Genomic DNA, 192,395 nt, shown 5'->3' with positions numbered 1-192,395 from the left:
GTCATTAGCTTGCCGGAACGTTGCGACGCGCGGCGGTGAATATACATTGTGAAATCGCGTCCGGGATAACGACCAACACATTAAATAGCAAATTTGCGAAGAAGGAGACACACAATGGCTTTTACCCACCTCCACGTCCACACCGAATACTCCCTGCTGGACGGTTCCAATAAAATAAAAGAATACGTTGCCCGTGTAAAGGAGCTTGGGATGGACAGCGCGGCCATCACAGACCATGGGGTCATGTACGGCGTCATCGATTTTTACCGGGCAGCGAAAGCAGCCGGAATCAATCCGATCCTTGGCTGCGAAGTCTATGTAGCCCCTGGTTCCCGCTTCGACCGCGAGATCGGCAGTGGCGACGACCGTTACTACCATCTGGTACTTCTTGCCGAGAACAACCAGGGCTACCAGAACCTTATGAAAATTGTATCCAAAAGCTTTAAAGAAGGCTTTTACTATAAACCACGAGTAGACCTGGAGCTTCTCCGGGAATATCACGAAGGTCTCATCGCGCTGAGCGCCTGCCTGGCCGGTGAAGTAGCCCGGTTCCTTAACAGAGGAATGTACCCGGACGCTAAGAAGGCGGCCCTCCGCTATCAGGAAATTTTCGGCGAAGGCAATTTTTTCCTAGAGCTTCAGGATCATGGAATTCCGGAACAGCAGAATGTAAACCAGCAGCTTCTGCGCATGCACCAGGAGACTGGAATTGACCTGGTAGCCACTAACGATATTCATTACACCTACAAAGAAGATGCTGATCCTCACGACATTCTTCTGTGTCTCCAGACAGGGAAGAAGCTGTCCGATACAGACCGTATGCGCTACGAAGGCGGTCAGTACTACGTGAAATCCGAGCAGGAAATGGCGGCACTTTTCCCATATGCACTGGAAGCCTTGGAGAACACACATAAAATAGCAGAGCGCTGCCACGTAGAAATTGAATTCGGAGTTACCAAGCTGCCAAGATTCGACGTTCCCGAGGGCTACACCTCCTGGGAATACCTGAATAAGCTCTGCTTCGAAGGTCTGGAGCGCCTGTACGATCCGGTTACCCCAGAGCTACGGGAGCGACTGGAATACGAGCTGAACACTATCAAAAATATGGGCTATGTTGACTACTTCCTCATTGTGTGGGATTTCATCCATTATGCCCGCAGTAATGGCATTGAAGTAGGTCCCGGACGAGGCTCCGCAGCCGGAAGTATTGTTGCATATACCCTTGGAATCACCTTACTTGATCCAATCAAATACGACCTTCTGTTTGAACGTTTCCTGAACCCGGAGCGAGTATCCATGCCTGATATTGACGTGGATTTCGGATTTGAGCGAAGACAGGAAGTAATCGACTATGTTGTACGGAAATACGGCAAAGACTGTGTGGTTCAGATTGTTACATTTGGTACTTTGGCAGCCCGCGGTGTTATCCGTGATGTAGGCCGTGTCCTCGATATGCCATATGCCCAGGTAGATTCCATTGCGAAAATGGTTCCTGCCAAAATACCGAATGTGAAGCTTGTCACAATCGACAAAGCCATGGAAGTAAACCCGGAACTGAAAAAAGCATACGACGAGCAGCCGGATGTGCATCATCTGATTGACATGGCCAAACGTCTGGAAGGTCTTCCAAGACATACTTCCATGCACGCTGCCGGAGTTGTAATCAGCCAGAAAGATGTTTCCGAATACGTGCCCCTTTCTCGCGCGCAGGACGGAACCATCGTCACCCAGTTTGTCATGACTACCCTGGAAGAACTGGGCCTTCTGAAAATGGATTTCCTTGGTCTTCGAACCCTGACTGTAATCAACAACGCAGTAAAAAATGTAAAGAAAAATTACGGCATATCCCTTGATATGCAAAAAATAGATTATAACGACCAGAAAGTGCTGGATTCTCTTGGAACCGGACGTACAGACGGTGTGTTCCAGCTGGAGAGCGGCGGAATGAAAGGATTCATGAAAGAACTGAAGCCACATAGCCTGGAGGATGTAATTGCCGGAATTTCCCTGTACCGCCCAGGCCCTATGGATTTTATTCCCCAGTACATCCGCGGCAAGAACCGCCCAGACACCATCCACTATGATTGCCCTCAGCTGGAGCCAATCCTGAAGGCGACTCACGGTTGTATCGTGTACCAGGAGCAGGTTATGCAGATCGTACAGAGCCTTGCCGGATTTACCCTGGGACGAAGTGATCTTCTCCGCCGAGCCATGTCCAAGAAGAAACTTAACGTTATGGAAAAAGAACGCCAGGCTTTTGTCTATGGAAACGAAGCGGAAGGTGTTCCAGGCTGTATTAAAAATGGAATTGATGAGAAAATTGCAAATAAGATCTACGATGAAATGATCGATTTTGCACAGTATGCATTTAACAAATCCCATGCTGCGGCATACGCCTATGTTACGTATCAGACTGCCTTCCTGAAATACTATTATCCGGTAGAATATATGGCTGCGCTGATGACCTCAGTAATCGACAAGCCTACCAAGGTTGCCGAGTATATTCAGGTCTGCCGTCAGATGAATATTCCGATCTTGCCGCCGGACATCAACAAAGGCGAGTATGGTTTTTCTGTATCAGGAGGCTCGATCCTCTATGCACTTTCCGCAATCAAGAGCGTAGGCCGTCCGGTCATCGAGGCTATTGTTGCAGAGAGAAAAGAACATGGCGAGTACCTTTCCGTGAAGAACTTTATTGAGCGGAATATGGAAGCTGTGAACAAGCGTGCCATTGAGAACTTTATCAAGGCCGGTGCTCTGGATTGTCTGGAAGGAAACCGTCATCAGAAGATGGTCGTTTTTGGTCAGATCGTAGATGACATTTCCCGAAACAAGAAGCAGTCTATGGCAGGGCAGCTCAGCTTATTCGACATTGCCAGCGAAGATGAAAAAAAAGAATTTGAGATCCGTATGCCGAATCTGGAAGAATATGACAAAGAGACGGTTCTGTCCTACGAAAAAGAAGTCCTTGGCATATACCTGAGCGGTCATCCTCTGGATCGCTACCGTAATATGATGGAAAAAATGATTTCCGCAAGAACTATTGATTTCCAGCCGTCAGATGAAGACGACCGTGAAGGCGGTGAACCGGATGAGTCAAAAGTACGGGACAATCAGAAAGTCATCATCGGAGGAATGATCACAGAGAAAAACGTGAAGTATACTAAAACAAACAAAGTGATGGCGTTCCTTACCGTGGAGGATCTGGTTGGAACTGTAGAAGTCATGGTTTTTCCAAGAGATTATGAGAAATGGCAGAATATGATCAATGAGGATGCCAGGGTATTCATCCAGGGACGGGTATCTGCCGAGGATGACAAGGCCAGCAAGCTGATCCTGGAAAAGGTACGGCCTTTCTCTGATATTCCGAGAGAACTCTGGATCCAGTTTGAAAGTAAGGACGATTACAGTCAGAAAGAAAAAGGGCTTCTGGAGGATCTACGGAATTCTCAGGGTACAGACACTGTCGTTATTTATCTGAAAGATGTAAAAGCAATGAAAAAACTGTCTGCTGCATACCATGTAAATCTGCAGGATGAATGGCTTGCACAGATGAGTAAAAAATATGGTGAAGGCAATATCCGGGTTGTAGAAAGAGCTCTGAAAACGCTTTAAAGTGAAGAATCAGACAGGTATATGGAAAATTATGGTAAAATCACGGAAAACAGAGTGTAATTTCGGCAATTACTTAAGGAAAGAGTCTTGAAAAACCTTTGAAAATGCTATAAACTAATGCTGAATATGTGTATAGAAAAACGAGGGCGTTTCCACTGAAAATGGAGACACAGCTCCCGACGATTCATAAGATGGAGGAGATTATTATGGCAGAAAACAAAGTTAAGACCATTGGTGTCCTTACCAGCGGCGGTGACGCTCCTGGAATGAACGCTGCAATCCGTGCAGTTGTAAGACGTGGACTTTCCAGCGGACTTAAAGTAAAAGGTATCCAGAAGGGCTATAACGGCCTTTTAAACGAAGAGATCATCGATATGACAGCAAGAGATGTATCCGACACCATCGAGCGTGGTGGTACAATTCTTTACACTGCAAGATGTGCCGAGTTCCGCACAGCGGAAGGACAGCAGCGTGGTGCAGAGATCTGCCGCAAGCACGGTATTGACGGACTTGTTGTAATCGGTGGAGACGGTTCCTTTGCCGGAGCGCAGAAGCTTGCAAACCTTGGAATCAATACAATCGGAATTCCAGGAACCATCGACCTTGACATTGCATGTACAGAGTACACCATCGGTTTTGATACCGCTGTTAATACAGCTATGGAAGCAATTGACAAGGTTCGTGATACATCTACTTCCCATGAGAGATGCAGTATCATCGAGGTTATGGGACGTGGAGCCGGCTGGCTTGCACTGTGGTGTGGTATTGCCAACGGAGCCGAGGATGTTCTGATCCCTGAGAAGTATGACTATGATGAGCAGAAGCTGATCAATAACATTATTGAGAGCCGTAAGATGGGTAAGAAACACCACATCATCATCAATGCAGAGGGTATCGGCCATTCACAGGCTATGGCAACTCGTATCGAGGCTGCTACAGGAATCGAGACACGTGCTACTATCCTTGGTCACATGCAGCGTGGTGGAAGCCCAACATGTAAAGACCGTGTATATGCATCCATGATGGGTGCTATGGCAGTAGACCTTCTTCTGGAAGGCAAGAAGAGCCGTGTTGTTGGATACCGCCATGGTGATTTCGTTGATTTCGATATCAATGAAGCTCTTGCAATGGAGAAGAGCGTCACTCCATATATGTGGGAGGTTTGTGAGTCCCTTTCTCATAACTATAGGAAATAACAGTGATAATACGGTTCACTTGTCTCAGGGCATATTTCCGACTGGGTTTTACAGTATGTGATACACATTTTGCAGAAATCCTTTGAGCTATGTGCCGACGGCAGGTGAACCGTAATTATAAAAGAGTCATTGTTCCTGACATTCTGCAGCAGAATATTTTGCAAAAGATGCTGAGGGCAGTGGCATAAAGGAAGCTTATGTTCATTCAAAACCTGCAATATAAATTGCATAAACTGAATACGGCACAGATCATTACCCTCAGCTTTGCGGGGGTAATTTTTGTAGGAGGATTAATTCTGTGGCTGCCTTTCTGTACGGCAGCAGGCCAGACCACTTCGTTCTCCGATGCTATGTTTACAGCCACCACCTGCGTATGTGTAACCGGTCTTGTGACTGTGACCACAGCCACTCACTGGAGTCTGATTGGCAAACTGGTGATCCTTTTGCTCATACAGATTGGCGGAATTGGACTGATCGCACTTGCAAGCGTTATTTTTATTTCCCTGAATAAGAAGATCAGTCTGAAGAACCGCAGAATGATCCAGGAATCCTATAATCTGGAGCAGATGTCCGGTCTGGTAACAGTGGTGAGAAAAGTGGTTCTCTGTGTGTTTGCAGCAGAAGGAATCGGAGCCGTCGGCTATGCATTCTGCTTTGTACCAGAGTTTGGACTGGTGAAAGGTCTGGGACAGGCTGTTTTTACAGCGGTTTCAGCCTTTTGCAATGCAGGAATCGATCTTTTGGGAGAGAACAGTCTGGCAGACTATGTAACCAATCCTCTGGTGAATGTGACAACTATGGGATTAATTATTGCTTCTGGACTTGGCTTTAACGTATGGTGGGATCTTGGAGAAAGAATAAAGCTGGTTTTTCAGAAGAAGCTTTCTCCTGGCAGATTATTCCGGACCCTTCGTCTGCAGAGCAAGCTGGTTTTGACTACAACCGGGATTTTGCTCCTTGGTGGGACAATCTGTATTTTGCTGTTTGAGTATAAGAACCCGGACACACTGGGAAGTCTGTCCTTTGGACAGAAGCTGATGGCAGCGGCATTTCAGTCTGTGACTACAAGAACTGCAGGATTTTTTACAGTTGCTCAGGGGGCGCTGACCAGCGGAAGTGTAATGATCTGTCTGTTTCTTATGCTGGTTGGAGGTTCTCCTATGGGGACTGCCGGCGGAGTGAAGACGACTACACTTGCAGTGCTTGTGATGAGTATTATTGCCAACCTTCGGGGAAAAAAGGATGTAGAGGTTTATGGGAGAAAGATTCGCAGCAGTTATATCCGTTCTGCGCAGGTAGTTGTGGGAATGGCGGTTAGTGTGCTGCTTATTTCCGTGCTGGGGATTTTTGCAATTATGCCGGATGCACCCTTTGTGGATGTGCTGTATGAGCTTACTTCTGCAATTGGAACCGTAGGTCTTTCCAGAGGACTGACCGCGGTCCTGAATACACCGGCCAAATGGATCGTTATTTTTACCATGTATCTTGGAAGAATCGGTCCGCTGACACTGGGCGCGGCAGTTGTATCCCGTGCGCAGAAGCGAACTAAAGATGTACATCTGGCAGAAGAGAATATTATGATAGGATAGAAAATGGCGTCTGTGGACGACATTATCCCGCATGAAAGTCCGTTGCTTTCATAGCAGATTTTAAAGGAGATTAGAATGAGCGGAAAATCCTTTGCAGTCATTGGATTGGGGCAGTTTGGAATGACCCTGGCGAAAGAGCTTGCGAATGCAGATTATGATGTTTTGGCAATTGATGATAAAGATGAGAATATTCAGGAAATTGCAGATACTGTCACTTATGCAGTTCGTGCAGATGTGCGCGAGCCTGGAATTCTGAAATCCCTGGGCGTGCAGAACGTAGACGTTGCGATTATTGCGGTTGCAGAAAATATGGAAGCCAGTATTACAGCTACCATGCAGGTGAAGGACCTGGGCGTCCCGCTTGTTCTGGCGAAGGCAATGAATTCCCTTCATGGCCGGATCCTGGAGAAAATTGGTGCTGATCAGGTAATATATCCGGAGCGTTCCATGGGAATCCGCGTTGCCCGTAATTTTACAGCCAGTGGATTTGAGGATGTGTTTGAGCTTTCTACGGAGTTCAGTATGGCAGAATTCCGGATCCCGGGTGAATGGGTGGGAAAAAGTCTTTCAGAGATCAGGCTCCGTGAGCAGCATCATATAAATCTGGTTGCAGTGAAGCATGGAGATTCTGTAAATGTAAACCTGAATCCTGCGGAGAAGCTGGAAGCGGGTTGTATTCTGGTTGCAGTAGGAAAGAACGAGGATTTGAATAAATTCCGAAAGCCGCTGTAACAGGGAGGATAATTTATGATAACCAGTGCAAATAATACACAGGTAAAAAATATCATACAGTTAAACCAGAAGGCCAAGGCCCGCAGGGAACAGGGGTTGTTTGTGGCTGAGGGACGGAAAATGTTCGGGGAAGCTCCAAAGGACTGGATTTCCAGGGTTTATGTGACAGAATCCCTGACTGCAGATGAGTCCCTGATGAAGCAGGTCATGGAGCTTCCGGAAGAAAAAAGAGAAATCGTGGCAGATAATGTTTTCCGGCAGATGTGTGATACCAGGACTCCACAGGGAATTCTTACAGTTCTGAAGAAACCGGTGTGGACTGTGGAAGATATTTTAAAAGGAGATGCTCCTTTGGTAATGGTTCTTGAGGATCTTCAGGATCCGGGAAATGCAGGGACTATTTTCCGAACAGGTGAGGGTGCTGGTGTTTCCGGTGTTTTTCTTACGAAAACCTGCGTAGACATTACCAATCCAAAGGTCATCCGCTCAACAATGGGATCTGTTTACAGAATGCCTTTCCTATATGTGGAGGATGTGGTATCATTAAAAGCGGAACTGGAGCAAAAAGGTATCCGTACCTTTGCAGCCCACCTGAAAGGAAAAAATTCCTATGATCAGGAGGATTATCAGGGCGGCACAGCATTTCTTATTGGAAATGAAGGAAACGGGTTGACGGAAGAGGCAGCAGAAGCTGCTGATTGTCTCATCCGGATCCCCATGTGCGGCAAGGTGGAGTCCTTGAATGCAGCTATGGCTGCAGGAATTTTGATGTATGAGGCTGCAAGGCAGAGACGGTAGGGTTAGCTGATCTGGAATCTGTCTGCTGAAGTATATCTGATGACGTATGGCAGATTTTGACAATCGCTTATCTGAAAGGGGGAGTCTTATGGAACCAATTATCTGGCTGGGAGTCCTGGCTGTGCTTCTGGTTATTGAAGGGCTTACCACGGCACTTACTACGATCTGGTTTGCAGGAGGCGCACTTGCTGCCGCTATTGCAGCCGGCATTGGAATGGGAATCGTGCCGCAGCTTCTTCTGTTTTTCTGTGTTTCACTGGTGCTGCTGTTTTTTACAAGACCGGCAGCTCTGAAGCTTATGAGAAAAGACACAGAGAAAACAAATGTGGAAGGTCTTCTTGGAAAAAAGGCTGTCGTGATCCAGAAGATCAATAATCTGGCCCAGACAGGCCAGGTTCGCATCAATGACATTGAATGGATGGCCCGGACATCCGATGACAGCGTAACAATTCCGGTTGACACTGTAGTAATCATAAAAGCAGTCCACGGTGTTAAATTGATCGTGGAGCCAAAGGAGGCGTAATATGGGAAGTATCTTATTTTTGCTGATTGTCATCATTCTGGTGCTGTGGATCCTGGCATCCTGCATCCGCATCGTACCCCAGGCATATGCGATCGTACTTGAGCGTTTAGGTGCTTATCAGGCAACATGGGGAACCGGTGTACACTTCAAACTTCCATTTGTAGAGCGTGTGGCAAGAAAAGTCAATCTGAAAGAGCAGGTTGTAGATTTCCCACCACAGCCGGTTATCACAAAAGATAACGTAACCATGCAGATTGATACTGTTGTATTTTTCCAGATCACAGACCCGAAGCTGTACGCATACGGCGTTGAGAATCCGATCATGGCTATCGAGAATCTTTCCGCGACTACATTGCGTAACATTATCGGTGATATGGAACTGGATGAAACCCTGACCTCACGTGAGGTGATCAATACCAAGATGCGTGCTTCCCTTGACGTGGCAACTGATCCATGGGGAATCAAGGTAAACCGTGTAGAGCTTAAAAATATCATTCCTCCGGCCGCTATTCAGGAAGCCATGGAGAAACAGATGAAAGCAGAGCGTGAGAGACGTGAGGCAATTCTGATCGCAGAAGGTGAGAAGAAGTCCACCATCCTTGTTGCAGAGGGTAAAAAGGAATCTGCAATTCTTGATGCCGAAGCTGAGAAGCAGGCTGCTATCCTTCGCGCGGAAGCGCAGAAAGAGCGCATGATCAAAGAGGCAGAAGGTCAAGCAGAGGCAGTTCTGAAGGTTCAGAAGGCGAATGCAGAAGGTCTTCGTATGATCAAGGAGGCAGGTGCTGACAATGCAGTTCTTACCCTGAAGAGCTTCGAAGCTCTTGCGAAAGTGGCAGACGGCAAATCTACCAAGATCATTATCCCGTCAGAGATCCAGAACCTGGCAGGACTGGCAGCTTCTTTGAAGGAAGTTGTTGTGGATGAGAAGGATAAAAAAGAAGAGTAACATTCTTGAAACAAGAAATTAATGAGATGAAAGCCGGCTATGGTCAGTCTGAAAAGTGAAAAATTCAAAGACTTGTACGACAGTTTACTGTAAAGCATGACAGAAAGAAAAATGGTGCCAGGTACTATACCTGACACCAGAGGAGGATTATTATGAACTTAAAAGGCAGAAATTTTTTGACACTGAAAGACTTTACACCAGAGGAAATTCTGTATCTTCTTGATTTATCCGCTGAGTTAAAGGCAAAGAAAAAAGCCGGTGAGCTTACCGAGTATTACAAAGGCAAAAATATTGCCCTGATCTTTGAGAAAACCAGCACCAGAACACGTTGTTCCTTCGAGGTGGCAGCCCATGATCTTGGAATGGGAAGCACCTATCTGGATCCAACTGGCTCCCAGATCGGCAAGAAAGAGAGCATTGCAGATACTGCGAGAGTTCTTGGAAGAATGTATGATGGTATTGAGTACCGTGGATTTGGTCAGGAAATTGTAGAAGATCTTGCAAAATATGCAGGAGTTCCGGTTTGGAACGGTCTGACAAACGAATATCATCCAACACAGATGTTAGCAGATATGCTTACCATCCGTGAGCATTTCGGATATCTGAAAGGAATCAAGCTGGTTTACATGGGCGATGCCCGTTACAATATGGGTAACTCCCTGATGGTAGCCTGCTCCAAGCTTGGTATGCATTTCGTAGCCTGCACAAGTAAGAAATATTTCCCGAATGAGGAGCTGGTTGCTCAGTGCAAAGAGTACGCAGCAGAGTCCGGCGCAACCATTACTCTTACAGAGGATGTAGAGGCTGGAACGAAGGACGCAGACGTTATTTACACAGATGTATGGGTATCCATGGGTGAGCCGGATGCAGTATGGGAAGAGAGAATCCATGATCTGACACCATACAAGGTAACATCTGCAGTTATGAAGAATGCAGGGGAGAAAGCAATTTTCCTTCACTGTCTGCCGGCATTCCATGACCTTAAGACAAAGATTGGAAAGGAAATGGGTGAGCGCTTTAATCTGACTGACATGGAGGTAACAGACGAAGTATTCGAGTCTCCGGCTTCTAAGGTATTTGATGAGGCTGAGAACCGTATGCATACCATTAAAGCGGTTATGGTTGCTACACTGGGAGAGCCTGAGAATAAATAATTCGGCTTCCAGATAACAATGAATTAATGAATTCCGATTGTTCCTACGTTCTTATGTACTACTTTTTATCCTCTGGATAAGATGTATCATTCATTCAAAGAATCTGGACGATTGGGAGTTATAGAAAGGGTATCTGAAATGATTTCCGAAAAAGAATCATACGAAGAAATTGTCACAGGCAGTATCTATAACGAAACCACAATTGCAGATCAGATACATACAAAATGGGCGGGCAAAACCGTCCATTTTGCAAGAGAAACAGATTCTACCAATTTGTGGATCAAGCGTCTGGCGAAAGAAGGCGCACCAGAGGGAACTCTTGCACTGGCAGAATTTCAGTCGGCAGGAAGAGGAAGACTTGGCAGATCCTGGGAGGTACCAGAGGGTACGTCGGTTATGATGAGCATTCTTCTCAGACCGAAATTTGAACCTCAGTATGCACCAACCCTTACCCTTGTAATGGGTATGGCTGTGGCGAAAGCAGTGAAGAATCTTGGATTTGACGTAAGTATCAAATGGCCCAATGATGTGGTGGTTTCCCACAAAAAAATATGCGGAATCCTTACCGAAATGGGGGTTCGCGATGGAAAAATTGACTATGCAGTCATCGGAGTGGGAATTAATGTAAATATCAAAGAGTTTCCGGAGGAGATGGCAGACAAGGCTACATCCCTTTATCTGGAGAGCGGCAAGGAATTTGACAGAAGCCAGATTCCCGGGCTTGTGATGGAAGCTTTTGAGAAATACTATGAAAAATTTGCAGCGACCTGTGACCTCAGTGGGCTGAAAGAGGAATATGAAAGTATTCTTGCTAATTACAATCAGCCGGTGCGTGTGCTGGCGAAAGAGCCGTACGAGGGCGTGGCCAGAGGGATTACAGATGGCGGAGAGCTGTTGGTAGAGAAAACTGATGGAACGATTGTAGCTGTCAGCGCCGGTGAGGTTTCGGTTCGCGGGCTGTATAGCTATGTGTAAGGCTATTGTTTAGGCACATTTTCGCAAATGATATTCCCCACTGATTGCGATAATCCTACAGTGAATGGGGCATATCACTTGCGAAAATGTTGTTGACACATATGAAAACAGAAAGGTGGGACTTAATTGTATCAGGAGAATGTAGTGCTTTGTGGCGCAAGCGCCTATGAACAGAAATATTATTTTAATAAAGACTTTGATTCTCTGCCAGATCATGTGAAGAAGGAACTGCAGATCATGTGCGTTCTTTTCACAGAAGAGATTGGCGGAATTTTCACATTGGAGTTTGATGATCATGGAAATCTGCAGTTTAAAACTGAGGCTACGGAAGCTGATGGATTTTATGATGATATTGGCGGTGCACTGAAAATCAAAAAGCTGCGTGTAGAGAAAGAGGAGCTTCTGGAATCTCTGGAAATGTATTATCGTGTGTTCTTCCTTGGGGAAGATGTGGATAAAGAGAAGACAGAAGAGTAAGCTGTGTGGATAAACTGATAAACAGGGAAAATAGCAGCTCATCAGATGTGACATTTGAGTTCACGAAGCGAGTAATTGTTGAAAGGATTGAATAGTTACACATCAAATATGAAAGTAATTAAGGTGATATGAGTAGTAATTTAGATTCTAAGTTGAGATATGAGCTTCCAAAGGAGATGAAGTGGAAAATCGGAAATGTGGAGATCCCAAACCGGTTCGTCCTGGCGCCAATGGCGGGCGTTACCGACCTGGCTTTTCGCAGGCTTTGCAAGGAGCAGGGCGCTGGGCTTCTCTGCATGGAGATGATCAGTGCCAAGGCTATTTCCTATAAGAACAAAAATACCAGGGCTCTGATGGAAATCGACCCGGTGGAGCATCCTATTTCCATGCAGCTCTTTGGAAGCGAGCCGGAGCTGATGGCGGAGGTAGCGAAGGAAATTGAGGAAGAGCCTTTTGACATTCTGGATATCAATATGGGATGCCCGGTGCCGAAGGTAGTGAATAACGGTGAAGGTTCAGCTCTTTTGAAAAATCCGGATCTGATCGTGAAGATTGTGAAAAGCGTTTCTTCTGCCATTCAGAAGCCATTGACAGTGAAAGTTCGTATCGGTTTTGAGAATGAGCCAGTGGATATTGTGGAGATTGCAAAGCGCGTGGAGGATGCCGGGGCAGCAGCTATTGCAGTTCATGGACGGACACGGCAGCAGTATTATTCCGGGATAGCAGACTGGGAGACCATTGCCAGGGTTAAAGAAGCAGTTTCCATTCCGGTGATTGGAAATGGGGATGTGGATTCGCCGAAAAAGGCGGAGAAACTTTTTCGGCAGACCGGATGTGATGCGGTGATGATCGGGCGTGCTGTGGAAGGAAATCCATGGATATTTCGGGAGATGAATCACTATTTTGCAACAGGGGAAGAGCTGGCAAGACCTTCTCTGGCAGAGGTGAAAGCGATGATTCTGAAGCATGCGCGGGCTCAGATTGAAATGAAGGGTGAATTCATCGGAATCCGGGAGATGCGCAAGCATGTGGCATGGTATACAGCAGGGATGCCCCACAGTGCAGGGCTTCGCAGGGAGTCCAATAATATTGAGAGTTATGCGGATCTGGAGAAGCTGCTGGAGAGATTATAATTATGTTCAGTGGATCCGATTCTGCAAAAAATCATTTCAAATGTAGTGTTGACCAGATGAGTGGAAAACCGCTGTATGGTGATAAAAAGATAATAATCAGACGTATGAGGGTCAGGAGGTTTGGGCTGGGAAGGCTGGAACTTGCTGACTTTTTCTATAGTTGAAAGGGAAAGATTATGGATAAATTACTGAAATATAATGGTGTGCAGGAAGCACTAAAATTTTTGCGCGAAGATGATGAAAGAACTTTGCAGGAGCACCTGGAAATGTGCCAGATTCCTGCGCCTTCCTATGAAGAAGGGGAGAAAGCGGAATATGTCCGAAAGAAGATGGTGGATGCCGGTCTTTCAGATGTGCACGTTGATGAGGTGGGAAATGTGCTGGGAACCTGGAAAGGGACTGGGAATGGACCGCGAATCATGGTTGCGGGACATACAGACACTGTTTTCCAAAGGGAGACAGACCTTACTTTGAAGAAAGAAGGCGAACGCTACAGCTGTCCGGGAATCGGAGACGATACCAGGGCGGTAGCGGAGCTTCTCAGTCTTGCAAGAGCAATGAATGCTGCAGGAATTCGCGGCGAGGGAGATATTGTGTTCTGTGCGAATGTGTGTGAAGAAGGGCTCGGCGACCTGAGGGGAATTAAGCATGTGTTTAAGAATATGGCAAATACAGAAGGACACTACGACGGTTTCGTCTCCATCGATGATAAAAATACCTCCGGAATCATCTACCAGGCAGTAGGCAGCGAACGCTATCTGGTAACTTTCCACGGAACCGGCGGACACAGCTTCACCGGCTTCGGAATTCCCAACCCGATTCACGCAATGGGAAGGGCGATTGCGAAAATCAGCGATTTCCAGACACCAAAGAATCCGAAAACTACTTTTAGTGTAGGCGTAGTAAACGGCGGCACGTCTGTAAATGTAATCGCGGCAGAGTGTTCTATGCTGGTGGATATGCGCTCTGTAGATGCAGGGGAACTTGAGAAATTATCTGCAAAACTCCACCAGGCAATAGAAGAAGCCGTGAATGAGGAAAACGCCCGCTGGGGATATGGAACTTTAAGTTCTGAGAGTACAGGAACCTTTGACGACAATAATATGACGGCGAAAAGCAGTGTGGGAGATACAGCTGGTGCAGTGCCAGTGAATGCTGATAATGGAGACAGGGAAATCTCAGCAGAAGATGACCGCATTACAGTCACCTTCGAACAAAAGGGCAGGCGCCCCGCTGGTACCCAGGACAAATCCTGCCAGATTGTCCAGGCTGCAAATGCTGCAAATCAGGCCATAGGCATGGAAACCCTGTACATCGGTGCTGCCAGCACAGACGCCAACATCCCCATCAGTCTTGGAATCCCTGCCATCACCGTGGGCTGGGGAGGAAAAGGCGGTGGAGAGCATACCATCCACGAATGGTACGAACCTGTAGAATCCTGGAAAGGACCACAGCGTGACTTGCTTTTGCTGTTGGCGTTATCGGGCTATGAAAATATACGAGAGTATCAGCTTCCACGCATAAATCCGAAAGGAAAATAAAAAAACATCCCCCGGAAAGAATAGTCCCAATAAACGGACATTTCCTTTCCGGGGGATGTTGTATTAATTGAACTAGTTCTGATGTTTTTTACGAAGAATTACATAAATCAGGATCAAAGTAAACAGCACAAACAAAATGGAGCAGGACAGTACATAATTCAATGCTGCGCCCATAATTCCCAACTGCTGCACCAGGATCCGGGCAGCTGCGATGGTAATAACTGCGGTGATGGAATAAACTGGAAGCAGGCATTTTCCCCAGCGGATAGCGATAAGGATATTGTAGATCATGTAGACTTCCGCGCTGATTCCACCGCCGATAAGTAAAACTACGAAATGCAGCTTATATGGGGAAAGATCTACACCGTAAATAATCTCCAGCAATGTTCGACCGATGAGATGCCCTCCGGCCACAACAGCCACACAGCAGACAAGGATGATGCCAATGATCCGCAGTATGTACAGTGTGAACTTTTTCACATTATTTTCCCACCATAATTCTGCGATGGTGGTGATGGTAGGCTTAAACACGAACTCGCACATCAGCGAAATCACAAAAGAAGGCATAAACAGAATGCTATAGTAAGTCTGATATTCATCTGTCATAACGCCAGCCATTGCGTATTTTGGAATGTTGTAGAGCAGCAGGGAAAGAAAAGTACCGATAAACATAGGCGTACAGGTTCGAAGTAACTCCCACACATGAGACATCTGAAGCTTGCGTCCATCCTCATCATGACCAACGTATTTTCTGGTCATCTGTGAGTTAATGATAAGACACAGAATAAGGGAGGTTGTAGAAGTTGCAACACAGGTGCAGTACAGGCTCTTGGTGATAATAAGCATAGCGGTGAAAAAAACTGCGGAATACAGATTTCTCGCCGCCAGCATTTTTCCCATCTGCTCAACATGGTACTTTTGCTGAAGATTTCCGTGGAAAACATCCTCCACCGCATCAATCATTTTCATCATAATAATAAAAGTGCTGATGATAATATATTCGCCTTTGAAGCTGAAGGAACTGTAAATAATTCCAAACAGCATCATCAGTGCACAGGTGATAATGCGGGAAACCTTATACTCGGAAAAAATATATTTGTGCTCCAGATCCGTGGCCTGATAGGTGCGGACACCATAGCGTCCCACCTGCAGAAGCAGCTGTGCAGTAGCATAGCTTAAGGAGTAAAACCCTGCCAGCTGTGCGCCACACACACGAGTTACCACCAGGAGATACAAAAAGGAGGAGCCTGAGTAACAGGTACTTCCGATCATATTCCATAAAAAGGCTTTTTTTACATTTTTTTCTTTATTCATTTGCTAAAAATCTCCATTTATTGGTAATCGCTGCTTAATCCTCAGATGTCATCTGGCGCAGCTGTTCCATAGAGTGCTCACGGAAGCGGGCAATCTGCTCATTTGCATAAGTGAAATCAATTTCTTCAGTAAGCTTTTCGTAAGAAACATCATCCATAGTTCTGTCAGTAAGCTTCACCAGATTAAGAAGCTGCTGAACACGGCGGTTCATGTGGTGACCGTTTACCTTGGCGAAGAATTTGCGGTTAAAAATAAGGGCAAAAACAACACCATGGAAAGAATCAGAAACTACATATTCTGCATTTTTGAAAAGTCCCATCCACTCTGCAGGACCAACTGTGATCTTGCAGTCACATTTCAGAAGTCCGACTAATGGGAAAGGAATGTATACAATACGGTAGCCGGTCTTATTGTGGAGACGGCGGGCGAAGTCTACGATTTCTTTGTTAATTCCAAGCTGGTAAACCAGAATGTATTTTTCTTTATATTTTGGCTCAACCAGAAGCTTATCCCACTCTTCCGCAGTGAGAAGAAGGGTAGGATCGCAGACCACTTCAGGACGCTTCTCTGTGAGATTCTCTACAATGTCAGCCCCATAGTCTTCACGAACCAGAATTTCATCAAAATCGGAAAGCAGTTCTTTGTATTTCTGCTGGTATTCTTCCGGCGGAAGATTTTCACCGATACTTGCAGCATAGCTGCATTTCTTTTTCCCCTCTTTTACAAAATCAAGGAAATAGGTGGTATCAAAATTGGTAAGCTTGTAATCCCAAATCTGGTCGCTTCCAGCAATATAAATATCGTATTTGCCAGCTACCGGCTGCATTTTACCCTGAATGACAGGCTGGCTGTAGCGCATATGCTTACGGAATTTGTTGCATTTGAAACGGCGGGGAATGTAGCAGATATGGCCGATTGCCCCGTAAATATAGTTAAAAAGTCCTTTCTTTTTCAGGTTTACAAGGCGGAAAGGATTGCTGATATAGTCGCAGCGGTAATCAATAATTTCCGGCTGAGTGCCGATTTCTTGCAGCTTTTTCTGAAGCGCATAGCTCTGCAGGATGGCACCGTAATTGTCGTAGTTATGGAAGGTAATCACACCTACTCTTTTTTTCTGCATAAAGTCCTCCTGACTAATATAAGGTAGATATAATATAACACATAAACGAGAAAATAAACAGTTTTTGCAGGTGGATTTATCAATTAATTCTAAAGTGGTTATGGAAGTTAAAGTTGAAATTGTTAAGGAGTACGCTATAATAGAGATAATGAAATTTACCTGAGAAAGTGGAGGCGTAAAGCTGGCGGGATATTTAATCGCAGAAACTACCCGTGAGGAACGGGAGAAGATCGTTGCAGAATCCCTTGGAAATATTGAGGCGAACTGCGACGGCTGTATGGCAGGACTGGCTGAGATGTATCAGGAATACATTGACGGGAAGAAAGAGCTTCGCCAGATCAATATGGAATTTAACGCAAGATACGTAAAAGGCGAGGACATGCCGGTGAGAAGCCGGTGCCCGGAGTCCTTTTGCTAATAGAAATCAAAGAGGGCACCAAACTGAAATATGAATTGAGGCAGTACGAAGTAACAGAATAAAGAAGCAGTAAGAGCAGAAGTTTTCAGTACATGTAACGAAAACTTCTGCCTTTTTTTAACCAAATGTTAATAGTTCTTTTTTTATTCTGGTGTTATTATGTAAAAAAGTCGTATTATAATTAATAAGGAAATAAAAGGCTATTGCTAATTACGTCTGCAATAAATACGTTCTAGAATTATTTTAGTTATGGAGAAAAGTATATGGAAAAAAACGTATTAAAGGTTCGCATGCTTGGAACCTTTTCGTTGGAATATAAGGGAAAAGAACTGGTACTGGATCGAAATAAAGCATCGAAGACTACACAGCTTTTTCAGCTGCTTATGTTTCATACCGAAGACGGCGGAATTTCCAAAGCTGCTATGATAGATGCCCTTTATGGAAGAGTTGAGGTGGAGAATAAGAACGGAAGCCTGAACAACACCATTTTCAGACTTCGTAAACAGCTGAAGGATATTGGACTTCCAGATAGCAAATACATAAATATCCAGTCCGGAATGTGCCGTTGGGACGGAAATATTGAAGTTCAGGTTGATGTAAATGAGTTCCGGAAACTGATAGAGAAAGAAAAAAAGGAGAAACGGGAAGAGGACAAGCTTCATCTCTGGATGCAGGCCTGGAAAATTTATAAAGGTGAATTTCTCCCGGATATGATCGGGGAGCAATGGGTCGCTGTGGAGAATGTTCGGTGCAGAGATGAGTACTTCCGTGTTACAGAGGAGCTGTGCCGCTGGCTGAAGGGGCATGAACGGTATGAAGATCTGCATAAAGTGGCGCACAGAGCCGCCGAAATTTATCCCTTTGACGAGTGGCAGGTCTGGGAAATCGACAGCCTGATCGGAATGTCACGATATAAGGAAGGCCTTGAAGTTTACCAAAACACCGAAAAGCTTTTATTCGATGAAATGGGAGTGGCCCCTTCGGAGAGATTGTTAAAGCGTTTCAAGCTGATGGGAGAACGGACTTCACAGGCAGCAGGTGCCCTTAGCGATATCAAGGAAAGACTTCGGGAAAAGGATGCTGCAGTAGGAGCATATTTCTGTCCGTTTCCCAGCTTTGTTGACATCTATCATGTATTCAGCCGTATGGTGGAGCGCTCCGGTTTATCCGTGTTTGTTATGCTTTGCACACTGGACTATAAGGCGGATCATGTTTCGGAGGAGAAGGAACGTGAAAAGTCCGAACTTCTCAGACAGGCCATCCAGTCATCCATACGAAAAGGTGATTTTTACACCAGATACAATGTCCGGCAGTACATCGTCATGCTGATCGAAATCAGCCAGGAAAACTGCCCTATCGTTTCCAAACGAATCGCCAAAAAATTCAATAAGCTCTCTGGCGATAAGAAATTCACTCAGGTTGATTTCTATGTGGCATCCATTGGAGAGATGTGTGAAATGGAGGGATAAATTATGGTCTACGATGTGATTTGTGATGAGTATGAACTCATTTGCTCCTGATTTATGGAAAAGACTTGAAAAATGCTAAAAATGCCATAGGAAATCGCTCGTTTTTGCAACTCTTTCGGAAAATGAAAGAGTTGGAGAAAGAGGCAAAGTGATAGAATATATTTAAAAATCATATACTATCTATCATGCAACCGAAAATAATTCCCGATTCGGTTAAAATAAATCTACATATCCAAAGAAAGGAATGAGACATTATGAAAAAGAATGGGTATTTAAGAAGATTTCTGGCACTGTTTCTCGCTCTCGTGATGATCATGGCTGATTCATCTGTGACGACGTTTGCGGCGACGGTGGGAAGGGTGAAGCAGAAGAGTGCGGCCGCGGAAAGCAGCAGTCAGTGCAATGTTCAAATCAATGTTGCAGAAGAACTTGACGTGGAACAATTTTTGAATGATTACAAATATATAATGCTTGGAACGGAGACTCCCGACAAGTGGCCAGGGATTGGGGCAACATCATCAATTGAAAAAATAAGTACAACAGAAAATGTTGTACTGAATGATGTTGCAGAAGGTACAGAGAAGAAAATTTATTTTGTGCAAGGAAAAGAGAGCTGGCAGTGGGGAGCCTATAAAACTACTGGCGATACTTTTCAACAGGGTGAAAATAAATTTAAAATTTCTGTAAGTGAAACTGCAAGTGGTTTGACTGTAAATATAAATAAGGTAGAATTTATTTCTCGCAATGTTCAGATAGTAGCTGATGCAGATCTTGACTTTGCAGCATTTACAAATCAGTATAAGTATGTGATGCTTGGAAAGACCACTTCTTCTGGAGTTGAGGCGGTTTCTACTATTGAACAAATCGATAGCAACACAACAGACGTAGAGTTAAAAGTTGATAAAGATGAAAATGCAGATGATTTAAAACTGTATTTTATAAGGGATACTTATAATTTAAATAGTAATTTGACCAATGATTCAAAATTTAAACAAGGTAATGTAAATTATAAAATAGCAGTAACAACAGATAATAATAATTTCAACGTAAATATCGAAAAAGTGGTATTTCAGCCAGGACCTACAGTTGATTATAAATCCGTTTTAGGAAATTCATTACATTTTGGTATTGTGGCTAATGATTTTACTTGTAATGGAGATCTGGAAGCAAACCTTGCAGTAGGTACTTTGCATGGTTCTGGAAATATGAAGAGTAGTAAAAATTATGGCGGTAATGGAACTACTTTAATTGGTGCATATGTTGATTATGGTTGGTATATTTTTAAGAACTCTGAAGGTGGTCAGGGTGATTTAATCCTTTATACAACACCAGACGCTGCTAACAGATTTGGAAATGATATATGGAGTAAAGGTTTAGTAATTGATACAGAAACATATAGCCAAGAGGAAATTCAGAATATTGTTAGAAGTATGGTTGATGAGTCAAGAATGACTAGTAATAAACTAGCTTCTGATGCTCATACAAAAGGTTTAAAATATTCATCTGTTGCTGATGAAAATGGTGTGATTGATTTAACAACCTCTCCAGCTGGAACTTATTATATTGATTTTGAGATAGGAGAATATGCAAATTCTAATTTAAATCTTAAAATTACTGGAGATCAAAATATTGTATTAAACATACCAGACGAAACAGCCACATTGAAAACTTATCAACTTAATATCGATGGGAAGAATTGTAATATTGGTGGATACGCAAATGGTGGAATTGGTGAAAAGGCTTGCGAAAATATTATCTTCAATTTAAACAATGCAAGTTCTGTTATTTCTGAAACAATACATGGTGTAGTATTAGTACCAAATGGTTCTTTTGAAAATAAAGCTGTAGGTGCAGGTTGGATTGTTGCAGATTCTGTAACAAGTGGCGGTACAGAATGGCATTGTCTTTCAAGAGATATTCCTGTTGTGACTTCTTATGCAATAAAAGCTAAGAAGACTGTAAATGGCAAAGCCCCATCCGGTAACGAAGCAGGAAAATTTACATTTAAGTTGTATAAGATTGATGACAAGGGAAATGAAACGCTTGTTGATACAAAATCCAATGGAGATGGTGGACTCGTTTCATTTGATACATTTGGAAATATTACAGAGGCTGGAACTTATTGGTATAAGATAACAGAAGAGGGAACTGTTGCGGGTTATACTATTGATACAACTGTTTACTATGCAGAAGTTGTGGTAAATGCAACTCCTTCAAATGGAGTAATTATTAGCAAGAATGCAAAAGTTACTTATCATAAAGGGACTAAGACTGGAGATACAGCGACAGTTGCGACCTTTAATAATATTAAAAAAGAAGATGAAACATCTGCAAACATTAAGGTTAAGAAAACATTTACTAATGGTGCAGCAGATAAGAAGTTTAACTTTGTATTAACTCCAATTAACAATGCACCAATGCCAGAAGGTGCTGTAAATGGAAAGAAAACAATTAGTGTTGCTCAAAATGATGGTGTGAAGAATTTTGGAGAAATCAAATATACGACAGCAGGAACTTATAGATATGAGGTTGTTGAAGATTCTTCAGAGCAGGCAGCAGGAATTACATATGATAATCATAGATGGACTGTGACTGTAGCTGTGCCAGCTGACTTTAGTACACCTACAGTAACTTATAGTAGGGAGGATGGTATAACTAGTACTATAGGTGCTGAATTTACAAATAGTGAAGAAAACAAGGAAACGGAAATAACCTTGGAAGGAACCAAGAGCCTGAGCGGAAGAAATCTAAAGGCAGGAGAGTTCAAATTCGAGGTAAAAGACGAAGTCGGAACCGTAGTGGCAACCGGAACGAACGATGCAGCCGGAAAGATCGCATTCAGCAGGATCGGATACAAACTGTCCGACCTGAAGAAAGGGGACGGAAGCTATGCATCTGAGAAGACTTACAGTTATAAGGTAAGTGAGGTAAAGGGAAACGCCGGAGACGGAATCACTTATGATGACAAAGAGTATACTGTAAAGGTAAAAGTAAGCTATGACCAGGCAAGCGGAACGATGAAAGCGGAGTTGGCAGACAAGGACCAGAAACTTGCATTTGCAAACAGCTATGACACCGAGACTGGAATTGACCTGGAAGGAACCAAGAGCCTGGAAGGAAGAACCCTGAAGGATGGCGAGTTTACATTTGAAGTAAAAGGCAAGGCCGGAAAGGTAGTAGCAACCGGAAGCAACAAGTCAGACGGAAGCATCAGCTTTAATAATAAGCTGAATTATAAACTGTCCGACCTGGAAAAAGCGGACGGAAGCTATGAATCCGAGAAGACCTATGAGTACACCGTAAACGAGGTGATCCCGGAGGGAGCAACCGCTGAGAATAACTATACTGTAAATGGTGTAACTTACGATAACAGTATCTTTACTGTGAAAGTAATTGTAAGCTATGACCAGGCAACTGGAATAATGAGTGCAGCTTTTGCTGAGGATAGTCAGGAGCTTATATTCGACAATACCTACGACGCAAAGGGATCTCTGACATTGGAGGCAAGTAAGACTCTGAAGAACAAAGCTCTTGAAGCTGATGCCTTTAACTTCGTGCTGAAGGACAAGAACGGAGAGACTATTCAGACCGTTGCCAACGATGCAGATGGAAATGTAACATTCAGCCCGCTCAATTATACTCTTAAAGATGTTGGAACTCATGTTTACACAGTATCAGAAGTTCAGAGAGAGAATACCGAAGTTACTTATGATACTACTGAGTATACTGTTGAAGTAACTGTAGCAGATGCAGGAAACGGAAAACTGAAGGTAAGCAAGACGATCAAGAAAGGTGATTATACTGTTGATGCAATTGCTTTTGAAAACATTTATAAAGGAGTAATTGATATCAGCGGCTCTAAGACCTGGAATGATGCAGACAACCAGGACGGAATCAGACCAGCAAGTATCACTGTAAAACTTTTTGCAAATGGAACAGAAGCTGCAAGTCAGGTGGTAACTCCTGATGAGGCTGGAAACTGGAACTATGTCTTCAAGAACCTGCCGCAGTATGATGCAAAAGGAAAAATCACTTATACAGTAACTGAGAGTGCGGTAGCTGGTTATGAAACAAGCGTAAGCGGCTACAACATCACCAACACTCATAAACCAGCAACCCTCGACATCACCGGAACCAAAACCTGGAACGATTCCAACAACCAGGATGGCAAACGTCCAAAGAGCATCACCGTCAACCTTCTTGCAAATGGCATAATTACAGACACCAAGACCGTAACAGCTGACGATAACTGGACCTACAGCTTCACCGATCTGCCGAAATATGCAAATGGTCAGGAAATTACCTACACGGTAAGCGAGCTTACCGTACCTGGTTATACAACAACTATTGATGATAATTACAACATCACCAACAGCTACACCCCAGGTGAGACCAGCGCGTCTGTAACCAAGATCTGGGATGATGCTGACAACCAGGATGGCATTCGTCCAGAGAGCATTACCGTAGCTCTCCTTGCAAATGGAACGCCAACTAACAAAACTGTTACTCTTACTGCTGCGAACAACTGGACACAGACGATAACTGGTCTTCCGGAAAAAGCAGATGGAGAGTATATCACCTACACCTGGACCGAGGTTAATGTTCCAGAAGGCTACAGCTTGACAGGAACTTCCAAGAACGAAACGGTAACCACTCTGACCAACACTCATACTCCAGAGCTTACTTCCATCACCGGAACCAAGACCTGGAAAGATGCAGATAATCAGGATGGAAAACGTCCAGAGAGCATTACCGTAAACCTTTTTGCAGACGGAACTAAGCTTAAGAGCCAGAGTGTAAGTGCTGATGCAGACGGAAACTGGAGCTACAGCTTCACAGACCTTCCGAAATATGCAAACGGACAGGAAATCACTTACACCGTAACTGAGGATGCAGTCGATGGCTACACAACCGAGAGTGATGGCTATAATTTCATTAACACTCATCAGCCAGAGACCACCGAGATTACCGGAACCAAGACCTGGAACGATGCAAACAACCAGGATGGCAAGCGTCCGGAAAGCATCACTGTAATCCTTCTTGCAAATGGCACAGAGAAAACTCGCCAGGCCGTAACTGCAGACGAAGCAGGAAACTGGACTTACACCTTCAAAGATCTGCCGAAATATGCAAACGGCCAGGAAATCACCTACACCGTAGCTGAGGAGGAAGTAACTGATTACACTACAACCTACGATGGCAGCAACATCACCAACAGCTACACTCCAGGAAAGACCAGTGCAACAGTAACCAAGATCTGGAACGACGCTGAAAATCAGGATGGAAAACGTCCGGAGAGCATTACCGTAAGTCTTCTTGCAGACGGTAAAGAAACCGGAAAGACCGTTACCCTGAGCGTCGAGAACAATTGGAAACAGACTATATCTGACCTTCCGGAAAAAGCAGACGGAAAAGCAATCGAGTACACCTGGACAGAGGAAACTCTCCCAGAAGGTTACGAACTTACCGACAACAGCAAGAACGGAACTGTAACTACTCTGACTAACACCTACGCTCCAGAAACAACTTCCATCACCGTAACCAAGACCTGGGATGACGCAGACAATCAGGATGGCAAGCGTCCAGAGAGCATTATCGTCAACCTTCTTGCAAACGGAGAGATCGTAGCAAGCCAGACTGTAAAAGCAGACGAAGCAGGAAACTGGACCTACACCTTTAAAGACCTGCCGAAATATGCAAATGGCAAGGAAATTACCTACACCGTAACCGAGGAAGCCGTGGAAGGTTATGAAACAAGTGTAGACGGATTTAACATCACCAACACTTACACAACCGAGACAACTGAGGTGAAGGGCTCCAAGACCTGGAACGATGCCGACAATCAGGATGGCAAACGTCCGGAGAGCATCACTGTAAGACTTCTTGCAAACGGCGAGGAGAAGGACAGCCAGACCGTAACCGCAGACGAAAATGGAAACTGGACCTACAGCTTCGAAAAACTGCCGAAATATGAGGCTGGAAAAGAAATTCTATACACGGTAACCGAGGATGCAGTTGCAGATTACACAACTGAGATCACCGGCTACGATATCACCAACAGCTATGCGCCAGGAAAGACCAGCGTCACAGTTACCAAGGCATGGGCTGATAACGATGACCGCGGTGGTCACAGACCGAAGGAAATCAAGGTTCAGCTGAAAGCCGATGGAGAAAACAGCGGCGAGGAAATTACCCTGAATGCAGAGAACAACTGGACCTACACATGGTCTGACCTTGACCAGAAGAAAGCCGGTAAGGACATTGCCTATACCGTAGAAGAGACTGGAAAAGCAGTTGGTTACATTTCCACAGTAACCGGAAATGCAGAAGAAGGCTTTATCATTACCAACACCATTACCTCCGTGAAGATCAGCAAGGTAGACATCACCGACCAGAAAGAACTGGCAGGTGCTCATATCCAGGTGATCGACAAGGATGGAAATGTAGTAGAAGAGTGGGATTCCACATGGGAAGCTCACGAAGTAACTGGCCTGAAGCCTGGCGAAACCTATACCCTTCGCGAGACTGTAGCACCAGAGGGATATACTTTGACCAGCGATACCACCTTTACCCTGAAAGAGGATGGAACCGTTAACAAAGATACTACCACAACAACCATATCAGATAATGGAACCCTTCTGGTAGAAGACAGCAGAACTTCTGTAAAAGTAAGCAAAGTAGATATTTCCGATGGGAAAGAGCTGGAAGGTGCTCACATCCAGATCATTGACCAGGATGGAAACGTAGTAGACGAGTGGGATTCCACCAAGGAAGCTCATGTTACCGAGAAACTGAAAACCGGTAAGATTTACACTCTTCGTGAGACTGTAGCGCCAGACGGATATTTACTTACAAGCGACACTACTTTTGTTCTGAAAGAAGACGGAACAGTAGATGCAGAAAAAACAACAGCTGTTTCCAAGGATGGTGTTTTACTTGTACAGGATAAACTGGCAACCGCAGCATCTATTGCAGTGACCAAGAAACTTACCTATATTGGTGAAAATCTGGCAGCAAGAGATCAGACCTTCTATGTAGCCCTGTATTCTGATAAAGACTGCACTCAGAGAGTTTCTGATGTGAAAGCTCTTGTGTTCAAGAATGCAGATGCTTCCACCGTAGTATTCTCAGAGAATATTAAGGCAGGCAAGACATACTACATTGCAGAGTGTACACAGGATGGAACTTCTCAGACGATCGGCGCTCTTGCAGATGGAACCGTCTATGAAGCTGTATTTGGCAATGGTAACTCCACAACAGTAACCGAAGCCAATGGAACAACAACCGTTTCCTTTGAAAACGTGTTCAGCAGCTTCCCGCCAGATGGATTCTACAAACAGGGTCAGCTGACAATTACCAAGAAGGTTCTTGGTGCAGATGGAGGCACCAGAAACAGCAACGAGGTATTCTATGCAGGTATCTTTGATGATGCAGCTCATACACAGCTTTCCCAGCAGGTTGAGCAGAACATTATCAAGCTTGATATGGACGGTGGCTATGAAGTAAGTGAGATCATCAATGTTGGTCTTGCCCAGTCAGGAGCAAAGGTAACCCTGTATGTAACGGAAACTGATTCCAACGGAAAACCAATTGCAGGCTCCGAAGGCTTTGGATATAAAGTTACCGTAAGTGCAGATTCTGTTATATTTGATGAAACGAATATGACAGCAGAAGTTGTCATCACCAACCAGGAAGAAAGCACAGTAACAGAAACACCAACACCTACTCCTTCTTCCGATGGTGGAAATAGCGGTGGCTCCGAAAATCATTCCGGCGGCTACGGCGGTGGCAAATCACCGAAGACCGGAGATGATACCCCGATCGGAACTTATCTGATGCTTCTTCTTGCAGCTGCAATGCTTGCAGCCGAGACTGAAAGACGCCGCAGAAGAAACAAAAGACAGTAAAGCAAAACAAGGTTTCTGACCAGGTCGGAACCATAACAAAGCAAGTACAAATGAAGGCGGTCCGCACACAAAGCGGATCGCCTTTTTGCAGATTCACTTTAGTTTTCTGCTCAATTAAGGAAAACTACAGAACAGCCCTGTGGTTCTGGTTTTGCAAAAAAGTAAAAAAACTTTCCTGAAAAGTGGAAAAACATCCCGAAGAAAGAGTTGACGAAACAGCCCTACTGGTATAATGAAGTCAAATTAAAGGATATTACATTTGGGAATGACTTTATAGATTTCAGGAGGTTTCCATTATGAGAAAGAATACATTAAAAAAAGCAATGGCAGTTATGATTTCAGCGACAATGCTGGTGACAGGATATACAGTAGTTTCCGCAGAAGGATTTACAGATGCGGAGGCACTTGCAGAGATGGATGCTTTTACTACAGGTGATGAAGCTGTATATGTGGAAGAAGTTCAGCCGGAAGCTGCACAGACTGAGGAGGTTCAGCCAGAGCAGACTCAGACAGAGGTTCAGCCGGAGGTTGCACAGACCGAGGAAGTTCAGGCAGAAGAATCTCAGGATGAGTTCCAGACCGGGGAATCTGCTGAAGAAGCCGCTTTTGTTGATGGATTCACAGATAGCTCTGCAGAAGCTGATCCAGCTGAGTTTACCGATGGAACCGGTGAAGTTGGAGATGCAGTAGAAACTACCGTAGATTCCGATTTCCGTTTCGAGAACGAAGAAGTCATTATCACTGCAAAAGTGTTTGATGAGACAGCTCTTCCAGAAAACGCTGAAATGAACGCTGTAAAGCTTGAAGCTGGCAGTGAGAAATATGAAGAAGCAAAACAGGCTTCCATCAGAGACCTTGGAACAACAGAAGACGACGAGTACACTTTCTACGACGTAACCTTCATCGCAGATGGTGTTGAGATCGAAGTTCCAGACGAAGCAGTCGTAATTAATATGGAATTCAAAAATGTTGCATCAGAGGAAAACGAAACCCAGAGCGCCCTCCACATCCAGGAGACAGAAGCTGGCGTAGTTGCCCAGGACGTAACCGCACAGTCCGCAGACGGAACACTGAAATCCGTAGGATTTAACTTCTAAAATTCAATAACCGCAAGCAGATACAGGACTTTCTGAGAAATCGGAAAGTCCTTTTTGTATAATCAAAATTTCATCTATGCTGCTCCCGCCACGCCCGCGGTGAAACCCCATACACATTTTTAAAAGCCCGGGAGAAGTGGAGGGCGTTTTCGTAGCCTACGGCAGAGCCGATATCTCCTATAGATAATGTGGTCAGCTTCAGCAATTCCGCCGCTTTTGTCATGCGGTAATGAATGAGAAATTCCTGTGGAGAGTGTCCTGTGCTGGTGCGGAAAATTCGTCCCAGATAGCTTCTGTTAATACCGCATACAGCTGCCACATCCTCAATAGAAATATCATTCTGGAAGTTCTGTTCGATAAAATTTATCGCCTCTTTTATATAATAATCACTCATTTTACTGGTGGCGGCAGGCTGCGGTCTGGCAACAGATTGCGCAAGCAGATCCGCAAAAAGATAGAAATGTCCCATCAGATGAAAAGGAGATTGCTCTGAATTCTGAGAAATGTAAATCAGTTCATCCACCATCTTTTTTCGTGCCTCCCTGGAGTGGGCCATATAGACTGGCGCATCCTTGGAAAAGCCACAAACGTTGAGGATTTCTGTGGTACGCAGCCCGTCAAACTCCACCCAGACGTATTCCCATGGCACCTGAATATCTGCCACATAAGTGGTGATCTGTCCTGGAAAAATCATAAATCCCTGTCCGCTCCGAACCTGATAATTTACATTCTGCCCCTTGGAATTCGTGGCCATCAGGGTGCCTGTTCCGGAAAGAACATAGTGAAAAAGGTAGTGATTCCGCGTTGCCGGACCAAATAAATGTCCGGGAGTACACTTCTCATGTCCATATTGGTAAAGGCATAGATCAATGAAAGTTTCGCTCGGAAAAATGTGAAAGTTGTTATCCATATCCGGAATCCTCCTGTTACATTTGCTGACAATATATCATAATGCGATAATATATTTCATTATACCATAAAAAAACATCATAAAGGCATAAAATAAGAAAAATTAAGCTATTTAAGTGTTGATTTTGGTATGCTATACTTAACACATCATAGAAAAAGGAGGCCCCACTCATGGCAATCACCTTCAACGAAACAACCCGGATCTTTACCCTCACCACTGCCCACACTACCTATCAGATGCAGGCGGATGCTCAAGGGTACCTTTTGCACCTGTATTATGGTGCCAGAACTGCAGGAGAAATGGACTATCTTCTGAATTATGGAGACCGTGGCTTTTCTGGAAATCCGAATTCAGCAGGCAGCGACAGAACCTATTCTCTGGATGCATTGCCACAGGAATATCCATCACTTGGCACAGGAGATTTCCGAAATTATGCGTTAAATATAGAGAATGCAGATGGTTCCCAGTGCTGCAATCCGGTTTACATAACACATGAAATTGCGGCTGGAAAATACACTCTGAAAGGTCTTCCATTCGTCCGTGCAGAAGAAAATGAAGCGGAAACTTTGAAGATTATACTGGAAGATCCTGTTACAAAAGTAGAGCTTCATCTGCTCTACGGAGTACTGGAAAAAGAAGATATTATCACCAGAAGTGTGATAATTAAGAATGCTGGAAAAGCCCCTGTAACAGTAAAAAAAGCCCAGTCTGCATGCCTGGATTTCCTTCACGGAGACTATGATCTGATCAAATTTTATGGCAGACATGCTATGGAAAGAAACATGGAAAGAATGCCGGTTTCCCATGAAAGCACCCGAATTGGCAGCCGCCGTGGAACCTCCAGCCACCAGTATAATCCAGGGGTAATCCTTGCAGGAAAAAACACAAATGAAGACAGCGGAAGCTGCTACGGAATGCTGTTTGTATACAGTGGAAACTTCCTTGTAGAAGCAGAAAAGGACCAGTATGATCAGACCAGAATCCAGATGGGTCTGACTGATGAACTGTTTGCATATCCCCTGGAAGCCGGAGCTGAATTTATCGCGCCAGAGGTTATTTTATCCTACACAAACAAAGGTCTTTCCAGGCTTTCCCAGCAGTACCATCACTGCATTATGAATCATATCTGCCAGGGAAAATACGTCCATGCAAATCGTCCTGTCCTGATCAACAGCTGGGAAGCCGCATATTTTGATTTCACCGGAGACACCATCGTAGAGCTTGCAAAGGAGGCAAAAGCGCTTGGAATCGATATGGTGGTTATGGATGATGGATGGTTCGGAAAGCGAAATGACGACAATTCTTCTCTCGGCGACTGGTATGTGAACGAGGAAAAATTAGGCGGAACTCTGACAAAATTAATCGAAAGAGTAAACGCGGAAGGCGTGAAATTCGGTATCTGGATTGAGCCTGAAATGGTCAGTGAGGACAGTGATCTTTACAGGGAACATCCGGAATGGGCAATCACAATTCCAGGCCGCAAGCCTGTCCGTTCCAGAAACCAGCTGGTTCTTGATTTTTCCAGAAAAGAAGTACGTGATGAGATATTTAAACGCATTTGCGCAGTTCTGGATCAGGGGAATGTGGAGTACATTAAATGGGATATGAACCGCAGCCTGGCAGATATTTATGCACCAAACGTGACCTATGATTATGTTCTTGGGGTGTACGATTTCCTGGAAAAACTTACGAACCGTTATCCGGATATTCTTATTGAAGGCTGCAGCGGAGGCGGCGGAAGATTTGATGCCGGAATGTTGTATTATACGCCTCAGATCTGGTGCAGTGACAACACAGATGCTATTAATCGTACACGGATTCAATATGGAACCTCCTTCTTTTATCCGGTAGCAGCAATGGGTTCACATGTGTCAGCAGTGCCAAACCATCAGACCGGAAGAGTGACCAGTATGCATACAAGAGGCGTTGCAGCTATGTCTGGAACCTTTGGCTATGAACTGAATCCCGCACTTTTAAATGCAAAGGAAAAAGCAGAAATCCGTGCCCAGCTTGCCCAATACAGGGAGTATCAGGAATTGATCCGTGAAGGAGATTATTACCGTCTTTCCAATCCTTTCCAGGATAATTTTGCGGCCTGGATGGTGGTATCAGATGATAGATCCAAGGCACTGGTAAGTGTGATAAGACTTACAGCAGAGGCCAATCCGCCGGCAGCATACGTTACCTTAAAAGGAATGGAAGAGGATGCTTTTTATCGGGAAAAAACTACCGGAAAAGTATATCCGGGAGCTGCACTTATGGAGGCTGGAATACTGCTTCCTGCTGCGGTGAGCGAATATGAAGCATACCAGATAGCACTGGAGCGTGCAGACTGCAGATAATTCAATGATTATGGGTTCGTCTGTCTGCTGTCTGATAGTAAGCTTTTTTCGCTTCATACATTCTGTGATCAGCTTCCTTCAGCATATCTTCCAGATTTTCACAGGAAGCTTTCCAGAGAAAGCCAATGGAGATACTGATCTGATCCTGTTTCATATATTCCTGCAATCTGTTTATTCTGTTATGAAATTCCAGCTCCTCGATACTGCTTTGAATGATCACAAATTCATCGCCGCCGATTCGGTAAACTTTGTCAGGAAAAACTCTGGAAAGTACTCTGGCAGCATTTTGTATAAAGGCATCTCCAGCTTCATGACCCTGGCTGTCATTAATCTGTTTTAGCCCATTCAGGTCGATATAAGCAGTGCCCACATTTTCAAGGATTTTTCCCTAATGAGAGTCAAGGATTTTAATATATTTATTGCGATTGAACAGGAATGTCAGCATGTCGCGGTAGCTCATATACTGGAGCTGTTCCTGTTGCTTCTTGGTTGCCAGACTGTTGGTGAGAAAGAACTGAATGGAGGAAAGCAGGGTGGCATCGTTGTAAAACTGCCGCGGATTATCAACACCTACGAATCCGATCACGTCGCCCCTTTTGCCAAGAGGTACAGCAATCAGCCGGTTTACATCCTGCTCTTTGAGCATGTTGTAGGATTCAGAACCTCTTTCCTGTTCCAGATCAGAAATATAATAAGGTTCAAATTTAAGAAAGCTTTCCATCCATTTGGGCAAAACAGTGATTGGCACTTCTTGGAGATTGTCAATTTGGACGCTTACTCCGCCTTTTACATATTCATATGTATTTCTCAACATGGTTTTTTCAGGATTAAGTTCAAAAATATACGTGCGGTCTGAATCAAAATACTGAGTGATAATTCCCAGCAGATTCTGGATAGAAATATTAATATCCTTATCCGAAGAAAGTTCTGTTACACACTGGATCAGAGTGTTGGAATTTTTCAGCTGTTCCTGAGTCCTTTTTTCACTTTTGGCAAGCTGTTCAACCGTGTAAAAATTCCATGCAATATAGAGGCCTAGCAGCAGAAATTCAATAATTCCGGCGAGAATCATCAGTTTTTTCAGATACAGAAGACTGGAAAAAACTACATCCTCCTGTGCGATAACCAGCAGCTCCCAGTCAAACATACCAACAGGAGAATAGTGCATATAATTGTCTTTTCCGTTGATGCTTGAGTTAAAAGCGATAACACCGGTTTTCAGAGATTTCACTTCGTTTTTCAGATCAATATTTTCATAGCCCTTCAGCAAGGCGGGACCAGGCGTATCGTAGGCATTTCCAAGGGTGGAATACCGGGTGTCCAGAGCATAATTTCCATCAGCGCTGTCTACAAGACATATGGCAGTGTGACCGTCATAAAAAGAGCTCTGGAATACGTCTGCGAGAACAGTAGTGTCGATTACACCGGTAAGGATGGCTTTGATCTCGTCGCTTTTTATAACAGGCATATAATAGTAAAACGATTCATTTCCTGTTTCAGAGTCTGTCAGTCTGTGGGAAATGTGTTCGCCAAGCGCTGCAATAGCATTGAAATTTAAGTCCTGCCGCAGGTGTTTCAGGTGTCCGTCTTCATACAAAATCGTGTTGTCCGGATAGAGGACATCAATTCTGGAGAATATCGTATTTTTTGCAAATGCATCGAGGTGAACAGATGCAATCTGTTCCGGCTCAAGCTTATTCTCCTCCACCATGGCATTAGCGGCCAGACCAAGGGTGGTGATGTTGTCTTGAAATTTCATCTGGATTTCCGCCGAAATCGTTTTGGCTGAATCGCTAAGTATCTGCCAGCAGCGCTCCTCTTCACGATCCATGACTTTATGATACAGAAAAATCGAAACGATAATGGTAATTCCTATTACGATTGATACGGGGAGTAAACGTTTAATGTTTTGTTTCATGATAGAAATGCTCCTCCTTTTCATAGTCGTTAAGTTAATTTTATCATTCTTTTGTGAAGAAAAAAAGTTTATAAACCTAAAAGATTGTATTTTTATAGGTACTGGGATATACTTGCAGTATTCGTAGACGGAACAGGGTGTGATTGCAATGGTTTCAATGATTCCTTTCGGGCTTCTTGCCGGGTTTGTGAAGGGGCGGGAGGTTCGGATTACAGAGGTTGATGAGAGTGGATTTTGTTTTCGGACAATAGAAGAAAATATCTCTGATTCAGAAGCTTTGAAGGTGTGCTTTTATGATATAAAGAATGGGTGTTACCGTGAATTGGAAATTCCAGAATACGATATACAAAGGTTTGATATGGTGGACGCAGAACTCTCCGGATTTTATGTGAAATATAAGGTGATGGTGAAGCAGAAAGCGTATGCAGAGGCGGTTCAGAGGCTTCTTTATCAGTATAATCACTACATTCATCTGAAGCTGGAAGAGGACGACAGCGCGTTGGCGAAAAGCCTGACAGGGTATCCGGGGGAACTGGATGAGGTCAAGTGTGACAGTCTGGAAGAGCAGGTGGGAATATGGCGGAGAGAGCTTACGCCAGAGGTATTGGAGTCTGCTTATAATGGGAAACGTATAGATTTAACTGATAATTGTTCTCAGTGCGGAACTGGCTTTAAGCCTGGGTATAAGTGCCAGGTACCGCCTGAATCAGGTGTTACGGAGCTGGCGCTGGAGATAGATCGCCCGGAATTGTATCAGGAATATTTGGATAGTTCCCTGACAGAGTTTTCCAAAAAGTATGCCGGAAAATGTATCGGTATCTGCGGCAGCATTATTCTGGAACATAGAGTACCGGATCACCTTTATATTGGAAATCAGTTCTGTCATCTTCTGTTTCCGGAACGTAAATTGTTGTTTAAAATAATAGAAAAAGCAGCGGCAGAACAGGTGGAAATCACACTTGTTTTTTCTTATATCCGGGAATATATGCTGGATTATATAACAGAATTGCTTGATGAAATTAACTGGTGGTGTGAAGAAAAAGGGCAGGCTGTAGAGATTGTTGTAAATGACTGGGGAATGGCCTCTTTAGTAAAAAAAGGCAGAAGGAATCTGATTCCCAGCCTTGGAATTTTGTTAAATAAACGCAGAAAAGACCCTCGGATTTCGTTCAAAAAAGGAGAACAGAAATGGTTTGAGAGGAACAGCCTGAATGCTGGATTTTACCGTAATTTTCTGGAAAGAGAATATGGAATCCAACGCTTTGAATGGGAATCCTGCGGTTACGAACAGCAGATTCCACTTGGAAAAAACAGCCTGCATATTCCGTTCTATCAGACCAATACATCACAGTATTGTCCTCTTGGTGCAGTATGTGAAACAGGCGAGAGAGGACGACAAAAGCTTGCAAAAAAATGCCCGGGATATTGTACGGAATATGCACTTTTGTATCCGGAACATTTGCATATGATAGGGCGGTATAATTCGTTGTTTGGGATTGATATGAGAATATTGAAAGAGGAAGAAATACTGGAGAATTATATCCAAAACGGTGTGGACCGGGTTGTAATAAGAGCATGGTAATGCCGCCTGCAGGTGACATACCCGTGTTGAGGCAGAAGCGATATTTTATTCAGGATGAAGTACATGGCTGCTCAAGGCTGGAATTTATGGAGATAAGTGATGAAAATAGTAGCAGGATTAGGCTCAATAGATGAATATATAAAGTTCGCGAAGGCTGGTGCAGATGAATTTTTCTGTGGTTATGTTCCTTATTCCTGGTCTCAAAAATACGGAACGGTACTGCCCCTGAACCGCAGGGAAGTACTTTGTTATAACGTACAGCTTGGCGCATTCAGTGAGCTGGAAATCCTGTCTGGGATGATGAAAAAGTACGAAAAACCAGTCCATCTTACATTCAATTCCCTGTATTATATCCCGGAACAATATCCGGAAATTGCCGGGATCATAAGCCAGTGTATGAAAATTGGTTTTCACAGTTATATTATTGCAGACCCGGCGTTGATGGTATATTTACGTGAAAATGGTATAAACTGCGAAATTCATCTCAGTGGAGAATGTGGAGAAATTAACAGCCAGATGGTGGCTTCATTGGGAAAACTGGGATTGAAACGTGTGATTTTTCACAGGAAAAATACATTCGAAGATATGAGAGCGGTTGTTGATAAATGTGGAAAAAAGGATGGGACAGATGCTGCGAATGTGGAAATGTTAAAGGATATGGATACGGCAGATGATTACAGTTCAGTTAGAGAGCGGTGTGAGAGTGGGACAGAAAGAATCCCGGAATTTGAGGCCTTTGTATTGAATGAAATGTGCCAGTTTACAGGTGCATTTTGTAATTCTTTGCATTGCGATGAGATGGGGTATCTTTGTAAAGTGCCCTATCAGATCGGAACCTTAAAAACAGGGAATGCCGGTTCTGAAATCTTCAATCAGGAAATAAACGGAGGGCATTTGCTGCCAGACGGCTTTGTTCCTGATGATTTTCACAGTTTACATGATTTTTCCTATGATTCTGCGGGTTATCTTTGCGGTGAAACTGGCTGTGGTCTATGTGCACTTTATCAGTTAAAGCAAGCCGGAATTACGCACTTGAAGCTGGTTGGCCGTGGAAATTATACGGATTACATGGAAAAAGATATTCGAAATCTTCGAATGGCGTTGAATATATTGAAAGAATCCGCTGACGAAATGGAGTTTCGGCGAAAAATGAAATTGCAGATTTTTCCCAGCGGGTGCAGCAAGAATTGCTATTACCAGTGATTAGGCAGCACGGGCTCCGGAGTGTGTCTGAAAAATCATTCCCACAAATTGTGGCGCACATCTTGCAGAAAGCCTTTTTCAGACACGCTCTGGATCCTGCGCTGCTTTGAGAAATTTATCTGGTTGTTTTTTATCCGATGGGCTCGAAATCTGCAGCTCCATGTTTGCACAGCGGGCAGATGAAGTCATCCGGGAGCTCGTCACCTTCGTAGATGTAGCCGCATACTTTGCAGACGAAGCCTTTTTTGCCATCGGTTTCTGGCTTCGGTTTTACATTTTTCTGATAGTAGGTGTAAGTCATGGTGTCAAGATCGTTCATGACGCGGGCTTCGGTGACGCTGCAGATGAACATTCCATGGGTACCAAGGTCTACATATTGTTCAACCTTCAGAGACATAAATGCATTAATATATTTGTCCAGGAATACCAGTCCATTATCGGAACGGTAGACCTTCTGACCTGCAAATTTATCTACGCTGCGTCCGGTCTGGAAACCAAACTGCTGGAATACAGAGAACGGTGCATCTACAGACAGGCAGTTTACGTTGAGAACTCCAGTCTGTTTGATCACATGGTGGGAGTAATTTGCCTTATTGATATTTACCGCAATACGGTTTGGAGTATCAGTGAGCTGGGTCACAGTGTTGACGATCAGTCCGTTGTCTTTTTTGCCGTCATTGGAGGTAACTACATAAAGTCCGTATCCGATTCTGAAAAGGGCTGTCATGTCATTTTTGTTTGCCAGCTCATCATTCTGGGCAATGTATTCTTTGCAGAGCTCGTTTGCCATAGCTTCCAGCTGATCCTTGTTTTCCTGGTTTACTGCGGAAAGCACTTTTACAGTAGTGTCCAGCCAGTTGATCTTCTTGCAGCCAGAAAGCATTTCTTTCATAACTTTTGCTGCCAGAGGTGCCCAGGAACCATTTTCGATGATGCCCACTGTGCGGTTCTGGAAGTTGTGCTCGGTCAGACGAGTGATATAGTCGTGCATGAACGGATAAATGCTTGCATTATAAGTTGTGGTAGCAAGAACCAGCTTGCTGTAGCGGAATGCGTCGGACAGAGCCTGTGACATGTCATCTCTTGCAAGATCATATACAACAACTTTGGGACATCCCTTGCTTCGAAGTTTGTCAGCCAGCAGTTCTACAGCTGCTTTTGTATGACCGTATACAGATGTGTAGGCAATCACAATTCCTTCTGTCTCTGGTGTGTAAGAGGACCATGTATCGTAAAGACCAATGTAATGTCCAAGGTTTTCTGTAAGAACAGGTCCGTGAAGAGGGCAAATGATCTGGATATCCAGACCTGCGGCAACTTTCAGTAATTTCTGAACCTGTGGTCCGTATTTTCCAACGATGCCAATAAAGTATCTGCGAGCTTCATCGTCCCAATCTTCTTCTACATCCAGTGCGCCGAATTTTCCGAAGCCATCTGCAGAGAAAAGTACTTTATCGGTGCTGTCATAGGTTACCATAACTTCCGGCCAGTGCACCATGGGAGCGAAAACAAAGGTCAGGTTGTGGTTTCCAAGGTTGAGGGTGCCGCCATTTGTAACCTCCAGCTTCTGTCCTTCCAGGTCGAGACCGAAGAAGTTCTGGATCATAGTGAAGGTTTTCGCGTTGGCTACGATGGTGGTTTCCGGATAAACCTTCAGGAAGTTTGCCACATTTGCTGCGTGGTCCGGCTCCATGTGCTGTACGATCAGGTAGTCTGGCTTGCGGCCTTCCAGGATGCGGTCCAGATTATCCAGCCATTCGTGAGTGAAATTTGCATCTACAGTATCCATGACTGCGATTTTTTCATCCAGGATCACATAGGAATTATATGCCATACCGTTCGGTACTTTGTACTGACCTTCGAAAAGGTCTATCTGATGGTCGTTTACGCCTGCGTAGCGGATGGTGTCTGTAATTTTCATAGAGGTTCGTCTCCTTTTTATGAGATATTGTTATTGATGTAATTGTTTGTGATTTTTGAGGGAACTATGTATTTTTTACTGCTTTGTTATTTCTTTAACATGGCTTTAGTATAACCAAATTTTGAAATAAAGTCTGTTGCAAATACAACAAAATGGTGTAAGATATAAGAAATTATTTTTTGAACATGTTCTGGATAAATTGATAGAAAGGGATTGTAGAAATGACACCAGTGACACTTTTTTCATACATAACTCCTGAAGAACAGGAACGTATGCGCATCTGTTTCGATATGCATGAAGCAGTCTATCGGAATAATGAGACTGTGATGGAATATTCCAGTTCCATGAAAAAAATAGGTTTGATCCTGGAAGGTCAGGCAGTTCTTTATTGCATTGATGAAGATGGAAATCAATATATGATAGATAACCTGAAAAAGGATAGTGTTTTCGGCGAACCATTCCTTTTACCTGAAGAATCCCAGCACTATTATGTCTGTGCAAAATCCGAAACAAGAGTGCTGTTTATCGCCTATGAGCATGTGATTAAACGCTGCGAAAATGCCTGTAAATTCCACAGCCAGCTGGTAAGCAACCTGCTTCAGATGATTGCCCTGCGCGCCAGCCAGCAGGCCAGTCGGATTTATGTGCTGTCAAGAAACAGCATCCGAAAGAAGATCATGACCTATTTAAATTCCATTGCCGCAGAAAAACAGACGAAAACTGTTATTTTGCCCATGTCCTACACCACTCTTGCTGAATACCTCAGTGTAGACCGCAGCGCCATGATGCGGGAGCTGAAGAACCTGGCAGATGAGGGGATTATAGAACGGGATGGGAAGAAATTGCGGATTTTGGATTGAAAATAGAGTGGGATATATAATTTTTATCAGTAAACGGTAACATTCTGATGGAAAATATAGTTGACGAGAAGAAATTTGTACAACATAATAATAGAAGTATAGATGCTGTCATCTGAAAAGGTTTGTGGGTGGCGGTATGAGGGAGAACAAACAAATTGGAGGTTTTTACATGAAAGTACTAAATTACGGTTCATTAAACGTAGACTACGTGTATTCCGTAGATCACATCATTGTAGGCGGTGAAACCCAGCATTCTTCCAAGCTGGAAGTTTTCAGCGGGGGAAAAGGCTTGAACCAGTCTATTGCACTGGCGAAGGCTGGGGTGCCGGTTTATCATGCGGGAATCGTGGGAACAGATGGAGATATTCTGTTGGATGCTTGTAAGGAAGCTGGTGTAAACACTAAATATATCCGCAGACTTCCGGTAAAGGGTGGTCATACCATGATCCAGGTGGACAAAAATGCCCAGAACTGCATCATTTTATACGGTGGAACCAACCAGATGCAGACAAAGGAATTTGTAGATGAGGTTCTTGCTGATTTTGGAGAAGGAGACTATCTGATCCTGCAGAATGAGATCAATATGCTGGACTACATTATTGACCAGGCTTATGAGAAAAAGATGAAGATTGTTATGAACCCGTCACCCTTTGATGACAAGCTGAGTACCTGTGATCTCAGTAAGGTTTATCTGTTTCTCGTAAACGAAATTGAAGGTGAACAGATCACTGGCTGCAAGGATAAAGATCAGATCCTGGATGCCATGGCTGCGAAATTTCCTAATGCACGTTTCGTGCTTACACTTGGAAGTGACGGCGCTGTTTATTACGATGGAAAAGAAAAAGTTTTCCAGGACATTTTCAAGGTAAAAGCTGTGGATACCACAGCGGCCGGTGATACATTTACAGGATATTTCATTGCAGCAGTTATCGAGGGCAGATCCATCCAGGAGGCGCTGAGAATGGCTGCAAAGGCCTCCTCCATTGCTGTTTCAAGACCAGGCGCTACACCGTCCATTCCGAGAGCGGATGAAGTGAAGAAAGAGCTGGGAATGTTGTAGATTTCAAATTACATAAGCGTGTATCTGTGTGTGGCAGTCACCAAAGTCCATGTTTGCATGAGACCTTGGTGACTGCCTTATTTTTGCAGAGAACAGGTCTTATTCACCAGAGCTGTTGCCTGGCTCTGGATAGTCTTGGCAACCGTCTCCATAACGCGCAAAATTTATATTATGTTTTACATACTGCTTATAAATGTTTATATAAACGTTTACATAAATGCACTAATGGATGGTTGGGAATACATAGATTTTATAGTAAAAACTTACTAAAATCACAACAAAAACCTTGTGCATTCATACAAAATAACACATAAAACTAAAAAGATTATTGAAATATTTATGCAAACGTTTATAATCAAATTATCAACAGTTCGGAGAGAAAACCGAACAAAAACAGATCTTAATTATATTTCAAGGAGGACGTATTTATGAAAGCAAGAAAAGCAATGGCATTGGCTATGACAGCAGCGATGGTTGGAGGTTTAATGACAGTTCCGGTAATGGCTGAAGAGAATGCAGAATTACTTCCAGGCGGCGGAAGCAAGATCATTTACTGTATCACACCTTCCACATCTAACCCATTCTTCAACACAGAGCAGGTAATTGCGAAAGAAAAAGCTGAAGAACTTGGATACGAAGTAAAATGTGCTTCCCACGATGACGACGCTGCTACACAGCTTGAGCTTTTCGAAGCAGCTATCAACGATGGCGCAGCAGCAATCATTTGCGATAACGCTGGTGCAGATGCTTCCATCGAAGCAGTTCAGAAAGCATATGACGCTGGAATCCCGACTTTCCTTATCGACCGTGAGATCAACCAGTCCGGACTTGCAGTAGCACAGATCGTTGCAGATAACGCACAGGGTGCAGCAGCAATCGCAGAAGTATGGGTTGAGGCTATGAACTACGAAGGCAAATACGCAGAGCTCCTTGGACTTGAATCCGATACAAACTGCCAGGTTCGTTCTGATAACTACCATTCTGTAATTGATGAGTATGAGGATCTTGAGATGGTAGCTCAGCAGTCCGCTAACTGGGATCAGACAGAAGCTTATGAAAAGACAGAAGCAATCCTTCAGTCCAATCCAGAGATCACCGGTATTATCTGCGGTAATGACACAATGGCATGTGGTGCTGTTCAGGCTTGTCTGGATGCAGGACGTAACGACATTAAGATCATCGGTCTTGACGGATCTGACGAAGCAAACGCTTACATCAAATCTGGTGACATGGTTGGTACCGCTCTTCAGCAGATCGCTCTGATCACTGAGATGGCAGTTGAGCAGGCAGACGCTTACCTTAACGGTACAGCTCCGGAAGAAGAGAAACAGCTTGTTCCTTGTGTAGCAATCACAGCTGACAACACAGATTGCCTGAACGCATTTGTTTACACAGAACCAGAAGCTAAATAATCTGGTTGCCAGGAAACAGATTTTTATAAAAAATGAACGAGTGTTTGAAAAATTATTCGCACAATCTGCATGCCCCGCTTTGTGGTATATTTTGCAGAAAGTCTTTTTAAACACGCTTTGGAAGGCGGTGCGCCAGCGCCGCCTTTTATAATAGAAAGCAGGGAGAGATGATTATGAAAAGCAGAAGAATTTTGGCAGTTCTGGCCGCATGTACAGCAGTAACCTTTACCGGCTGTGGTGTTGTAACTGTAGTACCCATTGGCGAAGAAGCTTCTTATACAGGAAAACAGGAATTTGATTCCGCAGCAGAGTCCCAGGGTGACTGGGGAGCCGTTGTAGCGGACATTTCCGACAAGGCACAGGATCTTTCTGAATTATTAAATGGTGATGGCATTACAGAAACAATTGCAGTAAAAGGCACAGGAAAAATCAAAGAATACAATACAGACACCCCGAAACATTATCTGATAGTAGAACTGGATGGATATACCGGAACTACAGAGGTTCAGGTCCGGACAGATGGACCGAACTCCAGTACCGCCATCCGTGACCTTCAGTCTCTGAAGAATTTTGAAAGCTTTACCAACCAGACGGAATGGTCAAGCTATGGAAAAGAACTGAACAAGCAGGCGCTTGCACAGGTAATTGACCCACTTGGAATCGACGAAAATGTAGTTGGCAAGACTGTTACATTTACAGGCGGCGCAGAAGCCGGTACAGATGCAGTATCTGTTACAGCAGTTGAGCTGACGATTGAATAAAAGGAGGAAGCATTATGTTTGATGATCCGAATGTTGTTCTCCATTGTGAAAAAATTGATAAAATTTATCCCGGAACCAAAGCTCTGGATCAGGTTTCCTTCGATCTTCTGAAAGGAAAGGTAAACGTTCTGATCGGTGAGAACGGTGCCGGAAAATCCACCCTGATGAAGATGATCGCCGGAATCGAGCAGCCTTCAGCAGGTAAGATGTACATGGACGGCCAGGAGGTTTACTTCAAGGATACCAATGCAGCCCGTGCAAAAGGTATCGGAATCATCCACCAGGAACTTTCTCTTTTCCCGAATATGACAGTTTACCAGAATATTTTTATGGGACATGAGAAAAAGAAAGGCTTTTTCCTGGATGACAAGGCCCATTCAGAGGGTGCGAAAAAAATCCTGCAGCGTCTGGAACATGAAATTCCACCGGAAACCATGGTCGGAGATCTTCGTGTAGGACAGCAGCAGATGGTGGAAATTGCACGAAACCTGAACCAGGATGACTTACGTGTCCTGATCATGGATGAGCCTACGTCTTCTCTTTCTGCCGCAGAGGTTAAGGTACTTTTCAAGATTATGAGAGAGCTTCTGGAAGCCGGAATTTCCATTGTATATATTTCCCATCGTCTGGAAGAAATCATGGAGATTGGCGATCACGTTACCATTCTTCGTGATGGAAAATACGTTGCAGATGCTGATGTAAAGGACATTGAGCTCAGCTGGATCGTAGAGAATATGGTTGGAAAGAACACCCAGTATCACCGGTTTGAGAGAAGCATTGACCTTTCCAAACAGCCGAAGGTGCTGGAAATTAAGGATATGTGCCTTCCGAAAAAAGGCGGCGGCTGGACTCTTGACCATGTAAGCCTGGATCTGAAAAAAGGCGAGGTCCTTGGTGTTTACGGACTTCTGGGAGCTGGACGAAGCGAGCTGTTTGAGTGCCTGATGGGACTTCATCCGGAGCACACCGGTGATGTACTCTATGAGGGCAAAAAGCTAAATATCAAAGATGTTGCCGCCCAGATCAAAAACGGTTTTGCTCTTGTACCTGAGGATCGTCAGAGCCAGGGTCTGATCCAGACTCTTGACATCGGCAAGAATACCGCTATTTCTTCTATGAAAGATTATGTAAAAGGTCTGTTCCTTGACGAGAAAGCAGAGAATGCGGCAGTTGACGAGCAGATCAAGGATATCCATATTAAAGTGGCGGACAAGAGACTTCCAATCCTGTCACTGTCCGGTGGAAACCAGCAGAAGGTTGTAATCGGCAAAGGACTTTTGACCAAGCCGAAGATCTTACTTCTGGATGAGCCTTCCCGTGGTATTGATATCGGTGCGAAGACTGAGGTCTTTGAGATCATTCACGACCTTGCGGAAAAAGGACTTTCCATTATCGTTATCTCATCTGAGCTGAAAGAGATCATGGCAATCGCAGACAGGATCGTTGTATTGTCAAATGGCAAAAAGACCGGCGAGTTGACCGGAGATGAGATCACAGAAGACACACTTGTACGTACATCTTATGCCGGACTTGGAACCGGAAGAAATGCGTAAGCCGGGGAGGAGCAGAACAATGAATAACAAAAAATCAAATAATAATCAGTTGTTAATGACACTGTTAAAAGGACGTACCTTTATTGTACTGGTACTCCTGGTCATCTTTTTTACCATTGTAAAAGGAACCACATTCCTGTCAGCATCTACACTGACCATGGTTGCCAAGCACGTAGCCCTGTATGGAATCCTTGCACTTGGTATGACCTTTGTAATCATTACCGGCGGTATTGACCTTTCCGTTGGTTCTGTAGTCGGACTTGTTGGTATGCTTGCCGGTGGCATGATCCAGGAAGGTATTACACTGAAATTTGCAGGTGTAACCCTTTACTTCAGCGTTCCGGTAATCATTATTACCATGCTGGTTGTTGGATGCATCATCGGTGCAGTTAACGGTCTTATTGTAACAAAATTAGGTGTAGCACCATTTATCGCTACCCTTGGTACCATGTACATCTGCCGTGGTTTTGCGAACCTTCGTTCCAACGGTGCAACATTCTCTGATATCAAGGGCTATGACGGACTTGGCAACACAGGCTTCAAGATCCTTGGAAGCAATATTGCCGGCATTCCTACCGGTGTTTATATTTTCGCAGTGCTTGCAATTATTTCCGTTATCATCCTGAAGAAGCTTCCATTTGGATGGTATGTACTTGCAGTCGGCGGTAACGAGAAATCTGCCCGTCTTTCCGGTATCAAAGCAGACAAGATCAAAATTATCGTTTACATGATCTCCGGCTTCTGTGCAGCATGGGTTGGTATGATCAACACCGCACAGCTTTCCGCAGCACATCCTGCATCTGGTGATGGCTGGGAAATGAACGCCATCGCAGCTACCGTACTTGGTGGTACTTCCATGAGCGGTGGTTCCGGAACCATTATCGGAACTGTAGTCGGTGCATTTGTTATCGGTGTTATCAATGATGGTATGACAATGTGTGGTGTATCCGAGTTCTGGCAGAAGGTTATCCGTGGTCTGGTTATCATCCTTGCAGTCGTAATTGACCAGACACAGAGAAATCTTCAGGCGAAGATGGCACTTCAGGCAAGAAACGAGAACAAATAATCGAAGCGTGTTACTGGTCATGGAGTGAACAGTAACCAAAACCTTTCTTAATGTTAAAATAATTTGAAAAGTTGAAAAAAATCCGAAAAAGATTTATAGTAATAATCAGAGATGCAGGAGGAATAGCATGAAAAAATCAGGGATTTTAAATGCCCAGCTGATCCGTTGTATCGCAGAGCTGGGACATAAAGATCTGTTTATGATCGGTGATGCAGGAATGCCCATTCCAAAGGGCGTGGAGATTGTAGACCTGGTTGTATGCGGAGGGGTTCCCACCTTTAAACAGGTGATGGATGCAGTGCTGGCGGAGACAGAAGTGGAAGCCTACACCATTGCAAATGAGATTGAGGAAAAAAATCCGGAGCTTCTTGCATATATTCAGCAGAGCCTTCCTGAGGCAGAGGAGAGCAGAATTGACCACGTAGATCTGAAAAAGATGTCTGCACAGTGCAAATTTGCAATCCGTACAGGTGAGTTTACACCTTATCCGAACATAATTTTAAGAGCGGGAGTTGCGTTCCCGGCATAAAATGATCAGAGAAGACGCTGCGAATAACAGGTGATAGCTTGTTTTTTGCAACGTCTTTTTTTCGCAGATGTATGGCATTATTTTACCGACAGAGGAGGAACTAAAATGAAAGTGAGTGTGAGAAAAATCAGTGAGATCACAGGATTTTCTCCGGCAACTGTTTCAAATGCACTAAACTACAAAAAAGGCGTGAATGCTGAGACATCTGCGAAGATTTTTAAAGTGGCGCAGGATCTTGGGTATTTTGAGGAAAATCATATCCGCAAAATAAAATTTGTCATGTTTAAGCGGGATGGTGCTGTGGTTGAGGATTCTCCCTTTTTTATCCAGCTGATTTCCGGGGTGGAACAGGAATGCCGCGCCTGTGGAATGGAAATGCAGATGTGCAATCTGGATAAAAGAGATCCTGGATATCAGGAACAGGCGAAGTGGATCATGAATGACAAGGCGTCGGCCGTGATCCTTCTGGGAACAGAGATGGTGGATGCGGATATTGACCTGATCCGCGGGATGACCTGTCCGTTTATTGTGATTGATTACTGGAAAGAGGATATGAGCTTTGATGCCATGCTGATCAATAATGCAGATTCAGCGCGTATGGCTACAGAGTATCTCATTGCCAATGGGCATAAAGAGATTGGTTATCTGCGGGGAGATTTCAGGATCAAACCTTTCCGGTCTCGTTTTGCAGGATATCAGACAGCGCTGCAAAAGGCGGGACTTCCCCTGAATAAGGACTATATTTTTACAATGGCAACTACCATCGACGGTGCTTACGAGAATATGAAGCGGTATTTATCTGAGAAGGTGAAGCTGCCTACAGCATTCTTCGCAGACAACGATATGATCGCCCTGGGAGCTATGAAGGCCATGGCAGAGTTTGGAATCCGGATCCCGGAGGACATATCTATTGTGGGATTTGACGACCTTACTTTTTCCTCAATTTCGTATCCGCCTCTGACCACACTCCGGGTGCCGAAGCAGGAGATGGGAAGAGCCGTTGTAAGGCGGTTGCGGAATATTCTGAAAGATAATGACGGGATTAAGATCAAGATGCAGATGTGTACGCAGTTTATTGAGAGGGAAAGCGTGAAGAAGATATAAGAGGTACACAGTTGGGCAACTGATATTCCACGCAGGTCGGTGCCGCGCTCCGGTGAACTAACGGTCAACTCTGGCTAAGACGTTCGGGAAAGCCCTCACGCCTAAGTCTATGCAGGTTGTGGATTTTACCTTCGCTAAGAGCGCACCTGAAATGACATGCTTAGGAATAGCAGTTGCCCAACTGCTGTGTATTGGCGGAAACTGGATGGAATCCAAGTTTTACTTTACATTAATTTTTAATTGCCTTCATAATTGCGTCATACAGCTCGTCATATGTTTCATAAGCCGGAATCTCCGGATATTCAGCCTTGATAGCATCCGTGCTCTTGAACAGGAATCCTGCTTTACTTGCCTGGATCATGCCAAGGTCGTTGTGGCTGTCACCGCTGGCAATGGTGTCGTAGCCGATGGACTGCAGGGCTTTCACAGTGGTGTATTTGGACTTTTCGCAGCGCATTTTAAAATCAGTAATTTCGCCATTTTCGCCCACTACCAGTGTGTTGCAGAAGATGGTAGGATAGCCCAGCTTTTTCATAAGAGGACCTGCGAACTGGGAAAAGGTGTCACTGAGGATGATAACTTGAGTCTGTGCTCTTAATTTGTCCAGAAATTCCCTGGCGCCTGGAAGCGGGTCGATCCTGGCGATGGTCTCCTGGATTTCTTTCAGACCAAGACCATGCTCTTTCAGAATGTTCAGGCGGTATTTCATTAATTTATCGTAATCAGGCTCGTCTCTTGTGGTTCGTTTCAGCTCCGGAATGCCGGTTTCTTCGGCAAATGCGATCCAGATCTCCGGGACAAGCACACCTTCTAAGTCTAGGCAGACAATTTCCATAATCTCCTCCGTTCTGCAGCTGTAAAGATTGCTGCAATTGAATTTTATAGTGTTTTTCAAATCTCAATGTCAGATAAAGGGAAAGCAGTTAGGATGGTTGCTTTCACACACTATCTTATTATAGCGTAAAAAAGCCGGGAACGCTATACCTAAATTGATAATGTGAGAATGGAATGTTCCCTGTGGTTACTGTTCACTCCGTGACCAGTAACTCGCTTCGCGATGCACAGAAAAACGAACCTTCTTGTGACAAGCACAAGAAGTAGCGTTTGCTGCGCAAACTTAATTCTCGGGTTTTCTGTGAACTTTGTTCACAAAAAACACCTCGCGGAATGTTACCAGTGACCAGTAACTCACTGTGAACTGCGGCTGAAATATATAATTGTCGGAAATTAGTGGAAAACAGAGAAAAAATGTCTGGTAGAAATTTGTCGCTTATATTGCCGTTCCGTGAAAAATGTGGTATATTATTAATATCTGTAGTAATATTAGACAAAATAAACAGAATAATAATGGCAGGAGTGGTTAAAATGTATAACGAAGAGTACAAGCGCTGGATGGCAGCGGATCTCGAGGATGCAGATCTGAAACCAGAATTATCTAAGATTGAAGGAAACGATGAAGAAATTAAAGATCGTTTTGCAGTAGCTCTGAAATTTGGTACAGCAGGACTCCGTGGAGTTCTTGGAGCAGGTACCAACCGTATGAATATCTATGTAGTGCGTCAGGCTACACAGGGGCTTGCTAACTGGGTGAAGACTCAGGGCGGCACTCAGACCGTTGCAATCAGCTACGACAGCCGTCTGAAGAGTGATATATTTGCGAAAACAGCAGCAGGAGTTCTGGCTGCCAATGACATTAAGGTCAGAATTTATGATGCATTAATGCCTGTACCGGCCCTTTCCTTTGCGACACGCTACTATGAGTGCAATGCGGGTATTATGGTTACCGCATCTCATAACCCTGCTAAATATAATGGATACAAGGCTTACGGCCCGGATGGCTGCCAGATGACAGATGATGCTGCGGCTATCGTTTATGATGAGATCCAGAAGACAGACGTTCTGACTGGTGCGAAATATATGTCCTTTGCAGAGGGCGTTGAGGAAGGTTTGATCCGCTTTGTTGGTGACGACTGCAAACGTGCTCTTTACGATGCAATCGAGTCACGCCAGGTTCGTCCGGGTCTTTGCAAGACAGCAGGACTGAAGCTGGTTTACAGCCCGCTGAATGGTTCCGGACTTGTGCCGGTAACCCAGATCCTGAAGGATATCGGAATCACAGATGTAACGATTGTTCCGGAACAGGAATACCCGAACGGCTATTTTACCACATGCAGCTACCCGAATCCGGAGATTTTCGCAGCTCTGGAGCAGGGACTGAAGCTTGCCAAGGAGACAGGAGCAGATCTTATGCTTGCTACTGACCCGGATGCAGACCGTGTTGGTATTGCCATGAAATGCCCGGACGGTTCCTATGAGCTGGTAAGTGGTAATGAAGTGGGAGTTCTTCTTCTTGACTATATTGCAGCTGGTCGTATCGAGAAAGGCACAATGCCGAAGAACCCGGTTGCAGTGAAATCTATTGTTTCCACACCTCTTGCAGACGCAGTTGCAGAGCACTACGGTGTAGAGCTTAGAAGCGTACTTACCGGATTTAAGTGGATCGGCGACCAGATCGCACAGCTTGAGGCTGCTGGTGAAGTGGACCGTTTCATTTTCGGATTTGAAGAGAGCTACGGATACCTTGCAGGACCGTATGTACGTGATAAGGATGCCATTATTGGATCCATGCTGATCTGCGAGATGGCTGCATACTACAGAAGCATTGGAAGCTCCCTGAAGCAGAGACTTGAGGAGATTTACGCACAGTATGGCCGTTACCTAAACAAGGTTGACAGCTTTGAATTCCCGGGACTCAGCGGAATGGATACTATGGCAGGAATCATGCAGAAATTTCGTGACAACCCGCCGGCAGACATTGCAGGCTACAAGGTAGTGAAGGTTACCGATTATAAGAAGCCTGAGGAGACCGGTCTTCCAGCAGCAAATGTTCTCATTTACAAACTGGAGAATAACGAGACAGTAGTTGTTCGTCCATCCGGAACAGAGCCGAAGATTAAGATTTATTACACTACACTGGGTAAAGATCTTGCAGAGGCAGAAGCTGAAAAAGAGAAGCTGGCTAAGGCATTGGAGCCGATGATGGCTTAAGGCTTAAGCGAAGTATATAATCGTATAGTGAATAATCGCCCCTTGCGGAATGATTCCACAGGGGGCTTTTTGCGCTGTTTGTAAATTTTTTCTTTATTTGAAGTGAAAATCCCCATTAAGTCGTTGATTACAGTAAAGGGCAGACCATATTGTATAATGCCTGAAAAGAAAACGAGGTGACAATTTATGCTGACGCTGTTATTTATCATTTTAATGTTTGGTATATTTGGCAAAATGATCGGACTTGCCTTCCGCGCAACCTGGGGAATTACGAAAATCTTTTTTCGTCTGATATTCCTTCCCCTTGTCCTGATCGGATTAGTTCTGGGAGGTCTGATCTACATAGCACTTCCCCTTCTTGTGATAGTTGGGATTATCATGCTGGTATTGATGTAATATATTGATAGAATAAAAAATAGATGAAAATACAATCGAAAATATGTTCACTTTGCCGGATGACAAAAAGCGACAGATATGGTAGTATAGATACATCAACGAAAGAGAAATACGAAAAACACTTAAGAAATCTGAGATACGAAAGAAAGCCATAAAGCACAAAAGAATCTAAAAATACAAAAGAACCTAAAAGTACGAAAGAACTTAGAAGTACGAAAGAACTTAGAAGTACAAAAGAACTTAGAAGTACGAAAGTTCTGTGTTTCACCAAAGATTTGTAAATTACTAAAGATTCATAAGCTGCTAAAGATCAACCAAAATACCTAAGATCAATAAGAAAACGAAAGATTTTCGAAACACATCCGATAAAATTATAACAAGACACATCAGAAAAATGGCTGGGAACTAGTTTCCCAGCCATAAATCATAACAATGTCGAATTAATCCCGTTTGAAGAATAATGTTACTGTTAACTGGTAATATTCCGCGAGGTGTTTTTATGAATAAAGTTCACAGAAAACCCGAGAATAATTTATCCTGTTCAGGCTAAATTGGAAATTTATAGCCCTTTGTAATAAAATAATGTATACTGAAAGAACATCTTAAACAAAAGTTACAGAGAAAATAAAAGTATTAGGAAGTTATAAAATGAACAGGCAGCAGGCAATGAAGCTTCTTGGCATTACCCAGGAAGATGATGAAAGGGAAATTAAGCGAAAATATCATAAAATAATCAGCCGTTTTCATCCGGACTCATTGAATGAAGTAGGGGAAGCCCATATTCAGCGCGCACAGGAGATAAATGAAGCGTACCGGATACTGAGCCAGAGCGATAGCCGGGAAATGCAGAACGTATATGGAACGGAAGTTTATGGAACAGAGGCTCATGGCACAGACAATCATAAATCTGGGAAGAGGGAACAGCATCAGGAATGGTCTGGTGAATGGAACGAGGCTGCTTTTATACCAAGGAATATTTATCTGCATTATAGTATGAATCTTTCTGAAGAAGAACGAAAGGAAGCCCAGGGGAAACTGTATTATCAGGTTGCCTGTGGAAAATATATGTGGGATCCAGAGGAAGAGGATTTCGCGCTTTTTCTTACCAGTATTCGTCATGTAGCCGCAGCCCTCCTTGAGAGAACGGAGAATGCCGTAAACGCAGAAGACTTATCTTCTGTACCAGATTTGAAGGAATACCGTTTTCGCATCCAGGCGAAGCTGTTTGAATATCTTTCTATGCAATATGTGAACCCATTGCTGGTTCTGGATTCCCTGATGAAACCAGAGAGCACAGATAGAAAAGGTCAGAAAATTTATCGGGTTAAAGCATTTCTGGCGGCAGAAGCCGCATCCCCGGAAGGCAGGCTTATAGCAAGTTTGCAGTCTGGCGAATATCTGTTTCCAAGAGCTTTCCATGGGAATCAGATTCAGCTTATGAATAAAGACAAACAGGCATTGGGGTATCTTCATATGGAAGATGACCGGCTGTATTTTTGCATTATTCCTCTTCTGAAGAGGCATGCAGCGCAGGTGAAATTTCTGGTGCAGGAAGAAGGCGGTGGAACAAATGAAAAAAATGAAGGAATTAATAATACGACGAATAGTAGTAACTTCAGAAATAGCGGCAGAGGAATAAAGCGTGGAAACAATAAGCTGAAAGTTAATATAGATTTCTATTTTCGTTTAGAGGATGAGAACTATACGTATAATAGTTCAGAGCTTAATTTGAAAATTGCAGAAATATTGAATGGATATGAGAAGTATTTGCGAAAATATGATCCGGAACAGGACCAGTTTTGTAATCTGTTTGCCCGCCTGTCCCGCTCGAATTTTCGCAGTCGTTTTCATCTGAAGGACAAGGATATACAGTATATCCGGGAGAAAGGAATGGATACCATCCGCAGTCATGCCTCAGATTTTGTGCGAATACGTCTGGCTCCGGCTCAGATTCCCAATGATGGCAAACAGACTCCAATGCGCGGGCACCCTGTATTCCTGGCTCAGCATGCTACTGGCTGCTGCTGTCGGGGATGCTTGTATAAGTGGCATAGAATTCCAGCAGGAGTGCGGCTCACAGAAGAGCAGCAGGAATACATAGTAGATGTGTTGATGGCATGGATTGAGAGAGAATATAACAGAAATGCATAGGGCTATGAAGTTGGTTTTATATATACAATCGGTAATATTAAGGTATATAAAATATATAGTTTAACTGGAATTTTGAGAAGATAAGAATGGGGAACGGTTTATGAGAATATTTCACTTATCAGATTTACACATAGGCTTGAAATTAATCAATCGTGATCTCAGAGAAGATCAGGAATATATACTGGATCAAATAATTCAGAAGGCCGCAGAGAAAGTGCCTGATGCGATCGTGATCGCAGGGGACATCTATGACAAAGCAGTTCCGTCTGCAGAAGCAGTGGAGGTGTTTGATCATTTTATCGGAAAGCTGCGAAATGCAGTTCCGGATTCTGTAATTATGATGATCAGTGGAAATCACGACAGTGCACCTCGTGTGAACTGTTTTCGGAGTGTGCTTGACCGTCAGAAAATTTATATGATCGGAATACCGCCTCAGACAGAAGAAGATCATATTGAGAAAGTGGTACTCCAGGATGAATATGGTCCGGTGAATTTTTATTTGCTTCCCTTTGTGAAGCCTTCCATGGTGAAGCTGATCACTGGCACAGACGAGAATGGAAATAATCTTTCTTACAATGATACGATCCACAGACTGATAGAACGTGAACAGGTCAACATAGACCAGAGAAACATTCTGGTCAGCCATCAATTCTATCTGCCCATGGGGGAGAATGCAGAAGAAATTGAACGAATGGACTCTGAGATCCGGACAGTAGGAAATATTGACCAGGTGTCAGCCGATATTCTGCAGAAATTTGACTATGCGGCACTGGGACATATTCATAAGCCAATGAAAGCAGGCGGCGAGTTTTATCGCTATTGTGGAACGCCGCTGGCATGCTCTGTAAGTGAAGCAGGTCAGAATAAAGGAATTATAATGGTTGACATAAAACAAAAGGGCGAAATCACTACAGAAGTAATTCCACTGGAACCGCTGCGCCAGATAAAAGTGATCAAGGGAGATTTAGAGAGTGTTCTGGCACAGCGCTGTAAAGATTATGTGACAGTAATTCTTACGGATAAGGTGGATCTGGACGTAATTGATATGCAGGATCGTCTGCGCTTGGCTTTTCCAGGGCTTTTAGAGATACGCCGTGAGACTGTGCGGCAGGCTGATTATACCAGACATGCAGACAGTGAGCGTGAATTGAATCCATTTGAACTTTGCTGCCAGTTCCTCGGAAATGCAGATGCGGAAGAGCAGGAAATTCTTCAGGAGGTTATCAATACAGTACAGGAGGTGGCGAAATGAGACCTGTGAAACTTACCATGCAGGCGTTTGGTTCCTACGGAAAACTGACACAGATCGATTTTCAGGAGCCGAATCAGAATCTGTTTCTTGTGACCGGAGACACCGGAGCAGGAAAAACAACTATATTTGATGCCCTTGTATTTGCTCTTTACGGTGAAGCCAGCTCCAGTACAAACAAGAAAGATGGTGTTGTACTGCAAAGCCAATATGCAGAGTTGAACGTTGAACCATTTGTAGAGCTTGTTTTTTCCGAAGGGACAGGAGAAAATAGCCTGCTGTATACTGTCCGCCGTGTTCCCAGACATCTGAAGCTTCTGACAAGAGGGGCGGGGAAAAATACAGGAAGCCGTGAAGTACCGGGGTCTGTCAGCCTGATCATGCCAGATGGTACCGAATATCCACAGAAGGAAGCTGACAGCAAGCTGGGGGAGATCCTCGGTCTTACCAAAAGCCAGTTTATGCAGGTTGCCATGATCGCTCAGGGAGAATTTATGGAGCTTCTTCGTGCAAAATCTGATGATAAGAAAGTCATCTTCCGGAAGCTGTTTAACACTGAATTATACCAGAATATTGTGGACGAGCTGATGAATCGCAAGCGTTCCCTGGAAAAAGAGATTGCTCAGATCAAAACTGCATGTCAGACTGAAGCTGCCCATGTGGTAATTCCCCAGGAATATGACCAGTGGCAGGAAATAGAAGGGCTAAAAAAGCAAGTTTTGAATGGGGAAATTGTAGTGATGGATTGCTTTCTGGATCATCTGGGCGAGTTATGCAGAACACTGGAGAAAAGTGTGAATTTTACCTCGAAAGAATTACAATCCGCATCAAAACTCCGCGATGAAAAAAGGGATATCTACAACAGTTCCATTCAGCTGACGAATTTATATGCGCAGCTGGAAAGCGCTGAGGTTCAGCTTTCTGAATGTGGGAAAGTGGAAGCACAAATAGGGGAAAAGACCATTCTGTCAGAGAAAATTAAGAAAGCATACGAAATAAAAGGCGAATACGCACGCTGTCAGGATGCCTTGCGTAATATGCAGACATGTGAGAGTGCCTTAAAGGAGCAGCAGGAACGAGCTCCTTTATTAAAAGAACAGTCACAATCTGCCATTCAGACAGCGAAGGCGGTGAAAGAAATGGCAGAGAAGGAGCTTAAGGCGTACACCACTATTTATGAGCGCGTGAATAAAGAAGTGAAGCTCCTTAAGCAGATCAAGGAAGCAGAAAAAAGTGTAAAGACCAGCCAGCAAAATCTGACCGCAGCGCAGGCCGCAGACCGCAAAGCCAGAGAAGATCTGGAGAAAATGGAGAAGCGGGAAGCAGACTGGAGGGCTCAGTCAGAGAAGCTGACCGACACTAATGAGAAAATTGCTGTCTGGAAAGGGAAAAATCAGGAACTGGAAGTACTTGGCATTGAAGTACAAGAAACGGAAGACCTTCTTAAAGGTGTAGAAACACAGAAAAAACTGGCGAAGAAAGCACGAGAGACATACCAGAAGAATAGAACCAGATATGACGCAAAGAGCCAGGAATATGAGTCTATGCGGAGAATTTTTCTGGATGAGCAGGCTGGTTTTCTGGCGCGCGAGCTTCAGCCAGGGAAACCATGTCCTGTATGCGGTGCAATAGAACATCCGAATCCATGCATAGCTTCTACCCTTCATAGAGATCTCACCCGTGAGCAATTGGAAGTGGCAGAAAAAGAAGTTTCTGAGCTTCGAAACAGGCAGGAACAGTCTGCCGGTGAAGCAAGGTCAGCCGTGGATATAGTTGCAGAAAAAGAACGACTTTTGGAAGAGACAGGAAGGAAGCTGTACACGCGTATTTTAAATGATCATGAGCAGTTTCCGGAAGCAGGAATGCTGGAAGTATTTGATTCTTTAGGAGACAATATAAAAAATTTCCAGGCGAGCAGAAATTCAGAAGTCACTGGTGCAGCCCAGGATCAGATGGCGGATAACGAGTGTAATTGGAATGTATTGCTGAAGCAGATACAGACACTTCTTGGAACCTGGAAAACTTTATTACAGGAAGAGGGTGCAAGACTTAATACAGCCCAGAAAACATTGCGTAATCTTCAGGATGCTCTGAGACAGGTAGAAGAGCAGAAGAAATCAGGAAAAACTGCCGTAGAGGAATGTGGACAAAAGCTGACTGCGGCAGCAGCGTCAGCCAAGAGCGCAGAAGCTCTTCTGAAGCAGCTGAATGATTCCCGGGAATATCCATCAGAAGAGGCGGCTATGACAGAGTTTAATCAGGCAAAAGGAAAATGGAAAGCTGCAGAAGCTGTTTCCAAGGAAGCTGAAAAGAAAGAAAAAGCGTCTTCTGAAGAGCTGGTTAACTGTACCAGCTTGATTAAACGATTTGAAGGGGAACTTCCAGATCACAAGAAGCTTTACCAGGAGCGGCAGGCCTTTTATCAGACTTTGATGAATGAGAAGAATATGACAGAGGCAGAATGGGCGGATATAGCAGAGAACTATACCCGTGAAACAGCGGAGATTTTGCAAAAAGAAGCAGATAGCTGGCAGCGAAAAAAACTAGCCGCACAGACCACTGCAGAGACAGCTGGAAAAGCCATAGATGGTAGGAGCAAGCCGGATATGGAAGCTGCCAAGTCCCAGATGGAGGAAGCTGAGAAAGTACGGCTTCAGACTCAGACGAAACTGGAACTTTATAAAGAACAGTATAAAGCTGATAAAGAGGCATATGATATTCTTAGCCCTCAGATGGAGAAGCGAGGTAAAATCATTGAAAAGCATACCAAGCTGGAAACTCTTTATAAGCTGTTGTCTGGAAATATGTCCGGAAACCGTATGGATCTTGAAACTTATGTGCAGAGATATTACCTGGAGAAGATTCTTTATGCGGCCAATCGCCGCTTTGCGAATATGTCTGCCGGACAGTTTGAACTTCGTATGGTAGACGAGGAGAATGCGGGGAAAGGCAAGAATCGTGGTCTGGATCTTATGGTATATTCTAATGTTACCGGCAAAGAGCGTGAAGTCCGTACCCTTTCCGGAGGAGAATCCTTTATGGCAGCCCTGGCATTGGCACTTGGAATGGCAGATCAGATCCAGGAGAGCTCTGCAGCGATACATCTTGATGTAATGTTTGTGGATGAAGGCTTCGGTTCCCTTGATGAGCATTCCAGAGAACAGGCGGTAAAGGTTCTTCAGGAACTGGCGGGAGGAAGCAAGTTGATTGGAATTATTTCTCATGTGACCGAGCTGAAGCAGGAGATTGAAGATCAGCTGATCGTCAGCAAAGACGAGAAGGGAAGTCATGTGAAGTGGCAAATAAGCTAGTACATCGAATATTAAGTAACTGCCATATTGACTTGTCTGATTTTTCATCTGCTGCGTCAATATAGCAGAAACTTAATTTTCGATGTACTAGAATCTGTTTGAAAAATCATTCCCGCAATCTGTACGCTCCACTTTGCGGTATATTTTGCCCGAATTCAGTTGCCGTAGCTCGCTACGGCTCCTTCCTCCATCTTGCATATGAAGAAATCATCCTGCGTCAATGTAGTAGATACTTGGTTGAATAAAGAATATCGGGAAGCAATTAAGCTTCCCGCCAAATAAAAAGTTCTATAGATTTTTTGTAAAATTAATAAACTCTTCCGACTCACCGTAATCATGAATCCGACAGTTTGCCAGACGCTGTATTTCCTCTTGATTTTCTTCATGAGAGTCGTACACAGCAGTGGTATAGAAGCCATCTTTCTTAGCTGTAGTAAGGGCATGAAGAGAATCTTCAAAGACCATGGTATTGGTTCGGTCAGTGCCAAGAAAGTTCAAGGCTTCCCGATAAATGGTTGGTTCGTCCTTTCCGGCACCCACAGAGGAGCAGGTAAAGATTTCACTGAAATAATCAAGCACTTCGCAACGTGCCAGGGCAGCTTCCACGAGGGAGCGCTCTGTAGCAGTGGCAATACACATTTTGACTCCGGTCTCATGAAGCTGAGCCAGAAATTCTTTCAGATGAGGCTTCAGCTGAGCTTCATAGCGGTAGAAATCATCTACAATTGCTACAGCACTCTTGATCAATTCATCTTGGGTCTGTTTTACACCATAGTGCTCAATAAAATAGTCAGCTGCCTGGTGGAGACTCATAGTGGCGATTGCTTCATCCAGATCCGGTTCAGGTTCAATTCCCTGGTTTCGCAGGTAATTTTCGCCTACATGATCCCAGGCTGACATAGAATCCAGAATCGTACCATCCAGATCCCAGATGGCACCCCTTAACATGAAATTCCTTTCCTGGAAGATGCATTGTCTTTGGAAATACAAGTAGAATCTTTCATTTTGAGAGTAAGCTCTTTAAGCTCTCTGGTTGCTTTTGTAATATCTTCAGCTGCAAAGATGGCACTTACAACTGCAATTCCGCAGATACCGCTTCCAGCCAGCTCCATTACATTGTCATGTGTAATTCCACCGATAGCAATAACGGGAATATTTACAGCCTCACATATTTGTTTTATAGTTTCATGGCTGATATTGCCGGCATCTTTTTTGGTTCCGGTTTGGAATGCGGCACCTACTCCCAGATAATCTGCGCCATTTTTTTCAGCAAGAACAGCCTCTTCAACTGTATGCGCAGAAACGCCGATGATTTTGTCAGAACCGAGGATGGCTCTGGCATTACCAGCAGCCATATCCTCCTGCCCTACATGAACGCCATCGGCATTGATTTCTTTTGCAATTTCTACATTGTCATTGATCACGAATGGTACATGATAGCGCGCACATAACTCTTTGATTTCCGCAGCTTCTTTGAGAAAACTATCTGTATCCAGATTTTTTTCGCGTAGCTGAATGAAGGTAGCCCCACCTTTTAAAGCTTCTTCGACCTGGTCATATAAAGTTCTGCCATTTAACCAGCTGCGGTCAGTAACGGCATAAAGTAAAAGATCTTTTTTATTGCAGTTCATTGGTAAAACCTGCCTTTCACATGTAACTTGTGCGTCAAACACACTCTAATACATTATATAAAGCTGAATCTGGAAAGTAAAGGTAATTATTAAGCTAGAGCCTGTTTCTGCGAAGATCGAGAATCGTAACCCATAATGTTTGTTACATGAACAGGAACCTGTACATTGAAAAACAAAAAGTGATATGTTAGACTAATATTAAAATTGCGTTTTGTTGGTTTGCAAAAAAGAGAGGAAGGTTTGATTATGGATCAATTTGAGAGGATGAAGGTGACGCGTCAGGCGATGAATGGCAGGATGTGTCTGATGTTTGGTGGTATTTTCCTGATGTTTTCAGCCATTACCTCCACGATCATGTATGGAATCAATTTCTTTATGACAGCTCTGGAAGCAGACAAGGGAACTGCAGAGTATGTAGAACTTCTTGAGAATGCCGGAGTGGGGAGTGGACTTCTGAAAGGGATTGGTATTTGTTTTATTGCAGTAGGAATCTGGGAAGCTGTAGTTGGATTTCTATCTGTAAGGAACTCCAACAGAGTAGATAAGAGCAGATTTTCTGTGAAACTGGCCATATCTCTTCTTATAACTGAGATTGTCATGCAGGTAATTCTGTTTTTTACCGGATTGATGAATCTGGGGCTTCTTTTTACAGCCATTGTGCTTCCGCTGTTTTTACTTTGGGGTGCCACCCGCTTAGGCAAAGTTGCCAAGGCTGATCCGGAACGCAAATTTGCAGTAGACCCAGCCAGGAAGAAATCCTCCCAGCAATCTCAACCGGCCGCCCCGAAGAAGAGCATTCGTGAGAGAGCCGCTATGCAGGCGCGAGAAGATGCAGTGGTACCAGAGAAACAAGATACTGTAGATGAGGAAGATATTGCAGATTCAGAAGAGTCAAATTAGAAACCCAAAGTATGAATATAAGCATCATTGGAAAATGCAGTGGGAATAAGCGTCATAGGAAAATGCAGTGGGAAAATTGTTAAAGATATATAACCTGTGAAATAGTATGAGCTGTAGTTGGTCGTTGTTGCCGATAATATGATTTGCATGTAGCTATTAAGGTATAAGAATTAGAGACTGTTTATGATTCAACACCGGATAAAGGAAAGAGAACCACAGTATATGGACATGAAAGAGATCATCGCAGAAGCAGCCCGTAAGCTGATTCTGGAGAAAAAAGTAAAGAAGCTTACAGTAAAGGATATTGTGGAAGAGTGCCAGATCACCAGGCAGGCATTTTACTACCATTTCGAAGGAATACCGGATCTGATTCAGTGGAGCATAAAGCAGGGAACCAGGCGGCTGCTGGAGGCGTGCAAAGAGCAGGGCGGCGCAGAAGCAGCGCTGAAGTATCTGTTTGTTTTTGCCATCAATGCTATACCTGAAGTGCGAAAAGGAATAGAAAGTAATTATGGAAAAGAACTGGAACAAACCCTTATGCAAGGAACCTACCAGTTGTTTGAGAGCATTGTGGAAGAAGAAAATCTGTACCAGAACTACAGCCGCCAGGAACTGAAACTGATCCTCCGTTACCACAGCCATGCTATCTTTGGTATTCTCCAGGACTGGACACCGGAGGATACGAAGAATCTGGATATGATCGTACACGAAGTCTATTTGATTATGATGGGAAAGAATGCTCCAGAAGAACTATAAAATATCGTTTGACTGTATTTACAGGAAGTGGAGGCGGCAAAGTATGGGCTATGATCTTCCGGAAAGGGTTGTAAAAGATATTGTAACGTTTGCTAAGAGGTATTCTGTCAGGAAAGTTATATTGTTTGGATCGCGTGCAAGGGGAAACAATACAGAAAGAAGCGATATAGATATAGCGGTATATGGCGGAGACCAACTGGGAATAGAATCCAGAGGCCGGATGCAAATACATGGAGAAAACTAAATAAGAGATCAAACGGGCGAGGTGTATTTTTTACACTTTGCCCGTTTTGTCTATACACGGTGAAATTTCTGACTATCGACACTTTCTTTTGCTTGTACTAGAATAAAATCATCAGGATTACGGAGCGTGATTGTGACGCACATTTTGCAGAATGCCTTTTTCAAACACGCTTTAGAGCCTGTTTGAGGAAGGCTAGTACATCGAATATTAAGTAACTGCCATATTGACTTGTCTGATTTTTCATCTGCTGCGTTGTCGTCGGTCGCCGTAGCCACCGCTACGCCTCCTTCCTCCGCCTTGCATATGAAGAAATCATTCTGCGCCAATATAGCAGAAACTTAATTTTCGATGTACTAGAAATGATAACGTAATCCGCAAGGAGAGGAGGGAACCATATATGGCACATGAAATTTTATCCGTAAAAATGTACGAGCTGGATAAAAAACTGGAACAGACCCACAGCCGGATTCAGCTGGCGGAGAGTATGGATACGGAAAGACTCCACCAACAGATCCAGAATCTCTGGCAGGAATGTCAGGAAAGCCGTATCACTTTGGAAAACAGACTTCGCCATTCCAAGACAGACTGTGTAATGAAGCTGGCAGGTGTCTACGACCAGGTGGAGGCAGCAGTTGGAAAAGTGTTGGAGGAAGAAAACATAAAATTGAAAAATAAGGAGCCAATATTTGGAAATGTGCTCCCGGGAACGGAGGAGAAAATCCTCACCGCAGAATACGCCCTTGATTTTGCCATGCAGGCAGTAAACCGGGCACTTCTGGTATCGCTGGAGGCTATTGAAGCCCAGCGCCTGGAAGAGAAGAAAGAGGCAGAAGAGTAGACACTACTGGTACATCGAATATTAAGTAACTGCCATATTGACTTGTCTGATTTTTCATCTGCTGCGTTGTCGTCGGTCGTCGTAGCCACCGCTACGCCTCCTTCCTCCGCCTTGCATATGAAGAAATCATCTTGCGCCAATATAGCAGAAACATAATTTTCAATGTACTAGTTTACATAAGAAAGGACTACAACCATGAAAGAAGTAAAAACCCCAAAAAAGCCGTTGATCTATTACTACGGCATTGTGCTTCTGGTACTGATCGTCTTTAACCTGGTGGTTTCCCCAATCTTGATGGAGCATCAGGTAGAAGAAACCGATTATGGTACCTTCATGAGCATGATCAATGAAAAAAACATCGGTAAAGTAGAAGTAGAAGATAACCAGATCGTCTTTACCGACAAGAACAATGAAAAAATTTACAAAACCGGTCTTATGAATGACCCGGATCTCACCGACCGTCTGTATGAGTGCGGTGCCACCTTTACCAAAGACATCGACCAGCAGACCTCCCCGATTCTCAGCTTCCTGGTAACCGGACTACTGCCGCTGATCATTTTCATAGTTCTTGGAAATTATATGGCGAAGAAGCTGATGGAACAGGCTGGAGGCAAAAACTCCATGGCATTTGGCATGGGAAAAAGCAATGCAAAGGTTTACGTTCAGTCCAGTGAAGGAATCCGTTTCTCAGATGTAGCCGGAGAGGATGAAGCCAAGGAAAACCTTGCAGAGATTGTAGATTACCTTCATAACCCAAAGAAATACACAGACGTGGGAGCCTCCATGCCGAAAGGCGTTCTCCTTGTAGGCCCTCCAGGTACCGGTAAAACAATGCTTGCCAAAGCCGTTGCCGGAGAAGCGAATGTTCCATTCTTTTCCATGTCCGGCTCTGAATTCGTAGAAATGTTTGTAGGTATGGGTGCCTCCAAAGTTCGTGATCTTTTTAAGCAGGCGAAAGAGAAAGCCCCATGTATCGTATTCATTGATGAGATCGATGCCATCGGTAAAAAACGTGATGGCCAGGTAGGGGGCAACGATGAGCGTGAGCAGACACTGAACCAGCTGCTTACAGAGATGGATGGTTTCGAAGGCAACAATGGGGTTATCATTCTGGCAGCTACCAATCGCCCGGAATCCCTTGACCCGGCACTTACCCGTCCAGGACGTTTCGACCGCCGCGTACCAGTTGAGCTTCCCGATCTTGCAGGACGTGAAGCAATTCTGAAGGTTCATGCAAGAAAAATCAAAGCATCCGATGACGTGGATTTCCACACTATCGCACGTATGGCATCTGGTGCATCCGGAGCCGAGCTGGCAAATATTGTAAACGAAGCAGCACTTCGTGCAGTCCGTGACGGACGTACAATCGTTACAGAAGCAGACCTGGAAGAGAGCATTGAAGTGGTAATCGCTGGTTACCAGAAGAAAAACGCAGTTCTCTCTGACCAGGAGAAAAAAGTGGTTTCCTATCACGAAATCGGACATGCCCTGGTGGCAGCCCTTCAGAACCATTCCGCTCCTGTTCAGAAGATTACTATTATTCCGCGTACTTCCGGTGCACTCGGCTATACCATGCAGGTAGAAACTGGTGACAAGTATCTGATGACAAAGAAAGAACTGGAAAATAAGATTGCAACCTTCACCGGCGGACGTGCTGCAGAAGAAATCGTGTTTGGCGAGATCACCACAGGCGCTTCCAACGATATCGAGCAGGCAACCAAGATTGCCAGAGCTATGATCACTCGCTACGGAATGACCGACGAGTTCGACATGGTGGCTATGGAAACCGTTACCAACCAGTACCTTGGCGGCGATGCATCCCTTTCCTGCTCTGCAGATACCCAGAAGGAAATCGATGAGAAGGTCGTAGAATTAGTAAAGCGAGAACATGAAAAAGCCAAAAAGATCCTGACAGACAACCGTAAAAAACTGGATGAACTGGCTATGTTCCTTTATGAAAAAGAAACGATAACTGGCGAAGAGTTTATGAAAATTTTAAATAACAAAGAGGAGAGTGAGGAAAAATGAGAAGACGTTCACGTTATGGCTGGCTGGAACTCATTGAGGGAATCCTGCTGATCCTTCTTGGAATTTATACGTTGTGTAATCCGGGCGGCATGCTCCGCGGAATTACCTTTGCGTATGGTTTTCTTGCTGTCATCACCGGAATTTCAGATATTGTATTTTATGCAAAAACAGAGCGCTATATCGGCTTCGGACCTACCATTGCTCTGGTGACTGGAATTTTAAGTCTCCTTGCCGGACTAATGCTTCTGATGTACCCAAATGCCGGAGAGCTGATCATGACCCTGCTTCTCCCAATCTGGTTCATCGCTCATTCTGTTTCCAGATTGACCCACATCCCTCTGGTCCGTCTGGCAGGAAAATTTTACTATTACTTTACCTTGATTGTAAATATCCTTGGAATCACCCTTGGTTGTCTGATGATCATCTGGCCGTGGGTAGCGTTGTTTTCAACGGGCTTTATTATTGGCGGTTATCTGATCCTTCTTGGAATCGACTGCGTGGTGATGGCCTGCAGTGACATGGATGCCGGGTGGATGTAAAAATAGAATATACTTAACGGCGTGAAAACGGAATATATTTATCGGTTGACACAAGAAACTACGAGGTGATAAAATCAAGATGAAAGTCAAGCGGAGATTCCAGGTCCGCTTCACTATTTGATTCGGTAAAAAAATACTGCAGCTCGCAATAAAGGAGATTTATATATATGGCAACACTTAAGGATGTGGCGAAGGCCTCAGGCTTGACGGTAGGAACAGTTTCCAGAGTCCTGAATAACAGAGGATATATCAGTGATAAGACCCGTGAGAAAGTATATCAGGTAATGAAAGAGCTGAATTATCAGCCTAACGAGACAGCTCGTGCTTTGTCCAAACAGAAGAGCAATACCATCGGAGTTATTCTGCCGAGTATTGAACATCCTTATTTTTCCAAGGTCTTAAGCCGCCTGGAGAGAGAAGCTGTGAAACGGGGATACCGCATCATGCTTTTTGTTTCGCGATATAAAGAAGAGCGTGAAGAACAGTGCATTGAGATGTGCAAAAGTGAAAGAGTGGCCGGTGTTGTTCTCTGCAGTGGAAGCTTTGAGACTGAGAAGTTTGAAGGACTGGATTTTCCGCTGATCACATTGGAGCGCTCCATGGATGAAGGGACGTCCGGGATTGAGTGTGATAACTATCAGGGCGGAGTGTTGGCAACGGAGCTTCTGATTGAGAAGGGCTGCAGGAAGCTGATGTTTATCGGCGGAACAAGCGCAGGGGTTGATATCCATATGCCCGGAGATCTCCGTGAAGTTGCATTTAGCGATACCTGTAAGAGATTAAATAAAGATAATGTGGTTATGGTAACGGATAACCGTCTTTTTGATTCTCTGGAATATTATGAATTTGTGAGAAAAGTACTGGTGGATAATCCTGATGTGGACGGTGTATTTGCCAGCTCAGATGTTATTGGTGCTTACGTACTGCAGGCATGTGCGGATCTGGAAATCAAGGTTCCGCAGCAGTTGAAGATTGTAGGTTTTGACGATGTGAACATTGCGCAGTTTACCAGCCCGGGACTTACGACAATTCATCAGCCCGTGGAGCAGATGGCGGAGATGGCAGTTGCTGCCATTGCACAGATTGATGAGGGAAAAGTGGTACCCACCAAGACTGTATTTCCGGTTACCCTGGTTGAGAGGGGAACAACCTGAAAGAAACAGGAATTTCTTTTAGACAATCGGGAAATCTCCAGAATAGAAAATTACAAGTCAGCTGTTATAGCAATTGCCTCTGGTTTTTGCGTAGCAGCTGATTTTTTTATGCAATAGGAATCTGTTTGTTAAAGCAGAGTGCATCTGACGCGCAAAGCGTAACAAGTCTCTAAAAGCTTGATGGATTTAGGAAGTATGAAACATACTTGTTCGCTTTGTTTTGTACGATAATAAATATGATATGCGGTTGCGATATTGAAAAGAGCGAATTTCAAGAAAAAACAGAAAAAACTGAAATAACGCAACATACCAGTATAAAACACATGTAAAATTGCATAAAATAAGGCGTTTAAAATAGTGTAAAACTAACGAAATAACTTTGAAACCACGGAAAAACATGACAACCGCTTGACACATTCAAAGCACAATGCTATCATACAATCATCAAGAAAACGTCTCAACAAGAACGTAAAAAACAGGAGGAAGCAAAAATGAAAAAACGTATTTCAATGGCAATTGCAGTTGCAACTGCAGCAGCAACAATGGCAAGTGTATCTGTACCGGTTATGGCAGACGATGTGAACATCACAATTTTTAACTCCAAGATGGAGGTTCAGAGCCAGTTCGAAGAATTAGCTGCTCAGTATGCAGAAGAGACCGGCGTTGGCGTAGAGGTTTATTACAACAGTGATACAGTATCTGCTCATCTGGCTACCAGATATTCTGCGAATGATCCATATACAATCTCTATGGTAGACCCGAAAGATATCTATTCACTTGCAGCAGACCATGCAATTGATTTAAGCGATCAGAGCTGGGTTAATGAGACTGATTACGCAATCGGAGTTGACGGACAGATCAATGGTTTCCCGACCTGCCTTGAAGCACGCGGTGTTATTTACAATGCAGATGCAATCGAAGCAATCACAGGCGAGACATTCAATCCGGATGATTACAAGACACTTGATTCTTTTAAAGAGCTTCTTGAGAAACTGAAAGAAGGCGGAATGGAAACACCTACCGGTATCATGAAAGAGGACTGGTCCCTTGCAGCTCACTTCCTTGCTGAGGTTTACGAGCAGCAGCCAGATGTAGAAGCATTTGTTTCCTCTCTTTATGAAGGAACAGCAGACCTTGCAAACAATGAGAAATTCAATTCTCTTATGGACTTCTTCGATGTCATGATGGAGAATAATTACGCAAAAGATTCTGCAATCGCTGCAGAGCGTGAGACAACCGAGATGATGCTTGCTGAAGGACAGATCGCATTCATGTTCGGAGGAAACTGGGACTGGTCCGTAATCAATGCATATGATTATACAGAGAATATGGGAATGATGCCGGTACCGCAGAACACAGATGACGGATCCAATGAGAAGCTTGTTGGTGGAGGTTCCAAATTCATGATGATCGATTCCTCTGATGCAACAAGTGATGAGCAGCGTCAGGCAGCTAAGGACTTCCTTACATGGCTTGCTGATTCCGATGAAGGACAGAGCTTCATTGCTGAGACATGTGCACTTGTACCTGCATTCTCTAACAATGAAAAAGAAGTATCCGATCCACTTGGAAAATCTGTTAAGAAATATGCAGATGAAGGCTCTCTGATTGATAACTACAATTACCTTCCGGATGATCATCTTTCCATTTGTGGTGCAACCTTCCAGAAATATCTCGCAGGACAGATTGACAGAGCTGAGTTTGCAGCAGAGATTGAAGACTACTGGAAGAACACAACTCCTGTAGAGCACTAAGAATTATCCTTTGGTAACAACTTATTAATTTAACAAACATACTGTAGTTTTATAGAAATTTGCCACCCCTCAAGAGGCTGCACGCCTGTGCCATGCGGCGTGCGGCCTCTTTCCCTCACAAAAAGAAAAGTACTGGATTATAGATTTTCGGAGGCAGCGGGAAAAGGGTGGAGACAAAAAAGAAAAGGGAAAGGGGATCGTGATTATGGAACAAAACACCATGAAATATAAAGTAAAACAGTACTTGATGTTCGCTGGCGTTTCCACTGTCCTGTTTAGTGCAGTTGTAATCCTTCCATTTATCTACGGATTATATCTTACATTTACAAGCTGGGACGGTGTTTCAAAAGACAAACCATTTGTTGGACTGGCAAACTACATTGCTACATTCCAGGATGCAGCTTACTGGCAGGCACTTGGACGTACCTTGATTTATTCTGTTATCGCTGTAATTTTGGTAAACGTGGTAGCATTTTTCCTTGCATACCTTCTTACCAGCGGAATTAAAGGTCAGAACTTCTTCCGTGCAGGCTTCTTTGTTCCGAACCTGATCGGTGGTATCGTACTTGGTTATGTATGGAAATTCGTATTTAACCGTGCATTTGTATCACTTGGAAAATCTCTTTCTGTAGGTGCTCTTTCCACCTCCTGGCTGGCAACCACCAACGGTGCAATGGCATGTCTGATCATCGTATCTGTGTGGCAGTACGCAGGATATATGATGCTGATCTATGTAGCCGGATTTATGAGCGTATCCAAGAGCCTTATGGAAGCAGCCCAGATCGACGGCTGCACCAAGACACAGGCAACCATTAACGTAACGATCCCACTTATGAGATCTTCTTTTGTACAGTGTCTTTTCTTAACGATCACAAGATGCTTTATGGTATATGATGTAAACCTTTCCCTGACAAAAGGTGAGCCATTTAACTCTTCTGTAATGGCAGCTATGCACGTATACAATCAGGCATTTACTTACAAAAATTACGGTACCGGCCAGGCAGAGGCATTAATTCTGTTTGTTGTCTGCGCAATCGTAGGAGTTACTCAGGTTTACATTGGTAAGAAAGGGGAGGTGGCAGCATGATGGATGAAAACAAAAAAGCAGCTCAGAAGAAAAAAGTCAGCCATTTTATTACAATAGCAGTGCTGGTTATCCTGTTTCTGGCATTTATCTTCCCGTTTATCATGGTAATTTTCAATGCGTTTAAGACAAAAGGTGATATCACGGCAGATCCGCTGGCACTGGTTGGCTCTCACGGCTTTATTCTGACTAACTTTACAGATGCCATGAAAAAGATGAACTTTGCAACATCTTTTACAAACTCTCTTTTGATTACTACAGTTTCTACGATCCTTACAATTATGCTTTCTGCAATGACAGCGTTTGTAATTGTTCGTAATAAATGGAAAGCATGCGGTATTCTGTTTTCCCTGATGATTGCATCTATGGTTATTCCGTTCCAGGTACTTATGATCCCGCTGGTTTCTCTTTACGGTGGTATCTTTGGAGTACTGAACAGCCGTATTACTCTGATCCTTATGCATGTGGGATTTTCCCTTTCCATGGCAACATTCATGTTCCACGGTGCAATTCACACCAGCGTTCCGATGGAGCTGGAAGAAGCAGCATTTATTGATGGATGTACCAGATGGCAGACATACTGGAAAATTGTATTTCCGCTTCTGAAACCAACCATCGCAACAGTTGCGATTATTGATGCAATGGCATTCTGGAATGATTACCTTCTTCCAAGCCTTGTTCTCGGACGTAAAGAACTGTATACTCTTCCGATTGCAACACAGGCATTCTATGGTACTTATTCAACAGACCTCGGACTGGTAATGGCCGCCCTCCTTCTGGCTATGCTTCCGATCCTGGTTCTGTATCTGTTCCTGCAGCGTTACATCGTTGAGGGTGTTACCTCCGGAGCAGTAAAAGGTTAAAACCAAAATGGGGTCCAATGATAGTAATATTTTTGGACCCCATAATTACTATCTTGAAATGTGTTTTGATTAATAAATAACAACAGGAGATATGATTATGATAAGTCAGACTTTAAGAGATGCCAGAAGATACGAAGATGCAATGGCTCAGAATATTACACCTTTGGAGAGACCGGAATTTCATTTATCTCCAAAAGTTGGATGGATGAATGACCCCAATGGTTTTTCTTATTACAAAGACAAATTTCATTTATTTTACCAGTATTATCCATATGATTCCCAGTGGGGACCAATGCACTGGGGACATGCGGTAAGTGATGACCTTCTTCACTGGGAATACCTTCCGGCAGCCATTGCCCCGGACATGCCATATGATTATGTGGGATGTTTTTCAGGAAGTGCCATTACGCTTCCAGATGGAAAACAGCTTTTTATGTACACCAGTGTGCGAAAAGAAGCACAGCCGGATGGAGGTGTCCGCGATATACAGACACAAAGCCTTGCAGTCGGTGATGGGATGGATTATGAAAAGGATGTACGAAATCCGATTCTTACAGCAGAAGACATGCCGGAAAACAGCAGCCCCTTTGATTTCCGTGATCCGAAAATGTGGAAATGCGAGGATGGCACTTACCGCTGCGTGATCGTAAATGACAGGGCGGACGGAACAGGCGGCCGTATTCTTCTGTATAGAAGTGAAGATGGATTTAACTGGGAGTTTGAATCCGTAATGCTTTCTAATGATGGCAGATTCGGAAAAATGTGGGAGTGTCCAGATTTCTTTACCCTGGATGGAAAAGACGTAGTACTTGTAAGCCCTCAGGATATGCTTCCAAAAGGCTTTGAGTACCACAATGGCGATGGAACTCTTTGCCTGATTGGTAAATTTGATGAAGAGACCAAAACCTTTATTCCGGAAAAAGACCAGGCAGTGGACTATGGTATCGACTATTATGCAATGCAGACAGTGGAAGCACCAGACGGAAGAAGAATTATGATCGGCTGGATGCAGAACTGGGATACATGTGCGAATAACAGAATTCCGAAGGGAAAATGGTTTGGACAGATGAGCCTTCCAAGAGAGCTTTCCATTAAAGACGGCCGCCTGATCCAGAAACCGATTCGGGAAATTGAGAATCTTCGCACAAATAAGACAGAATATAAGAATGTTGCTTTTGAGGATGTAATTCGTCTGGATGGCGTAGATGGAAGATGTGTGGATATGGAAATCACCCTTCGCCCGGCAGATGCGCAGAATATCTATAAGAAGTTTGCAGTGCGTTTTGCCCAGAATGATACGTACCATACAGCAGTAAGCTTCCGCCCTTATGAATCCGTATTGAAAATTGACCGTAAGTTCTCCGGTTCCAGACGCGCAATTATCCATCAGAGAAGAAGCCTTGTGAATAGTGAAAATGGAGAAATTAAGCTTCGGCTGATCCTGGATCGCTTTAGTGCTGAGATTTTTGTAAATGATGGAGAACATGTGATGACTGCAACGATTTATACAGATCTGGAGGCAGATGGAATTTCCTTCTTTGCAGATGGCAAAGTGGAGATGGATGTTACAAAGTACGAGCTGAAGTTTTGAGAATTGCCAGTAGATACGAGGAGGATATAAAGTGAAGCAAAGAGAGAAAACAGATAAGATCTTTCAGGATCGTATGGCAAAGAAAACAGATGAATTACGCTGGCTGTACATGGAGCTTTATGGAAATGATTCCATGTTTTTCGAGTTATGCGATCAGCTGCACCGCTTCTATGAAGAACGAAGCAGCACATTGAAGGCACTGGATCAAAAGCGTGAAGCAGATCCGGGCTGGTATAAGAAAAATGACATGCTTGGCATGATGTTTTACATAGACAATTTTGCAGGAAACATGAAAGGTGTGGAAAGCAAGCTTGACTATCTGGAAAAAAACAATGTAAATTACATTCATCTGATGCCGTTCCTGGATACGCCGAAAGGCCGTTCTGATGGCGGTTATGCAGTGGCTGATTTCCGTAAAGTACAGGAAAATCTGGGAACTATGGATGATCTGGAAGAACTTACAGATGCCTGCCATAAAAAAGGCATCAGTGTATGTATGGATTTTGTAATGAATCATACCTCTGAGGATCATGAATGGGCAAAAAAAGCCCGCCAGGGCGACGGGGAATATATGAGCCGTTATTTCTTCTACGACAATCCGTATATTCCGTCCCTCTATGAGAAAACAGTACCTCAGGTATTTCCAACTACTGCACCGGGTAATTTCACCTGGCTGCCGGAAATCGGGCATTATGTAATGACAACCTTTTACCCCTATCAGTGGGATCTGAACTATGGAAATCCGCGGGTTTTCAATGAGATGATGTATAATTTCCTTTTCCTTGCAAACAAGGGAATTGATGTAATCCGAATTGATGCAGTTCCCTATATCTGGAAAGAGCTGAACACACCATGCCGGAATCTTCCACAGGTACACACCATTGTGCGTATGATGCGTCTGATCAGCGAGATTGTATGCCCGGGAGTGATTCTTCTTGGAGAAGTAGTTATGGAGCCTGAAAAGGTTGTGCCATACTTTGGGACTGTAGAAAAACCGGAATGCCATATGCTTTACAATGTAACTACAATGGCAACTACATGGCATACCGTTGCCACAAGGGACGTGCGCCTTCTGAAAAAACAGCTTGATATTGTAAATGGTCTGCCGAAGGATTACGTATTCCTGAATTATCTGCGCTGCCACGATGATATTGGCTGGGGACTGGACTATGCTACACTTCAGCAGGAAGGCATTGAAGAACGTTCTCATAAGAAATATCTCAATGACTATTTCCAGGGCTTTGCAGGGGAGAGCAACAGTCGCGGAGTGCTTTACAATGAGGATCCGGTTACCGGAGATGCAAGATTCTGTGGAACCACCGCATCCATGTGCGGTATTGAGAAGGCAGGATTTGAGAAAAACAAAACGGCGATGGAAAAAGCAATCCAGCTGGATGTTATGCTTCATGCCTATATGTTCATGCAGTCAGGAATTCCTGTGATCTACAGTGGAGATGAAATTGGACAGGTAAATGATTATTCATACAAAAATGATCCGGACAAAGCACCGGATTCCCGATACATTCACAGAGGGGCTATGAATTGGGATCGCGCAGCCATGAGCGGCAACGCCAGAACTGTGGAGGGTAAATTGAACAAACGTCTGCTCCAGCTGGAAAAAATCCGCAAAACAGAGAAGGCATTTATGACAAATGCAGATACCTGGACTGTGGATACATGGGATAACAGTATTCTCTGCATTGGCCGTTATTATGAAGGGGAGAAAATTTACGGCCTGTTTAACTTTAGTGAATATGATAAGACAGCATGGATTAATGAACGTGATGGAATTTACAAGGATCTGATTACCGGACAGGAGATGGAGGCTGCAGGTGTAAATGTGCCTGCATATGGCTTCTTCTGGCTGAAAAAAATTAACTGATGAAGAAACACCCGGGAACAGAGGATTGTCTCTGTACTCCCGGGTGTTTTTTGTGAACAAAGTTCACAGAAAACATGAGGATTAAGTTTGCGCAGCAAATGCTACTTCTTGTGCTTGTCACAAGAAGGTTCGTCTTTCTGTGCATCGCGAAGCGTGTTACTGGTCGGCGTGAACAGTAAATCATAAACAGTAACAATCTCCACTGGTATATGGTTGACATTGCTTCATAGGACTGTTAAATTATATTTACATATCTTAATATTTTTGAACGGCTTGCTGACAAGAAAGGATAACCATATGATAAAGCGAGACTTAAAAGACAATTTTCAGATATCCATCAGCGGCCAGGACACCTGGTATGACATGAATGTGCCCGGCTCCGCCATGGAGACTTTTTGCAAAGAAGGAATTCTTCCGGATCCATATTATGGAATGAATGAGTACAAATGGACAGAATTCTGGAAAAATGATTTTGACATCAGAAGCGCTTTTTCTGTAAGCGCAGAAGAGATTGCCAGTGAGGAGATTCTTCTTACCTTTTACGGAATTGATACTGTGGCAGATGTCTTTTTAAATGGAAAGAAGCTTGGACATACTGAGAATATGCACCGCACCTGGGTCTACCAGGTGAAAGAGCTGGTAAAAGAAGGCGAGAACCTTCTGGAACTTCATATCGCCTCCCCGGTAAAATTCATTGAGACTTACAAGCCGGAAAAAGGAAGAGAGATTCATTTTACCAACACCGGAACTACCTCTGGAAGCCAGTACATTCGTAAAGCACACTCCATGTTCGGCTGGGACTGGGGCCCAAAGCTTCCGGATGCGGGACTTTTCCGCGGTGTGGAGCTTTGCTGCTTTGATACTGCAAGACTGGGCGAATCCCTGATCCGCCAGGAGCATGTGGATGGAGCCGTGACACTTCATATTGGAAGTGAAATTGAGAAAGCAGATGGACAGGTTGTAAAAGCTGGAAATACTGCTATGCAGTCAAATGGAAATTCTGCAGCACAGCCAGAATCTGGCGGCAGCGCACAGCCCGGAGTCAGCGGCTTACAGCTTTTCTACGAACTCCGTGATCCATCCAGTGCTCTCATCTACACTGGCACCGACTCTGATATAAACGTAACAAACCCTGCTTTGTGGTGGCCAAATGGCTACGGCAAACAGCCTTTATACACCCTGACGATCCAGCTGAAAGCCGGCGAGATCGTTCTGGATACCAGGGAGTACCGCATCGGTCTCCGCACCGTCACGGTATCCCGTGAGGATGACCAGTGGGGGCAGGAATTTGCCATTATGGTAAACGGCGTAAAGATTTTTGCCCGGGGCGCAGATTACATTCCAGATGACTGCTTCTACCCAAGAATTACCAGAGAAATCCTGGAGCGCGATGTAAAAGCCTGCGTATTTGCAAACTTTAACTGTCTTCGCGTATGGGGCGGCGGATATTACCCATCCGACGAATTCTACGATCTCTGCGATGAATACGGAATTCTCCTTTGGGAAGATCTGATGTACGCCTGCAACATTTATGACGTAACACCGGAGTTTGCAGAGAATATTGCAATTGAAGCAAAAGACAATATCCTCCGTTTCCGCAATCATGCCTGCCTTGGCCTGATCTGTGGAAACAATGAGCTGGAATGCGCATGGACAGACTGGAAGGACACCCAGGGACATGCACCGTCTCTTAAGAGAGACTACCTGTATCAGTTTGAATTCCTACTTGCAGATGTGGTAAAAGAAAACGCACCGGATGCATTCTACTGGCCGTCTTCCCCGTCATCAGGAGGAAGCTTCGACAATCCATGTGATGAGAACCGCGGCGATTGCCATTACTGGGATGTATGGCATGGTCAGAAACCATTCAGTGAGTACATGAAGCACTATTTCCGCTTCTGCTCCGAGTTCGGTTTCCAGTCCCTTCCATCTATCAAGACAGTAGAGACCTTTACTGAGGAAAAAGACCGAAACCTTTTCTCCAGAGTTATGGAGAGCCATCAGAAAAACCCGGCAGCAAACGGCAAGATCCTGTATTATTTATCCGAGACCTTCCGTTACCCGAAAGACCTGGAAAGCCTGATCTTCTTAAGCCAGATCCTTCAGGGATACGCCATGAAGGAAGCGACGGAGCATTGGAGAAGAAACCGTGGCAGATGTATGGGAAGTATTTACTGGCAGTTCAATGATAACTGGCCGGTTGCGTCCTGGTCCAGTATGGACTATTACGGAAGATACAAGGCCCTCCATTATATGGCAAAAGGCTTCTGCGACAATGTGGCAGGAAGCATTGAGAAAAAAGAGACTCACATGGGCTTCTGGATTTCAAACGAGACACTTGATCCGGTAACGGTAAAAGCGAAAATCGCTGTGAAAACACTGGATTTCCAGGTGATCGAGGAGCAGGAAGTATCCAAAGAAGTACCTGCACTCAGTGCGGAATGCCTGTTTGAGAAAGAATACAAGGAGTTGATCGCAGGTCGTGATGACAGCGTATTCTTTGTTGCCGAATATGAGTATGAACAGAACGGACAGAAGGTTTCCAAGAAAGAATTTGAGACATTTGTCCCAGTCAAATATCTGGAACTGAAAGATCCTGCATTTAAGGTAACTGAGAATGCAGACGGAAGCGTTTCCATTCAGACAGATACTTTTGTTCCGTATTGCATGCTGGAGGGAATCAGCGCGGATACCATCTGGAACGAGAATGTGGTTGCATTTACAGACAAGGAAGCAGTCACACTTGTGCCGGTAGAAGATCAGAAGATTTCCAAAGACGGCGTTCGGATTTACGATATTTATCATACATATCATTAATAAAGTGCGTGCGAAAATAGTAGTACATACGAATCGCATTCCGCATCAAAACATCAGATACTTAATTTTTGCTGGCAGACAGAAGTTTGTGGAAATTAAACACAAGTAAAAATAGAGTAATCACATAAAATGTTACGAGACATAGATCAATCAGGAGAATCGAAACACACATTTAAAAAATTCTCCTCACACATAATAGAGAAAGGAATTACACCATGGGATTTAAGAAAGATTTTATCTGGGGCGGTGCAACCGCTTCCTACCAGGTAGAAGGCGCCGCTTATGAAGACGGAAAAGGCTTGAACATCTGGGATATTTTCTGCAAAGACGGTGGACACATTTATGAGAACCAGACAGGCGATGCAGCCTGCGACCAGTATCACCGCTACAAAGAAGACGTTCAGATCATGAAAGAAATGGGCATGAAAGCATACCGCTTTTCTCTTTCCTGGGCGCGCATCATGCCGGAAGGCACAGGCGCAGTCAATGAAAAAGGTCTGGAATACTACGACAACCTGATCAATGAACTTCTGGACAACGGAATTGAGCCATTTGTTACCTTATATCACTGGGATCTTCCATACGCCCTTCATTTACAGGGCGGCTGGATGAATCCAAATTCTCCATCCTGGTTTTACGAGTATGCAAAAGTAGTGGCAGAGCATTTCTCAGACAGAGTAAAGAATTTCTTCACCATCAATGAGCCGCAGTGCATAGTTGGCCTTGGATATCAGACCGGTGAGCATGCACCAGGACTGAAGGTTGGCCCATCCGATTATTTCCGTATCTGGCACAACGTACTGAAAGCCCATGGCCGTGCAGTAGAAGCGCTTCGTGAGTTCAGCAAACAGCCTGTAAAGATCAGTATGGCACCATGTGGAGCCCTTTATGTTCCGGAGACAGACAAGCCGGAAGACATTGAAGCCGCAAGAAAAGCAAACTTCAGTCTCCCGGAGAACTCCATCGGAGCCTGCAGCTGGGACGTTGCTCTTTGCTGTGACCCGGTTTATCTGGGACAGTATCCGGAGGATATTCTGAAAGAATTCGGACAGTTTTTCCCGAAAGTAACAGATGCCGATATGAAGCTGATTTCACAGCCACTTGATTTTTTTGGACAGAACATTTACAATGCCGTAACCGTTCGTGCCGGTGAGGATGGAAAAGCAGTCCGCGCAGCACGTTATGATGGTTTCCCACAGACCGCAATTGGCTGGCCGGTAACTCCGGAGGTTCTGTACTGGGCGCCAAAATTTATGCAGGAGCGTTATAAGAAGCCATTTATGATCACAGAGAATGGCATGGCTTCCCATGACTGGGTAGGTGTGGACGGAAAGGTTCACGACCAGGCCCGCGTAGATTTTATGGCTCGTTATCTTGGCGCTTACAAGCGTGCAGCTGAGGAAGGTGTGGATCTGGCAGGATATTTCGCATGGTCCGTAATGGACAATTTCGAGTGGGCATACGGATATTCCCAGAGATTCGGACTTGTTTATACAGACTACAATACACAGAAGCGGATATGGAAGGATTCCGCATATTTCTACAAAAATATTATCGAAACAAACGGAGAAAATCTATAATTCAGGAGGTTGACCATGGCAAATCAGAGGGGCAGAAAGAAAAGTATAGCAGCAGTTTTTACTGGTTGAAAAAGCAGTAGAAAACTTATATAAAAATAACTAAAAACCTTAAGTGTTTGAGAGGATACACATATGTTTGAGAATAATCTGTGGACGATGGAACCAGTTGGCAGACCGGAGAACACCATCCAGGGCGATAAATACCGCTTCACCCTGCTGACTCCCTGCCTGATCCGAATGGAATACAGGGAAGACGGCAAATTCGAAGACCGTCCTACCCAGGTCGTATGGAACCGTAAATTTGATCCGGTAGACTTCCGTGTGGAAAAGAAGGACGAGGGCTTTGAGCTTTTCACCGACAGAATGCACGTCACCTACACTGGCGGACCTTTTACCCAAAACAGTCTGAACTTAAACGCAGTAGGCGGTCAGAACGCCTATGGTGCAGTATGGTATTATGGGGAAAAAGGTGACAATCTTGGCGGAACCGCAAGAACCTTGGATGGGGTAGATGGGGAATGCCAGCTTCAGGAGGGAATTATGTCCAGAAGCGGCTGTTCTCAGATTGATGACAGCCATTCTCTGGTTCTGGATGAAAACGGCTGGACTCAGGTGCGCACAGGAGATGGGGTGGACATTTATGTTTTCGCTTATGGAAATGATTACAAAGAAGCTTTGAATGATTTTTACCGTCTCACCGGAAAAACTCCTATGCTCCCAAGATATGCCCTTGGAAACTGGTGGAGCCGTTATTACGCTTACACAGAAGACAGCTACAAGGCGCTTGTAACCCGCTTTGAGAAAGAGAAGATCCCATTTTCTGTTGGTGTTCTGGACATGGACTGGCATCTGGTAGAGGAAGTGGATCCAAAATATGGCAGCGGCTGGACCGGATATACCTGGAACAAAAAGTACTATCCGGATCCGGAGCGTTTTATGAACTGGCTTCATGACCATGGAATGAAAATCTCTGTAAACCTTCATCCGGCTGGTGGAATCCGCGCCTTCGAGGAAGCATATCCGGCTATGGCAAAGGAACTGGGAGATGTAGATACCGAACACGAAGCTCCCATTGATTTTGACATCACAAGCCGCAAATTCCTGGAAGCATATTTCAAATGTGTGCTTCATCCAGAGGAAAACAAAGGCGTTGATTTCTGGTGGATCGACTGGCAGCAGGGCAATATCACGAAGGTCCCTGGTCTGGATCCACTGTGGATGCTGAACCACTATCATTACCTGGACAATGCCCGCGATGGAAAACGTCCTCTTACTTTTTCCAGATATGCAGGACCTGGTTCACACAGATATCCAGTAGGCTTCTCCGGTGATAGTATCGTAACCTGGGAGTCCCTGAATTTCCAGCCTTATTTTACCAGCACAGCTTCCAATATTGGATATGGCTGGTGGAGTCACGATATCGGCGGACATATGTTTGGCTATCGTGACAATGAGTTGGCACTTCGCTGGGTACAGCTTGGCGTATTTTCCCCAATTAACCGTCTGCACAGCAGCAAGAATGAGTTTATGGGAAAAGAACCGTGGCAGTTCCCTATGGAGATCGGTGAGGTCATGAAGGAGTTCTTAAGACTCCGTCACCAGATGCTTCCGTATCTGTATACCATGAACCACAGAGCATATAAAGAGAACACGCCTCTGATCCTGCCAATGTACTACACATATCCGGCAGAGCAGGTGGCTTACACAGTGAAGAATGAATATGAGTATGGAACCGCATTTATTGTAGCACCTGTTACGGAGAAATCTGTCCAGGGCGTTGGAAGAGCCAGGACTCATGTATGGCTGCCAGAGGGTACTTACATTGATTTCTTCACAGGTCTGGTATATTCCGGCGACAGAGAGATGGATATGTACCGTGACCTTCATTCCATACCGGTTCTGGCAAAAGCAGGTGCCATTGTGCCGATGACTGAGGAAATATTTGGACAGGAAGCAGACAGAAATCCGGAAACTATGACCATCCGTGTATACGGCGGTGCAGACGGCAGCTTCCAGCTTTACGAAGACGACAACGAGTCCAACGCTTACCTGAAAGACGAGTGCGTTCTCACAGACATGGATCTGAAGTGGAGTACTGGCCGCTTCGTCATCCAAAAGGCAGCAGGCAGGCTGGAACTGATCCCGCAGAAGAGAACCTGGACTGTAGAGTTCTGGGGTGTGAAGGACACTGAGGTTACCGTCGAAGTGGAAGGTACAGTGGTAGAAGCTTCTAAAGAGTATGATGAAGCACTTGGCTGCCTGAAGGTAAGTGTTCCGGAAGCTTCTGTAACATCTGAAATCATCATTACTCTGGGAATTCCGGCGCTGCGTGAGAATGATGTGAAAGCTCAGGTATTTAACCTTCTCAACCAGGCTGAAATCCCATACATGGAGAAAGTAGCTATCATGGAAATCCTGGACAAGAAGATTTCCAATGCCGCCAAACTCACCCAGCTTACCGCAATGCATCCGGAAGAAGGAATTGTTGGAGCAGTGGGAGAGATTTTGACTGCGATAGAGTAATATATAGAACATTAAAGACAGTAAAAAGCCCGGGAGTATTTGCTCCCGGGTGTTTTAATAAGCTGTTATTTAAGGGGAAAACAGTCAGTATACAGCATTGAAGTATTTTTCAATCTGTTGAGCATTTAAAATCAGCAGTAAATTTCAGGCGGAATCTGTGCAAAGGGAATCACATCGGGCTGCCTGTCAGGGTGATCTGCGATGATCTTCTCCATCCAGACCATATTGTACCAACGCCCGAACTTGTAAGCACATTTGTGAAATTCCCCTACCATGGAATACCCCAGATGCTGATGAAACTGAATGCTGTTATGGTTCAGATATTCGTCATCCACTACAGGACTGGCGATGCAGGCATTCAGATTGGTCATATTCTGGGCGGCAAGCGCTTTTTCCAGAGAAGCGTAAAGCGCCTTGCCGATTCCGGATTTCCTTTCGGATTCTCTTACATAGATGGAAGTTTCCACAGACCAGGCATAGGCAGCCCGGGCGTGGAGCGGTCCTGCGTAGGCGTAGCCTGCGATTTCGGTACATGCACTGCAGTCCGCTTCATCCTTGATGCCTGGTGCGGAGCTGTTTATTCCCCGTTCGGCTACAAGATAAGGATAATGCTGTAGTGTGTGTGCAATTCGCTTCCGGAATTCTTCTACAGAGGGAACTTTATATTCGAAGGTAATTGCAGTGTGCTTTACATAAGGTGCATAAATGGAAAGGAGCGCCTCTGCATCCTCTGGGGCTGCCGGGCGGATAGTAACTGGTAATGACATGGCAGGATTCCTCCTTTGTAGTTGCAAACGAAAATTTTAGTTATAGCACATATGATGAAGTGCAGTCTTATTTTCGTAAATTTCGTTTTAACAGATTTTCAGCATGTTTTCCAGAGCAAACAGCTTATCAGCAGCAAGTAAATCTTCAAACGCATTCAGGTTCAGATCTGAATGCTCCAGCTCTCTGGAGAAACGGTAACAAATATCTATCTGGTCTTCTAGACAGAACACCCGTCCATTTTTCAGGTAAGCGCCCATATCCAGCTCATGAATCAGCAGGGTACAGACCACAGCCATTTTTACCTTGGCGAAAATTTCGCCGTCGTAAACAGCACCGCAGAAATATGTGTAAATCCAATACACAAGCAGCTGCTCTTCCTGAATATTCCAGTCCGGGTAAGCCTTTTCGAAATCAGCCCGGTTCTGAGAGTAAACAGAAGCGGGGGAGACACCGGAAGATTCTGCACTGCTATAAAGCGCCTGTAAATTCTTCTTCAGAAATTCCTGCCAGCCCGGTCTTAGAACCTCCATTCGGGGAACAACCGCCTTCCACATGGTCTTCAGAAGTTCATCTGGCGCAACCTTTTTATTCATATGCTTCTGCACCCTGGAAGTAAAGGCTTCGCCATATCCGGAGGCTTTATGGCGCTCCCGGATCTCTTCCCATTTGAAAAGCTGGTTCCGGTCTACACAGCGCTGGAAATCACTGGCTGCAGCCAGTATTTTCCACATACGAAGCCGCATGGGAATCTGCCGGTTCTGCAGCACCTCAAGAAAGTATTCCCTGGTATCTTCAAGGGCAGTGAAAAGCATATAGTCAAAATCATCATAAGTTTCTTCCGGGGAGGGAACCTCCGCTGTCTGGAAGGTTACCTTTTCCCTTCTGCCAAGCAGAATCCTGGCTGCCTCCGGACAGGAAAGAGACAGGGAATATTCCCGCAGACCTTCAAATTCTTCGATGTGCCGCGGATATTTCCGACAGGTGTCGCAAAGCATTCGTTTTCCAACCTCGCTGTAGATGTCGCAAAGGCTGTCCTCATTTAAAAATGCACACCGCTTATCATACTGACGGAAAACCTTCTCCTTCCAGTCAATATCATTATGAAGGCGATTCCGGAAAGTACCCTTCACACGCTTATATTTTTTCAGGCTTTTGTCATCAATGACGATCTGCCAGCCGGCACAGCAGGTGTCGGGACAGGCACCTGCAATACAGGAAAACTCTTTATAATAATCAGGTCTTGTAATCTCCATAAAAAACCTCCTGGTAACAGTGATCAGTATATTTCAAATACAACTATTGTAACGGTATTTCAAAGCTGTGTAAATCCTCTGGACAAAAAAATTATAGATGGTTGACATTAATGCGGCGGACTGTTAAACTCATATAGGTAAAGTTAGGATCGGAAAGAACTTAGGCAGCTATTGACCAGTCCGCGAACGATAGCTTTCTGATACCTGCACTGCGATAATTAAATCTTGACAGTTCTGTTGAAATTTCCAAAACAAATTTTAAGAATTTCAGACCGAAGAAAAATTCACATGAAACGACAGAAATATCAGGACATGATAGCACCCATATTATAAAAGCTGTCAGCTTAACAGTAAAACGGAAACTGGCGTGGGGGGGGGGTACCTGCACCAGCGAGGGAAATTATAAAATGAGTGAAGTTATAACTAAACAAAAGATTCTTATAGCGGATGATTCAGAAATGAACCGCGAACTTTTAGCTGCAATTCTGGAAGAGGAATATGATATCATACAGGTGAACGACGGTGTGCAGGCAGTTGACTGCCTTCAGAGGCAGGCCGAGGAGATTTCCCTGCTTCTTCTGGATATTGTTATGCCCCACATGGATGGTTTCGAGGTTCTTTCTTATATGAATAAAGAACACTGGATTGATGCTATTCCGGTTGTGATTATTTCGTCAGAAAATTCACCTATTTACATAAAACGTGGGTATGATCTGGGCGCCACTGATTTTATCGGAAAGCCCTTTGATGCAAATATGGTATTACGCCGTTCGGCCAATGCCATACTTCTTGGAGCCAAGCAGCGCCGAATGACCAGTATTGTTTCCAATCAGATTTACGAGAGAGAAAAAAGCAGCAAGCTGATGATCAATATCCTCTCTCATATAGTGGAGTTCCGCAATGGGGAGAGCGGACTTCATGTGCTGCACATTCAGACAATCACAGAAATGCTCCTTCGCCAGCTGGTTCAGAAGGAAAATAACAGATATGCCCTGAGCAAGGAGCAGATCCGGATGATTACCACAGCCTCTGCGCTTCATGACATTGGCAAGATCAGTATTCCGGATGAAATCCTGAATAAGCCAGGCAGACTTACAGCCGAAGAATTTGCAGTAATAAAGGGACATTCCATGGCAGGAGCCAATATGCTGTCAGAACTGCCACTTGACCAGAAGGAGGAGCCTCTTGTCAAGACTGCATACGAGATCTGCCGCTGGCATCATGAACGCTACGATGGAGGCGGATATCCGGATGGATTAAAAGGGGAAGAAATCCCTGTTTCAGCACAGGTTGTGGCGTTAGCTGACGTATATGACGCATTGACCAGTGAGAGATGCTATAAAGATGCTTATTCCCATGAGAAGGCCATCGAGATGATACTGGCAGGACAGTGCGGTGCATTTAATCCGTTGATGCTGGAGTGCCTTCTGGATATTTCTTCTTCCCTGAAGAAAAAAATGGGCTATAAATCCAAGGAAAGGTATGAACAGACAGACCTTTCTGATATTGCTAGCAGATTTCACGATTTTGAGATGGATTCCTCAGAGAAAATTGTGCAGCAGCTGGAATTTGAGAGAATGCGCTATAATTTCCTGGCGGAGGGCAGCAGAAATATTGTTTTTACTTATACCATTTCACCGCCGCTACTCACCTTTAACCAGGCTGGCTGTAAACGAAGCGGGATTACAGAACCTTCATTTTCTCCATTGCAGAGCGGTGTGCTGAAAGATCTTGTGGAGGAGCAATCCCTGAAACGGCTTATCCGGAAGATTACCCAGGCCACCCGGGAAACACCGGACGTGGTAAGCAATCTTTTGCTCACAGATGGAAAAAATCCCTGCCACTACCGGTGCCAATGCAGGGTAATCTGGACGGATGGTGCTGAAAAAGGCTATACAGGCATTGTTGGAAAGCTGACAGATATTACGGATGACTATATGGTTATGGAAAACGTCCGGGAGGAAGGTTTGAAAGTCCTGGAAAAAGACCGCAGCGCAGAATTTTCCAGTTTTTATGACCGATTTAAGAAATGCGGCTTCTCCACAGATGGAACGGAAGCGTGGCTTCTGCTTCAGTACCTGCAGATCTCCTATGATCTGGTCCGATATGTAGATCCTATAACGAATAAGGTTATCCATATAGAAAAAGACGGAAAAATGTGGGAGAGTGAAACTGCCTGCTCAGACATATGGAATTGCCTGGAAAAATGCAGCAACTGTATTTCCAGACTCAGCATGCAGACCAGGAAGCGCATGACAAAGCTTGAGGTTGCAGGGGAGGATCCGTATCAGGTGGTATCCATGTATGTGGAGATTGACGGGAAGCCCTGCTGTCTGGAGATGGCTACCAGGATAGATGGTGAGTTTATGCCCGATGGGTATTCCAAGGATGAGATCTTGTCATCTGTAAGGATTCATAAGGAGAAGGTTTATATAGACCCGGTAACCGGAGTTTATAATAAACGCTATTATGTGGAGAAGCTGAGTAAAATGGACAATGCAGCAGCTCTTATGTTTGCGGATATTAAGAACTTTAAAAGGATCAATGAGAATTTCGGACATCAGGCTGGAGATGATGTGCTTCGCCAGGTTGCAGGTGTGCTTCGGGATGTTGCGGCTGGTAAAGGCGATGTGCTCAGATATTCCGGCGATGATTTTGTGACAGTATTTTTTAAGGCTACGGAAGAGGAGCTTTCCGAAATCCAGAAGGAAATGTGCAGAAGGGTAGAGGCTCTGAGATTTCCGGAGCTGCCTGGAGTGCAGCTGAAGCTTGTTACTGCCGGTACCAGTATACCAGGCAGGGTAGAGGAAATGCTGGAGCAGGTAAGAATATAAAAAGAAAGTCCCGGCGGACAAAACCGCTCGGGACTTTTGTTTTTCCTAAGTGTGTTTGATTTTCCAAACAGGCTCTGGAATGCAATATTTACAGAATATCTCTTCTCTTAATGTAGCCAGGAAGTGCCGGATCTGAGACAACCTCCTTCACATGAAGGATTTTGACCATCTTGTCTACTACCTGGTTCTCTACATGTACGCCCTCACCAATTTCAGCACCGGAAAGAACCACACTGTTTTTGATCACGGCATCCTTGTGAATGATGCAGCCACGACCGAGAATGGAATTCTCAATGGTTCCCTCCACCTGACAGCCGTTGGAAACGACAGAGTTGCGGATCTGGGCGGTCTCATAATAGTGAGTTGGACAGGAATCATTGGTACGGGTATAAATTGGCCATTCCGGATCGAAAAGTGTCTGCGCAGCCTTGATATCGATCAGATCCATATTGGCATCGTAATAACTCTGGAAATCTGTGATGGAAGCGAAGAAGCCGCGGTGGGAAACTCCTCTTACATCCAGCTCATTATGCAGCTCATTGATAATGTCTGCAAGAGTAAAGGCTGAAGAAATTGCCTTTGCCTTGCGGATCAGCTCGATAAACAGATCCTTTTTCATAATGTAGGTGTCCATGAAAATATTGCGGTTCTTGGCATTTCCGTGGTTTGGCTCAATGGAGAGCACACCCTTCTGCTTGTTCAAATTCAGGATATTACAGTTCAGATAAGCATCCTTCGCATTGTCTACTGCGTGATAAAGCAGGGTAATGTCAGCCTCAGACTGAATATGCTGATCGATCAGCTTGGAAAAATCAGCGGTATAAACCATGTAATCTGGTGTGATTACTACATACGGATGATGCATTTCTTTGATACATTCCATATTTTCGTAATAGGAAGCAATATCGGTGTTGTAGATATTGTTTCTCTGGTCGCTGTCAGTGAAAAGAACCTGCAGCCGTCCGCTCTTGGAGTTAATGTTATAATGACGTCCGGTGCCGATATGGGAAACCAGAGTTCTTGGTTTCTCTTTCACGTAGACCTGAATGCGGTCAATGCCGCTGTTGCTCAGGTTGGAAATCGGGAAGTCGACCATACGGTATCTGCCCAGGAATGAGAAAGCTCCGATTGGACGGTAGTCCTCAAGTCCCTCTACACGGATGTTTCTGGATGATGAGTTTACAATTCCAAATGCCTTATACATATTATTCGGCCCCCTTTACTCGTTTCGCGATCAGCTCGATGTGCTCACTGTCAGCACTTCCTACAAGAGCACCCTTGCCGATGTTTACGCCATTGGCAACAAGGGCACGTATTACGACAGCACCATCCTCCACAATAGCACCTGGCATAAGTACACTGTCAATTACCTTTGCACCTGGTCTCACCCTGGCTCCGGTAAAGACTACGGAATTGGTAACCTCGCCTTCAATTACACAGCCCTGGGTTATGTAAGCGTTCTGGATCCTGGCCTCTGTGCCAATATACTGCGGAAGTGCGGTTACATCTTCGGTGTAAATTTTCCAGGTAAGGTCGCTTAAATCCAGCTCATTATCCGGGCTGAGAAGATCCATATTTGCTTCCCAGAGAGAATCTATGGTTCCAACATCCTTCCAGTAGCCCTTGAAACGGTAAGCGAAAAGACGTTTCTCATCGCCAAGAAGAGTAGGGATGATGTCCTTGCCAAAGTCATGGTTGGAATCCGGGTTCTTCATATCTGCAAGAAGCAGCTTGCGAAGAAGCTTCCAGTTAAAAATATAGATACCCATAGAGGCAAGATTGCTCTCAGGTACTGGCGGCTTCTCAACAAACTCGGTGATACGGTCTGTTTCGCCGTCAGTATTCATAATACCGAAACGGCTGGCTTCCTTAAGAGGAACCTCGATAACGGCGATGGTAGCATCGGCCTGTCTCTCTTTATGGAAGGCAAGCATCTTGTCATAATTCATTTTATAAATGTGGTCACCGGAAAGTACCAGAAGGTATTCCGGATCATACTGATCTATAAAATCAATGTTCTGGGAAATCGCGTCGGCTGTTCCGCGATATACGTCGAGTCCGGTGTCTGCTTTCTCACGAGGCGGAAGTACATATACACCGCTGTCCTTGGAATCCAGTCCCCAACGTCCGCCGGCTGCAACATAACTGTTCAGCTCAACTGACTCATACTGTGTCAGTACGCCTACTACATCGATGCCACTGTTGGCACAGTTACTGAGGGGGAAATCAATGATACGGTATTTACCGCCGTAGGAAACTGCCGGTTTAGCCACTTTGTTGGTAAGATCGTGAAGACGGCTGCCACGGCCGCCTGCCAGAATCATTGCTAACATACTGTTCTGTTTCATGGTGAACCCTCACTTTCATTTCTTTAAGGCTGCTGTTCGCGGAACTGTATCTGCAAACAGGAATGCTTTAAGCCATATTATACAATATTTTCGATAAAAATACAATTTTTTTGTGCAAAAACATTGTAAAATCCGGATGAAATTTAGCTAAATATTTACTGGTAATTCTGTAGACTTTTCACAGCTTCGATGTCTTCCTGCTGTACTTTCAGGTTGGAAGTGAAAGTTCTGCCATCTGGTGTGGTGATCTGAATCTCGATCACGGTTCCCTCGGAAATGCCGGCCTGCTGTACGGCGGAAATAAATTGTGGGAATTTCGGGTGACGCCTTGTAAAAGCGTTCCACAGGTTCTTAAGTTCAAGTAATTTCATGGGGTTAATTGCCATTTTTTATCCTTCCTATCAGGCGTCAGAGTGTGTTTGAAAAATCAATTCCGCAAGCTGCATACCTCACTTTGCAGCTCGCAGAAAGTCCTTTTTAATATGCTCTGGGACGATTGAAACGGTTACCTCTATAACCGATAAAATCCAATTCTTTACTGCTTTAATTTGCAGATCCGCGCTTGATGCCTAAAGTATACCAGAAAAAAATCTGCACTGCAATGAGAGAGGAAAAGATTCATATATTTAGCGAAAATTCACAAAGCGACTTTACATACTATAGGAAACATTGTTATAATAGACGAAAGCAAAAAGCTGATTTTGGATAAAAAAGAACGTGAAAAACAGATGAAGTGCGATATGAAGGAGAAAGAAAAAATATCAAATTTTTGCAGCAAGAGGTGTGAAGATGGAAGAAAAAAAGAGGTATAATCTTGGAGTCCTCATCGGAGGAGTGCATACCTATTTTCCAAAAGAGCATATCAAGGGGATTTCTGAGGCGGCGGCAGAGCTGGATGTAAATGTCTGTTTTTTTCTGGGAACCCGGACTAAGGACTTTTTTGAAGATGTCCTGGGCAGCAAACAGAAAAATTCCTATGACTATCAATTTAATACCATACATGACTACAGCCTGATCGGCGGACTGGATGGTCTGATCATTAATTATGGAACACTGGGAATCCAGCTGCGGGAGGATGATCCCAACGAATTTGCCCGGAAATATAATGGGATCACCACGGTTTTTCTTACAGAAGTCGTGGATGTGCCCAATTGTCACTCCCTGATCTGTGACAACAAAGGTGGTATTGCGATGGTCATTTCTCATCTGGTGGAAGAGCATCATCTGTCCAGAATCCTGTTCGTGGCAGGACCGGAGCATAACACAGACGCCATTGAGCGTAAGGAAGCTTATCTGGAAACCATGAAGAAATACGGGCTTCCTGTAACCCCTGAAATGATTGCCCAGGGGGACTATTCCGAGTTTGTGGACAAACAGGTGGAACGCCTTCTGGATAGCAACCCGGATGCCCAGGCCATTGTATTTGCCAATGATGAGATGGCTTTTGCCGGCTATCGTGTCTGCGAGAAGCGTGGGCTTGTGGTTGGCAAGGATATTATGATTACCGGATTTGATGACTGTGAGCGTGCATCCGGGATGGAACCGCCCCTTACTACAATTCAGCAGGACGGAGAGCTTATGGGTAAAATGGCAGTCTACGATCTGGTAAACCGCCTGGATGGAAAAGATCCCGGAAAAGAAGCTGTATCCAGACGCGTGCCGGTTTCTTTTGTAAAAAGAGAGTCCTGCGGCTGTGTGTCAGAGGATGTTTCGAGGAAAGAGACACCTATGGGGCTTGGTGCCCAGGTGCACAGGCTGAATAAGATCATTACCGGAATGAAGCTGGAGCTGATCAGTTTTCAGAGGAAATCCTGGTTTATTCCGGTTCTTGCCCGGGATTTAAACGACTGCATGGATGACGAGCAGGCTTTTCTGAAGGAAATTATGGAGAAAATGCGGGAGCTTCATACAAGATGTACTCATCTTTTTCTTCTGGATGAACCGATTGTTTACGATGGAAAACGGAAGTGGACCTGCCCTTATAACCTTCATCTTGCTGCCAGCTATGAGAATGGCAGAATCATTACCAAGGCGGCTTATGAAAGACCTCTGGTTATGAAGGAAAACGGAATCTGTGATCTGATGGAGGACGAAGAGCGCCACCAGTTTATGGTTTTTCTTCTTTTTTCCGGGGAGAAGCAGTATGGACTTCTGGCCTGTGACATTGACCAGGAGGATTTCCCGTTCTTCTATGTGATCAGCCTGCAGATTGGTCTGTCCCTGCATTATCTGGAGATAAGCAAGGCAGAGGCGGCCAGACGGCTGGAGATGTCCAGAGATATGGAAGAGATTAAGGAGAAAAACCGCGTTCTTGGTATTATTTCCGAGTATGATGAGCTGACCGGACTTCTGAATCTGCGCGGGTTTATGGAGCACACCAAGCGGGTTTGCCAGGCTGGGAATGGCCAGAGGGCATATATGATCTATGGTGATCTGGATCACTTAAAAGAGATTAACGACACCTGGGGGCATCCGGCAGGGAACTTTGCCCTTAGGAGTGTTGCCGAAATATTAAAGGGATGTCTGCGCAGCAATGATATTCTGGGCCGTGTGGGCGGTGATGAATATATTATCATGCTGGAATGCGAGGAAGCCGACTTCGGAGAGAAGTTCCGGGAGCGTGTGAAGATGGCATGTAAGCTGTTTAATGAAAAATCCGGCAAGCCCTTCCTGGTGGAGATTTCCCTTGGAATTGCCGAGTTCCGCCCAAATATTTCAACAGACATCCAGCAGGTGATTTCCCTTGCAGACCAGCAGCTTTATGAGGCAAAGAAGCACAGGAAGAAGTCGGTGAGCAGGATGAATAACGAAGGTGCATGAGGCAAAGAGAAACCACCAGTTGAACTAACTGGTGGTTTCTGACGAATCAATGCTTAAAATGGGAGAGCAGTTTTTTTAATACACCTGACCGTTTAGAGGTACTGTCTGTGGCGGGGGCTTCCTGGATGCGGTGGCAGAAGTCAGCCAGGGTGGTGCACTGGGGCATGATTAGTTTGGCTTGTTTTTTGAATTGGGTAATATTGTTATAATTTTTTGTAAGGGTCTCAAATTCCGGAAGAAAAGTGAGATAATCGTAGTACCACTTGAAAGAAGGCGGGAATGCTTCAAGAGGCGAAATATCAAGCTTCTGCGCAAACGCCTGGGTCTGCGCAGTAATCTCTTCTGAAATTTCCGGAATTTTCTTGTATTTGCGATACCAGATAAAAATGTCAATCAGCTCACGCTCCATTACGATGGCCAGCTCACGGCCCTGAATATTGTATTTGGTACATTGGTTCATGATCAATTGCCAGGAATCAAATTCACAATGGAAGTTTCTGGCACGGTTTCCTACAAGGGATGCGCTGTTATTCACACGGTAACGGACAATCTGCTCGTGAGTGAGCCAGATCCTGTTGGCAGTGAATACGGCTTCGCTGTAGAAGGAGCGGTCGTTGACACAGATCAGATTGTTAAAGCGAAGCCCCTTTTCCAAAATGAATTTCCGTTTGTAAATGGCATTCCATGGAACTACACTGATGTGGCTGAAAATTTCAGGAGCCTGGTGGAAATTCAGAACTTTATCGAAGCACTCAGCGGGCACGTCAGACAGTGCAAAAAGCGGGGTATCGGAAAGCTCGCCGGTCTCATTGTCAAAGCAGACGGCGCAGCCCTTTACCATGTCGGCATCCGCCTGTTCAGCAATGGACAGGTATTTCTGGTAGACACCTTTTTCTACAAGGTCATCTGCATCAAGAAAGTGAAGGTAATCACCATGGGCTTCTTCGATTCCCTTATTTCGACAGGCTCCTGCAAACCGGGTCTTTTCGTTGAGGAAAAGGCGGATGCGGGAGTCTTTTTGCTGGTAATCTTTTATGAGGGCAACAGAAGCGTCGGTGGATGCGTCATCCACACAGATCACCTCCAGCTCCTCTGGATTTCCCAGATCCTGCTGCAATACACTGTCCAAAGTGGCTGTGATGTATTTCTCAGCATTGTGAACCGGGATGATAGTGGTTAATTTCATAGGTAAATCCTTTCGTAAGGAATGGGTTATAAAAAAGCATTCCCACAAATTGTGACGCACATCTTGTAGAAAGCCTTTTCCAAACACGCCCTAGAGCATTCCTTTATCTTTATTTTTGCCAGAGCTTTGTGTCAGCTTCAATCCGGTAAGCTCGGCAGGCAATTCCAGACTTCCTGTATCCTTTAACATTCTGCAAAGAAATGCAATCTGGTGTCTGTAAGGTCTTGAGGTACTGTAGCGCTCTGGGTTAAAGGTGTCAAAAGTATAGGACGCTTTTGGCGCAGCAGCCAGAAGCGTAGCAACCGTTTTTATACTATCTGTGGAAGTGATTACGACTTCATCGAATCTTGTCTCTCCCATGCACTTCTTATATTCTTCCTTCCCCAAGTCCAAAATATGGGACAATGGATAGAATGAGAAAAGTCCCATCCGGCTGGTGAGCACACTTGCCAGCTTCCAGCGGTTACCTTTTTCGGGATCCGGCTTCAATGGCAGGCTGGAACAGTCAGGTGATAACTGTGCCAGATATTTGGCAGAGTCTGTATTGCGGAAATCATTGTATGCAAGCCAGAATTCTTTTTCCGGTGCCTGTGCAGCCAGGGCATTAAAATCCCGAACCAGATTCTGGGAAAGCTTCCGCCCTGTAAAGAACAAGACGCGTGTGCGAGGTGCCGGTACATCATCGGAAGAAGCTGGAGCATAATAGGGCAGCGGTCGTCCGTTTAAGAGAGAATCTGCAATATCTGTGAGAAGATATTGTGGGGATTCCTCGAAAATAGTGGCTTCTCCAGAGGAATTCTTTGCTGCCTGTAAATCATGATTGTTTTCCATTTGCAGAGAGCTTTTTTTCGAAGAATTCCAATTGTGCTCCTGGGAACTGAACCCATGGTCTGTATCAGAAGTAAACTGGTCAAAAGGTGCTGAATGTAAAGCTTCATTTGTGACCATCTTCTCAGACATCAGTTCTAACTGTCCGATATATCGTACTAACTCCGGCACATTATCAAATGCGGGATATTCCGGGTGAAATATATCACAAAGTGTGGAGTGCAGATTGCAGGAATGATTTTTCAAACAGGCTCCAGAGCTCTCGGGCAGACAGGAAGTGGTTTCCTGCAGGACAGGAGCAGCTGGTACAGTCTGATGGTCACTGGTTGCATTTTCGTGTCGAAGAAATGTACCGCACAGAAATCGTAGAATCTGTGTGCCTGTGGTGAATCTGGCAGAAAGTGCATTGTGATAATCCGATATAAAAATATCACACGCCGCAGCGAAATCCGGTACATCGAAATCTTTTGGCATTTCTTTTATATGTCTAAATTCAGAAAAATCAATTTCCCTTTCATGGTCCAGATGCAGATACAAAACCTGATGATCGGAAAGTTCACAGTCAAATATGTAGAGGGCTGCCATGAAATTCCGGAATGCCTGCTCAGTGTCTGCAATATAGGACCCTGGAAGCAGCGGTGCATACAAAATAGTCTGCATGGAATCCATCTGCAGGCTGCGGCGGAGCTTTTCCCTGTGTGATTCATTGGGAATCAATGGAATGTGGGTGGAAGAACCGATAATGTAAGGCGTTTTGCAGATATTAGCTGTCATACATTCCTGCAGGTAAATATCCCGGTTCTGTACATTGTTAAAATACAGGCAGTCTGCCATAAACATAGTATGCTGCCAAAGCCCTGTATCAGCGGTGGAATCCGGTGTGTTCAGAACGGTTTCCGGATACAGATTGTGTCCGCAGTAAAGCAGCACAAACTGTCCCTCTTCCTTCCGGAAATAGTAGGGCAAAGGTCCGTCTGTGATCACGTAGCCGGAGAGTGCAAGTACTTTGCCGTATTCTTCGCTGTCCGGGCACACCAGAGTAATATTCTCAGACAGAGCTGTGCTGTCGGAAAGATAGCGGTTCAGAAGAGCCTGGAACAGGGCATGCTTCTCCTGAGTCAGGGAGACAATGATCTGGTGCTCTCCAAAATTCCTCAGAAGATGCACAAGTAATTTCAATATCCAGGTAGGAATTTCTTTTCCACGGCTGGCTTCCAGAAGAATCTGCTCCGGATCAGGAGCAAGGCTTCCGGTATAGGCAAAGCCATAAAACTGGGAGGAAGTTTTTTCCCGGTGGATCATCTCAGCAGGCTGATAGCTGGGAGATGTTTTGTGAGAAAGCTTGTAATCCTTTATCCAGGCTTTCTGCTGCTGTACGGTCATTCCGTTGCAGGCCTCTATGAAAGAAATCATTTCCTGTCTGGAACCATAAAGACAGAGCAACCGCCCAATATGTGGCGGAAGTGAATATCGGACATAATGATTGTTCTCCCAGTCCGGAATATTGGATTCCATATAATCGAAAAGCTCATTGATCAATTGCAGCTTCAGTTCTTTCTGGTTAGTCTCATAGTTGGTGAGCAGCTTCCAGAAACGGTAGAAAAAATGGCGCACAGCAATGAAATCCAGTTCTGCCTGATACTGCTCAAACAGCCCCAGCTTCTCCATTTCTTCCTTCATAAAAATAATGGCATTCCGGATGTGAAGGGTGGAAGGCGTGAGACGGCTGAGGAATCCTACATTTTTTCTGTAATTATAGAAGCACTGATCCACGTATCCGATGGAACGGGCTTTCACAGCCAGAAGATAGGCCACCGGAAGATCTTCGAACCGGATTCCTTCCGGGAAACAAAGTCCGTTAAACAGATCTTTGTGAATGAACTTGATCCATGGGTATGGAGAAATCGCAGGTAATTCATAAGGCTTGTCTGCAACGCGGAAGTTCTGATTATGGCAGGATGCAATGTATTCCTTACGGACTCCGGTCTCAGAGTCTACATTATAGTAACGGAAAAGAACCAGGTCGTTTCCGTCAGCGGTAGCTTTTTCATAAAGAAGTCTGCAGGCGTCAGGCTCTACGAAGTCATCGCTGTCTACAAACCAGACATATTCTCCATGGGAATGGGCAAAACCGTAATTTCGTGCCCTGCTGACGCCGTGGTTCTCTGTGGAAAATATAAAAAGCTTCTCCGGATTTAACGACTGATAAGCCTGCAGAATCTGCAGGCTTCCATCTGTACTGCCATCATTGACAGCTACGATCTCTATTTCCTCAAGTGTCTGTGCCAATAAGCTGTCCAGGCACGCGCTCAGGTATTTTTCCACGTTATACACCGGTAAAATGATGCTGACTTTAAAAGACTTCATCAAAAACTCTCTACCCCATTCCTAATTCCGATATTTCAAGTCAAAATTGCAGTTATTTCGTCAATCTTTTACCTATAATAGTACCAGTTCGACAGGGGGATTTCAAGGGGAAAAGGAAGGGAGTGAACAGTAATTTATTTGTTACTGTTCACTCCGTTCACAGTAACGCGCTTCGCGATGCACAGAAATCATGCATTCGCATGATTTCGCGCCGCAATTCTCGGGTTTTCTGTGAACTTTGTTCACAAAAAACGCCTCGCGGAACGTTACCAGTGAACAGTAACATTTATTTTCTGTTTATTTCGTTCTCACCAAATGAACACATTTATATAGTACCATGGGAAACGAGAAGGAGGGTTTTTACTTATGACTGACAAGGAGTATTATGAGCTTATTCAGCCGTATGAGGATGCGATGAAGCTATTGCTGACACGTCTGGAAGTGCTGAACCACTCTATTTATAAAACAAAGACGGGGAAACCCGTTCATAACATACAGTACCGGATCAAAAAGAAGGACAGCATTGAGGAAAAACTGGTGCGTCATGGCTTCGAGCCAACCTTGGAAAATGCCAAGGATCAGTTGCAGGATATTGCGGGGGTGCGTATTATCTGCTATTTTGTTGGGGATGTGAATAATCTGGTAAACATGTTAAAGAAGCAGCCCGACCTTATTTTCATCCGTGAGAGAAACTATATTGAGAACCCCAAGCCCAACGGTTATCGCAGCCATCATGTCATTCTCGGCGTAAATGTCTGCTGTCTGGATGCAAACGAATACTATCCGGTAGAAATCCAGCTGCGAACCATCTCCATGGACTTCTGGGCCGCCATGGAACACCGCGTCTCCTACAAGAAACAATACGACAACAAAGAACAACGTGTGGCCGAACTCCTTCAATACTCCAATATACTGGAAAAGATGGAAAAGGAGTTTGAGAAATATAATGATCATCCGGTTGAAATGTGAGTAGCAATCTGATAAAATAAAGAAAACATTTGTTCGAAGGAGGCTATAAACATGGTGTTTGTAAATGAAGCATGGAACGGAACTGGTGAAATTGTAGTTTACAGTAACTATCATAAATATTGGCTGGACAGAGAACGAAAGATAAAGAATCCATTGTTTGATGTGTTTAGCGGGAAAATATTGGATTTGAAGGATAAGAAACCATCGGCGATTAAATATTTTTACAATTTACTGGATTGTGAGATATGCCCCGGAGTAACTATTTGTGTGGTACCTTCCAGTAATGCGGAAAAAAAGAGAATCCGGAATTGGAAAACTAGGAGAAATGCTTGCTGCCAATGGAAGGGATAATAAAGTATATTTTTTAAGAAGAAGCCATTCAATCAACAAGCTTGCAACAGGAGGAAGCAGGAATCTGTCAGTTCATATGCAGTCTATTGATACGGTAGAGGATATAGACATAAGCGCAGACATTGTATTATTGATGGATGACGTAACTACAACTGGAAACTCTCTGTATGTCTGCAAAGAAATTTTATTAAATCGTGGAGCCGCTAATGTAGAAATGTTTGCATTGGGTAAGGCAATATAAAATGGAAAAGCTTATGGAAGAAAAGAAAACAACACTATGGCAGGAAATAAAAATCTGTCGAGTTGATGAAACAAATTATCCACATGATTTGAAAAAAATAAAAGACCGGCCAGAGGTTTTGTACTATAGAGGAAATATTGATATTTTGAATGAGCATAAAAGTATTGCGGTTGTAGGATCACGTAAGATATCGGCTGTAGGTGCTAAGTTGGCTTATAATGCGGGCAGTATTATAGGCAAAAATGGTTTTAATCTTGTAAATGGTCTTGCACTTGGCTGTGATGCAGAAGCTCTAAAGGGGGCTCTGGCAGCAGGGGGGAAATGCGCAGTGGTTCTTCCTTGCGGAATAAATGAAATATATCCGAAATCTAATCAATGGATTGCAGAAGAAGTTTTAAAGCAGGGCGGATGTCTTATTAGCGAATATCCCGAAGGAACAAGACCTGAGAAATATCGTTTCGTGCAGCGCGACCGACTTCAAAGTGGCATGTCTCAGGGGGTTCTGGTAGTAGAAGCTATGGAAAAAAGTGGTACTATGCATACTGCAGAGTATGCAAAAAAACAGAATCGCCGCCTGGCTTGTTATTATCACGGTTTGTTGAAATATTCTACAGGAAATAATGTTTTGGAGAATTTATATCAGGCAGCAGTGATTAAAACCAATGAGGATTTAGAGAACTATTTATGTGAAATTGCAGATATAGAAGAATATACGCAATTGAGTTTTGATTTTGTATAACTATTTCCCCACGAGAAACAGAAAAGCAGCATTGTTTCTCGTGGGAATTTTTATGTTCTGTTTTAGTACAAATTTTATTGAAAAATATTCTACATCATTTCTACTTTTTTATCTTATTTTTTGTACGGAATAAATGGCAAAAATGCCGTAGTTCGCATACTCTTTTCATATTCTAACAGTTGCGAAAGACCCTGACTTTTGCAGCTAAATGGATATAAAACACCCGTCAAACCCAGTAAATACAGGGCTTGGCGGGCTTTCTGCTTTGTCAGATTTTCATGGTGTTTTTTCTATTTTTGGGTCTTTGCTAAAACTTTTTTTATTTCCCCTAGCGTACGGATACGTTTTCCAAAATCAATATCTGTAACTCTTTCGATATCTTTTAAAACTTCATCGTAATAATCAAACAGATAATAGTTTTGCTGGATTAGGCTGCATTTGGCTTTTGACAGAGATTCCAAAATAGTTCCGATGCTGTATTTTCGCTCCAGTTTATTTTCCAGTATTCTAGCGATTGTCAAAGCTACAAAACAGGTAAGGAAATGTGCTTCGATATGTTCTTTTGTCCAGACATACACGGGTCTGGCTTCCAGTTCACTTTTGGTTACTTTAAAAGATTCCTCAATTCTCCATAAACCTCGGTACATATCGATAATCTCGTCGTCAGATGTCTCCATTTCGCTGGTTAAGAGCATGTAGTAACCATCCAGTGATTCTTCCTCCCGGATTTTGTCCTCATCAATGTCCAGCCCAGAAGAGGCGGTAAGGATTTCTCCGGTTTCTTTGTCATAGTCTATTTTTTGACATATTTTGCAGCACCATAAGACGTGGCTCTTATATAATTCCCTGGATTTTTTGCCAGGTCTCTTGCTTTTGTCAGTGCAGCTTCACGCTCTGCTTTTGCTCGTTTGGCATATTTTTCACTCCAGAAGACAACCTGTTTCTCATTTACCTGCTTTTTTATTTTTTTGCCCGAAACAGAGGATACTTGGATTGTTCTTGGAGACTTGCGGGATTTCCGCTTGTATTCTGTACCAAGCCATTCATAACCTTCCTGTTCCAGAACATAGTCCTTGATGCTTTTTTCTGCGCCCCGGATGGACATACTGAAAACATATCCGTCATGAGTGGGCGTGTTGATCGTGTACCAGATGTTATCACCTGTTGTCATTCCTTTGTCAGCAACGGAAATGACTCTGCCAAGATCAAACTGCTTTTTGATGCGTCCAAAGTTAGGTCTGTAGGTCAGACAGTCATTGGTATTTCCGGGAAAAAGTTCATAAGTAATAGGAATTCCCTGATTATCCATGAAAAGTCCCATCTGCACAATTGGATTTGGACGATGTTCTTTTGAAACTCCTTTACGGAGAAAATCGGTTTGCTCATCTGTCTCAAAATAGTAGTTTGTAACATCATAATAGATGAGGCTGGTATCCCTGCCATAATTCTCTTTGATATGGTCATTTAGCCAGATCTGCAAGTTTTCTTTATGTTTGTCAAGGAAAGACAGACAGCGGTAAACATCGTCTAAAGAGTAGTCTGTTTTCTCAAAGAAATGTTCCCGATCATCATAGGAAGATTTCTTTGAAGCAGGGAAAAGAAGTCTGGAATAGACCAGCATCTTCATGATGGTATTGGCATCATACTGTTCTTTTGAGCGGCGCTGCCGGTTCGTTAGGAAAGTATGGAGACCGAGCTCATGGTAGATCTGGCTCAGTGCAGCATAGCCAAAGTTTTTTCTCAGCTTGTCACCTAAACAAAGGCGATCAGAATCGTAAAAAGTAAAGTGGATGGGAGCCTGTCTGGCTGCTTTTCAGCTTTTAGCGGCTCGACTCTTTTTTGAAAGTGAGCAATAGGGTCATCATATTTTTTTTCTAATTCGTCTAGCCGGCCAATAGATTCTACTGTTTTCTGGCGGGAGCATTTCTTAGCTTTATCGTAATAGGTGTCAACAATGGAAAGGCGAATCCGACCATTCAGGTTTGGTGTTTTTTTGAGGTACATAGCAAGCACTCCGTTTCGTATAATATTTATTGCACCACAAAACGATACAAAACGCTAGTAAAATATGACGAAATTTAAAAATAAAAAAAGCCTGAAAGCAAGGAAACAAAAGGCTTTCAAGCGATAAGTGAGCATATGTTACTGCAAAACTGTGGTGCATGGCGAATCTCGTTGGGCTGCGGTTTCGGTCGTTCGCATCCTTCAAAATGAAAAGTACAAGGGAGATCTGCTTATGCAGAAGTATTATATCCGGGATTTTCTTACGAAAGAGCTGGAAAAGAACGATGGAAAACTGACACAGTATTATGTGGAAAATGATCATGAAGCAATCATAGAGCGGGAAATATGGGACGCGGCACAGCTGGAAATCAACAGAATCAAAGAGTTTAAACGGAATCATCAGATCCGGGAATTGGGAAGCAGCAGTCTGGAACCTTTTTATGGAAAAATTTTTTGTGGGTGCTGTGGCGGAAGGATGGTGAAGAAGAGTAGAAAAAGTGTGTGGCGTTGCATAAATTCCGGCAAAGAAAAGGGTGGATTTTGTAAAGCCAAGCCTGTTGAGGGGCATAAGATGGAAGAATACGTAAGCGCTGCCTGGGCACAGCTGGTATCCCAGAGAGAAAATCTTCTGTCAGGTTGGGAGAAAGATATTGCTCAGGGAAATGCCCTGGAGCGCTTACGCGCAGCACAGATGAAAGAGCTGACCGAAAAGTATCCTGACTGGTTCCAGGTGGCGAAGAATACGAGAATGGTGATCGGGGAAATTATAATTGGGGGTGATAAGGGGTGTGAGATTTTGTTTATGGATGGCGTAAGGCTGGTGACGGATTAGAGCGTGTTTGAAAAATCATTCCCGTTACCAGGGGAATAGGCTGTGAAGAAAGAAAGCAAAAGAATTTAGCAGACTTTCGAAAAATACTTGTAAATCAAGAACTTCAATGTTATTATGATAAAAAGCATATTTCTCATATAGTTCAAGGCATATCCGCCATCTGATTTATCTAATCACACATCAGAAATCCATGCTTTTTACCCATTAACGAAGAAGAGCAGGAGTTCTGAATGAAAGGTATGTATGCTTAGCTTGTCTTTTCTGACTCCTGCAAAGAAAAGGAGGACCAGCCTATGGTAAACAGAAACTACAAGGTCACGATATTCCGGATGCTATGAAGGCAGTAACAGGGAATTGATGGAACAGTGCCAGATACTAAGGGAATATGCAATATATGTAGCGCGGGTTCGTAAATATGCAAAATATATGCAACTGGAAACAGCTGTAAAAAAAGCTGTAGATGAATGTATTCAGGAGGAAATTCTGGAAGAATTTCTTCGGAAAAATAGAGCGGAGGTTATCGCAGTGAGTATATTTGAATATGACAAAGAAGAGGAAGAACGTAAACTGAGAAAAGCTGAGTTTGAGGCTGGTGAGCAAAGCGGAATACAAAAAGGAATACAAAAAGGAATACAAGAGGGAATACAGGAAGGAAAGGAATTGAAAACAAAAGAAATTGTCAATTCGTTACTTCAGGATGGAATGGGCATTGAAAAGATTGCGGCTTTACTGAAAATTAGCAAAGAACATGTTTTGGAATTAGCAGGAAGGAGCAAAAATTTATGAAAAAGAATTACCACCTCCACCGGCTGATTCGTTTTTGCCTGATGATTTCCCTGCTTCTGCTGTGCAGTACAAGCCAGGTATTTGCTGCAGCAAAGGTAAATGTGAAAAACACCAAAATCAAATTATCAGCCACCAAACTCACCTACAATCAAAAAGTCCAGCGCCCGAAGGTAAGCGTCACCTATAAGGGCAAAGTCCTGAAAGAGAAGAAAAACTATGTTCTGAAATATTCCAAGGGCTGCAAAAAGGTAGGCACCTATACGGTTCAGATTATTGGAAAAGGTGCTTATGCCGGCAAAGTGAAAAAGCAGTTTACCATTTTGCCTCCAAAGACCCAGGTAATGGGTGGTTATGTTGGAAAAAAGACTGTCAGTGTGATAATAAAAAGGCAAACCGCTCAGACCAGCGGTTACCAGCTGCGCTATGCCACAAATTCCAAATTAAAAAATGCGAAAACCATAACAGTCAAAGGAAACAAAAACAACACCGTTTCCCTCAATGGACTGAAAGCCGGAACTACATATTATATGCAGGCCCGTACCTACATGGCCATTAAAGGAAAGAAATATTATTCCAAATGGTCTTCCACAGAACATTGCAAAACAAGCGGAAAGTTAAAAGAAAATACTTCAAATACAACGCCTACCCCTAAGCCGGTTCCGAAATTAACGCTCGAAGAGGGAAAAGCAAATATAACCCTGGAAAGCGGAAGATATTATGAGATTGAAACGTCAAATGGAATCAAAGACATTAATATTTCTGATCCGGCTGTTGTATATTCCACAGATGAAGCTGAAGGCGGAAACAGCCACTTATTTGCGACGCTTGAGCCTGGGAAATGCGTGATTACCATCACGGATATTTATGGACAAAAAATTACTTCCACGGTTTCAGTTACCCAGAAGCTATACAATCCGCATACCGAGACTTCTTATGTAGTGACATCTGAAACCGTTGACAGCACCCTTCCTGTTCCAGCCATCAAGTCAATAGATTATGGTGACGGATGGGTGGATTTGAACTGTCCGGGAACTTTTTCCCAGTCAGATCCCTATGTTGGTTACGAAGGTTATCTTTCTTACAATGATAAGTTTGCATACAGTGTTCAGGATATGCGAACAATCGGTGAAGATGACGGGATAGGAAGTGTGAGTTTCTATTATTTAGACTCAGGCCGCAGTTATTATGCAAAAGTACGTTCTTACACCATCCGCAATAATGTAAAAGTCGTTGGACCGTGGAGCGAAATTCGTAAAGTAGATTTGCCAATATATGATACGAAAGGCATAACACCTGCTAAATATACCTATGAAATTTATGGTTTGGACAAGCAGAAAGCAGATATTTACACACAGTGTATCAAACCTCTTTTTATAAAAACAGACAATCAGGATCTGAATTCTTTTAGACTGATCTGTGATGGAGAAAGCCCTTTGATAAATGTGTATTCAGGTGGAACAACGCACATATATGATGATATTCCTTATGAAAACGGCGATTCCGAGACCACTTCCCTGAAAAAAGTAAAAGGCGGTTATATCGGATATGTATATTTTGAAAAAGCAGGAACTTACGATATCGAATTCCGAGAATACTCCATGTCTGGTTACACGGTTGCAAAAACAGTGGCATTAAATGTTATGGATTATGACCAGGCTGAGAAAGCATGGATGACTGACATTATCAATAAAGTTACAACTTCCGATATGACTCCATTTGAAAAAATGGACGCTGTAAGTGATTATCTCACAGAGCCAGGTCGCTTCAAATATGTAACGGTACATGGAAATTATCTGGTATCTCTGGCTGCAGAACCTAATACTCCATTTTTTGTATCTTATCGTTGGGATTCCTGCACATCACCGGCAGCCCTTTGTGATTTTGCAAAGTTAATCGGTGGTTTTGACGATATTCACAATTGTTATGGCGATTATCAGAGAGGCACTGAGGAATGGTCTCGCTGGCATTATGTGGCTAAACTTACGATAGGAAGCGAAACACGAAATTACGCCGTATGCCCGATGAGCCCAACAGGTGAAGTCGGCGAAACACAGATGATCAACCTGACAGACCTTAGTAATATGAGGAAATTTGGGTGATTTCAATTTAAATAATCCTTTTTACCGGGCAGGCCAGAAGGCATTTCTGGCCTGCTTTTCTGCACAATTCTTACGAAAATCATATACATAATCCTCAATTTTTCTGATTGACATTGCCCTTCATTAAGTCGTATACTTAATTTACTTTTACAAAAGAAAAATCTAAATCTGACCATTCGGTCAGGTAATTCCATTTCGTTATGAATATTTTGCGTGGGTATGAAATAGTTGTTGTAAAGTTATATTTTTGTATACTAATACTTGAAAAATACAAAATATATGTATATACTAATGATAGTACAAAATGTTCGTTCTTGTATTGTACACATGACTTTACATAACTTTTTCATACAAAGAAAGGAGTGTGCATGCGGGAAAAGAACGCCACATCAATTGAGTACTTTAAAGATCCACGGCGGATAGTTGATCTTCTGAATGGAATTGTTTTTCATGGCAGGCAGCCTTTAAAATGGATGATCTGACCGGAGCAAATGATTTTCCAGAAGAACTGCAGAAATTATTTTTCGAGACACCAATGCTGCTTTTTGAAGTGTATTATTTCAAAAATATACACTGGTTCCAGACCGATTTACAACAGGTTTGTGGATTTTTGCAAAGAACGAATGACAAAACGGCTTTACGGGAGTATGTAAAGGCAAATGAAGAGGTTTTCTCCAAACTAGAAGAAGACACATTTGACCTACTTACTGTAATGTCGGGAATTAGGGCCATGAAACTTATAAAGAGAGATGTTGAAACGGTGGGAGGTGAATTTGATATGTGCAAGGCGTTTGATGATATGATGAGAGACAGCAAACAGGAAGGTATTCGTGAGGGCAGACGTGAGGGCGAACGTAAGACAGAAGAACGAATGAATGAATTAATTCAAAAGTTAGTCTCTGCTGGGCGTATTAATGATTTATTGCAGGCAAGTAATAATAAAAAGTATCGAAAAAAACTGATGGCGGAGTTGGGAATTGCATAAGGGTAAAATTGGGTGGCAGCCTTTGATAGCAGCCACCCAATTTAATTCCAGAAGAATTACAATTCTTTGGGTAAATATAGTTCAACCTCAGTATTTTCATTTATTACATTGTACTTCACGAGCTTATATGTTACTCTATTCTAAGAATCGCAATTGTATTTGACTAATTCAGGCATATACAGTACTGTCGCCGATAGGAGACATATTCGTTTATGGAGCAAAGGAACTATGAAGAAAAAAAGAAAAGGTTTTACACTGGCAGAGCTTCTCATTGTTGTTGCCATAATAGCAGTATTGGTGGCAATAGGTATTCCCATATTTACCAGCCTGCTTGAAAAAAGCCGAGAAGCAGCCGATGCTGCAAATATAAGGGCACAGTATGCACAGGTTATGGATGAAGCAATTACAGTCGATGGAAATGTGAATATTGATGGAAAAGATTTTGAAAAAATCAATCTTAGGCAAAAACAGCCAGACTGGCAAACGGAGACAATCCCCAATAGTCTGGGAAATTTTTCTGTTATTGAAGGAATTCCCGGGACACAGGCGTGGGTAGAATATCATGCTGATACAGAAACGGTTTACATTAAGTTTGAGGGAGAAAGCCAAAATGGTGATAGCGGTTCAAATGGGGAAAATAATATCCTGATAGATAGCAGTTTCTGGGATAGCACAGCCGGATGGGAGGTAATAAATGCGAAATTTGAGAATGGAAAGGCAATTCTAACTCCTTTTTCTCATAAGGATAGTGTGCTAAAACAGGGTGGCGATGGAACGATTATGTTACAGGCGAATAAAAAATACAAACTTGTTGTTAATATAGAAGAGTGTGGCGCGAATCTAAAGGTCAGACTGTCTAATAGAAATGGCAATAATACCTACCTCGAACAAAATATTCAAAAATTGGGGAAATATGAATTTGATTATACACACGAAGAAGGGCGCGATGATGATGTTCGGATTTCTTTTGAAATTCCGAAAGGTCAAGAGGGAAAAGATTCTGTATGCATTACGTCAGTCTCTTTTATACAGGTAAATAATTGAAAACACAGTTTGAGCAGATGTTTAAAATTTGCAAACATAACCGGAAAGAGGAAGAAGAGCTTGGCATAGGGAATATGATGTTGGAAATACGGAAAAGAAAGTGACAAAACTGATCTCCTGTCAAGTCCATTGCAGTTTAATATTACAATGGACTTGAACAGGATATTTTTTTACTTCCATTTTCAGTTTTTATTATCTAATACTTTTACCCATTGAGAATTACCAACTCCATTAGGGACGCTTTGATTTGTACTAGTAGCCTTATAAATATATGTGTAACCCTGTGGATCAATATAAATATCCCCTTTTGACAAGTTATATATAACTCCGTTTATTGCATTTTTCCACGTATGGGGTGGATTTTTTGTAATCGCTATTAAATCGCCGTTTGCTCCATCAGGCGTCCAATAGTAATGTCCCTGATCTTGAGATGATCCAAGTTCTCGCCCTTTATATCCGTTTTCATTGGCTACGACATAATATTTAACATTGTTATTACTATCATGATAGCTAATAAGTTGACCATAATCTAAATCTATTTTTATTGTTATTCCTGCTCCAGATGCAGGTTCGCTTGGCCAATTATAACTTCCCCATTTATTTACAACTGAATCAACGTCTGTAATGGTATTATCTGGTATAGTAGGAGTTGGAGTTTCTGTAGGAAATATCGGTTGTGTTGGTACAGGAGTTAAAGTTGGATTATTACCATTATCCGTTCCCCCAGTCCAATAAAATGAAACATATTCATTCCCTGTACTTGTCTGTGGATGATATGTAATTTCACAATATCCTTTTGGTCCAGGAATACCTTTCCAATATGTGTCTCCGGCATTCGAAGATACTCCACCGATGGTAATCGGCAACGGTGTTTGCCAGTCATCTTTCTGTTGCTTTAGAGGCGTTACCATAATAGAATAGGTACCATCCATTTCTTTGTATATTTTCTGTCCGCTGTCTTTCGTATACGTAGCACTGGTATCCCCCGTAATCGCCGCCATCATCACTTCCGCATAAGCCGACCTAACATCAGAAAGATCCACCGCTTCACGGCTTCTTTCAAGTTGGCTTGTAAAGATGGGAATGGCGATGGCAACCAATACACCAATTATTGCCACAACGATTAAAAGTTCTGCCAGCGTAAAACCTCTGTCAGACTTCAATTTTCTTTTCATAAACATCCCTTTTTCTTATATATTTGGTGATAAAAAGCATATTCTTTCTTTTTAATGATAGCATATAGCCTTTTAGAAATCCATTTGCATTTTCGACAAAATAAGTTGTAATTTTCGTAACATTTGCGAATCAAACAAAAAGACAATAATTATCCAAAACAAGATATCAACTAATATAAAATTTTTTGCACAAGCTGTGCTTGAAAGCCAGTAATTCATATTTTTTGATGCTTTTGAGTGAAACAAAATAAAGCACTTGAAAACTTTAGAATACAATGCCATTATAATAAAAAATATATATTTAATATAATCTATAACATATCTTATATCCGATTTATCTAATCGCATTTCAGAAATTTATGCTTTTAAATCCGTTGAAAATGAAAAAAGCAGGAGTTCTGAATGCGATTGCTGAATGTTAAATGAGGTATGTATTTTCAGACGCCTGTCAGAAGAAAAAACACCGGGCAACCTATATGCCGAACATACCGTTGCGAGATTTTTTTATATATCAGCTGAAATTGAGCAAACAGGAAGTACGATCCAAAGGAGGCGGATTTGACATGTGTAAAGCGATTAAAGAGATGCTGCGAGTTAGTAGACAGGAAGGAGAACAGGAAGGGCGCCAGGAAGGGCGTCAGAAAGGACGATTGGAAGGGCAAGATGGAATGGCGACCTTGAGTGAGAAACTTATTTTGGCAGACCGTGTCAGCAAGCTGTTAAAAGCAAGCACCGATCGGGAGTATCGAAATAAGTTACTGGTGGAGTTTGGTTTGGCGTGAGAATGGCGCTAAATCATGTGAATACATGATTTCTGTGCGTCGCGAAGCGGCTGTTGGTCTCGGCGTGAACAGATAACCTGAACTAAAATAATTTAAAACGTGGGACAGTGATTCATCTTGTGTTCTGTGATTTGTCATGCTACTATAAATCTGTAAGTATCTTTTGATTCAAGTTATAGCAGAAGCATATCAAACATAAAATACATGGAGAGAAGAAAAATGCAAAAGAAAAAGAAGAGGACATTTGCAGCCCTTTTGACCGCAATTCTGGTAGTTGCGCTCACTGGCTGCAGTAAACTGGGGTCCATTATTAATGAAATTCATGGCTCATTGATCGGAAACAATTATACCGTATATACCTATGATAATTATGGGAATCAGACCTTGAAAACCTCTGGAAAGAAAATCAGCATTACCGGAAATAAAATCGAAACCGTCAGCTATGACAGCGATGGAAGAGCAGTAACCGGCTATGATCTGTCTTCAGTAATCACCATTACCATTGATGGAAAAGAAATCGAAAGCTGCGGAGATACCTGTGTATTTGTGCAGAATGGGCTGGAACCGGAGGTGGATTTTTCATTAGACGAGGTCAACAGTAACGGCGGAAACGGGATTACGGATAATGCAGCTCTGGCGAGGGTTTTGAACCGGTATAAAAATGATTTTGGCAAATCCAGGGTTGTGGTCATCAAATCCCAGCTTGGACAGCCTATCGCCGCATTTTCCGGGGATAATGTCTATTGGGAAATTCCGGACGATCTGCCGAAAATGACAAAGCTTATGGTCGATGGGAAGGCATTGTACATACATCGGGCCAACTACCAGATTATTGATAAAGACCTTCTTTAAAGCGTAGCAGGAGTGGCTTGTACCACTCCTGTTTTAAAAACAAAATCATATGTTTAATGATTGACAATATATTTTTCAAGTCGTATACTATATTCACTTTCACTACAGAAAATCTCACAGGAAAGTCTGTGTCCGGTCATTCGACCAGATAATTTCATAGTTGTTTTACAGTATAAAAAGGATAGAAAATGACAGATGCGTGCACAAAAACAAATAAAAAATATACTAATACTTGAAAAACACAATTAAATTATGTATTATTATAATATAAAGTGTATTAAAAGAGTATATGCTGCGTTCTGCACACTGTTATTTCACTCAGAAGGGAGTGTGCATGAAGGAAGAAAACGCCACATCCGGAACTTGCAACTGATTAAACTGAAAATACAAACCGAAGGAGGCGGATTTGACATGTGTAAAGCGATTAAAGAAATGTTGCGGGATAGTAGACAAGAAGGTCGGAAAGAGGGAAGACAAGAAGGTCAGGATGAAATGGCGATCTAATCGAGAAGCTTATGTTATCAAATCGCATCAGCGAATTATTAAAAGTCACCACGGATAAGGAATATCGAAATAAACTGCTGATAGAATATGGAATTGCCTGATTGCTGTAACGCCTGTAACAACAGAATACGGAAGCGAGGGAAAGACAATTTCTCTCCCTGCTTCCGTGGATGTGTAGAAGATTTTAACTATAGGAACCAAGTATTAATTCGCATTTAGCATCCCAGGTGTTGCAATTGTATGCTATAGTATATCCTTTGCTATTATCTTCTCGTACCCAGAAACGACCTTCCTACATTTTTACTTTCTGCCCATTTAAAAAAGTGATTTCTTTAAGTCCGAAAGCATCAAAACCAGTACTACCCTGTTTATCCTCATAAGGCACCTTCTTATTATACTTCCCAGTTGAAATAAAGTCTGCCTGTATTTCCGCGTAATACGCTCTCAGGTTTGCCCAGTCAGTGGCGACTCTGGCCTTGTGGAGCTGAGAGGTGAAAATGGGAATGGAGATAGACACGAGAACTGCAATGATTGCAACTACAATTAAAAGCTCTGCCAGCGTAAAGCCCTTTCCCCTGGTTTTCCTGTTGCTGTGCTTTTGTGCACACTTATAGAATTTTGCCATAAAAATCCCTTTCTTTGAAAATTTCTTTTGTAATTTGCCGGAATTAAACATATTTCCGGCGCCTTATCTGTTAAATCTGAGTCTAACATATTGCATGTAAATTATCTACAGTATTTCCTAGATTCATAATCTTTTTCCTTTCTGGACTAAGAAAAGGTTCTGGGCTATAATAGAAACAATGAAAACGCTTCAGAAGCAGAAATAATAAGGAGTGCATAACGTGGAAAGACAGAAATGGGTGGGAACCATACAGGATAGTGAATTTCAGAATACAAATACGAAAGGGGAAGCAGGGCGAACCCCGCAAATATCTGTGATCATGCCCGTATATAATGGTGAGAAATACATCGCCCGGGCAGTGCAGTCTGTTTATGCGCAGGATGTACCACTGGAGCTGATTATCATTGATGACGGCTCTGTTGATGGAACCCGGGAAGCTCTCATTCCATGGGAAAACAGACCGGATTTTGTTTATATAAAAAATGAGCGCAATCTCGGTGCTGCCGGTTCCCGTAACCGCGGTGTGTCTGTTGCGAAAGGCAGATATGTGGCATTTCTGGATGCGGATGACTGGTGGGAAGAGGGAAAACTGGCGGCACAGCTGGCCGCTCTTGAAATGACCGGTGATGTAATCTGCTCCACAGGACGTGATCTCATGAATCCGGACGGAACCTTCACAGGCAAGTATATTCCGGTTAAATCCAGGCTGGATTATCATGAGCTTCTGAAACACAACAGCATTAACTGTTCTTCTGTTCTGATTCTCCGTGAGGTGGCACTGGAATTTCCAATGGAGCATGATGACAGCCATGAGGATTATATCACCTGGCTGAAGGTGGTGCGAAAATACGGACATGCCACAGGAATTAATAGGCCCTATCTGAAATATCGTCTGTCCCAGGGCGGAAAGTCAAGAAACAAAGCCAAATCTGCCATCATGACCTATCAGGTGTACCGTTACGTTGGCTATGGACCGCTGAGAAGTGCCTGTTTCTTTTTGTCCTATGCACTTCACGGAATCTGGAAATATCGTTAAAGTATCAATGGGGCTCTCCCATTTTCCTGCGCCATTGCAGGGGAGAGCATCCTGCCTGTTTCCTGAAATATCTGCTGAAATGGGAAAAATCTGAAAATCCGCACATCTGCGCAATCTGCTGGACAGTCAGTGCTTCATTTGTCAGCAGGTTCTTTGCCTTATCCATACGAATCTGAAGCAAATCTGCATGAGGGGTACTCTGGAAAAATTTCTGATAGCAGGAATAGAACTGGCTTTTTTCCAGACTGACCTTTTTACAAAGCTCTGTGGTGTCCCATGGCTTAGCGTAGTTCGTGAGCATTTCCAGCCGAAGCTTTCGAAATGCAGAATAAAGATTGTCTCCTTCCGTTCCACTTCCATGTATCTGATGGCTTTTAAGTCCCCTTGCAATCGTAATCATAAGCTGCTGAAAGAGAGTATATTCGTATTCATCGGAAAATAAATCATTTGCTATATGTTCTTTGTGAAGGAACCGGATGCAGGCATCGATCTCTTCACAGTTTCCCGGATAAAAAACAGTGTTAAGTGGGATCCCATACTGTTTTTTCAGATCTGCCTTACAGGAAAAATGAAGGTAGCTGTTCCGGAATCTGTGAACAGCCTTATAATGCTGCTCATATCCGGGGGCATAGAGAATACAGGCATTTTCCTTGGAAATACTGAGTCTTTTATCCAGATACACCTTCATGGGTGTCTTAAAAAGCAAAAACAGATAGTCTCCGCTTCCGTTGGGGCGGTAGATCTGATCATAATCAGGGTTTGAATAGTTGTATTCGCAGAACTGAATGGAAAAATCCCTGTCTCCAGCTTCGTAAAAATTCATGACCCGGACTCCTTTCACCATTTTTTTTACTGTAATCATTATCGGAAAAAAAGTCAACTATATCGGAAGAAAAAAACTGGTAAAAAATTCGTATGCCATTAAAATAATAGATACATAAAGAGCAGAAAAAATGCCATACAACTGGCACCATATAAGGAGGATACCTATGAAAAAAGCGCAGATCATTATTGACAAATATTTCCTCACTGGAAAGGTGGATAAACGAATTTTCGGATCTTTTATTGAACAGCTTGGTCGAGCTGTTTACCAGGGAATTTATCAGGAGGGCAGTCCGTTGTCTGACGAGCAGGGATTCCGTAGGGATACTCTGGAGCTGGTAAGAGAGCTGCAGGTTCCTATTGTCCGCTATCCGGGAGGTAACTTTGTTTCCGGGTTTAAGTGGGAGGACAGCGTAGGACCAAAGGAATTAAGACCAGCCAGACCGGAACTTGCCTGGGGCGTGATCGAGAACAATCACTTTGGCCTGGACGAGTTTGTGGACTGGGCGAAGAAAGCAGACACAGATATTATGATGGCAGTGAATCTTGGAACAAGAGGACCGGAGGAAGCCAGAAATCTTCTGGAATACTGTAATTTTAAGGGCGGTACCTATTACAGTGACATGCGTAAGGCCAACGGTCATGCAGAGCCGCACAACATTAAAACCTGGTGTTTGGGAAATGAAATGGATGGTCCATGGCAGATGGGACATAAGACAGCGTATGAATATGGAAGAACAGCAGCAGAGACTTCCCGTATTATGAAAATGCTGGATCCGGAGATTGAGACTGTTGCCTGCGGAAGCTCCAATCTGATGATGCCGACATTTGGAGATTGGGAGTACACGGTTCTGGACGAGTGCTATGATCTGGTGGATTATATGTCCCTTCACCAGTATTACGGCAATGCTGCTGATGACACCCCTGATTTTCTTGCAAATTCCAAAGGGATGGATGACTTTATTTCCGGCGTAGTCAGCATCTGCGACGCTGTCCGTGCGAAAAAGCATGGCAAAAAGCGCATTAATCTTTCCTTTGATGAGTGGAATGTGTGGTATCACAGCAATGCGGCCGACGAGAAACTGGAAAAATGGGGACAGGCTCCACATCAGCTTGAGGATATTTATAATTTCAAAGATGCCCTTCTGGTTGGAAGCATGCTGATCACATTGCTCCGCCATGCGGACCGTGTGAAAATGGCATGCCTGGCACAGCTGGTAAATGTAATCGCGCCGATCATGACCTCCGATACAGGTGCATGGCGCCAGACTATTTTTTATCCATATATGTACACAAGCATTTTCGGAAGAGGAACTGTGTTGAATACACAGGTACTGGCTCCGGTATACGACAGCAGGAATTACTGTGACGTTTCGTATCTGGATTCTGTGTGCGTATGGAATGAGGAGAAAGATACTCTTACAATTTTTGCAGTGAATAAAAGTCTTGAGGAAGATCTGGAGGTAAGCTGCGATTTGCGCCAGTTTGAAGGCTATCAGGTGCAAGAACACATTGTACTTACTAATGACGATATGAAAGCTGTAAATACAGAAGCGGATCCCGAAAAGGTTGTGCCTGTGAAATCCGCTGCAAGCCGGATTGACGGCGGTAAATTAAGTACTGTGCTTGGAAAACACAGCTGGAATATGATCCGTCTTGCTAAGTAGTCCGGGAAAAATCGCGCGCACATTGCTGTCATGAAATAAAAAAGTCAGAGATTTCGTAACCTGTATGAATCATACGAAATCTCTGATCATATAATTACCAATGCTTCCTACTTCTGCAGATCCGCCTTAATCTGCGTAGTAGAAATCTCAGGTGTCCTCGGCAGGTACACCACGTCGCAATAAGGCTTCAGAAAGTCAAACTTCCCTTCCCAATCGTCACCCATAACAAAGGTATCTACGTGGTATTCTTTAATATCACTTACCTTCTGCTCCCAGTTCTCCTCCGGAATTACCAGATCTACGTAGCGGATGGCTTCCAGCAGGGATTTCCTTTTTTCATAAGAGAAATAGCATTTTTTATGCTTCTCGTTCCAGTTAAATTCATCTGTAGATAAAGCTACGATCAGGTAGTCACCATAAGCTTTCGCCCTGCGCAGCAGATTAATGTGCCCATAGTGAAGTAAATCAAAGGTACCGTAAGTAATCACTCGTTTCATGAATGTGTGCCTTTCATAAAGAAATCTGAAAATAGTCTTGCCGGAATGGTTCCAGGCGATTTACATAGAACTATTTTACCACAGTCCAGGTAGAAAGGAAACATAAGATTATTTATCGGGAGTATTGTGCATTGCGAAGCGCGTTACTGTGAACGGAGTGAAAAGTAAACACGAAGTAAACAGTTACCAGTTACCCTTTATCCATGTTGTAAAAGGTATGTTTTAATGTTAAGATGGAACAATAACAGTGCAGATGTGAGCGGTAACGTGAAAACATCTGCAGGCTGCCGGAAACGAAAAAAGGCAGCGGATGAATAAAAGGAAGAGGAAAATAAGTATGAATGTATTTGACATTCTGGGGCCGGTCATGATCGGACCGTCCAGCTCACACACTGCGGGAGCAGCCCGGATCGGTCTGGTGACAAGGGCTCTTCTTGGAAAAACTCCGGTGAAAGCGCACATATTTTTGCATGGTTCTTTTGCGAAAACCTATAAGGGACACGGCACGGATAAGGCTCTTGTAGCGGGAATACTGGGAATGCAGACAGATGATGAGCGTATCCGCTTTTCACTTGATGTGGCGAAAAAGGAGGGACTGGAAATTCAGATTGAGACTGGTGAACTGGAGAATACGCACCCGAATACTGCGGAGATCACTTTGACTGCAGCAGACGGGGAAAAGGTGTCTCTTCGGGGCAGCAGTATTGGCGGGGGGAATATCCTGATCACCCGAGTGAATGGAATGGAGGTTGCTCTTACTGGGCAGAATCCTGCTTTGATCGTGCTTCACAAGGATGCACCAGGGACGATTGCTGCGGTTACAGAGCTGATGGCAGAGTATGGGGTGAATATCTGTAATTTTCACTTGGCGCGCGAGACCAAGGGTGGTCTGGCGGTAATGACTATCGAGAGCGACAGCCACTTTGTTCCGGAACTCAATGAGAAGATTAACCGGCTGGAGAATATATATTCCAGTACGATGTTAGAGCGTGTTTAAAAAATCATTTCCGCAATCTGCACGCCCCACTTTGCGGGAGATTTCACCCCACAAAAAATACAATAAAGGAGAATTCACTGTGGATCTAAACTACCACTCAATGGAATCCCTGCTGAAGGCAGCGAAGGAGAACAACTGTCGCCTGTCCGCTTTGATTCTGGAGCAGCAGGCGGAGCAGATGGAACTGCCGAAGCAGGAAATATATAAAAAAATGAGGGAAAACTATCGGGTTATGGCATCCTGTATCCAGCCTGGCAGCGCCCCGGATCTGAAAAGCACAAGTGGCCTCACTGGTGGAGATGCCTATCGCATGCGCATTGCTGTAGAGCAAGGGAAAAATCTTACAGGTCCCCTTCTTGGAGGCGCCCTCTATCGTGCCCTTGCAGTATCAGAACTGAACGCTTCCATGGGAAGAATCGTAGCAGCGCCTACAGCAGGAAGCTGCGGCATTGTACCGGCAGCTGTACTCACCATGCAGGAGCAGTACCAGCTTACAGAAGAGGAATGCGTCATGTCCCTTTTCACAGCATCTGCAGTGGGAATGGTAATTGCCAATAATGCGTCACTTGCAGGAGCGCAGGGAGGTTGTCAGGCTGAGTGCGGTTCTGCATCTGCCATGGCAGCGGCGGCAATTGTGGAACTTGCCGGCGGCACACCTGATATGATCCAGTCGGCAGTAGCCACTGCCCTAAAAAATATTCTGGGTCTTGTATGTGACCCTGTTGCAGGGCTGGTTGAAATTCCATGCATTAAGAGAAATGCATCAGGCGTAGCTGGGGCATTTGTGGCAGCAGAACTGGCTCTGGCCGGAATCCGAAGTGCAATTCCGGCTGACGAGGTGATCTGGACTATGAAAAAGGTAGGAGATGTGATGCCCACTGCCCTTAAAGAAACAGCAGAGGGTGGCCTGGCGGCAACACCTACAGGGCGCAAACTGCACCAGCAGGTTTTTGGAGAAATGAAATAATACATTATTGCGGTTCATCAGTAACACAAAACCACAGGAAAATATTTCAAAACACGTTAAAATATTAAAAAGTTATTCCAAAAACCACAAAAATATGTTATCCTTTATTCATAAAACTGACATGTCTGAAAATAATTATGTCAAAGTATAAAGGTGGCTAAAATGAGCAAGAATACGAAGGAACAGGAAATTCCATATTCCTACCTTGTGGATAATATAAAAATATTTTTGATTTTTCTGGTGGTTTTTAATCATATCATTGCATTCCAGCTGGTTAAAGCAGATCAGGTTGTGCGTTTTGTGTGGTATGGAATTACCATATTTCATATGCCGGCGTTCATATTTATTTCCGGTTATCTGTCCAAGAAGCCTCAGGATGTGATGAAGAATGTTAAGAATTTATTGATTCCATATATTCTGGGTTATACACTTACCTGGGCAGCGCAGATCTGGCTGGGAAATAAAATGGATTATGAACTGCTCCGTCCTTCCGGAACCGTTATGTGGTATGTGCTTGCGTTGTTTGCATACCGTCTGACCATAGAAGCATTTGGAAAAATAAGGTTTATTGTACCTCTCAGCATTATTTTTGCGCTGTGGGCAGGAACCAGAATGGAATTCAGTACATTTTTATCAGCTTCAAGAATTGTGGTATTTTTCCCGTTTTTTGTGGCAGGATATTTATGGAAGAGTGAATACACCAAGGTGATCCGCAAATTTAAAGGCAAGATCGTGGTTGCACTTTTCGTGATCATTCTTCTGTTTGTGGCGACCAATTATATGATCGGAAATAATATTCCGGTAGACCTTTTCCGAGGCAATCATTCCTATCTTGCAAGTGGAATGGACAATGTGCAGGGAATGGTAGTCAGAGGAATGATGTATCTGATTTCCTTTACGGTTATTTTTGCATTGCTGGTGCTGATGCCAGATAAACGCCATCCATTTATTTTCCTGGGAAGAAACACAATGGGAATTTACTTTTTCCATTATCCCATCATGATTCTGATGAACGGACTTATGATCCTGAATATTCCGCAGCTGATGAATGTATGGGCGTTGTTTGGAGTGTCAGTTCTGTTTGTACTGATACTTGGAAGTCTTCCGGTGGACTGGGTCTATACCAATGTTATGGGACTGATCACCTTCATTCTTTTCAAACGTGAGAAGAAGGTTGAGGATGAAGGTCTGGAAGACGAATATGATAGTGAAGAGGAAGACCGGTTTGCAGTACTGGCTCAGCGAAGAATGGCTATCGAAGAGCTGGCTGCCACATGGGATACCTCCTTTGATGCAGAAGAGAAAGAAGATCATGAAGAAGGGCAGTCCTGACGGATTGTCTTTCTTTTCTTATTAAGAAAGAGACAGCAGTTCAGTAGTTTCACAGTAAAAAAAGAGTTATATTTTTGTTAAACCCGGGAATATTTTTTGTAAAGCAGATATTCTTTCATAATGACTTACTATGCAAACTGTGTTATACTAAATGTATTTATTAGTCCCGGACGGCAGCTGGTTCTGATTTGTTGCTGCTCAAGCTATGAACAGTAACCGGGGGAATGAAAGGGAGTATTTTACTGCAGAGTGAAGCTGACAGCAGGGGTTTTAAGGGGAAATACGATGAAAAAAGTAATCACTTACGGAACTTTTGACCTGTTCCACGAGGGACATTATAATATTTTAAAAAGAGCGAAAGCATTGGGCGATTATCTGATCGTGGGCGTGACCAGCGAGAGCTACGATATTGAGCGTGGTAAGCTGAACGTGCGGGACAGCCTTCTGAAAAGGATTGAGAATGTACGCCGTACCGGTTTTGCAGATGAGATCATCATCGAGGAGTACCAGGGGCAGAAGCTCAGCGATATCATCAAGTATAAGGTAGACCTTCTGGTACTTGGTTCTGACTGGCGCGGCAAATTTGACTACCTTAAGAATTACTGTGATGTGGTGTACCTGGAGCGTACCAAGAATATTTCCAGCACCAAGCTGCGCGGTGAGGGAACCACTTACACCGTGGGTGTAGTTACAGATAATGATCAGGACAATGGGATCGTGTGGGAGACAAAATATGTCAGCGGTCTTCATGTAGAGTGCGTTTTTTCTGAGAATGCAGAGGCAGCGGAGTCGTTTTGTGACAAATATGAATTGGATTCCTACTACAGTGTGGAGGCAGATAATGGGGAATGGCAGCAGGGATTTGACTGCTTTTTGTCCCAGGTAGACATAGTTTATATCAAGACCGAGCAGCCTAAGAGGGAGAAATACATCCGCAGATCCCTGGAGCTTGGAAAATATGTGATAAGTGACGCTCCTATGACGAATAATAAGGAGAAGCTGAAGGACCTGTTTGCACTTGCAGCAGCCCGTCATGTACTTCTTGTGGAGAAAATAAATCTGGTGTATCTGCGGGCCTTTAACCAGCTTGTCTGGCAGACACACAGCGCCTTGGTGGGCGATATTGTGTGTGTGAAATGCTCTATTTCCCAGGACCATTTCGAAGGAGGAAGAAGTTTTTCCGAAACTGCAGTTCTGCCTTTGTGTGCTATTATCAAGATACTGGGCAGAAATTACCAGGAAGTGAATTCCAATGTGGTGAAGGACAGATCTGGAAACTGCATTTACGACATGATCACCATGAAATATCAGGATGCTCTTGCCACAATCGAGATTGGCACCACAGTAGATGTGGAGGATGAGTTTGTTGTGATCGGTACGAAAGGCCGTGTGACCATCCCGGGAGACTGGTGGAATACAGGATATTTTGAGGCAAAGATAGACGACAGCAAGGGACTGAAGCGGTACTGCTTTAACTTCGAAGGCAATGGCCTCCGTTACCTTTTGCAGGAGCTGCTTATTATGATCAGTGATGAGAGAACGGAATGTACCAGACTTTTTAATGAGGAATCAGAGACTCTGGCAGACATTCTGGAAATCATAAACCAGAGAGGATAACCAATGACAGAGAAACAGGAACATCTGCTGCAGCTTTTCCGTGAGCTGGATGAGATCTGTAAAAAGAATAATCTGAGATATGTGATGGCGGGAGGAACAGCCATCGGTGTTGTGCGAAACGAGGGATTTATTCCCTGGGATGATGATGTGGACATCTATATGCCCAGAGATGACTGGAATAAACTGGTGGAAATTTCCGGATCCGTGCTTCCGGAGCACCGCGCCCTTCAGTGTGTGGACGTAGACCGCAGCTATACCAATACTTTTCCAAGGTATGTTGCTACGGACAGCTGCGCCCTTCACAAGCATCAGATTATCGGCAGGGACAGTGCCGGTGAGATCATCGATGTGCTTACCCTGGATCCCATTCCCGCAGATGATAAGGAATATGAGAAATACAGAACTCATATGATGATCTACTCTGAGCTGGTAAATATGGTAGTTGTATATGGTGCCCGCTGGGAAATTCCGGTGACTGCCTATCTGCGCTGGCTTTTTTCCTATACATTTCTGGGGAAAGACCGCACATTGAAGAAACTGGAGAAGATCATGTATTCCTATAAGGAAGAGGATTGTCCGCGCTATGCAATGCGCTGGGGCGGCTGTCCGTTCCTTTTTGATAAGGACATGATGTTTCCTGTGAAATATATGAGCTTTGAAAATACAAAGGTAATGGTGCCGCACAGAATGAGTGACTATCTGATCTGGCATTACGGAGATGAATGGTCCTATATTCCACCCCATGGGGAAAGAGAATCCCACGATGCGGTTACGGTAGAGGGAATTACCTATAAAGAGCTTCGGGATGATTATCTGCCGGGAATCCGCAAGGGCAGGCTTCGCAGAGATTCCATCTGGCGCAAGATATATTCTCTTGCAGGCGCGAAGCGGAACCACCGCCTTCAGTATAAGCGCAATCTTCTGCTGGCAAAAAGTACGGTGATGGATCTGGAGGCGCGCATTTCAGAAAGCAGACACAGCCTGAAGGAATTGGTAGAAAAGCGTGACTTTTCCCAATTAAATGAAATCTTTACAAAATATTACCAGGTCCAGCTGAGCTCTGCGTTTATCGGCAGGGAGGATTTTGGCGGAATCTATGCTTTTTATCATCCTGTTTTGCTGGAAGTCAGCGATGTGACTTTTTATGCAGCAATGCTGACGCTGGTTTATACAGAACGGATCGGGAAAGCATGGAGAATGCTGGTGGTGAAAGAGCAGACCGGTACATTCCCTTCTGAACTGGCCCAGTTGAAATCTGATATTGAACTGTTTCGAAGAGCAGTCTGCGATTATGAATTTAAGCGTTATCAGGAAGCAGAGGATACGATGGTGCCGCTGATGGAGCGGTATCCGGAAGTGCCGGGATTTGTGAAATTTAAGAGCCGTTTTCTTATGGAACGCGCTTGCAATGGAATTGATATGGTGGAAGCGGAGCTTTATATTGATGAGGCACTGCGGCTTTTCCCGGAGGACGGGTATTTCCTGAAGTACCAGGGAGAACTGCTCTGGATGAAGGGCAAATGTGCGGATGCTCTGGAAGTTTTTGCAGATGCCCGTGAGAAAACAAATAATGGAATTACCCAACTGGAGTTGGATAAGTTTTTGAATCCTTATGGCAGGGAGACGGTGAAGACTTGTCAGCAGCTTCTGGATGTTGGACAGAAGGATGGGGCGATGAAGCTTATGGCTTTGTGGTACAGACTTCTGCCGGAGAATCCTTCTGTGCGGGAATATTATTATCTGGCCCGCGCAAGTGTTGCGAAAAAGCGTTCTGAGGTGGAAGAACTGATCGGGGAAATTCTAAAGCGCATTGATGCAGAGCGTGCAGAGAGCCCGGGTGAGAACAATGACATCCAGATCTATAAGCGTGCACTGACAAAAGCATGGGAGCGCCTGGGCTATCCAGGTGAGCTGGCAAGGGTTCGCACAGATCTGGTTTACACCAGTGAGGCGGATGATCTGGAATGGCTGGCAGAACGTGCCAAGGACGGACAGATCCGCAAGGAAAAACGAGCCCAGGTGTACAAGGTAATTGGAGATGTGAGAAGAAAACAGGGACAGACGGAGGCTGCGTTCCAGAACTATCTGGAGGCACTGCGGCAGAATGGAAGCGGTTTTGTGCGAACGGAGCTTTCCAGAATATTTCTCACAGATCTGTATGAAGGAAGCAAGAGAGCAGCTGTATATGCAAAAGCCGGAGATGCTTCTGAGTTTTTGAATCAGTGGCTTGGAAAGTATGGAAGTATAGAAGAGATACAGCAGCTTGTGAAAGAATGCTTGTGACACACATCTCGCAGAAAGCCTTTTTCAAACAGGCGCTGGTAACAGTGTGATCACTATGAACAGACAGATGGGAGCAGACGTAGCTTGAACAGAGAAATAAAAGAAGTTGTAAAGCTTCTGGCCGAAATAGATAAAATATGTAAAAGAGAAGGAATTCCTTATTATCTGGGACCACAGCTTACTTTGTGCTGTGTTACCGGGCAGGAGATCACCAGCCCTCATGCAGGCGTGGTCTATATGCGTACTGCGGATATGGAGCGCTTTCGTCTGGCTGTGGAGAAGGAGACTCCGGATAGCAGAATTGTGGAATCCATGAATAACAATAAGCGTTTTTATGGATTTTTCCTTCGCTATACAGATCTGGATACGTTGTGCTTCCGTCTGAATGAAGGCAGGAACTACAAATATCCGGGTATGGGAGTGGATATTCTGCCCCTGCGTGGAAAACAGCGTTCCAGACTCGCTCATTTGTGGACAAGAGCCCAGGAAGTGGGATGGAATGAGCTGGCTGATTATTATGGAGACCGAAAAGGCAGGAAAAAGGCAATCTGCCGTTTTGTCATGAGGCTTCGCCTGGTCACAGGACGTGCCCGTCTGGGAAAAAGCCTTTACCGCATGCTCTGTAAAAGGATGAATGTGGAGGATACCCAGGAATATGTAGTTCGCCTGAAGAAAAAGGCAGTGTATTTTCCAAGGGAAATTTTTGATGAGACAGAAACTGTGGTGATCGATGGCAGGAAGTTTCCGGTGCCGGGAGATACTTATACGTATCTTCAGAAGTATTATGGGGAAGACTACCAGGAGAAGGTTCTGGATAATTATACAGTGAAGCTGTCGGAAATGGTCAGTGCCAGGATCCGATTCGAGGATTATTTTCAGGAAGTGGGAAGTCAGAAGAGCCTGATCCGGAAGCGAAGCCATGCCCGACGAAAGCAGGGACATGCCAACCAGAAAAAGGAATATCTGAACTGGAGCTGGAATTATGTGAAATTCTGTGCATCCAAGATTGAATTGGAGAAATATTATCTGGATAACAAAGAGTATATTATAAATCTTTATAAGAATAAAGATTATCCGGCTTTGGAAAAAGTTTTTGTCCCATATACAAAGGCTATGGTGAAGAGCCTTAAGAATGACGAGGTGTTTATTCCGGATGAGGAGCTTCAGCATATTTATCTGGATATGTTGGGGGTAGCAGGAAGGACAAATCTGAAAAAAAAGGTGGAGAAATTCTGGAAATGAAAGTAACGGATTATATTGTTGAGTTTTTACAGAGAAAAGGGATTCATGATTTCTTTGGATACCAGGGAACCATGATCGCCCATCTGGTTGATTCTATAGAGAAAAATCCTCATACCAGAAGCCATTCCAGCTATCATGAGCAGGGAGCGGCTTTTGCAGCATGTGGATATGCCCAGGCGGGGGAACGGTGTGCATGTGCTTATGCGACCAGCGGCCCGGGTGCTGCGAATCTGATTTCAGGAATCGCAGATGCTTATTTTGATTCTCTTCCGGTTGTTTTTCTTACTGGTCAGCTGAATACTTATGAGTATTCCGGCATCCCGGGACTTCGGCAGCAGGGCTTTCAGGAGATTGATATTGTTGCCATGGCGAAGCCTGTGACCAAGTATGCAGTACAGATCCGGGAGGACGAGGATATTGTAAAAGAACTGAATAAAGCTTATCATATTGCGAATTCTGGCCGGAAGGGGCCGGTATTGATTGATCTTCCTATGAATATACAGCGGGGGGATGTAAAAAATCCGGTTTATGACATAAGTCTGGATGAGATGGGATTTGGTGCAGCTTGCGAGAGTAGCATGGAAGCAACTGCAAACAGCTGCGGAGCAGCAGGCGTGGACATGGCAATGAAGCCGGACGACAGTGGAGTATTAGAGTCTGCAAAAATGGCAGACTGTGAAATATCAGCTTGTGCTGTTTCTGCAGCAGATGCAATCCGTGAAGCACTGGATAAAGCACAGCGTCCCGTAATCATGTTAGGACATGGAGTCAGCGACAAAGCAGTTCGCGACCAGTTATTTACTCTGGCACGTCAGTGGAAAATCCCGATAATCACAAGCGTATTGGAAATGTCAGCACTACCGTGGGACGACCCGCTGAATTTTGGATGCATCGGAGGCGCTTACGGACATCGCTATGCCAATATGATCGCCAATGCGAAAAGTGACTTGCTGATTTGTCTTGGCATTTCCCTTTGCACCCGTCAGATTGGTACGAAAGTTCATGAGTTCGCGAAAAACGCGAAAATCATCCGAGTAGATATTGATAACTATAATTTGCAGCGAAATATTCACGAAAATGGAATTGATGAAATGAAATTCTGTGCAGATGCTGCCGAGGTGATTCGGGCAATGGCAGAAAATGCGGAAAGTGCAGAATCTGATGGTTCGACGATTTATGATTTCAGTGAATGGCTGGCTGTGTGCGCCGATATAAAGAAATCTTTGCGCGCAGTAGATGATTCCATCCCAGAACGCTATCCGAATCGTATGATCGCAGATTTAAGCGACGCTCTTGCAGACACTTCCGCAGTAGCAGTTGACGTAGGACAGCATATGGTATGGAGCTACCAGTCCTTCCATAACCAGAAAGACCAGAAGCTTCTTTTCTCCGGCGGACACGGAGCAATGGGCTATGCTCTTCCAGCAGCAATCGGAGCTTATTACGCCACCGGAAAGCCAGTAGCCTGCATTTGCGGTGACGGCGCATTCCAGATGAACATTCAGGAACTGGAGTGGGTCAAGCGTGAGAATCTTCCTATTACCATGATGGTAATGAACAACCACGCCCTGGGAATGATCCGCCACCTCCAGCGCGACTACTTTGAGCAGGTCTATGCTGATACCTCAGAAGGCAGCGGCTTCTCGTCCTGCAACTTCGCAGAGGTAGCCAAAGCTTATGGAATCAGCAGTGCCTGTATGGAAGCCAATGAGGTTGTTGAAAAAGCGGCAGACTTTTTACATGGCACCGAAGCGCCGAAACTCCTTGAAATCCGCCTGGAGCCCGGCACCTTCGCTTATCCCAAGACCTGCCTGGGCGAACCCATCCACAACCAGCAGCCGTATATCCCGAAGGACGTCTACGACAGACTGATGGATTTATAAAAAATAAATTTATAAGAACCGGGCTATTTTCAATAACACATTGAAAGTATGACCTGGTTCTTGTTATCATAGAGAATAACGAAATTGTTATTTAGTTGATTAAAAGTTCTTTAATGCGGACGCATTTGGACAATGTGTATTACTCACTCGCCGGCGCAACGCTCCAGCGAACTAATCGCTAACTGCGACTAATGCGTTCGGGAGAGCCCTCACGCATAAGTCTCCGTAAGCGCTGGATTTCGCTTACGCTAAGAGCGCGCCTGAAATGGCTCGCTGGAGTAATACACATTGCCCAAATGCTGTGTACTGGCTGGTTAGTATAAACTTTTAACGAAGGGGGGAGGGTGAGTGATTGGCTTCCCTATACTTTCTTGGCAACGATAGATGGCAAAAAACAATAAAGTTGCGGGATACCAACTACTTCACCCCACCCCCGTTGTTGTCGTTACTGTTTCTTTCTTCCCTTTCCAGTAACCAGCGATTTTGCAATGTATATTCGCAAGCCGCGCATTTCTGGAGCGGTTTTAGTGGAGGCGAGATCCATGACTTACGGAGACTTAGGCGCGAAGGCTTTCCTGAGCGTCTTAGTCGTAGTTAGTCATTAGCTTGCCGGAACGTTGCGACGCGCGGCGGTGAATATACATTGTGAAATCGCGTCCGGGATAACGACCAACACATTAAATAGCAATAAAATATACAGAAAAGAGGACACCCCATGAGCAAAGTAACCATAATCACCGGTGGTACATCTGGAATTGGAAGAGGGATTGCGGAGAAAATTCTGGAAAATTCTGCGTCAGACGATATTTTATATGTGAGCTATGGACATAACACGGAGCAGGCGGAGGAATTTCTTCATGCACAAACAGAGGAAAATCAGAAAAAAATCCGGTTACTCCAGGCTGATATGTCATCCTATGATGAAATGATGAAATTTGTATCCCGGATCAAAGAAGAAGTGAGCCATGTAGACTGGCTGGTAAACAATGTAGGAATCAGCACCTATGCGAAATATGAAGACTACACCTTCGACGAATGGACCAAAATTGTGAATACCAACCTGTCTGTCCCGGTATTTCTGGTGAAAGAACTTCGCCCCATTATGAACGAAGGCGGCAGCATTCTTTTTACAGGCTCCTACGCAGGACAGCAGGCTTATTCCTCATCCCTGGTTTACGGTGTCACCAAATCCGCCATCCACTTCCTCACCAAATCCCTGGTAAAAGAACTGGAACCAAAACAGATCCGGGTCAATGCCATTGCCCCGGGATTCATTGAAACCAGCTGGCATAAGAACCGCACCCCGGAAAGTTATGAACGTATTAACCGTAAGATTGCGCTTCACCGCTTTGGCGAGATCTCCGAAGTGGCAGACATGGCATACGAAGTCCTGAAAAATGGCTATATGAATGGAAGCGTTGTAGACATTCATGGCGGATATGACTATTTCTAAAAAGAATCCAGTGATCTGATTTTAAATAAAAAAATCTGCACCCGGATTATATTCGTGAAGTGATTAACAAAAACAAAATTCACAAATATAATCCAGGATTTTCCTAAATGCCAAATTTCCGGAATTAATTGATTTTAAGAGGATAGTGTGCTAAAGTATTCATATTGCTGGGCGAAAGCGAGGAGAAAACATTGCACAAAAGTGATGAAAAATACCAGGCTTACGTAAAAATCCTGGAGGAAGAGCTGATTCCTGCAATGGGATGTACCGAACCCATTGCCATTGCCTATGCAGGAGCAGTGGCGAGAAAAACTTTGGGCAATCTGCCGGAACAGCTGGATATTAAAGTAAGTGGAAATATTATTAAAAATGTAAAAAGCGTCATCGTTCCCAATACAGGCGGCATGAGGGGAATTGCAGCTGCTCTGTGCGCGGGTGTAATCGCAGGCGATGCGGAAGCGCTCCTTGAAGTAATTGCAAGAGTAACATCCGGTCAGAAGGAAGAAATCAAGTCCTACATGGATCAGGTGAAACCCAGGATCACTCCGGCATCCACCGGGCATGTATTTGAAATCGATCTGACCGTAACCAAAGGTACTGAAACGGCCCGTGTCCGCATTGTAGATACGCACACCAACATCATCCTTATTGAGAAAAACGGCCAGCCTGTTTTCCGGAAAGATGTCTGTTCAGGTAAGGAAGAGAAAAAGACCGACCATTCCATATTAAACATAGAAGACATTATCGACTTTGCCAATACTGTTGACACAGAAGATGTAAAGGAGGTTCTGGAGCGTCAGATCCGTTACAATACAGCCATTTCTGAGGAGGGACTTCGTGGAAACTATGGAGCGAACATCGGAAAAGTCCTTCTTCACACCTACGGCGACAATATTAAGATCCGTGCCAGAGCCAAGGCAGCAGCCGGTTCCGATGCCCGAATGAATGGCTGCGAGCTTCCTGTGGTGATCAACTCCGGAAGCGGCAATCAGGGCATGACTGCCAGCATTCCGGTCATTGAATTTGCCAGAGAGTTGCAGGTTTCCCATGACAAATTGCTTCGCGCCCTGGTGCTTTCCAATCTTGTAACCATTCATCTGAAGACGGGAATCGGAACTCTTTCTGCCTATTGCGGTGCAGTAAGTGCAGGCTGCGGAAGCGGTGCAGGAATTGCTTATCTCTACGGCGGCGATTATGAAGTAATTGCACATACAATCGTGAATTCCCTGGCAATTGTTTCCGGAATCATCTGTGACGGAGCGAAAGCCTCCTGCGCAGCCAAGATTTCAGCAGCAGTCGATGCCGGAATCATGGGCTATGAAATGTACATACAGGGACAGCAGTTCTATGGCGGTGATGGAATCGTTACCCACGGTGTGGAAAATACCATCCGGAACGTGGGACAGCTGGCGAAGGAAGGTATGTGCGAAACGGATAAAGAGATTATCCGGATTATGGTAGAGCGTGGTTGAAAAAGGCTTTCTGCAAGATGTGCGCCACAATTTGCGGGAGCTTGCGGAAATACTTTTTCAAACAGGTTCTAGGAAAAGGAGATGAAGGGAAAACACTATGAAGTGGAAATACATATTAAAAAGAATACTGATTGCCATTCCCACTTTTTTCGGAATTACCATATTGGCCTATTTTATTCTGAATATGGCGCCTGGTTCACCGCTGGATGCACTTCTGGCAGATCCGGGAATTACTCCGGCAGAGCTGGAACGTAAGAGAGTGGCACTTGGACTGGATCAGCCGGTGATCATTCAGTATTTTACCTGGCTGAAACAATTGCTTACGGGAAATCTGGGATTTTCCTACAGCACCCAGAGACCGGTGGCAGCGATGATACTGGAGCGTCTTCCGGCTACTGCGATTCTGGCAGCAAGCTCCATTGTACTGTCATTGATCGTATCCATTCCTCTTGGAATCTTTGCTGCCTCCAGGCCGAATTCAGGAAGAGATTACTTTTCCGGCGGTCTGTCTATGCTGATGATGGCGACTCCGAACTTCTTTGTAGGACTGGTATTTATTTATCTGTTCGCCATTGTGTTTAACATTCTTCCATCAGGAGGAATGTACAGCTCAAGCGGAGCTCATACATTCGGAGATCTGATGAAGCACATGATCCTGCCTTGTCTGGTCCTTTCCTTTCAGCAGATTGGAGGATGGGTAAGGCACATGCGAAGCAGTATGCTGGAAGTTATGCAGGACGACTACATTCGTACCGCCAAGTCCAAAGGTCTTACCAAATGGAAAGTGATCATGAAGCACGCCTTGAAAAATGCCCTTACACCGGTCGTTACAGTTGTGGGAATGTCCATTCCTTCTATTGTAGGCGGTGCAGTTGTAACCGAGCAGGTTTTCGGATGGCCGGGAATTGGTTCTCTTATGGTAACAGCAATCAACGGACGAGACTACCCGGTTATTATGGGAATCACGGTTATGATAGCGGCAGCGGTTCTTATTGCGAATATTCTCACTGATGTTGCATACGGAATTCTGGATCCGAGAATCAGCTATAAATAAGGGAGGATAGAAGACAGAAATGAAAAAACAGAAAAACGAAAATGTAAGCTATCTTTCCGAGGTACTTGATAAACTGAAAGAACACAAAATGGCTATGGTAGGTCTGGTGGTCCTGATCGTGGAAATCCTGATGGTGGTTTTTCTTCCCATGATCCTGAAACTGGATCCTTATACTTCAGATTACACTGCCTTTTCTGCAGCTCCGGGAGGAGCGCACATCCTTGGAACTGATGCTATCGGGCGTGATGTTTTTGCCCGTCTGATGTATGGCGGAAGAACCTCTCTGCTGGTTGGTTTTGTTTCCACACTGATCAGCTGCGCAATTGGAGTTCCTCTTGGCCTGGTTGCTGGTTATGCCAGAGGAAAGGCAGAAGCAGTTATTATGCGAATTGCAGATATTTTTATGTCTTTTCCATCAATTGTGCTGATCCTGGTGCTGGTTGCTGTTCTGGGACCGTCTGTCTGGTCTGTAACCTGTGTCATCGGTGTGCTCGGCTGGACACAGTTTGCCAGACTGATCTATGCAAATGTACTTTCCGTATCCGAGAAAGAATATGTAGAATCTGCAAGGGCAATTGGTACCTCCAATTTCAAGATCGTGACAAAGTATGTTCTTCCAAACTCTTTTGCCCCGATCCTGATCGCAATCACATTCCAGATGGCGAGTGCCATCCTTTCTGAATCATCGTTAAGCTTCCTTGGCATGGGTGTACAGCCGCCGGGAGCAAGCTGGGGAAATATGCTCTACGATGCGCAGTCCATTACTGTGCTTTCCCAGAAGCTGTGGATCTGGCTTCCGCCGGGACTTGCACTTCTGATCACGGTGTTAAGTATTAATTTTCTGGGCGACGGCATCCGCGATGCGCTGGATCCGAAAATCAAACTGTAATGTCTCAGGATCATGAAGGTCTTGATGCAAGACCGGACAGTCCGTTGACATAAGATTGGTTCCGGGAGTTTCCCGGACTGATTTGCTTCACAAAACCTGTCAGAGAAAAACATCCCTGACAAAAGAAAAAAGGAGGAGACCTATGAAATTCAACATGAAAAAGGCTGCAGCGCTCCTGCTTGCAGGAAGCATGGTAGCAGGTTATGCTGTTCCGGCTGCTGCTGAGGCAGAGGAAAAAGTTGTAACAGCTGCTATGGACCAGGCATGGGATACCATGATGCCGCTGAACACCACAAGCAACTACACCCGTTTTATCTGTGACCAGATTTATGACCGCCTGACACAGACAAACGCAGACGGTTCCATTGAGGGACGCCTTGCTGAGTCCTGGACTGTAAACGATGCCAGTGACGCAGTTACCTTTAAGCTTCATGAAGACGCAGTATGGTCTGATGGTGAGCCGGTTACAGCAGAGGACGTTGTATTCAGCTACCAGATGTATTCTGATCCGTCTGTAGAGGCAAAGAGCCGTTATCACCTGGAGTACATTGCCGGTGTGGATGATTCCGGAGCAGAGCTTTCCGAGGATTCTATCGAAGTAACTGCAGACAGCGATTATGAAGTAACCTTCAAATTAAAAGAGGCTATGTATCCTGATACATTCCTGCAGGATATCGACACTGTTTTCATCATCCCGAAACATATATTTGAAGGAAAAACAGCAGAAGAGATCAATGCTCCTGACCTTTGGGCAAATCCGGTAGGTTCCGGCCCATTCATCTATGACAGTGAGATCAATGGTGAGCGTATGGAGTTCACAAAGAACGAAAACTACTATCTTGGAACTCCAAATATTGACCGTCTGATCATCCGTGTAGTACCGTCTGCAAACGTTCTTTCCGGTCTTATGAACGGCGAGCTTGATTTGATCGGATTCGGTTCCGTACTGACTGATGACTGGGAAACAGCCAAGTCCCAGGATAACCTGGTAACAGAGTCTGTTCCTACCACTTCCTATACCACTCTGATCTTCAATACTCAGAAGGAATATCTTACTCAGGAAGTTCGCCAGGCACTGAATATGGCAATCAACCGTGACGTACTGGTAAATGGTCTTCTTATGGGAGAGGGAACTCCGATCATGACCCCGATCGCACCGGTAAGCCCATACTACAATGACAAAGTTCAGGTTCAGTACGATCCTGAAAAAGCAAAAGAGATGCTTGCAGAAGCAGGCTTCCCGGCTGGACAGACACTGAAATTTTTCATCTCCTCTGGAAGCAGCATTACCGAGAGATGTGCAGCCCTGATCGTACAGGATTTTGCAAATGTCGGTGTAAATGTAGAAATTGAGCAGATGGACTTTGCAACTCTGATGAGCCGTATGCTTGACGGCGAGCATGATCTTGGAATCATTGGTTCCGGCGGAACTCTTGACCCAAGTGAGAGCCGTGAAATGATTTATCCGGAAAGCTCCTGCAACTTCTGCCAGCTTCAGGATACAGAGCTTTCTGACCTGATCGACAAAGGAAACGCAGAGCTTACTTTTGAAGCAAGAAAACCATACTTCGATGAGTATCAGGAAAAGGTTGTAGAAAAAGCAGCTATGGGCTACTTATATACAAAGAACCTTCTTACCGCTTACAACAAGAGCATGAAGAACCTGAACGTTGCAGACTTTAATTGTCTGAACTGGTCTTCCTGGGAGTGGGATAAAGAGTAATAAAAATGGGAAACAGGACAAAAGCGGATAAAGCTTTTGATCCTGGAACCCGCCAAATATGAGAGAAAAGACTCTCATGTCTGGCGGATTTCAGGAGCTGTGAAAGAATCACAGTGAGTTAATTAAGAGAAAAAGGAGTACAGCTATGGCATCTTTACTTTCAGTAGAGAATTTACAGGTACAGTTTCAGACAAAAAAAGGCATTAACACAGCCGTTGACGGTGTAAGCTTTTCTGTAGAAAAAGGCAGGATCCTCGGAATTGTAGGAGAGTCCGGATGCGGAAAAAGTGTCACATCCATGTCTATCCTTCAGCTTCTTGGAAGCAACGCCCGGATTTCCGGCGGCAGCATCAAACTGGATGGAAAAGAACTGATAGGGCTTCCGGAGAAAGAGATGTGCAGGATCCGCGGAAATGATATTGCCATGATTTTTCAGGATCCAATGACTGCCCTGAATCCGACTCTGACTATTGGAACCCAGCTGATGGAACCAATTATGCTCCACCAGAACTGCGGTAAAAAAGAAGCCTGGACAAGAGCTGTGGACGTTCTGAAAAGAGTTGGGATCGCTGCTCCGGAGAAGCGGATGAAGGAATATCCGCATCAGCTTTCTGGCGGTATGCGCCAGCGAGTGATGATCGCCATGGCAGTATCCTGCGAGCCAAGACTTCTTATTGCAGATGAGCCTACCACAGCCCTGGACGTAACCATCCAGGCACAGATCCTGGAGCTGATGTGTGAGCTCAGGGAAAAAATGGGAACAGCCATTATGCTGATTACCCATGATATGGGGGTAGTAGCAGAGACCGCAGACGATGTGCTTGTTCTTTATGCAGGAAAAGCAGTAGAATACGGCAGCATTGAGGATATTTTTGAAAGACCGAAGCATCCTTACACACAGGGACTTTTGAACTCTATTCCCCGCCTTGATGAGGATGTAGAGCTGCTGAATACCATTGAGGGCACCGTTCCGGCACCGGACGCCATGCCTGCAGGCTGCAGATTTGCTCCCCGATGTCCTTACGGAAAAGACCGCTGCATGAAAGAAAAACCAGGCGTTTACCATGCTGGAAATTCTCTGGTAAGCTGCTTCAGATACGAGGGTGAGAAATAATGAGTGAGAACACAGGAATCTTATTGGAAACAAAGGATTTATCCAAATATTTTACGGCAAAAAAAGGGCTTCTGAACCGTAATCCATCTGTAGTAAAAGCAGTAGACCATGTAAGTCTTTCTGTGAGAAAGGGTGAGACACTGGGCCTGGTCGGAGAGTCCGGCTGCGGAAAATCCACTCTGGGAAGAACTATTCTCCGCCTGATCCCGGCAACAGAGGGCCAGGTTATGTACAATGGGGAAGACATCCTTACCTATGATAAGAAAAAAATGTGGGAAATGCGCCGGAAGCTGCAGATTATTTTCCAGGATCCATATAGCTCCCTGAATCCCAGAATGACCGTTTATGATCTGATCAGTGCCCCTCTTGAGGTGTATAAAGTGGGGACTAAGGAAGAACGCAGGGAAATGGTGGAAGAGATCCTTCAGGAGGTTGGACTGGATAAACAGTATCTGAATCGTTTTCCTCACGAGTTTTCAGGCGGTCAGAGGCAGCGAATCGGAATTGCAAGGGCACTGATCCTGAATCCGGAATTTGTTGTCTGTGATGAGGCAGTTTCCGCACTGGACGTATCTGTCCGCGCGCAGGTGCTGAATCTTATGAGAAATATGCAGCAGAAGAAAAATCTGACCTACCTGTTTATCTCCCATGACCTGAGTGTAGTCCGCCATATCAGTGACAGAATTGCAGTTATGTATCTTGGAAGTGTGGTTGAGGTTGCAGAAAAAGCCCAGCTTTATTCCAATCCGATGCACCCCTATACAAAAGCTCTTCTTTCTGCAATCCCGCTTCCAGATGTGAAGAAGAAACGTCAGCGTATCATTCTGGAGGGTGACGTGCCAAGTGCCTACAATCCACCGTCAGGATGCAAATTCCATACCCGCTGTCCCTATGCAACAGACCGCTGCAGGCAGGAAGCTCCTGTGCTTCAGGAGGTGGAAAAGGGGCATAAAGCAGCCTGCCACAGGGCTTTGGAGCTTGCCTGAAAATTTATTTCCTGCAATCTGCAGGCTCCGCAAATTGTGACGTACATTTTGTAGAAAGCCTTTTTAAACATGTTCTGGAGTCTGCTGAATAATTACATATCAGGAAGGATACTACCGGTTTCCAAAGAATTCCATTAAAGGGATATCTTCGGGAAACCGGTATTTTTTTAAGCTATTTTTGTTTAATTTGACGTTGTTTTCGTTGCTTTATTGAAAAATATTTCATTTTTTGCTAAATTATATATAAATATGGAGTATTCTGATTTTGTTTAGAAATACTCCAAAATTTCGAAAGGGGATGGAATGGTGGAAAACAGAAATAACAGGTTGCTGAATGCGAAATTAAACAAGTATATCGTTCCAGGTATTATGATGTCGCTGGCACTTCAGCTTGGAAACATTGTGGACACTATCTTTGTAAGTAATTTAATTGGTGTAGAAGCAATGTCCGCAGTCACAATGAGTCTTCCGGTTGAAACGATAGTTCAGCTTACCGGTTACTGTCTGGGTGTGGGAGGTTCCATAGCCGCAGGAAATATGCTTGGTAAACGTGACAAAGAAGGGGCTTCGAGATTGTTTTCGGCCACTTTTATTGTCACACTCGTGGTGGGACTGCTGTTTTCTCTTATTGCATTTCCTGCTGCAGGACCTATTGCCAGATTTCTGGTATCCGGAGACGGAGTTTTGACAACTTATACAAGAGACTATATCCGCATTAGCATGTTAGGTGCACCGGTAATCGGAATCGGTCTGATGATGGTAAACTACCTTGGGGTGGAAAACCATCCGGAGCTTGCTTCTGTTTATCTGATCGCAGCCAATGTGATAAATCTTGTGCTGGATTACATATTTCTTAGATTTACACCACTTGGAGTTACAGGTGCATCCTTATCAACGGTACTTGGCTTTCTTTTTGCCATGGTGGTTTTCCTTTTCTATATTCGCTCAGATAAGAGGAATATCAGTTTCGTGCGGCTGAATGCAAAGGATTTCGGAATCGTGAAGGAGGCAGTGATTACAGGTGTGCCCATGCTTGTTTTCATGGCAACCAATTTTGTAAAAGCCCTTGGTCTGAACACCATCATTATGAATCAGATCGGGGAAGACGGAATGGCAGTATTTACGGTCTGCGACAATGTTTTGCTGATCGTGGAAATGCTTACAGGCGGAATCATTGGCGTAATTCCTAATGTTGCAGGAATTCTTTTTGGAGAAAAAGACTATGTGGGAATCCGTGTCCTGTGCAAAAAAATGCTGAAATACAGCTACATCGTGCTGGCAGTCATATTCGTTCTGATCATGCTGTTTACAGAACAGATCACCATTATGTTCGGAGGCGGCGGAGAGCTGGGACGGGAGATGGTTCATGCACTGCGTATTTTTGCTTTATGTGTAGTGCTTTATCTCTGGAATAAATTTACCGTAAGCTATTATGAATCTATTGAAGAGACTGCAATTGCAAGCTTTGTTACCTTCCTTGAAAACGCAGTGGCAGTTCTTCCTGCAACATTTATAGGAATTTCTATCTGGAAACAGATTGATGGAATCGGTACAAATGGAATTGGTGCTGCATTTGTTGCCACAGAGATCATAACCTTGATCGCAGCCTGGATTTTCCGAAAGATCAAACACAAAAATTCTACTTTTTATATTGTTCCGGACCAAAATCCCGGAATCAATTTTGATTTTTCCATTAAGAGCACCATGGAAGAAGCTGGCGCGGTTAACAGAAAAATCCTGGAGTTCTGCAAGGAAAACGGTGTATCCGGAAACAGAGCCAATCTTGCTGCCGTGTGTGCAGAAGAAATGACTGTGAATATCATTAAATTTGGTGGAAAAACTTCCAACTGGATCGACATCAATCTTTGCCTGGAGGATGACATTTGCCAGTTAAGGATAAGAGACAACGGAGTGAATTTTAATCCGTTGGAATACAGCTATGACCATGAGGAGTTTGATATCCATGGAATTGAGCTGGTGAAAAAGATTTCAAAATCAATGGATTATATCCGCGCAATTGATATGAATAATACTATAATATCATTTTAGGAGGTGCAGGAAATGTCTGACATTAACGAAAAGAGCAATTTTGTTTTTGAATTTCAGCCTGTGACAAAGCTGTTTGAAGAGCAGGTGCGGCTTCATCCTGACAAATGTGCTGTAGCTTCCAGCAAGGAAAGCTTTACCTACGCACAGCTGAATGAAAGAGCAAACAGAATTGCGAATTCTCTTATTGAAAAAGGCGTTGGCTGTGAAAAAATCGTAGGTGTGGTACTGGAGCGCTGCTGTGACTTTTACGCAGTCCGTCAGGGTATTTTGAAGGCTGGTGGTGCATTTGCTGTCGCAGCCCCGGATTATCCCGATGACCGTGTGCAGTTCATTTTTGAAGATGCAGGAGTTCCCTTTATTATCACCACAAAGGAAATCGCGAAGGACCGCCAGGAGCTGTTTTCCAGGCTTTCCTGTACGGTGCTTCTGCTTGAAGAATTGCTGGAAAATCCAAATGCGGGGAACCCGGATACCAGGATTAAGGAACATGATCTTTGCTACTGTATTTACACCTCCGGTTCCACGGGAAAACCAAAAGGTGTTATGATCGAGCATATCAACCTTGCCAATTTTGTAAATCCTAATCCAAAGAATGCGGAAACCTATGGCTATGTAAGCAGGGGAAGCGTTTCCCTTTCCATGGCAGCCATGACATTTGATGTTTCGGTACTGGAGGAATTTCTCCCTCTCACCAATGGAATGACTGCAGTGATCGCAAGCGATGAAGAGATCCTGAATCCCATTATGCTTGGAGATTTAATTGTAAAAAATAAAGTGGATATTATGACCACAACTCCTACCTATCTTTCCAATATGATCGATCTGCCCCAGCTTCAGGAAGCAGCTGCCCAGATCAAGGTATTTGACGTAGGAGCAGAAGCATTCCCGCCTGCACTTTTTGACAAGATTCACGCAGTAAACCCGGATGCTTATATTATGAACGGCTATGGACCAACCGAGACTACCATCAGCTGTACCATGAAGGTAATCACCGACAGCAAAAACATTACCATCGGAAAGCCAAACGGCAATGTTCAGGTTTATGTGGTTGACAAAGAGAACAGGATCCTTCCGGACGGAGAGACCGGAGAGCTTGTAATTGCAGGTCTTGGAGTAGGTCGTGGCTACATCAATCTGCCGGAGAAAACAGCAGAAGTTTTCATCACTCTCAACGGAGAAAGAGCCTATAAAACAGGCGATCTTGCAAAGATCACTCCAGATGGCGAGATCGAATTTTTCGGAAGAATTGACAATCAGATCAAGCTTCGCGGTCTCAGAATCGAGCTTGGTGAGATCGAGGAGGTTGTTAACAGCTTCGAAGGAATCATCACCAGTATTACAGTACCGGTGGATAATAAATATCTTTGCTGCTACTTTATGGCAGACCGCCAGATCAATGTTGAAGCGCTTACCGCTTATGCGTCAGAATCCCTGGCTCATTACATGGTTCCGGATGTTTTCATCCAGCTGGAAAAAATGCCTTTAACACAGAATGGCAAAATTGACAAAAAAGCATTGCCCAAGCCGGTGGCGCAGCCCAGAAATCTGAAAGAGCCGGAAACTCCAATGCAGAAGAAGATCTTTGACATTGTGGCCCAAGTAGTAGAAAACGACTTCTTCGGAATCGACACCAGTTTTTACAAGGCCGGCCTTTCCTCCATCAGTGCAATGAAGCTCTGTGTTCTGATCTCAGAGGAATTTGGTGTTACCGTAAAAACAAGCGATATCCACGAGAACAATACCGTGGAGAAGCTGGAAAAATATGTCATGCTGGCGCCGAAACTCAGAACCTACGAAAAGAGAGAGGTTTATCCTCTTACCGGTTCCCAGAAGGGTATTTTTGCAGAATGCAGCAAAAATCCTGAGAGTACCGTATACAATATCCCCTTCCTTTTTGAACTGGATCCAACAGTGGATACCCGGAAATTATCCGATGCAATTGCCAGAATGGTAAGCGCCCATTCCTATCTGCTCACACAGGTATATCTTGACGATAATGGGGAGATGGTACAGCGCCCTGGAAATGAGACATTTGTGCCGGAAGTGATCGAGACCACAAATGAGAAATTTGCCAGCCAGAAGGAAAGCCTTGTACGTCCGTTTAAGCTGGAAAAGGGACGTCTCCTTCGTGTGGCAATTTATGTGACAGAAGATAAGAAATACCTCTTTACTGATTTCCACCATATTATTGCTGACGGCAACTCCTATGATATCATTTTCGAGGATATCAATAAGGCCTATATGGGTGAAAAACTGGAAAAAGAGTCCTATACCGGATTTGATGCGGCCCTTGACGAAGAACAGCAGATGAAAGAGGGCAAATACAAAAAAGCTGAGAAATATTATGACAGTATTTTTGAAGGAATTGAAACGGAATCCCTCCCTATGCCAGACCTGAATGGAAAAGCTCCTGAAAAAGGTTATCTGGAGAAGACCATGGGCCTGAAAGAAGAGGCCATTCTTTCCTATTGCGAGAAGCTGGGTGTTACCCCGAATATTTTATTTACAGGTCTGTTCGGCATCCTTATGGCAAAATACTCCAATGCAGAGGACAGTCTGTTGTCTACTATTTATAATGGACGAAACGATTCCAGGCTTGAAAACACAGTCTGCATGCTGGTAAAAACCCTTCCTGTTTATTGCAAATTCGACCCGAAGACCACCGTACAGGCGTATATGGCAGAGCTTTCCGAGCAGATGCTGTCCTCCATGGCAAACGATATTTTCCCATTTTCCGATATTTGTGCAAAATACGGGCTGAATTCGGATCTTACCTTTGCATACCAGGCAGAGTTAAGCGACGATTATCCAATTGGAGACACCATTGCCAGAGGCCACGACCTTTCCCTGGATATGGCCAAAATGCCTCTGCTGATCCAGGTAAGAGAGTACAACCACACTTATGTGCTTACAGCAGAATACCGCAGCGACATGTACAGCCAGGCCTTTATTGACGGAATCCTGGATTCCTATGAAGCTGCCATGAGCTCCATGCTGAAAACAAAATATGTTTCTGAAATCTCTGTGATCTCTCAGAGTGGGGTAAACAAGATCGCAGAATTCAATCATACAGAAAACGAATTTGACAGAAGCAAAACCATTTCTGACATGTTCGCTGAATTGGCAGAGACCATTCCAGACCACACCGCAGTGGTATTTAAAGACCGGAAATATACATACAAAGAACTGGACGAGCTCAGCAACAGACTTGGAAAATATATTGCATCCCAGGGAATCGGCAGGGAGGATGTAGTCTCCATTCTGATCCCCCGCTGCGAATACATGGCCATCGCACCAATGGGCGTGATCAAAGCCGGTGCGGCATACCAGCCTCTTGACCCTACTTACCCGAAAGACCGCCTGATGTACATGCTGGAGGATTCTGCTGCTAAGCTTTTGATCGCAGACAGAGAGCTTCTGCCGCTGGTAGACGGCTATCAGGGACCTGTTTTATTTACAGATGAGATCCCACAGCTGGAAGAGCGTGATGTGGAACTTAAGAAGCCAGAGCTTCATGATCTGTTTATTTTACTGTACACTTCCGGCTCCACCGGCGTGCCGAAAGGCTGTATGCTGGAATATGGAAATATCACTGCATTCTGCCACTGGTACAAAAAGTATTACCAGGTAGATCACAGCTCCAAAATAGCAGCTTATGCGTCCTTTGGATTTGATGCTTCCATGATGGATATTTACGGTGCAATTGCAAACGGTGCAGAGCTTCACATTATTCCGGAAGAAATCCGTCTTGATTTTATTGCACTTCAGCGTTATTTTGAAGAGAATGGCGTTACCCATTCCTTTATGACTACACAGGTGGGAAGACAGTTTGCGATGGAAATGAGCTGCGAGAGTCTGCAATATCTTTCCATAGGTGGAGAGAAGCTTGTTCCTATGGAACCGCCGAAGGATTATAAATTCTTTAATGCGTATGGTCCTACAGAGTGCACAATTTTTACAACTGTATTTGAAGTGGATAAATATTATTCAAATATTCCAATCGGAAAAGCGCTTGATAATTTCAAGCTTTATATAGCCGATAAGTTTGGTCATCTGCTTCCATACGGTGCCTGCGGTGAACTGATGATCTCCGGATGGCAGGTTTCCAGAGGCTATCTGAATAAACCGGAGAAAACTTCGGAAGTTTATACGAAGAATATTTATGACGATGCAGAAGGTTATGAAGTCCTGTATCATTCCGGTGATGTTGCCAGATATCTTCCGGATGGAAACATCCAGATCATTGGAAGAAAAGACTCCCAGGTTAAGGTCAGAGGCTTTAGAATTGAGCTTTCCGAGGTTGAGGAGGTCATAAGAAGATACGAAGGCATAAAGGATGCAACCGTAGTGGCTTTTGACGATCCAAATGGCGGCGGAAAATATATTGCAGCTTATGTAGTATCTGACGGTCAGGTTGACATAAATAAGTTAAATGATTTCATCAAAGAAACCAAGCCTCCATACATGGTTCCGGCAGTTACCATGCAGATCGACAAGATTCCGCTGAACCAGAATCAGAAGGTAAACAAAAAAGCCCTTCCACTGCCAGAGCGAAAAGTGGAAGAGATCGTGAAACCGGAGAATGAGACCCAGCAGAAGCTGTTTGACTGTATTGCTGAGGTTCTTGGCTATACCGAATTCGGCATTACCACAGATATTTACGAGGCAGGACTGACCTCTATCACTGCTATTAAGCTGAATATCCTTATTTCTAAAGCTTTTGACATTGTGATAAAAACATCTGACATCAAGGATCACCCAACTATTCAGATGTTAGAGGGCTTTGTGAAGACTGCCGGAAAAGAAACCAAGAGGGAAATCCAGGAAAATTATCCTCTCACCAATACCCAGGAGGGAATTTTCATCGAGTGTACAGCCAATATGGGATCCACCATTTACAATATCCCATATCTTCTGAAGCTTGACAAAAAGGTTGACCTGGATAAGCTGGCAGAAGCAATTGACAGCACCGTTGCAGCTCATCCTTACCTGAAAACCCGTCTCTTTATGAGCGACGAAGGAGAAGTCCTTCAGAAACGTAATGATGCTTTCACTTATAAGACGCAGATTATAAATGGAATGAACCGGGAAACTCTGGTTCGTCCGTACATGCTGTTTAATGAACAGCTTTTCCGCTTTGAGATTCACAGAACCTGTGATGGAAATTATCTGTTCCTTGACATTCATCATATTGTTGCAGATGGTACCTCCCTGGGCATTATCCTGAACGACATTAACAGGGCTTACAGCGGAGAAAAGCTGGAAGTGGAAGAGTATACTTCCTATGATCTGGCCCTTGATAACAGGGATGCTCTGGCAAGTGATGCTTATAAGAATGCAGAGAACTACTATAAATCCGTTTTTGAAAATGCGGGCGGAAGCATCAACTTCTATCCAGACAAGAGCGGAGCAGCTCCAACCGCAGAGATGTATCATCGTGAGACCAGTGAGTTCTCCGTACAGGACGTGAAGGCATTCTGTAAGAAGCACGGAATTACAGAGAATGTATTCTTTATCTCTGCTTTTGGTATTACTCTTGGAAAATACAATTTCAGGAAGGATGCGGTATTTACCACTATTTACCACGGCAGAAACGATTCCAGACTTTCCGATACCGTGGGTATGCTGGTAAAGACTCTTCCCGTTTACTGTGATTTCTCAGGAAGCACTGCGGATTGCCTGAATGCTGTCCAGCAGCAGCTGATTAATTCCATGAACAACGATATTTATCCGTTCTCCCAGATCAGCCATGAGTTCAACATCAAGGCAGATGCCATGGTGATCTATCAGGGCGACAACTTCGCCTTTGATAATATCGGCGGGGAATATGCGCAGGAAGAACCTGTTCAGCTGAATGCGGCAAAGGCACCTGTTTCCATCAGTATTTCAATTGAGAGAAATAAGTTTGTCTTTGAGATTGAGTACAGAGGCGACATGTACAACGAGGAAACCATCAAATACCTTGCAGATAACCTGGAAACAACGGCAGATGGAATCCTGAGAGAATACGAGCCGGCAGACATCAGACTGATGTTTGAGGAAGAAACCAAAATGGAAGATGATCCTTCCCATGCCGGAAAGACCTTTGTAGACCTGTTCAGGGAAGCTGTTGCAAAATATCCGGACAGACCGGCGGTAAAAGACGGAATGGGCGAGCTTACCTATAAAGAACTGGACCATATGTCAGATTATGTTGCTCAGAAGCTTACGCAAAATGGCTTTGGCAGGGAAAAGGTTGCAGGTATTCTGTGCGGAAGAACAAAGGAATATGCCGTAGCTTATATCGGTGTTATGAAAGCCGGCGGTGCGTATGTTCCATTGGATCCGGAATATCCGCAGAGCAGAATTGAGTACATGCTGAAGGATTCCGAGGCAGAAAACCTGCTTGTAATAGACCGTTACCGCAGTCTGGTAGGCTTCTACGACCAGAATGTGATCAGCCTGGATGACGTGGCAGCAGAATCCAAAGACTTTGCACTTTCTGTAGAGCTCACAGCTCCGAAACCAGAGAACCTGGCTTATATGATCTACACATCCGGTTCCACCGGAAAACCAAAAGGTGTTATGCTTGAACAGCGGAACCTGCTGAACCTGATCGAGTATATCCTTATGACAAGAAAACTGACACCAGATGATATTGTGGCAGAGTTTGCAAGCTTCTGCTTCGATGCATCCGTGATCGACCTGTTTGCTCCGCTTACTGCAGGCGCAGTACTGTACATTTTGCCAGAGAGCATACGAAAAGATGCGGTTGCTGTTGGAAAATTCATAAAAGAAGAAAAAATTACCACAGCTACCTTCCCAACTCAGATGGGCGAGTTGGTTGCAGAGCTTCTTGACGATGCTCCGAGCCTGAAATTTGTCACCCTGGGTGGTGAGAAGTTCAAATATTACCGGGATAGAACTTACCAGATGATCAATGGCTACGGTCCAACGGAGAATACTGTTTCCTCCACAGAGTTCTGGGTTGACAAACAGTACGACAACATCCCGATCGGTAAGTCACAGCGGAATATCCGCAGCTACATTGTGGACGAAAATATGAAACGGCTTCCGGTAGGCGCTTCTGGTGAGCTTTGCCATGCCGGACGTCAGATTGCAAGAGGATATCACAATCTTCCTGAGAAGACGGCTTCCGTATTTGTGGAAAATCCGTTCTCCGTATGTGACGAGGACAAACGTCTTTACAGAACCGGTGATATGGTCCGCATGAAAGGTGACGGAAATATTGAATATATCGGAAGAATCGATTCCCAGGTAAAGATAAGAGGATATCGTATTGAACTTGGTGAGATCGAAGGAGCTCTTCTGAAGCACGATAAGGTGAAGAATGCTGCTGTTATAGTGATCGAAAAAGGCGGAAACAAATATATCACAGCTTATTATACTGGTGAAATCATTCCGGAAGATGAGCTGAAACTGTTCCTGAACCCGCTGATTCCGGATTACATGATGCCATCCTTCTTTGTCCATCTTGAGAAAATGCCGGTGACTCCTGGCGGAAAGATAGACAAAAAGGCGCTTCCGGTACCAGAAGTAACCACCACAGCAAGCACAGCCTATGTGGAGCCTGTTACCGCTGTCCAGATTGCACTTTGCGAGATATTTGAAAAAGCACTTGGCATTGAAAAAGTAGGAATTGAGGACAACTTCTTCGAACTTGGAGGCTCCTCACTTACTGCATCAAAAGTTGCTGTTATGTGCCTTTCCAAGAATATTTCCATTGTATATGCAGACATTTTCAAATATCCGACCATCCGTGAGCTTTCTGCAATCGTGGATAACAGTGAGGCATTTGAAAATCCGCAGAGTGAGAACGAATTCTCCAGCTACAATTATAACCGGATCCAGAGCGTGATCAGCGGAAATGTAGAAGAAAACGTAAACCAGGTGACAAAGGAAGAAATTGGTGATATCATGATCACAGGTGCAACCGGCTTCCTGGGAATTCATGTTCTGAAGGCTTACCTGGATAATTATGACGGTAAGGTTTACTGTCTGGTACGTAAGGGTAAATATGAGTCCATGGAGAAACGAATGATGCATATGTTGATGTATTACTTCGATAATCCGTGCCAGGAACTGTTTGGAGAGCGTATTATCTGTGTGGATGGCGATATTACCTCGAAAGAACAGGTGGAGAAATTTGCAGATTACAAATTTAACACCATTATTAACTGCGCAGCCTGCGTAAAGCATTTTGCAGCTGGTGATGTACTGGAGAAGATAAATGTACACGGAGTGGAAAATCTGATTGAATTCTGTAAAAATAGTGGACGCAGACTGATCCAGATTTCTACTGTTTCTGTTGCCGGAGAAGGTTCCGATGGTGTTCCGCCAATGTCCAGAGTCTTTAATGAAAACGATCTGTATATTGGACAGAACATCACAAATGAATATATCCGCACAAAATTCCTTGCAGAGAGAGCTGTACTGGAAGCTGTTTCCAGTGGGCTTGACGGAAAGGTTATCCGTGTAGGAAATCTGATGAGCCGAAATTCAGATGGTGAATTCCAGATCAACTTTATTACAAACGGATTCCTGCGAAGCCTGAGAGGATATGAGGCAGTTGGTAAATTCCCAATTGGGGCTATGCACGAAGTTACAGAATTTTCACCAATTGATTCTACTGCACTTGCAGTGTTGAAACTGGTGCAGACAGACCGGAGATTTACCGTATTCCACGCCTGCAACAGCCATCATATCTATATGGCGGATCTGATCTATGCAATGCGGAGCCATGGATTTGACATTGACATTGTAAGTGATGAAGAGTTTGAGGCTGCAGTAAAAGAATTTGCAAAGAACAGTGATGATTCGGATGTTGTTTCCGGACTGATCGCGTATACGGCTCATAATGAAAATGAGATCTATACCCTGGATTACAGCAACCGGTTTACAGCACAGGTTCTTTACAGACTGGATTACAAATGGCCGGTTACAGATGACAGATATCTGGAAAGCGCTATTGAGGCACTTGACAGACTTGCATTTTTTGATTGATGATGGAACAAAGTTACTGCCCACAGATGAAGTTTTACATACAGCTGGACAGTAACTGGTTTACTCAGTGGGCAGGGTGGGAACTCGTGTTGGAAGTCCCCTCCTGGGCCTGCTGCGTGATAACCCCGGAAACCCGTTGAGCGTGTTTCCTGTAACTTAAAGGAGGAAATTGTAATGGAAATTGTAAGTAAGACAGAGGGCAGCAAGGTAACTATGGAGATCACAGGATGGCTTGACACCCAGACTGCACCGCAGCTGGAAAAGGAGCTGTCAGCACTTGATCCTGGTACAACCAGCCTGGTATTTGACTTTGCAAACCTGGAATATATCTCTTCTGCCGGACTTCGTCTGGTAATCGCCGCTTATAAGAAGATGGCAGGCAAGGAAGGCTTCAGGATTGTAAATGTTTCTGATGAAGTGTACGATGTTTTCAGCCTTACCGGATTTGATCAGAAGATTAATATTGAGAAGAAATAAAGGCTGAATTCGTGCATGGCGAAGCGCATTGCATGTCACAGGCAACATTCCGCGAGGTGCTTTTTGGACAAAAAGTTCACAGAAAACTCGAGAATTGCGGCGCGCAATCATGCTTTGCATGATTGCTGCGTATTGCTGTAAGCGAAGTGAACAGCAGCCTGTCTGGAGCAGGCCTGGGGAATCTACAGTTGCTACCCGGTGCTTTTTATAGTAAGAAATGATAAAATTATATAGAATCAATATCAATACTCTTGAGGATCCCTTGCAGAATGAAAGTCTTTTGGAACAAGTTGGACCAGAGAGAAGAAAGAAGGTCATCCGGTATCTTCAGCCGGATGACCGAAAAAGGAGTCTGGGCGCAGGAATTATGATCCGGAAGATCCTGAATGGGAACGGACTTTCCGAAAGCAGCCTGAAATATTCCGAAAATGGGAAGCCTGTGGCGGATCATCTCCATTTTAATATCTCCCATGCCGGAGACTATGTGGTGGGAGTGGTGTCGGATGATGAAGTGGGATGCGACATTGAGCGGAATGTCAATGCGCCTCTGGAAATTGCGGAGCATTATTTCCATTCGACAGAGCGGGAATATATAGAAGCTGCTTCTGACCCGGGCAAAGCTTTTTTTACACTTTGGACCTTAAAGGAAAGTTATATGAAAATGACAGGCAGGGGGATGAGCCTTCCGCTTGATTCTTTCGAGATCATTCGAAAAGATCAGGGCTTTGTTCTGGGAAAATCACCGAAAAGACCAGGCTTTTTCAGGACAATGGAATTTGAGAATTATATTTTCTCAGTGTGCATGGAAAGTGATTTTTCTTTGCCGCCCAAGGGCTTTACAGAGCTTCTGTGACACTACTGCCTTTTGCTGCTATCCAGCATGGATTGGAGCTTATTTTTAGTCAAAAAATCCTTAAGAATTATATGCAAAAGACTTGACGGATATGTCCGCTGTGTGGTAAACTGTACAAGCGACATGGAAGTTAGGTCTTTTTTTTATGCCGAAAAACGGTGGCGGATACACCGAAAAGGCTGATTTAAGACCATGCAAATGAAAACACTGGAGGTGGAAGTTGTGCGCGTTAGGATTACATTAGCATGTACAGAGTGCAAGCAGCGTAACTACAATATGACCAAGGAGAAAAAGAACCATCCTGAGAGAATGGAAACCAAGAAATATTGTAAGTTCTGCCAGAGACACACAATGCACAAGGAAACAAAATAGTCACTTTAGATTGTGAGGTTAGGCTATGCAAGAAAAAGAAAAATCTGCAGGCAAGACCGCCAAGGCTAAGGAGCCGAAAAAATCCTGGTTCCAGGGGCTGAAGGCAGAGTTCAACAAAATTGTCTGGACAGACCGCGATACACTGATGAAACAGTCAGTTGTTGTTATTGTCATAACCGTAATTCTCGGTGCGATCATCAGTGTGATGGATGCAGGCATTCTGGAATGCATTAATCTTTTAATCAAATAAGGACAAAGGTGATTGTATGTCAGAAGCAAAATGGTACGTTGTCCATACCTATTCCGGTTATGAGAACAAGGTAAAGGCCAACATTGAGAAGACAATTGAAAACCGACATCTTGAGGATCAGATTCTGGAAGTACGGGTTCCTCTGGAAGACGTTGTGGAGATGCGTAATGGTGTTTCCAAGCAGGTCCAGAGAAAAATGTTCCCAAGCTATGTTCTTATCAACATGGTCATGAACGACGATACCTGGTATGTTGTCCGGAATACCCGTGGAGTGACTGGGTTTGTTGGTCCGGGATCCAAGCCTGTACCGCTCACAGAAGAGGAAATGAAGCCGCTGGGCATCAAAGATGAGACTGTCCGCGTTGACTTCGCTGAGGGCGATACCGTAGTAGTAACAGGCGGAGCCTGGAAAGAGACTACAGGTGTTGTGACTGCCATCAATCCGCAGAAACAGCTTGTAACGATCAATGTAGAGATGTTTGGACGCGAAACACCGGTTGTGATCAGTTTCGCAGAAGTTCAGAAAATGTAACAGACAAAGGTAACACAATATCGTGGGAGGGACATACCCCCGCCAATACCACATAGGAGGTGCCGAAAATGGCAAAGAAAGTAACAGGATATATCAAATTACAGATTCCCGCTGGTAAAGCAACTCCAGCACCACCTGTAGGTCCGGCTCTTGGACAGCACGGTGTAAATATCGTTCAGTTTACAAAAGAGTTCAATGCGAGAACAGCAGATCAGGATGGTATGATCATTCCTGTGGTAATCACTGTTTATGCAGATAGAAGTTTCAGCTTCATAACCAAAACTCCGCCGGCTGCAGTTCTTCTTAAGAAAGCTGCAAACATCAAATCCGGTTCCGGCGTACCGAACAAAACAAAAGTTGCTAAAGTTACAAAAGCTCAGGTTGAGGAGATCGCTCAGCTTAAGATGAAAGACTTAAATGCAGCATCCATCGAAGCAGCAGCAAGCATGATTGCTGGTACTGCAAGAAGTATGGGAATTGAAGTAGTTGATTAATCACAAATAGTAAGTGGGAGGGCTTTTCCCCGCAAATACCACAGGAGGTTATAGAAATGAAACGAGGAAAGAAATACGTGGAGGCTGCTAAGGCAGTTGACCGCGCAACATTATACGATACTAATGAAGCTATCAGCTTAGTTAAAAAAGCTGCTGTTGCCAAATTTGACGAGACTATCGAAGTTCATATCCGCACAGGCTGCGATGGACGTCATGCAGATCAGCAGATCCGTGGTGCAGTAGTTCTGCCACACGGTACAGGTAAAACTGTTCGCGTTCTTGTATTCGCTAAGGATGCAAAAGCTGAGGAAGCTAAGGCTGCAGGTGCTGATTTCGTTGGCGCTGAGGACCTTATTCCGAAGATCCAGAACGAGGGATGGCTTGACTTCGACGTTGTTGTTGCAACTCCAGATATGATGGGTGTTGTTGGACGTCTTGGTCGTGTACTTGGACCGAAAGGTTTAATGCCTAACCCGAAGGCTGGTACAGTAACTATGGATGTTACAAAGGCTATCAATGATATCAAAGCTGGTAAGATTGAGTATCGTCTTGACAAATCAAACATTATCCATGTGCCGATCGGTAAAGCTTCCTTTACTGAGGAGCAGTTAAGCGACAACTTCCAGACGCTGATTGGAGCTATTGTAAAGGCTAGACCTAGCACACTGAAAGGACAGTATTTAAAGAGCGTTGTTATTGCTCCGACAATGGGTCCTGGAGTGAAGATCAACCCGATCAAGTTAGCTTAATAGATGAAAATGAAGAGCACTCACCGCGAGGTGGGTGCTTTTTTTCATGTCATAATTTTGATATTTTATAGTGAGTTTTGGTATATGTTTTTTATCATATGAGATATCATATGGGAAAATCGGGTCAATATAAAGACCAGGAGGAGTGTGCAGGGATGAAATATGGATATTTTGATGATAAGAAACGAGAATATGTGATTACCAGACCAGATACACCAGCGCCTTGGGTAAACTATCTGGGAGATCCTGAATATGGTGCCATTGTGTCCAATAATGCAGGCGGATACAGCTTTGTAAAGTCTGGTGCTAACGGAAGAATTTTACGTTATGTTTTTAATCAGTTTGACGAGCCGGGAAGATATATTTATCTGAGGGACAATGAAACGAAAGATTTTTGGTCAGCGTCATGGCAGCCTGTAGGAAAGGATCTTGAAAAATATAAAAGTGAATGTCACCACGGTACTGCTTATACCAGGATGATGGCAGATTACAGCGGTATTCATTCTGAGGTTAGGTATTATGTACCCCTGGGACAGTCTTATGAGGTGTGGAGCCTTTGTGTGGAGAACTGTTCTGATAAGGAAAGAGAAATTAATGTAACCGGATATGCGGAATTTACCAACAACAGCAACTATGAGCAGGATCAGGTAAATCTGCAGTATTCCCAGTATATTACCAAAACTGTTTTCAGAGGAAACCGTGTACGCCAGATGATCCATGCAAATCTGGATCGTCTTGATGAAGGGGAAAAGGTAGATAACAAAGATGTGACAAATCGGTTCCTGGGTCTGGCCGGCGTGCCAGTGGATTCCTGGTGCGGTGAAAAAGAAGCATTTCTGGGGAGATATCACGGTTATGGAAACCCGGTAGGAGTAATTGACGGCAAGCTTAATTGTGAGGGAAATTATAATGAAAACAGCTGTGGTGCATTGACAGCAGTGTTAAAGCTTGCCCCGGGAGAAAAGAAAGAGATGGCTTTTCTTGTAGGTATGAAAAAAAATGACGAGGCAGAAGCGATTGTTGCGCGTTATGACCAAAATTGCCAGCAGGTTTGCGAAAGGGAACTGGAAGAACTGATCAGTTACTGGCATGGACAGCTTTCACATTTTCAGATAAAAACTCCAAGTAATGAATTTAATACCATGATCAACACATGGAACGCTTACAACTGTTTTATGACTTTTATCTGGTCCAGAGCAGCATCCTTTACTTACTGCGGTCTGCGCAATGGATATGGATACCGCGACACTGTGCAGGATATTCAGGGCGTGATCCATCTGGCACCTGAAATGGCAGCGGATAAGATCCGTTTTATGTTGTCTGCCCAGGTAGATAATGGTGGTGGTCTGCCTCTTGTTAAATTCACCCACAATCCAGGACATGAGGATACGCCGGACGATGCTTCTTATGTACAGGAAACAGGGCATCCGGCATATCGTGCTGACGATGCTCTATGGCTTTTTCCAACTGTATATAAGTATGTGTCAGAGACAGGAAATGTAGATTTTATTGATGAGGTAATCCCATTTGCCAATAAAGATGAAGGAACAGTATATGAGCATCTGAAACGTGCGATCCAGTTCTCGATGGAACATCTTGGAAAACATGGAATGCCGGCGGGACTTTATGCAGATTGGAACGACTGCCTGAGGCTTGGAAAAGATGGAGAATCTACTTTTGTAGCTTTGCAGTTTTATTATGCAATGACCATTTTGAAGGAGTTTGCGGCTTACGAAAAAGATGAAGAATATATCTCATATCTGGAAAAAAGCCAGGAAGAGCTTGGGAAACTGATTGAAAAGCTTTGCTGGAATGAAGACCGGTTTATCCGCGGTTTTACAGAAGCAGGAGAAATAATCGGACAGCGTACAGATCCGGAAGCAAATATGTGGCTGAATCCCCAGAGCTGGGCTGTGATCAGTGGGCTTGCAACAAAGGAGCAGTCAGAACTGGCACTTGAGCAGGTTTATGAAAGACTGAATACAGAGTATGGTGCTATTCTTATGGATCCCCCATATCACGCACATGCTTTTGACGGTGCACTGGCTGTAATTTATAATGCAGGAACAAAAGAAAATGCAGGAATTTTTTCTCAGTCACAGGGATGGATCATTTTGGCAGAAGCATTAATGGGACATGGAGAAAGAGCATTTGGCTACTTTATGGAAAATGCTCCGGCTGCACAGAATGATAAGGCGGAGATCCGCAGGCTTGAGCCATATTGCTATGGTCAGTTTACAGAGGGGAAAGCAAGTCCGAATTTTGGCCGTTCTCATGTACACTGGCTTACTGGAACTGCGTCTACTGTTATGGTAGGATGTGTGGAAGGTATTCTTGGAATGCGTCCTGATTTCTATGGTCTTCGTATCGCACCGTCCATACCGAAAGAATGGGATGGATTTGAAGTCGAAAAAGATTTCCGCGGCTGTCACCTGCACATTAAAGTGCAAAATCCGGGACATGCAGAGAGTGGATTTAAGAAACTTACTGTAAACGGTGAAGAGTTAAAAGATAATTATATTCCACAGGAGAAGCTGACTGCTGAAACTGAGGTTGAATTGTATCTGTCGTAAAAATTTAGTAGGCCTGGTGGGTGGACGCAGGCAGAAAGCGAGAAACATTGATGAAACATATAGAATTTCAGGATAAAAACGGAAGCTTTATTATACATGATCCGGAAAATTATAGCGGTCTGTATCTGCCTATGGCGGGAGAAAAAGGACTGAAATCCAGTATCACCCCTAATCTGGGAGGTGACAGCAAAACGGATCAGAATCATTTCCTTCTTGAGCCTGTAAGTATTGAAAACCTGCATAACAACCGAAATACCAGAAATTTCTGGTGTCAGGTATATAAAAGCACAGAAGCATGTGATACTGCTCTGTCTGGAGCAGATCCGAAGCTTCTGGGCTGTTGGTCTGTCTGTGGAAATTCTGCAGAACAGGAATTTCAGAAATTTACAGATAAGCAGGACGAAAGCACACTGGAAGCTGGTTTTATGTGGCAGAAGATTTCCCGAAAATCACAAAAATATGGTCTTCAGGCAGAAGTAACATCTTTTGTTACAATTTCTGGGGACATGGAAGTAGAATATGTGGAAATCACAAATATTTCCGAAAAAAAAGTGGAAATTGTGCCAACAGGTGCAATTCCGGTATATGGAAGAAGTGCAGATAATCTTCGAGATCACCGCCATGTTACCTCCCTTCTCCACCGAATTCGGACCACCGATTATGGTGTGGAAGTAACCCCGGTTTTGTCCTTTGACGAGCGGGGACATCAGAAAAATAATACTACATATTTTGTATACGGTTCAGATGAAAACGGAGAGAAGCCGGAGTCATTTTATCCTACGGTGGAGGAGTTTATAGGAGAAGGCGGAACCTTTCTGAATCCAGAGGCAGTAAGAATTAATAAGCCCGGAAAACCCTCTGGAACAGAACTTCAGGGAAAAGAGGCTGTTGGAGGCATCCGATTCAGCCGGAAAACACTGAAACCAAGGGAAACAGCTGGTTATATTTTACTATGTGGGATTGCAGATGCCGGTGAGCAGCAGTTCCCAAGAAAGGAAAATACAGATAAAAAGGCAATAGATCCGGCAAAAACTTCTAAATGGATAGAGTCGTTGACTTCTGGCTGCAGGACCCGCTCCCAGGTACGGAATATGCTGGAAGAAGTAAAAGAACACTGGATTCGGAAGGTTAATGTAGCGTTTGAAACTGGAAGCGAAGATGCGGATAATTATCTGAAATGGATCTGTTTCCAGCCAATCCTCAGAAGAATTTATGGATGTTCTTTTCTCCCCTATCATGATTATGGAAAAGGGGGACGCGGCTGGCGCGATTTATGGCAGGATTGCCTTGCCTTGTTGATCATGGAGCCATCTGAGGTAAGACAGATGATCATTGATAATTATGGAGGTGTTCGTATTGATGGAACAAATGCCACAATTATAGGAAGTGGTCAGGGAGAATTTATTGCAGACAGGAATAATATTACCCGTGTATGGATGGATCATAGCTTTTGGCCGTTTGTAACTACGAAGCTTTATTTGGATCAGACCGGGGATCTTGATGTTTTATTTGAGAAGATTCCATATTTTAAGGATCTTCAGTCAAAACGCGGAACAGCTCATGATGAAGAATGGAACAGCAGTTATGGTAATTTACAGAAAACAGATGCTAATGAAATATATCATGGAACTGTTCTGGAACATATTCTTCTTCAAAATCTGTGCGCATTTTTTGATGTGGGAGATCATAATGAAATGTGTCTGCATGGAGCAGACTGGAATGATGCCTTAGACATGGCCTGGGAAAAAGGTGAGAGTGTGGCCTTTACCTGTGCTTATGCCGGAAATTTGAAGGATATCGCTTATGTGCTTAGAGAAATAGAGAGTGTTCAGGGAATTAACAGGATTGAGCTTGCAGAAGAAATGGAATGTCTGTTTGCCTGTGGAAAACAGTTATATGAAAACCCTGAGAAAAAACAGAAGGTTTTGAAGCAATATACTGATTTGAGTGCCCATAATCTCAGTGGAAATAAAGTAGTGCTTTCTCTGAAAATGGTATGCAGCAATCTGGAAGAAAAAGCAGACTGGCTCGTGGAAAATATTCGGAAAAATGAATGGATCCAGGATGGGGATAAAGGCTGGTTTAATGGATATTATGATAATCATGGAAGAAAAGTAGAATATAGCGCGGTTTCAGATGAAACCGACAATAAAGCCGGTGCAGAGTGTAACACCCGAATGATGCTTACCGGACAGGTATTTGCTGTCATGAGTGGTACCGCTACAGAGGAACAGATCCAGGCAATCTGCAGGAGTGCAGATGCATATCTGTATGACAGGAAAGCCGGCGGCTACCGCCTGAATACAGATTTCAAAGAGGAAAAATTTGACCTGGGAAGAATGTTTGGATTTGCATATGGAGAAAAGGAAAATGGTGCCGTCTTTTCCCATATGGCAGTTATGTATGCCAATGCATTGTACAAAACCGGTCACGCCAAAGAAGGATACAAAGTTCTTCAGACTCTGCTTGATACTGCAATGGATTTTGAACGCAGCAAAATGTACCCGGGAATCCCGGAATATTTCGATAATCAGGGAAGAGGCTTATACGCATATCTGACCGGAGCTGCAAGCTGGTATATGCTGACCATGATAACAGAAGTTTTTGGAGTAAAAGGCCAGCTGGGCGATATGGTGATAGCACCTGCACTTATGCCTGAGCAGTACGATCAGGAAGGAAAAGCTTCCTTGAAAATAGAATTTGCCGGAAGGAAATTTTCCATTCATATTTTTAACAGGGAGAAAAAAGAATGGAATAGAGTGCAGATAAAAGAAGCCTTTTGTGATGGTACTTTGCTGTCGGCAGAAGGCGGCAGGCAGGCTCGCCTGAAGCGCTCTGAAATAGAAAAACTGACTTTGGAAAAAGTACATGAAATTAATATTATTTTGAACTAATCTGGATAAAGAATTAGAAAAATGACCAGATATTCAGGAATAACAATGCATAAATAAAGGTTATTCCTGAATATCCGGTCTTTTTATGTAAGGCGGAGAATTATGCATTGCAGGAGCCTTACGTGCTAGAGCCTGTTTGAAAAATCATTCCCGCAATCTGCACGCCCCACTTTGCGGTATATTTTGCCCGAATTCAGTTGCCGTAGCCCGCTACGGCGCCTTCATCCGGACAAAATCTTCCACAAATTGTGACGCACATCATGCAGAAAGCTTTTTTCAAACACGCTCTAGGTCAGCTTACCACATGGATTTATAATACCTATCCCTATATTTTTTTGGAGTCAGACCAGTGAAATTTTCGAATACCTGAATAAAGTGACTCTGGGAAGAGAAGGATAGGTAATTGGCGATGTCAACTACTGCTTTGTCCGAGTAGCGAAGAAGATGTGTGGCTTTTTCTATTTTTTTCTCCCTTATGTAGTCACTGATGGAAATTCCAAGATTTTGTTTGAATACCCTGGATAGATAATTCTGGGAAAGACCGGTGTGGCAGGCAAGGTCTTCTATGGTGATACGGTCCTTTATATGAGCATAGATGTAATCAATGCACTGCATAACTGGCTTGGAAAGTACGGATAATTTTTTTTGCAGGATCATTTTTCCGGTAAAATCCTTTGCCATAGTGTGGTGAAGGTCTGCAATCTGTCGCAGGGAAGTGCAGGAATCCATTTTTAAAATGTAAAAGTCACTAAGCCGGTAGGCCTGCTCTGCCTCCATCCCTCCGTCAATGCAATATCTGGTAAGCATCGCAGCTGTAACCACAAAGTGGTATTTCAGATTCGTGACAGGGTTTCTGGAAAGGACTCCGGTTCCCTCCAGATTCGTAAAAGAATCTGCATTACAGTTCTGTATGACAGTTTCCATATCTCCGGTTTTTACTGCCGTATAAAAGGAATATTCAACAGAAGGCGGCCTGTGCTTGGATTCAGTTTCGTTTTCTTCAAATTCTGTGTTGTACCAGTCTTTTGATATTGCCATGTAATCCCCTCCAAAACAAAAATGTGTCATTTTTTATATTATGACATGAATCTGATATTTTGTTAAGAGAAATAATATAATGTCAAAAATAAAAATGGTATATTTATTGCACCAAAGAGATACAGCATTAAGAAAATGCTCAAAAAAGGAGGATCTTTTATATGAAGAAGAGAGCAGTATCTATGTTACTTACAGCTGTTATGGCAGTTACCGGTATGGCTGCAATAGCAACCGTAGCACATGCAGAAGGAGAAGAGGGAAAGGTTATTAACATCTATTCCTGGAACGATGAGTTCCGTACACGTCTGGAGGCTATTTATCCAGAAGTTGAGTCCACTTCCAGCGATGGAACTGTTACAACCTTAAAAGACGGAACTGAGATCCATTGGATCATCAACCCAAACCAGGATGGTGTTTACCAGCAGAAGCTTGATGAGGCGCTTCTGAATCAGGCTGATGCATCTGATGATGATAAAGTAGATATTTTCTTAACTGAGACCGATTATGTTTTCAAATATACAGACAAAGATGCAGATGTAGCAATGCCGCTTACAGATCTTGGAATTGACCCAGATACAGATCTTGCAGATCAGTACGATTTCACAAGAACAACTGCTTCTGACTCTGACGGAGTACAGAGAGGTTCTACATGGCAGTGCTGCCCAGGAACCCTGGTATACCGTCGTGATATTGCAAAAGAAGTTTTTGGAACAGATGATCCGGCAGAAGTAGGCGAGAAAGTAAAAGACTGGGATACAATGAAAGAGACTGCTGCTCAACTGAAGGAGAAAGGTTACTACACATTTTCTTCTTATGCAGACACCTTCCGTTTATATGGAAACAGCATCGCACAGTCCTGGGTACAGCCTGGTGAGACAACCATTACAGTTGACCAGAAGATTATGGATTGGGTAAATGATTCAAAAGAGTGGCTGGATGCAGGTTTCCTTAACCCTACTGTAAAAGGACAGTGGAACGATGACTGGAACAAAGCTATGGGCTCCCAGTCAAAAGTATTTGCATTCCTGTTTCCGGCATGGGGAATCGACTTTACATTAAGTCCAAACTGGGATGGCGATGCAGGCTCATGGGCAGTTACAAATCCTCCGCAGGAATACAATTGGGGCGGTTCTTACATTCATGCAGCAACAGGTACTGATAATCCAGAGCATGCAAAAGACATTATCCTTGCTATGACTGCAGACAAAGACAACCTGTTAAAGATTTCTAAGGATTATTCAGACTTCACAAATACAAAGAGTGGTATGGCAGAGGCTGCTACAGATGATGCAAACTTCTCTTCTGAGTTCCTTGGCGGACAGAACCCATTTGCATATTTTGCACCTGTTGCAGAGAACATTAAGATTGCACCGCTTTCTGCATATGATCAGGGATGTGTAGAGCTTATCCAGAACTCCTTCAGTGATTATTTCCAGGGAAATGTTGACTTTGATAAAGCAAAGGCAAACTTTGAGACTGCTATTAAAGAGCGTTATCCTGAGATCTCTGAGGTTAAATGGCCGGAATAATGTAGATAGTTCTGAGGATTTTGTTTGCAAAAACATCTTGCAGAATACTATTAAAAAAATAATGTCCATGTGACATTTGAAAATTGGTATAAGGAACGTGGAGAGGATCCTGTAACATAGGATTCTCTCCTGTTCTGTAAGATGTGTGTAAAGGAGAACTGTTATGAAGAAAAACAAGAAAAGCATTAATTATGGAAAATGGGGCTACCTGTTTATCCTTCCTTTTTTTATAATCTATTTGATTTTTTCTTTGATTCCATTGGTTGATACGGTCCGTTACAGCTTTTTTGAATATTTCCGTTCTGGAATTAAAGAAATCGGACCCAATTTTATTGGAATGGCAAATTACATCAGTCTGCTGAAATCCGATATGTTTAAATATGGAGCAAACACATTGATTCTGTGGCTGATCGGATTTGTGCCGCAGATTGTGGTTGCGTTAGTTCTGGCAGCCTGGTTTACAGATGCCCGTTTGAAAATAAGAGGAAAACAGTTTTTTAAAGTGGTAATATATCTGCCGAACCTGATTATGGCATCTGCATTTGCACTTTTATTTTTTACTATGTTTTCTACAAACGGACCAATAAATTCTATTCTGATGTCTCTTGGATGGATTAAAGACCCTATTGATTTTATGGGATCTGTAGTTGGAACAAGATCTTTAATTGGCTTTATGAACTTCCTTATGTGGTTTGGAAATACAACGATTATGCTGATGGCGGCTGTTATGGGTATCAGTATGGATATTTTTGAGGCTTCTGACCTGGATGGATGCAACAGTATTCAACGTTTCTATTATATTACATTGCCGCTGATCAGACCGATTCTTGCATATACATTAATTACATCCATTATTGGTGGTCTTCAGATGTTTGATGTACCACAGATCCTGACAAATGGACAGGGTAATCCAGATAGAACGTCTATGACGCTGATCATGTTCCTGAACAGCCATCTGAAGAGTAAGAACTATGGTATGGCTGGTGCATTATCTGTTTACCTGTTTATTATCAGTGGTATTTTATGCTTCATCGTATATCGCATGACCAATGATAATGATCCGGATGGTTCCAAAAAGGCTGCAAAAAAACGTGCTAAGGAAGAAAGGAGAAGATTAAGAAGATGAAGAAGAAAGCAGGAAGCCAATTCAGAACAGTTTTCGCACATATCGTACTGATTCTTCTGTCTTTTATGTGCCTGTTCTTCTTTTACGTATTGATAATTAATGCAACCAGATCTCATGGGGATCTGCAGAAAGGTTTCTCAGCACTTCCAGGAAAATATTTCCTTGAGAATCTGAAAAACGTGGCAAACGACGGAAGCTTTCCAATGTTTCGGGGAATTTTGAACAGTGTGATCGTATCTTCCTGTAGTGCCGCACTTTGTACATATTTTTCATCCCTTACGGCATATGGTCTTTATGCTTATGAGTTTAAGGCAAGAAAGGTTGCTTTTACATTTATCATGGCAATTCTTGTAATGCCAACGCAGGTTACTGCAATGGGATTCCTTCGTCTGGTTACGAAGATGGGATTATATGATTCCCTTCTGCCGCTGATCATTCCCTCCATTGCATCTCCAGCTGTATTTTATTTTATGTACAGTTATCTGCAGTCGTCTCTGCCGCTTTCTCTTGTGGAGGCTGCCAGAATCGATGGTTCCGGAGAATTCCATACCTTTAATCGCATTGTGATTCCAATTATGAAGCCTGCAATTGCAGTTCAGGCGATTTTTACATTTGTTGGTTCCTGGAACAACTACTTTGTACCGGCCCTGATCATCCAGTCCAAGAGTAAAATGACGGTGCCGATTCTGATCGCTACTCTTCGTGGTGCTGATTATATGAATTTTGATATGGGTAAAATTTACATGATGATCACAGTTGCGATCGTGCCGATCATTGTTGTGTACCTGCTTCTTTCCAAGTATATTATTGCAGGTGTTACCCTTGGTGGTGTCAAAGAGTAATGGCGTTTACACAGTTTAAGCACAGTGGGACTTTGAATCCGGAAATATCTGTCTGCGAGAAAAAGCATAGCTCTTTTGCAGAAAAAGCGGCAGAGGAAGGCATTGTTCTATTGAAAAATGAAAATATTCTTCCCATTTCATTATCTGCATCGGTTGCCCTTCTGGGCATCGGTGCGGATAAAACTGTAAAAGGGGGGATTGGTTCCGGAGATGTAAATAACAGGCAGAATATTACCATTTACGAAGGAATGGAAGAATCCGGAATTCGGATCACCAGCAGGGACTGGCTGGATGATTATGAACATCGCTATCAGAAAGCGAGACTTATATGGAAAGAGAAAATTCTTGAAGAAGCAAAGCATGTAAATAATCCTTTTGATGCCTATGCATCCAATCCATTTATCATGCCGGAGGGGCGTCCTGTTTCTGAAATGGATATCCAGGAAGCTGAAATTGTTGTTTATGTAATCAGCCGTATTTCTGGTGAAGGAAAAGATCGTCGTCTTGAAAAAGGTGACTATTATCTTAGTGAACGAGAAGAGAAAGATATTCTTTTTCTAAACAGCAGAAGTGTGCCTATTGTTCTGCTTATAAATGCCGGTGGTCCTGTGGAGCTTACAGATATTCTGGAAAAAGCGCAGTGGATAAAAGGTATCCTCAATATTTCCCAGCTTGGACAGGAGGGGGGACGTGCGGTTGCAAGGATCCTTCTTGGAGAAGCTGTTCCAAGCGGAAAGCTTACAACAACCTGGGCAAAAAAATATGCGGATGTGCCATTTGCAGAGAATTTTAGTTATCTGAATGGAAATCTGGAATTGGAAGAATATAAAGAAGGAATTTATGTGGGCTATCGGTATTTCGATAGTTTTGGTGTAAAACCACTTTTTCCTTTTGGCTTCGGTCTTTCTTATACAGATTTTAAGATTCAGTTTTGCAGTATTGAAATTGACAAGGATAAGATTGCAGTAAATGTATCTGTAGAGAATATTGGAAATACTTTTGCAGGAAGAGAAGTTGTACAGGTGTATGTATCACTTCCCCGGGGTAGGATAGAGAAAGAATACCATCGCCTGGTTGGATATGCAAAGACAAATGTATTAAAGCCGGGAGAAAAACAGGAGTTAAAGATCCTGTTTGATGGAAAAACTATTGCAAGCTTTTTTGAGGATGCAAATGCCTGGATCGTGGAAACAGGAAAGTATGGTCTCTGGATTGGAAATAATTCAGTCAATCTGAAGCTGGAGGCTTTTATAAATGTGAACCAGGATGTAGTTCTGGAGCAGACGCAGAAACTGGAGGCGTTGGTTGAATTATCTGAAAAACTGGAAGCTTCGAAGAATGTAAAGGCTGCAGAAAAGCAGCTGGAGAAAAGTAGAAATGCTGATTTTCCCACCATACAGTTTGAAGCATTGCAGAGAAAACAAAAGGCTGGAAATGTTGACCGAGAGTCTCTGGCCATGGGAAACTCGCTGGAAATTCTGGCAGAAGAGCTGCCTGTAGAAGTATTGATCCCACTTTTATACGGAAATACTGGTGGTATTAGCAGCAATCTTGGAGCAGCAGGGATTAAAGTGCCTGGTTCAGCTGGCGAAACTTCAGAAGCTCTTTATGAAAAATATGGAGTTCCGGTATTGATCATGGCAGACGGACCAGCTGGTATCAGACTGCAAAGAAGTTATGAGGTAAATCGCGAGAATGATTCTGTTTATGGAATCGGTGTTCTTGGTTCTTTGGAAAATGGATTTCTGGTAACAGAAAAGCCTCACCAAAATGCAGATACGTATTATCAGTACTGTACTGCTTTTCCGGTTGGTACAGCTTTGGCGCAGTCCTGGAATCGGCAGCTGTTGAAAGAGTTTGGAGAAATGATAGCTGAGGAAATGGAGAAATTTGGCGTCAATCTCTGGTTGGCACCGGGAATGAATATTCACAGAAATCCCCTGTGCGGACGAAACTTTGAATACTATTCAGAGGACCCGCTGCTTGCAGGAAGTCTGGCCGCAGCAGTTACCAAAGGGGTTCAGAGTAAAGCAGGATGCGGGGTAACGATTAAGCATTTTGCATGCAATAATCAGGAAGATAATCGTATGGGAGTAGATGTTCATCTTTCTGAAAGGGCTCTTCGTGAGATTTATTGTCGTGGATTTGAGATTGCCATAAAGGAGAGTAAACCTGTGGCAATTATGTCCTCCTATAATCTGGTAAATGGGGTACATGCCGCAAACAGCAAGGATCTGTGTACCAGAATTGTGCGTGATGAGTGGGGATTTGAGGGCGTGATCATGTCGGACTGGAATACTACGGAACCCAAGGACGGAAGTATTCCATGGAAGTGCACAGCTGCCGGAAATGATATTATCATGCCGGGAAGTGAGAATGATCATAAAAGTATTCTGGATGGTTACAGAAGCGGGGAGCTTTCAGAAGAAGAAATTCGTATTTGTGCCAGAAGGGTCTTGAAACTAATTGATAAACTGCGAAGCAGTTATTTGGTTATGAGCGAGTAGTGAAGCGGATTGCGAATATTCGCTTGACTAAAAGGACTGAGCAAGGTATGCGTATGTGTACTTTGCTCTTATTTTTTTCATTTTTATAGAAATTATAAAGAGAGATGTGGTAGTATGGAAAATACCAGCGATACAAAAAGAAAATCTGGGATGGAGCTTGAGGTGAAAGATGGTGCTTTGCTGTGGCAGAGTATAGAAATAGACGAAAGCAAGAAGAGCGTATAAAAGCAGTGGAAAATGGAAGGAGAGTCTAAATGGATGAGCGAAGCAAACGGGCGCAGATGGAGCGGAAGAGGAGAATTCGTAGAAAGAAACAGAGACGTCGGGTTTTGATTAGTGCGCTGGTGGAAGTTTTGATTCTGGCAGTGTTGGCTTTTGCGTTTTGTTGGAACAGAGGACTGGAAACGAAAATTTCAGGCTTTTTCGGACGATTCGACAGACCGCCTGTGAAGGAACTGGATGTGACGGGAGTAAATAGTTCTAATATAGTTCTAATGGATGTGAAGAGTGGAATAGTTATTGGTGACTTGAATGGAAAAGAGCAGATTTATCCGGCGTCCATGACGAAGATCATGACTGCAATTGTGGCGCTGGAAGCATTTTCAGATCTGGATCATGAGATTACTTTAAGTGAGAATATTTTTTATGCTCTGGATGGACAGGATGCCACACAGGCAGGCTTTCAGCCAGGGGAGAGCGTGAGAGTGCGTGATCTGGTCTACGGCGTAATGCTGCCTTCCGGAGCAGAATGTTGTCTGGCTTTGGCAGATGAAGCATCCGGCTCAGAAGAAGCATTTGTGGAAAAGATGAATAAGAAGGCCAAGTCCATTGGGATGAAGGATACCCATTTTATGGATTGTACTGGCTTACATGATCCAGAGCATTATAGTACAGCATATGATATTGCGCTGCTGCTTAAGTATGCGTTACATAATGATACTTTCCGTGAAGTGGCAGAAAGCCATTTCCATTCTACGCCAGCTACCAATGTACATCCGGATGGAATTACCTATTACAGTACCATGTTTAAAAATATGTCGGATACATCGGTAACCGGCGGGGAAATTCTGGGTGGCAAAACCGGGTATACCTCTGAGGCAGGGCATTGTCTGGCAAGCTTTGCACAGATATATGGCAGGGAGTACATTCTGGTAACTGCAGGCGCCGCGGCGGACGCTACGGGAGTGCCGCACATTCTGGACGCGAAAACAATTTATAACCGACTGGGCGAAGCGGTGGCACAGAAATAAGAAATGACAAATCCAGTGAGGAAGTGAATGCTCTTTTTCTATGCTGTGTTTCGAGTCAGGCTGGTGTTATTTCGCCATTTGCAGGATTGCCACAATATCTTCTTTCGTCAACGGCTGGAAGAAGCCAATGTGTCCGTTTCTGCCGAAAACGCATTTCTCAGCCATTTCCTCGATTTGGGCATCGGTTGGATAAATGCCAAGTTCAGTAAGGGTGGTTGGCATGCCTATAGAGTGGCACCAGGTCTCCCAGGCAATGATGGATGCGAGAACAGTATCCGTAATATCAGAATCGCTGGTCTGGGAAGCATCAATTCCGAAAACCTTCTCACCAAACTGTGCAAACCTTCCCGGATTTGTCTTATACACATATCTCGCCCAGCTTCCCCAGACAGCTGCAAGTCCGGCTCCGTGAGCTACATCAAACATACCGCCGAGTTCATGCTCAATCTTGTGTGTGGCAAAATCAGATACCCGTCCGGCACCAGTCAGACCGTTATGGGAAAGGCTTCCGGCCCACATGAGAGTAGCCCGGGCGTCATAGTTCTCAGGGTCTTTTACAGCAACCTGGGCGGCATCACGAACGGAAAGCATCAGTCCCTCTGCAATCCGGTCAGTAAGGCTGGTATCTGTGTCTGTAGGGGTAAAATAGCGCTCCATAGTGTGCATCATAATATCAGCTGCGCCGCTGGCTGTCTGATACGCCGGAAGGCTGTAAGTCAGCTCAGGATTCATAATAGCAAATCTGGGGCGTGAGCAGTCGTGCCCATAGGAACGTTTCATCATACCGTCTTCAATGGTGAGAACCATGGAGGAAGACATCTCAGAACCGGCAGCTGCAATTGTAAGGATAACACCGATTGGCAGATTTTTATCTGTTTTTACACGACCGTAAAGCAGATCTTCTATTTCAAAATCATTGGCGATTCCGTAACCGATTCCCTTTGCTGTATCAATTACGCTGCCGCCTCCAATTGGCAGAAGGAAGTCAACACCTTCCGACCGTCCAATGCGGATCCCTTCTTTTACCAGGGAAAGGCGAGGATTGGGAACCACGCCACTAAAGTCTATATAGGAAAGTCCGGCTCCATTCAGGCTCTGATGTACACGTTCCAATAGTCCTGATGATTCAACATGTCCTCCTTTTTTTCCATAAATGATCATAACTTTATGCCCACCAAATGCGGCAACCTGTTTGCCAGCCTCGTTTTCCCGGTCTGCACCGAAAAGAACTCTGGTAGGAGTGTAAAAATCAAAATTTATCATGGGAAATGCCTCCGTAAAATATGAAAATAAATTTGCGATTCTTTGCAAAAAGTGTTCTGTGAGCGGTCTTATGCATCTGACATCATTATATATGCTGGAAATGTAAATGACCAGAGCGGATTTTGTAATTTTATGGGATAATTTTTCGAACGATAAAACTTTACTTTTAAGCTGTGATTTTGTAAGGTATGGTTATAGAGGAAAAACAGAAAAACGGTGCACAGTTATTCTTTACTTCCAATATAGAAAACTATATAATAAAAGGAGAACTGATGGATGAAAGATCTAAAGGATTTGAACCTGCTGGACCGTTTTCTGTTTGCTGAGGCGATGGAAGATCCGCAGAATATGCGGGATGTATTGGAAATTATTCTTGGAAAAGATGTAGTTTTGAAGCACCTACCCCAGACAGAAAAAGAAGCACGGATTTCACCAGCGTATCGTTTTGCTAAAGTGGATGTGTGGGCAAAGGATACAGATGAAGTTGTATATGATACAGAGGTACAGGGGACGAATACGAAGAATCTTCCCAAAAGAAGCAGATATTACGAAAGTATTATTGATGCGAAATTATTAAAACCCGGTGAACGTGATTTTAACAAAATGAATGATATCTATATTATTCTGATAGCTCCGTTTGATTTGTTTGGGAAGAGAAAATATATGTATACATTTGAGATGACCTGTAAAGAGGATCCATCTGTATCGCTTGAGGATGGCGCTACCCGCATTTTTCTGAATACCCATGGGGAAAATCCAGATGAAGTAAGTCCGGAGCTGGTAGAATTGCTTCATTATATTGAACATACCACTCAGGACATGGCAGATGGCTGTAAAAGCGAAAGAATACATAAGATGCAGAAGCGTATATGCAGTATCAAATCCAGTGAGGAAGTGAGTGTGAGATATATGCAGAGATGGGAAGAAATGGAAATGGAAAAAGAGGCGGCACGTGAATTAGGACTCGCAGAGGGCAGAACCCAGGGACTTACTGAGGGCAGAACCCAGGGTCTTGCGGAGGGAAGAGCGGAGGGAAGAGCGGAGGGAAGAGCGGAGGGAAGAAGTTCTATGGCACGATTGATAGATAAATTATTAGAAGAAAATCGCATAGAAGATTGTAAAAGAATAGCAAAAGACCCAGAATTTTGTCAACATCTGATGGAAGAATTTGGAATAGAGTAAAAAATAAAAGTGGAACATTCTTTAAAATTAATAAACAGAATGTTCCACTTTTCCTGTATCGTTATATGTTAGCTAGAGAATATTTGGCTTTTATCGATTTCCCTGGAAAGCAGCTTCTTATAACTGCAATCCATCCCGATTGCTCCAAGTGGTGCAGTGATCAGAATTCCCAGTACAGCCACAGAAAGCACGATCTGCCCGCAGGAAAGTCCCATAGCCATTGGAACAGACCCAATCGCTGCCTGTACGGTTGCTTTCGGAAGGTAGGCAATGGAACAGAACAGTCTTTCCCGCCATGTTAGGTTTGTTCCGGTAACACAAAGAGAAACGCCCAGGGTACGGATCAGAAGTGCTGCAAAGATCATGGCCAGGGCAGCAGGACCGGCTTTTAAGGTATAGCGGATATCTACAGAAGCACCTACAAGTACAAAAAGCAGGACTTCAGCAGCCAGCCATAGTTTCCCGAATTTCTGGGAAAGGCGGGCAGAAACGGAGGCGGTGCATTTTAGCTTCAAAACACAAGCCATGCTTATCACAGCCAGAAGTCCGGAGACGGAAACCACAGGCTTCAGCCATGTCTCAATGGACATAAGCAGGAAAGCCACGCCCATTACTACGATCACTTTCATGCTGTTTCGCACCATATGACTGTGCGCATAAGCAGTTTCGAAAAACAAGGAAAGAAGATAACCAGCCACACTTCCAAGTGCAATACCCAGGATAATGGAAACCGGAATGTTGATAAAATCTTTCAAATGTGCGCTGCCGCCCTGTGCCATAGTAGAAAATGTGGAAAACAGCACGATCACATAAATATCATCACAGGAAGCGCCTGCCAGGATCATCTGGGGAATGCTTTTGGCTGTGCCGTATTTTTCATCCATCAACTGTACCATTCTTGGGACAACTACAGCCGGGGATACCGCACCCATTACAGCGCCCATCACAGCCGCTTCCAGTCTGGTAATTCCCAGAAAATACGGTGCCAGCAAAAAGTAAGCCAGGATTTCGAAAGTTGCAGGAATGCAGGCCATCATGATGGCAGGACGTCCCACTTTCTTCAGATCGGCAAGATTCAGGGAAAGTCCCGCTTTCAGCAGGATAATGATCAACGCGATCTGCCGCAGCTCCGATGAGATGGACAGAATCGACGGATCCAATACGTTCAGCACATAAGGTCCCAGTAAAATACCGGTGATCAACATACCGATAATACGTGGCAGTTTCAGTGCCTGGCAAATAGCAGCCAAGGAAAGTCCCACAAGAAAAATAAAAGCCAGAGATGTTAACATTGTTATAAATTCCTCCTTTTTACGCAGAAAAGCTGATGCTTCCTGCGACAATTGTTATCACAGAAGTCATCAGCTTAATAAGCGGTTCGGGATGATCCCGGGGAGACATTCATTCCCCTTTGTTTCTGGTGGTATAATAGCACATTATAAAAGTGGTGGCAAGAAGAAATTATAAATCAAATAACAACTTCTGCTGTGCACGTTACTGCTCACTCTGTGACCAGTAACCGCTCCGCGATGCACAGAAAGACGAACCTTCTTGTGACAAGCACAAGAAGTAGCGTTTGCTGCGCAAACTTAATTCTCGGGTTTTCTGTGAACTTTGTTCACGAAAAACACCTCGCGGAATGTTACCAGGGAACAGTAACCTGTGCACAACAACGTGCTTTGTAACATGTAGAATCTAAGTTTTGTATCATTAGGCGTTGGGGGAAGAGAATTAAAACAACGTCTCTTCATTCTCCTCAAATAGTTTATCATTAATTTCAAACAACTTAAGCCTATGAAGCAATCCATAATAAATAATGGCATCTCTCTTTAATTTCGGATAAAGCTGTGCCATTCCACAAAGCTTCAGCAGTTCCTGGGTTTCGTCAACCGTCGCTTCAAGCCCATAACACAGGCACAGAAGACGATTCCGCGATGGATTACGGCGGCCTGCGAAAATCTGATGGAGATATATTTCGCTCATACCGGCCTGTTTGGCAAGCGCTGCCTTAGAGATATGCTTCTTTTCGAACAGACGGTTTAATAATTCTGCCACACTCTTATTTTCAAATTGCTCCTGGTTCTGGGACAGAAACTGGCTCAGATCCGGGGAATCCATAAGCTCCTGCTGTAAACCATCTGTATTTTTCTTTTTCATATTCGCGCCTTTACAATAATTTGTCAATAAGTTAAAATAATTTTAACAATACAATCAAATAAAACTATACTATAAAAAATTCTGAAAAACAATATGCAGTCAGCATAGTGGTTGCTGCCCTCTGGCAGTAGGGAGTGCCATTGGCGAGGAACATCTGATTTTCATAGCGTGCAGGTGATATGTCCATTTGGGGAATGATAGTTGGTGATAAGGAGAAATATGGAAATTTATGACAGTCTTTTAGGCGCAGTTTGTGACGAATATGACAGGGTCACATTGATCAAAAAAAGCGAGCGGGGCGAAGTAACCTTGATACGCCACAGGGCAAGCGGAAACCGCTATATTTTCAGACATTTTTCCGGCAGCAGTGAAGTGTACCGGAAGCTTCTTACGGTATCCTGTCCCAATCTGCCCCAGATCATGGAGGTGGGGGAAAAGGAGGGAAAAACAGCTCTTCTGGAAGAATATGTGCAAGGTGATACGCTGGGGGAGATTTTACAGGGTGGACTTTTGACAGCGGCACAGGCAAAGCAGATCACCCGCCAGCTGTGCATGGCTTTGTGGGTGCTCCATTCCCTGGGAGTTGTACATAGAGATGTAAAGCCAGATAATGTGATCATACGTGGAACCGAAGCGGTTCTTATCGATTTTGATGCTTCCAGAATTTATAAAAATGAAAACAGAGAAGATACACAGATTCTTGGAACCACAGGCTTTGCAGCACCGGAACAGTATGGGCTCTCCCAGTCTGATGGGCGTGCGGATATTTATGCACTGGGAGTTCTGCTGAACATTATGCTGACTGGGGAACATCCCTCCAGGAAGCTTGCCAGCGGAAGAATGGGCAGGATCGTCCAGCGTTGTACCATGGTAAATCCGGAGAAAAGATACAAGAATATCCTTCATCTGATGGAGGTTTTGTAAAGCATAAAAAGCTTATGGTCTCTGGAAAAAAGCCTGTAAATTTATAATACAAGATGGATAATTACTTACTAGTACATCGTTTCGTAAATAACTATACCAATCGCGTAGGATGTGGATTCGAGTGTGCAGGTATAAAAACGCAGGCGTAGCGGGCTACGCCGAGGCTTTTATACCTGTGCAATCGGATTCACAGACAAGTGAGTGGTATAGTTATTTCGAAAACGATGTACCAGCTATAAGGTATGTTAACCATAAATATATCGTAATAGGAGAAAAATATGAGTAAAAAATGTATAAAATGCGGACAGCCTCTTCCGGACAACGCTTCTTTTTGTCCTCACTGTACAGCAGTCCAGAAGGAAAAACAGGAGATAAAAGCACCGAAACGATGGAGAAAGGCGGCTTTTGGAGCAGCTGCTGTGGTAGTGCTTCTGGCAGCTGTTGGAGCAGCTTTTTCCCTGCATCACCGTCCGAAGTCCTATGAGGGAGGGGCGCAGGTGGTTTATAAAGACAAAGGAAAATCTTATAAACTGCTGTTGAATTTTTCCGAAGATGATGGAGTAACAGGACATGCCCAGGGCGAACGTACTGATACACTGGCGCAGGGAATGGAGAGTGCCCTTCCATGTCAGCTGTATGTTCTGGATCAGGAGACTGGAGACCTGGCATGGGAAGAATTTATAAAAAAGGTGGATTCCTGTAAGGTGGATGCAAAACCTGGAGAAAATTCCCGGAAGGTAGATTATGTGGAACCAGTTCATAACGAGAGTTTTCCAAATGCAGCATATGTTTCTGATATTATTTATACCTCAGACAGCGGTACTAACGATATCTTGTGGAACCTGACGATGAAAAACGGAGATACGATTTCTCTTAGCACACGGCTTACCATTGAAAAGCAGGCAGCAGTTACCTATTTTTCTGAGGATACGCCTATGGAGACCACAGAGGAACTGAATGCATTGCTGGCTTCCATTGAGGAAGAAGTGTCATCAGAAACGCCGGTTTACCTTCATCTTCCGGCAGTAACTTATGATGGTGATATTGTTTTTGGAAATCATGTGTGGGGAATTTATGGCAGCTCAGACGGAGATGACGTGACTACTTTCACAGGAACCGTCAGCTTGCGCGGATTGAATGGAAATTACGCGGAAATGTCAGGAATCCAGTTTAAAGGGAATTCTGGAATCGGGGTGAACGCGTATTGTCTTACTTTACTTTCCCAATGCAGTTTTGATGGTTGGGATACGGCTGCAATTGCCAATAATGAAGCCTGGGTAAATGCAATGGACTGTACTTTTACCAATAATAAAATTGCACTGAAGTTTAACAGCAGCATGGCTTATGGTACAGCGCCCAACTATCTGAATAATACATTTACCGGAAATGGAACGGCGGTCTGCATTGAGAATCTACCTGGGAATGAAGTCCTTGATTTCGCGGGAAGTACTTTCTCAGAAAATGATGTGGACATTGATAATAAAGCAGAGCATTCGGTGGATACGGCGAAGGCAAATTTTGAGACTGCTTCGGAGTAATGCTCTGTGAGGGCTTTTTTATATAGCGTTCAAGTAATATTTTAATAAGAGTTTTAGGGTTACAGATTAATCATTTTGCGGTCTGTAACTCTTTTTATATTACGGCACAATGGCAGATGCCGCCGAGACTCCCTGCTGCAGTAGCAGAATCCTGCAAAGTATGATTTCTGTGCATCGCGAAGCGTGTTGCTGTGAAGGTCGTGAACAGTAATAATTTCTTCTTGTACTATGCTTTCAGGTAATTGCTTTCCTTCCTCCTATTATTATATGATAACTTATCAGTCTCAAATAAAATTACAAAAAATGAGGGTCAAAGGATGAAGAAAAGAACATTAGCGCTGGCGTTGGCATTGGGGTGTGTATTTATGTCTCCAACGCTTTCCTATGGGGAAGAGAATGCAGAGGTAGTTTCAGAAATAGAAGAGGATTCCAGTACGGATGAAGGAAACAATAACTCCTGGGGAAAAGTTGCGGTAGTAGATGACTTCGGGGATGCAACGGGGCAATCTGTTATAAGTACGGTTGTTTCCGGAACCTTTAGCAACACGGCAACAACCGGTAGTGATCTGCTTGTCACAGCATATATTAATTTTGATGAATTTGATTATTGTTATGATTTATCTTTTAAACTTTTAGAGTATAAGGATACCCCTGCTACTTATTTTTCTTCTGATTCTAAAGAATTGAAAATAAAAGTTGGAAGTATAAATACGGTATATGAATATGGTTTGCTAGGTGAGGAACCCAATGGCAATGTTTATGTCAGCGGATCTTCAGGAGAAGATATTGTGAAATGTTTATATGAAGGAAATGATATACGTTGTGTACTGAATCTTGGTTCATCTAAATATAGCTTTGCATTGGAAGCAGGCAATATCGCAGAGCTAATTGATGAAGGCGGATATGGTGCGCCGTTAGATGAGGAAGGCAGGAAGGAAAGAAAAAGTAAACATGAAATAGAAGAAGCGCAGGAAAGCAGCAGGAAAAAACAGGAAGCAGAGCTTGCACAGGCGGAGAAGGTTATAAAATCCAAAGATGATTTTATTGCTGCATATGTGAATCATACAGATGCGGATAATGACTATGAAAGTGGATTTTATTACTTCAAAGCTCATGCAGACGAGTTTGAGACTTTAACAGAAGAGGAATTATCCTCCATTTTTCCATGCAGATTCCGGTATTATACGGTCAACTGGGCAATTGGCGGAACCACTGGTGCCGGAGACCTTTATGAATATGACGCAGATGGTAATACAAAACAGCTTGGAAGCTTTGGAACAGATGACAGCTATCGCACAAGAGAAGAAATAAATCCCAACTGGCCTGAGATTAATGGAAGCTGGCGAATCGAAGATGGAAAACTGATCCGAACAATTACATCTGGAAATCAGGAAAAACGTTATATTGTGAAATCATTAGACCGTGACGGCTATTATTTATTATGCTTTGAAAGTGCAACCGGCGAGGTGAATGCGGTTATGATGATTGTTTTATATGATGAGAACAATATGCCGTTGTATGAATTTACAGAAAATTAAGTAAAAAATAGAGAGAAAAGCTATGCTGGGAGGGGCTGTGGTCCGCACAAATTAAACGAAACGGGAGAGACACATTTTGAGAGTTTTTAAGAGTGAAAAATGGGTTAGGGACACCTGATTTACATATTAAAAATGACGGAAGTCTGCCCAAAAAGGGAATCACGAAAGTGATTCCCTTTTATAAAAAGCTTTATTTTATGCGATTCCCCGGTAAAAATTATTCTCCAAAGTATCTCTTAAGAAGACCTGCGAATGCTTTGCCGTGTCTAGCCTCGTCTCTTGCCATTTCATGAACTGTATCATGGATTGCGTCAAGGTTAGCTGCTTTAGCACGTTTCGCAAGATCAGTCTTACCAGCTGTTGCACCGTTCTCAGCTGCTACACGCATCTCAAGGTTCTTCTTGGTGCTGTCTGTAACAACTTCACCTAATAACTCAGCGAATTTAGCTGCGTGCTCTGCTTCTTCATAAGCAGCTTTCTCATAATACATACCAACTTCCGGATATCCTTCTCTGTGAGCAACACGTGCCATAGCAAGATACATACCAACCTCAGAGCACTCGCCCTCGAAGTTTGCTCTTAAATCAGCAAGGATGTCTTCGCTGACACCTTTAGCAACGCCCACAACATGCTCAGCTGCCCATGCCATTTCATCATCCTGTTTCGTAAATTTCTCAGCCGGAGCCTTGCAGATTGGACATACTTCCGGAGCTGTGTCACCTTCATGAACATAACCACATACACTACATACCCATTTAGCCATAATTAAATTCTCCTTTTCTTATATAAAATTTTTATTTAGTTTTTAATAATAGTAATCATTACTGTTTTATGGTAACATATTGTTTATTGCTTGTCAAGAGTTATTGAAACTTTTTTCTAACAGGATCGAATGTTCACTTAAAGTTTGGTGCTGTGGCCATTGCTTGTCGAGCGGCTGTAATTCCCTACAGAATAGCTATGATCAGAAAATGAAAAATTTATTCAACTGATTAGTGAGACTCTTCCTTCAGGCATTCCTTGCAAATTCCGAAAAATCTTGCTTTATAATCGGAAATCTGACCATCCTTAAAGTCAGCTGCAATACTCTCAAGGCTTTTATCAATATGTTCGCTGAATACGTCCATCACTCTGCCGCAGCGGGTGCACATAAAGTGACAATGGGGAACGGTGCGGGCATCGAATCGGTCTGCTCCGCCAAAGCTGGAAAGCTTCTGTATTTCACCCAGATCAGCGAGAAGAGAGAGGTTTCGGTATACAGTTCCAAGGCTGATGTTTGGATAAATCTGCTTCATATTCTCATAAACAAAATCAGCGGTGGGATGGTCGGTTCTGCCAGTAAGAAACTCCTTAATAGATTCTCTCTGGCGGCTGTATTTCAATGTGGCCATCTGATTCCTCCTTTCTCTCAATAATAGTAATTGTTACTGATATTAATATACAAGATAATTGCAAATTTGTCAATAGTAATTTGGCTAAATTTACACTAAAATTATAAATATTGCATCGCTGTAAAATGATAAATTTGGGTTTACAAACCCATTAAAATGTGATACGCTCTTTTATATGAATTTATAAGCCAAACCCATAGAAAAAGAGAGTACATTTGCGTACCGCATTACAGAGAATCCCCCGGGAGATGAGCAGTTAAGAGTTGCTTTTCCAGGCTGAGAGGGGGTGTGTATGGAACAGATGGAAGATGGCTTTGGAGGGGCGCAGTTGAAGTAATTTAGGCTGCGACAGGAACGCCTGTTATAGCGTAAGGGTATGAAGGTACCCGGTGAGATTCCCGAAGATGGTTTTTCCATCTGTACCGTGAGGCGGGAATGAATAGAAGTGGTAACACGGGATAACTCGTCTTCTCAGTATATTTGAGAAGACGTTTTTTTATGTTGTGACAGGAAGGAGAAGTTTAACCAGCTCTTTTTGTTACACAGAAAAGGAGGAAATACAATGAGTAAACCAAAATATTACATCACCACAGCCATTGCCTATACATCCGGCAAGCCGCACATTGGCAATACCTACGAGGCGGTTCTGGCAGACGCCATTGCGCGTTATAAAAGACAGCAGGGCTACGACGTATTTTTCCAGACCGGAACTGACGAGCATGGCCAGAAGATTGAGCTGAAAGCAGAAGAAGCAGGTGTTACATCTAAGGAATTCGTTGATAACGTATCCGGTCAGATCAAGAGCATCTGGGATCTGATGAACACATCCTATGACAAATTCATCCGTACCACAGATGAAGACCATGAGAAACAGGTTCAGAAGATTTTCAAGAAAATGTATGCAAAAGGGGACATCTACAAGGGAGAGTACGAGGGAATGTACTGTACTCCATGTGAGTCCTTCTTCACAGAATCCCAGCTTGTAGATGGAAAATGTCCGGACTGCGGACGCCCATGCGTACCAGCCAAAGAAGAGGCTTATTTCTTCAAAATGAGCAAATACGCAGACCGTCTGATTGAGCACATTAAGACACATCCGGAATTCATTCAGCCGGAATCCCGTAAGAACGAGATGATGAACAACTTCCTTCTTCCGGGACTTCAGGATCTGTGCGTATCCAGAACTTCTTTCAAATGGGGAATTCCGGTAGACTTTGATCCGAAGCATGTTGTATATGTATGGCTGGATGCCCTAACCAACTATATTACCGGAATCGGTTATGATTGCGATGGAGACAATTCTGAACTGTTTAACAAGATGTGGCCTGCCGACCTTCATCTTATTGGAAAAGATATCATCCGTTTCCATACTATTTACTGGCCAATCTTCCTGATGTCACTGGATCTGCCTCTTCCGAAGCAGGTATTCGGTCATCCGTGGCTTCTCCAGGGCGATGGAAAAATGAGCAAATCCAAAGGAAACGTTATCTACGCAGACGAGCTGGTTGATTTCTTCGGCGTTGATGCTGTCCGTTATTTCGTACTTCATGAAATGCCGTTTGACAACGATGGTGTGATCACCTGGGAGCTGATGGTAGAGCGTATGAATTCCGAGCTGGCAAATACTCTTGGAAACCTGGTAAACCGTACCATCTCCATGTCAAACAAATACTTTGGCGGCGTGGTAGAGAATAAAGGCGTAACAGAACCTGTTGACGATGATCTGAAGAGCTTCATTCTTTCTGTTCCTGCAAAGGTTGATGCAAAGATGGAGAAACTTCGTGTAGCAGATGCCATCACAGAAGTGTTCACTATTTTCAAACGCTGCAACAAATATATTGATGAGACAATGCCATGGGCACTTGCAAAGGACGAATCCAAACAGGATCGTCTTGCAACCGTTCTTTACAATCTGGTTGAGGGCATTTGCATTGGAACCACTCTTCTTGGGTCCTTTATGCCGGACACAACAAAGAGAATCCTTGGTCAGTTAAATGCTTCAGAGAGAACTCTTGAGGATCTGAAGACATTTGGACTGTATCCGTCAGGAAACAAGGTAACAGATAAACCGGAGATCCTTTTTGCCCGTATGGACATCAAAGAAGTTATGGAAAAAGTAAACGAGCTTCATCCACCGAAAGAAGAGCCGAAGGAAGAAAAGCCAGAGGAGAAGGTTGTAGATATTGAGGCGAAGCCGGAGATCACATTTGATGATTTCGCAAAGCTTCAGTTCCAGGTTGGTGAGGTTATTGCCTGTGAGGCGGTGAAGAAATCCAAGAAGCTTCTTTGCTCCCAGGTTAAGATTGGAAGCCAGGTTCGCCAGATCGTATCTGGAATCAAGGCTTACTATACACCAGAGGAAATGGTTGGCAAAAAGGTTATGGTAGTAACCAACTTAAAACCAGCGAAACTTGCAGGAATTCTTAGTGAGGGAATGATTCTCTGCGCAGAGGATGCTGAGGGAAATGTATGCGTAGTCAGCCCTGAAAAAAATATGCCGACAGGATCTGAAATCTGCTGATTTTGACCGGAAGCGTCCATCTGATATAGCCGGAATATAATATAATAGGTTAATATTGTTATAAAAAGGGACGAATTATGTGTAATAAACTAAGCCATTTTGATAAAAATGGTAATGCTGTTATGGTGGATGTCTCGGATAAACCGATTACCCACAGAACTGCAATTGCAACAGGTTCTATCCAGGTTGGAGCAGAAATCATGGAGCATCTTACTGCAGGCACTGTGGCAAAGGGAGACGTTCTTGGCGTTGCCAGAGTTGCCGGGATCATGTCTGTGAAGCACACCTCGGATCTGGTACCTATGTGCCATCCTTTGCCGGTTACCAAATGTACCATTGATTTCGAAATTGAAAAAGAAAATGGAATTATCCGCACTTTTTGCACTGTGAAGACAGACGGTAAAACCGGTGTGGAAATGGAAGCCCTTACAGGTGTGCAGGTGACTCTTCTTACAATTTATGATATGTGCAAGGCAATCGACAAGCATATGGTGATGACGGATATTCACCTGGTAGAGAAAACTGGCGGTAAGAGTGGAGATTTTTTATTCAAAGAAATAAAAACGAAGGGGGGAGAAAAATGAAACGAGTAGCAATTATCACATCCAGTGATATGGGATATCAGGGCAAGCGGGAAGATTTAAGCGGTCCGGCAATTAAGGAAATCGCAGAAAGAGAAGGCTATCAGGTAGTATCTATGGATATTCTTCCGGATGACCGTGCCATGCTTTCCAGACGAATGGCGGAAATCGCAGATGAGAATCAGGCAGAACTGATTTTGACTACTGGTGGAACAGGTTTTTCCCCGCGGGATGTTATGCCGGAGGCCACCGAAGATATCACAGAACGTAAGGTTCCGGGAATCCCGGAAGCCATCCGCGCCTACAGCATGACGATCACAAAACGCGCCATGCTCAGCCGCGCCACAGCCGGAATCCGGAAAAAGACTCTGATCATTAATCTTCCAGGCAGTCCGAAAGCAGTAAAGGAGAGTCTGGAATACATTATTGGAGCTCTTGGTCATGGCATTGAGATTATGACCGGGGAAGCTGGAAATTGTGCAAGGCAGTAAATATTCATAAATTTTATAGTAAATGAGAATCCCCTCCACTATGCAGCAGTTGCTTTTGTGGAGGGGATTCTTAGTTTGTGGGCTGACGAAGACTGCTTATGGCTGCTCTTTCATAGTTTTAAAATACTGGCTTGTTACAATCAGTGAATTGTGCACCATATCTTCCAGTGCCTGATCGGTAAAATATGCGGCGTGAGGCAGCATAAGTACATTAGAGACTGTTTGAAAAATCATTCTCGCAATCTGCACGCCCCACTTTGCGGGAGATTTCACCCGAATTCGGTTGCCGTAGCCCGCTACGGCGCCCTCATCCGGACAAAATCTCCCACAAATTGTGACGCACATCTTGCAGAAAGCCTTTTTCAAACACGCTCTAGGAAGATCTATAATCCGAAATTTTTACGAATTATATTTGCAAGCAGCTCTGCAGTACCGTCAATTCCGAAATTGTTGCTGTTCAGCATCAAATCCATATATTCGGTACTTCCTGGCTGTTGACCAAATGTCGCAATCAGTTCGCTGATGCTGTTGTATGCAGGTTCAAAAGCAGAAGTGTCAGGCGTGTTTTCAAAGTATTCCAAAACGTAGCTGACGGCAGCGGCAGTACCATAGGTAAGTCCGTCCTCGTCCAGATCAAATTCCGGGGTATGGTGATTAGCGCCGGAACCTAATTCGTCATTTTTTATTCCCACGAAGGTTTCTACACCTGGAAACAGGCTGCACATATAACTGAAGGTTTCAGATGCCATCCATGGCTCACAATCATATATGACATCTTCGCCGATCTGTTTCTTGATCGAATCAAGATAGGTTTTTCTGCATGCAGGATAGTTCTCTGTAGGTAAAAGCTGTTCCAGCAATTTAAACTGGTAGGTACAGTAATTAAGAGGACAAATTGCAGCAACAATTCGTTCAAATTCTTTGATAAATTCTTCTCCGCTGTTTCGATCCATCATTCGGATGCTTCCTTCGCAGGTAAGCTTGTCGGGAATCAGGTTAAAGGTTGCTCCTGCATTGACAGAGCCCAGAGACCAGGTCAGAACGGTGTTTGGCTTTATGTATTTTAGCCGGAGTGTATCAAGGTTGGAATATATGTCATGGAAACAGTCAATTACACTGTGGGCAAGATCCGGTCTGGAACCGTGTCCGCCTTTTCCGTTTATTTCAAGTACGAAGTGGTAAAGGCCTGACATGGCAGAACCCTGGCAGCAGGAAAGTTTTCCTGTGGGAATGTCCCAACGCACATGAGAGGCGTAGCAGGTGTCAAACTTCATGTCCTTTTCTGCCATATAAGCCAGAAGCTTTTCTATATTCCGATGTCCTTCTTCTCCTTCCTCAAACATAAGGACAACGCGTCCATTTAGGGATGCTTCCATATTCTTCAGTATTTTTGCGGCGCTAAGAAGCATAGCAATGTGGCCGTCATGGCCGCAGCCATGCATAACACCAGGATTTTTGGAAATACATACTTTTTTATTCTTTAGATTAGTCTCGGATTCCAGTATGGGAAGTGCATCGATGTCGGATCTGAGAAGAACTGTTTTTCCGGTACTGTCTCCGTTTATATATGCAAAAATGCTACCGCCTGGTACCTAGACATAAGGAATATCAATTTTTTCAAGCTTCACATTATCTGTCGAATCTTCTGAATTGTCAAGTATTTTTTTGTGTTTTTGAAATTGTGTTTAAAATAGTTCGATGTTCGTTCTATTCACAGTAACAACTAAAATAGAACTTCCAAAAAGAGGTTTATAACACTTTACTGGTATGATTTTAGTATGCTATAATTGTTGTATTTCAAAGAAAAATGAGGCAGAAAAATGATATTTGATACACATGCACATTATGATGATGAGGCATTTGACGAAGACAGAGATCAGCTCCTTTCTTCCATGAAAGACGGGGGAGTGGGCTGTATTGTAAATGTGTGCGCGTCAGCCGGGGGATTTGGCGGGACCTTGGAATTGATGAAAGCGTATCCTTTTGTGTATGGCGCAGTGGGGGTTCATCCCGACGATGCAGGAATTATGACACAGGATACTCTGGATGAGATCCGGCGTCTTTCCCATATGGAGAAAATGGTCGCCATCGGAGAAATCGGTCTGGATTACTACTGGCATAAGGAAGAGGCAGAGCATAAACAGCAGCAGGAGATGTTCCGGGCGCAGATGGACATTGCTAGGGAGGAGAAGCTGCCATTTATGATCCACAGCCGGGATGCAGCCGAGGACACTCTGGAGATTGTAAAGGAATATATGAAAAAAGATATGTCCGGAGGAATCATTCACTGCTTTTCCTACAGTAAGGAGATTGCGGCGGAATATTTGAAAATGGGACTTTATCTTGGCATTGGCGGCGTGCTTACTTTCAAAAATGCAAAGAAGCTGAAAGAAGTAGCTGCCATAGCGCCGCTGTCCCAGATCGTTCTGGAAACGGACTGCCCTTATATGGCACCGGAGCCCAATCGAGGCAGGAGAAATTCTTCCTTGAATCTGCCCTATGTTGCAGAAGCCCTGGCGCAGATTAAGGGAATTACTGCAGAAGAAGTAATTGCAGTGACGGAAGAGAATGCGAAGCGGTTATTATTCAGAGCGTAAATTTTGACGGACAAGGAGACAAGTAGTGCAAAGTCAGTTAGTATTTCAGGAAGAAAAAGAGAGGGAACGACTGAGAAGACAGAATTTGCTGTTGTCACAGGCAGAGAAACCTGCGTTAGAGCATTTTTTTAAGGGGAAATCAGAACTTTCTGTTCTGGATATTGGCTGCAATGATGGCACCAGAACCTTTCACCGCTTTTCAGATGACAGGATTTCCAGGGTGATTGGCCTGGAGTATAATCAGCAGCTTGTGGAAAGAGCCAACAGTCAATTCGGAAATACTAAATTTTCTTTTTATCAGATGGATGTGGATCGGGATTCGTTTTCAGCGGACCTTCAGAAGCTCTGCGCAGAACCGGAAGACAGAGAATTTGACCTGATCTGTCTTTCTTTTGTATTAATGCATTTATATGATGGGGAAAAGCTGCTTCGCACATTGAAGAATTTTTTGAAAAAAGGCGGAGTGATTTTTATCACAGAAAGCAATGACCGCATATCCACTTTGGCTCCAGATGAAAAGAATCTTCTTGGACAGTTTCTGGATATCTTAAAAGAGGACAAATACGCAGGAAAAAGAGAAACCGGTCAGGCCGTTCCCGGCTGGCTGACCAACTGCGGATACGATTATATCCATGTCTGGTGCAAGGAGATTTCCGCTGCCAAAGGCGAACAGCAGCAAAAAGAAGATATTTTCCAGACCTTTTTTTCCTATTTGCCCGAGGATGTGGAAATCTTGCTGGCGGAAGAACCGGATAACAGAAAATATCAGGACTGGCAGAACTGGCTGAAGAAGAATTATGAAGAACTTCAGCAGCTGATTCTGAGTGAGGAATCGGAGATTACAATGGGCATGCAGATTTTGTCCTGTGAGAAGGGAAGCTTATGACACAAAAGACAGGGAGGTTTGGGGCTTCTGGCAGAGAATTTTGTCTGTATTCATTGGAAAAAGAGGATATTGAGGAAACACTGCAGCTTATGGACAGGTGCGTAGGCGAAAATCTGTATCAGAAAGAAGAGCTTGAGCAGGCCATTGGAAGCAGTGAACGGGCATTCCTTCTGCTGAGAACTGCAGAAGGAGAGCTTGCAGGATATATTTATTACTATCTTACCAATGAGAAGCAGATTGCAGAGGATACCAGGCTTACGGAACAGAAAATCCAACGGGTATGCCAGCAGGATACTTTGGCACCTGTTGGCAAGATTCAGTCAGTAGGAATAAAAGAAGCATTTCGCAGACAGGGTCTGGCAGTTGGGCTTATGAACTATGCATTGAATCAGTTTGCGGAGAAGGGCATAGGGGAAGTGTTTATCATCTGCTGGAATGCAGGCGGTAAAGTTCCTCTGGAAAGGGCACTTCAGGAATGTAAGTTTGTTCATCTTTTTTCTGCAAAGATGATCTGGTATAATAAAAAAGAACTTTATTGTCCATATTGCAAAGGACGCTGCAAGTGTGATGCAGAGGTCTATTTTAAGAAAGTTAAGGAAAGGAATTGCAAATGAAAATAAAACTTCTTCCTAAATTTATACTTTCACTTGGCGTGATCGGTGTAATCCTTACCATTGCCATTTCTCTTTTCAGCTATAGAAGCTCCAGATCCTATCTGGAAAATCTATATGCACAGAGGGTAATGACGAACAGCAATAGTATTGCAGATATGATGTCGGTTTCGGATGTGAAGAAAATCCTGGCAGAAGGCGGGGACAAGACAGAAGAATATTCGGAAATGGTTACGTTGTTTAACAAGCTGAAAAAGGATGGCGATGTTACATATCTGTCTCTGGTTGTTCCGGATGAAGACAGTGTTCATTTCTACATAGATGCCCTGGTTGAGGAATTGGGAGATGATCCTGCGAATCAGATTGCCTATGGAAGTGACATTTTGTACACTGATGCTGCAAATCCTGATGATCCTGCTGACATGGAGAAATATATTACCATATGGAACCAGTATCAGCAGAATAAAGGTGTGGATCATCCGCTTGTGACGGACAACAGCTATGGCTATAATTACACGGGCATTTCGGTGATTCTGGACGAGAATGGAAAGGCTCTGGCAGAAATTCAGTATATTCTGGATATGAAAGAGGTCAGGAATTATCTGAATTCCTTTCTTATCAATATGCTGCTGATTTCTTTTTGCATTATCGCAGTGACGATGGCTGCGTATATTGTCTTTGTGCGAAAGACAATCACCAGACCGATCAGCAGGCTGGCTGATTTTACCCAGGAGATTACAGAGAGCGGAAAGTTTGAGAATCAGAGAATTACCATGAAAACTGGTGATGAGATCGAGGCACTAAGTGACTCTTTTAACTTTATGATGGAAGAGCTTGAAAATTACATTGCCAATCTGTCCAAAGTGACTGCCGAGAAGGAGCGAATCGGCACTGAGCTGGATATTGCCAGGAATATTCAGGCATCCATGCTGCCATGTATTTTCCCGGCCTTTCCGGATCGTAAGGAATTTGATATTTATGCAACTATGACACCTGCAAAAGAAGTTGGCGGTGATTTTTACGATTTCTTCATGGTAGATGAGACACATCTGGCAATTGTTATGGCCGATGTATCCGGAAAAGGTGTTCCGGCTGCGCTCTTTATGGTCATTGGAAAAACGCTTATCAAGGATCACACTACACCAGGAAGAGATTTGGGGGAGGTTTTCTCTACTGTAAATAATCTTCTTTGTGAGGCAAACAGTGAAGGCTTGTTTATCACTGCTTTTGAAGGTGTGTTGGATCTGGTGACAGGAGAGTTCTGTTTCGTAAATGCTGGACATGAAATGCCATTTATCTGTAAAGCAGGCGGCAGTTTTGAGGCATATAAGATCCGTCCAGGCTTTGTCCTTGCTGGATTTGAAGATATGAACTATAAAGCCGGCAGTATGACGCTGGATGTGGGAGATTTGATCTTCCAGTATACAGACGGTGTGACTGAGGCTACAAATGTAGAAAATCAGCTTTATGGAATGGAGCGTCTGGAGCAGGTTCTGAATCGTGTAAAAGACAGAACACCATCAGAAATTCTGCCTGAAGTGAAAAAAGATATTGATGCTTTTGTGGGAGAGGCACCGCAGTTTGATGATATTACCATGCTTTGCGTAGAGTATAAGGCGAAGATGGAAAAAGCATGATCGGGCAAAAAAAGGCTGAATTCTGGAAATGAGATAATTTCCGGAATTCAGCCTTTTTCAAATATGCTCTGGTCAAAAATCTATTTAGTACCAAAAATTCTGTCGCCTGCATCGCCAAGTCCCGGGCAGATATAAGCGCGGTCGTTCAGTTCTCTGTCCAGATGTCCTACATAGATCTGCACATCCGGGTGCACCTCATGAAGTCGTTTCAGACCTTCCGGAGCAGCGATAACAAACATACATTTAATGCTCTTTCCACCATGCTGTTTGATGAAGTTAACAGCGGAGATAGCAGAGCCGCCAGTTGCAAGCATGGGGTCAACCATAACGATGAGACGCTGGTCGATAGGATCCGGAAGCTTACAATAGTACTCATGAGGCTCATGAGTAACCGGGTCACGGTAAAGACCAATATGACCGATCTTGGCAGATGGAACCAGAGTGGTGATACCATTTACCATACCCAGACCTGCACGAAGTACAGGAACAACAGCAAGCTTCTTACCAGAAATCATAGGAGTTCTGCAAGTCTCAATAGGAGTCTCAACTTCAACATCCTCAAGGGGAAGATCGCGAAGAGCTTCAAAACCCATAAGAACTGCAATCTCCTCAATAAGTTTGCGGAATTCATTTGTTCCGGTCTCCTTATTACGAAGAATGGAAATCTTATGCTGGATCAGCGGGTGATCCATAATAAAAACATTGTCCATATCTGAAAAATTTGACATGATAAAAACCTCCGTAGTGTGATAAAGTTGCCATTGCCCTATGCAATAACAATCGTTACTGTTCACTCCGTGATCAGTAACACGCTTCGCGATGCACAGAAATCATGCATTCGCATGATTTCGCGCCGCACTTCTCGGGTTTTCTGTGAACTTTGTTCACAAAAAACACCTCGCGGAACGTTACCAGTGAACAGGAACTAACAATCCCTTCAGAACCTTTTTTAAACGGGTTCCAGAGCGTATTGAAAATGCTCTATGGGAATACTGTAAAAATCATATCGCACTTTCTATAGAAAGTCAATAATTGTAAAAATTTGTCGCATACTTTATACTATAACAAGATTGCTGGTTACTGTTCACTCCGTTCACAGTAACGCGCTTCGCGATGCACAGAAATCATGCATTTGCATGATTTCGCGCCGCAATTCTCGGGTTTTCTGTGAACTTTGTTCACAAAAAACGCCTCGCGGAACGTTACCAGTGAACAGTAACGATTGCTGTTCACAGTATAGACCGTATTGGAAGAAATCATGCGAATGTATGATTTCGTACAGTGTGAAGTGCGTTACCAGTCAGGTTGTGAACAGGCTCTAAGGGAAAAGGAGGAACTATATTTATGAAATTCAGAGTTGAGGGCATTTATGATGCCAAAAAGCTTGGAATCCCACAGATGCTGATTCTGGGACTCCAGCATATGTTCGCCATGTTTGGCGCTACCATTCTGGTGCCGATCCTGGTAAACAACTATTTTCACGGCGAGGGCTTATCCATTCAGGTAACCCTGTTCTGTGCCGGATTCGGAACACTTCTGTTCCATGTGCTGACTAAGCTGAAGGTACCTGCATTCCTGGGCTCATCATTTGCATTTCTTGGCGGATTTGCCACCGTTGCAGAGCTTGACACCGGAATTTTTGCCAACATGTCTTATGGAGAGAAGCTTCCATATGCATGCGGTGGTGTGTTTGTAGCAGGACTTCTGTATCTGGTACTTGCAATGATCGTTAAGGTAATTGGCGTAAAGCGCGTCATGCGTTATCTGCCTCCGGTTGTAACTGGTCCGATTATTATCTGTATTGGTCTTAGCCTTGCACCGTCTGCAATCAGCAACGCATCCCAGAACTGGATCCTTGCTTTGATCGCACTTGGAACTGTTATTTTCTTCAATATCTGGGGCGTTGGAATGTTCCGTATTATTCCGATTCTGATGGGTATTGTTGTTTCTTATGTGGTTGCCCTGATCATGAATGCCCTGGGTATGACAAACGCAGATGGAAGTGCTATCCTCAGCTTTGCAGGAGTAGCAAGTGCGCCGATCGTAGGTGTTCCGAAATTCTTCCTCTGCAAATTTAACATTACTGCAATCCTTGCAATGGCACCGATCGCAATTGCTTCCATGATGGAGCACATTGGCGATATTTCTGCTATTTCCGCAACGGTTGACCGCAATTTCATCGAAGATCCGGGACTTCACCGTACACTTCTGGGTGACGGACTTGCAACCTCCTTGTCAGCACTGATCGGTGGACCTGCAAATACAACTTACGGAGAGAACACCAGTGTTCTTGCTCTGAGCCGTGTTTATGACCCGAAGGTAATCCGTCTGGCTGCTATTTATGCAGTTATCCTCAGCTTTATCCCGAAGATGGCTGAGGTGATCAGTTCCCTTCCGTCTGCGATCATCGGTGGTATCAGTTTTATTCTTTATGGAATGATCTCTGCTGTTGGTGTCCGTAATGTAGTTGAGAACAAAGTAGACCTGACACGTTCTCGTAACCTGGTTATTACAGCGGTTATCCTGGTTTGTGGTCTTGGCATTTCCGATGGACTTACATTTACCATCGCAGGCGCACATATTACTCTTACAGGACTTGCACTTGCTGCAATTGTAGGAATCCTGCTGAACGCCGTTCTTCCGGGAAATGACTATGTGTTTGAGACTGCAAAGAAGAAAGAGGAGATGGAAGACGACTGATCCGGCTGGCTTTCCTATATGGTGATGCTGCCGGCAGGTGAAATGTCTGTTTAGCTGATATATAAAAAGAACTCGATTCAAAGTAAATAAATGCGGTAGTCTTTTTCAAAGAGGCTCTAAGTACATTTATTTGCCATGTATGAATCGAGTTCTTTTTTATGTTGTAATAGGAAATGCTGTTGGAATTTCCTATTACCGGGCAGGATTGCACTGCGGCGGAAGGGGAGGTGTCGTTCGAGGCGACCTGCCGCAGTGCAATTCTGCAAGAAGGAATCTTTTTAGAAGCTTCCGCCTGTACCTCCGTGATCGCTGTCTGAGCCGCCGGAGGAACTGTCACTATCCTTCGGTTTCGCTGTTTTGGTAACTGTGTGATACAGGAAAATATCGTTTGATCTTGTCAGTTCCATACTTCCCTGGCGCACATAATCCACTGCGCTGTCCTGTGTCCGTACGCTTTTCAGCTGGGCTCTCATGCCCATGGTGCACAGAAACGCAAGCACAAGACCGATTCCCAGGGAAATGAGAATCCATATGGGAGAAAAGGGCTCTGTATAAGGCTCCCCGTTAGCAGCCATTTCCAACAGATCCTGACACAGATCTGCGTAGGTATCGAAAGCGCCGTAGAAGTTTTCATCCTTTAACAGAGGCTCTACATTTTCCTTCAGATAAGCAAGTCCGTCATCGTTAAACGCAGTCATACCATATCCGTGGGTGGTAATGTGCCATTCACGGTCGCCAATGCTGACCATGAACAGGATTCCGTCGTGGTTTTCGCCGGTTCCGTAACCATTCTCATCGAAGAAATGATCTGTAAAGTAGTTCATCTCATTGCCGTCTTTCGACTCTACTGTGGCAACTGCCACTTCCAGATTGTATTCCCCGGTGATGGCTTCCAGCTTATCCAGAAGCTGGGATTCTTCTTCATCTGTGAGAAGATCCGCCTCGTCCAGGACAAGGGAAAATTCGGAGGCTGCAAAGTCCTGATAAGAGTCATCTTCCTCACTGCCGGATCCGCCAAAGCTGTTGGAAGCTGCGGCCTGTACCGTAACAGCTCCCGTACCTGGCAAAGCAGTAGTAAAAAGCGCATCTGTGCCTGGAATAACTGCACTGAAAAGGCTTCCTGCTCCCAGCACTGCCGCCAGAATAATTCCAAATGATTGTTTTTTCATGGCATGTTCCTCCTTAACAAAATGTGTGAATCAGCCATGCAATGGCGTAAGCAGCAACGGAAAAACCTGCAGTAAGTCCAAGGAACCATTTAGTGAAAATACCTTTATCTACAGGCAGATTTCCTACAAATTTACCAGTCTGTCCGTTCATGCCGAACAGATAGTGGTTGCCCTTCCAGGTGGTGGAAAGAAGCCATACCGGGAAAAGAGCATAGTGGGTTTTACCGCCTTTTAACTGAATACGGGTATCTTCAGGGGTAACGCTGTCATAACCGATGACCGTATCGCGAAAAGCATCTTCAGCGGCTTTTCTTACACGCTGGTTGGCGCGCTCAGCAGATTCTTCTGCGGATACATCATATTTGTCCGCAACGTATCCTGCCAGGTAAGGAGTGGCAAAGTCCACAGCCTCGGAAATTACATAAGGCTCCAGAGACTCTGTTAAATCATTGTCAATTTTGGAAGAACCGTCTACCGGAATCTGGTCGAACCCGATGTTTCCAGCACGGAAAACAGAGTAATGGCTGGTTTCCGTATAATCATAGTCGCTGTCACTCCAGAAACGGGTCTTGGTGGCATGATAGCGGATATCTGCAGAAGCGTCGGTGTCAAAAAGCCAGAAAGGCACATAAACACCTTTGATCTCGTCAATGTGATTTTCCTTTTTAAATACTTTGGGTAAAAGGATCTTGCCGTGAAGATGTTTGGTCAGACCTTCTTTGGCTGCCTTTTTGTCCAGCTTAAACGGAATGATAAAATCCGGACGCAGGGTACCGGAAAATTTGCCGGACATTACTACCGGATTGCCGCAGAATGGGCAGGAGGAAGCACCTGTGCTTTCATCGGCAACGATTTCCCCGCCGCAGGACTGGCATATGTAAACGGACATTCCGCTGGCTTCATCTTCCTTCCAGGAGTTGTCTGAAGCACTCTCCCAGTTCAATTCATCAGATTGCTGGTTAGCTGCTGCTTCGTTAAATTCTTTGACGGCTTCCATATCAAATTCAGTGTCGCAGTAAGGACATTTCATCTTCTGGAGCTTACTGTTGAATTCGATTGCTCCGCCGCAGCAAGGGCATTTGTATTCAAGTAAATCGGACATAATTCATCTCCTTTTATGCTGCTTTTTTACTGGGTATCGTTTTCATTAAATGGATCGCCACAGTTCGGACAGAATTTTGGTGGATTGGTTGGATCTTCCGGTTCCCAGCCGCACTTGTCACAGCGGTACCGAGGCTTCATAGCCGGTTTAGGAGAACCGCAGTTGGTGCAGAATTTGCCTGTATTTACAGCGCCGCAGGAACAGGTCCAGCTTGCATTTGCTGCAGGTGTCTGAGGCTTTTTCGCGCCGCATTCCGGGCAGAAATTACCGGAAACCATAGCACCGCAGGAGCATTTCCACTGGTCAGCTGCCGGAGCAGAACCGCCTGCCTGAGCCTGGGATACGGCCGGATTTGGCTGTGGTTGTGCCATCTGCTGTGCCTGAGCTGTCTGCTGCTGTCCCATAGCGTAAAGATTCTGTGCGTTAAAACCGCCAGTCATGCCTGCCATATTCATGCCCATGAAACCGGTCATGGCACCGCCAGCGTTGCCTGCTGCTGTCTTCATGGCGTCTGCCTGTGCTCCTGCAAGAGTAGCGGCTGCCATGGCAGGATTGCGGAGGATAGCCATACGCTGAGCTTCTTTGATCATCTGGGCATCTTCCTCAGGAAGAGTGATCGGATTCATGGCAACAGATACGATCACGAGACCACGAAGCTGACTCCATTTCTGGGTGAGAGCCTGGTTCATGGCATCACAGAGCTCCATTGCATGAGCCGGAAGTGCGCTTGGACGGATTCCCTGCTGGGAAATGCTGGCAAATGCCGGCTGAAGAGCTGAGATAAATTCTGTTTTCAGCTGTCCCTCGATCTGCTCTCTGTCGTACTGCTGTTCAAAGTTTCCGCAGACGTTGGAATAGAAGAGAAGCGGGTCTGCAATGCGGTAGGAATAAACACCGCTGCAGCGGACAGAAACATCAATGTCCAGTCCGATGTTCTGGTCTACAACACGGAATGGAATCGGGTTCGGAGTTCCGAATTTATTGTCCACCAGTTCTTTGGTATTGAAATAGTAAACACGCTGGTCTTTGCCAGTGTCACCGCCGAATGTGAAACGCTTGCCAATAGTGTGGAAAGTGTTCATGATGGCGTCGCCCAGATTTCCGGAGAAAATACTTGGCTCGGTAGAAGCATCGTAGGTGTATTCGCCTGGCTCTGCGCAGATATCAACGATCTTGCCCTGCTCTACGATCATCATACACTGTCCGTCTGCGACTGCGATTCCGGATCCGGTGGTGATAATGTTGTCGCTTCCCTTGGTATTGGAGGAACGTTTGGATGTGCGCTTCTGCCCCTTTACTGCCAGAACGTCATTGTCGATGGCATCACAGTAGAAAAATTCTTTCCACTGATCTGCAAGTGTACCGCCTGCGGCGCCAAGTGCTGCTTTAATAAGTCCCATATTGTAACTCCTTTCTTTTTGACCGGTCAATGACTGGAAAAATTATGTAAACGAATGCCACCTGATGCCAATAGCAGGAGTGCATTGGCGCAGAAACCATGGATTTCATATCTGGTGGTGCCTGTGTGAGCAGACATAGTGGTTTCGTTAATTTGTACAGTTATTGTCCGAAAATGATTTTATTAATTATTCTACATAACGATTCAGCAGACATTATTCCGCGAGGTGTTTTTGTGAACGAAGTTCACAGAAAAAACGAGAAATGCGGCGCGAAATCGTATAAAACATGATTTCTGTGTATCCAGAAGGATATCACTGTGAATGTGCGGAATCGTTACTACTCTACTATAAATTTTATCTGATTTTGTCTGAAAAAACAACCTATATGTGATAAATGACTGGTTTTCGTGACAATAAGACATAGATACTATCTGATTTGCAGTAAATAGGAATTGTATACCAGCCATTTGATGACAAAAAAATGTTTGGAATGCCGGAATAACAAAAATCTGCAGCCTATATATTATAGTACTGCAGATTTTGTCATTAGTAATATTGAACCTGGTATGGGGCGTAATTTATTTTTGGTTCTGCTAACTCTGTTCACAGAAACGCTCTTCGTAATGCATAGAAATCATGCATTCGCATGATTTCGCGTCAAAGGTTTCGGGTTTTGTATGAACTTTGTTCACACAAACACCTCGCGGAACGTTACCGGTGAACAGTGACATTTAACCTTCTGAATTGTCATCAGATGCGTCTGCTCCGGAATGGTCTGATCCAGAGCCGTCAGAACTGGAACTGCTTTGGGTGGCAAGTGTCTGATAGTACCAGGAGGAGGTGATGGAATCATTATCCTCCACGTAATTTCCGTTGGAATCCAGCATATTTCCGTCGGAATCAAATGTGACATCCAGAAGATCCGTCTTAGTAGATGGTGTGACGTTCATGGACATGATTTCATCATATTTTGTCTGAAGGTTTTCCAGGGAAAATTCATCTCCGATGGACTGGCGGACGCTGTGTGCAGATGCTAGAGCGTCTGTATAATCGTCCAGCTTATATGGTGCATATTCCAGGGTATCGTAGCTGTAATGCATAACCAGCGGTGTCAGTGTGGCATCTTGGATCTGGATGCTGGTCTGGTCGCCGTCTACAGTCTTCTGAATGGTAAAGGCTGCCATTCCGCCAAGAAGCTGCTTCAGTGTTTCCTGACCGGTAACGAAGTTGCCAAGGGAGTAGTAGATCAGCATGTTGTGACCAGAGTCATCTGTAAGGTAGCCATATGGCTGGAGCACATTCGGATTGGTTCCGATCACAACGTCAACACCCTGCTCCATAAGGAAGTTGGCCCATTCTTTTTCGTATTCGGTAGGCATTGGTTCTTCGGTCTTGCCCCAGTTTGCAGAGAAAATCACACAGTCTGCGGAAGCTTTGGCCTGTTTGATGGCGGCTGCAACATCGGCAGTGCTGAACGTGTCAATCATAGAGCCTTTTCCGGAAGTGGATGTATCTGTACTTCCAGAACTGTCTGCATCTCCTGTTGAACTGTCGGAAGTATCCGAGCTGGCAGAGTCGTTTGCAGAACCATCAGAATTATCGGTGCTGTCGCCGGAGCTTACAGTCTGGCTTCCATATGACGGGAAGGTATAGTTAAGGAACGCAATCTTGATTCCGTTAATTTCTACAATCTTCGGAGCGTCTATACCGGACTGGTTTTTATGAATACCAACCAGAGTGACATCCGGATGACTGGTTTCCCAGTAATTTAAAGTTTCGTTGATCATGGAAGAACCATTGTCATCAATCAGTGCTGTGGCAGATGTGATTACATTAAATCCGGCATTTATAAGTGCGTCGCCAATCTCTGTAGGAGTGGCGTAAGGCGCGGTACCGCTGACTGCGCTGTGGTCTGTGGTGAAAGGTGTTTCCTGATTGACCATAGCAATGTCGGCAGCCTGTATATCAGATTTCAGATTGGCATAAACACTGTTATAATTCCAGGCGTCGGTTTCTGACTGGCCGGATGCAAGAAGACTTGGCTGAACCAGGTTATCCCCAACTGCAAGGACTGTGGCTGTAGTGACTTCCTGGGTGGTGGCAGCTGCCTCTTCTTCCTTCTGTTTTTGTAAGTCAGCTGCCTTTTTCGCCTGGGCGGCTGGCTGGCGGATCATGGTGTAGTCCATCTGGTTAAACACCAGGCAGAGAACCACCAGAACCGCGATGGATACCAGAAAGCTGGTTCTGGAATTCAGGCGTTCTTTATAATTTAATGGGAGATTATCTCGTTTTTTCATGATTTTGCCCTTCTCTAATGTAGGAAAATATGACCAGCAGGATCAGAAAATCAGATTGCTCCTGCATATTTTCAATGTGAGTTCATTATAGCAAATTATTGTGCTCAAAGAAAGAAGTTATTACATAAATATTTAAAAAAATGTTACAGCATTTCGGGAATTTTCGGGTAATATTGCGCGTGGATCTGGCAGGCAGAAGCCGGGCGAAAATACTGCAGCTTCAGAGGCAATCACAATTTCTCGTTCATGTATTTTCGCAAAACCGGAAACTGCACAGGGCCGATTTCCAGTATCTTCTGATGAAAACTTTTCAGATCAAAGTTTTCGCCAAGGAGGGATTGCTGTTCTTCTTTCAGATCCAGAAAATTCAGATATCCCACATAGTATTTCAGATAATTAGCAGGTGTTTCGGTGATATATCGGTAAATCTCGGCCGTGACAGCAGCATCACGGATTCCGAAAAGTTTCAGGAAGCGGGCGGCTTGCGCAGGAGTCCAGCCGTGGTAATGGATTCCCACATCCAACAGGGAGTAAATGCACAGATTCACGCTGCGGTTCAGCCAGGAAAGTCGCGTGCAAGCAGAAGCTTCCTGTGAGGATAAGGTGCCGGCAGACAGATAATCTGCTGCATAATCATACGCGTAACTTTCCACATAAGTGGCCCAGCCTTCCACGTATCCGCTGTAATCGATGAGATACCGGATATGGGATGGACTTTGTCGTCCGAAATAAACGGTCTGGTAAAGATGACCGGGGAAGCCTTCGTGCGCCAGCGTGGTAAAAAGCTCCAGATTGGAAATTTGCCGTCCATGATTGATGTAAATAACATTTGGCGCTCCTGTGTCCATTGGCGGTGTCAGGTAAAACGCCGGGCTGAGAAATTCTTCCATGGATTTATGTACAGACCGGATTTCGAAATCTACAGAAGCAGTGGAGGGGAAATCCTGCTGAATATTTTTTTCCAGAAGCTCCATGACCCGTGTGGGCTCCATATCTGGCAAATCCATTTTCTCATTTAGCAATGTGAGAAGTTGTGGATGCTGTTTCAAAAGTTCTGAAATTTCCTGAGAATCGGTGGAAAGCTGCTGGGTGAGGCGCTTTTCCAGTTTTTCCACAGGTATGTAGATTCCCACCTGGCTTTTTAGAAGATATTGGTAATATTCCTTTCCACCGGAAAAATTGACCAGTCCTCCGGTATTTTTGCCTGTTCCCCGAAGCTGCTCCAGACCTTCTATCAGCATTTGATATGCGGGGAGAACCTTTTCTTTCAGAATCTGTTTATGGGTCAGGTTCAGCTGTTTCTGGTCCTTTTCGGAAAGCTTTCCATAGGCTTTTAGTTTCTGTGAAAAAATTTCCAGCATATAATTGGAATCCGGGTTTTGAATAAAAGCACGGCATTGGTCCTGAATGCGTTCCAGAGTTTCGTCGCACATAAAAAATCCGGCATCAGATTTTGTCTGTTCAAAGGCGAGAATGCTCTGGAAATATTCTTTTGTGCTGCAGAGCAGATTCAGGTAGTCGGTGATGTCCTGATTGGTGTAGAAGGAGTATTCGGCCAGCAGTACAGGCAGCTGCGCCTGGATCCCGAGGCTTGGGCTAAGCGGCTCTTCCAAAAGATAATTGTCGCCCAGAGAGGCTTCGGTGTGGTAGTAAAGGAGGAGCAGATCAAGGGTCAGGCGATTGGAAGTACTGAGCTTTGACTGGGAAAATTTTTTCAGCTTTTTTACATATTCCTGGCACTGGGCAGAGGCTTTTTCATTGTTGGGATGTATTGTGCCAAGGGTAGCGCGGGGGCGTGAGATGCCCTGTTTTTCCGGATAAGCCAGGGAATAATGAAGATTCAGGGCGTTTCCGGAAACCTCTTTTTCAAATATGGACTCCGCGAAGTTTTTGAAGCGGGCATTTTCGGAGAAGACATGACTGAAAAGCCAGGAAAATGTGAAGCAGATAATAAGAAAAAAAGCCAGAATAGCGGCGGTGAATTTTGGTCTGTTTGACATAGGATGCCCTCTGCTCTGGGGGATTTCTACTATATTATTGAGAATTTCAGTGTAGTATGCGAAATATTTGGTTCCATGGCTTTAAGATTATGTGTATTTTGTGTACAAGACTGACGGGAATGACGAAATTAGTTGGGGATGTCATGGGGAAGTTGTTGGATTTCACGGAAAAGGCGATTTTTTTATTTGTGGGAGCAAAATTGACGGTAACAGATTGTTGTGATATTATGCGTAATTGTTACATATGCTTAATATAAATGTAACATTTTGAAGGGTGATTTTATATAAATTGAGAGGTGTATGAATGTTAAAAAATAAAATGAAAAAACTGATCTGCGGAATGACAATGTGTATAACGGTCTGTTCTCAGATGATTTTTCCACAGACTGCGTTTGCAGCGACTAAGGCTGCTGTGGAAAAGGCGGGCGAGGCATTTGTAGCTGGGATGACAGAGACTGCAGAGGCAGAGGAGGTACTTTCTGAGGAAGAGCTTCGTCAGCAAATCGTGGATTTTGCGCTGCAGTTTGAGGGAAATCCTTATGTTTACGGTGGGACAAGTCTGACAAACGGAGCAGACTGTTCCGGGTTTGTAATGTCTGTGTTTGCACAGTTTGGCTATTCACTGCCCAGAGTAGCAGCAGATCAGTATAATCAATCAGCGAAAAAAAGCGTGGAAGATCTGGAGCCAGGAGATCTGATTTTCTATGGAAGCGGAATCAGCCATGTGGCACTGTACATTGGAACTGGACAGATTATCCATGCAAGTACATCTGCGTCTGGAATCAAGATTTCCAACTATGATTATGAGGCGCCTGTGGGAGTAGGAACTTACATTGAAGCGGACGGCTTCTTTAGTGAATAAGAGTGAGGGAGCGGAGCATTTGATAAAACAGATATGAAATCCGGTTATCCTGTTCTGACATTTACAGCCGGGGAAGGTTTCCCCGGCCTTTTTGTACAGTGACGGGAGTCTGCAACGTTGTTATTCGCTGATAACATTCCGCGAGGTGCTTTTTTGAACAAGGTTCGCAGAAAACCCGAGAATTGCGGCGCGAAATCATGCAAAGCATGATTTTTGTGCATTGCGAAGCTTGTTACTGTGAAGGTTGCGAACGGTAACCATGCCACGATACAAAGGGGAATGGTGAGAGAATAAAATTGATTTGTGTGTATTTTGTAAGGTATTGTAAATACGATATTTTGCAAGGGAAAATGTCGAAAAGTGTTGAAATTAGCAGATTGCACAAAGACTTAAAAAAAATGTGGATAGGTGAATTAATAGGTAGAAAGTTTTCCACTTTCAAAAATATGAAAAAATGTTGAAAAATCAAGTTATACACAAAGTTATCCACATTATCCACATGGAAAAGCATGTGGATGAGTTGATTTACATAATGGGAATCGAAACAAATGTTTTGGTTATTGTTATGAAAATGTAAAATTCGACAGAAATCGGCAAAAAGGTATTGACTTTTACAAAATCAAAATATTATAGAATATTCGCGGAAAATATTACAATTAGAGATAAAAAACATAAAATGTCTGACAAAATAAATTGTTCATTACAGGGCATATTTTGTCTGAAGCTCCGAAAAACTATAGAGAAGTTACAATGAGATTCTGGTAAAATATGGAATTATATTAAGAAGCCCTTTGCGGAGAAAATTTCCTCTACAAAGGGCTTTCTTTATAATGTTTTTGATATTATTTTGGCGTTACTGGAAGATATGATTTTTCTTTGCCTGTTTTAAGGTTTTTTTATACCAGTAGTAATCGCCCTGACCTTTACTGTAGTTCTGGATTTCTACGTCTACATCGTAGTAATATTTTTTACCATCTACGATGGCATAGTTCCAACTGTGGCCGGCTCTGGTGCCATCCAGATTCTTATAGTAGCCGTTGCAGACACCGGCATCTACGCCTACGTGGTTGCAGAGGATGACAAAGATTGCGGCCTGGTCGCTGCAGACTCCGCCGCGTTTCTGCATATAAGGAGCCATAAAGGATGACCAGGAGGAGCCACCGAAAATAAGTTTGCCGTTTTGGTAGTTCTGGAGAGTCTTTTTCTTGTAGTTTTTAATCCGCTTCTGGGCTTTGGTGCTGGTGAGATCGTAGTAATTTTTGGCTTTTACAAATTCATCGGCGTGTTTATGCTTGAAGTTTACAGTCATCCAGTGGTAGATACGTCGAACTTTTTCATCCTGGCTCATAGTGAGCTTTATTTTGGCTGACTGGATCATTTTTTCTGCCATGTAGTCTACAGTATCGACTCCGGTGTATTCTGGAATTGTGGTGGAAGCTGCGAGGCCTTTGCTTCCGGATGGGGCTTTGGAAGATACTTTAAAACTTTTGGTTTTGGTGACAGATTTTATGCAGATCTGGTCTTTTTCTACATAATAGAAAAGCTCAACTTTGTAAGTGCCATTTGATGTGTAGGCTGTGGGCTTTTTCCCAGCTTCATTTCCTTTTGAGGGTTTTCCGTTCCAGTCAAGGCGAATGGTTTTATGGTCAAAAGAAGTGACCGGATCGCCCCAGAAATTTGTTCCGCCAATGTTTTTGTATGTTTTTTCATAAACATATTTACCAGATTTGTTTAGAATTCTAAGACGTACATTGATGGCTGTGCCCTCAAGGTCCTGTTCGGTATTAAATGATACTCCGGCACGAATGGAAAGATAGTTTCCTTTGCTTGGATGAAATCCTTTGGAGCTGATGCCTGTGAGCAGGCTGTCTACTGACATCTGGATTTCATCTGGATTGATCGTATCCGTTTCTTCCTCTGCTTTTACATTCTGTACACTGAACAGGAATATTATTGACAGCAACAGGAACGTGCTTAAGCAGATGTTTAAAAATTTTTTTCCTTTTTCAAGCATTTCTTCTCCTCCTTTGTTTTCTGATCTTCCTTAATTTTTTGTATAACCTGAAGTTTGTTCATTTTTGCAGAAGCAGCTTCGACCTCTTGGACGATACAGAAAAATTCTAATATGAGTATATTGGTTTTATTTAAGAGATTCAAGCTTAAAGTAATATTTTGCATTAGAGCGTGTTTGAAAAAGGCTTTCGGCAAAATCTCCCACAAAGTGGGGCGTGCAGATTGCTGGGATGATTTTTCAAACACGCTCTAGGTTTCTGAAAAATTGGGATAGAAAAATAAAATGTTTTCATGTAAAATAGGGCATAAGGAGGAAGAGATTTTTTACTTTACAAAAGATAAATATCGGAGTTTTCCGAGTTAAAGAAATTGATGAAGACGATAGCATATTTCAGCAATTGATGGAGGAATATAGACTTATCGGGGAAAGACTGGAGAAAGAACTTCTGGATGTGGGAAAAGAGAAACACTATCGAGATCTGATTGAATTGATTGACAGAATTGCAGATTATATTTTCAAGGAATCCTTCCGGGTGAAGAAAGGAATTGGTGAGATTATGGGTGGACAGGTATTGGAACTGGAGTCGGAACGATTGGAGAGATTGATTAGAGAAGGATGTGAAGCGGCAAGAGTTGATTTTACTGGCTTTAAGGGCACAAAAAAACACCGTCCCCGCGGCAATCGCTTTGTCCGCAAAAACAGTGCTTTCAGTGCGCCTTCAGGGGTTCGAACCCTGGACACCCTGATTAAGAGTCAGGTGCTCTACCAACTGAGCTAAAGGCGCATTTCCTATTTCGTTGATTTGTTATTTCCTCAACGCAAGATGTATTATATATCAAGTGTAGGACAAAAGTCAATAGGAATTTTATAATTTTTTTAAATTTTTTCGAAAACTTTTACGATTGCTATTTAGTGTGTTGGTCATTATTCCGGACGCGATTTCACAATGTATATTCACCGCCGCGCGTCGCAACGTTCCGGCAAGCTAATGACTAACTGCGACTAA

General features: G+C 43.9%; 150 protein-coding genes, 1 tRNA gene, 4 pseudogenes, 1 riboswitch and 1 other annotated feature. Of the genes and pseudogenes, 112 read left to right on the top strand and 43 right to left on the bottom strand.

Annotated elements, in window-relative coordinates; translation table 11 throughout:
* The first annotated feature begins 114 nt into the window (after positions 1 to 114).
* From AB5618_RS04290 to AB5618_RS04235, 12 genes are all read left to right on the top strand, one after another.
* On the top strand, positions 115 to 3,615 hold the full coding sequence (locus tag AB5618_RS04290; RefSeq protein WP_173717391.1) for a DNA polymerase III subunit alpha: 3,501 nt from the start codon (positions 115 to 117) through the stop codon (positions 3,613 to 3,615).
* A 206-nt stretch (positions 3,616 to 3,821) separates the two neighbouring features.
* On the top strand, positions 3,822 to 4,811 hold the full coding sequence (gene pfkA / locus AB5618_RS04285; RefSeq protein ID WP_118583954.1) for a 6-phosphofructokinase: 990 nt from the start codon (positions 3,822 to 3,824) through the stop codon (positions 4,809 to 4,811).
* A 197-nt stretch (positions 4,812 to 5,008) separates the two neighbouring features.
* Positions 5,009 to 6,400, top strand: a complete 1,392-nt coding sequence (locus AB5618_RS04280) for a TrkH family potassium uptake protein (RefSeq protein WP_173718341.1) — start codon at positions 5,009 to 5,011, stop codon at positions 6,398 to 6,400.
* 75 nt (positions 6,401 to 6,475) lie between these two features.
* Positions 6,476 to 7,132 carry a TrkA family potassium uptake protein gene (locus tag AB5618_RS04275; RefSeq protein WP_118583956.1) on the top strand — a complete coding sequence of 219 codons (657 nt, stop codon included), beginning with the start codon at positions 6,476 to 6,478 and terminating at the stop codon, positions 7,130 to 7,132.
* A 15-nt stretch (positions 7,133 to 7,147) separates the two neighbouring features.
* Positions 7,148 to 7,930, top strand: coding sequence for an RNA methyltransferase (locus AB5618_RS04270; RefSeq protein WP_118583958.1), 783 nt, complete (start codon positions 7,148 to 7,150; stop codon positions 7,928 to 7,930).
* An 88-nt stretch (positions 7,931 to 8,018) separates the two neighbouring features.
* Entirely contained in the window at positions 8,019 to 8,453 is a 435-nt protein-coding gene (locus tag AB5618_RS04265; RefSeq protein ID WP_173717395.1) for an NfeD family protein, read from the top strand.
* Position 8,454: 1 nt separating this feature from the next.
* Positions 8,455 to 9,399, top strand: coding sequence for an SPFH domain-containing protein (locus tag AB5618_RS04260; protein ID WP_173717396.1), 945 nt, complete (start codon positions 8,455 to 8,457; stop codon positions 9,397 to 9,399).
* Between the two features lie 152 nt (positions 9,400 to 9,551).
* Positions 9,552 to 10,553 (top strand): ornithine carbamoyltransferase, encoded by a 1,002-nt coding sequence (gene argF / locus AB5618_RS04255; protein WP_173717397.1) that lies wholly within the window; start codon positions 9,552 to 9,554, stop codon positions 10,551 to 10,553.
* 111 nt (positions 10,554 to 10,664) lie between these two features.
* Positions 10,665 to 11,528, top strand: a complete 864-nt coding sequence (locus AB5618_RS04250) for a biotin--[acetyl-CoA-carboxylase] ligase (protein ID WP_368366519.1) — start codon at positions 10,665 to 10,667, stop codon at positions 11,526 to 11,528.
* Between the two features lie 126 nt (positions 11,529 to 11,654).
* Complete coding sequence (locus tag AB5618_RS04245) at positions 11,655 to 12,005, top strand: DUF6145 family protein (RefSeq protein ID WP_118583962.1); 351 nt, start codon at positions 11,655 to 11,657, stop codon at positions 12,003 to 12,005.
* Positions 12,006 to 12,181: 176 nt separating this feature from the next.
* Positions 12,182 to 13,138, top strand: coding sequence for a tRNA dihydrouridine synthase DusB (dusB, locus tag AB5618_RS04240; protein WP_227201096.1), 957 nt, complete (start codon positions 12,182 to 12,184; stop codon positions 13,136 to 13,138).
* A 176-nt stretch (positions 13,139 to 13,314) separates the two neighbouring features.
* Positions 13,315 to 14,679: a M20/M25/M40 family metallo-hydrolase gene (locus AB5618_RS04235; protein WP_173736403.1), complete on the top strand. Its 1,365-nt coding sequence runs from the start codon at positions 13,315 to 13,317 to the stop codon at positions 14,677 to 14,679.
* A gap of 72 nt (positions 14,680 to 14,751) precedes the next feature.
* Here the strand turns inward: AB5618_RS04235 and AB5618_RS04230 are convergent, their stop codons facing one another.
* Together AB5618_RS04230 and AB5618_RS04225 are read right to left on the bottom strand one after the other, a co-directional pair.
* A complete protein-coding gene (locus AB5618_RS04230; protein WP_368366518.1) occupies positions 14,752 to 15,993 on the bottom strand; it encodes a lipopolysaccharide biosynthesis protein in 1,242 nt (413 codons plus the stop codon).
* 34 nt (positions 15,994 to 16,027) lie between these two features.
* Positions 16,028 to 17,113 carry a polysaccharide pyruvyl transferase family protein gene (locus tag AB5618_RS04225; RefSeq protein ID WP_187565821.1) on the bottom strand — a complete coding sequence of 362 codons (1,086 nt, stop codon included), beginning with the start codon at positions 17,111 to 17,113 and terminating at the stop codon, positions 16,028 to 16,030.
* Between the two features lie 277 nt (positions 17,114 to 17,390).
* Between AB5618_RS04225 and AB5618_RS04220 the strand changes: the two genes are divergently transcribed.
* From AB5618_RS04220 to AB5618_RS04205, 4 genes are all read left to right on the top strand, one after another.
* Positions 17,391 to 17,531 (top strand): hypothetical protein, encoded by a 141-nt coding sequence (locus tag AB5618_RS04220; protein WP_330638254.1) that lies wholly within the window; start codon positions 17,391 to 17,393, stop codon positions 17,529 to 17,531.
* Between the two features lie 263 nt (positions 17,532 to 17,794).
* Complete coding sequence (locus AB5618_RS04215; protein WP_237963807.1) at positions 17,795 to 19,000, top strand: bacterial transcriptional activator domain-containing protein; 1,206 nt, start codon at positions 17,795 to 17,797, stop codon at positions 18,998 to 19,000.
* Between the two features lie 254 nt (positions 19,001 to 19,254).
* Positions 19,255 to 26,907 carry a Cna B-type domain-containing protein gene (locus tag AB5618_RS04210; protein ID WP_173718344.1) on the top strand — a complete coding sequence of 2,551 codons (7,653 nt, stop codon included), beginning with the start codon at positions 19,255 to 19,257 and terminating at the stop codon, positions 26,905 to 26,907.
* Between the two features lie 296 nt (positions 26,908 to 27,203).
* Positions 27,204 to 28,004, top strand: coding sequence for a hypothetical protein (locus AB5618_RS04205; RefSeq protein ID WP_118582045.1), 801 nt, complete (start codon positions 27,204 to 27,206; stop codon positions 28,002 to 28,004).
* A gap of 70 nt (positions 28,005 to 28,074) precedes the next feature.
* Here AB5618_RS04205 and AB5618_RS04200 read toward each other — a convergent pair whose 3' ends face one another.
* A complete protein-coding gene (locus AB5618_RS04200) occupies positions 28,075 to 28,914 on the bottom strand; it encodes an AraC family transcriptional regulator (protein ID WP_173718345.1) in 840 nt (279 codons plus the stop codon).
* 170 nt (positions 28,915 to 29,084) lie between these two features.
* Between AB5618_RS04200 and AB5618_RS04195 the strand changes: the two genes are divergently transcribed.
* The gene (locus tag AB5618_RS04195; protein ID WP_368366517.1) at positions 29,085 to 31,256 is read left to right on the top strand and encodes an alpha-galactosidase; all 2,172 of its coding nucleotides are present in this window, start codon (positions 29,085 to 29,087) and stop codon (positions 31,254 to 31,256) included.
* Position 31,257: 1 nt separating this feature from the next.
* Here AB5618_RS04195 and AB5618_RS04190 read toward each other — a convergent pair whose 3' ends face one another.
* Positions 31,258 to 31,626 (bottom strand): GGDEF domain-containing protein, encoded by a 369-nt coding sequence (locus AB5618_RS04190; protein WP_368366516.1) that lies wholly within the window; start codon positions 31,624 to 31,626, stop codon positions 31,258 to 31,260.
* 18 nt (positions 31,627 to 31,644) lie between these two features.
* Positions 31,645 to 33,174, bottom strand: coding sequence for a hypothetical protein (locus AB5618_RS04185; protein WP_368366515.1), 1,530 nt, complete (start codon positions 33,172 to 33,174; stop codon positions 31,645 to 31,647).
* A gap of 148 nt (positions 33,175 to 33,322) precedes the next feature.
* Between AB5618_RS04185 and AB5618_RS04180 the strand changes: the two genes are divergently transcribed.
* From AB5618_RS04180 to AB5618_RS04170, 3 genes and pseudogenes are all read left to right on the top strand, one after another.
* Positions 33,323 to 34,756, top strand: coding sequence for a hypothetical protein (locus tag AB5618_RS04180; protein ID WP_368366514.1), 1,434 nt, complete (start codon positions 33,323 to 33,325; stop codon positions 34,754 to 34,756).
* Between the two features lie 99 nt (positions 34,757 to 34,855).
* Positions 34,856 to 35,959, top strand: a complete 1,104-nt coding sequence (locus AB5618_RS04175) for a U32 family peptidase (protein ID WP_368366513.1) — start codon at positions 34,856 to 34,858, stop codon at positions 35,957 to 35,959.
* Positions 35,960 to 35,993: 34 nt separating this feature from the next.
* Positions 35,994 to 36,059 (top strand): annotated as a pseudogene (locus tag AB5618_RS04170) (DUF6783 domain-containing protein); the annotation flags it as partial.
* A gap of 30 nt (positions 36,060 to 36,089) precedes the next feature.
* On the opposite strand, the gene AB5618_RS04165 reads toward AB5618_RS04170, so the two are convergent.
* Positions 36,090 to 37,880 carry a flavin reductase gene (locus tag AB5618_RS04165; protein ID WP_368366512.1) on the bottom strand — a complete coding sequence of 597 codons (1,791 nt, stop codon included), beginning with the start codon at positions 37,878 to 37,880 and terminating at the stop codon, positions 36,090 to 36,092.
* A gap of 221 nt (positions 37,881 to 38,101) precedes the next feature.
* Here AB5618_RS04165 and AB5618_RS04160 point away from each other — a divergent pair, with 221 nt between their 5' ends.
* From AB5618_RS04160 to AB5618_RS04125, 8 genes are all read left to right on the top strand, one after another.
* Positions 38,102 to 38,740: a Crp/Fnr family transcriptional regulator gene (locus AB5618_RS04160; protein ID WP_195478099.1), complete on the top strand. Its 639-nt coding sequence runs from the start codon at positions 38,102 to 38,104 to the stop codon at positions 38,738 to 38,740.
* Between the two features lie 169 nt (positions 38,741 to 38,909).
* Positions 38,910 to 39,800: a ribokinase gene (locus AB5618_RS04155; protein WP_118582024.1), complete on the top strand. Its 891-nt coding sequence runs from the start codon at positions 38,910 to 38,912 to the stop codon at positions 39,798 to 39,800.
* A gap of 428 nt (positions 39,801 to 40,228) precedes the next feature.
* Positions 40,229 to 41,212, top strand: coding sequence for a D-ribose ABC transporter substrate-binding protein (locus AB5618_RS04150; RefSeq protein WP_118582021.1), 984 nt, complete (start codon positions 40,229 to 40,231; stop codon positions 41,210 to 41,212).
* Between the two features lie 173 nt (positions 41,213 to 41,385).
* Positions 41,386 to 41,973, top strand: a complete 588-nt coding sequence (locus tag AB5618_RS04145) for a DUF2291 family protein (RefSeq protein ID WP_173718359.1) — start codon at positions 41,386 to 41,388, stop codon at positions 41,971 to 41,973.
* 14 nt (positions 41,974 to 41,987) lie between these two features.
* On the top strand, positions 41,988 to 43,526 hold the full coding sequence (locus AB5618_RS04140; protein ID WP_148463203.1) for a sugar ABC transporter ATP-binding protein: 1,539 nt from the start codon (positions 41,988 to 41,990) through the stop codon (positions 43,524 to 43,526).
* A 19-nt stretch (positions 43,527 to 43,545) separates the two neighbouring features.
* On the top strand, positions 43,546 to 44,592 hold the full coding sequence (locus AB5618_RS04135; protein WP_118582012.1) for an ABC transporter permease: 1,047 nt from the start codon (positions 43,546 to 43,548) through the stop codon (positions 44,590 to 44,592).
* A 127-nt stretch (positions 44,593 to 44,719) separates the two neighbouring features.
* Complete coding sequence (gene rbsD / locus AB5618_RS04130; RefSeq protein WP_173716076.1) at positions 44,720 to 45,121, top strand: D-ribose pyranase; 402 nt, start codon at positions 44,720 to 44,722, stop codon at positions 45,119 to 45,121.
* 105 nt (positions 45,122 to 45,226) lie between these two features.
* Entirely contained in the window at positions 45,227 to 46,225 is a 999-nt protein-coding gene (locus tag AB5618_RS04125; protein ID WP_173716077.1) for a LacI family DNA-binding transcriptional regulator, read from the top strand.
* 229 nt (positions 46,226 to 46,454) lie between these two features.
* On the opposite strand, the gene thrH is transcribed toward AB5618_RS04125, so the two are convergent.
* Positions 46,455 to 47,060 (bottom strand): bifunctional phosphoserine phosphatase/homoserine phosphotransferase ThrH, encoded by a 606-nt coding sequence (gene thrH, locus AB5618_RS04120; protein ID WP_195982947.1) that lies wholly within the window; start codon positions 47,058 to 47,060, stop codon positions 46,455 to 46,457.
* A gap of 530 nt (positions 47,061 to 47,590) precedes the next feature.
* Between thrH and AB5618_RS04115 the strand changes: the two genes are divergently transcribed.
* The 5 genes from AB5618_RS04115 (at position 47,591) to AB5618_RS04095 (ending at position 56,380) form a co-directional block, all read left to right on the top strand.
* Positions 47,591 to 49,273, top strand: coding sequence for a phospho-sugar mutase (locus AB5618_RS04115; protein ID WP_195982948.1), 1,683 nt, complete (start codon positions 47,591 to 47,593; stop codon positions 49,271 to 49,273).
* A gap of 186 nt (positions 49,274 to 49,459) precedes the next feature.
* Positions 49,460 to 49,669, top strand: a complete 210-nt coding sequence (locus tag AB5618_RS04110; protein ID WP_118581997.1) for a hypothetical protein — start codon at positions 49,460 to 49,462, stop codon at positions 49,667 to 49,669.
* Between the two features lie 648 nt (positions 49,670 to 50,317).
* On the top strand, positions 50,318 to 51,820 hold the full coding sequence (locus AB5618_RS04105) for a DUF4186 family protein (RefSeq protein ID WP_330637340.1): 1,503 nt from the start codon (positions 50,318 to 50,320) through the stop codon (positions 51,818 to 51,820).
* A 100-nt stretch (positions 51,821 to 51,920) separates the two neighbouring features.
* The gene (locus AB5618_RS04100) at positions 51,921 to 53,072 is read left to right on the top strand and encodes an exonuclease SbcCD subunit D (protein WP_237963677.1); all 1,152 of its coding nucleotides are present in this window, start codon (positions 51,921 to 51,923) and stop codon (positions 53,070 to 53,072) included.
* Positions 53,069 to 56,380: an AAA family ATPase gene (locus tag AB5618_RS04095; protein ID WP_237963676.1), complete on the top strand. Its 3,312-nt coding sequence runs from the start codon at positions 53,069 to 53,071 to the stop codon at positions 56,378 to 56,380. The genes AB5618_RS04100 and AB5618_RS04095 overlap by 4 nt, the downstream gene beginning before the upstream one ends.
* 56 nt (positions 56,381 to 56,436) lie before the next feature.
* On the opposite strand, the gene AB5618_RS04090 is transcribed toward AB5618_RS04095, so the two are convergent.
* On the bottom strand, positions 56,437 to 56,535 hold the full coding sequence (locus AB5618_RS04090; protein ID WP_334285441.1) for a DUF6783 domain-containing protein: 99 nt from the start codon (positions 56,533 to 56,535) through the stop codon (positions 56,437 to 56,439).
* Between AB5618_RS04090 and AB5618_RS04085 the strand changes: the two genes are divergently transcribed.
* Positions 56,500 to 56,625 carry a DUF6783 domain-containing protein gene (locus AB5618_RS04085; protein WP_368366522.1) on the top strand — a complete coding sequence of 42 codons (126 nt, stop codon included), beginning with the start codon at positions 56,500 to 56,502 and terminating at the stop codon, positions 56,623 to 56,625. The genes AB5618_RS04090 and AB5618_RS04085 overlap by 36 nt on opposite strands.
* Before the next feature lie 43 nt (positions 56,626 to 56,668).
* Here the strand turns inward: AB5618_RS04085 and AB5618_RS04080 are convergent, their stop codons facing one another.
* Positions 56,669 to 57,328, bottom strand: a complete 660-nt coding sequence (locus tag AB5618_RS04080) for an HAD family phosphatase (protein WP_173772272.1) — start codon at positions 57,326 to 57,328, stop codon at positions 56,669 to 56,671.
* Positions 57,322 to 58,011 carry a thiamine phosphate synthase gene (gene thiE / locus AB5618_RS04075; protein ID WP_173772274.1) on the bottom strand — a complete coding sequence of 230 codons (690 nt, stop codon included), beginning with the start codon at positions 58,009 to 58,011 and terminating at the stop codon, positions 57,322 to 57,324. The genes AB5618_RS04080 and thiE overlap by 7 nt, the downstream gene beginning before the upstream one ends.
* A 246-nt stretch (positions 58,012 to 58,257) precedes the next feature.
* On the opposite strand from thiE, the gene AB5618_RS04070 reads away from it, so the two are divergent.
* The 15 genes from AB5618_RS04070 (at position 58,258) to AB5618_RS04000 (ending at position 78,564) form a co-directional block, all read left to right on the top strand.
* Positions 58,258 to 58,911 (top strand): hypothetical protein, encoded by a 654-nt coding sequence (locus AB5618_RS04070; protein ID WP_148463192.1) that lies wholly within the window; start codon positions 58,258 to 58,260, stop codon positions 58,909 to 58,911.
* 183 nt (positions 58,912 to 59,094) lie between these two features.
* A complete protein-coding gene (locus AB5618_RS04065) occupies positions 59,095 to 59,667 on the top strand; it encodes a TetR/AcrR family transcriptional regulator (protein WP_368366511.1) in 573 nt (190 codons plus the stop codon).
* Between the two features lie 43 nt (positions 59,668 to 59,710).
* Positions 59,711 to 59,911 (top strand): nucleotidyltransferase family protein, encoded by a 201-nt coding sequence (locus tag AB5618_RS04060; RefSeq protein ID WP_294431361.1) that lies wholly within the window; start codon positions 59,711 to 59,713, stop codon positions 59,909 to 59,911.
* A gap of 397 nt (positions 59,912 to 60,308) precedes the next feature.
* Positions 60,309 to 60,749, top strand: coding sequence for a hypothetical protein (locus tag AB5618_RS04055; protein WP_294431363.1), 441 nt, complete (start codon positions 60,309 to 60,311; stop codon positions 60,747 to 60,749).
* A gap of 195 nt (positions 60,750 to 60,944) precedes the next feature.
* Positions 60,945 to 62,777 (top strand): ATP-dependent zinc metalloprotease FtsH, encoded by a 1,833-nt coding sequence (ftsH, locus tag AB5618_RS04050; RefSeq protein WP_195478085.1) that lies wholly within the window; start codon positions 60,945 to 60,947, stop codon positions 62,775 to 62,777.
* Positions 62,774 to 63,316, top strand: a complete 543-nt coding sequence (locus AB5618_RS04045; RefSeq protein WP_187565804.1) for a DUF308 domain-containing protein — start codon at positions 62,774 to 62,776, stop codon at positions 63,314 to 63,316. The genes ftsH and AB5618_RS04045 overlap by 4 nt, the downstream gene beginning before the upstream one ends.
* Before the next feature lie 167 nt (positions 63,317 to 63,483).
* Complete coding sequence (locus tag AB5618_RS04040) at positions 63,484 to 64,470, top strand: LacI family DNA-binding transcriptional regulator (protein ID WP_347087648.1); 987 nt, start codon at positions 63,484 to 63,486, stop codon at positions 64,468 to 64,470.
* A gap of 491 nt (positions 64,471 to 64,961) precedes the next feature.
* Positions 64,962 to 66,224, top strand: coding sequence for an ABC transporter substrate-binding protein (locus tag AB5618_RS04035; protein WP_118581955.1), 1,263 nt, complete (start codon positions 64,962 to 64,964; stop codon positions 66,222 to 66,224).
* 205 nt (positions 66,225 to 66,429) lie between these two features.
* Entirely contained in the window at positions 66,430 to 67,311 is an 882-nt protein-coding gene (locus tag AB5618_RS04030) for a carbohydrate ABC transporter permease (protein ID WP_118581952.1), read from the top strand.
* Positions 67,308 to 68,171: a carbohydrate ABC transporter permease gene (locus AB5618_RS04025; RefSeq protein ID WP_330382723.1), complete on the top strand. Its 864-nt coding sequence runs from the start codon at positions 67,308 to 67,310 to the stop codon at positions 68,169 to 68,171. The genes AB5618_RS04030 and AB5618_RS04025 overlap by 4 nt, the downstream gene beginning before the upstream one ends.
* A 97-nt stretch (positions 68,172 to 68,268) precedes the next feature.
* Complete coding sequence (locus AB5618_RS04020; RefSeq protein WP_173718372.1) at positions 68,269 to 69,762, top strand: glycoside hydrolase family 32 protein; 1,494 nt, start codon at positions 68,269 to 68,271, stop codon at positions 69,760 to 69,762.
* Between the two features lie 73 nt (positions 69,763 to 69,835).
* Positions 69,836 to 71,644: an amylosucrase gene (locus AB5618_RS04015; RefSeq protein ID WP_347087708.1), complete on the top strand. Its 1,809-nt coding sequence runs from the start codon at positions 69,836 to 69,838 to the stop codon at positions 71,642 to 71,644.
* Positions 71,645 to 71,941: 297 nt separating this feature from the next.
* The gene (locus AB5618_RS04010) at positions 71,942 to 74,461 is read left to right on the top strand and encodes a glycoside hydrolase family 2 protein (protein ID WP_368366510.1); all 2,520 of its coding nucleotides are present in this window, start codon (positions 71,942 to 71,944) and stop codon (positions 74,459 to 74,461) included.
* Between the two features lie 215 nt (positions 74,462 to 74,676).
* Entirely contained in the window at positions 74,677 to 76,041 is a 1,365-nt protein-coding gene (locus AB5618_RS04005) for a GH1 family beta-glucosidase (protein ID WP_368366509.1), read from the top strand.
* A 132-nt stretch (positions 76,042 to 76,173) separates the two neighbouring features.
* Positions 76,174 to 78,564, top strand: a complete 2,391-nt coding sequence (locus AB5618_RS04000) for a TIM-barrel domain-containing protein (protein WP_368366508.1) — start codon at positions 76,174 to 76,176, stop codon at positions 78,562 to 78,564.
* A 131-nt stretch (positions 78,565 to 78,695) separates the two neighbouring features.
* Here the strand turns inward: AB5618_RS04000 and AB5618_RS03995 are convergent, their stop codons facing one another.
* On the bottom strand, positions 78,696 to 79,331 hold the full coding sequence (locus tag AB5618_RS03995; protein WP_148463176.1) for a GNAT family N-acetyltransferase: 636 nt from the start codon (positions 79,329 to 79,331) through the stop codon (positions 78,696 to 78,698).
* An 87-nt stretch (positions 79,332 to 79,418) separates the two neighbouring features.
* Positions 79,419 to 80,585 carry a flagellin lysine-N-methylase gene (fliB, locus tag AB5618_RS03990; protein WP_368366507.1) on the bottom strand — a complete coding sequence of 389 codons (1,167 nt, stop codon included), beginning with the start codon at positions 80,583 to 80,585 and terminating at the stop codon, positions 79,419 to 79,421.
* Positions 80,586 to 80,992: 407 nt separating this feature from the next.
* On the opposite strand from fliB, the gene AB5618_RS03985 reads away from it, so the two are divergent.
* Entirely contained in the window at positions 80,993 to 83,419 is a 2,427-nt protein-coding gene (locus tag AB5618_RS03985) for an HD domain-containing phosphohydrolase (protein WP_368366506.1), read from the top strand.
* A gap of 88 nt (positions 83,420 to 83,507) precedes the next feature.
* Here AB5618_RS03985 and glgD read toward each other — a convergent pair whose 3' ends face one another.
* The 3 genes from glgD to AB5618_RS03970 form a co-directional block, all read right to left on the bottom strand.
* The gene (gene glgD, locus AB5618_RS03980; RefSeq protein ID WP_226837781.1) at positions 83,508 to 84,623 is read right to left on the bottom strand and encodes a glucose-1-phosphate adenylyltransferase subunit GlgD; all 1,116 of its coding nucleotides are present in this window, start codon (positions 84,621 to 84,623) and stop codon (positions 83,508 to 83,510) included.
* A 1-nt stretch (position 84,624) separates the two neighbouring features.
* Entirely contained in the window at positions 84,625 to 85,767 is a 1,143-nt protein-coding gene (locus tag AB5618_RS03975) for a glucose-1-phosphate adenylyltransferase (protein WP_368366505.1), read from the bottom strand.
* Positions 85,768 to 85,922: 155 nt separating this feature from the next.
* Positions 85,923 to 86,153 (bottom strand): hypothetical protein, encoded by a 231-nt coding sequence (locus AB5618_RS03970; protein WP_226855360.1) that lies wholly within the window; start codon positions 86,151 to 86,153, stop codon positions 85,923 to 85,925.
* Positions 86,154 to 86,556: 403 nt separating this feature from the next.
* On the opposite strand from AB5618_RS03970, the gene AB5618_RS03965 reads away from it, so the two are divergent.
* On the top strand, positions 86,557 to 88,587 hold the full coding sequence (locus tag AB5618_RS03965) for a diguanylate cyclase (protein WP_368366504.1): 2,031 nt from the start codon (positions 86,557 to 86,559) through the stop codon (positions 88,585 to 88,587).
* Between the two features lie 46 nt (positions 88,588 to 88,633).
* On the opposite strand, the gene AB5618_RS03960 is transcribed toward AB5618_RS03965, so the two are convergent.
* Positions 88,634 to 89,773 (bottom strand): glycosyltransferase family 2 protein, encoded by a 1,140-nt coding sequence (locus AB5618_RS03960; protein ID WP_368366503.1) that lies wholly within the window; start codon positions 89,771 to 89,773, stop codon positions 88,634 to 88,636.
* A gap of 38 nt (positions 89,774 to 89,811) precedes the next feature.
* On the opposite strand from AB5618_RS03960, the gene AB5618_RS03955 reads away from it, so the two are divergent.
* Together AB5618_RS03955 and AB5618_RS03950 are read left to right on the top strand one after the other, a co-directional pair.
* Complete coding sequence (locus tag AB5618_RS03955; RefSeq protein WP_368366521.1) at positions 89,812 to 89,922, top strand: DUF6783 domain-containing protein; 111 nt, start codon at positions 89,812 to 89,814, stop codon at positions 89,920 to 89,922.
* 874 nt (positions 89,923 to 90,796) lie between these two features.
* Positions 90,797 to 90,970: a DUF6783 domain-containing protein gene (locus AB5618_RS03950; RefSeq protein ID WP_368366520.1), complete on the top strand. Its 174-nt coding sequence runs from the start codon at positions 90,797 to 90,799 to the stop codon at positions 90,968 to 90,970.
* Positions 90,971 to 92,569: 1,599 nt separating this feature from the next.
* On the opposite strand, the pseudogene AB5618_RS03945 reads toward AB5618_RS03950, so the two are convergent.
* Positions 92,570 to 92,968, bottom strand: a pseudogene (locus AB5618_RS03945) (glycosyltransferase family 2 protein); the annotation flags it as partial.
* A gap of 366 nt (positions 92,969 to 93,334) precedes the next feature.
* Here AB5618_RS03945 and AB5618_RS03940 point away from each other — a divergent pair.
* The 3 genes from AB5618_RS03940 to dprA all read left to right on the top strand — a co-directional run bounded on the left by AB5618_RS03940 (position 93,335) and on the right by dprA (position 95,268).
* Positions 93,335 to 93,937, top strand: a complete 603-nt coding sequence (locus tag AB5618_RS03940) for a GTP pyrophosphokinase family protein (protein WP_148463591.1) — start codon at positions 93,335 to 93,337, stop codon at positions 93,935 to 93,937.
* A gap of 265 nt (positions 93,938 to 94,202) precedes the next feature.
* Positions 94,203 to 94,529: a phosphoribosyltransferase gene (locus AB5618_RS03935; RefSeq protein WP_173735418.1), complete on the top strand. Its 327-nt coding sequence runs from the start codon at positions 94,203 to 94,205 to the stop codon at positions 94,527 to 94,529.
* Between the two features lie 13 nt (positions 94,530 to 94,542).
* Positions 94,543 to 95,268, top strand: coding sequence for a DNA-processing protein DprA (gene dprA, locus AB5618_RS03930; RefSeq protein ID WP_173735417.1), 726 nt, complete (start codon positions 94,543 to 94,545; stop codon positions 95,266 to 95,268).
* 290 nt (positions 95,269 to 95,558) lie between these two features.
* Here the strand turns inward: dprA and AB5618_RS03925 are convergent, their stop codons facing one another.
* The 3 genes from AB5618_RS03925 to AB5618_RS03915 form a co-directional block, all read right to left on the bottom strand.
* Positions 95,559 to 96,017 (bottom strand): transposase, encoded by a 459-nt coding sequence (locus AB5618_RS03925; protein WP_207728032.1) that lies wholly within the window; start codon positions 96,015 to 96,017, stop codon positions 95,559 to 95,561.
* A 44-nt stretch (positions 96,018 to 96,061) separates the two neighbouring features.
* Complete coding sequence (locus tag AB5618_RS03920) at positions 96,062 to 96,895, bottom strand: hypothetical protein (protein WP_368366502.1); 834 nt, start codon at positions 96,893 to 96,895, stop codon at positions 96,062 to 96,064.
* A gap of 125 nt (positions 96,896 to 97,020) precedes the next feature.
* Positions 97,021 to 97,272 (bottom strand): hypothetical protein, encoded by a 252-nt coding sequence (locus tag AB5618_RS03915; protein ID WP_368366501.1) that lies wholly within the window; start codon positions 97,270 to 97,272, stop codon positions 97,021 to 97,023.
* A 127-nt stretch (positions 97,273 to 97,399) separates the two neighbouring features.
* Between AB5618_RS03915 and AB5618_RS03910 the strand changes: the two genes are divergently transcribed.
* The 5 genes from AB5618_RS03910 to AB5618_RS03890 all read left to right on the top strand — a co-directional run bounded on the left by AB5618_RS03910 (position 97,400) and on the right by AB5618_RS03890 (position 103,018).
* Positions 97,400 to 98,104, top strand: a complete 705-nt coding sequence (locus AB5618_RS03910) for a recombinase family protein (RefSeq protein ID WP_148463594.1) — start codon at positions 97,400 to 97,402, stop codon at positions 98,102 to 98,104.
* A gap of 525 nt (positions 98,105 to 98,629) precedes the next feature.
* Positions 98,630 to 98,890 (top strand): hypothetical protein, encoded by a 261-nt coding sequence (locus AB5618_RS03905; RefSeq protein ID WP_148463595.1) that lies wholly within the window; start codon positions 98,630 to 98,632, stop codon positions 98,888 to 98,890.
* The gene (locus AB5618_RS03900) at positions 98,887 to 100,989 is read left to right on the top strand and encodes a hypothetical protein (protein ID WP_368366500.1); all 2,103 of its coding nucleotides are present in this window, start codon (positions 98,887 to 98,889) and stop codon (positions 100,987 to 100,989) included. The genes AB5618_RS03905 and AB5618_RS03900 overlap by 4 nt, the downstream gene beginning before the upstream one ends.
* Before the next feature lie 469 nt (positions 100,990 to 101,458).
* Positions 101,459 to 101,974: a hypothetical protein gene (locus AB5618_RS03895; RefSeq protein ID WP_148463597.1), complete on the top strand. Its 516-nt coding sequence runs from the start codon at positions 101,459 to 101,461 to the stop codon at positions 101,972 to 101,974.
* Between the two features lie 228 nt (positions 101,975 to 102,202).
* Entirely contained in the window at positions 102,203 to 103,018 is an 816-nt protein-coding gene (locus tag AB5618_RS03890; protein ID WP_368366499.1) for a Tfp pilus assembly protein FimT/FimU, read from the top strand.
* A 182-nt stretch (positions 103,019 to 103,200) separates the two neighbouring features.
* Here the strand turns inward: AB5618_RS03890 and AB5618_RS03885 are convergent, their stop codons facing one another.
* A complete protein-coding gene (locus AB5618_RS03885; RefSeq protein WP_269156301.1) occupies positions 103,201 to 104,193 on the bottom strand; it encodes a type IV pilin protein in 993 nt (330 codons plus the stop codon).
* A gap of 563 nt (positions 104,194 to 104,756) precedes the next feature.
* Between AB5618_RS03885 and AB5618_RS03880 the strand changes: the two genes are divergently transcribed.
* Both AB5618_RS03880 and AB5618_RS03875 read left to right on the top strand, forming a co-directional pair.
* Positions 104,757 to 104,975: a hypothetical protein gene (locus AB5618_RS03880; protein WP_148463600.1), complete on the top strand. Its 219-nt coding sequence runs from the start codon at positions 104,757 to 104,759 to the stop codon at positions 104,973 to 104,975.
* A 219-nt stretch (positions 104,976 to 105,194) separates the two neighbouring features.
* Positions 105,195 to 105,827 (top strand): DUF5052 family protein, encoded by a 633-nt coding sequence (locus AB5618_RS03875; protein WP_148463601.1) that lies wholly within the window; start codon positions 105,195 to 105,197, stop codon positions 105,825 to 105,827.
* A gap of 796 nt (positions 105,828 to 106,623) precedes the next feature.
* On the opposite strand, the gene AB5618_RS03870 is transcribed toward AB5618_RS03875, so the two are convergent.
* On the bottom strand, positions 106,624 to 106,956 hold the full coding sequence (locus AB5618_RS03870) for a type IV pilin protein (protein WP_178090764.1): 333 nt from the start codon (positions 106,954 to 106,956) through the stop codon (positions 106,624 to 106,626).
* A gap of 220 nt (positions 106,957 to 107,176) precedes the next feature.
* Between AB5618_RS03870 and AB5618_RS03865 the strand changes: the two genes are divergently transcribed.
* Entirely contained in the window at positions 107,177 to 107,992 is an 816-nt protein-coding gene (locus AB5618_RS03865) for a glycosyltransferase family 2 protein (RefSeq protein WP_330386416.1), read from the top strand.
* A gap of 4 nt (positions 107,993 to 107,996) precedes the next feature.
* Here AB5618_RS03865 and AB5618_RS03860 read toward each other — a convergent pair whose 3' ends face one another.
* Positions 107,997 to 108,815 (bottom strand): helix-turn-helix transcriptional regulator, encoded by an 819-nt coding sequence (locus tag AB5618_RS03860; RefSeq protein ID WP_148463603.1) that lies wholly within the window; start codon positions 108,813 to 108,815, stop codon positions 107,997 to 107,999.
* 166 nt (positions 108,816 to 108,981) lie between these two features.
* On the opposite strand from AB5618_RS03860, the gene AB5618_RS03855 reads away from it, so the two are divergent.
* Positions 108,982 to 110,481, top strand: coding sequence for an alpha-N-arabinofuranosidase (locus tag AB5618_RS03855; RefSeq protein WP_368366498.1), 1,500 nt, complete (start codon positions 108,982 to 108,984; stop codon positions 110,479 to 110,481).
* Positions 110,482 to 110,588: 107 nt separating this feature from the next.
* On the opposite strand, the gene tagD is transcribed toward AB5618_RS03855, so the two are convergent.
* The gene (gene tagD / locus AB5618_RS03850; RefSeq protein ID WP_118584161.1) at positions 110,589 to 110,978 is read right to left on the bottom strand and encodes a glycerol-3-phosphate cytidylyltransferase; all 390 of its coding nucleotides are present in this window, start codon (positions 110,976 to 110,978) and stop codon (positions 110,589 to 110,591) included.
* A 337-nt stretch (positions 110,979 to 111,315) separates the two neighbouring features.
* On the opposite strand from tagD, the gene sdaAB reads away from it, so the two are divergent.
* From sdaAB to AB5618_RS03800, 10 genes are all read left to right on the top strand, one after another.
* A complete protein-coding gene (gene sdaAB / locus AB5618_RS03845) occupies positions 111,316 to 111,975 on the top strand; it encodes an L-serine ammonia-lyase, iron-sulfur-dependent subunit beta (protein WP_148463605.1) in 660 nt (219 codons plus the stop codon).
* Positions 111,945 to 112,064, top strand: a complete 120-nt coding sequence (locus tag AB5618_RS03840) for a DUF6783 domain-containing protein (RefSeq protein ID WP_368361438.1) — start codon at positions 111,945 to 111,947, stop codon at positions 112,062 to 112,064. Before sdaAB ends, AB5618_RS03840 begins: the two co-directional genes overlap by 31 nt.
* A complete protein-coding gene (sdaAA, locus tag AB5618_RS03835) occupies positions 112,055 to 112,942 on the top strand; it encodes an L-serine ammonia-lyase, iron-sulfur-dependent, subunit alpha (RefSeq protein WP_330659827.1) in 888 nt (295 codons plus the stop codon). Before AB5618_RS03840 ends, sdaAA begins: the two co-directional genes overlap by 10 nt.
* A gap of 162 nt (positions 112,943 to 113,104) precedes the next feature.
* Positions 113,105 to 114,274, top strand: a complete 1,170-nt coding sequence (locus tag AB5618_RS03830) for an acyltransferase family protein (RefSeq protein ID WP_148463606.1) — start codon at positions 113,105 to 113,107, stop codon at positions 114,272 to 114,274.
* 285 nt (positions 114,275 to 114,559) lie between these two features.
* Positions 114,560 to 115,891: an adenylyltransferase/cytidyltransferase family protein gene (locus tag AB5618_RS03825; RefSeq protein WP_148463607.1), complete on the top strand. Its 1,332-nt coding sequence runs from the start codon at positions 114,560 to 114,562 to the stop codon at positions 115,889 to 115,891.
* Positions 115,892 to 115,894: 3 nt separating this feature from the next.
* Positions 115,895 to 118,174, top strand: a complete 2,280-nt coding sequence (locus AB5618_RS03820; RefSeq protein ID WP_148463608.1) for a LicD family protein — start codon at positions 115,895 to 115,897, stop codon at positions 118,172 to 118,174.
* A gap of 84 nt (positions 118,175 to 118,258) precedes the next feature.
* The gene (locus tag AB5618_RS03815) at positions 118,259 to 119,416 is read left to right on the top strand and encodes a LicD family protein (RefSeq protein WP_148463609.1); all 1,158 of its coding nucleotides are present in this window, start codon (positions 118,259 to 118,261) and stop codon (positions 119,414 to 119,416) included.
* Positions 119,413 to 121,299 carry a thiamine pyrophosphate-binding protein gene (locus AB5618_RS03810; protein ID WP_148463610.1) on the top strand — a complete coding sequence of 629 codons (1,887 nt, stop codon included), beginning with the start codon at positions 119,413 to 119,415 and terminating at the stop codon, positions 121,297 to 121,299. Before AB5618_RS03815 ends, AB5618_RS03810 begins: the two co-directional genes overlap by 4 nt.
* A gap of 715 nt (positions 121,300 to 122,014) precedes the next feature.
* On the top strand, positions 122,015 to 122,752 hold the full coding sequence (locus AB5618_RS03805; protein WP_148463509.1) for an SDR family NAD(P)-dependent oxidoreductase: 738 nt from the start codon (positions 122,015 to 122,017) through the stop codon (positions 122,750 to 122,752).
* A gap of 191 nt (positions 122,753 to 122,943) precedes the next feature.
* Complete coding sequence (locus AB5618_RS03800) at positions 122,944 to 124,224, top strand: serine dehydratase subunit alpha family protein (protein ID WP_148463508.1); 1,281 nt, start codon at positions 122,944 to 122,946, stop codon at positions 124,222 to 124,224.
* A gap of 5 nt (positions 124,225 to 124,229) precedes the next feature.
* Here the strand turns inward: AB5618_RS03800 and AB5618_RS03795 are convergent.
* Positions 124,230 to 124,289 (bottom strand): annotated as a pseudogene (locus AB5618_RS03795) (hypothetical protein); the annotation flags it as partial.
* 32 nt (positions 124,290 to 124,321) lie between these two features.
* On the opposite strand from AB5618_RS03795, the gene AB5618_RS03790 reads away from it, so the two are divergent.
* From AB5618_RS03790 to AB5618_RS03715, 16 genes are all read left to right on the top strand, one after another.
* A complete protein-coding gene (locus AB5618_RS03790; protein ID WP_118577950.1) occupies positions 124,322 to 125,278 on the top strand; it encodes an ABC transporter permease in 957 nt (318 codons plus the stop codon).
* Between the two features lie 19 nt (positions 125,279 to 125,297).
* Positions 125,298 to 126,167, top strand: a complete 870-nt coding sequence (gene opp4C, locus AB5618_RS03785) for an oligopeptide ABC transporter permease (protein ID WP_148463507.1) — start codon at positions 125,298 to 125,300, stop codon at positions 126,165 to 126,167.
* A gap of 142 nt (positions 126,168 to 126,309) precedes the next feature.
* Entirely contained in the window at positions 126,310 to 127,890 is a 1,581-nt protein-coding gene (locus tag AB5618_RS03780; RefSeq protein ID WP_148463506.1) for an ABC transporter substrate-binding protein, read from the top strand.
* A gap of 145 nt (positions 127,891 to 128,035) precedes the next feature.
* Complete coding sequence (locus AB5618_RS03775) at positions 128,036 to 129,004, top strand: ABC transporter ATP-binding protein (protein ID WP_118577947.1); 969 nt, start codon at positions 128,036 to 128,038, stop codon at positions 129,002 to 129,004.
* Entirely contained in the window at positions 129,004 to 129,990 is a 987-nt protein-coding gene (locus AB5618_RS03770; protein ID WP_148463505.1) for an ABC transporter ATP-binding protein, read from the top strand. Before AB5618_RS03775 ends, AB5618_RS03770 begins: the two co-directional genes overlap by 1 nt.
* Before the next feature lie 303 nt (positions 129,991 to 130,293).
* Positions 130,294 to 132,039, top strand: a complete 1,746-nt coding sequence (locus AB5618_RS03765) for an MATE family efflux transporter (protein WP_226815528.1) — start codon at positions 130,294 to 130,296, stop codon at positions 132,037 to 132,039.
* 12 nt (positions 132,040 to 132,051) lie between these two features.
* A complete protein-coding gene (locus AB5618_RS03760) occupies positions 132,052 to 141,042 on the top strand; it encodes a non-ribosomal peptide synthetase (RefSeq protein ID WP_148463504.1) in 8,991 nt (2,996 codons plus the stop codon).
* Positions 141,043 to 141,216: 174 nt separating this feature from the next.
* The gene (locus AB5618_RS03755) at positions 141,217 to 141,519 is read left to right on the top strand and encodes an STAS domain-containing protein (RefSeq protein ID WP_118577945.1); all 303 of its coding nucleotides are present in this window, start codon (positions 141,217 to 141,219) and stop codon (positions 141,517 to 141,519) included.
* 262 nt (positions 141,520 to 141,781) lie between these two features.
* Positions 141,782 to 142,372, top strand: coding sequence for a 4'-phosphopantetheinyl transferase superfamily protein (locus AB5618_RS03750; RefSeq protein WP_226837789.1), 591 nt, complete (start codon positions 141,782 to 141,784; stop codon positions 142,370 to 142,372).
* Between the two features lie 222 nt (positions 142,373 to 142,594).
* Positions 142,595 to 142,744, top strand: coding sequence for a 50S ribosomal protein L33 (gene rpmG, locus AB5618_RS03745; RefSeq protein WP_117853039.1), 150 nt, complete (start codon positions 142,595 to 142,597; stop codon positions 142,742 to 142,744).
* A 25-nt stretch (positions 142,745 to 142,769) separates the two neighbouring features.
* A complete protein-coding gene (secE, locus tag AB5618_RS03740) occupies positions 142,770 to 142,994 on the top strand; it encodes a preprotein translocase subunit SecE (protein WP_148463503.1) in 225 nt (74 codons plus the stop codon).
* Positions 142,995 to 143,010: 16 nt separating this feature from the next.
* On the top strand, positions 143,011 to 143,526 hold the full coding sequence (gene nusG, locus AB5618_RS03735; RefSeq protein WP_117852952.1) for a transcription termination/antitermination protein NusG: 516 nt from the start codon (positions 143,011 to 143,013) through the stop codon (positions 143,524 to 143,526).
* Positions 143,527 to 143,594: 68 nt separating this feature from the next.
* Positions 143,595 to 144,020, top strand: coding sequence for a 50S ribosomal protein L11 (gene rplK / locus AB5618_RS03730; RefSeq protein ID WP_117852954.1), 426 nt, complete (start codon positions 143,595 to 143,597; stop codon positions 144,018 to 144,020).
* 56 nt (positions 144,021 to 144,076) lie between these two features.
* Positions 144,077 to 144,769, top strand: a complete 693-nt coding sequence (rplA, locus tag AB5618_RS03725) for a 50S ribosomal protein L1 (protein ID WP_118577943.1) — start codon at positions 144,077 to 144,079, stop codon at positions 144,767 to 144,769.
* Positions 144,770 to 144,924: 155 nt separating this feature from the next.
* Positions 144,925 to 147,342, top strand: coding sequence for a N,N'-diacetylchitobiose phosphorylase (locus AB5618_RS03720; RefSeq protein ID WP_148463502.1), 2,418 nt, complete (start codon positions 144,925 to 144,927; stop codon positions 147,340 to 147,342).
* Between the two features lie 50 nt (positions 147,343 to 147,392).
* A complete protein-coding gene (locus AB5618_RS03715) occupies positions 147,393 to 150,236 on the top strand; it encodes a cellobiose phosphorylase (protein ID WP_148463501.1) in 2,844 nt (947 codons plus the stop codon).
* 118 nt (positions 150,237 to 150,354) lie between these two features.
* Here the strand turns inward: AB5618_RS03715 and AB5618_RS03710 are convergent, their stop codons facing one another.
* Positions 150,355 to 150,399: a hypothetical protein gene (locus AB5618_RS03710; RefSeq protein ID WP_334285438.1), complete on the bottom strand. Its 45-nt coding sequence runs from the start codon at positions 150,397 to 150,399 to the stop codon at positions 150,355 to 150,357.
* On the opposite strand from AB5618_RS03710, the pseudogene AB5618_RS03705 reads away from it, so the two are divergent.
* Positions 150,394 to 150,471 (top strand): annotated as a pseudogene (locus AB5618_RS03705) (DUF6783 domain-containing protein); the annotation flags it as partial. The gene AB5618_RS03710 and the pseudogene AB5618_RS03705 sit on opposite strands and share 6 nt — an antisense overlap.
* 62 nt (positions 150,472 to 150,533) lie before the next feature.
* Here the strand turns inward: AB5618_RS03705 and AB5618_RS03700 are convergent.
* Positions 150,534 to 151,274: a helix-turn-helix domain-containing protein gene (locus AB5618_RS03700; RefSeq protein ID WP_148463499.1), complete on the bottom strand. Its 741-nt coding sequence runs from the start codon at positions 151,272 to 151,274 to the stop codon at positions 150,534 to 150,536.
* A 161-nt stretch (positions 151,275 to 151,435) separates the two neighbouring features.
* Here AB5618_RS03700 and AB5618_RS03695 point away from each other — a divergent pair, with 161 nt between their 5' ends.
* The 5 genes from AB5618_RS03695 (at position 151,436) to AB5618_RS03675 (ending at position 158,528) form a co-directional block, all read left to right on the top strand.
* Positions 151,436 to 152,803 carry an ABC transporter substrate-binding protein gene (locus AB5618_RS03695; protein ID WP_148463498.1) on the top strand — a complete coding sequence of 456 codons (1,368 nt, stop codon included), beginning with the start codon at positions 151,436 to 151,438 and terminating at the stop codon, positions 152,801 to 152,803.
* A 163-nt stretch (positions 152,804 to 152,966) separates the two neighbouring features.
* Positions 152,967 to 153,929, top strand: coding sequence for a carbohydrate ABC transporter permease (locus tag AB5618_RS03690; protein ID WP_148463497.1), 963 nt, complete (start codon positions 152,967 to 152,969; stop codon positions 153,927 to 153,929).
* Positions 153,926 to 154,771 (top strand): carbohydrate ABC transporter permease, encoded by an 846-nt coding sequence (locus tag AB5618_RS03685; RefSeq protein ID WP_148463496.1) that lies wholly within the window; start codon positions 153,926 to 153,928, stop codon positions 154,769 to 154,771. The genes AB5618_RS03690 and AB5618_RS03685 overlap by 4 nt, the downstream gene beginning before the upstream one ends.
* A complete protein-coding gene (locus tag AB5618_RS03680) occupies positions 154,771 to 157,278 on the top strand; it encodes a glycoside hydrolase family 3 N-terminal domain-containing protein (RefSeq protein ID WP_368366497.1) in 2,508 nt (835 codons plus the stop codon). The genes AB5618_RS03685 and AB5618_RS03680 overlap by 1 nt, the downstream gene beginning before the upstream one ends.
* 254 nt (positions 157,279 to 157,532) lie before the next feature.
* A complete protein-coding gene (locus tag AB5618_RS03675; protein WP_226815530.1) occupies positions 157,533 to 158,528 on the top strand; it encodes a D-alanyl-D-alanine carboxypeptidase family protein in 996 nt (331 codons plus the stop codon).
* A 66-nt stretch (positions 158,529 to 158,594) separates the two neighbouring features.
* Here AB5618_RS03675 and AB5618_RS03670 read toward each other — a convergent pair whose 3' ends face one another.
* Positions 158,595 to 159,791 (bottom strand): iron-containing alcohol dehydrogenase, encoded by a 1,197-nt coding sequence (locus AB5618_RS03670; protein WP_148463494.1) that lies wholly within the window; start codon positions 159,789 to 159,791, stop codon positions 158,595 to 158,597.
* A gap of 276 nt (positions 159,792 to 160,067) precedes the next feature.
* Between AB5618_RS03670 and AB5618_RS03665 the strand changes: the two genes are divergently transcribed.
* On the top strand, positions 160,068 to 160,973 hold the full coding sequence (locus tag AB5618_RS03665) for an Rpn family recombination-promoting nuclease/putative transposase (RefSeq protein ID WP_195379951.1): 906 nt from the start codon (positions 160,068 to 160,070) through the stop codon (positions 160,971 to 160,973).
* A 68-nt stretch (positions 160,974 to 161,041) separates the two neighbouring features.
* Here AB5618_RS03665 and AB5618_RS03660 read toward each other — a convergent pair whose 3' ends face one another.
* Together AB5618_RS03660 and AB5618_RS03655 are read right to left on the bottom strand one after the other, a co-directional pair.
* The gene (locus AB5618_RS03660; RefSeq protein WP_148463492.1) at positions 161,042 to 162,265 is read right to left on the bottom strand and encodes a sodium:proton antiporter; all 1,224 of its coding nucleotides are present in this window, start codon (positions 162,263 to 162,265) and stop codon (positions 161,042 to 161,044) included.
* A 53-nt stretch (positions 162,266 to 162,318) separates the two neighbouring features.
* Positions 162,319 to 162,391: riboswitch (Fluoride riboswitch) on the bottom strand.
* A gap of 313 nt (positions 162,392 to 162,704) precedes the next feature.
* A complete protein-coding gene (locus AB5618_RS03655; protein WP_148463803.1) occupies positions 162,705 to 163,130 on the bottom strand; it encodes a helix-turn-helix domain-containing protein in 426 nt (141 codons plus the stop codon).
* A 219-nt stretch (positions 163,131 to 163,349) separates the two neighbouring features.
* Here AB5618_RS03655 and AB5618_RS03650 point away from each other — a divergent pair, with 219 nt between their 5' ends.
* The 3 genes from AB5618_RS03650 (at position 163,350) to AB5618_RS03640 (ending at position 167,130) form a co-directional block, all read left to right on the top strand.
* Positions 163,350 to 164,054 carry a serine/threonine-protein kinase gene (locus tag AB5618_RS03650; RefSeq protein WP_148463804.1) on the top strand — a complete coding sequence of 235 codons (705 nt, stop codon included), beginning with the start codon at positions 163,350 to 163,352 and terminating at the stop codon, positions 164,052 to 164,054.
* A 278-nt stretch (positions 164,055 to 164,332) separates the two neighbouring features.
* Positions 164,333 to 165,592: a zinc ribbon domain-containing protein gene (locus AB5618_RS03645; RefSeq protein WP_368366496.1), complete on the top strand. Its 1,260-nt coding sequence runs from the start codon at positions 164,333 to 164,335 to the stop codon at positions 165,590 to 165,592.
* Positions 165,593 to 165,909: 317 nt separating this feature from the next.
* Entirely contained in the window at positions 165,910 to 167,130 is a 1,221-nt protein-coding gene (locus tag AB5618_RS03640) for a hypothetical protein (RefSeq protein ID WP_173718528.1), read from the top strand.
* Between the two features lie 217 nt (positions 167,131 to 167,347).
* Here the strand turns inward: AB5618_RS03640 and AB5618_RS03635 are convergent, their stop codons facing one another.
* A complete protein-coding gene (locus AB5618_RS03635) occupies positions 167,348 to 167,893 on the bottom strand; it encodes an NADH peroxidase (RefSeq protein ID WP_148463755.1) in 546 nt (181 codons plus the stop codon).
* Between the two features lie 229 nt (positions 167,894 to 168,122).
* A complete protein-coding gene (locus tag AB5618_RS03630; RefSeq protein ID WP_118577930.1) occupies positions 168,123 to 168,521 on the bottom strand; it encodes a transcriptional repressor in 399 nt (132 codons plus the stop codon).
* A gap of 188 nt (positions 168,522 to 168,709) precedes the next feature.
* Positions 168,710 to 168,995: a binding site (T-box leader), on the top strand.
* 88 nt (positions 168,996 to 169,083) lie between these two features.
* Here AB5618_RS03630 and metG point away from each other — a divergent pair.
* The 3 genes from metG to AB5618_RS03615 all read left to right on the top strand — a co-directional run bounded on the left by metG (position 169,084) and on the right by AB5618_RS03615 (position 172,114).
* A complete protein-coding gene (gene metG / locus AB5618_RS03625) occupies positions 169,084 to 171,042 on the top strand; it encodes a methionine--tRNA ligase (protein WP_173718516.1) in 1,959 nt (652 codons plus the stop codon).
* A 77-nt stretch (positions 171,043 to 171,119) separates the two neighbouring features.
* The gene (gene moaC / locus AB5618_RS03620) at positions 171,120 to 171,626 is read left to right on the top strand and encodes a cyclic pyranopterin monophosphate synthase MoaC (RefSeq protein WP_118577929.1); all 507 of its coding nucleotides are present in this window, start codon (positions 171,120 to 171,122) and stop codon (positions 171,624 to 171,626) included.
* Complete coding sequence (locus AB5618_RS03615) at positions 171,623 to 172,114, top strand: molybdenum cofactor biosynthesis protein B (RefSeq protein WP_148463758.1); 492 nt, start codon at positions 171,623 to 171,625, stop codon at positions 172,112 to 172,114. Before moaC ends, AB5618_RS03615 begins: the two co-directional genes overlap by 4 nt.
* Positions 172,115 to 172,210: 96 nt before the next feature.
* On the opposite strand, the gene AB5618_RS03610 is transcribed toward AB5618_RS03615, so the two are convergent.
* Positions 172,211 to 172,459 carry a DUF6783 domain-containing protein gene (locus AB5618_RS03610; RefSeq protein ID WP_173718515.1) on the bottom strand — a complete coding sequence of 83 codons (249 nt, stop codon included), beginning with the start codon at positions 172,457 to 172,459 and terminating at the stop codon, positions 172,211 to 172,213.
* On the opposite strand from AB5618_RS03610, the gene AB5618_RS03605 reads away from it, so the two are divergent.
* Positions 172,358 to 172,612, top strand: a complete 255-nt coding sequence (locus tag AB5618_RS03605) for a DUF6783 domain-containing protein (protein WP_306467818.1) — start codon at positions 172,358 to 172,360, stop codon at positions 172,610 to 172,612. The two genes, AB5618_RS03610 and AB5618_RS03605, sit on opposite strands and share 102 nt — an antisense overlap.
* Here AB5618_RS03605 and AB5618_RS03600 read toward each other — a convergent pair.
* Positions 172,498 to 173,691: a M20 family metallopeptidase gene (locus AB5618_RS03600; RefSeq protein WP_173718547.1), complete on the bottom strand. Its 1,194-nt coding sequence runs from the start codon at positions 173,689 to 173,691 to the stop codon at positions 172,498 to 172,500. The two genes, AB5618_RS03605 and AB5618_RS03600, sit on opposite strands and share 115 nt — an antisense overlap.
* A 243-nt stretch (positions 173,692 to 173,934) precedes the next feature.
* On the opposite strand from AB5618_RS03600, the gene AB5618_RS03595 reads away from it, so the two are divergent.
* The 4 genes from AB5618_RS03595 to AB5618_RS03580 are packed head-to-tail and all read left to right on the top strand — an operon-like array spanning position 173,935 to position 177,845.
* Positions 173,935 to 174,711 (top strand): TatD family hydrolase, encoded by a 777-nt coding sequence (locus AB5618_RS03595; protein WP_173718514.1) that lies wholly within the window; start codon positions 173,935 to 173,937, stop codon positions 174,709 to 174,711.
* A gap of 25 nt (positions 174,712 to 174,736) precedes the next feature.
* Positions 174,737 to 175,597, top strand: a complete 861-nt coding sequence (locus AB5618_RS03590; protein ID WP_173718513.1) for a bifunctional 2-polyprenyl-6-hydroxyphenol methylase/3-demethylubiquinol 3-O-methyltransferase UbiG — start codon at positions 174,737 to 174,739, stop codon at positions 175,595 to 175,597.
* Positions 175,594 to 176,211: a GNAT family N-acetyltransferase gene (locus AB5618_RS03585; RefSeq protein ID WP_173718512.1), complete on the top strand. Its 618-nt coding sequence runs from the start codon at positions 175,594 to 175,596 to the stop codon at positions 176,209 to 176,211. The genes AB5618_RS03590 and AB5618_RS03585 overlap by 4 nt, the downstream gene beginning before the upstream one ends.
* On the top strand, positions 176,208 to 177,845 hold the full coding sequence (locus AB5618_RS03580) for a SpoIIE family protein phosphatase (protein ID WP_227198948.1): 1,638 nt from the start codon (positions 176,208 to 176,210) through the stop codon (positions 177,843 to 177,845). Before AB5618_RS03585 ends, AB5618_RS03580 begins: the two co-directional genes overlap by 4 nt.
* Positions 177,846 to 177,925: 80 nt before the next feature.
* Here the strand turns inward: AB5618_RS03580 and upp are convergent, their stop codons facing one another.
* Positions 177,926 to 178,555, bottom strand: a complete 630-nt coding sequence (gene upp, locus AB5618_RS03575; protein ID WP_118579383.1) for a uracil phosphoribosyltransferase — start codon at positions 178,553 to 178,555, stop codon at positions 177,926 to 177,928.
* A gap of 634 nt (positions 178,556 to 179,189) precedes the next feature.
* Between upp and AB5618_RS03570 the strand changes: the two genes are divergently transcribed.
* Positions 179,190 to 180,545, top strand: coding sequence for a uracil-xanthine permease family protein (locus tag AB5618_RS03570; RefSeq protein ID WP_118579324.1), 1,356 nt, complete (start codon positions 179,190 to 179,192; stop codon positions 180,543 to 180,545).
* 278 nt (positions 180,546 to 180,823) lie between these two features.
* Here the strand turns inward: AB5618_RS03570 and AB5618_RS03565 are convergent, their stop codons facing one another.
* From AB5618_RS03565 to AB5618_RS03545, 5 genes are all read right to left on the bottom strand, one after another.
* Positions 180,824 to 181,714, bottom strand: coding sequence for a TPM domain-containing protein (locus AB5618_RS03565; protein ID WP_173735401.1), 891 nt, complete (start codon positions 181,712 to 181,714; stop codon positions 180,824 to 180,826).
* Between the two features lie 13 nt (positions 181,715 to 181,727).
* The gene (locus tag AB5618_RS03560; protein ID WP_173735400.1) at positions 181,728 to 182,816 is read right to left on the bottom strand and encodes a hypothetical protein; all 1,089 of its coding nucleotides are present in this window, start codon (positions 182,814 to 182,816) and stop codon (positions 181,728 to 181,730) included.
* Between the two features lie 26 nt (positions 182,817 to 182,842).
* A complete protein-coding gene (locus AB5618_RS03555) occupies positions 182,843 to 184,216 on the bottom strand; it encodes an SPFH domain-containing protein (protein ID WP_173735399.1) in 1,374 nt (457 codons plus the stop codon).
* 731 nt (positions 184,217 to 184,947) lie between these two features.
* A complete protein-coding gene (locus AB5618_RS03550; RefSeq protein WP_368366495.1) occupies positions 184,948 to 186,513 on the bottom strand; it encodes a CapA family protein in 1,566 nt (521 codons plus the stop codon).
* A gap of 230 nt (positions 186,514 to 186,743) precedes the next feature.
* Positions 186,744 to 188,513: a DUF885 domain-containing protein gene (locus AB5618_RS03545; protein ID WP_368366493.1), complete on the bottom strand. Its 1,770-nt coding sequence runs from the start codon at positions 188,511 to 188,513 to the stop codon at positions 186,744 to 186,746.
* Between the two features lie 304 nt (positions 188,514 to 188,817).
* Here AB5618_RS03545 and AB5618_RS03540 point away from each other — a divergent pair, with 304 nt between their 5' ends.
* On the top strand, positions 188,818 to 189,375 hold the full coding sequence (locus tag AB5618_RS03540) for a C40 family peptidase (protein WP_148463726.1): 558 nt from the start codon (positions 188,818 to 188,820) through the stop codon (positions 189,373 to 189,375).
* An 853-nt stretch (positions 189,376 to 190,228) separates the two neighbouring features.
* On the opposite strand, the gene AB5618_RS03535 is transcribed toward AB5618_RS03540, so the two are convergent.
* Entirely contained in the window at positions 190,229 to 191,389 is a 1,161-nt protein-coding gene (locus tag AB5618_RS03535) for a transglutaminase domain-containing protein (protein WP_173718507.1), read from the bottom strand.
* Complete coding sequence (locus AB5618_RS03530) at positions 191,362 to 191,634, bottom strand: hypothetical protein (RefSeq protein ID WP_173735395.1); 273 nt, start codon at positions 191,632 to 191,634, stop codon at positions 191,362 to 191,364. Before AB5618_RS03530 ends, AB5618_RS03535 begins: the two co-directional genes overlap by 28 nt.
* On the opposite strand from AB5618_RS03530, the gene AB5618_RS03525 reads away from it, so the two are divergent.
* The gene (locus AB5618_RS03525) at positions 191,604 to 191,690 is read left to right on the top strand and encodes a hypothetical protein (RefSeq protein WP_368357037.1); all 87 of its coding nucleotides are present in this window, start codon (positions 191,604 to 191,606) and stop codon (positions 191,688 to 191,690) included. The two genes, AB5618_RS03530 and AB5618_RS03525, sit on opposite strands and share 31 nt — an antisense overlap.
* Positions 191,691 to 192,100: 410 nt before the next feature.
* Here the strand turns inward: AB5618_RS03525 and AB5618_RS03520 are convergent.
* Positions 192,101 to 192,173, bottom strand: a tRNA-Lys gene (locus AB5618_RS03520).
* Positions 192,174 to 192,395 lie beyond the last annotated feature (222 nt).

Source organism: Ruminococcus sp. J1101004sp1_RTP21198st1_B9_RTP21198_201120 (assembly GCF_040924245.1).
Taxonomy (GTDB): Bacteria; Bacillota; Clostridia; order Lachnospirales; family Lachnospiraceae; genus Blautia_A; species Blautia_A faecis.
The sequence above is the reverse complement of the archived record's forward strand: the minus strand, read 5'-3'. Positions and strand labels throughout refer to the sequence as shown.

Coding starts and splice junctions, on each gene's coding strand:
- AB5618_RS04290 (WP_173717391.1), top strand. CDS start 115: ATGGCTTTTACCCACCTCCACGTCCACACCGAATACTCCCTGCTGGAC.
- pfkA (WP_118583954.1), top strand. CDS start 3,822: ATGGCAGAAAACAAAGTTAAGACCATTGGTGTCCTTACCAGCGGCGGT.
- AB5618_RS04280 (WP_173718341.1), top strand. CDS start 5,009: ATGTTCATTCAAAACCTGCAATATAAATTGCATAAACTGAATACGGCA.
- AB5618_RS04275 (WP_118583956.1), top strand. CDS start 6,476: ATGAGCGGAAAATCCTTTGCAGTCATTGGATTGGGGCAGTTTGGAATG.
- AB5618_RS04270 (WP_118583958.1), top strand. CDS start 7,148: ATGATAACCAGTGCAAATAATACACAGGTAAAAAATATCATACAGTTA.
- AB5618_RS04265 (WP_173717395.1), top strand. CDS start 8,019: ATGGAACCAATTATCTGGCTGGGAGTCCTGGCTGTGCTTCTGGTTATT.
- AB5618_RS04260 (WP_173717396.1), top strand. CDS start 8,455: ATGGGAAGTATCTTATTTTTGCTGATTGTCATCATTCTGGTGCTGTGG.
- argF (WP_173717397.1), top strand. CDS start 9,552: ATGAACTTAAAAGGCAGAAATTTTTTGACACTGAAAGACTTTACACCA.
- dusB (WP_227201096.1), top strand. CDS start 12,182: ATGAAGTGGAAAATCGGAAATGTGGAGATCCCAAACCGGTTCGTCCTG.
- AB5618_RS04235 (WP_173736403.1), top strand. CDS start 13,315: ATGGATAAATTACTGAAATATAATGGTGTGCAGGAAGCACTAAAATTT.
- AB5618_RS04230 (WP_368366518.1), bottom strand. CDS start 15,993: ATGAATAAAGAAAAAAATGTAAAAAAAGCCTTTTTATGGAATATGATC.
- AB5618_RS04225 (WP_187565821.1), bottom strand. CDS start 17,113: ATGCAGAAAAAAAGAGTAGGTGTGATTACCTTCCATAACTACGACAAT.
- AB5618_RS04220 (WP_330638254.1), top strand. CDS start 17,391: ATGGCAGGACTGGCTGAGATGTATCAGGAATACATTGACGGGAAGAAA.
- AB5618_RS04215 (WP_237963807.1), top strand. CDS start 17,795: ATGGAAAAAAACGTATTAAAGGTTCGCATGCTTGGAACCTTTTCGTTG.
- AB5618_RS04210 (WP_173718344.1), top strand. CDS start 19,255: ATGAAAAAGAATGGGTATTTAAGAAGATTTCTGGCACTGTTTCTCGCT.
- AB5618_RS04205 (WP_118582045.1), top strand. CDS start 27,204: ATGAGAAAGAATACATTAAAAAAAGCAATGGCAGTTATGATTTCAGCG.
- AB5618_RS04200 (WP_173718345.1), bottom strand. CDS start 28,914: ATGGATAACAACTTTCACATTTTTCCGAGCGAAACTTTCATTGATCTA.
- AB5618_RS04195 (WP_368366517.1), top strand. CDS start 29,085: ATGGCAATCACCTTCAACGAAACAACCCGGATCTTTACCCTCACCACT.
- AB5618_RS04185 (WP_368366515.1), bottom strand. CDS start 33,174: ATGAAACAAAACATTAAACGTTTACTCCCCGTATCAATCGTAATAGGA.
- AB5618_RS04180 (WP_368366514.1), top strand. CDS start 33,323: ATGGTTTCAATGATTCCTTTCGGGCTTCTTGCCGGGTTTGTGAAGGGG.
- AB5618_RS04175 (WP_368366513.1), top strand. CDS start 34,856: ATGAAAATAGTAGCAGGATTAGGCTCAATAGATGAATATATAAAGTTC.
- AB5618_RS04165 (WP_368366512.1), bottom strand. CDS start 37,880: ATGAAAATTACAGACACCATCCGCTACGCAGGCGTAAACGACCATCAG.
- AB5618_RS04160 (WP_195478099.1), top strand. CDS start 38,102: ATGACACCAGTGACACTTTTTTCATACATAACTCCTGAAGAACAGGAA.
- AB5618_RS04155 (WP_118582024.1), top strand. CDS start 38,910: ATGAAAGTACTAAATTACGGTTCATTAAACGTAGACTACGTGTATTCC.
- AB5618_RS04150 (WP_118582021.1), top strand. CDS start 40,229: ATGAAAGCAAGAAAAGCAATGGCATTGGCTATGACAGCAGCGATGGTT.
- AB5618_RS04145 (WP_173718359.1), top strand. CDS start 41,386: ATGAAAAGCAGAAGAATTTTGGCAGTTCTGGCCGCATGTACAGCAGTA.
- AB5618_RS04140 (WP_148463203.1), top strand. CDS start 41,988: ATGTTTGATGATCCGAATGTTGTTCTCCATTGTGAAAAAATTGATAAA.
- AB5618_RS04135 (WP_118582012.1), top strand. CDS start 43,546: ATGAATAACAAAAAATCAAATAATAATCAGTTGTTAATGACACTGTTA.
- rbsD (WP_173716076.1), top strand. CDS start 44,720: ATGAAAAAATCAGGGATTTTAAATGCCCAGCTGATCCGTTGTATCGCA.
- AB5618_RS04125 (WP_173716077.1), top strand. CDS start 45,227: ATGAAAGTGAGTGTGAGAAAAATCAGTGAGATCACAGGATTTTCTCCG.
- thrH (WP_195982947.1), bottom strand. CDS start 47,060: ATGGAAATTGTCTGCCTAGACTTAGAAGGTGTGCTTGTCCCGGAGATC.
- AB5618_RS04115 (WP_195982948.1), top strand. CDS start 47,591: ATGTATAACGAAGAGTACAAGCGCTGGATGGCAGCGGATCTCGAGGAT.
- AB5618_RS04110 (WP_118581997.1), top strand. CDS start 49,460: ATGCTGACGCTGTTATTTATCATTTTAATGTTTGGTATATTTGGCAAA.
- AB5618_RS04105 (WP_330637340.1), top strand. CDS start 50,318: ATGAACAGGCAGCAGGCAATGAAGCTTCTTGGCATTACCCAGGAAGAT.
- AB5618_RS04100 (WP_237963677.1), top strand. CDS start 51,921: ATGAGAATATTTCACTTATCAGATTTACACATAGGCTTGAAATTAATC.
- AB5618_RS04095 (WP_237963676.1), top strand. CDS start 53,069: ATGAGACCTGTGAAACTTACCATGCAGGCGTTTGGTTCCTACGGAAAA.
- AB5618_RS04080 (WP_173772272.1), bottom strand. CDS start 57,328: ATGTTAAGGGGTGCCATCTGGGATCTGGATGGTACGATTCTGGATTCT.
- thiE (WP_173772274.1), bottom strand. CDS start 58,011: ATGAACTGCAATAAAAAAGATCTTTTACTTTATGCCGTTACTGACCGC.
- AB5618_RS04070 (WP_148463192.1), top strand. CDS start 58,258: ATGGATCAATTTGAGAGGATGAAGGTGACGCGTCAGGCGATGAATGGC.
- AB5618_RS04065 (WP_368366511.1), top strand. CDS start 59,095: ATGATTCAACACCGGATAAAGGAAAGAGAACCACAGTATATGGACATG.
- AB5618_RS04060 (WP_294431361.1), top strand. CDS start 59,711: ATGGGCTATGATCTTCCGGAAAGGGTTGTAAAAGATATTGTAACGTTT.
- AB5618_RS04055 (WP_294431363.1), top strand. CDS start 60,309: ATGGCACATGAAATTTTATCCGTAAAAATGTACGAGCTGGATAAAAAA.
- ftsH (WP_195478085.1), top strand. CDS start 60,945: ATGAAAGAAGTAAAAACCCCAAAAAAGCCGTTGATCTATTACTACGGC.
- AB5618_RS04045 (WP_187565804.1), top strand. CDS start 62,774: ATGAGAAGACGTTCACGTTATGGCTGGCTGGAACTCATTGAGGGAATC.
- AB5618_RS04040 (WP_347087648.1), top strand. CDS start 63,484: ATGGCAACACTTAAGGATGTGGCGAAGGCCTCAGGCTTGACGGTAGGA.
- AB5618_RS04035 (WP_118581955.1), top strand. CDS start 64,962: ATGAAAAAACGTATTTCAATGGCAATTGCAGTTGCAACTGCAGCAGCA.
- AB5618_RS04030 (WP_118581952.1), top strand. CDS start 66,430: ATGGAACAAAACACCATGAAATATAAAGTAAAACAGTACTTGATGTTC.
- AB5618_RS04025 (WP_330382723.1), top strand. CDS start 67,308: ATGATGGATGAAAACAAAAAAGCAGCTCAGAAGAAAAAAGTCAGCCAT.
- AB5618_RS04020 (WP_173718372.1), top strand. CDS start 68,269: ATGATAAGTCAGACTTTAAGAGATGCCAGAAGATACGAAGATGCAATG.
- AB5618_RS04015 (WP_347087708.1), top strand. CDS start 69,836: ATGGCAAAGAAAACAGATGAATTACGCTGGCTGTACATGGAGCTTTAT.
- AB5618_RS04010 (WP_368366510.1), top strand. CDS start 71,942: ATGATAAAGCGAGACTTAAAAGACAATTTTCAGATATCCATCAGCGGC.
- AB5618_RS04005 (WP_368366509.1), top strand. CDS start 74,677: ATGGGATTTAAGAAAGATTTTATCTGGGGCGGTGCAACCGCTTCCTAC.
- AB5618_RS04000 (WP_368366508.1), top strand. CDS start 76,174: ATGTTTGAGAATAATCTGTGGACGATGGAACCAGTTGGCAGACCGGAG.
- AB5618_RS03995 (WP_148463176.1), bottom strand. CDS start 79,331: ATGTCATTACCAGTTACTATCCGCCCGGCAGCCCCAGAGGATGCAGAG.
- fliB (WP_368366507.1), bottom strand. CDS start 80,585: ATGGAGATTACAAGACCTGATTATTATAAAGAGTTTTCCTGTATTGCA.
- AB5618_RS03985 (WP_368366506.1), top strand. CDS start 80,993: ATGAGTGAAGTTATAACTAAACAAAAGATTCTTATAGCGGATGATTCA.
- glgD (WP_226837781.1), bottom strand. CDS start 84,623: ATGTATAAGGCATTTGGAATTGTAAACTCATCATCCAGAAACATCCGT.
- AB5618_RS03975 (WP_368366505.1), bottom strand. CDS start 85,767: ATGAAACAGAACAGTATGTTAGCAATGATTCTGGCAGGCGGCCGTGGC.
- AB5618_RS03970 (WP_226855360.1), bottom strand. CDS start 86,153: ATGGCAATTAACCCCATGAAATTACTTGAACTTAAGAACCTGTGGAAC.
- AB5618_RS03965 (WP_368366504.1), top strand. CDS start 86,557: ATGGAAGAAAAAAAGAGGTATAATCTTGGAGTCCTCATCGGAGGAGTG.
- AB5618_RS03960 (WP_368366503.1), bottom strand. CDS start 89,773: ATGAAATTAACCACTATCATCCCGGTTCACAATGCTGAGAAATACATC.
- AB5618_RS03940 (WP_148463591.1), top strand. CDS start 93,335: ATGACTGACAAGGAGTATTATGAGCTTATTCAGCCGTATGAGGATGCG.
- dprA (WP_173735417.1), top strand. CDS start 94,543: ATGGAAGAAAAGAAAACAACACTATGGCAGGAAATAAAAATCTGTCGA.
- AB5618_RS03920 (WP_368366502.1), bottom strand. CDS start 96,895: ATGAAGATGCTGGTCTATTCCAGACTTCTTTTCCCTGCTTCAAAGAAA.
- AB5618_RS03915 (WP_368366501.1), bottom strand. CDS start 97,272: ATGTACCTCAAAAAAACACCAAACCTGAATGGTCGGATTCGCCTTTCC.
- AB5618_RS03900 (WP_368366500.1), top strand. CDS start 98,887: ATGAAAAAGAATTACCACCTCCACCGGCTGATTCGTTTTTGCCTGATG.
- AB5618_RS03895 (WP_148463597.1), top strand. CDS start 101,459: ATGGATGATCTGACCGGAGCAAATGATTTTCCAGAAGAACTGCAGAAA.
- AB5618_RS03890 (WP_368366499.1), top strand. CDS start 102,203: ATGAAGAAAAAAAGAAAAGGTTTTACACTGGCAGAGCTTCTCATTGTT.
- AB5618_RS03885 (WP_269156301.1), bottom strand. CDS start 104,193: ATGAAAAGAAAATTGAAGTCTGACAGAGGTTTTACGCTGGCAGAACTT.
- AB5618_RS03880 (WP_148463600.1), top strand. CDS start 104,757: ATGTGTAAAGCGATTAAAGAGATGCTGCGAGTTAGTAGACAGGAAGGA.
- AB5618_RS03875 (WP_148463601.1), top strand. CDS start 105,195: ATGCAAAAGAAAAAGAAGAGGACATTTGCAGCCCTTTTGACCGCAATT.
- AB5618_RS03870 (WP_178090764.1), bottom strand. CDS start 106,956: ATGGCAAAATTCTATAAGTGTGCACAAAAGCACAGCAACAGGAAAACC.
- AB5618_RS03860 (WP_148463603.1), bottom strand. CDS start 108,815: ATGAATTTTTACGAAGCTGGAGACAGGGATTTTTCCATTCAGTTCTGC.
- AB5618_RS03855 (WP_368366498.1), top strand. CDS start 108,982: ATGAAAAAAGCGCAGATCATTATTGACAAATATTTCCTCACTGGAAAG.
- tagD (WP_118584161.1), bottom strand. CDS start 110,978: ATGAAACGAGTGATTACTTACGGTACCTTTGATTTACTTCACTATGGG.
- sdaAB (WP_148463605.1), top strand. CDS start 111,316: ATGAATGTATTTGACATTCTGGGGCCGGTCATGATCGGACCGTCCAGC.
- AB5618_RS03830 (WP_148463606.1), top strand. CDS start 113,105: ATGAGCAAGAATACGAAGGAACAGGAAATTCCATATTCCTACCTTGTG.
- AB5618_RS03825 (WP_148463607.1), top strand. CDS start 114,560: ATGAAAAAAGTAATCACTTACGGAACTTTTGACCTGTTCCACGAGGGA.
- AB5618_RS03820 (WP_148463608.1), top strand. CDS start 115,895: ATGACAGAGAAACAGGAACATCTGCTGCAGCTTTTCCGTGAGCTGGAT.
- AB5618_RS03810 (WP_148463610.1), top strand. CDS start 119,413: ATGAAAGTAACGGATTATATTGTTGAGTTTTTACAGAGAAAAGGGATT.
- AB5618_RS03805 (WP_148463509.1), top strand. CDS start 122,015: ATGAGCAAAGTAACCATAATCACCGGTGGTACATCTGGAATTGGAAGA.
- AB5618_RS03790 (WP_118577950.1), top strand. CDS start 124,322: ATGAAGTGGAAATACATATTAAAAAGAATACTGATTGCCATTCCCACT.
- opp4C (WP_148463507.1), top strand. CDS start 125,298: ATGAAAAAACAGAAAAACGAAAATGTAAGCTATCTTTCCGAGGTACTT.
- AB5618_RS03780 (WP_148463506.1), top strand. CDS start 126,310: ATGAAATTCAACATGAAAAAGGCTGCAGCGCTCCTGCTTGCAGGAAGC.
- AB5618_RS03775 (WP_118577947.1), top strand. CDS start 128,036: ATGGCATCTTTACTTTCAGTAGAGAATTTACAGGTACAGTTTCAGACA.
- AB5618_RS03770 (WP_148463505.1), top strand. CDS start 129,004: ATGAGTGAGAACACAGGAATCTTATTGGAAACAAAGGATTTATCCAAA.
- AB5618_RS03765 (WP_226815528.1), top strand. CDS start 130,294: ATGGTGGAAAACAGAAATAACAGGTTGCTGAATGCGAAATTAAACAAG.
- AB5618_RS03760 (WP_148463504.1), top strand. CDS start 132,052: ATGTCTGACATTAACGAAAAGAGCAATTTTGTTTTTGAATTTCAGCCT.
- AB5618_RS03755 (WP_118577945.1), top strand. CDS start 141,217: ATGGAAATTGTAAGTAAGACAGAGGGCAGCAAGGTAACTATGGAGATC.
- secE (WP_148463503.1), top strand. CDS start 142,770: ATGCAAGAAAAAGAAAAATCTGCAGGCAAGACCGCCAAGGCTAAGGAG.
- nusG (WP_117852952.1), top strand. CDS start 143,011: ATGTCAGAAGCAAAATGGTACGTTGTCCATACCTATTCCGGTTATGAG.
- rplK (WP_117852954.1), top strand. CDS start 143,595: ATGGCAAAGAAAGTAACAGGATATATCAAATTACAGATTCCCGCTGGT.
- rplA (WP_118577943.1), top strand. CDS start 144,077: ATGAAACGAGGAAAGAAATACGTGGAGGCTGCTAAGGCAGTTGACCGC.
- AB5618_RS03720 (WP_148463502.1), top strand. CDS start 144,925: ATGAAATATGGATATTTTGATGATAAGAAACGAGAATATGTGATTACC.
- AB5618_RS03715 (WP_148463501.1), top strand. CDS start 147,393: ATGAAACATATAGAATTTCAGGATAAAAACGGAAGCTTTATTATACAT.
- AB5618_RS03700 (WP_148463499.1), bottom strand. CDS start 151,274: ATGGCAATATCAAAAGACTGGTACAACACAGAATTTGAAGAAAACGAA.
- AB5618_RS03695 (WP_148463498.1), top strand. CDS start 151,436: ATGAAGAAGAGAGCAGTATCTATGTTACTTACAGCTGTTATGGCAGTT.
- AB5618_RS03690 (WP_148463497.1), top strand. CDS start 152,967: ATGAAGAAAAACAAGAAAAGCATTAATTATGGAAAATGGGGCTACCTG.
- AB5618_RS03685 (WP_148463496.1), top strand. CDS start 153,926: ATGAAGAAGAAAGCAGGAAGCCAATTCAGAACAGTTTTCGCACATATC.
- AB5618_RS03680 (WP_368366497.1), top strand. CDS start 154,771: ATGGCGTTTACACAGTTTAAGCACAGTGGGACTTTGAATCCGGAAATA.
- AB5618_RS03675 (WP_226815530.1), top strand. CDS start 157,533: ATGGATGAGCGAAGCAAACGGGCGCAGATGGAGCGGAAGAGGAGAATT.
- AB5618_RS03670 (WP_148463494.1), bottom strand. CDS start 159,791: ATGATAAATTTTGATTTTTACACTCCTACCAGAGTTCTTTTCGGTGCA.
- AB5618_RS03665 (WP_195379951.1), top strand. CDS start 160,068: ATGAAAGATCTAAAGGATTTGAACCTGCTGGACCGTTTTCTGTTTGCT.
- AB5618_RS03660 (WP_148463492.1), bottom strand. CDS start 162,265: ATGTTAACATCTCTGGCTTTTATTTTTCTTGTGGGACTTTCCTTGGCT.
- AB5618_RS03655 (WP_148463803.1), bottom strand. CDS start 163,130: ATGAAAAAGAAAAATACAGATGGTTTACAGCAGGAGCTTATGGATTCC.
- AB5618_RS03650 (WP_148463804.1), top strand. CDS start 163,350: ATGGAAATTTATGACAGTCTTTTAGGCGCAGTTTGTGACGAATATGAC.
- AB5618_RS03645 (WP_368366496.1), top strand. CDS start 164,333: ATGAGTAAAAAATGTATAAAATGCGGACAGCCTCTTCCGGACAACGCT.
- AB5618_RS03640 (WP_173718528.1), top strand. CDS start 165,910: ATGAAGAAAAGAACATTAGCGCTGGCGTTGGCATTGGGGTGTGTATTT.
- AB5618_RS03635 (WP_148463755.1), bottom strand. CDS start 167,893: ATGGCTAAATGGGTATGTAGTGTATGTGGTTATGTTCATGAAGGTGAC.
- AB5618_RS03630 (WP_118577930.1), bottom strand. CDS start 168,521: ATGGCCACATTGAAATACAGCCGCCAGAGAGAATCTATTAAGGAGTTT.
- metG (WP_173718516.1), top strand. CDS start 169,084: ATGAGTAAACCAAAATATTACATCACCACAGCCATTGCCTATACATCC.
- moaC (WP_118577929.1), top strand. CDS start 171,120: ATGTGTAATAAACTAAGCCATTTTGATAAAAATGGTAATGCTGTTATG.
- AB5618_RS03615 (WP_148463758.1), top strand. CDS start 171,623: ATGAAACGAGTAGCAATTATCACATCCAGTGATATGGGATATCAGGGC.
- AB5618_RS03610 (WP_173718515.1), bottom strand. CDS start 172,459: ATGTGCGTCACAATTTGTGGGAGATTTTGTCCGGATGAGGGCGCCGTA.
- AB5618_RS03595 (WP_173718514.1), top strand. CDS start 173,935: ATGATATTTGATACACATGCACATTATGATGATGAGGCATTTGACGAA.
- AB5618_RS03585 (WP_173718512.1), top strand. CDS start 175,594: ATGACACAAAAGACAGGGAGGTTTGGGGCTTCTGGCAGAGAATTTTGT.
- AB5618_RS03580 (WP_227198948.1), top strand. CDS start 176,208: ATGAAAATAAAACTTCTTCCTAAATTTATACTTTCACTTGGCGTGATC.
- upp (WP_118579383.1), bottom strand. CDS start 178,555: ATGGACAATGTTTTTATTATGGATCACCCGCTGATCCAGCATAAGATT.
- AB5618_RS03570 (WP_118579324.1), top strand. CDS start 179,190: ATGAAATTCAGAGTTGAGGGCATTTATGATGCCAAAAAGCTTGGAATC.
- AB5618_RS03565 (WP_173735401.1), bottom strand. CDS start 181,714: ATGAAAAAACAATCATTTGGAATTATTCTGGCGGCAGTGCTGGGAGCA.
- AB5618_RS03560 (WP_173735400.1), bottom strand. CDS start 182,816: ATGTCCGATTTACTTGAATACAAATGCCCTTGCTGCGGCGGAGCAATC.
- AB5618_RS03555 (WP_173735399.1), bottom strand. CDS start 184,216: ATGGGACTTATTAAAGCAGCACTTGGCGCCGCAGGCGGTACACTTGCA.
- AB5618_RS03550 (WP_368366495.1), bottom strand. CDS start 186,513: ATGAAAAAACGAGATAATCTCCCATTAAATTATAAAGAACGCCTGAAT.
- AB5618_RS03545 (WP_368366493.1), bottom strand. CDS start 188,513: ATGTCAAACAGACCAAAATTCACCGCCGCTATTCTGGCTTTTTTTCTT.
- AB5618_RS03540 (WP_148463726.1), top strand. CDS start 188,818: ATGTTAAAAAATAAAATGAAAAAACTGATCTGCGGAATGACAATGTGT.
- AB5618_RS03535 (WP_173718507.1), bottom strand. CDS start 191,389: ATGCTTGAAAAAGGAAAAAAATTTTTAAACATCTGCTTAAGCACGTTC.